The sequence below is a fragment of the Micromonospora sp. WMMD754 genome (assembly GCF_049315235.1).
Lineage (GTDB): Bacteria > Actinomycetota > Actinomycetes > Mycobacteriales > Micromonosporaceae > Micromonospora > Micromonospora sediminicola.
On the sequence record NZ_CP186058.1, the window covers coordinates 3,483,408 to 3,709,706 of the forward strand.

Sequence of the window (226,299 nt, forward strand, 5' to 3'; positions counted from 1 at the left end):
CGTCGACTCGTACTGATGCTTCTCGTCGTCGGCCGGATCGGCAAACCGCACGGCATCCGCGGAGAGGTCACCGTGGAGGTGCGGACCGATGAGCCCGAAGCGCGGTTCGCGCCCGGTTCAGTGCTGCGCACTGAGCCGGGCGCGGTTCCGGCCGAGCCCGGCGCCTGGCGGGTGCCGCCGGAGCTGACCGTCGAGTCGGCCCGTTGGCACCAGGGTCGGCTGCTGGTCGCCTTCGAGGGCGTGCTCGGCCGCGACGTGGCCGAGGCGCTGCGTAACACGTTGGTCGGTGTCGACAGCGCCGACGTGGCGCCGCCGGAGGACCCGGAGGAGTTCCACGACCACCAGCTGGTCGGGCTCGCCGTGGTCACCCGGGACGGCGAGCGGCTCGGCGAGGTGGCCCGGATCGACCACGCCCCCGCCTCCGACCTGCTGGTGCTGCGGCGGCCCGAGGGGCCGCCCGCGCTCATTCCGTTCGTCAAGGCGATCGTGCCCGAGGTGGACCTCGCCGGCGGTCGCGTCGTCGTCGACCTGCCCAGTGGCCTGCTCGACCTGTAGCTGGAGCCACCGCATGCGCGTCGACATCGTGTCGATCTTCCCGGAATACTTCGCCCCGCTGGACCTGTCGCTGATCGGCAAGGCCCGCGCGAACGGGCTGCTGCGGCTGGCCGTACACGATCTGCGGACCTGGACCCACGACGTGCACCGCACGGTCGACGACACGCCGTACGGCGGCGGCCCGGGCATGGTCATGCGGCCGGAGCCGTGGGGTGAGGCGCTGGACTCGCTGGCCCCCGACGAGCTGAGCCCGGACGGGCACACCCTGCCCCGGCTGCTCGTCCCGTCGCCGGCCGGCGTCCCGTTCACCCAGGCCGTGGCGCACGAGCTGGCCGCCGAGTCGCACCTGCTGTTCGCCTGCGGCCGCTATGAGGGCATCGACCAGCGGGTGCTGGAGCACGCGGCGACCCGGATGCGGGTGACCGAGGTCTCCCTCGGTGACTACGTGCTCTTCGGCGGCGAGGTGGCCGTGCTGGTCATCCTGGAGGCGGTCACCCGCCTGCTGCCCGGGGTGCTCGGCAACGCCGGCTCGCTGGACGAGGAGTCGCACGCCCACGGGCTGCTGGAGGCCCCGCTCTACACCAAGCCGGCGAACTGGCGCGGGCTCGACGTGCCCGAGGTGCTCCGCTCCGGCGACCACGCCCGGATCGCCCGCTGGCGGCGCGACGAGGCGCTGCGACGGACCGCGACCCGCCGCCCCGACATGATCGACGCGCTGCCTCCGGAGACGCTCGACGAGCGCGACCGGGCGGCGCTGGACCGGGGCGGGTTTTCCTCGTCGTCGGGGGATGTGGCAAAGTAGAGGGGTTGCCGCATCCGTCCACGCCGTGGGCGGCTGCGAGGACCTCCGACCGGGGCCGGTTCACGCCGGCCGCCACCCGGGGGTCAGAATCACCCGTTCGCGCATCGACTGACGATGCGCCGTGAGCCTCACGAGGACGCAGCGATGAACATCCTGGACGCCCTTGACGCCCAGTCGAAGCGCACCGACCTGCCCGACTTCCGCGCCGGTGACACCGTCAAGGTGCACGCGCGAGTCGTCGAGGGCAACCGGTCCCGGGTCCAGATCTTCCAGGGCGTCGTCATCCGCCGCCAGGGTGACGGTCTGCGCGAGACCTTCTCGGTCCGCAAGGTCAGCTTCGGTGTCGGTGTGGAGCGGACCTACCCGCTCAACGGCCCGGGCATCGACCGGATCGAGGTCGTGACCCGCGGTGACGTGCGGCGCGCCAAGCTCTACTACCTGCGCGAGCTGCGCGGCAAGAAGGCCAAGATCAAGGAGCTGCGGGAGAAGCAGCCGGCGAGCTGAATTCCCGCTCGCCACGCCGCCTGAACTGCGCGGATGTCGTATCGACCGGATCGCATTACCCTGGTCGGTACGGGCGCAGCCGGACGGCGGGAAGCAGTCCACTGCCGCCCGTGGGGTCTCCGAGGAGACTCCCGGGCGGTAGTGTCGTTTCGGCGGACCGGAGAGTGGCATGGTGCAGATGCTGGACGAGGACGGCACCGTCGATCCCTGGCGCCGGCGAGCCCGGCGCGGTCGCCGGCAGATGCCGCTCTGGCAGGAACTGCCGCTGCTGCTCATCGTGGCGTTCTGCCTGGCGGTGCTGATCCGCACGTTCCTGCTCCAGGCCTTCTTCATCCCCTCCGGATCGATGGAGAACACGCTGCTCATCGGCGACCGGGTGCTGGTCAACAAGGTCGTCTACGACGTCCGTGACCCGGTCCGGGGCGAGGTCGTGGTGTTCCGGGGCACCGACCGCTGGGTCGCCCAGGAGGCGCCCGCGCCGCCGACCAACCTCGCCGGCAAGGTCGGCCGGACGCTCGGTGACCTCGTCGGCGTCAGCCGGCCCGGCGAGAAGGACTTCATCAAGCGCGTCATCGGCGTGCCCGGCGACAAGGTCTGGTGCTGCGACGACGGCCGGGTGGTGGTCAACGGCGTGCCGCTGGACGAGCAGGCGTACGTCTCCGAGGACTCCCCGGTCGAGCTCCCGCCCAATCCCAAGGAGTGCCGGTCGCGGCAGTTCACCGAGGTGGTGGTGCCACCGGGGCAGATCTTCGTGATGGGCGACCACCGGCTGGTGTCGCAGGACGCCCGCTGTCAGGGCCCGGTGCCGATCGACAACGTCGTCGGCCGGGCGTTCATGATCGTCTGGCCGTCCCAGCGCTGGACCTCGTTGCCCGTGCCGAAGACGTTCTCCGACCTGCCCCGTCCGGACGCCGCGCCGGCGCGCCCGGCCCCGGTCGACCCGGACCCGGTGGGTGGGGTCGTCCTGATTCTCCCGGTCGCGGCGGCGCTGACTGTTCTCGCGGGTTCGGGGCGACCGCGCCGTACCGGGGGACGTAGGCTCCTCCCGTGATTGACGAGCAGACCGAGAAGCCGCGCAGCTCCTTCTGGAAGGAACTGCCCATCCTCCTGGGCGTGGCGATCCTGGTCGCAGTGCTGGTTCGTGCCTTCGTGCTGCAGACCTTCTTCATCCCGTCCCCGTCCATGGAGAACACCCTCAAGATCGACGATCGGGTGCTGGTCAACAAGCTGGTCTACGACTTCCGCTCGCCGCACCGGGGCGAGGTGATCGTGTTCAAGGCGCCCATCGAATGGAGCGGCAACCCCAACGGCGAGGACTTCATCAAGCGCGTGATCGGGGTCGGCGGCGACCACGTGGTCTGCTGCGACCGCACCGGTCCGCAGGAGCGGCTGATCATCAACGGCAAGCCGATCGACGAGCCGTTCATCTTCCCCGGCAACAAGCCGGCCGACCAGGACTTCGACATCACCGTGCCGAAGGGCCGGCTCTGGGTGATGGGCGACCACCGGGAGGCCTCCGGCGACTCGCTGGAGCACTGGCAGCAGTCCGGCGAGGACATCACCGAGGCCACCATCCCGGAGGGCGAGGTCGTCGGCCGGGCCTTCACCATCTTCTGGCCGGTCGGGCGGGCGACCTGGCTCACCGTGCCCGAGCAGTTCGACGGCATCCCCAACCCCTGACCCGCCACGGGTGGGAGGGCGTGGTCGTTCGTCACAGGCGTCTGGCAGGCTGGTCCGGTGACCGTCTACACCCCTCGTCGCGCCGCCCGGGTCATCCTGGTCGACGCGTCCGACCGGGTGCTGCTCTTCCAGGGCAGTGATCCGGCCCGGCCGGACCACCGCTACTGGTTCACCCCGGGCGGCGGGCTCGATCCCGGCGAGACCCCGGCCGAGGGCGCGGCGCGCGAGTTGGCCGAGGAGACCGGCCTGCGGCTCCTCCCGGCCGAGTTGGGGGCGCCGGTCTGGTCCGAGACGGTCGAGTTCCCGTTCGACGGGGTCTGGTACCGCCAGGAGCAGGAGTTCTTTCTCGCCCGGGTGGCCGGCTGGGAGGTCGACACCGCCGGTTTCGACGCGGTCGAGCGTGCCAGTGTGCACGGGCACCGCTGGTGGACCGTCGGCGAGCTGACCGCGACCGCCGATCGCTACTACCCGCCGGACCTGCCCGACCGGCTCGGCCGGGTGCTGACCGGGAGTGGCCCGTGCTGACCCCGCCGCGCACCGTGGTGCGCCGCGACGGCGGGCTCTACGCGCTGGAGCGGGCGCTGCAACGGCGGGGCTTCCGGCACGTGGCGGGCGCCGACGAGGCGGGCCGGGGCGCCTGCGCGGGTCCGCTGGTGGCCGCCGCCGCGGTGCTGCCCGAGGGGCGGCGTGGCGAGATCGACGAGCTGGCCGATTCGAAGCTGCTCACCCCGGCGGCCCGTGAGCGGGTCTACGACGAGGTGGTGGCGCGCGCCCTGGCGTACGCCGTGGTGGTCATCCCGGCCGAGGAGGTCGACGCCCGCGGTCTGCACGTGTGCAACCTGGCCGCGATGCGCCGGGCCCTGGCCTCGCTCACCACCCGGCCGGAATACGTGCTGACCGACGGCTTCGGCGTCGACGGGCTCGACGTGCCGGGGCTGGCGGTCTGGAAGGGTGACCGGGTGGCCGCCTGCGTCGCGGCGGCGAGCGTGCTGGCCAAGGTCACCCGGGACCGGATCATGGTGGAACTGGACGGGCGGTTCCCCGGCTACGGCTTCGCCGAGCACAAGGGCTACATCACCGCGGAGCACAGCGCCGCGCTGCGCGAGCGGGGGCCGTGCCGGGAGCACCGTTTCTCGTACGTGAACGTCGCCGCCGTGTCCGGGCGGGACGGGCAGCCGCCCCGGGCCCGGCGCCCGGCCGCCCGACGGCCGGACGAGCCGATGGAGCGCTCCGGCGCGCCAGGGGGTACCGTCGGCGTGGCGTTGGGCGAGCAGCCGCGACCTCCGGCGTCGGTGGGGGAAGATGTGGTCATGGAAGGCGGAGTGCGATGAGCGCGGAAGATCTCGAGAAGTACGAGACCGAGATGGAGCTGCAGCTCTACCGGGAGTACCGCGACATTGTCCGCCAGTTCTCCTACGTGGTGGAGACCGAGCGCCGGTTCTACCTGGCCAACCAGGTTGACCTGCACGTCCGCAACTCGGACGGCGAGGTCTACTTCGAGGTCGAGATGCACGACGCCTGGGTGTGGGACATGTACCGTCCTGCCCGTTTCGTCAAGAATGTCCGAGTAATGACGTTCAAGGACGTCAATGTGGAAGAGCTCGAAAAGCCCGACATCTCGCTTCCCGCAGATTCCGGTTTCGGCAGCTGACCACGGCGGGCCCGGACGGCCCGCCGCGAGCACGGATCACTCCGCCGGCACGACCACCTCGACCCGCTGCACCAGGTTGTTCGCGAACCCGCCCCGGTTCCACGGCTGCTCGACCGGCTGGGTCCGCCCCGAGGCGTCCGTGGCCCGGGCGCCCAGCACGTACCGGCCGGGCGTCGCCGTCCAGCGCACCGACCACCGGCGCCACGCCCACTCGCCCCCGGAGGGCACGTCCAGGTCCGCCGGCGTCCACGTCTCACCACCGTCGACGGTCACCTCGACCGACGTCACCGGTGCGTGCCCCGACCAGGCCCGACCGTCCACCGTGCACGGCCCCGGCCGCAGCACCCGGGTGCGGGACATGAAGTCCGGGAAGCCGGGCGGGCGCACCAGCGCGCGAGGTTCGATCCGGGTCACCGGCACACCCGGGTCGTCGACGTCCCGCCGCAGCCGGTAGGCCACCGCGTTCTGGTAGCCGTCGAACGGCTCGGTCGTCACCCGGATGTCGCGCAGCCACTTGACGTGCGCCATGCCGTACCAGCCCGGCACGATCAGTCGCACCGGCGCGCCGTGCTGCGGCAGCAGGGCAGCGCCGTTCATCTCGTACGCCAGCAGCACCTCCTCCCGCAGCGCATCGGCCACCGGCAACGCCCGCTGGTAGTCCTGCTCGACGCCGCGCTCCACCCCGTGGTCGGCGCCGGTGAACACCACGTCCACCGCGTCGTCCGCCAGGCCGGCCTCGCGCAGCAGCGGGGCCAGCGGGGTGCCCGTCCACTCGGCGTTGCCCACGGCCTCCACCAGCCACGGCTGGCTGACCGGGCGGGGGTGCAGCAGCGCCCGGCCGTTGCCCGCGCACTCCAGCGTGACCCGGTGGGTGACCCGGGGGAGTGCCCGCAGTGCCGCCAGGTCGAGCCGCAGCGGCCGCCGCACCGCCCCGGACACGGTGAGCGCGTGCGTGGCCGGGTCGACGTCCGGGATGTCGTAGTGGATGAGCAGGTAGTGCAGGCCGGCCGGGGTCACGTCGTAGCGCAACGCCTCCAGCGGGATGCCGTGGTTGCGCGCCGCCAGCTGGAGCTCCTCGGCGCTGATCGCCTCGTCCGGCCCGGCGACCCGGGACGGCCGGCTCACGCCGTCCACTGTGGTCACGACTGCTCCAACCGGTCGTAGCCGACGAACTCGAACATCCGCGCGCCGGCCGCCAGCGGGCGGGGAGCGCCGGTGAAACGGTGCGCGCCGACGCCCACGCCGTCGGCCGGGCTGCTCACCGCGACCGGTTCGAAGCCCTCCTCGGCGAACCAGTCGCAGATCGTGGGCACCAGGTCCGGCTCCCGCCGGTGCCGCGTCCACAGCACCGTGCCGCCGTTGGCGCAGAGCGACGCGCAGTGCCGCACGGTCGCCCGGATGTCGTCGTCGCCGATGTTGCCGAAGACGCCGCAGACCAGCACCAGGTCCGCCGGCGCCAGGTCGGCGTAGCGGTCGGTCACCGCCGCGTCCCCGGTGACCACCTCCACGCCGGTCAGCCCCGCGTCGGCGGCGGCCCGGCGGGCCAGCTCGGCGTTGCGCGGGTCCAGCTCGACCAGGCGGGCGGTCACGTCCCCGCCCCGGGGGTGGGTGGCGAGCACGGGGATCAGGTCGCGTCCCTGGCCGGCGCAGAGGCTGACCGCGCGCAGCGGACCGGGCGGCGCGGCGTCCAGCGCCTCGGTGACCCGGCGGCGCACCTCGACGAGTCGTCTCGACAGCGCCGAGTCGGGCTGGTCGTAGTCGCGGTGCCAGGCGTACCAGTCCTTCGTCACGCGGTCAGCATAGGCGGCCCGGCGCTAGCAGATCCGCCCCGAGATCGGGCGGCCGTCCACAACCCCGCCGTTGTCCACAGTGGCGACCACGCCAAGGTGACGACGGCCGCGCGGGGCGGGCAGAGTGCGCGGTGTGTGGACCTCGACCGGTCGCGTCGGCGCGGCCCTGCTGCTGACGCTGATCCTCACCCCGACCGTGCCGACGGGTGCGCCGGCTGCCGTGCCGGCGGGTTCGGAACCGGTGGCGACGGGAGGCCGGACCCACGTCCGCGCCGCCGGGCCGTTCCGGTGGCCGCTGGTCGGCCGGGCCCTGGTGGTCCGCCGGTTCGATCCGCCGCCGCAGCCGTGGCTGGCCGGGCACCGCGGCGTGGACCTGGCCGGCGACCCGGGCGCCGAGGTGCGCGCGGCCGGCACCGGGACGGTCCTGTTCGCCGGTCCGGTCGCCGGCCGACCGGTGGTCACCGTCGGGCACCGCGACGGGCTGCGCACCACCTACGAGCCGGTCCGGTCCCGCCTCGCCGCCGGCGCCCCCGTCGAGGCCGGCACGCCGATCGGTGAGCTGCGCGGCGGCCACCCGGGCTGCCCCGTCACGGCCTGCCTGCACTGGGGGCTGCGCCGGGGCGCCGACTACCTGGACCCGCTCGCGCTGCTCGGCTTCGGTCGCGCCCGGCTGCTCCCGCTCGACCCGACCCCGCCCGGCCCGTGAGCGGGCCGACCGGTCAGCCCTGGGCGAGCAGCGTGGGCAGGCGCACGGCCAGCCGGTCGTACTCCTCCGGGGTGTTGTAGACCTGGCCGCACAGGCGCAGGTAACCCCGCCCGTTCCAGCCGGCGACCGACACCTCCGCGCCGATCCGGTCCGCGATCCGGGCCCGCAGCTCCCGGGCCGTGTCCAGGGTGGTCGCGACGCCGGGCGGCAACGGGACGAGCCGCATGGCGACCGCCGGTCCGCCGGGCTCCGGCAGCCGCTCCGGCGCCACCCCGAGCGCGTCCCCGACGACCCGTTGCCCGTACGCGGCCAGTGCCGCGTTGTGCGCCCGGACGCGGTCCACGCCGAGGCTGCGCAGCGTGAACAGGCCGACCGGGGCGGCCAGCCAGCCGGTGTAGTCGAGCGTGGCCTGCCACTCGACCCGGGTCGGGAACCCGGCGTCCTGCTCCCACGAGACCACGAGCGGCTGGATGCGCTCGCGCCACCGCTCGGCGACCACCAGCGCGGCGGTGCCGCGCGGCGCGTACGCCCACTTGTGCAGGTTGCCGACCCAGAAGTCGGCGCCGACCGAGGCCACCGTGGTGGGCAGCATGCCCGGCGCGTGCGCCGCGTCCACCAGCACGGGCACGCCCTGCTCCCGGGCCACCGCGACCAGCGCCGAGGTCGGGAACAGCCGGGCGGTCGGCGAGGTGAGCTGGTCGACGATCAGCAGCCGGGTCCGCCCGGGACGCAGCCCGTCGCGGACGATCTCGACCAGTTCCTCGTCGGTGGCCGACAACGGCACCGGCAGGGTCCGGGACACCGCACCGGTCCGCGCGCACTCCCGCGCCACCGACAGGGCCACCGCCCCGTACCCGTGGTCGGTGGTCACCACCTCGTCGCCCGGGCGCAGGGCGAGCGACTGGAGCACGACGGCCGCGCCGGCGGTGACGTTGCCGACCAGGGTGGTGCCGTCGGGGTCGGCGCCGAGGAAGGTGGCCAGGTGCCGCCGGGCGTGGGCGATCCGGTCCACCAGCCCCTGGGTGAAGAACCGCAGCGGGTTCGACTCCATCTCGTCGCGCAGCCGTTGCTGGGCGCGCTGCACGGGGATCGGCACGGCGCCGAACGCGCCGTGGTTGAGGTGGCTGACGGACGGGTCGAGGGAGAAGAGCAGCCGAGCCCCCGGGATCGGCTCGGGCGGCTGCGGCACCGTCATCCGTCGATCGTAGCCCGTCGTGGATCATCGCCCGACCGCTTCCGCGCCCGCGGGCCCGGTGGCGGCCGGTGCGGTGCGACGGCGGGTCAGGCCCGGGGGTGTGCCTGCCGGTAGGCCGCCCGCAGCCGCTCGACCGAGACGTGGGTGTAGATCTGGGTGCTGGCGAGCGACGAGTGCCCCAGCAGTTCCTGCACGGCCCGCAGGTCGGCACCTCCTTCGAGCAGGTGGGTGGCGGCCGAGTGGCGCAGCCCGTGCGGGGTCACCCTCGGTAGCCCGGCCGCGCCGGACCAGCCGGCCACGATCCGCCGTGCGGTGGTCGGGTTGAGCCGCCCGCCCCGGGCCCCGAGCAGCAGCGCGCGGCCCGATCCCGGTGTCGCCAGACGCGGGCGGCCGTGCCGCAGCCACGCGTCCAGAGCCCGCTGCGCCGGCACGCCGTAGGGCACCGCGCGCTCGCGGCCGCCCTTGCCGAGCACGCGCACCACGCGGCGGGCCTGGTCGACGTCGGCGACGTCCAGACCGCAGGCTTCGCTGACGCGCACCCCCGTGCCGTAGAGCAGTTCGAGCAACAGCCGGTCCCGCAGCAGCGCCGCCCCGGTCGCGTCCTCCGGGGTCGCCGCGACCGGGGCAGCCGCCTCGCTCCGCTCGGCCGTGTCGCTCGGGTCCGCCGCGTCGCCGGCGGGAGCCGGGGCGGCCGTGCGACCGTCGGCAGGAGCCGTGTCGGCCGGGGTGGGGGCGTCCGCCGCACGCAGCGGGGCGTCCATCAGGGCGGCTGCCTGGTCGGCGCGCAGGACGGTGGGCAGCTCCCGGCCGGCCCGGGGGCTGGCGAGCGGCGCGGCGACGTCGTGGGGGAGCAGCCCGGACCGGTGCGCCCAGGCGCTGAAGGTGCGCGCGGCCGCCGCCCGCCGGGCCATGGTCGTCCGGGCGGCCCTCATGGTCCGCTGCTTGGCCAGCCAGCTGCGCAGCATCGCGAGGTCCAGCCCCGCCAGGTCGGCACAACCCATCCGGACCGCGTGGTCGAGCAGCGAGACGAGGTCGGTCACGTAGGCCCGGACGGTGTGCGCCGAACGGTCACGGACCCGCGACAGGTGGTCGGCGAAGTCGTCCACCGCCTCGCGCATCGGCGCCGGCAGCTCCTCGTGCGCGGCCCGGGTGCCGCGCCGCCGCTCACCCACCGACGGCCCCGGCCGCTTCGGGTCGGCGGTCGTGGTCGGAGTCGGATCCGATCGTGCGGGTGCGGACGGCCAACACCACCCCAGCGTACGGCCGGCACGCCCCGGCCCGCCGCCTCGGTCCCGCGCCCACGACGATCGACTCCACCCCGCCCGGGTGGCGGTGTCGGTGCCCGGGACACCGCCACCTCGGCGAGACGGCCTGCGCCGGCGACGCCCGGTCGTGGCGGCGCGCCGGGCGGGGTGGCAGAAGCGGCGCTGGACAGGGGAAACTCGAGTGGCGAGAAGGTGGTGCGGGGAACCGGCCACCGGGTCTCCGCCGTCGCCGACGGGTGACGCAGACCCTCCCGGGCGTCGGCGGGCGGCGGGGGTGGTGGGCGCCGGGCGGAAGGGTCGGGTCGGCGGCGATCGGCAGGGCGTCCCGCGACGGTGACGCCGGCACGAGAAGGGACCGGGCGTGGGAGTGGATGCCGTCCTCTACCGGCGGGTGCGGGCCGGCGCGGCCCGCCGCCCGCCCGCGTACGTCTCGATCGAGGTCGTCGCGGATCCGCGGGACGTGCTGCTCGACCTGCTCAAGCGGGTACGCGGCAGCGGTCGCACCCCGCTGCTGGACCGGGTCGACCCGCTCGGTGAACTGGTCGTCGACGCCGGCCAGGTGCCGCAGCTGCTCACCGAGCTGCGTGGTCTGGCCGAGGCGGCCGGGGCGCCGGCGGAGGTCGACCAGATCCGCCGGCTGGCCCGGCTCGCCCGCCGTTGCCAGGAGAGCCGCGACGTCGAGATCCGGTTCGAGGGCGACTGACGTCACGACGGCCGCCGTCCCCGTCCGGTGGCGTCGGGGGGCGTGAGCGCGTATCCGCCGTCGCTCCGGCGCACCACCAGCTCCAGCTCCTCCAGCATGGACAGTTTTCGCATCGCGGTGCGCAGGTCCACGCCGGCGCGTGCCGCGACGCTCTCCAGGTCGAGGGCTCGACGGCGGGGCAGCGCCTCCAACACCTGGGTGGCCTCGTCGTCGAGCCGGTCCCTCGGCCGCTCGGCCGCCCGGGCCGGCGGCGCCAGGTCGTACCCGATCCGCCCGACCTCCTCCAGCACGTGCGCGACACCGGTGACCAGCCGGGCGTACGGCCGTTCCCGGAGCACCTCGTGCCCGCCCACCGACATGGCCGAGGTGACCGGACCCGGCACCACCATGGCAGGGCGGCCGAGCCCGAGCGCCCGGTTGAGCGTCTGGGTGGCGCCGCTGCGGGCGGCGGCCTCGACCAGCACCGTGCCCCTGGTGGCCGCCGCGATGACCCGGTTGCGGATGAGGAACCGGGGACGCAACGGCTCGGCGCCGGGCATCCACTCGCTCACCAGGAGGCCGGTCTCGGCGATCCGGTCGAAGAGCGCCGCGTTGCCCATCGGGTACGGGCGGTCCAGGCCGCAGGCCAGCACCGCGACGGTGCGCCCACCGGCGGTCAACGCCCCGCGGTGGGCCGCCGAGTCGATGCCGAACGCCCCGCCGGAGACGACCGTCCACTCCCGGTCGGCCAGTCCGTAGCCCAGCTCCGTGGCGACGTGCGAGCCGTAGGGGGTGGCCGCCCGCGCGCCGACCACGGCCACCGAACGCGCCAGTGTCTCGTCGAGCGGCCAGCCGCCGCGTACCCAGAAGCAGAGCGGCGGATCGGTCTCCACGTCGACCCGCCGGACGGCGTCGGGCAGCACCAGCCGGCGCAGCTCGCCGACCGGCGCCGGCCACTCGTCGTCCTCCGGCGTGACCAGCCGCGCCCCGAGCCGTTCGGCCCGGGCCAGGGCCTCGGCGGCCACCCGGCGCGCGTCACCGGCCGCCGTGCGGGCCGCGACGGCCGACCGGAGCGTCCGCTCCGGCGCGTCGCCGGCCAGCAGCAGGTCGAGCGTCGCCGCCGGGCCGATCCGCTCGACCAGGGCGTGGACCGATCGCGTGCCGGGCTCGGCGAGCCAGGTCAGCGCGACCCGGGCCAGCCGCTGCTCGTCGGTGGCGGTCACGCGCCCTCTCCCGTCCTGAGGTGGACGGCCTCCGCGACGTCCCCCTGGTCGGGGCGGTCCCGGCCGTCCAGGTCGGCGACCGTCCACGCGAGCCGGAGCACCCGGTCGTACCCGCGCGCCGAGAGCGAGCCGGTGTCGAGGCGGCGACGCAGCTCGCGGGTCACCCGCGCCGGCAGGTGCCACGGCGGGCGGCGCAGGTAGGGGCCGGGGACGTCGGCGTTCACCCGGTGCCCGGTGGCCGCCCAGCGGTCGGCGGCGGCCCGCCGGGCCACGGCCACCCGGGCGGCCACGGTCGCCGAGGACTCGTGCGGCGTGTCGGTGTGCAACAGCTCCGCCGCGCGCATCGCCGGCAGCTTGACCAGCACGTCGACGCGGTCGAGCAGGGGGCCGGAGAGCCGTCCCAGGTAGCGTCGCCGGGCCTGCGGCGTGCACTCGCAGTCGACGTCGCCGGACGGTTTCGCGCAGGGGCAGGGGTTGGCGGCCAGCACCAGCTGCGTCCGGGCCGGGTATTCGACGGCGCCCCGGGTGCGTGCCACCCGGACCAGACCACTCTCCAGCGGCTGGCGCAACGCCTCCAGGGCGCCCTTGCCGAACTCGGGCGCCTCGTCGAGGAAGAGCACGCCCCGGTGGGCCAGCGAGACCGCTCCGGGCCTCGCCAGCCCCGAACCGCCGCCGACCAGCGCGGGCACCGTGGCGGTGTGGTGCGGCGCCTGGAACGGGGGACGGCGCAGCAGGCCACCGCCGGGCGGCAGCAGCCCGGCGATCGAGTGCAGCGCGGTCACCTCCAGGGCGGCCTCGTCGTCCAGCTCGGGCAGGACCGACGGCAGCCGCTCGGCCAGCATGGTCTTGCCGGCGCCGGGCGGGCCGAGCAGGGCGAGGTGGTGGCCACCGGCGGCGGCGATCTCCAGGGCCCGGCGGCCGAGGGGCTGCCCGGCGACGTCGCTGAGGTCGGGCCCGACCGGGACGTCGGCCGGTGGCAGCGTGGCCGGGGCGAGCAGTGGCGTGCCGTTCCGGACGTGGGCGACGAGCCGGTGCAGGGTGTCGACCGCGTGGACCAGGACGCCGGGGATGACGGCCGCCTCGGCGGCGTTGCCGGCGGGCACGACCACGCGGGTGTATCCGGCCCGGGCGGCGGCGGCGACCATGGGCAGGGTGCCGCGCACCGGGCGGACCGTGCCGTCGAGCCCGAGTTCGCCGAGGACGACGGTGGCGTCGAGGGCGACCGGGGGCAGCTCGCCGGAGCCGGCGAGGACCGCCACGGCGATGGCCAGGTCGAAGGCGGAGCCGTACTTGGGCAGCGTGGCGGGCAGCAGGTTGAGGGTGATCCGCCGGTTGGGCCACTTCTGGCCGGAGTTGACGATGGCGGCGCGGACCCGGTCGCGGGCCTCGTGCAACGCGGTGTCGGGCAGGCCGGAGATGACCACGGCGGGCAGGCCGGGGGCGAGGTCGGCCTCGACCGCCACGACGTGCCCGGCGACGCCGGCGAGGCCGACGCTGAGAATCTTGGCGTAGCCCATGTCAGAACGCGCCCCGCAGGTGCTCGACCCGGGCCCGGCCGGTGACCGGCAGCCGGACCGAGAGCACGTCGAAGCGGACCTCGTCGGCGGTGGTGCCGGTCTCGGCGAGCCAGCGGGCGGCGAGGCCGCGCAACCGGCGGGCCTTGGTCCTGACCACGGCCTCGGCGGGGGCGCCGTACCGTTCGGTGCGCCGGGTCTTCACCTCGCAGAAGGCCAGGACCGGCCCCTCCCACGCGATGATGTCGATCTCCCCGTCGGGGCAGCGCCAGTTGCGGGCGACCGGCCGCAGGCCGCTCTCGATCAGGTGCCGCAACGCACACCGCTCGCCGTACGCCCCGACGGCCTGGTTCCGGTTCGTCATGCCGGTCAGGTTGCGACCGACCGCCGGGCGGCGCGTGCCGCCGGCGCACGACCTGGGGACGAGATCCGACTTGTGGACGGGACCACGATCTTCCGGCCGATGTGCCACCGGATCACCCCGCGGCGGCTCGAAGCCGGCCGGGGCGGCCCCGAGCTGGCGCGATGTTCCGGTCGGCCCGAATGGCGCGGCTGGTGCCGGTCGCATACCGTGCCCGTCGTGGACGGACGACGGAGCTATCCCGAGGATCAGCAGGGGTCGCGTTGGGGCGACCGCGGGTACGAGTCGGAGTGGCGCGCCGCCGGCGAGCCGCGCTACCGCGACGACGACTACCGCGCCCCGGAGCAGCGCGCCGGTGAGAGCCGGTACGGGGGTTACTCCGCCGCCGACCCGCTGGTCGACGACACCAGCGGCTGGCGGTCGCAGCGTCCGGACGACCCGGAGGTCTCCGGCGAGCTGCCCGGTCGGGCCGGCCGGCGGGCGGCGCGCGAGGCGCAGGGCGGTGAGGACCCGCTCTCCCGCAGCGGGGTCGACGCGCTCGGCACCGCCTCGCACGGCACGTCGAGCCCGCTCGGCGGCGCCTCGGCCCCGGTCGCCGACCCGCTCGGCGGCGGGTCCCGCGGCGCCGACGCGTTCGGCGCGCGCGGCGGCGACGGTCTCGTGGGCGGGGTCGACCAGGCGCGACCCGGGCCGCTGGGCGGCTACCCGATCGTCGACACCGGCGCGACCGGCGGCACCCAGATGTCGCTGGGCGGTCGGCCCGGTCCGGGCTCGGCCACCCCGCTGACCATCGGTGAGCGTCCCGGTGGGCCGGCGGAGTCGGCGGCGCCGCCGAACCCGCTGGAGATGCCGACCGGCCCGATGCCGTCGGTGGTGCCCCGGACGGACGGGCCGCCGCCGGGCGACGGCGTCTACCGGACCCGGCGCCCGGCGCTCGCGGTGCTGCTGGCGGCACTGGTGCTGGTGCTGGAGGTGCCGGCGTTGCGGGTGCTGCTGCACGGGCTGGTGGGTGACCCGGTGTCCACGTCGCACGTGGTGGTGGGGACGTTCCTGGTGGTCGGGCTGCCGATCTTCGGCGCCGGCCTGTACGGGCTGCGCACCGGCGGGCTGGCGCTCGCCGACGGCAGTCGGGGTTGGCTCCGCCCGCCGACGGCGTACCTGACCGTCGGCCTGGTGCTCTTCCTGGCCGCCGCCCTCGCCGCCCGCTGACCCGGGCGGGGAGGAAACGCACCCCGGGGCCGGGGTGCGGAGAAGGCGCGTACACTGGTCGACTGGCGACCGCCTCGCGCGGTCGACCTCGCGCGCCCTCTCCACGGTCCTCCCGTGGGGCGACGGCCTCCCTGGTCCCGGTTCCGCACCGGGCCCACCCCGGCCGGCGACCGGGCGCCAGGCGTCCGGTCGCCGACCGGACGGACAACCAGGGACAAAGTAGGAGTACCCACCATGGCCGTCGTGACCATGCGTCAGCTGCTGGAGAGCGGTGTGCACTTCGGGCACCAGACCCGGCGCTGGAACCCGAAGATGAAGCGCTTCATCTTCACCGAGCGCAACGGTATCTACATCATCGACCTGCGCCAGACGCTCGACTACATCGAGAAGGCGTACGAGTTCGTGCGCACCACCGTCGCGGGCGGCGGCAGCATCCTGTTCGTCGGCACCAAGAAGCAGGCCCAGGAGGCCATCGCCGAGCAGGCGACCCGGGTCGGCCAGCCGTACGTCAACCACCGCTGGCTCGGTGGCATGCTGACCAACTTCCAGACCGTGTACAAGCGGCTGCAGCGGATGAAGGAGCTCGAGGCCCTGGGTGACCTGAGCGGCACCGCCGCCGGTTACACCAAGAAGGAGACCCTCCAGCTCTCCCGCGAGAAGATCAAGCTCACCAAGACCCTCGGTGGTCTGCGGGACATGCAGAAGCTCCCGGCCGCGGTCTGGATCGTCGACACCAAGAAGGAGCACATCGCCGTCGACGAGGCCCGCAAGCTGGGCATCCCGGTGATCGCGGTGCTCGACACCAACTGCGACCCGGACGAGGTCGACTTCCCGATCCCGGGCAACGACGACGCCATCCGCTCGGCCGAGCTGCTGACCAAGGTCGTCGCCGCCGCCGTCGCCGACGGTCTGATCGCCCGCTCCGGCCGCAACCGGGGCGCCGACGAGAAGCCCGAGGCGGGTCAGGTCGGCGCCGACGAGCCGCTGGCCGAGTGGGAGCGCGAGCTGCTCGAGGAGCCGAAGAAGGCCGACGAGCAGCCCGCCGCCGCCGCCGAGCAGGCCGCGCCGGCCGCCGAGCAGCCGGCGACCGCCGCCGCGGAGTGATCTCGCCGTCGCGTCCCCGCCGTCCGGTTTCCCGGCGGTGGGGACGCGACGGGTACGCCGGGCAGAACCGGCCCGGATCCGGGTAACCGGGCACCCAGACCATCTCACTGACACCGAAGAGAGAGTCATGTCCAACTTCACCGCCGCGGACGTCAAGAAGCTCCGCGACCTCACCGGCGCCGGCATGATGGACTCCAAGAAGGCGCTGACCGAGGCCGAGGGCGACTTCGACAAGGCCGTCGAGATCCTGCGCGTCAAGGGCGCGAAGGACGTCGGCAAGCGGGCCGGCCGCACCGCCGCCAACGGTCTCATCGCCCACTCCGGCCAGGCGCTGCTGGAGCTCAACTGCGAGACCGACTTCGTCGCCAAGAACGACGCCTTCATCGCGCTGGCCCAGCAGCTGGTCGAGCACGGTGTGGCCAGCGGCGCGACCAACGCCGAGGAGCTGCTCGCCAGCACCATCGACGGCAAGAGCGTGGCCGACCTGATCCAGGAGCAGTCCGCCAAGATCGGCGAGAAGCTGGTGCTGAACCGCTTCGCCAAGCTCGACGGCACCACCGCGGTCTACCTGCACCGCAAGAGCCAGGACCTGCCCCCGGCGGTCGGCGTGCTGGTGCAGTTCTCCGGCAAGACCGACGAGGCGGCCGACGCCGACGCGCGTGGCGTGGCCATGCAGATCGCCGCGATGCGGCCGAAGTACCTCACCCGCGACGAGGTGCCGGCGGAGACCGTCGAGTCCGAGCGGCGCATCGCCGAGCAGACCGCCCGCGAGGAGAACAAGCCCGAGGCGGCGCTGCCGAAGATCGTCGAGGGTCGGGTCAACGCCTTCTTCAAGGACTTCGTCCTGCTGGAGCAGGCCGCGGTCGCCGACAACAAGAAGACCGTCAAGCAGGTGCTGGCCGAGGCCGGCATCGAGGTGACCCGCTTCGTGCGGTTCGAGGTCGGCCAGGCCTGAGCCGCCGCTCCGGGCCGCTGAGCCCGGGCGCAGGGAGAACGTCGACGAGGAGGCCGCCGGTGTACGCGACAGGCACCGCGGCCTCCTCGTCACATAGGGTCTGCAGGGGCACGTACGCGAGGCCCGCGCGGCGCGCGGGGAGAAGGGGCGGGGCGGATGACGCAGGTTGTGAGTGACCGGAGCCTGGCGGCGGACGATCCGACCGCCCCTCCGCCCGGTCGGTCCCGTCGGGTGGTGCTGAAGCTCTCCGGTGAGGTCTTCGGCGGCGGCGCGATCGGCGTCGACCCGGACGTCGTGCAGGGCATCGCCCGGCAGATCGCCACCGTGGTCCGCCGCGGCGTGCAGGTCTCCGTGGTGGTCGGCGGCGGCAACTTCTTCCGCGGCGCCGAGCTGCAGAAGCGGGGCATGGACCGGGCCCGCGCCGACTACATGGGCATGCTCGGCACGGTGATGAACTGCCTCGCGCTCCAGGACTTCCTGGAGAAGGAGGGCATCGAGACCCGGGTGCAGAGCGCCATCACCATGGCCCAGGTCGCCGAGCCGTACATCCCGCTGCGCGCGATCCGGCACCTGGAGAAGGGCCGCGTGGTGATCTTCGGCGCGGGCGCCGGGATGCCCTACTTCTCCACCGACACCGTGGCCGCCCAGCGGGCGCTGGAGATCCGCGCGGACGTGGTGCTGATGAGCAAGAACGGCGTGGACGCGGTCTACACCGCCGACCCCCGGATCGACCCGACGGCGAGCAAGCTCGACTCGATCACCTTCTCCGAGGTGCTGCGCCGCAACCTGCGGGTGGCCGACGCCGCGGCGTTCAGCCTCTGCATGGAGAACGGCCTGCCGATGCTGGTCTTCGGCGCCCAGGGCGACGACACGATCGTCCGTGCCGTCGGCGGTGAGAAGATCGGCACGCTGATCACCGCCTGACCGGCCCGCCGGACCGGCAGCGGTCCTCTGCCACTGCAGCACCAGCACAGCCCACGACGAGCGACAGAAGGAGGCGAGGAGACCGGTGATCGACGACACCCTCCTCGAGGCGGAGGAGAAGATGGAGCGTGCGATCGAGCACGCCAAGGAGGAGTTCGGCGGGATCCGCACCGGTCGCGCCAACGCCGCCATGTTCTCCCGGATCCTCATCGACTACTACGGCAGCCCCACCCCGCTGCCACAGATGGCGTCCATCGCGGTGCCCGAGCCGCGCATGGTGATCATCAAGCCGTACGACAACTCGCAGACCAACGCGATGGAAAAGGCGATCCGCGACTCGGACCTCGGGGTCAACCCGAACAACGAGGGCAACCAGCTGCGCATCGTGCTCCCGCAGATGACCGAGGAGCGTCGCCGCGAGATGATCAAGGTCGCCCGGCACAAGGGCGAGGAGGCCAAGGTGGCCGTCCGCAACACCCGCCGCAAGGCCAAGGAGGAGCTGGACCGCCTGGTCAAGGACGGCGAGGTCGGCGAGGACGAGGGCCGGCGCGCGGAGAAGGAGCTGGACGACCTGACCCAGCGCTTCGTCGGCACCGTCGACGAGCTGGTCAAGCACAAGGAGAGCGAGCTGCTCGAGGTCTGAGCGGCCCGCGTACCGTGACGGCACCGCGCCGCCGCCGCCCGACCCCGGGCGGCGGCCCGGTGCCGTCGTCGTGCCCGACGGCGTCCACCCTCGGCGCTTCCCGGGTGCAGTAGGCTCGGCACGATTCCCGACCACCACCGGGTGAACGGCGGGAGTCGCCCGGCCGTCGGTCGGTCAACAGGAAGTCTCACGCCGGTAGGGGATGGTCTTGGTCTTGCGTCATGTGGTGGCTTTCGTACCGTCTGCCGGTGCGTGATGTCCCACCCCGACCCCTACGGCGGCGCCGAGCCGCGCGGCTGGGACCGCCCGGCGCCCGCGCTGCCCTGGCCGGAGACCGATCTCGAACCCGGTCCGTGGCAGCGCCCCGGCCCGGGTGCCCGTCCGCACCCCGCCGACGCGGGCGCCTACGCGCGCCCGGAGACGTACGCGCGCCCGGGCGCCGACCCGTACCCGGGGACGACCCGACGCCACGACGCCGCGCGGCCGTACGACGAACCCCGGGCCGCGGGGCCCGACCGCCGGGACGAGCCGGCGCCCGGCGGGCGCGGCGCGTGGGGTGGGGACCGGCCGGACGACGAGTACCCGACCGCCCAGATCGCCCCGGTACGTGACGAGCCGGTACGCGACGAGCCGGCGCCCGAGCCACCGGCCGGCCGCCGGGCCCGGGGCCGTCGACGGGCGAGCGCGGAGCGGCCCCCGACCGCGGTGCCCGGGGCGTCGCGGGCCGGCCGTAACCTGCCGGCCGCGATCGGCGTCGGGGTGGCCCTCGGCGCGGCGATCGTGGTGCCGCTGTTCTTCTTCCTGCCGGCGTTCCTCGCCGTGCTCGCCGCCGCCGTGGCCATCGGCATCGGGGAGATGGCCCGGGCGGTCCGTCGCAGCGGCGCCCACCCGCCGCTGGTGCCGCTGGTCGCCGGCGGCGTGCTCACGGTCGGGCTGGCCTGGTTCGCCGGCCCGGACGCGCTCTGCCTCGGGCTGCTGGTCACCGTGCTGGGCACGATGATCTGGCGGTTGGGTGACGGGCCCGGCAACTACCAGCGCGACCTGACCGCGGCCACCCTGATCGCGGTGTACGTGCCCTTCCTGGCCGGCTTCGCGGCCCTGCTCGCGGCGGCGCCCGACGACGGGCACCTGCGGGTGCTGGTCACGCTGGTGGCGGTGGTGCTCTCCGACACCGGCGGGTACGCCGCCGGGGTGGCGTTCGGCAAGCACCCGATGGCGCCGACGATCAGCCCGAAGAAGTCCTGGGAGGGCTTCGCCGGCTCGGTCACGGCCGCGGCGGCGGGCAGCGCCGTGCTGCTGTGGCTGCTGTTCGACGTGGCCCCCTGGTGGGGCGCCCTGTTCGGGGTGGCGATCTCCTGCGCGGCGGTGCTCGGCGACCTCGCCGAGTCGATGATCAAGCGGGATCTCGGGGTCAAGGACATGAGCAACCTGCTGCCCGGGCACGGCGGCCTGATGGACCGGCTCGACTCGATCCTGTTCGCGGTGCCGACGGCGTATCTGCTGCTGGCGGTCTTCGTGCCGGTGGTGGGCTGAGGGATGGATCACGGCGGCGTCGCGGGCCGGACCGGCCGGTCGGGGACGATTCGGCACCCACGGACGGGTGCGTCCGGTCGGACGCGTGTCAGACTGGACGCGCCATGACGAGCCTCCCGCTGATCTCCGTAGACCCCGACGCCCGCGGCCGCAAGCCCGCGATGCCTCCCCGCCACCTCGCCGACCTGGACCTGCCGGGCCGGCAGGCGCTCGTCACCGAGCTGGGCGAACCGGCGTTCCGCGCCAAGCAGGTCTCCAACCACTACTTCGGGCGCCTGGTGCGCGACCCGGAGCGGATGACCGACCTGCCGGCGGCGACCCGCGAGCGGCTGGCCGGCACGCTGCTGCCCACGCTGCTCACCCCGGTCCGCGAGCTGGCCTGCGACGACGGCGCGACCCGCAAGGCGCTCTGGCGGCTGCACGACGGCTCGCTGGTGGAGAGCGTGCTGATGGGCTACCCGGACCGGGTCACCGTCTGCATCTCCAGCCAGGCCGGCTGCGGCATGGCCTGCCCGTTCTGCGCCACCGGCCAGGCCGGGCTGACCCGCAACCTGTCCACCGCGGAGATCGTCGACCAGGCCGTCTACCTGGCCGGGGTGGCCGCCTCCGGGGCGGTGGCCGGCTCACCGCCGCGGCTGTCGCACGTGGTGTTCATGGGCATGGGCGAGCCGCTGGCCAACTACGCGCGGGTGGTCGCGGCGATCCGCCGCCTGGTCGCGCCGGCGCCCGAGGGGCTCGGGCTGTCCCAGCGGCACATCACCGTTTCCACGGTCGGGCTGGTCCCGGCCATCCGCCGACTGGCCAGCGAAGACCTCTCGGTGACCCTTGCGTTGTCGCTGCACGCCCCCGATGATGAGCTGCGCGACGAACTCGTCCCGGTCAACCAGCGCTGGAAGGTGTCCGAGGTGCTGGACGCGGCGTGGGACTACGCGGCCACGACGGGGCGTCGCGTGTCCATCGAGTACGCGATGATCAAGGACGTGAACGACCAGCCGTGGAGAGCCGATCTGCTCGGGCGGCTGCTGGCCGGCAAGTTGGCCCACGTGAACCTGATCCCGCTCAACCCGACTCCGGGCAGCCGCTGGGACGCCAGCCCGAAGCCGGTCGAGCGGGAGTTCGTCCGGCGGTTGCGCGACGCCGGGGTGTCCACGACGGTGCGGGACACCCGGGGGCGCGAGATCGACGGGGCGTGTGGGCAGCTCGCCGCCGCCGAGGACACGGACAGCGACTCACGCGCGGCAACGGCGTAGCGGTACGAGACCAGGAGACATAGTGGCGAGTCAGGGTCAGCGTTTCCGGCGTAAGGCGCTCCGCCGGGGATACAAGGTCGACGAGGTGGACGCCTTCCTGGACCGGGTCGAGGCGACCCTCGCCGGCCAGCCGGTGGGCGCGCCCGTCGCCTCCCAGGAGGTCCACGACGTCGTCTTCCGGGTCCGGTTCAACGGCTACGACGAGTGGCAGGTCGACCTGCACCTCGACCGGGTGGAGCGGCAGCTCGCCGAGCTGGAGGAGCGCTCCGGCGCCCCCGGCGGGCGCGGTGGCGACCCCCGGATGGCCGACCGGCTCGGCCCGCCGATGCGCGACGACCGCGGCCTGTCCCCGGTGCCCCAGCCGCCGATGCCGCCCCGGCAGATGCCGGCCCAGGCCGGCCCGCCCGCCGACCGCTACGGCAACCGGTACGACGAGCCGACCGGCGCGTTCGCCGGCGGGTACGACGCCCCGCGCGGCGGCTACGACGCGCCTCGCGGCCCGGGCGGCCCCGGTCCGATGGGCCCGGGTGCCCCGCTCGGCCACGGTGGCCCGCCGCCGCGTGGCCTCCCGCCCGGCCCCGGTGGCTACGGCGGCCCGGACAACGGTCCGGGTGGCTACGGCGCTCCGGACAACGGCCCGGGTGGCTACGGCGGCCCCGACAACGGCCCGGGTGGCTACGGCGGCCCGGACGAGCGGTTCGACGGCTTCGAGGCGGGGCGGCACGGCCGCGCCGACATGACCGCCGAGATCCGCATGCCCGAGCGTGACCTGCGTGACCTGCGCGGTCGCGGACCGGCCGGTCCGCCGGCGCTGCCGCAGCAGGGCTACGGCGCCCCCGAGCCGGGCTACGGCCCGCCGGACCAGGGCTACGGTCCGGGCCCGTCGATGACCGGCCCGCCGCTGGTCGGCCCGCCGGCCGCCGGCCCGCCGATGGTGGGTCCGCCGATGGCCGGCCCGCCCGGCAGCGACCTCTACCGGGTCGACCAGATCCGGCGCAGCTTCCAGGTCCGCCGGTTCGGCAGCGGGTACGACCCGGACCAGGTCGACCGGTTCTTCGAGACGCTGCTCGGCGGCATGCAGGGGCGCAACCCGATGCCGGTGAACCCGAAGGACCTCGACACGCTGCGCTTCGGGCTGGTGCCCGGCGGCTACTTCGAGGCCGAGGTCGACGCCGCGCTCAAGGACGTGCAGGACATCCTGCTCGGCCGCTGAGCCGTCCACGACGACGAAAGGGCCCGCCCCCGACGAGGGGGCGGGCCCTTTCGCGTACCGCTGGCGCCGCGCGTCAGGACCGCAGGCCGTTGCGGCGCAGCACGGCGTCGCCGATGACGATGGCGAGCAGCAGCGCGGCGATCCCGAACAGCCAGATGTCCTCCACCCGGCCCTCCTCGGTGCCGCAGAACGCCATCAACACCAGGGCCACCGCCGACGCCACCGCACCGATCCGCCCGGACTTGCGGTGCCCGGGCTTGTGCTGATCTGGCGCGGTTACCGGCTCGTCTCCTGCCACTGTCGGTCCTTCCCTCGCGATCGGATCTCCGATCAGTCTGGCACGCGCCCCGCCGGGCCCGGCGCAGGGTCCGACCTCACGGGGCACTGATGACCCGCGCGGGCGACCGGCGGCCCACGTGCCGCCGACCGACCCGGGCCGTTGGACCCGTTCCGACCGGGGCACGACGGCACTACCGGCGTCGCGGAACGGCGACCACACTGCCTCCGGTAGCGTTCCTGACGTACGCCTGATGTCTTGTCGAGGGGGATTGCGGTGCGAGTGACCGGTACGGGCCATGCCAGCATGCGGATCGACACGCCCGCGGGCAGCATCCTGTGCGACCCGTGGGTCAATCCCGCCTACTTCGCCTCGTGGTTCCCGTTCCCCGACAACTCCCAGCTCGACTGGGCCACCCTGGGCCAGGTCGACTACCTGTACGTGTCGCACCTGCACCGGGACCACTTCGACGCCAAGCACCTGCGTGACGTCATCTCCAAGGACGCCACCGTCCTGCTGCCCGAGTTCCCCACCTCGGAGATGGAGGACGAGCTGCGGGCGCTGGGCTTCACGAAGTTCCTCAAGGCGCCGAACGAGCAGGTGGTGGAGCTGCCCGGCGGGCTGAAGATCATGATCCAGGCGTTGACCAGCCCGACCGACGGCCCGATCGGCGACTCGTCGCTGTGGGTGGAGTACGACGGCGTCCGGCTGCTCAACCAGAACGACGCCCGCCCGACCGACCTGACCGTCTTCGCCGAGCTGGGCCACGTGCACGCGCACATGCTCCAGTTCTCCGGCGCGATCTGGTACCCGATGGTCTACGAGCTGCCGCAGGCGGCGAAGACCGCGTTCGGCAAGCAGAAGCGCGACCGGCAGTTCGACCGCACCTGGCGCTACATCGACGACCTGAAGGCCGACCACGTCTTCCCGATCGCCGGCCCGCCCTGCTTCCTCGACGACGAGCTGTGGCAGTTCAACGACATCTTCGGCGACGAGGGCAACATCTTCCCCGACCAGTCGGTCTTCCTGTCCGAGTACGCCAAGGTCGGCGGCACCAACGGCATCGTGCTCCTGCCGGGCAGCGTCACGGAGATCACCACCGAGGGTGCGACCACCACGCACCCGGTGCCGGTGGAGGAGTTCTTCGCGAACAAGGTCGCGCACCTGGAGGAGATGCGGGAGCGCAAGCGCCCGATCATCGAGGCCGAGAAGGCGTCCTGGCGGCACCCCGAGATCGACGTGCTCGGCCAGATGAAGCGCCGGATCGAGCCGCTGCTGGACGAGTCGATCTATCTGGCCAAGGGCGTCGGCGGGCCGGTCCGCTTCGACCTGGTCGGCTACGACGGTTCCGAGGTCGAGTCGATCGTGGTGGACTTCCCGGGCAAGGAGGTCCGGCCGTACGCGGACGAGAAGGTCCGCTACCGGTTCCGCACCGAGCGCGCGCTGATCGAGCACCTGCTGCACATCGACGAGGTGGACTGGGTCAACTCGCTCTTCCTGTCCTGCCGGTTCTCGGCGGCCCGGATCGGCCAGTACAACGAGTTCGTCTACGCCTTCTTCAAGTGCCTCTCCGAGGAACGCCTCCAGTACGCCGAGGGCTGGTACGACGAGCACGAGCGGGCGGTCGACGCCGAGGACATCACGCTCGACGGCTGGGTGGTGCAGCGGCGCTGCCCGCACCTGAAGGCGGACCTGAGCCGGTTCGGCATCGTCGACGGCGACCAGCTCACCTGTCAGCTGCACGGCTGGAAGTTCGACCTGGCCAGCGGCCGCTGCCTGACCAGCGTCGGGCACAAGATCCGCGCGCACCGCGCCGACGCGGAGACCCCGGCGCCGGCCGGGGAAGCGGTCATCTGACGCTTTCCGCCCCGCCCGCCGCCCCGGCACGCGACCATCGTGGTGTGGGGGCGGCGTGACGGGCGCGGACCGGGAACCGGGGTACCGGTTCGGGCGCAGCAGCGAGATGGCGCGGGACGCCTCGCGGGTGGAGGCGTTCAGCGACGCGGTCATCGCCATCGTGCTCACCCTGATGGCGGTCGAGCTGCTCCAGTTCGGCCCGGACGCGGCCGGTGACAGGGAGCTGCCGGCCGCGTTGGCGCACGAGTGGCGGGCCTACCTGGCGTACGTGATCACGTTCGCCGTGGTCGGCCAGGTCTGGCTGACCCACCACAACATGTGGCGCTACGTCTGCCGGGTCGACCAGATGCTGCTCGTGCTCAACCTGCTGCTGCTGATGTTCGTGGCGGCCATCCCGTTCACCGCGAACCTGCTCGCGGACCACCTGCGCGGCACCACCGGCGACCAGCGGCTCACCGCCGCCCTGTACGTGGGCACGGTACTCGGCGAGGCGCTGTTCTTCAACCTGAGCTGGTGGTGGGCCCGCCGCCGGGGTCTGCTGCACCCGGACCTCGACCCGCGGCTGGCCCGGGCGGTGGCCCGCCGGTTCCGGCTCGGCCCGCTGCTCTACCTGGTCGCGTTCGCGGTCGTGTTCGTCGACCCGATCCTCAGCCTGCTGGCCTACCTGCTGCTGGTCGGCCTCTACGTGATCCGCGGCCCCGGCGACCTCCCGCGCGCCGGGCAGGAGGCCACCGAGACGCCGTGAGGTGTTAAGAGGGGACCCCTGCTCTACCGGAGGCGTTAACAGGGGGCCCCTCCTTACAGGTCGGCGAGGATGCGGCGGGCCGCGTTGTGGCCGGCGGCGCCGATCACGCTGCCCGCCGGGTGGCAGCCGGCGCTGCCCGCGTAGACGCCGTCCACGCCGGTCGCGTACGGCATCCGGTCGGTGAACGACACCGTGTTGTCGACGTGGTGGATGTGCCCACCGGTGATGCCGAAGTGGGCCTCGATGCCGGGCGGGGGCAGTGGCACGGCGTCCGCGATCAGGTCACCGGCGCCCGGGGCGTACCGCTCGCAGATCGCGATCAGCCGCTCCACGTAGCCGGGCAGCGCCGCGTCCCAGGTGGTGCCGGCCAGCTCGTAGGGGACCGACTGGACGAACAGCGCCGACGAGTGGTGCCCGGCCCCGTCGGACAGCGACGGGTCGACCGTCGTGTGCAGGTACCACTCGATGGTCGGCTCGTCCGGCAGCCGCCCCGCCCGGACGTCCGCCCACATGCCGCGCAGCGCGGCCATCGGCGACTCGCCGCCCGCGCCGACCAGCGAGGCCGAGCCGGGGAGCAGGTGGATGGTCGATCCGAACGGGCTCGGCGCGTCCGCCGGCAGGCAGGAGAAACGGGGCAGCCCGGTGAGCGCCAGGTTGAGCTTGAGCGTGGTGCCGGGGCGGCGGACCGCCGCCATCCGCGCGCCCAGCTCCGCCGGGAGCGCGCCGTCGGGCAGCAGCTCCATCAGCCGGTACGGGTCGCAGGCCCCCAGCACCACGGACGCGCCGACCTCCCGACCGTCGGCCAGCACCACCCCGGAGGCGGCGCCGGCGTCGAGCGTGATCGCGGTGACCGGCGTACCGGTGACGATCCGCGCGCCCGCGCGCCGGGCGGCCTCGGCGAAGGTACCCGAGACGGTGCCCATGCCGCCCTCGGCGATCATCCAGGTGCCGTCCGACCCGGGAAGTCGGCACATGTTGTGCACCAGGAAGTTGTGCCCGGTGCCGGGGTCGTCCGGGCCGGCGTTGAGCCCGGAGAGGCCGTCGGTGACCGCGTACATGCTGACCAGCAGCTCGGAGCGGAAGTCGAAGCGGGCCAGGTGGTCGGCGACCGAGCCGCGCACCAGGTCGACGAAGACCTGCCGCAGGGCCGGCCGGACGTACCGCTCGGCGGTCTCCTCGACCGGCAGCGGCTCGGCCAGCCAGGCCGGCGCGAGGTCCTCCCGCAACTGGGCCAGCTCGGCCTGGAGCGCGTCGTCGGCGGCCACGTCGGCCGCCGAGAACATGTCGGTGAGCTGCCGCCGGGTGGCCGCGGTGTCGCTGCCGAACAGCAGGTACGGCGAGCCGAGCCCGCCCGGGGTGGGCAGGAAGTAGTGCGGGTCGCGGCGCAGCACCGGAATGGTCACGTCCAGCGTGGCCAGCAGCTCCGGCGGCATCAGCCCCAGCAGGTAGGACCCGGTGGAGTGACGCAGGCCGGGCACCTTGGGGAACGGGTTCTCGGTGCGGGTGGCCCCGCCGATCACCTCGGCGGCCTCCAGCACCAGCACGTCGAGGCCGGCGCGGGCCAGCAGGATCGCCGAGACCAGGCCGTTGTGCCCGGAGCCGACCACGACGACGTCGGCGCGGGACGGCAGCTCACTCGCTTCGCTCATGCCCGGGCAGCCTAGTGCGGGCACGTCACCGGTGGGAGGGTTCGCGGCGGACGGCTACCGTGGCGGCCATGTCCGAGGCTGTCCCGGTCGCCCTCGTGGTGGCGCTGGTCGTGGTGGTGCTGGTACTGCTCGTGCTGCGGCGCGGCCGTCCCCGGGACCTGGTCGCCCCGGACCGCCCCGCCGCTGACGGGCAGGCCGAGGTGCTCCGACTGGCCCGCGCCGGGCGCACGGTCGAGGCGGTCAAGGTGCTGCGTGTGCAGACCGGGCTGTCGCTGCTGGACGCGAAGCGCGTGGTGGACCTGCTGGCGGCGGGCGGGGCCTGGTCACCGGGCGTCCCGGTGCCCGGCGCGAACGTCGACGACGCGGTGCGGGCCGAGGCCGCGCGGCTGCTGCACCGGGGCAGGAAGATCCAGGCGATCAAGGTGGTGCGGGAGCACACGAACCTGTCGCTCGCCGACGCCAAGCGGTACGTCGAACGCCTCTGACGCCGAGCGGCCGTCACCCCGCGTTCACCGGACAGCGGCAGCGGTCGATGGATTCGTGTTCTACCGTCGACGGGACACCCACCGCCTCCGGGAAGGTCACCCCGATGGATCGTCGTACCGTCCTGCGTGCCACCGCCGTCGGCGGCGCGGCCGCCTTCGCCGGCAGTCTCTGGGCCGGCGCCGCGCCCGCCGACCCCGCCCAACCCGGTCCCGGCCCGTACGGGGACCTGCTGCCCGCCGACGCCAACGGCCTCCAGTTGCCGGCCGGGTTCACCAGCCGGGTGATCGCCCGCTCCGGGCAGCGGGTCGCTGGCACCTCGTACTCCTGGCACTGGGCGCCGGACGGCGGCGCCTGCTTCCCGGCCGGCGACGGCTGGATCTACGTCTCCAACTCGGAGGTCCCGCTGGTCGGCGGCGCCTCGGCGGTGCGGTTCGCGGCCGACGGCGCGGTCGTCGCCGCGTACCGGATCCTCGGCGGCACCAACACCAACTGCGCCGGCGGGGCGACCCCGTGGGGCACGTGGCTCTCCTGCGAGGAGGTGCCGCTGGGTCGGGTCTTCGAGACCTGGCCCGACGGCGGCCGGGGCGGTGAGGAGCGGACCCGGATGGGTCGGTTCAAGCACGAGGCGGCGGCCTGCGACCCGGTGCGGCGGGTGGTCTACCTGACCGAGGACGAACCGGACGGCTGCTTCTACCGGTTCGTGCCGGACACCTGGGGCGACCTGCGCACCGGCCGGGTGCAGGTGCTCTGCGCCCCGGACGGCCAGGTCACCGGCCCGGTCACCTGGCGGGACCTGCCGGACCGGGACGGGTTCCCGGTGCCGACCCGCCACCAGGTGGGGGCGGCGCAGTCGTTCACCGGCGGCGAGGGCTGCTGGTACGCCGACGACACCTGCTGGTTCACCACCAAGGGCGACAACCGGGTGTGGGCGTACGACGCGGTGAACCAGCGGCTCGACCTCGCGTACGACGACTCCCTGGTGCCGGCCGGCGCCGCGCCGCTGACCGGTGTCGACAACCTCACCGGCACGCCGGGCGGCGACCTCTACGTGGCCGAGGACGGCGGCAACATGGAGATCAACGTGATCACGCCGGCCGGTGTGGTCTCGCCGTTCCTGCGGCTCCTCGGGCAGGCGAAGTCGGAGATCACCGGGCCGGCGTTCGCCCCGGACGGCAGCCGGCTCTACTTCTCCTCGCAGCGCGGCACCAGCGGCGCCACCGCCGGCAGCGGCGGCATCACCTACGAGGTGCGGGGCCCGTTCCGGCGTTGAGGCGGTTCACCGGTCAGGCGCGGGCCGCCACCCGGGTGGCCCGCCACCGGCTCAGCGCCAGGGTGGCCGAGTAGCCGGCCAGCACGATCACGTGGAACAGGTAGAGCCAGAGCAGCACCGCCACCCCGCCGCCGATCTCGTCGAACCCGCCGAACGGCACGCCCAGGTTCAGCGGCAGCGAGCAGAACAGCACGAAGCCGTGCAGGAAGCCGGAGAGGTTCGCGGCGGTGAACGAGCCCATGCCGAGCGTGGAGAGCCAGTCCGGGGAGGCCGGTCCGACCACCCGGAACACCCACACCAGCACCGGCGTGAGCACCAGCCACACGGCCAGGAACGACAGCACTACGCCCAGCGCGCCGATCCAGCCGCCCTGGCGGACCAGCCGGGTGGTCAGCGGCAGCGCCAGCAGGATCGACAGCAGCAGCGCCGGGGCCGGCGCGAGCAGCGGGAGCAGCAGCAGCCGGCCCCGCCAGCCGACCAGCGCGCCGGACTCGCCGCGCGGCTCGGCCACCGAGACGAACGCCCGGCGCAGCCCTTCGCCGTAGAGCGAGGCCGGCAGCAGCGAGGCCAGGGCCAGCAGCGGCGTCAGCGTCACCCCGGCCTCGACCAGCGCGGCCACCGCCCGGTCCGCGCCGATCTGGGTGGGCAGGGTGTCGATCGCGTACCCGGTGAGCCGGCGCACCCGGTCGGCCCCGGCGACCAGCCCGGTGAGCCAGATGGCCAGCAGCGCCACCGGCACCACGGCGATCGCGCCGTAGAAGGTGATCGCGGCGGCGTGCAGCGACAGGTCCCGGCCCCGGACCGGCCGGAACGCCGCAGCCGTGATCCGCTTGGTCCGCTCCCACCCGTCGCCCATCGCCCCCTCGTTCCCCGTACGCCCGTCCGGCACGCATTACGATCCGGCGTCATGATGATCGCCTCGACCCAGCGGCTCGTGGTCCGGGACTGGACGGAATCACCGGACGACCTGGCCCGCGTCTACGACATCTACTCCCGCGAGGAGGTCATGCGCTGGCTCGGGGGCGGGGCGGGGCGGATGACCGACCCGGCGGAGGCGCGTGACCGGGTGCGTCTGTGGCGCGACCGCTGGGCGCCGTACGCCGGCAGGTGGGGCCTGTGGGCGATCGAACCCCGCGATGCCGGCCCCGCGGCGGGCAGCGTCCTGCTCAAGCCGCTGCCCGGGCGCGACGGCGTGACCCTCACCGACGACATCGAGGTGGGCTGGCACCTGCACCCCGACGCCCAGGGCCACGGCTACGCCACCGAGGCGGCCCGGGCGGTGCTGGAGCGCGAGTTCGCCACCGGAACCCCACGGGTGTACGCGGTGGTGATGGCCGGCAACGAGCCGTCCATGGCGGTGGCCCGGCGGCTCGGGATGACCCACGTCGGCGTGCGCGGCGACTGGTACGGCGGCGCCGCCCTGGAGACGTTCGTCCTGGACCGCCCCGCCTGACCGTTCGGCGGAGATCATCGGACGAGGAGGCGGTTTACCGTACGTCGTGCTGATCGAGTTCGAGGCGGCGCCCGATCGGGTCGCGTTCACCGCTGCGTGGCGGCGGTTCCTCCGACGGACGGTCCTGCCGTGCCGGTGGCTGGGCGGCTCGCTGGCTCTGCTGTCGGTGCTCGCGCTCGTCCCGGAGCCCCGGATCGTCGCCGCCGTCCTGGCGGGCGGCGCCGTGCTCCTCTGGTTTCTCGCCCCGGCCGTGATGCTGCATCGCGCGGTGCGCGCGGCCTGGCAGTGGGGTTCCGTCATGACCCGGTGGCGTCTCTCGGACGAGGGCCTGCGGTGTGAGACCCCGGAGGGCCACATGCTGGTGCGGTGGTCCGCGGTGTCCGCCGTCGAACAGGTCCACGACCAGCTGCTGGTGTACCTGACGGGAGGACGGGTGCTGATCGTGGCGCTGGCTCCGCTGACGCCGGAGCAGAGACAGGACCTTCTCGCCTTCCTCCACTCCCGGAATTCGCCGACCTGACGGTGTGACGTACGGTCGGCGCGGTCGTCGACTCGCGACATGGGTCACAGGCCTGGCGGAAGGACTCGTCTCGCCCGCGCCCGCACGTTGGCAGTTCGCCGCCGGCCTCCTACGGTGGTGGGGACACGGGGGAGGTGGTGGTGTGGTCGACGGCGGCGATGCGGCGCGTTGGCTGCACCTCAACGCCCCCCGTGGCGGGCCGGACGAGCTGTCGCTCCTGGTGAGCGGGGCCGCGCCCGCCATCGGGGCCACCGACATCGTGATCTACCTGGCCGACTACACGCAGTCCTCGCTCGTACCCCTGGTCGGCGCCGGCGGGCCTCGGGACGAGCTGACGATCGAGACGACGCTGGCCGGCCGGGCGTTCACCGGCCTCCAGGTGCAGCGCGCCCCCGACCACCCGGACCGGCTCTGGGTGCCCCTGCTGCTCGGCTGTGAGCGGCTGGGGGTGCTGGAGATCGTGTCGCCCGGCGCCGGCGATCCCGCGCTGGACCGGCCGGCCTGGGAGGTGGCGGTCGCCGTCGCCCAGGTCCTGGTGAACCGCCGGCTCTACGGCGACGTCGTCGAACGGATCCGCCGCCGCCTTCCGATGCAGGTCGCCGCCGAGACCGTGTGGGGGCTGCTGCCGCCGCTGACGTTCGCGACCGACGACCTGGTGATCACCGCCATTCTCGAACCGTGTTACGACGTCGGCGGGGACATCTTCGACTACGCGCTCAACGGTGACGTGCTCAGCGTCGGGCTCTTCGACACCTGCGGGCACGGGATCAAGGCGAGCGCGCTGGCCTCGCTCGTGGTCAGCGCGTACCGCAACGCCCGACGCACCGGCCTCGACCTGGTCGACACGGCGATCAGCATCGACCGGTGGGTCCGCTCCGAGCATCCCGGCCTGTTCGCGACCGCGCTGCTCGCCGAGCTGGACCGGCGGACCGGCCTGCTGAGGATCATCAACGCCGGCCACCCCGGGGCCATGCTGCTGCGCGACGGCAAGGCCGTCCGGGCGCTGCCCGGGCCGACCGCGCTGCCGCTCGGGCTGGGCAACCTGTCGGCCAGGCGCCCGCGGGTGCACGAGGAGGCGCTGCACCCGGGCGACCGCGTCCTCGCCTACACCGACGGCATCACCGACGCGCGCGGCGACGACGGGGAACGGTTCGGGCTGGACCGGCTGGTCGACTTCGTCGAGCGTGCCCTCAACGACCGGCTGCCCAGCCCGGAGACGATGCGCCGTCTGGTCCGCGCCGTCCTCGCCTACCAGCGGGACCAGCTCGACGACGACGCCACCGCGCTGTTCCTGGAGTGGCAGCCACCGCACCTGCCCCTGGGTCACCTGGAGCACCTCACCGCGCGGGTTCAGGGATCTCGGTAGCGACGGACACCGTGTGCGAGCAGGGCTCGGCGGGGCAGCGCCGCTAGGGTGGGCGGTAGCACGATTACCCGCGGAGGGGGTGAGCCCGATGGCCCAGGCCGCATTCGCGCCCGAGCCGGCGCCGCAACCCGCCGAGCCGTCGTTCGACGTGCTCCGCTGGCACGACGAACCGTGGACCGCGCAGCTCGCTCTCGATCTCCTACCGGAGACCAACGGCCCGAAGGTCGAGGTCCTGAGCGGAAGCGTGATCGTGACACCACATGCCGGCTATGACCACCAGGACGCCGAACTGGATCTGGCCTACCTGCTGAAGCAGGCGGCCCGACGCGCCAAGCTCTGGCTGTACCTGGAGAGCAACGTCGTGTCGGGGAGGGACCTGTTCATCCCCGACATCGTCATCCTCGACGTGCCCGGGGGTGGACGAACGACCATGGACATCCGCCACGCGGTTCTGCTCGGTGAGATCGTCTCGCCGGGCAACCGCCGGAAGGATGTGATCGATCGGCCACGGGAGTACGCAGCCGTCGGCGTGCCCTACTTCCTCCGGGTCGATCTGCGGAATCGGGTGCCGACCATCGCTCTGTTCGAGCTGGTCGACGGCGATTACCGGCCGCTGGCCGCTGCGGCGGCGGGCACTCCCTTCGTGATGCGCCAGCCGTTCGAGTTCACTGTCGATCCCGGTGAACTCCTGGGTGAGGAGGCGCCGCCGGACAGACCCGGTGAGACGTCGGAGCCGCGTTGATCCACACCGGTTCGGCGAGGTGGCGGCATCGGTCGGGCCGGGACGGCGCCACCTCGGGGAAGTGGAGTCGATCAAGCCGTGGGGGGACGCCGGGGCGGAACGGGTGAGGCGCTGGGGAACAATGGGCGGGTGACCACTCCCCGAGACCTCGTGCTGCTCGGCTCGACCGGCTCCATCGGCACCCAGGCCATCGACATCGTCAAGCGCAACCCGGACCGGTTCCGGGTGGTCGCGCTCGGCGCCGGCGGCGGCAACGTGGAGCTGCTCGCGACCCAGGCGCTGGAGCTGGGCGTGGAGGCGGTCGGCGTGGCCCGCGCGTCCACCGCGCAGGACCTCCAGTTGGCGTTCTACGCCGAGGCGAGCCGGCGCGGCTGGGCCACCGGCGACTTCAAGCTGCCCAAGATCGTGGCCGGGCCGGACGCGATGACCGAGCTGGCGCAGTGGCCGTGCGACGTCGTGCTCAACGGCGTGGTCGGCTCGTTGGGCCTGCCGCCGACGCTGGCCGCGCTGCGCGCCGGGCGCACCCTCGCGCTGGCCAACAAGGAGTCCCTGGTCGCCGGTGGTTCGCTGGTGCGGGCCGCGGTGACGCGCCCGGAGCAGATCGTGCCCGTCGACTCGGAGCACTCGGCGCTGGCCCAGTGCCTGCGCGGCGGTGCCCGCGACGAGGTGCGGCGGCTGGTGGTCACCGCCAGCGGCGGCCCGTTCCGGGGCCGGCGGCGCGACGAGTTGACCCAGGTCACACCGGAGCAGGCCCTCGCGCACCCGACCTGGAACATGGGGCCGGTCGTGACGATCAACTCGGCCACGATGGTCAACAAGGCGCTGGAGGTGATCGAGGCGCACGAGCTGTTCGACGTGCCGTACGCCGACATCACGGTCATGGTCCACCCGCAGTCGGTGATCCACTCGATGGTCGAGTTCGTCGACGGCTCCACCCTCGCCCAGGCCAGCCCGCCGGACATGCGGCTGCCCATCGCGCTCGGGATCGGCTGGCCGGACCGGGTCCCCGGGGCCGCCGCGGCGGTCGACTGGGCCTCGGCGCACACCTGGGAGTTCTTCCCGCTCGACGACACCGCGTTCCCGGCGGTCGCGCTGGCCAAGGCGGCCGGCGAGGCCGGGCGGTGCCGGCCGGCGATCTACAACGCGGCGAACGAGGAGTGCGTGGCGGCGTTCGTGGCCGGGCGGCTGCCCTTCCTCGGCATCGTCGACACCCTCCAGCGGGTGCTGGAGGATGCTCCCGACTTCGACGAACCAGGTACCGTCGAGGACGTGCTCGCCGCCGAGTCGTGGGCACGGGCGCACGCCCAGGAGATCATCGTCGGGTCGGTGGAAGGAGCTCGATGAGCTATCTGCTCGGGGTGGTGCTGTTCGCCCTGGCGATCCTCATCTCGGTGAGCCTGCACGAGGCGGGGCACATGCTGACCGCCAAGGCGTTCGGGATGAAGGTCACCCGCTACTTCGTCGGCTTCGGCCCGACGCTCTGGTCGTTCAAGCGGGGCGAGACGGAGTACGGCGTCAAGGGCATCCCGCTCGGCGGCTTCTGCAAGATCGTCGGCATGACGCCGCAGGACGACGACGTCGAGCCGGGGGACGAGAAGCGCGCCATGTGGCGCTACCCGGTGTGGAAGCGGACGATCGTGATGTCCGCCGGCTCCGCGATGCACTTCGCCATCGCGCTGGTGGCGCTCTGGATCATCGCGGTCTCCGCCGGCCTGCCGAACCCGAAGTTCCCCACCACCGAGGCCGGCTTCCGGGCCGAGCCGGCGGTGGTCGCCATCGCCCCGTGCGTGGTCGTGGAGAACGCGAGCCGCGCCTGCCAGAGCGGCGACCCGGCCAGCCCGGCCGCCCAGGCCCAGCTCAAGGACGGCGACCGGATCACCGCGGTGAACGGCCGTCCGGTCTCCACCTGGGGCGACATGCTCGACGTGGTCCGGGGCACCAAGCCCGGCACCGCCACCGTCTCCTACCTGCGCGACGGCACCCCCGCCACGGCCACCGTCGACCTGGCCGCGGTGCAGCGACCGCCGCTGGGCGACCCGAAGGGCGCCACCTCGGCGGTCTCCGCGCTCGGCGTGGCGCTCCAGCCGAGCACCCCCACCCGGGTGGAGTACGGCCCGGTCGCCGCGTTCGGCGCCACCGCCGACTTCACCGGCAACATGGCGGTGCAGACCGCGCACGCCATGCAGCGCATCCCGCAGAAGGTCCCGGCGCTGTGGAACGCGATCACCGGTGAAGAGCGCGACATGGACACCCCGATCAGCGTGGTCGGCGCCAGCCGGCTCGGCGGCGAGGCCGTGGAGAACAACGCCTGGCTGGTGTTCTTCATGCTCTTCGTGTCGCTCAACTTCTTCATCGGCGTGTTCAACCTGCTCCCGCTGCTCCCGCTGGACGGCGGCCACATCGCCATCGCCTGGTTCGAGCGGGCCCGCTCCTGGCTCTACGCCCGGATCGGCCGCACCGACCCGGGGCGCGTCGACTACCTGAAGCTCATGCCCCTCACGTACGCGGTGATCCTGGTCGGTGGCGTGTTCACGCTGCTGACCGTCACCGCGGACGTCGTCAACCCGATCACGCTCTTCTCAAGGTGAGTGCCTGAAGTGACCGCTGTCAGTCTCGGTATGCCCCCCGTACCGCCGCCGCCGCTGGCCCCGCGCCGGGCCAGCCGCCAGATCATGGTCGGCTCGGTGCCGGTCGGTGGGGGCGCGCCGGTCTCGGTGCAGTCCATGACCACCACCCTCACCGCCGACGTCAACGCCACGCTCCAGCAGATCGCCGAGCTGACCGCGTCCGGCTGCCAGATCGTCCGGGTCGCCGTTCCCTCGCAGGACGACGTCGAGGCGCTGCCGGCGATCGCGCGCAAGTCGCAGATCCCGGTGATCGCCGACATCCACTTCCAGCCGAAGTACGTCTTCGCCGCGATCGACGCCGGCTGCGCCGCGGTCCGGGTGAACCCGGGCAACATCCGGCAGTTCGACGACAAGGTCAAGGAGATCGCCAAGGCGGCCGGCGACGCCGGGGTGCCGATCCGGATCGGCGTGAACGCCGGCTCGCTGGACAAGCGCCTGCTGGCCAAGTACGGCCGGGCCACCGCCGAGGCGCTCGTCGAGTCGGCGCTCTGGGAGTGCTCGCTGTTCGAGGAGCACGGCTTCCGGGACATCAAGATCTCGGTCAAGCACAACGACCCGGTGGTGATGATCCGCGCCTACCGGCTGCTGGCCGAGAAGTGCGACTACCCGCTGCACCTGGGCGTCACCGAGGCCGGCCCGGCGTTCCAGGGCACGATCAAGTCGGCCGTGGCGTTCGGCGCGCTGCTGGCAGAGGGCATCGGCGACACCATCCGGGTCTCCCTCTCCGCCCCGCCGGTCGAGGAGATCAAGGTCGGCGCCGCGATCCTGGAGTCGCTGGGCCTGCGCGAGCGCGGCCTGGAGATCGTCTCCTGCCCGTCCTGCGGTCGGGCCCAGGTCGACGTCTACAAGCTGGCCGAGGAGGTAACCGCCGGCCTGGAAGGGCTGCCGGTGCCGCTGCGCGTCGCGGTCATGGGCTGCGTGGTGAACGGTCCGGGCGAGGCCCGCGAGGCCGACCTGGGTGTCGCCTCCGGCAACGGCAAGGGCCAGATCTTCGTCAAGGGCAAGGTCGTCAAGACCGTGCCGGAGGCGCAGATCGTGGAGACGCTGATCGAGGAGGCGCTGCGGATCGCCGACGAGATGGGCGCCGAGATCCCCGAGGAGCTGCGGGACCTGGTGCCCGGTGGCGCCACGGTCACCGTGCACTGATCCGCTTCCCGCATCGCCGTGCGGCCGTCCCCTCCCGGGGGCGGCCGCACGCGCCGTCTCAGGGCCGGGGCACGGCGGCGAAGGGGGAGAGGGTGAACCAGCCGGGTACCGCGCGCCGCACCGTCTCCGGCCCGGCCACCTGCACCGCCCCGCTGCGCAACGCGGCCGGCCACTCCAGGTCGCCCAGCCAGACCTGGACCAGGGCCCGCAGGTCGGCGGTGACGGTCACCGTCACGTCGTGGCCGGGGTCGTCGTCGCAGACGTCGGCCTCGCCGGCGGCGATGACCAGCCACCAGTCGCGCAGCGCCGCCGGCACGTCGCGGAAGCGGAACCGCACGACGGTACGCCCCGGCGGGACCGCGTCGTGGTCGACGTGCCGGTGCATGTCCCACAGCAGCAGCTTCGGGTCGAGGTCGGCGTCGCCCAGCTCGCCGATCCAGCGCACGCCCCAGGCCCCGAGCGCCTCCACCACGGGCCGCAGCTCGCGCCCGGCGGCGGTCGGGACGTAACGCACGTCGCCGCCGTCGACGCGCCGCTCCACGACGCCGGCGCGGACGAGCTGGTGCAGCCGGCGGGACAGCAGCGTGGGCGACATCCGGGGCAGCCCGCGGCGCAGCTCGTTGAAACGTTCCGAGCCGCTGACCAACTCCCGGACGACGAGCAGCGTCCACCGCTCGTCGAGCAGCTCCATGGCCTTCGCCACGGGGCAGAACTGGTGGTAGGAGGCCCCCATGGCGGGCACGCTACGCCCGGCCCGTCGGCCCGGCCAGCGACCTGTCGGGAGCGGTACAGATCTCGTACTGGGGGCCGGGTCGCCCGATGCCTAGCGTCGCTGGCAGGGACGACAGGTGAGGAGCGAGGCGATGATCGAGGAACAGGAGCGGGACGCGGCCGTGAAGGCCGGGCACCGCCGGATGTGGGCGCTGGGCGACTACGCCGCCGTGGCCGCGCAGGTGATCCCGCAGTTGGGGGCGACGCTGGTCCGGGCGGCCCGGGTGGGGCCGGGCGACCGGGTGCTGGACGTGGCCGCCGGCACCGGCAACGCGGCCCTGCCGGCGGCCCGGACCGGGGCGGAGGTGGTGGCCGGCGACCTGACCCCGGAGCTGCTGGAGATCGGCCGGGCGGCGGCCGAGCGGGAGGGGTTGACGCTGACCTGGCAGGAGGCCGACGCCGAGGCGCTGCCGTACGCCGACGGCGAGTTCGACGCCGTGCTCTCCTGCGTGGGCGTGATGTTCGCGCCCCGGCACCGGGTCGCCGCCGACGAGCTGCTCCGGGTCTGCCGGCCGGGCGGGACGATCGGACTGGTCAACTGGACGCCGCAGGGCTTCGTGGGCCAGTTGTTCGCGGCCATGCGGCCGTACGCGCCCCCGCCGCCGCCGGGCGCGCAGCCGCCCCCGCTCTGGGGCGACGAGGACCACGTCCGGGAGTTGTTCGGCGACCGGGTCTCCTCGCTCAGGCTGGGACGGGACGCGGTGGTCGTGAACCGGTTCGCGACGCCGGAGGAGTTCCGGGACTTCTTCGCCACCCACTACGGGCCGACGGTGGCGGTCTACCGGGCGAACGCCGGCGACCCGCAGCGGACCGCCGGGCTCGACCGCGCGTTGACCGACCTGGCCGCCCGGCATTTGGAGGGCGGCGTGATGCGGTGGGAGTACCTGCTGGTCACCGCGCGCCGCGCCTGACGGCACGCCGGTCGTCGCCCGGCCGGCGTGCCGTCCCGGCGGCGGTGTTCACTCGGACTCGGCGAGGATGGCGTACAGCTTGCGCCGGGTCTCGTCGAGCACCTGGGCGGCCCGGGCGCGCTGGTCGTCGGTGCCGGTGGTCATCACCTGGCGCAGCGCGTGCATGGCCTGCGCGCCGGCGTCGCGGATGTCGTGCCAGCTGTTGACGGTCTGTTCGGCGAACTCCGCCCAGGGCGGGGTCTGCGCCGCCTCGGTCGCCTCGGGCCGGCCCTGCTCGGTGAGGGCGAACCGCTTGCGCCCGCCGTCGGAGTCGGCGGCCGTGGCGATGACGCCCTCGTCCTCCAGCAGTTGCAGGGTCGGGTAGATCGAGCCGGGGCTGGGCCGCCAGGCCCCGCCGGTGCGGGAGTCGATCTCCTGGATCATCTCGTAGCCGTGCATCGGCCGCTCGGTGAGCAGCGCCAGCACGGCGCCGCGCACGTTCGGCCGCCGGCCGCGCCCGCGGCCCCGGCCACCCCGGCCCCGCCCGTGACCGTGCGGTCCGGGCGGGAACGGCGGCGGTCCCGGGGGTACGGGCGGGAAGCCGAAGCCGCCGTGGCGGTGCATCTCGTCGTGCATGGTGTGCACGTGTCGACGGAAACCCATCGGGCTCTCCTTCTGTCGTCGTATCACTGATGCATCAACGATATATCGGCAATGCATCGGCGACAAGACGTCGTGAGAATCGGGGCTGCAAACCGTACGTACGTCTTGTTAAGGTGCCGGAGTGCGCCTGCTACCCGAACCCGGGCCGTCCCGGACCCTCGCCCTGTCCACGCTGATCAACACCGTCGGTCGGGGCACCTGGCTCACCGCCAGCGCGCTCTTCCTCACCCGCTCGGTCGGGCTCACCGTGGCCCAGGTCGGCGTGGCGCTCACGCTCACCGCACTGGTCAGCCTGGTGGCCAGCGCACCGATGGGCTACCTGGCCGACCGGCTCGGCCCGCGCGGTCTCCAGCTGGCGGCGCTGATCGCCTCGGCCGGCTGCACCGCCGCCCTGGTCGCGGTGCGTTCGTTCGCCGGGTTCCTGGTGGTCGGCGTGCTCATGGCTGTCGCCGACTCGGCCAGCCGGGGCGCGCGGGGGGCGCTGATCGCCGGCGCCGTCCCCGCCGACCAGCGCGTCCGCACCCGGGCCTACCTGCGCGCGGTCACCAACGTCGGGATCTCGGTGGGCGCCGTCCTGGCCGGGTTCGCGCTGGCCGTCGACACCCGCGGCGCGTACGTGACACTGATCCTGCTCGACTGCCTCACCTACCTGCTGGCGGCGGTGGTGCTGCTCCGGCTGCCGGCCGTGCCGCCGGTGCCGGCGCCCACGCACGGACCCCGGCTGATCGCCCTGCGGGACCGGCCGTTCCTGGCCTTCACCGTCCTCGACGGGCTGATGTCGATGCACTTCTCGCTGACCAACATCGCCCTGCCGCTCTGGATCGCCGGGCACACCCACGCGCCGCGCTGGCTGGTCTCCGCCTGCCTGCTGGTCAACACCGTGGTGGTGGTGCTCTTCCAGGTCCGCGCCTCGCGGGGCACCGAGGAGCTGACCGGCGCCGGCCGGGCCGCCCGCCGGGCGGGCGCGTTCATCGGGGTGGCCTGCGTGCTGTTCGCGGCCGCGGGTGGCGTACCGGCGGCGGTGGCGGTGCCGCTGCTGCTGGCCGGCGCGCTGGTGCACGTGGTGGGGGAGCTGTGGCACGCGGCGGCCGGCTGGGGCGTCTCGTTCGGCCTCGCCCCGGCCCACGCGCACGGTCAGTACCAGGGGGCGTACGGGATGGGCATGCAGCTCGGGTCGATGGTCGCCCCGGTGGTGGTGACCACGCTCGCGATCGGCTGGGGCGTACCCGGCTGGCTGCTGCTCGGCGGGTCGTTCCTGCTGCTCGGCGTGCTGGTGCCGCCGGTGGTGCGGTGGGCCGCGCGCACCCGGCCGCAGGCGGCGGCGCCGGAACCGGTTCCGGCCGGCTGAGCCGCCGCTCACCGGCCGGTCACCGGGGTGTCCGGTCGGCCCGCGCGCTCCCGGGTCCATCTGGCAGGCTGGTAACCGTGCTCACGGTGCCGGTACGCCAACTGGGGGAGTCGGAGCGCCGCGCGGTCGAGCGGCTGCTCGACCTCGACCCGTACGCGGGCGCGCAGGTCGCCGAGCGGGTGGCGGCGCGCGGGCTGGCCTGGTGGCGGGCCGAGGCGCGGATCCTCGGCTACGGCTCCCGCCGCAACCTGGAGTCGATCTGCTGGTTGGGCGGCAACCTCACCCCGGTGCTCGCGTCCGAGCCGGCGGTGGCCGCGTTCGCCGAGCAGTTGGGCGCGGAGGAGCGGCTCTGCTCCTCGATCGTGGGCCGCGCCGACGCGGTGCTCGGGCTCTGGGACCGCCTCTCCGCGCACTGGGGCCCGGCAAGGGACGTACGCCCGAACCAGCCGTTGCTGGCCACGGACGCCCTGCCCGCCGTGACGCCCGACCCGCAGGTGCGCCGGGTGCGCAGCAGTGAGGTCGACCGGCTCTTCCCGGCGGCGGTCGCGATGTACACCGAGGAGGTCGGGGTCTCGCCGCTGGCCGAGGACGGCGGGCGTGGCTACCGGCGGCGGGTGACCGAGCTGGTGCGCGCCGGCCGGGCCTACGCCCGGTTCGTCGACGGCCGGGTGGTCTTCAAGGCCGAGTTGGCCGTGGTGACCCGCCGCACCGCGCAGGTGCAGGGTGTCTGGGTGGCGCCCGAGTGGCGGGGCCGGGGCATCGCCGCCGCCGCCATGGCCGCGGTGGTGCGCGACACGTTGGAGCGGGTCGCGCCGACGGTCAGCCTCTACGTCAACGACTTCAACCTGCCGGCCCGGCGGGTCTACGAGCGCTGCGGCTTCCGCCCGGTCGGCACGCTCGCCACCGTGCTGTTCTGAGGATCACCCTCTCCTCGCGTTGCGCCGAACCGGACACCCGGCGCTATGCTGGTCATGTTTTTGTACTGACCAGTCAGTTTAGTTATGGGAACGGGTGTCATGACGATCGTCGAGGCCAGCGGGCTCGGGCTGCGGACCCGTCGCGGCTGGGTCTACCGGGACGTCGACCTCACCGCCGCCGCCGGTGAGCTGCACGCGGTGACCGGGCCTCCCGGCAGCGGGCGCACCTCGCTGCTGCTCGCCCTGGCCGGGCGCTTCCCGCACAGCCACGGCGAGCTGCGCCGCCGGGGACCGGCCGCGCTCGGCCAGGTGGCCGGCGTGCACGAGCCCGACCCGACGCTCACCGTCGCCGAGCACATCACCGAACGGCTGCTGCTGCTCGGCCCGGTCCCGCGCCGCCGCCGCCGCCAGCTCGTCCCGGTCGCCGCCGTGCGGGCGCGCCGGGCCTACCGCCGCGACGCCTACGCCGCCGCCATCGCCGGCGCCGGCTTCACCGACGCCCCGCTCGACCCCGACCGGTACGGCCGCGACCTCACCCCGGTCGAGCGGCAGGTGCTCGGGCTGGTGCTGGCCAGCCTCGGCGGCCCCAGCCTGATCGTCGCCGACGACGTGGACGCCGGCGCCGACCGCCCCGAACGGGAGTGGATGTGGGCCGCCCTGGAACGCCTCGCCGACCAGGGGTACGCGGTGGTCGTCAGCGCCCGCGCCGTCGAACCCGGGGTGTCCGCCACCGCGCACCGCATCGGTGACCCCGCGCTGCCCGCCCCCGCCCTGACCGGTCCCGCCCCGACCGCTTCCGCCCTGACCGGTCCCGCCCCGACCGCTTCCGCCCTGACCGGTTCCGCCCCGACCGCTTCCGCCCCGACCGCCGAGGTGCCCGCATGAGCGTGCTGCGACTGGCCCTGTTCGAGCTGCGCCGGATGACCCGCGGCCGGCTGCCGCGCGCCGCGCTCGCCGTGCTCACCGTGGTGCCGCTGCTCTACGGCGCGCTCTACCTCTACGCCTTCTGGGACCCGTACGGGAACCTCGACCGGATCCCGGTCGCCCTGGTCAACGCCGACCGGCCGGCCCGGGCCGGCGACGGCACCGAGGTGCACGCCGGGCGGGACCTCGCTGACGAACTGCTCGACCGCAAGGTCTTCGGCTGGACCGTGACCGACCAGGCCGACGCCACGAAGGGCCTGCGCGACGGTCGCTACCACCTGGTCTTCTCCATCCCCGCCGACTTCTCCGCCACGCTGGCCGCCAGCCCCGAGCCGGACCGCCCGGCCCGGCAGGGCGAGCTGAAGGTGGTCAACGACGACGCCACCAACTACCTCTCCGGGCTGCTCGCCCGCTCGGCGTTCAGCGAGATCCGGGCCGCCGCCGCGGAGAGCACCGCCGCCTCGTACTTCGACAAGATGCTGATCGGCTTCACCGACGCCAAGGCCGAGACCGGCCGGGCCGCCGACGGGGCGGGCAAGATCTCCGACGGGCTCGGCACCTCGCAGCGCGGCGCCGGTCAGCTCGCCGACGGGCTGGGGAGCGCCGAGGACGGCGCCGGGCAGCTCGCCGGCGGCCTGAACCAGTCGGTCCAGGGTGCCGACAAGCTGGCCCGGGGCCTCGACCAGTTGCAGACCGGCGCGGCCCAGCTCGCCGACGGCGCCGGCCGGGCCGCCACCGAGACGAGGGCCGCCGCCGCGAAGGTCGACGCCGCGGCCGACCGGTACGAACCGGTGCTGCGCCGCAACGCCGAGAAGATCCAACAGGCGGCCACCGCCGTCGCCACCGGCGCGCAGCAGCTCGCCGACGGCCTGGACGCGCTGCCCGCGAAGGCCGACGAGGTGGTGCGGACGGCGCAGGAGATCTCCGACCGGCTCGACGCGGTCGCGAAGGAGCACCCCGAACTGGCCGACGACAGCGACTTCGCCGCCGCCCGTACGGCCGCCGACCGGGCCGTGACCCAGGCGAAGGCGTTGGGGTCCGCCCTGGACCGGACCGCCCTGGCCGCGTTGAAGAAGCAGATGACCGAGGTCGCGAAGACCGCCCGCGAGGTGGCCGCCGCCGCGCCGCACCTGGCCGACGACGTCGCCTCCGCCCGGGCCAAGGTCGACGAGCTGGCCGGCGGGCTCACCACGCTCGCCCAGGGCAGCGCCAAGCTCCGCGACGGGCTCGGCGACGCGTCCACCGGCGCCGACCAGTTGCGCGGCGGGCTCTACCGGCTCGCCACCGGCGCCCGGGCGCTCGACGGCGGCCTGGCCCAGCTCGGCACCGGCAGCACCAAGCTGGTCGACGGGCTGACCCGGCTGGAGGGCGGCGCCGGCGACCTCGCCGACGGGCTCGCCGCCGGGGAGAAGAAGCTGCCCGGGTACGACGACGCGAGCAGTCGCGCCGACGTGCTCGGCGACCCCGTCGGCCTGATCCGCGACTCGCGGCACCCGGCCGGCTCCTACGGCGTGGGCTTCGCGCCCTACTTCCTGGCGCTGGCGCTCTGGGTCGGCGCGATGATCACGTACATGCTGTTGCGGCCGGTCAACCGGCGGCACGTGATGTCCGGCGCGCCCGGCTGGCGGGTCGTGCTCGCCGGCTGGCTGCCGGCGGCCGGGATCGGCCTGGCCCAGGTCGCGGTGCTCTACGCGGTGGTGACGCTCGCGCTCGGACTGCACCCGCAGCACGGCGCGGCGACCTTCGGGCTGCTCGCGCTCACCTCGCTGGCGTTCACCGCGATCATGCAGCTGCTCGGCGTCGCGCTCGGCCCGGCCGGCCGGCTGGCCGCGCTGGCCCTGCTGATGCTCCAGCTCACCTCCTCCGGCGGCACCTACCCGGTGCAGACCTCACCCGGCTTCTTCCAGGCGATCCACCCCTGGCTGCCGATGACGTACGTGGTGGCCGGCCTGCGGCACACCGTCAACGGCGGGCCGGCCGGCCCGGTGGTCGGCGGGGCGCTGGTCCTGCTCGCCTTCGGGCTCGGCGCCCTGGTGCTCACCGTCGGCGCGGCGCGCCGGTCCCGCCGGCTGACCCCGGCCAAACTGCACCCCGAACTGACCATGTGAGGATGGGGCGGTGACGGACGGTCGGTCGCGCCGGCGGGAGGACACCCGCCAGCGTCTCTTCGTGGCGGCGGTGGAGCTCATCGCCGAGCAGGGTTTCTCGGCCACCACGGTGGACGACATCGCGGCCCGGGCCGGGGTGGCCAAGGGGACCGTCTACTACAACTTCGAGTCCAAGACGGTCCTCTTCGAGGAGCTGCTGCGGCACGGCATCGGCCTGCTCACCGCCGAGTTCCGGGCCGCCGTCGACGGGTTGCCGCCGCGCGAGGCGCTCGCCGCCCTGGTCCGGGCCGAGCTGGAGTACATCCGCCGCTACCGGGCCTTCGCCCAGCTCCTGCTCTCGGAGATGTGGCGCACCAACCGGGAGTGGCAGCAGACGCTGCGGCTGCTGCGCGGCGAGGCCATCGAGGTGATCGCCGAGACGGTCCGCGCCGGCGTGGACAGCGGCGACCTCCCGGCCGACCTGGACGTGCGGACCGCCAGCTCGGCGCTGTTCGGCGTCGGGCTCGTGGTGGCCGTGGACTGGCTGGTCTTCCAGCCCGACCGGCCGATCGCCGACGTGCAGGAGGCGCTGCTCGGCATCGTCCGCCGGGTCGCCCATACCTGACCGGAACGCGGTAATTCGTTTGATCCGCACCGGCCGGACGGGAAGGCTGGGTTCACCGCCCCCACCCGTCCGAGTCCGGAGGACTGTCCTATGCGCCTGCTCCGAGATCTCTGGACCACCGCACCCCGGCGGATGGCGGCCGTCCTGCTGCTGATCGTGCTGGGCGCCGGTGGTCAGGCCGCCGCCTCCGCGCTCGCCGGGCCGGTGCTGGTGCACCGCTCGTCCGGCTGGTTCGTCGCGCTCGCCGTGGCGCTGGTCGCCGCCGTCGTGACCGACCTGCTGATCGGGCTGATCATGGCCCGGCTCACCGCCGACTGGTCCGCCGACGTCCGCCGCCGGCTCTGCCGCGTCGCGCTCGGGCAGGACCTGCCGGCCCTGGAGACCACCCCGGTCGGCGAGCTGCTCGACCGGATCGACAACGACGTCTACCAGGTCGCCGCCGAGATGCGGAACACCGGCGTACGCCTGGCGCAGGGCCTCGCCGTCTGCGCGCTCGCCACGGTCAGCGCGCTGGTCGTCTGGTGGCCCGCCGGCGTCGGGATGGTGCTGCTGACCGTGCTGCTCGCGGCCACGCTGCGCCGCCCCACCGCCCGGATCGCCCCGGCCCGGATGGCCGAGGAGGAGGCGTGGTCCGACCTCGCCGCCGTGATGGAGGAGGCGGTGCACGGCCAGGACGACGTGCGCACCAGCCTCGCCCGCCCGTACGTGCTGCGCCTGTACGCCCGCCGGGCGGCCGAGGTGATCGCCCGGTGCGGCCGGGTCTTCCGGCTCTCCGCCCGGGTCACCGCGGTGGCCACCGGCGGGGTCCGGGTCGGCATCGCGGTGGTGGTGCTGGCCGGCGCGTGGGCGCTCGCCACCGGCCGGGTGGACGCCGCCCGGCTCACCGCCATCTGGCTGCTGGCGATCGCGTTCGGCGCGACCGTCGAGCACATCGCCCGCTGGGTGCCGCACCTGCAACAGGCGTTCGGCGCCTGGGGGCGCGTGCAGCTGCTGGCCGGCGCGCCGCAGGAACCGGTCGGCGGCGTCGCCCCGGCCGACGGCGACCTGACCGTCCGCGGGCTCACCTTCCGCTACCCGGCCGCCGGCGACGAGCGCGGCCCGGCGCTGCGCGACGTGCGGCTCGACTTCGCCCGCGGCCGCTCGTACGCGCTGGTCGGCCGCACCGGATCGGGCAAGTCGACGCTGGCCAAGGTGCTCACCCGGGCCGTGGAGGTGCCGCGCGGCACCGTCTTCCTGGGCGACACCGACGTGGTCGACCTGGACGTCGAGGAACTGCGCCGGTGGATCGCCGTGGTGCCCCAGCGCACCGAGATCCTGGCCGGCACGCTCGCCGAGAACGTCGCCCTCTTCGACCCGGAACTGCTCGGAGCCGCCGAGCGGGCGCTCGCCGAACTGGGCCTGGCCGGGTGGATCGCCGAGCTGCCCGACGGCGTGCACACCCGCCTCGGCGATGGCGGCCACGTGCTCTCCGCCGGGCAGGAGCAACTGGTGGCGTTCGCCCGGATCCTGGTCCGGGACCCGCACGTGGTGATCCTCGACGAGGCCACCGCGCGGCTCGACCCGGTCACCGAGAACCGGGTGCGCCAGGCCACCGAGCGGCTGCTCACCGACCGCATCGGCATCGTCATCGCGCACCGGCTCTCCTCGGTGCGGCGCTGCGACGAGGTCGTGGTGATGGCCGACGGCGCGGTGCTGGAGGCCGGTCCGCTGCGCGAGTCCGCCCGCTTCGCCGAGCTGCTCGCCACCAGCCACGCGGGGGCGTACGCGGGTGCCGGCGCCCGCCGCGGCGGCGTGGACCTGCTCGACGCGCCCGACGAGTGGGTCGACGACGCGCCGGTCCTGCCGGCCGCCGGGCCGCCCCGCGTCGCCGTGCCGCGCGCCGCGCCGCCGCCGGCGCCGCCCGCGCCGTCCGCCCGGACCATGCGGGAGATCCTCCGGCTGGGCGTCAACGACCGCCGGTACGGCCTGGTGTCGGTGGCCCTGTTCGTGGTGATGACGGTGCTCGGGCTCGACGGCGCGGTGCTGCCCTGGCTCTGGGCCGACCTGGTCGCCGGCGGCGACCCGTGGCTGCCGGCGCTCGGCATCGCCGCCGCGCTGCTGCTGGTGCTGCCGCTGCCCTACCTGACCAACCTGTGGTTCCCGCAGTGGTGGATCCGCCAGATGCTGCGGATCAGCGCCCGGCTGGTGCACGGGCAGACCGGCGCGCGCCGGGTCAGCGGGCACACCCCGGCCGAGGTGGTGGCCCAGGGCGGCGACACCGACCGGGTGGTGCAGCTCGCCGACAACCTGATGGACCAGTTCATCTCGGTGGCCATCGTGCTCACCATGACGCTCGTCACCGGCAGTGTCGTACCGGCGCTGTTCTTCGTCGGCACGATGGTGGCCTCCGGCCTGGCGGCCACGCTGTTCGGGCCGAAGCTGGAACGCACCGCCGCCGGCACCGTCAAGGCGCGGGCCGCGTTCGCCACCGCGCTGGTCTCCGCGCTCTCCGCCGCCCGTACGGTGAAGCTGGCCGGCGCCACCCGCCCGGTGCTGCGCCACCTCGCCGGGCTGGACGCGGTGCGCAGCGAGCGGCAGCGGCGGGAGATCGCCATGCAGGTGTGGGCCCGGTCCACCCCGTCCGTCGCCAGTGGACTGCTGCCGATCGGGGCCTGGGCGCTCTACCTGGCCGGCGAGCTGTCCGCCGGCGCCACGCTGGTCGCCGTCTCCACCCTCGGCGCGGCCCGCTGGTTCGCCTGGACCACCGCGGCGCTGGTCTCCCAGTACCCGTCGGCGCGGGTGTGGACCCGGCGCACCGTGGCGATGACCGGGACGGCCACCTACTCCGCGGAGGTGCCCGGGCTCGACCTCGCCGCCGGCACCGCGCCGGCGCCCGAGCCGCCGCCCCGGCACCCGCTGCGGCGGCTGGAGCTGGCCGGCTTCGGCGCGCTGCACTCCGACGGCACGCTGGCCGTCCGCGACGTCGACCTGGTGGTCGAGCGCGGGCAGCTGGTGCTGGTGGTCGGTCCGGTCGGCGCCGGCAAGTCGTCGCTGCTGCGCGCGCTGGCCGGCATCGTCCACCACGTCGGGGCGCTGCGCTGGAACGGCGAGCCGGTCACCGAGCCGGAGATGTTCCTGCGCCCCAACCAGGTCGGCTACGTGGGGCAGTTGCCCCGGGTGCTCTCCGGCACCGTGGCCGAGAACATCGCGCTCGGCCACCAGGTGGACGCCGCCGGCGCGGTCTCCACCGCCCAGCTGGAACACGACCTGGCCGCCGCCGGGGGCGGGCTCGGGCTGCTCATCGGGCACAAGGGCACCCGGCTCTCCGGCGGGCAGCTCCAGCGGCTGGCGCTGGCCCGGGCGCTCGCCCCGCGTACCGAGCTGCTGGTCGCCGACGACGTGTCGTCGGCGCTGGACGTGACCACGGAGCTGGCGCTCTGGGCGGCGCTGCGCGAGCACGGGGTGACAGTGGTCGGCTCGACCGCCAAGCGGGCCGCGCTGGTCCGCGCGGACCACGTGGTGGTGCTGGTCGACGGCGTGGTCGCGGCCCAGGGCGCCTGGTCCGACCTGGAGGCCCGCTGGTCCCACCTGGCCGGCTGACCACCGTCCGCCCCGCCCGTCGCGGCGGGGCGGACGGGTGGCGTCAGAAGGCCCGGGCGTACTGGTCGGGCCAGGCCGGGGTGGCGCCCAGTTTGGCGGCGGCGCGGCGCGGCCAGTACGGGTCGCGGAGCAGTTCCCGGCCCAGCAGCACCAGGTCCGCCTCACCGCCGGCGACGATCTGCTCGGCCTGCTCGGGCTCCACGATCAGGCCCACCGCGCCGGTGGGCACGCCGGCGTTGCGGCGGATCCGGGCGGCCAGCGGCACCTGGTAGCCGGGGCCGACGGGGACGGCCGCCCGGGCCGCCGCGCCACCGGAGGAGGTGTCGACCAGGTCCACGCCGGCCGCCGCCAGCTCGCCGGCGAGCACCACGCTGTCCTCGATCGTCCAGCCGCCGTCGGTCCAGTCGGTGGCGGAGATGCGGGTCAGCACCGGCACGGCCTCGCCGACCGCGGCGCGGACCGCGCGGGCCACCTCCAGGGTGAACCGCATCCGGCCGGCCCGGTCTCCGCCGTAGCCGTCGGCGCGCCGGTTGGTCAGCGGGGAGAGGAACTCGTGCAGCAGGTAGCCGTGCGCCGCGTGGATCTCCACCGCGGCGAAGCCGGCGTCCAGCGCCCGCCTCGCGGCGGCGGCGAAGGCGGCCACCACGGCGGCGATGCCGGCCTCGTCGAGCGCGGCCGGTGTGCGGTAGTCGGGGACGAACGGGTCGCCGCCCGGGCCGACCGGCGTCCAGCCGCCCTCGGCGTCCGGCACGCCGCCGTGGCGCGGGGCCCACGGCCGGTACGTGGAGGCCTTGAACCCGGCGTGCGCGAGCTGCACCGCCGGCACCGCGCCCTGGCCGGCGACGAACGCGGTGACCGGCCGCCACGCGTCGACGTGCGCGTCGGACCAGAGCCCGACGTCCTGCGGGGTGATCCGCCCCTCGGGGACCACGGCGGTCGCCTCGCTGAGCACCAGCCCGGCGCCGCCGACGGCCCGGGAGCCGAGGTGGACGCGGTGCCAGTCGGTGGGCAACCCGCCCGGGCCGGCGCTGTACTGGCACATCGGCGCCATCGCGATCCGGTTGGGCAGCGTGACGCCGCGCAGGGCGAGCGGCGTGAACAGGGTGCTCATGCGGTTCTCCTCGGGTCGTGGAACCGGGTGCGTCCCTCGTCGCCGCGGCGACCAGGGACGCACCCGGATCAGGATGCTCAGGCGGGTACGGGGGCGAGGCGCTCGGCGGCCGGCTCGACGGGCTCGACCAGGTCCCGCTTGCCGGCGGAGTCGTACGCGGCCCGGTCGAGCGTGCCCTCGCGGGCGGCCACGATGGTCGGCACCACGGCCTGCCCGGCCACGTTGGTGGCGGTCCGCATCATGTCCAGGATCGGGTCGATGGCCAGCAGCAGGCCGGCGCCGGCCAGCGGCAGGCCCAGCGTGCTCAGGGTCAGCGTGAGCATGACGATCGCGCCGGTCAGGCCGGCGGTGGCGGCCGAGCCGACCACCGAGACGAACGCGATCAGCAGGTAGTCGGTGACGCCGAGGTCGACGCCGAACACCTGCGCCACGAAGATCGCGGCCAGCGCCGGGTAGATGGCGGCGCAGCCGTCCATCTTCGTGGTGGCGCCGAACGGCACGGCGAAGGAGGCGTACTCGCGGGGGACGCCGAGGCGCTCCACCGAGCGCTGGGTCACCGGCATGGTGCCCACCGAGGAGCGGGACACGAAGGCCAGCTGGATCGCGGGCCAGGCGCCGGCGAAGAAGCGCAGCGGGTTGAGTCGGCCGGCCGCGGCGAGCAGCGCCGGGTAGACGACGAACAGCACCAGGGCGCAGCCGACGTAGACGGCGGTGGTGAACTTCGCCAGCGGGGCCAGCAGGTCCCAGCCGTACGAGGCGACGGCGTTGCCGATCAGGCCGAGGGTGCCGAGCGGGGCGAGCCGGATGACCCACCAGAGCGCCTTCTGCACGATGGTGAGCACCGCGCGGTTGAGCGACACGAACGGCTCGGCGGCGTCACCGACGAGCAGCGCGGCCGCGCCCACCACCAGGGCGAGGAAGACGATCTGCAGGACGTTGCCTTCGACGAACGCGCCGACCGGGTTGGTCGGCACGATGCCGGTGAGGAAGTCGATCCAGGAGCCGGTGGTCTTCGGTGCGCTGGCGCCGGACGGGTCCAGGTTGACGCCCCGGCCGGGGTTGGTGAGCAGGCCGAGGCCGATGCCGAGGCTCACCGCGATCAGCGCGGTGATGCCGAACCAGAGCAGCGTCTTGACGGCCAGCCGGGCGGCGTTGGCCACGCCGCGCAGGCTGACCACGCTGACCACGATGGCGGTGAAGACCAGCGGCGGCACGGCCAGCTTGAGGAGCTGGACGAAGAGACCGCCGACGGTGTCGAGGGTGCTGGTCAGCCAGGCGAGGTCGTTGGCGCGGGCGAGGAAGCCGAGCGCCACGCCGAGGACGAGGCCGAGCAGGATCTGCACGGAGAAGGGGAACTTGCGCAGGGCGGAAGCCATGAGGACGTGTCCAAGGGTCTGGTGAGGGAGAGGCGGGCGTCGGGAGCGGAGCTACGCCGGACAGACGCCGCTGGCCTGCCGTCGGAGGTCGACGTACAGGCGCTCGGTGAGGCACCAGACATTGGTCATCGCCGGCCGACGCTACTCCCGTCGCGGCGCGGATGGAAGGACCGCTCCCCGTGAGGCCCCTTACACCCGCAGAGGAGCGCGGTGCCCAGACCCCACGCCGCGACCACCCCCAGCAGCACCCGCTCCAGCACCCCCACCAGCGCGCCCCGCCCGACCAGGAGCATGGCCAGCCCGACCGCGCCGGACAGTGGCAGCGCCAGCGCCGCGCCGAGCGCGGCGACCCGCCGCAACGCCGTACCGGCCGCGGGGGAGAGCAGCACCGCCAGCATGGCGAAGACCACCGCGGCGGTCGCCGCGATGCTGGCCCCGCCGTGCACCAGGTCGGCCACCGTGGCGGCCTCGAACGGCGGCAGCGGGCAGCCGGTGCTGCAGGTCACCGCGCCGGAGAGCACGGTGGCGACGGCGCCGGCGCCGAGCAGCCCGGGCGCCGCGCGCACCGCCGGCGGCAGCGCCGCGGCGAGCAGCAGCAGCGCCGCGGCCAGGGCGAAGACCCCGATCCGGTACGTCCCGGCGTACCCGCTGTCGGTGACGCCGGCCTCGCTGACGTAACCGGTCAGGCCGGGACCGGGACCGGCGACCAGCGCGACCGTGACCGCGACCACGCCGGCCACCAGGCAGGCGGCGGCGGACCCGGCGGCGACCCGGCGCGAGGTGCGGTCAGCCACGCCCGTGCGGCGTGGTCCAGCCGGACAGGTCCGGACCGAGCGGCACGATCCGGGTCGGGTTGATCATGTCGTGGGTGGCGTAGTAGTGCCGCTTGATGTGGTCGAAGTCCACCGTCTCGCCGAAGCCGGGGGTCTGGAACAGGTCCCGGGCGTAGGCCCAGAGCACCGGCATCTCGGTCAGCTTCTGCCGGTTGCACTTGAAGTGCCCGTGGTAGGCCACGTCGAAGCGGACCAGCGTGGTGAACAGCCGGACGTCCGCCTCGGTGATCGCGTCCCCCATCAGGTAGCGCCGTCCGGCCAGCCGCTCGCTCAACGCGTCCAGCCGGGCGAACAGCGCCGTGAACGCCTCGTCGTACGCCTCCTGCGAGGTGGCGAAACCGCACCGGTAGACGCCGTTGTTGACGTCCCGGTGGATCTCCGCCATCAGCGCGTCCATCTCCGGGCGCAGCTCGACCGGGTAGAGGTCCGGGGCGTCCGGGGCGTGGAACCGTCGCCACTCGGTGGAGAGGTCGAGCGTGAGCTGCGGGTAGTCGTTGGTGACGATCCGCCCGGTGAGCGTGTCGACCAGCGCCGGCACGGTCACCCGGCCGGTGTAGTCGGGGTCGGTGGCGAGGTAGGCGTCGGAGAGGAAGCCGATGCCCAGCACCGGGTCGAAGCCGTCCGGGTCGAGGGCGAACCGCCACCCGCGCTCGTCCCGGATCGGGTCCACGGTGCCCAGCGAGATCACCTCGTCCAGGCCGAGCAGGCTGCGCACGATCCGGGCCCGGTGCGCCCACGGGCAGGCCCGGCACCAGACCAGGCGGTACCGGCCGGCCTCCAGCGGCCACCGCCCCTGCTCGTCCGGCCCGCCGCCCTCCGGCGAGGTGGAGTGCGGGGTGACCCGCCCGGTGAACCGGTTGGGTTGGCGGACGAACGCGCCGCCGCCGCTGGTCTCTGCGCTGAACTGGGCCCCGGCCATGCCGCCAACCTATCCGCTCCGGGCGCGGATATCCTGGCGCCGGGTGCCCCCGTGACCCGGCGGGCGACCCGCCGACCGACCCCTTCCCACCCCCGAAGGACGTGCGCGCGATGACCGTGGCCTACCTCGTTGCCGGAGTTCGCACCCCGATCGGCCGGTACGCCGGCGCCCTCGCCGGGGTCCGCCCCGACGACCTGGCCGCGCACGTCGTCCGCGAGCTGGTGACGCGCCACCCGTCGGTCGACTGGGCCCGCACCGACGACGTGATCCTCGGCTGCGCCAACCAGGCCGGCGAGGACAACCGCAACGTGGCCCGGATGGCCGCGCTGCTCGGCGGTCTGCCGCCGGAGGTGCCGGGCAGCACCGTGAACCGGCTCTGCGGCTCCGGCCTGGACGCGCTCGCCACCGCCGCCCGGGCGATCGTGGCCGGCGAGGCCGACCTGCTGGTGGCCGGCGGCGTGGAGAGCATGAGCCGCGCGCCGTTCGTGATGCCGAAGGCGGCCACGCCGTTCGCCCGCACCGCCGAGGTCTACGACACCACCATCGGCTGGCGGCTGGTGAACCCGCTGATGGAGCGCGGCTGGGGCATCGACTCGATGCCGGAGACGGCGGAGAACGTGGCCGCCGAGTACGGCGTGGACCGGGCGGCGCAGGACGCGTTCGCGTACCGCTCGCAGCAGCGGGCCGCGAAGGCGCAGGCCGACGGCCGGCTGGCCGAGGAGATCGTGCCGGTGACCGTGCCGGCCGGCAGGCGGGAGACGAAGCTGGTCGAGGTCGACGAGCACCCGCGGGAGACGACGCTGGAGAAGCTGGCCGCGCTGCCCACCCCGTTCCGCGAGGGCGGGACGGTGACCGCCGGCAACTCCTCCGGCGTCAACGACGGCGCGGTCGCGCTGCTGGTCGCCTCCGCGGCCGCCGTCGACCGCTACGGCCTCACCCCGCTGGCCCGGGTACGTGGCGCGGCGGCGGCCGGCGTGCCGCCGCGGATCATGGGGATCGGCCCGGTCCCGGCCACCCGCAAGCTGCTCGACCGCCACGGCGTGGATCTGGCCGACGTCGACGTGGTGGAGCTGAACGAGGCGTTCGCCGCGCAGTCCGTGGCCGTGCTGCGGGAGCTGGGCCTGCCCGAGGACGCCGAGCACGTCAACCCGAACGGCGGGGCGATCGCGCTGGGCCACCCGCTGGGCGCCAGCGGCGCCCGGCTGGCGCTGACCGCCGCGCTGGAGCTGCGCCGTCGTGGTGGCCGGCGGGCGCTGGCGACCATGTGCGTCGGCGTCGGGCAGGGCATCTCGATGCTGCTGGAGTCGGCCGACTGAGCCCGGCCGGCGGCATCGCCGCCGGTGGATCTCCCGTTGCTGGTCGTCCGCGCCTAGAGTGGGCTGGACCACATGATCCGCCTCGTGGCGGCGAACGACCTGGGGGACCGAGCGATGCAGACGCCGGACGGACTTCCCGCCGAGATCGACCTGACCCGGCCGAGCGCCGCCCGGGTCTACGACTACTTCCTCGGCGGCGCGCACAACTTCGAGATCGACCGGCAGCTCGCCGAGCAGATCGCGGCCATGACGCCCAACCTGGCGGCCACCATGCGCTCCGGGCGGGAGTTCCTGCGCCGGGCCGTCCGGGTGCTGCTCGACGCCGGCATCGACCAGTTCCTCGACATCGGCTCCGGTATTCCCACCGTGGGCAACGTGCACGAGGTCGCCCAGGTGGCCGACCCGCGGGCCCGCATCGTCTACGTGGACATCGACCCGGTCGCGGTGGCGCACAGCCACGAGCTGCTGGCCGGCAACGACCGCGCCACCGCGATCCTGGCCGACCTGCGGGAGCCGAAGCTGATCCTGGACCAGGCCCGGGCCAGCGGCCTGATCGACTTCGACCGGCCGCTGGGCATCCTGCTCGCCGGCGTGGTGCACTTCATCCCGGACGCGGACCGCCCGGCCGACATCCTGGCCACCCTGCGGGCCGCCGCCGCACCGGGCAGCTTCCTGGTCGTGTCGCACTCCACGTTCGAGGACCAGCCGCAGGAGATGCTGGACGCGCAGCGGCTGTCGGCGCGTACCGCCACCGAGATCACGCTCCGCTCGCGGGCCGAGATCACCGGCTTCTTCGGCGACTGGACGATCCTCGAACCGGGTGTGGTGCACATGCCGCTGTGGCGGCCCGACTCGCCGTCCGACGTGGACGAGCACCCGGAACGCTTCGGGGCGTTCGGTGGCGTGGCCCGGCACGACCGCGCTGCCGGCTGAGCCGACATGCGCACCCCGGAGAACGACGGGGGTGACGTCAGCCGTCCCGGCGCCGCCGCGTACGCCGCGGAGTGGGCCCGGGCGGTGCGACGCATCGGTTTCGTGCCGCTGAGCGCGGTCGAGACCGAGCGTCTGCTGGTGCCGCTCACCGAGCGGCTGGGCCGGGCGTTGCTCGCCCCGACCTTCTCCGCCCGACCGGCGGAGGAGGTCGGGCGTGCCCTGGTCGAGGCGCACCTCACCGAGCCCGGCGTGCTCGACTGGTCGGTGCAGGCCCTCGGCGACCGGTTCCTGCCCTGGGTGCTGCCGGCCCGGGAGGAGTCGCCCGAGCTGCGGGAACGGGTCGCGCTGTTGCAGGGCGCGCTCGCCGCCGGGTTCGCCCGGGCCCTGCGCGACCGGGTGTTCAGCCAGCAGGAGCGGATCGCCCGTTCCGCCTGGCAGGCCCGGGACACCGTGGAGCAGGCGCTGCGCGACAGCGAGGCACGCTTCCGGGCGGTCTTCACCGGCGCGGCCATCGGCATCGGCATCGCCGGCGTCGACGGGCAGATCATCGAGGTGAACCAGTCCTTCGCGGACATGCTCGGCTACACCGTCGGCGAGTTGCGGCGGATGAACGTGGCCGGGTTGTTCCACGCCGACGACGCGGCCGGCATGTGGGAGGTCTACCAGGAGCTGATCGAGGGCAAGCGGGACAGCGCCCGGGTGGAGAAGCGCTACTACCGCAAGGACGGCAGCGTGGTCTGGACCGACCTGGCCGTCTCGCTCATCCGCTACGACGACGGCCGCCCCCGCTTCACCGTCGCCATGATCGAGGACATCACCCAGCGGTACGAGCTGCAGCAACGACTGCGCTTCCAGGCGTTGCACGACCCGCTGACCGGGCTGCCGAACCGGACGCTGTTCTTCGAGACGTTGGGCGACGTCTTCGACGCGGCCGGGCCGGAGCAGCGCGTCGGGCTCTGCTTCATCGACCTGGACGGCTTCAAGGCGGTCAACGACAGCCTCGGCCACGACCTGGGCGATCGGCTGCTCAAGGTGATCGCCCGGCGGCTGAGCGACTGCGTGGCCGGTCGGGGGCACCTGGTGGCCCGGATGGGCGGAGACGAGTTCGTCATCCTGGTCGACTCCGACGGCGGCATCGACGACGCGGTGGAGGTGGCCGAGCTGGCCCTGGCCGCGGTCTCCGCGCCGGTGCACGTGGGCGACCAGCAGCTCGCCGTCTCGGCCAGCATCGGCATCGTGGAGTGCCCGGCGGCGGAGACCAGCGTCGCGGAGCTGATGAAGGCCGCGGACACCACGCTCTACTGGGCCAAGGCCGAGGGGCGGGGCCGCTGGGCGGTGTACGACCCGGAGCGCAGCGCCGCCGACATCGCCCGCTCCTCGCTGGCGTCGAACCTGCCGGCCGCGCTGGACCGGGGCGAGTTCGTGCTGCACTACCAGCCGATCGTGTCCCTGCTGGACGGCACGATGGTGGCGGTCGAGGCGCTGGTCCGCTGGCAGCACCCGGAGCTGGGGCTGCTCGGGCCGGACCGGTTCATCGGGCTGGCCGAGGAGACCGGCCTGATCGTCCGGCTCGGCGCCTGGGTGCTGCGCCAGGCCTGCCGGGACGCGGAGAGCTGGCGGCGGGCGTTCCCGTCGACCACGCCGGTGGTGAGCGTCAACCTGGCCGCCCGGCAGGCCGACGACCCGGCCATCGTGGAGACCGTGGCCGAGGCGTTGCAGCACACCGGGCTGCCCGCCGCGCTGCTCCAGCTGGAGCTGACCGAGAGCGCGGTGATGGGCAGCGCGGGCGAGCCGCTGCGTGCCCTGCACCAGCTCGCCGACCTCGGGCTGCGGCTGGCCATCGACGACTTCGGCACCGGCTACTCGAACCTGGCGTACCTGCGCCGGCTGCCGATCCACTGCGTGAAGCTGGCCGGCCCGTTCGTCGAGGGGATCCGGGGCGACGGCGCGGACGCGGTCGCCGACCACCGGGACGAGCGGATCGTCGACGCGCTGGTCCGGCTGGCCCACGCGCTGGAGCTGTCGGTGACGGCCGAGGCGGTGGAGACCGAGGTGCAGGCCGAACGGTTGCGGGCGCTGCGCTGCGACACCGGGCAGGGCCGCCTGTTCGGCGCCCCGATGCCCGCCGACGGCATCCGCGCCCGCCTGGAGGGGTAAGGAAGGGCCCCCTGTTAACGCCTCCGGTAGAGGCGGGGCCCCTGCTTAACACCTCGATCATGCAGCGCCTGTGCAGAGAAGAGAGAGAACTCGTGAGTCTGAGCGATTCGCAGGCAGTGGTGTCGGTGGTCGCCGCCCTGGCGATCCTGGCCGGCCTGGCCGGGGTGGTGGTGCCGGGGCTGCCGGCGCTGCCGCTGTGCTGGGGCGGCGTGCTGGTCTGGGCGATCTTCGCCGACGCCGGCCCGGGCCGCTGGGCGGTGCTCGCCGCCGCCACCGTGGTCGCCGCCGGCGGCACCGTGGTCAAGTACCTCTGGCCGGGGCGGAACCTCAAACGCACCGGCGTACCCACGTCGTCGCTGTTGGCCGGCGGACTGCTCGGCCTGGTCGGGTTCTTCGTGATCCCGGTGATCGGTCTGCCGATCGGCTTCGTCGGCGGCATCTGGGGCGCGGAGCGGCTGCGGCTGGGCAGCAACCAGTTGGCCTGGCCGGCGACGGTGCAGGCGCTCAAGGCGGCCGGGTTGTCCATGCTCGTCGAGTTCTCCGCCGGCCTGGTGATCGCCGCGCTCTGGGTGGCGGGCCTGCTGTTCGCCTGACCCGCGGTTCCCCGTCGCGGGGGAGCGCCCTGGCTCGCCGGCGGGAGTCCGTCGGCCGGGCGGATTCCTAGCGTCGGTGGCATGGTTCTCCTCCGCCCCGCCGCCGACGCGCGAACGGCCCGGGCCCGGGCGCTGCTGCTCCTGTCGCGTCCGTGGTTCTGGCCGCTCGGCTGGGCCGCCGCGTACGCCGGCTCGGTGCTCGCCACCCACCGCTGGCTGCCGCCGGCGGCGACGCTGCCGCGCTCGCTGGCCGCCCTGGTGGTGCTCGGGCCGTTGCTCTGGACCGCCGTGCTCGCCGTCAACGACCGGTACGACCTGCCCAGCGACCGGCGGAACCCGCGCAAGGCCGGCGCCCCACTGGTCACCGGCCTGCTCACCGCGGCCGATCTGATGCGCTGGCACCACGGGGCCGCGCTCGCGGCGCTCGTGCTCGCCGCCACGGCGGTCGGACCGGCCTTCGCCCTCGGCACGGCGGTCGTGCTGCTGCTCGGGTGGCTCTACAGCGCGCCGCCGGTGCGACTGAAGACCCGGCCGGGCCTGGACGTCGCCGCCAACGCCCTCGCCGTCGGGGTCCTCGCGCCACTGGCCGGCTGGTCCCTGCACCGGCCGGTCACCGGCTACCCGCACCTCGTGGCGCTGCTGGGCCTGTTCCTGGTCGCCGCGCTCTACCTGCCGACGACCGTATTGGACGTCGCCGCCGACCGCGTCGCCGGGGACGTCACCGCGGCGGTGCGCTGGGGTACGCGGGCGTGTCGACGCGCCGGCCTGGTCCTCTGGTCGGCGGCGACCGTGGTGTGGCTCGCGGTCTGCCACCTCGACCTGCTGGTCCGGCGGGAGTCGTGGCTCCTGCAGGACCTGTGGGCACCGGTGCTGGTCGCCGGCTACGCCGTCGCCGTCCGCCGGCCCACCATCGCCCGGCTGGCCGGGGTCTGCCTGCTCTTCGCGGTGCCGGCCGCCGACTTCCTCACCGCCTGGATCACCGTCGGCCGGACGTGAGAGTGCGGCGGCGCGGGGCGTCCGGGGGTACGGCGGATCGCCGTACATCAGTGAGAGAGAGGTGGACGCCACGCGCCGCCGCGGACCGGGCGTTGCCGAGCGCCCGGTGCCGGCCCGTCGGGTCGGGCCTGGTCACGGCTTCAAGCATGCCCCGGGCGGGAAGCGGGGACAACGCAATTACCCGGGACGCGTATTGACCACCTTGATCGGCGGGAGCAGACTGCGAGCACTCGTACGGGGACTTCGCCTCGAGGAGGTGTGCAGTGGCCACGACGCCCGCGCCGACCGCCGAGCAGCCGATGGACGACGACGCCCGACGACTCGCCGAGCTCGGCTACAAGCAGGAGTTGCGCCGCAAGTGGAGCGGCTTCTCCAACTTCGCCATCTCGTTCTCCATCATCTCGATCCTGGCCGGCTGCTTCACCACGTTCGGCCAGGCGTGGAACAACGGCGGCCCGGTGGCGATCTCCTGGGGCTGGCCGCTGATCTCGCTGTTCATCCTGATCATCGGGTTCTGCCTGGCCGAGCTGGTCTCGGCGTACCCCACGGCGGGCGGGATCTACTGGTGGGCGGCGACCATGGGCCGACCGGTGCACGGCTGGTTCACCGGCTGGCTCAACCTGATCGGGCTGGTCGCGGTGACCGCGTCGGTCGACTACGGCTGCGCCACGTTCCTCAACCTGACGCTGTCGGCGCTGTTCGACGGCTGGGCCGGCACCGGGCAGCAGACGTTCGGGCTGTTCGTGGTGATCCTGGCCCTGCACGGGCTGATCAACATCTACGGGCACCACGTCATCGACGTACTCCAGAACGTCTCGGTCTGGTGGCACGTGGCCGGCGCGGCCGCGGTGGTGCTGATCCTGGTCCTGGTCCCGGACGACCACCAGAGCTTCCGGTTCGTGTTCACCCAGCGGTTCGACAACTCCGGCTTCGGCGACGGCGGGGGGTTGACGTTCTGGTTCTACGTGCTGCCGCTGGGCTTCCTGCTCACCCAGTACACGATCACCGGCTTCGACGCCTGCGCGCACGTCTCCGAGGAGACCCGGGGCGCGTCCAAGGCCGCCGCGCAGGGGCTGTGGCGGTCGATCTTCTATTCCGCCGTGGGCGGCTGGATCCTGCTGCTCGCGTTCCTGTTCGCCGCCACCGACGTGGAGGCGATCCACGAGGCGAGCGGTTTCTCCGGGGCGATCTTCGAGACCGCGCTGACGCCGTTCTTCTTCAAGGCCGTCATCATCATCTCCACCATCGGGCAGTTCTTCTGCGGGATGAGCTGCGTGACCTCGATGTCGCGGATGGCGTACGCGTTCAGCCGCGACCGGGCGGTGCCGGGCTGGCGGCTCTGGTCGAGGGTGAACCGCAACGGCACGCCGGTCAACGCCATCATCGGTGCCACGCTGGCCGGGCTGGTGCTCACCCTGCCCGCGCTGTACCAGCGCGGCGGCATCCCGGTCGCGTTCTACGCGGTGGTGTCGGTGGCGGTGATCGGGCTCTACCTGTCCTTCATCATCCCGATCTTCCTGCGACTGCGGATGGGGGACCGGTTCGTGCCAGGGCCGTGGACGCTCGGCCGGCGCTACCGGCTGCTCGGCTGGATCGCGGTGGTGGAGATCGCGATCATCTCGGTCTACTTCGTGCTGCCGATCGTCCCGGCCGGCGTGCCGGGCCACCCCGACTTCTCCTGGACCGCCGTCAACTACGCCCCGCTGGCGATCGGTGGCGTGCTGCTCGGCGTCGCCATCTGGTGGTACGCCTCGGCCCGCAAGTGGTTCACCGGCCCCCGTCGTACGGTCGAGGAGCAGGCTCCCACCCCGCCGGCCTGACCTCGTCGCACGCAAGTCGTGCGGGCCGACAGGTTGCCTTCGAGTGCGCTCGAACTCGTAACGTCGGGTTCGACGACCGGAGCCGGAGGCGGCCCGCACCGACCGGGGCGTGAACCTGAGGAGAGACGGATGACCACCGACACCATTCCCACCCGGCAGCTCTGGACCGACGGGCCCACCGTCGGCGCCGTCGGACTCGGCTGCATGGGTATGACCTGGGCCTACGGTGACGACCCCGGGGCGGAGGACCCGGACCAGGTCATCGGCCACGCTCTCGACCTCGGGGTCACCTTCCTCGACACCGCCGACATGTACGGCCCCTTCACCAACGAGGAGGTCGTCGGCAGGGCCGTCGCCGGCCGGCGCGACGAGGTCGTCCTCGCCACCAAGGGCGGCAACGTCGTCACCGACACCGACGGGGACAACTTCCCCATCGTGCAGGACGGCCGGCCCGAACACCTGCGGCAGGCCATCGACGCGTCCCTGCGCCGGCTCGGAGTCGACCACGTCGACCTGTACTACCTGCACCGGCCCGACCCGAACGTCCCCGTCGAGGACAGCATCGGCGCCATGGCCGAGATGGTCGCCGCCGGCAAGGCCCGTGCCCTCGGGGTCTCCGAGTTCACCGTCGACCAGCTCGACCGCGCCCACGCCGTACACCCGATCAGCGCCGTCCAGTCGGAACTGTCCCTGTGGACCCGCGACCACCTCACCACCAGCCTCGACTGGTGCGTCCGCCACGGTGCCGCGTTCGTGCCGTTCTCCCCGCTCGGCCGCGGATTCCTCACCGGCCGGTACCGGGACACCGTCTTCGCCGCCGACGACTTCCGCGGCCGCCTGCCCCGTTTCCACCAGGACAACCGCGCCGCCAACCTCGCCCTCGTCGACCGGGTCGAAGCCATCGCCGCCCGGCACCACGCCACCGCCGGACAGGTGGCCCTCGCCTGGACCCTGGCCCAGGGCGACCACGTCGTGCCGATCCCCGGCACCCGTCGCCGCACCCGGCTCGACGAGAACGCCGCCGCCGCCCGGCTCCGGCTCACCGACACCGACCTGGCGGAACTCGACGCTCTGCCGGCACCCGCCGGCACCCGCTACTGACCTGGGCGCCACCGGCGGCCGACGGGCTGTCCGCGTACCCCAGGGGTCTCAGGCCGAGGGCTGGCGGTGGGTGGGCGGGAAGCGGAGGACGCGGTCGTCGTCGGCCGCCGGCGGGACGCCGCGCGGCTCGCGGTTGCTGGTGGTCACCCAGAGCGCGCCGTCCGGGGCGACCGCCACGGTACGCAGGCGGCCGTACGTCCCGACCAGTTCCGCCACCGGTACGCCGACGTTGCCGGCGGCGTCGACCGGGATCGCCCAGAGCCGGGTGCCGCGCAGCGCGGCCACGAAGAGTGTGCCCCGGCTGAACGCGGCGCCGCTCGGTGAGGCCTGGGCGGGCGGCCAGACGACCACCGGGTCCCGGAACCGGGGGTCGCCGGCGACGCCCTCCACGATCGGCCAGCCGTAGTTGCCGCCCGGCACGATCCGGTTCACCTCGTCCCAGGTGCTCTGGCCGAACTCGGTGGCGAACAGCCGGCCGCCCCGGTCCCAGGCGAGCCCCTGCACGTTGCGGTGGCCGTAGCTGTAGACCGGCGAGCCGGGAAACGGGTTGTCCGCCGGCACCCCGCCGTCCGGGCGGATCCGGAGGATCTTGCCGTTGCGGCTGGACAGGTCCTGCGAGCGGGCGGGCACCCCGGCGTCGCCGACGCCGGCGTAGAGCATGCCGTCGGGGCCGAACGCGATCCGCCCGCCGTCGTGGAAGGTGGCCCGGGCGATGCCGCTGACCAGCACCTGCGGGGCCCGGTCCGACCGGAGCCGGAACCGGACGATCCGGATGTCGGTGGCGGTGGTGTAGCAGGCGTAGACCCAGCGGTCCCGGCGGTAGGTGGGGGAGACCGCGAGCCCGAGCAGGCCCGCCTCGCCGCCGGCCACCACGTCGGGGATCCGGGCGACCTGCCGGGCCGGGCGGCCGGGACGGATCCGCAGGATCGTGCCCTGGTTCCGCTGCGCCACCAGCGCGCTGCCGTCGGGCAGGAAGTCCAGGCCCCACGGCACCTCCAGCCCGGAGGCGACCACCCGGGGACGGGTCAGGTCGGGCCCGGATCCGACGGTCCGCCGACCGAGGGCGCGCAGGTCGAACGGGACCGGCCGCCGGTCTACCGCGCCGGCGGCGGTGGCGGGGCGTTCGGGCGTGGCGGCCGGTTGCCGGTCGGCGCGGGCGTCGGTGGCGCCCAGTGCGATCACGAGGACGGCGGCGACGGCCGCGACGATCCGACGACGCATGTGCACTCCTGGCGTTTCGCCCCCGACCTCGTCGGGGCATTGACGGTGATCCGGTTTGCCAGTAGACCTTGGTGATGGAGGCCCCCTGATGAAGAGAACGCCGCTCTCGCTGGAACAGTTGCGGGTCGCCGTCACCGAGGGTGAGATCGACACGGTGGTGCTCGCCCTCACCGACATGCAGGGCCGGTTGCAGGGCAAGCGGTTCCACGCGCCCTTCTTCCTCGACCAGGTGGTCACGAACGGCAGCGAGGGGTGCAACTACCTGCTCGCCGTGGACGTGGACATGAACACCGTCGACGGGTACGCGATGTCGAGCTGGGAACGCGGCTACGGCGACTTCGCCATGCGCCCCGACCTGGACACGCTGCGCCGGATGCCCTGGCAGCCCGGCTCCGCGCTGCTGCTGGCCGACCTGGAGTGGCTGGACGGCTCCGGCCCGGTGGTCGCCTCGCCCCGGCAGATCCTGCGCCGGCAGCTCGACCGGCTGGCCGCGCACGGGCTGACCGCGTACGCCGGCACCGAGCTGGAGTTCGTGCTCTACCGCGACTCGTACGAGCAGGCGTGGTCGCGCGGCTACCGCGACCTGACCCCGGCCAACCAGTACAACGTGGACTACTCGCTGCTCGGCACCGCGCGGGTGGAGCCGCTGCTGCGCCGCATCCGCACCGAGATGGCCGCCGCCGGCCTCACCCCGGAGAGCGCCAAGGGCGAGTGCAACCTCGGCCAGCACGAGATCGCCTTCCGCTACGACGAGGCGGTGCGCTGCGCCGACCACCACGTCATCTACAAGAACGGCGCCAAGGAGATCGCCGCCCAGGAGGGCATGGCGATCACGTTCATGGCCAAGCCGAACGAGCGGGAGGGCAACTCCTGCCACATCCACTTCTCGCTGCGCGACGCCGCCGGCAAGTCGGCGATGCTGGGCGACGGGCCGGCACACCTGAGCGTGACCGGGCAGCGGGTGCTGGCCGGGCTGCTCGCCACCATGCGCGAGTTCAGCCTGCTGTTCGCGCCGAACATCAACTCCTACAAGCGTTATCAGCCGGGCTCGTTCGCGCCGACCGCGCTGCGCTGGGGCACCGACAACCGCACCTGCGCGTTGCGGCTGGTCGGGCACGGGCAGGGGATGCGGGTGGAGAACCGGGTGCCGGGGGCGGACGTCAACCCGTACCTGGCGATCGCCGCGCTGGTGGCCGGCGCGGTGCACGGCATCGAGAACGAGCTGGAGCTGGCGGACGAGTGCACCGGCAACGCGTACGACGACCCGGAGGCCGAGCGGGTCCCCGGCACGCTGCGCGACGCGCTCGACCTGTGGCAGCGCTCGGAGGTGGCCCGGACGGCATTCGGCGACGAGGTGACCGCCCACTACGCCAACCAGGCGAAGGTGGAGCTGACCGCCTTCGACGCCGCGGTCACGGACTGGGAGCTGCGGCGTGGCTTCGAACGCCTCTGACCCGCCCTCGTCGTCGCGTCCCCGCCCCTCCCTCGCCCCCGCGATCTTGCACTTGCGGCCCTCGGCGCGGACGTTATGCGGCTTTCGTCGGGGCAGTAACTGCAAGATCGCCGAGGTGAGGGTGAGAGGGAGGGGGGACACGCGTGGGTGAGGTGATCTCGCCTGTCGACGGGGCGGGGATCGGGGTTGTTCCGGGGTGCTCCGTCGACGACGTGGATGCGGCTGTCGCGCGGGCTTCCGCCGCGTTCGAGACATGGCGTCGGGTGGCGCCGGGGGACCGGGGGCGGCTGCTGCGGCGGTTCGCCGCCCAGGTCGACGCGCATCTGGAGGAGCTGGCTCTCCTGGAGGTGCGCAACGCCGGCCACACCATCGGCAACGCGCGCTGGGAGGCCGGCAACGTCCGCGACGTGCTCGACTACTACGCGGGCGCGCCGGAACGGCTGACCGGCCAGCAGATCCCGGTGCCCGGCGGGCTCGACGTCACGTTCCACGAGCCGCTCGGCGTGGTCGGCGTGATCGTGCCGTGGAACTTCCCGATGCCGATCGCCGGCTGGGGCCTCGCCCCCGCGCTCGCGGCCGGCAACACGGTGGTGCTCAAGCCGGCCGAGCTGACCCCGCTGACCGCGCTGCGCCTGGCCGAGCTGGCCCGCGACGCCGGGCTGCCCGACGGCGTGTTCACCGTGCTGCCCGGGCAGGGCGGCGTGGTCGGCGAACGGTTCGTCACCCACCCGGCCGTCCGCAAGATCTGCTTCACCGGCTCCACCGAGGTCGGCACCCGGATCATGGCCGGCTGCGCCGCCCAGGTGAAGCGGGTGACGCTGGAGCTGGGCGGCAAGTCGGCGAACATCGTCTTCGCCGACGCCGACCTGGCGAAGGCGGCGGCCACCGCCCCGTCCGCGGTCTTCGACAACGCCGGCCAGGACTGCTGCGCCCGCTCCCGGATCCTGGTCCAACGCCCGGTGTACGACCGCTTCCTGGAACTGCTCGAACCGGCCGTGCGGGCGTTCCGGGTGGAGGACCCGGCCCGCGAGACCGCCGAGATGGGCCCGCTGATCTCCGCCGGACACCGGGATCGGGTCGCCGGGTACGTCGACGACGCGGACGTGGCCTTCACCGGCTCGTGCCCCGACGGCCCCGGCTTCTGGTACGCCCCGACCGTGCTGCTCGCCGGCTCCCCGGCGGACCGGCACTGGCGGGAGGAGATCTTCGGCCCGGTCGTCTCGGTGCTCCCGTTCGACGACGAGGCGGACGCGATCCGGCTGGCCAACGACACCGAGTACGGCCTCTCCGGCTCGATCTGGACCCGGGACGTGGGCCGTGCCGTCCGGGTGGCCCGGGCGGTGGAGTCGGGCAACCTCAGCGTCAACTCGCACTCCTCGGTGCGTTACTGGACCCCGTTCGGCGGGATGAAACGCTCCGGCCTCGGCCGCGAGCTGGGCCCGGACGCGCTGCACGCCTTCACCGACGTCAAGAACGTGTTCATCGGCACCGAGGAGTGATCACAGTGCAGGGACGGCTTCAGGACCGGGTGGCCGTGGTGACCGGCGCGGGCAGCGGCATCGGGCTGGCCACCGTGCGGCGCTTCGCCGCCGAGGGGGCCCGGGTGGTCTGCGTGGACATCGACGCCGACGCCGGCACCCGGGCGGCGCGGGAGGTGGACGGGGAGTTCGTCGCCGCGGACGTGGCCGACGAGACAGCGGTCCGTGACCTCTTCGACGGCGTGGTGGACCGGCACGGCCGGGTGGACGTCGCGTTCAACAACGCCGGCATCTCCCCGCCCGACGACGACTCCATCCTGGAGACCGGGCTGGACGCCTGGGAGCGGGTGCTGCGGGTCAACACCACGAGCGTCTACCTGTGCTGCAAGCACGTCATCCCGCACATGCGCCGGCAGGGCAAGGGCTCGATCATCAACACCGCCTCGTTCGTGGCGCTGATGGGCGCCGCCACGTCGCAGATCGCGTACACGGCGAGCAAGGGCGGGGTGCTGGCGATGACCCGGGAGCTGGGCGTGCAGTTCGCCCGCGAGGGCATCCGGGTCAACGCGCTCTGCCCCGGGCCGGTGGCCACCCCGCTGCTGCTGGACCTGTTCGCCAAGGACCCGGAGCGGGCCGCCCGGCGTCTCGTGCACGTGCCGATGGGCCGGTTCGGCGACCCGACCGAGATCGCCGCCGCGGTGGCGTTCCTGGCCAGCGACGACGCCTCGTTCATGACCGCCGCGCAGTTCGTGGTCGACGGCGGCATCACCGGCGCGTACGTGACGCCGCTGTGAGCGCGAGGAGTGAGCCGGGGTTGCGAGCCCCGCAGTCGCGAACCGGGCCAGCACTGTGAGCGCGAGGAGTGAGCCGGGGTTGCGAGCCCCGCAGTCGCGAACCGGGCCAGCACTGTGAGCGCGAGGAGTGAGCCGGGGTTGCGAGCCCCGCAGTCGCGAACCGGGCCAGCACTGTGAGGCGACGGCCGGTCATCGGCGTCACCGCGTACGTCGAGCCGGCCGGCTGGGCGGTGTGGCGGGACGTGCCGGCGACGCTGGTGCCGCACGCGTACGTCCGGGCGGTGACCGCGGCGGGCGGCCGGGCGGTGGTGCTGCCCCCGGACGACGTCGACGCCGACGTGCTCGGGCTGCTGGACGGGCTGCTGCTGGCCGGCGGCGCGGACGTCGGCCCGGAGCGCTACGGGCAGCCGCCCGACCCGCGCACCGAGAGCCGGCCGGACCGCGACGCCGGCGAGGTGGCGCTGCTGACCGCCGCGCTCGCCGCCGACCTGCCGGTGCTGGGCGTGTGCCGGGGGATGCAGCTGCTGGCCGTCGCGTACGGCGGCAGCCTGCACCAGCACCTGCCGGACGTGGTCGGGCACGACGGGCACCGGCCGGCCCCCGGGGTGTACGGGTCGCACCCGGTGCGCTTCGCCCCGGGCAGCCGGGCCGGGGCGGTGATGGCCGGTGTGGACCGGGTCAACTCGTACCATCACCAGGCGGTGGCCGACCCCGGCGGCCTGGCGGTCACCGGCTGGGCCGACGACGGGGTGGTGGAGGCGCTGGAGGATCCGGCGCGGCGCTTCGTGCTCGGCGTGCAGTGGCATCCGGAGAACGAGGCCGATCCTCGGCCGGTCACGGCGCTGGTACGGGCCGCAGTGTCGCGCAGATCACAGCCGACCGGCCCGGGGCCCCGCCCGACTCGCCCCCGCCCGCCGGTTACGTCAGGATGAGGCGGAGGTAACCAGCGTCCGCCGGTGCCGGTGCGTTACGTTGCTCCTCCGCCGGGGTAGTAGGCGGGGACGGTCGGCGTAACCACGCCGGCCGTCGTGGACATGGCCGGAGCGGGAGGCTGCATGGGCTCGGCCCAGGGGGGCGGGGACGTCGGTCGATCGTCCCCGGCGGCCGGCGAGGCGTCTTTCCCACCGTTGCTGACCGCGGCGTTCGCCGCCGGCGGCGAGATGGGCGAGCGGCTGCGCGGCTTCGACTGGGCCACCACCCCGCTCGGCACCCCGGACCGCTGGCCGGCCGCGCTCTGCCACGCGGTGAGCACCATGCTGGCGTCCCGCGCCCAGATGGTGGTCTTCTGGGGCGCGGAGCACCGGGCCTTCTACAACGACGCCTACCGGCCCACCATCGGCGACAAGCACCCGGCGGTGATCGGGCAGTCCGCCCGGCTGCACTGGGCCGAGACCTGGGACGTCCTCGGCCCGCTGCTCGACGGGGTGCGCGGCACCGGCGTGCCCTACCGGGGCGAGAACCATCCCTTCGTGATCAACCGGCACGGCTTCCTGGAGGACGTCTACTTCGACGTCTCGTACGACCCGATCCGGGACGCCGACGGCACCGTCGAGGGGATCTTCTGCTTCGTCAACGAGACCACCGGCCGGGTGCTCGGCGAGCGTCGGCTGCGGGCCCTGGCCGAGCTGGGCAACGAGCTGGGTGACGTACCGAGCACGCTCGAACTGGGCCGGGCCGTCACCCGGGTGCTCGACGCCCACCGGGCCGACGTGCCGTTCAGCGCGCTCTGGCTCACCGACCCCGACGGCGCCATCGTGCCCGCCGGTTGCGCCGGCTTGGACCCGGCCACGGTCGCCGGCCCGCCGCCGGGACTGCCCGCCGGCGAGGAGCTGAGCGCGCCGCGCTGGATCGCCACCGCCGACCTGCCCGGCGCCGTCCCGGCCGACGCCGCCGACCAGGCGCTGCTGCTGCCGCTGACCGCCACCAACGAGCCGGCCGGAGTGCTGCTGCTCGGGGTGTCCCGCCGGCTCCCGTTCACCGACGACTACCGCGACTTCGTCGACCTGGTCGCGGCGCAGGTCTCCCGGGCGGTCGGCAAGCAGCGGGCGTACGAGCAGGAGCGGGCCCGGGCCGCCGAGCTGGCCGCGCTCGACCGCGCCAAGACCAACTTCTTCGCCAACGTGAGCCACGAGTTCCGCACCCCGCTCACCCTGGTCCTCGGCCCGCTGGAGGACATGCTCGCCGACCGGGATCTGCCCGACCGCTACCTCGATCGCCTGACCATGATGCACCGCAACGGGCTGCGCCTGCTCAAGCTGGTCAACACCGTGCTCGACTTCTCCCGGCTGGAGTCCGGCCGGCTGGCCGCCCGCTACCAGCCCACCGACCTGGCCGACTACACGTCACGGCTGGCCAGCACGTTCCGCTCGGCCACCGAACGGGCCGGACTGCGCCTGGTGGTCGACTGCCCGCCGCTGCGCGCGCCGGTCTACGTGGACCGGGACATGTGGGAGAAGATCGTCCTCAACCTGATCTCGAACGCGGTCAAGTTCACCTTCGACGGCGAGATCCGGGTCCGGGTCCGTTCCGGCGACGGGGCCGCCGTGCTGGAGGTGACCGACACCGGCGTCGGCATCGCGCCGGAGGAGCTGCCGCAGGTCTTCGAGCGGTTCCACCGGGTGGCGGGTGCCCGCTCCCGTACCCACGAGGGCACCGGCATCGGGCTCGCCCTGGTCCGTGAACTTGTCGAGATGCACGGCGGCACGGTGACCGCGAGCAGCGTCGTCGACCGGGGCACCACCTTCACGGTGACCGTGCCGTTCGGCTACGCGCACCTGCCCGCCGACCGGGTGTCCGCGCTGTCCCCGGTGCCGCTGAGCGAGCCGGAGCAGGCCCGGCTCCACGTCGCCGAGACGGCGCTCTGGACCGACGAGGTGGCCCGACCGGCCGGGCTGCCCGAGCCGTCCGGGACGCCGGGCGCCGCCGGCCGGATCCTGGTCGCCGACGACAACCCCGACCTGCGCGAGCACGTCGGCCGGCTGCTCTCCCCGGCCTACGAGGTGGTGGCCGTGCCGGACGGCGTGGAGGCGCTGCGACTGGCCGTCGACACCCCGTTCGACCTGGTGCTCAGCGACGTGATGATGCCCCGGCTGGACGGCTTCGGGCTGGTCGCCGCGCTGCGCGCCAACCCGGTCACCCGGCACGTGCCGATCGTGCTGCTCTCCGCGCGGGCCGGCGCCGCCGAGGAGGTCGCCGGCCTCTCGGCCGGCGCGGACGACTACCTGACCAAGCCCTTCTCCAGCCAGGAACTGGTCGCCCGGGTCCGGGCCAACGTCGAGCTGGGACAGTTGCGCGGGCAGATCATCCGCCGGCTGCGGGCGCTCGCCGACGCCGCAGTGGCGATCAACACCGCCCGGTCCACCGCCGAGGTGGTGCGGGTCGCCGCCCGGCACGCGCTCACCCTGGCCGAGGCGGACCGGGTGCTGGTCACCGCCACCGGCGCCCGCCACGAGGAGGACGCCGGCGGCGACCTGCCCGCCGAGCCGTCAGTGGTGCTGCCGCTGACCGGGACCACCGGCGAGCAGCTCGGCGAGCTGCGGGTGTGGCGGGGCGAGGGCGGCGGCGCCGAGCAGGCGGCGCTGACCCAGCTGGCCCGGCTGGTCGGCGTACGGCTGGAGAACGCCCAGCTCTATGAGGCCGAGCACCGGATCGCCAGCACGCTCCAGCACAGCCTGCTGCCGCGTACGTTGCCGCAGCTGCCCGGCGCGGTGGTGGCCAGCCGCTACCTGCCCGGCAGCGCGGACGTCGAGGTCGGCGGCGACTGGTACGACGTGATGGGCGCGCCCGACGACGAGATGGTGCTCGTCATCGGCGACGTGGTCGGCAAGGGCGTGCGGGCCGCCGCTGCGATGGGCCAGCTCCGCAACGCGCTGCGGGCGTACGTCCTGGAGGGCTACGACCCGGGCGAGGCGCTGACCCGGCTCAACCAGCTGGTCCACTCCACCGGCAGCGGCTCCTTCGCCACGGTGGTCTGCCTCAGCTTCTCCCCGCGCGACGGCCGGCTCCGGTACGCCAGCGCGGGTCACCCCTCGCCCCTGCTGATCCGAGGAGACGACGTGGCGTTCCTGCACGATCGGGCCCTCGGACCGCCGGTCGGGGCGATCCCCGGCACCACCTACCGGACCGTCGAGGGCGAACTCGCCCCCGGCGGCCGGTTGCTGCTCTACACCGACGGTCTGATCGAGGACCGGACGGCCGGCATCGACGCCGGGCTCGGGCAGCTGCGGCTCGACGCGACCGCGCGCGGCGAGCACGTGGCCGACCTGGTGGACGCGGTGGTGGAACGGGTCGCGGGGCGGACCCGGCACGACGACGTGGCGGTGCTCGCGCTGGAGGCGGCCGAGTTGAACCGCTTCGCGCTGCGCCTGCCCGCCGATCCGACCCGACTCAGCGTGCTGCGCAAGCGGCTGGAGGACTTCCTCGTCGCCCACCAGGTCGGCGAGACGGATCTGTTCGACCTCACCGTGGCGATCTCCGAGGCCGCGGCGAACGCGATCGAGCACCCGATCGACCCGGTCGACCCGTCGATCGAGGTGGAGGTGACCATCGCGGACCGCACGGTCACGGCGACGATCCGGGACAGCGGGCGGTGGCGCGAGTCCAGCGGGTCGAGCTTCCGCGGGCGCGGGCTGGCGCTGATCCAGGCGCTCGGGGAGATGAGCGTGACCCGCACCGAGGACGGCACCGAGCTGACGCTGCGCCGCCGGCTGACCGGGAGCGACTGAGCCGCCGCCACCGCACCCGCCGCGCCCGCGACCCGGACGATCTCAGCCGGCCGCCGGGTCGTGCCCGGGTGATCCGCCGTCCAGCCTCGCTTTCCGCCCGGACCGGGGTGAGGGAAGCCGTAGCGTGGTGGCGGTGAGACGAGGGGATCCGGCGGGCCCGCGCGCGACCCACGACCCGGTCGGCGCGGCGTGGGGGGCGGTACGGCGGACCGGCTCCGCCACGGCCCGCGACCGACTGGTACGGCTGCGACTGAGCCTGCTCGTGGCGGTCCAGTCGGGCGTGGCCGCGGCCGGCGCGTGGTGGATCGCCAACGACGTGTTGGACAATCCCCAGCCCCTGTTCGCGCCCGCCGTGGCGGTGGGCACCATCGCCAGTTCGGTGGGTCAGCGCTTCCGCCGGACCCTGTTCCTGGTCGCCGGTGTCGCGGTCGGCATCACCCTCGGCGACCTGTTGGTCTCCTGGGTCGGGCAGGGCCACGTGCAGATCGGGGTCATCGTGGCGGCGTCGATCCTGTTCGCCGTGCTGCTGAGCGGCGAGGGGTCGTTCGTGACCCAGGTGGGTGGCAGCGCCATGGTGATCGCGGTGCTGGCCCCGGCGAACACGAATTTGGCGGTGCCGCGCTTCGTCGACGGCATCGTCGGCGGGGTGGTGGGCATCCTCGTCGCGCTGGTGGTGCTCCCCCTGCACCCGATCCACCGGATCCGGCGCGCCGGTCGACCGTTGCTCGACCGCATCGCCACCGAACTGGACCGGGTGGCCGAGGCCGCCCGGAATCGGGACGCCGAGCTGGCCAAGCGGGCCCTCGACACACTGCGCGGCGTCGACACCTCGGACCTGGACACGGCCCTGTCGGCGGCCGTCGAGGTCGTCCGCATCTCACCGCTGCGGTGGCACAACCACAACTCGCTGGAGGGCTGGAGGCACGGCGCCGCACTGATGATGCGCTCCCTGCTGCAGAGTCGTGACCTCGCGCTCAACCTGGAGAGCGCGCTCCGCAGCGACGAGCCGGTACCGCCCCGGCTCGCGGACGCCGTCGACAGCCTCGCCGAGGCCGTCCGGCACGTGGCCGTGGAGTGGTCGCCGTCGGCCAACCGACCGTCCCGGTCCCAACGAGCCGCGATGACGGCCATCCGTCAGGCTCAGGAGGCACTCACCAGCGGGCTGCGGATCGGTGGCGTCAACCTGGCGAACGACATCAGCATCATCGCCGTGAACACCATCCGCGCGAGCGGTGTGAGCAAGCACGACGCCGAGACGCTACGGCGCGATCTCGCCCCCGACACCGCCACGGACCCCGGCGAGCGGAAGCCGGCAGCGGACCGACCGCAGGCCGGGCCGGCCGGCCCGCTGACGCACGGTGCGGAAGATCCGCCCTGAACCGGCAGCCGGCTCAGGTGTCGGCCAGCCAGTCCTGCTCGCCCAGGCCGGAGATCTCCAGCACGCGTCGGACCTGCCGGGACGGCAGCACGACGAGCGCGCCCGGGAAGCGCTGGGACAGCCGCACCACCGCGTGGATGGCGGCCGAGTCGAAGAAGGTGACCGCGCGCAGGTCGAGCGTGAGCCGCTTGGCGGGCTCGCGGAGCGCGCTCTGGAACATCGTGTCGGCGGTCGCCATGTCGACCTCGCCGGTCACCAGGACACGGAGGTGGTCGCCCTCGCCCTGCGCCGTCACGGTGAAGACGGGCGGTGCACCCCCTTGATCCACGCAGCAACAATGGCACAGCGTTTGCGGCACGGCAACAACCTGGTGGGCGGGGCCGTGGCGGGGGTCACCGAGGCGCCGGCGATAGTCTGAGGACATGACCGTCCGTGCGCCGCTGACCCCCGGCACGCTCTCCCCGTGGCGAGCGGTCCCCGCCCACATCCCGCGCCCCGAGTACGTGGGGAAGAAGCGCCCGCAGGAGTGGCGCGGGTCCCACGTGCAGACGCCGGAGACCATCGAGAAGATGCGGGTGGCCGGGCGGCTCGCGGCCCGGGCCACCCAGCTCGCGGGCGAGCACTGCAAGCCGGGGGTGACCACCGACGAAATCGACCAGGTGGTGCACGAGTTCCTCTGCGACCACGGCGCCTACCCGTCGACGCTGGGCTACAAGGGCTTCCCCAAGTCCTGCTGCACCAGCGTCAACGAGGTGATCTGCCACGGCATCCCCGACTCGACCGAGCTCCAGGACGGCGACATCGTCAACGTCGACGTCACGGCCTACCTGAACGGGGTGCACGGCGACACCGATGCGACCTTCTGCGTCGGTGAGGTGGGCGAGGAGGCCCGCCTGCTGGTCGAGCGGACCCACGCGGCGATGATGCGCGGCATCAAGGCGGTCGCGCCGGGCCGGCAGATCAACGTCATCGGCCGGGTGATCGAGTCCTACGCCAAGCGCTTCGGCTACGGCGTGGTGCGCGACTTCACCGGCCACGGCATCGGCGAGGCCTTCCACAGCGGCCTCTACGTCCCGCACTACGACAGCCCGCGCCCCACCGACCTGATGGAACCCGGGATGACCTTCACCATCGAGCCGATGATCACCCTCGGCACCTACCAGTACGACATGTGGGACGACGGCTGGACGGTGGTCACCAAGGACCGGAGGTGGACGGCGCAGTTCGAGCACACCATCGTCGTGACCGACGACGGCTACGAGATCCTGACCCTGCCGTGACCGACACCCCGGCGGCGCTGCGCGAGGCGCACCACGCGGACGTGTCCGGCGGCTGGCTGCGGCCGGCGGTCTTCGGCGCCATGGACGGTCTGGTCACCAACATCGCGCTGATCGCCGGTGTCGGTGGCGGCGGGGTGTCCCCGCGCAGCGTCGTGCTCACCGGCACGGCCGGCCTGGTGGCCGGCGCCATCTCGATGGGCCTGGGCGAGTACACGAGCGTCCGGTCGGCCAACGAGCAGGTGGCCGCCGAGGTGGCCAAGGAGCGGCGGGAGCTGGAACGGCACCCGGAGGCGGAGGCCCGCGAGCTGGCCGACGCGTGGGTGGCCCGCGGGCTGCCCCGCGAGCTGGCCACCCAGGTCGCCGAGGCGGTGCGTGCCAACCCGGAGGAGGCGCTGCGCGTCCACGTCCGGGAGGAGTTGGGCGTCGACCCCGACGACCAGCCCAGCCCGTGGGCGGCGGCGATCTCGTCGTTCATCTGCTTCTCGATCGGCGCCCTGGTGCCGCTGCTGCCGTACCTGCTCGGCTTCACCAGCCTGTGGCTGGCGCTCGGCGTCGGCGGCGTGGGGCTCTTCCTCGCCGGGGCGATCGTGGCCCGGTTCACCTACCGCGCCTGGTGGAGCAGCGGCCTGCGGCAGCTGCTGCTCGGCGCGCTGGCGGCCGGCGCTACCTATCTGATCGGCGCGCTGATCGGGGTCGGTGGCGGTCTGGGCTGACGGCCCCGCCGTTCAGCCGTCCAGCAGGTCGTCGACGGTGCCGTCCACCGGCCGGCCCCGCGCGGCCAGCTCCTCGGCCTGCCGGGTCAACACCGCGCCCACCTCGGTCATGTCCGCCCCGGCCAGTCCGGTGCGCCGCACCGCGTCGCCCGGATCGCGGAAGTAGGTGCGGCTGAACAGCCCCTGCACGGTCGCGGCGGCCAGCCGGGCCTCACCGAGCACGAGCAGCGCCTGGTCGGTCTCGTACCACTCGGCCAGCCGCAGCGCGCGGGCGTGCGCCGCGCTGCCCCGGTACCAGGCCTGCCGCGCGGCGGTGGTGAACTCGGCCGGTCGGGCGCGGGCCAGCCGGGCCAGGTGCTCGTCGCGCAGCTTCGGCAGCCAGCCGGTCGGATCGTGCAGGGCGCGGGTGGTCACGTACCGGTCGGCGGCCAGCGGCCAGCCCGCCGTGATCGCTGTCGCCCGGCGCAGGTAGTCGTCCGCCCCGGCCACGGTCAGGTCGACCAGCACCCCGTCGACTCGGCGGGTGGACGGCCTCGGCCCGGCGCCGGGCCGGTAGGTGACGACCAGCAACCCGACCTCGCGGTCCCCGCCGCCGTCGTCGTCGCCGTGCGCGAGCGGACCGTGTACGGCGACCGCCAGCACGTCGGCCGGGAACCGCCGCAGGACGGCGTCCCCGACCCGCTCGGCCACCCGCCACCGCGGGTCGTCCAGACTCCGTTCGGCGGTCAACGTCCACCCTCCTCCACCGTACTTGATGCGCACTGTACGAGTCGTACGGGTTGTACACTTGCGGCATGAGTGAACCCGCCGCAGAGCTGCCGATCTCCGATGCCCGCGATAGTCTCGCGGACGTTGTCTCGCGCGCTCACTACGCAGGTCGGATCACCTATGTGACTCGCCGTGGACAACGGCTGGCTGCCATTGTCCCGGCCGACCTGGCGGAAGCGATCGAACGCGCCGAGGATGCAGCAGACGTCGCAGCGGCCAGGGACGCCCTGGCCCGAATCGAGGCTGGTGAAGCCCCGATTCCGCTCGCCGAGCTGCGCAAAGAACTAGGCCTGTAAGCATGGCGGAATCCACGGCCTACACGGTCACAGTCGGCCGCGCCGCCGCGAAGCTCCTCCGCAAGCTCGACCGTCCCGTTCAAGCCCGTCTTGTCAGCGCGATCGCCGGCTTGGCCGTCGAACCTCGCCCGGCCGGGGTCAAGGCCCTTGTTGGGCATCCGGGCCTCCTCCGAATACGAGTCGGCTCCTACCGCGTCGTCTACACCGTTCGCGATGACGAGCTGCTCGTGCTGGTGGTGCAGCTCGGCCACCGCAGCGACGTCTACGACGCCTTCTGAAAGCATCCCGACGGTCGGCTCAGGCGGTCGGGACCAGACGGAACACGCGGATCTCGCGGCCACCGGCCCGCTCGACGTACGTGCGGTACGCGGGCCACTCCTGCACCAGCCGCTGGAACAGCCGCTCCCGTTCCTCGCCGGTGACCTGCTCGGCGGTGACCGGGATCCGGCGGCCCTTGACGTCCACCTCGGCGCCCGGGTGGGCCATCAGGTTGAACGTCCAGGACGGCTGGTGTCGTTGCCCCCAGTTCGAGCCGATCACCACGTAGGCGTCGCCGTCGGGGACGTAGACCAGGGGGTTGCTGCGGGGCTTGCCGGAGCGGCGGCCGGTGGAGGTGAGCACCAGTGTGGGCACCAGCCCGAAGGCGACCACGCGACCCTTCGTCAGCCGGCCGACGAGCCGGTCGGCGGGGACGAGCAGACGCATGGTGGTGGCGAACCACTGCTGGTGACCGAGGCGGCGGGTGAGGGATCCCAGAGCGGTCACCCGTCCAGTCTGCCGCCCCCGCCGCGCCCCGTCACCCCCTGCGGACCCCGGTCAGTCGAGGCGACGTTCGACCGGCAGGCGGGAGCGGGTGAGCAGCGCCGCGCCCAGCATCGCCACCACCGGCACCACCACCAGCACCGTCATGGTCTGGCCGGGCACGGTCAGCGGGTACGGCGGCTGCACCGGCCAGGACTGCGCGTACCGCTGGTTGAGCGCGGCCAGGATGACGGCGGCCGAGCCGAGCCCCGCCACGATGCCCAGCGCCGAGCCGATGCCCGCGATCACCCCGGCCTGCCAGAGCGACAGCACCCGGCGTACCCGGGGGTCGGCGCCGACCGCGGCGAGCGTGGACAGGTCCCGGCGGCCCTCGGCGGCGGCCAGGCCGGTGGCGACCGCGGCGGCGCCGAGCGTGATCACCCCGGACGCGGCGGCCAGCAGGAGCAGCAACGGCCGCTGGTTCGACGGCGGTTGTGCGGTCGCCATCTGGGCGGACAGCTCGACGACCTCGGCCAGTTCCTCGGTCAGCCGCTCGCGCTGCCGGTCGGTGGGCGGGCCGGTGGTGTCCACCAGGTAGCCCAGCGGCTCGGCGGCCAGGCCGAGCGTGCTCGCGGCGGCGGGGGAGAGCACCAGCCGGTCGACCGGGAGGCCGCCGCGCAGGACGTACCCGGGCAGGTGCCGGACCGTCGTCCGGCCGTCCGAGGTGTGGTTGACCTCCAGCCGCACCTGCCCGTCCACCAGGTGTCGGGGGTCGGTGACCACGACGCCGCCGGCGGCCAGGGCGCGGCGCGCGGCGGCCAGCTCGTCGGCCGGGGCGCCGGTGAGCGCGGCCAGCGCGCCGCCGTCGTCCACCAGCGTCGGCAGCGAGATGTCGTCCGGCTCCCGGAACGGCTGGATGCAGCGGGGGTCGTGCCGGGTCGAGGCGGGACCCTCCTCGTACGGCCCGTACGGGCACCGTTCCGCCGGCGGGCGCACGGCGACGGCCATGCAGTAGTCGTCCGGGCCGGCGGGGCGCGCGCACGCCGCGCCGGCCACCGCGCTGACGGTGGCGCCCGGCAGCACCGTCCGCACCCGCTCGGCGACCGCGCCGGCCGCCGGCGGCGAACCGGTCACCGGCCCGCCGGCGGGCATGAGGATCATGTTGCCCGGCGGCAGGCCGGGCTGCCAGAGCGCCTGGCTGCGGGCGTCGTCGCTGGCCAGGTAGACGCCGAGCGCCACGCTGCCGGCGACCGCCGCCATCACCGCCGAGATGGCCGGCGCGGCCGACGACCGGTTGCGGCTGGCGTCGCGCAGCGCGAGCCGGGGCGTCAGCGGCAGCAGTCGCCCGGCCCGGGCGAGCAACCCGACCAGCGTGGGCGTGCAGAAGACCAGTCCCAGCTCGCCGAGGGCCACGCCGGCCAGCACCCCGGTGGGCGAGGTCCGGGAGGCGGCGTACGCGGCCAGCGCGGTACCGGCGGCGGTCAGCAGGAGACCGGTCAGCAGCCACCGGCGGCCCGGCCGAGGTGGTTCGCGCCGCCCGGCCAGGCCGGCCACCACGTCCTGCCGGGACGCGGCCCAGGCCGGCGCGAGCGCCGCGAGCACCCCGGCCAGCACCGCCACCGCGGCGATCGCGGCCAGCGCGGTCGGGAAGACCCGGTACGCGGCCATCCGCTCCTGGAGCAGGTACTGCTCGACCAGCGGTCGCGCGGCGATCGCCGTCCCGACGCCGAGCAGCAGGCCGAGGGCGGCCCCGCCGGCGCCGAGCACCACCCCGTCGGCGAGCACGATCCGGCGCAGGTGCGCGGCGTCCCCGCCGGCCACCGCGACCAGCGCGAGGTCCCGTCGCCGGCGGCGGACGCCGACCGCGAAGGCCGGTCCGACGAGCAGCACCACCTCCAGCAGGCCCAGCCCGCCGACCAGCGCCACGCTGCCGGTCTGTTCGACGTCGGGGATGGACGGACCGCGGGCCAGTTCCTGCCGCCCCGGCAGCCTGGTACGGGTGGTCACCTGGACGCCCTGCGCGTTCAGCCGGTCGACGAGCGCGGGGTCCACCGAGCCGGGCAGGTCCACCAGCCAGCTCGACTCGGCCGGTGGACTGTCCGGGGCGAGGTCGGCCAGCGTGACCATCTCGCGCAGGTTGTCGGGGAACTCGACCACGCCGACCACCCGGTAGGTGGTGCCGTCGGTCGTGCGCACCGGCGCGCCGACGCGGGTGTCCAGCCGGCGCAGCGCGGCCGCGTTGATCGCGATCTCGTCCGGGCGCGTCGGGGGGCGGCCCTCGCGCACCCGGGCCAGCGGCCGGGCGAGCGGATCGGTCAGGTCGACGGCCCGGGCGTCCATCGACCTGACCTTGCGCCCGACCCGGGTCTCGAACGACAGCCACCAGCGGACCCGGGTGACCCGGCTGCCGGCGGGCAGGAGCGCCCGCAACTCGTCGGCGGTGACCGGGCGGGTCCGGGGGACCGGGTCGTCCCCGACCGACCAGGCCGACTCGCCCCAGGCGTCCTGCGTGACGGGGGACAGGTCGGTCCAGCGCAGCTCGGCGTCGGCGCCGCCGAGCCGGCGGTCGAGCCGTTCCGCCCGGGTCAGGTCCGACATGTCGTAGCTGGCGGCGGTGAAGCTGAGGCCGAGGACCGGCAGCGCGATCATCGCCAGCACCAGCAGCGTGCGCCGCCGGGACCGCAGCGCCTCGCGCCGGGCGATCCGCAGCGCGGGCCGCCACGACCGGAGCGCGGCGGCGAACCGCCCGCGGCTCACCGGCTGCTGCCGCTGAGCAGGTGCTCGACCCCGACCAGCGGGGCGGTCGAGTCGACCAGCACCCCGTCGCGCAGGAACACCACCCGGTCGGCCCAGCCGGCGTGGCGGGCCTCGTGTGTGACCAGCACGCCGGCCGCGCCGGCGTCCACCCGGCGGCGCAGCAGGTGCAGCACCGCCTCGCCGGCCTGGGAGTCCAGCGCCCCGGTCGGTTCGTCGGCCAGCACCAGCCGGCGCTCGCCGACCAGCGCCCGGGCGATCGCCACCCGCTGCTGCTGGCCGCCGGACATCTGGTCCGGGAAGCGGTCGGCCAGGCCGGCGACGTCCACCTCGCGCAGCGCGGCCAGGGCGAGCCGGCGGGCCGCCCGCACCCCGGCGCCGTCCAGCTCCAGGGGGAGGGCGACGTTCTCCACCGCGGTCAGGCTGCCGAGCAGGTTCAGGTCCTGGAAGACGTACCCGATCCGGCGCCGGCGCAGGCGGGCCAGCTCGCGAGCGGCGAGCCCGCCGAGCGCCTCGCCCTCGACCAGCACCTCACCGGCCGTGGGCCGGTCCAGGCCGCCGGCCAGGGCCAGCAGGGTGGACTTGCCGGAGCCGGAGGGGCCCATCACGGCCACCATCTCGCCGGCGGCCACGGTGAGGCTGACGCCGCGCAGCGCGTGCACGGCGGCCTCGCCGCCACCGTGCGTGCGGTGGACCGCACGCAGCTCCAGCACCCCGTCGGTCGGGTTCATCCGCGCCTCCCGTGCCGCCTCACCGGCGGGCTTCGTCGCCGGCCCGGTCCACCGCCTCGGGGTGGTCCGCCGGTCGGGCCGGCGCCGGGCGGTGCCGGACCAGGCTGGTCTCGCAGTGGTCGAGCCAGCGCACCTCGGCCTCGGCCTGGAAGATCATCGCGTCCAGCACCAACCGCCAGGGCAGATCCTCCGGCTTGTCGCTGGCGTACTTCAACCGGGTGAACTCCTGCAGGGCACGCATGGTGGCGCTGCGCTGGGTCTGCACCACCGCGCGGACGTCCACCCCGGGGGTGGTCAGCGCCAACGCCAGCTTGATCGACAGCTCGTCCCGGGGCCGGTCCGCGCGGCTGATCGGCGTGGTGAACCAGAGCGCCAGGTCCGCCCGCCCGGCGTCGGTGATCTCGTACGGCCGCTGCCCGCCCTCGTTCTCCGGCAGTGGGCGGACCAGTCCGTCGCGTTCCAGCCGCGCGAGCGTGGTGTAGACCTGCCCGATGTTCAGCGGCCAGGTCGACCCGGTCGACTCCTCGAACGCGGCGCGCAGCTGGTAGCCGTACATCTGGCCGCGTTCGAGCAGGGCGAGCAGGCCGTGACGGATGGACATGGCGTGGAGTATGCATACCTGGTATGCGGCCCGCAACCGCAGGGCTCCGCCGGGTGACCGGGCCCGCGCTCAGGCCGTGCGGCCCGGGAAGGCGACGGTGACCGGAGTCACCCCCGCCGTACGCCGCCAGCGGGTGGCCCGCAACGCGCAGTCGGTCAGCGCGGCGAGTGCGGTGTTGCGCTCGGGGCCGGTGGTGTGCGGCAGCGCGGCCCGCCAGTGCCCGGCGGTCCGCTCCTCGATCTCCACCGCCAGCCGCAGCGCGCCGGCCCGGTCGGTCACCGGGAAGGGCAGCGCGTAGCCGGCCCGGTCGGCGGGCACCTGGCCGGAACCCTCGGCGAGTTGGAGGAGCAACGCGTCGCGGCGGGACCGGTGGGCCGCCTCGGCGGCGCGGGCGGCCGTGCGGGCCGCGTCGGTGAGGTGCACGCCGATCACCCCGTACGCCCAGACCGCCGCGTACTCGGCGGCGAGCGCGTCGGCGAGGGCCTGGGTCGGGCCGCTCGTCGGGCTCGGGGCGTACCGGCCGGGCAGGGCCTGGCGGCCCTCGCTGCGCTCGGTGCGGTCGCTCACTTCAGGGCCTCCACGTGGGTGGCCCGGGCGGCGGCGATCGAGCCGAGCAGCGCGGCCCGCTCGGCCGGCGCGGCGGCGCACGCCTTGGCGGCGTTGGTCCGGCCCTGCTGCTCGGCCCGGCGCAGGTCGGTCAGCACCCCGTCCGGCTCGGTGACCGGCGCGCCCGACGGGTCGGCCGTCGGCGTGCCGGAGGGAGCCGGCCGACCGATCACCCGGCGCAGTTCGTCGGCGTGCGCCCGGTGCGCGTCGGCGATCGGGGTCAGCCGCGCGGCGAGCGCCGGCGCGGCGGTCGCCGCGGCCCGGTAGCGGGCCTCCAGGGCGAGCGCCTCGGCCGCCAACGGCTCCAACGCGTCCGGCGGCGACGGCTCGTCGTCACGGTCGAAAAGATCACAACCAGTCAGCGGCGCGGCCGCGCCACCCAGCGCCACGAGCGCGCCGGCGCGCAGCAGGCGACGCCGGGAATGCCCCGCTCTGGCCTGGTCGGATGGTGTTCTGCCGGTCCCCACCGCACAAGTCAACACCATCTGCGCCGCCCCGTGGGGCAGGGTCGTCGGTGCGCCGCCCGGGCCGCCGCCGCGCCCAAGCGTTACGCTCTGCGCAGCCACCGGGCGCGGACGCCCCGGTGGCGTACCGGCATGGCGGGACGACCGCCCGCGCCGGCGCGGGACCAACACGGCCCGGTGGGCCGTGGCAACAGCAGAGAGGTACGCGGAATGACGCAGCGTGGCCGTGCCACCCGGCCGACGGGGCCCAGCGGACGGCCTCGCCGGTCCGACGGCCCCCGCGGCGCGGACCGGGGCGGCGCTCCCCGCGGCGACCTCGCCGCGCGCCGGACCCGGCTGCGCGAGGTGATCGAGCCGGTGGTCACCGCCGCCGGCTACGACCTGGAGGACCTCTCCGTCTCCCGGGCCGGACGGCGGCACGTGGTCCGGGTGATCGTGGACGCCGACGGCGGGATCAACCTGGACGCCGTCGCGGACGTGTCCCGGGCGGTCTCCGCGGCGCTGGACGCGGCGGAGGAGGCCGCCGGCGACATCGTCGCCGGCGAGTACCAGCTGGAGGTCAGCTCCCCCGGGGTGGACCGCCCGCTCACCCTGCCCCGGCACTGGCGACGCAACGTCGGCCGGCTGGTCAAGGTCACCGTGCGGGGCGAGGCCGGCGACCGGCAGCTCACCGGCCGGGTGACGGCCGCCGACGACGAGCGGGTGGAGCTGGAGAGCGACGCCGGGCCCGTCACGCACGCGTACGCCGAACTCGGCCCCGGCCGGGTCCAGGTGGAGTTCTCCCGCCTGGACGACGAGGACCTCGGTGACGACACCGACATCGACGACGACGACGAAGATCTGGAGGACGAGGAGAGGTGAACATCGACCTCGCGGCGCTGCGCGCCCTGGAGCGCGAGCGGGAGATCCCGTTCGACACGATCCTCGCGGCGATCGAGACCGCGCTGCTGACCGCCTACCGGCACACCGACGGCGCCGAGCCGCACGCCCGGGTGGAGATCGACCGCAAGAGCGGGGCCGCCTCGGTCTACGCGCAGGAGCTGGACGCCGACGGCACGGTGACCCGGGAGTGGGACGACACCCCGCACGACTTCGGTCGGATCGCCGCCATGACCGCGAAGCAGGTGATCCTCCAGCGGCTGCGGGAGGCCACCGACGAGGTGCACTTCGGCGAGTACGTCGGCCGCGACGGTGACCTGGTCACCGGCGTGGTGCAGGCGCACGAGACCCGCCGGGAGAAGGGCATCGTCAGCGTCGACCTCGGCAAGCTGGAGGGCGTCCTGCCCCAGTCCGAGCAGGTCCCCGGCGAGCGGTACGAGCACGGCGAGCGGATCCGCTGCGTCGTGGTGCACGTCGCCAAGGGAATGCGCGGGCCGCAGATCACGCTGTCCCGTTCGCACCCGGCGCTGGTGAAGAAGCTGTTCGCGCTGGAGGTGCCGGAGATCGCCGACGGCACGGTGGAGATCGGCGCGATCGCCCGTGAGGCAGGTCACCGCACGAAGATCGCCGTCCGGTCGACCGCTTCCGGCGTCAACGCCAAGGGCGCCTGCATCGGCCCGATGGGCCAGCGGGTCCGCGCGGTGATGAGCGAGCTGCACGGCGAGAAGATCGACATCATCGACTGGTCGGACGACCCGGCCACCTTCGTCGGCAACGCGCTCTCGCCGGCCAAGGCCCTGCGGGTCGAGGTGGTCGACCTGGCCAGCCGTACCGCGCGGGTCACCGTCCCGGACTTCCAGCTCTCGCTCGCGATCGGCCGGGAAGGGCAGAACGCCCGGCTCGCGGCCCGCCTGACCGGTTGGCGGATCGACATCCGCTCCGACGCGGAGACCGCCGGCCCGTCCGCGCGGGGCGGAGCTGATCACGTCCCGGAGCCGGGCGGCGCGATCTCGAGCAGCTAGGGGTAGACTTTCTCAGTGGCACGACGCGCGCTGCCGGAGCGCACCTGTGTGGGCTGCCGGAAACGAGCGCCGGCCAGCGAGTTGCTGCGGGTCGTCGCGGTCGGTGACAAGGCTGGTCAGACCAGTCTTCGGCCCGATCCGGCCCGCAGACTGCCGGGTCGGGGAGCGAACATGCACCCCAATCCGGCCTGCTTCGCGCAAGCGGTGCGGCGCCGCGCCTTCGGGCGGGCACTGCGCGTCACCGGGGTCCCCGACCACGGTGCGCTCGCGGAGCACGTCGACGCGCAACCCCCGACGACCGGTCAAGCCCGTCCGGTCGAGGGTCGCTAGCAAGGTAGGACGACCGACATGAGCACACGATGAAGTCCCTGAAATGACCAGGCTTCAAGTGCACGAGTGAGGTCGCTGCGGGTGCTGCCCGCACGACCTCGGAGTGAGGAGTGCAGTGGCAGGAAAGGCCCGCGTACACGAGCTTGCCAAGGAGCTCGGGGTCGAAAGCAAGACCGTTCTCGCCAAACTCAAGGAGATGGGCGAGTTCGTGAAGTCCGCGTCCAGCACCGTCGAGGCGCCTGTCGCCCGACGGCTGCGGAGCGCGTTCGTAGCCGGTTCCTCGGCGCCCGCCGCCCCGCCGGCGGCCGCGCCCAGCGGACCGGCACCGACCCCGACGCCCACCCCGACCCCGGGCGCTCCCCGGGTCTCGGCCCGGCCGATGCCGCCCCGGCGTCCGGCCGCGCCGGCTCCAGGACCGAAGCCCAAGGGCCCGGTCCCCGGCCCGCCGCAGCCGGCGACCCCGGTCGCCAAGCCGGCGAGCGCGCACGACATCGAAGTGGCGGCCGCCGAAGCGCGTGCCGCCGCGCTGAAGGCTGAGCAGGAGGCCGCGGTCAAGGCCGCGCAGGCCGCCCGCCAGCAGCAGCGTGAGACCGTTCGCCGGGAGCCTCCGGCCGAGGGCGGTCCCCGCCCCGGTCCGCGTCCCGGCCCGAACGCCATGCCGCCGCGTCCGGGTTCCCCGGCCGCCGGTCGGCCCGGCGGCCCGGGCCAGGGCCCGGGTGCCCGGCCCGGTGGTCGTCCGCCGGCGCGGGGCGCCGGTAACAACCCGTTCGGCATCCAGGGTGGCCAGCAGCAGCGGCCGCCGGCCGCGGGTGCGGGCGGTCCCCGTCCCAGCCCGGCCGGGATGCCGCCGCGGCCGAGCCCGGCGTCCATGCCGCCGCGGCCCAGCCCGGCGTCCATGCCGAGCCAGCGTCCGACCACTGGTCGCCCCGGCGGCCCCGGTGGCGGTCGTGGCGGTCCCGGTGGCGGCGCGGGTCGTCCCGGTGGCGGCGGAGGTGGTTACCGCGGCGGTCCCGGTGGCGGCGGCGGTGGCGGTGGTTACCGCGGCGGTCCCGGTGGCGGCGGCGGTGGCGGTGGCTACCGCGGTGGCCCCGGTGGCGGTGGCGGCGCACCCGGTGGCGGTTTCCGTCCGCCGGCCGGCGGCGGTGGCCGTCCGGGTGGCGGCGGTCGTGGCCGTGGCGGCGGCGCCGCGGGTGCCTTCGGGCGTCCGGGTGGTCGGCCGACCCGTGGTCGCAAGTCCAAGAAGCAGCGCAGACAGGAGTTCGACAACCTGTCGGCCCCGACCATGTCCTCGGGTGCTCCCCGTGGCCAGGGTCAGGTCGTCCGGCTGTCCCGTGGCGCCTCGCTGTCGGACTTCGCCGACAAGATCAACGCCAACCCGGGTTCGCTGGTCCAGGAGATGTTCAACCTGGGCGAGATGGTGACCGCGACGCAGTCGTGTTCCGACGAGACCCTGCTGCTGCTGGGTGAGCACCTCGGCTTCGACGTGCAGATCGTCAGCCCGGAGGACGAGGACCGCGAGCTGCTCGCGCAGTTCAACATCGACCTCGACGCCGAGGTCGCGGCGGACCGCCTGGTCAGCCGTGCGCCGGTGGTGACCGTCATGGGTCACGTCGACCACGGTAAGACCAAGCTGCTCGACGCGATCCGCAAGGCGAACGTGGTGGCCGGCGAGGCGGGTGGCATCACCCAGCACATCGGCGCCTACCAGGTGCACGTCCCGCACGAGGGCGAGGACCGCGCGGTGACCTTCATCGACACCCCGGGTCACGAGGCGTTCACCGCCATGCGTGCCCGTGGTGCGCAGGTCACCGACATCGTGATCCTCGTGGTCGCGGCGGACGACGGCGTGATGCCGCAGACCATCGAGGCGCTCAACCACGCCAAGGCGGCGGACGTGCCGATCGTGGTCGCGGTCAACAAGGTCGACAAGCCCGAGGCGAACCCGGACAAGGTCCGCCAGCAGCTGACCGAGTACGGCCTGGTCGCCGAGGAGTACGGCGGCGACACGATGTTCGTCAACGTGGCCGCGAAGCCCGGTATCGGCATCGAGGAGCTGCTCGAGGCCGTCCTGCTGACCGCCGACGCGTCGCTGGAGCTGACCGCTCCGATCGACGGGCCGGCACAGGGTGTGGCCATCGAGGCGCACCTGGACAAGGGCCGGGGCGCGGTGGCGACCGTGCTCGTGCAGAAGGGCACCCTGCGTGCCGGCGACTCCATCGTCGCCGGTGGGGCGCACGGCCGGGTCCGGGCCATGCTGGACGAGAACGGCAAGCCGGTCGACGAGGCCGGGCCGGCGCGTCCGGTCATGGTGCTCGGTCTGACCACGGTGCCGGGTGCGGGTGACACCTTCCTGGCCGCCGAGGACGACCGGACCGTTCGGCAGATCGCCGAGCAGCGGCAGGCGCGGCGGCGGGCGGCATCGTTCGCCAACTCCCGTGGCCGGGCCACTCTCGAGACGCTCATGGAGCAGCTCAAGGAGGGCGAGAAGACCTCGCTCAACCTGGTGCTCAAGGGCGACGGCTCGGGTTCCGTGGAGGCGCTCGAGGACGCGCTGTTCAACCTCGACATCCCCGAGGAGGTCCAGCTTCGGATCATCCACCGGGGCGTGGGCGCGATCACCGAGAGCGACGTCATGCTCGCGAGCGCCTCGAACGAGGCGGTCACGATCATCGGCTTCAACGTGCGGGCCGCCAACAAGGTCCGCGAGATCGCCGACCGCGAGGGCGTGGAGATCCGGTACTACACGGTCATCTACCAGGCCATCGAGGAGATCGACGCCGCGCTCAAGGGTCTGCTCAAGCCGGAGTACGAGGAGGTCGAGCTGGGCACCGCGGAGATCCGCGACGTCTTCCGCTCGTCCAAGATCGGCAACATCTCCGGCTGTATCGTCCGGTCCGGTCTCATCCGCCGCAACGCCAAGGCGCGGCTGCTGCGGGACGGGGCGGTCGTGGCGGACAACCTCACGATCAGCTCCTTGAAGCGGTTCAAGGACGACGCGACCGAGGTCCGCGAAGGCTTCGAGTGTGGTCTGACGCTGGGCGGTTACAACAACGTCCAGGTCGGCGACATCATCGAGACCTTCGAGATGCGGGAGAAGCCGCGCGCCTGAGCGGTGTGACATGACGACGGCCGGGGCCCCAGGGCCCCGGCCGTCGCCGTTTCCGCAGGCTGGAACAATCTCCGGCATGCCCAGGTACGCGCTGCTGCTCGCCCCGTCCGCCAACCGCGTCTACGCCGACGCCGCCGGCCGGCTGACCCGCGCCGAATTGGAGATCTTCGCCGGCTCCGGGATGCTCGACGCGGCCCCCGTCGACGTCGCGGCGGAGCGGATCGGCGGGGTGGAATACCTGACCTTCACCGCACCCGAGCCCGGGCTCGGCACCCGCGACCTGGCCCACCTGGCGAACCTGTCGGCGGCGTACGCGCTCTTCGAGCGGGTCGGCGACGACCTGCTCCGGCCGGTGCCGCTGCACCCGCTGGCGCACTACGACTCCGACCTGATCACCATCCAGAAGTACGCCGGCAAGACCAACGAGCAGTTCACCCGGCTGCTGCTCAACGTCACGCTGCTCGCCTCGGCCGCCGCGCCCCGGATGCTCGACGGCGGGCTGGTGGTGCTGGACCCGCTCTGCGGCCGGGGCACCACGCTCAACCAGGCGCTCATGTACGGCCACGACGGCATCGGGGTCGAACGCGACCTCCAGGACGTGGAGGCGTACACGGCGTTCCTGCGTACCTGGTTGCGCCGCAAGCGGCTCAAGCACACGGCGGAGACCACGTCGGTGCGTCGGGACCGCAAGCTGGTCGCCCGCCGCTTCGAGGCGGTGCTCTCCCCGTCCCGGGACGCGCACCGGGCCGGCGTCACCCAGCGGGTCGTCGTGCTGAACACCGACACCACCCGGTCCCGCGAGGTGCTGCGCCCCCGCTGCGCCGACGTGATCGTGACCGACGCGCCGTACGGGGTGGCCCACGGCAGCCGCACCGGGCAGGGGTTGTCCCGCAGCCCGCTGGAACTGCTCAGCGCCGCCGTACCGGTGTGGCGGGAGCTGCTGCGGCCGGGCGGCGCGATGGGGTTGTCCTGGAACACCCACGTGGCGCCGCGCGCGGCGGCGGAGGCGGTGCTGACCGACGCCGGTCTGCGGGTGGTCGACGGGCCCGGCTGGCGGGACCTCGCCCACCGGGTCGACCAGGCGATCGAGCGGGACGTGCTGGTGGCGGTCGCCCCTTAATCGCGTGCCGGGCGGTGCCCGCCCGCGTACCGTTGCTCGCCGTGTATACCGGAACCGCGCTGTTCGACCTGTTGCTCCCGGGCGACTCCCGCTCCCTGAAGGCCAAGCGGTCCTACGTCCGGCCGATCGTCGCCGCGCTGCGCAAGTTCGAGGTCTCCGCCGCCGAGGTGGGCGCGCTCGACCTGCACGGCCGGGCCGAGATCGGGGTGGCCGTGGTGGCCGCCGAGCCGGCCCACGTCCGCGAGGTGCTCGACTCCTGCGAGCGGCTGGTCGCCGCCCGTCCGGAGACCGAGCTGCTGTCGGTACGCCGCCGCCTGCACGGCGCGGACGACTGACGCCGTCGGCGCGTCGCACGGCAGCCCGGCCGTGCCGCGCGACGCCCGACCGGACGCGGGTAATGTTCTTCGACGTTGGGCGGTCGGACCCGGCGGCGCCCGGCGTCGTCCGTCTCCGGCCGACGGTTCCCGATCACGGCACGGCGCCCGACGCGCCGGGGACGGGGTCGGGGCCGGTGAACCGTGATCGTGGAGGTGGGGACATGTCGGATCCGGCCAAGGTACGCCGGCACGCGGAGCGCATCCGTGAACTGGTCGCGTCGCTGGTGCGGAGCCAGATCAAGGACCCCCGGCTCGGCATGATCACGATCACCGACGCCCGGATCACCGCCGACCTGCGCGACGCCACCGTCTTCTACACCGTGCTCGGCGACGCGGCGGCCCAGGCGAGCACCGCCGCCGCGCTGGAGAGCGCCAAGGGCATGCTGCGCAGCACCGTCGGCAAGGCCCTCGGGCTGCGACACTCACCGACGCTGACCTTCGTCCTCGACGACGTGCAGGACCAGGTCAAGCACATCGACGACCTGCTCGCGGCGGCGCGCAACGCCGACGCCGAGGTGCAGCGGCTGGCCGCCACGTCCTCCTACGCGGGCGAGGCCCAGCCGTACCGGGTCGAGGACGAGGACGAGGACTCGCCGGCCGGGGACGCCGCGGCCGGGGACGAGCCGACCGGGGACGACGAACCGCGCGGCGGCGACCGCCGGTGACCGGGGCCGGCCCTGGTCCCACCGACGCCGAGTGGGCGGCCGCCGTCGAGGCGGTACGCGGGCTCCCCGCCGACGCGCGGGTGCTCCTGATCTGCCACGTCAACCCGGACGGGGACGCGCTCGGCAGCATGCTCGGCTTCGGGCTGGGGCTGCGCCGGCTCGGCGTACGCCATCTCCAGGCGACCTTCCCCGGCCCGCCCGGCGTCCCCGAGCCGTTCCGCTGGCTGCCCGGCGTCGAGCTGCTGGTGCCGCAGGACGACGCGTACCCGGATCCGGACCTGGTGATCTGCTTCGACGCGGCCGGCGACTCCCGGCTGGGCGACCTGGTCGACCGGCTGGGCCGGGCGGGCACGTCGCTGGTGCTGGACCACCACGCCTCGAACACCGGCTTCGGCCGGATCAACCTGGTCGACCCGCACGCCGCGGCCACCTCCGTGGTCGCGCTGGGCCTGCTGGACCGGCTCGGCGTTCCGCTGGACGCGGAGATGGCGACCGGGCTCTACGTGGCGCTGACCACCGACACCGGCTCGTTCCGCTTCGAGGCGACCACCCCGGCGGTGCACGAGATGGCCGCCCGCCTGCTCGCCACCGGCATCCGCCCCGGCGACATCTCCCGGCGGATCTTCGACACCCGCCCGTTCGGCGCCGTCCGGCTCTTCGGCGAGGTGCTCGGCCGGGCCACGCTGGAACCCGCGGCCGCCGCCGGGCACGGCCTGGTCTGGACGTACGCGACCCACGACGACCTGGCCCGCCACGACCAGCCGGCGTACGTGCTGGAGGCGCTGATCGACTCGGTGCGCTGCACCGCCGAGGCGGACGTGAGCTGCGTGGTCAAGCAGTCCGGCGACGCCGAGTGGGCGGTCTCGCTGCGCAGCAAGGGCGCGGTGGACGTGAGCCGGGTGGCGGTGGCGCTCGGCGGCGGCGGGCACCGGTTCGCGGCCGGCTTCACCGGCCGGGGCCCGCTCGACGAGGTGGTCGAGAACATCCGCGCCGCGCTCGGCGCCGAGGTGCTCGTTCCGCACTCCTGACCGCCCCGCCTCCCGCCCGCTTCTCCGACCCCGCCGTTTCCCGAGGTGGCGGGGTCGTCCCGGTCCTGCCGTGTGTTTCGTGGCGGCGTCTCTCCGCCCCCCAGATGCCGCCACCTGCCCCTCCCGGTCCTTGCGCGGGTTGACCGACCCCCTTGGCGGCCCCTCGGCCCCGGACCCCGCCAGCTTCCCGACGTGGTGACCCCTCGGCCGGGTGTAAGCGCGGATTGTGCCGGCTGTCCGTTTCTTTGGGAGATCTTGGAAGTTCGGGGCCCCTCTGGGGGCCGTTTTCTTCCAAGATCTCGGCGAGCGCACGAGCGCACGAGCGCACGAGCGCACGAGCGCACGAGCGCACGAGCGCACGAGCGCACGAGCGGGCGAGCGGTGGGGAGGGAAGGGAGCGCACAGGCAGTGCGTCCGTGTTCCGGAGACGTCCCGGCGCCGGTGGTACGTGATGGGTGTCTGCCAGGTCGGGAGGCACCCATGGCGTTCCACTGACGGGGTTGGCGAGCGGTGGGTGGAACGTCATGGGTGTCTGCGGGACCGCGACGCACCCATGGTGTTCCACTCGGGGGGTTGGCGGCCGGTGGGTGCAACGTCATGGGTGTCTGCGGGGTCGGGATGCGCGCGGTTTCCACCCGCCGGTGTGCGTGGACTGGGGTGGCTTGTCCGGTTCGGCGGTGGTGGGCGGCACCCCGGGCGCGGAATCGGCGCCGGGTCGGCGGCGTTGTAACCCGGTGGACGACCGAGCAGGCAGCGAGCCCCTGAGGGCCGCCCCGCCCCCGGGAATGACGGTGGGCGGCCGGTCGTTGCACATCATCCCGGCGCCGCGACGAGGCCCCCCGCCCCGCGAGCTGCCGAACCCCGGCCCCCGCCACACGGCCTCCGAGCCCGACGGGCAAGCCGGATCCCCTCAAGACTTTTCGCGCGCCTGACGGTGCCCACACCCCCCCGGGTGTGTTGACCCCCGAATGGAGCCCTCTCATGAACACGATCCTGCGTAAGAGCATTCTCGGTATCGCTGGTCTGGCCTTCACCGGTGGTGTGTTCGCCGGTCCGGTCGCCGCCCACGCCGACACCGCCCATGCCGCCGCCGGTAAGCCCGTCGTGGCTGTCGCGAGCGTGCAGGGTGAGCAGTCGACCATCACGCTGAACGACGAGCAGCTGGCCAACGCGAAGGCGATCATCGCCGCGACGAAGAAGGCCGGTCTGCCGGAGCGGGCCGCGGTCATCTCGATCGCCACCGCCCTGCAGGAGTCGAAGCTGGAGAACCTCGGGCACCTCGGCGACAAGAATGACCACGACTCGCTGGGCCTGTTCCAGCAGCGCCCGTCCTCGGGTTGGGGCACGCCGGAGCAGATCACCGACCCCGAGTACTCCACCCTGGCGTTCCTCAAGGGCCTGAAGCAGGTCGACGGCTGGGACAAGATGCCCCTGACCGACGCCGCGCAGACCGTCCAGGTCTCCGCCTACCCGGACGCGTACGCGCAGTGGGAGAAGCAGGCCACCGACATCGTGGCCGAGCACTGGACCAAGTAAGACCGAAGGCCGGCACCCCGAACCCGGGGTGCCGGCCTTCGTCGTATTCGACGGAATCACGAGGCGTGCCGGTCTTCCCGCGTTACGTCACGCTGGGGACAATCGGGTGATGGATCATCCCCGTGAGCTCACCGTCGATGCGCCCCGGGTCTGGGACCGGCCGGTCGTCTCCGTGCCGGTGCTGATCTGCCTCTCCCTGGTCGGCGGTCAACTGCCGTCGTTCTCGACCGCGGCGAACCTCTACATCCTCGGTACGGGCGGGGGGTTGATCTGGGTCGGGTTGAACAACCGGGTGCCGAGGCGTCCGGCCCCACGTCGGTTGCCGTCCGGCGCGCTGTGGTGGCTGCTGCCGGTCACCGTCTTCGGGGTCTTCGAGGGGGCGACGTTCGTGCTGTCCGTGGGCGACGACTTCCCGACGTTCTCCCGCCTGGCCGATCCGCTGCTGGAGGATCACCTGGCTCGCTCGGCCGCCTGGTTCGCCTGGCTGGCCGCGTTCTGGGGACTGGTCCGCCGATGATGCGCGCTCTGGCGATCGGCGGGTTCCTGGCCGCGCTGCTGCTGTTCGCGGCCGTCGAGTGGGCGGCCCGTCGGGAGGGTTCCCGGATCCCGTCGCTGGCCGACGTGTGCGCCTTCGTCATGCGGTACGAGGTCGGCCCGGTCCCGGTCGGCCGGATCGGCCTGTTCGGCTTCTGGTGGTGGCTCGGCTGGCACTTCCTGGCCCGCTGACGGGTGTCCGCATTGCGGGAACAGTGGGCACCATCTGGAAAGTGAACGTTAATTTGGGTGAGGGCCGGCGCTTCGCGGCGCTGGTCACGGGCGGTGGTGCCGCACCCGGCATCGCCTCCCTCCAGGGTCAGACCGACCCGGGCTCACGCTGCCAGGCGAGCCGCTCCGGTGATCCCGGACCGCTGCCGGCGCTCAGCAGGCCGACGACTCCAGGTCGCGGCGCGACGGCCGTCGCGTCCGGTCGGAGCGCCGGACGCCCGTAGGGCCGCCGTGCCTCGGTGGTCCGCACCCTGGAAGGACTCGATTCCATGCCCAGCAAGCGCAAGCCGCAGACCGAGACCACCACCGACGAGGCGCGCGAGCAGATGCGCCGCGCGCTGCAGACCTCGATGGACACCCGTCAGTGACGCAGGTCGTCCGGCGGTGACGTCGGCCGGGCCGGGCACCCGCACCGTTCGCCCGGGCCGAGGCCGACGTCACCGCCGTACGCGACCGGAGGCCGCGGGCCGCGACGGTGCCGTACCGGTCACCGAATCCCGCACGGCGGCGCTACCGTCTCCCGGTGCGCCGCATCCTCGTCGTCGGCAGTTCCGGCGCCGGCAAGAGCACGCTCGCCGGTGAGTTGGCCCGGCGTCTCGACCTGCCCCTGATCCACCTCGACCGGCACTACTGGCGGCCCGGCTGGACCGCGCCGGAGCCGGCCGACTTCCGTGCCGAGGTGGCGTCGCTGGCCGCCCGCCCCGCCTGGGTGATGGACGGCAACTACGCGGGCACCCTCGACCTCCGGCTGCCCCGCGCCGACGCCCTGGTGTTCTGCGACCCCTCCCGCATCCTCTGCCTGACCCGGGTGCTGCGCCGCCGCTGGCTCCACCGCGCCACGTCCGGCGCCGCCAGGTCGGGCCGCACCGCCGGCATGCAGGGCCGCCCCACGTCCGACGCAGCCGGGTCGGGCCGCGCCGCGTCCGAAGCCCCCACGTCCCGCCCCGATCTTCCCGACGGCTGCCCGGAGCGGATCGACCTCGACCTCCTGCGCCACGTCTGGCGCTTTCCCCGCCACTCCCGTCCCCGGGTGTTGACGGCCGTCGCCGCGTACGCGCCCGCGATCCCGGTGCACCGGCTGCGCGGGCCGCGCGACGTCGCGCGCCTCCTGGACCGCCTCGCGTAAGTAGTCTTCGACCTTGCGGACCTTACCGCGCGCGTGCCAGGATCGGCGGCGATGAGCACCGCCGCCCTCGCCACCGCCGCCTCGCCCCGGCGGATCGCCGCCCTCGCGCTGCCCGCCCTGGTGGTGTTGGCCGCCGAGCCGCTCTACGTCCTGGTCGACACCGCCGTGGTGGGTCACCTGGGCCGGGTGCCGCTCGCCGCGCTCGCCGTGGGCGGCACGGTGATGACCCTGACCGCCTGGATCGGCACGGTCGTCGCGTACGGCACCACGGGTCGCTCGGCCCGCCGCTTCGGGGCGGGGGACCGGGCCGCCGCGGTGGCCGAGGGCGTCCAGGCGTCCTGGCTCGCGCTCGCCACCGGAGTGCTGGTGGCGGTCGCCATCGGCATCGGCGGGGGCGCGCTGGCGCGTACCCTCGTCGGCGGCCCCGGCGAGGTGGCCGACGCCGCCGCCGGATGGCTGCGGATCGCGGCGCTCGGCGCGCCCGGCCTGCTGCTCGCCGCCGCCGGCAACGGCTGGCTGCGCGGCATCCAGGACACCCGCCGTCCGCTGCTGTTCGTGCTCGGCCCGAACCTGTTCTCCGCGCTGCTCTGCCCGCTGCTCGTCTACCCGGCCGGGCTCGGCCTGGTCGGCTCGGCGGTGGCGAACGCGATCGCGCAGACGCTGTCCGGGGTGCTGTTCGCGGCGGCGCTGGTGCGGGAGCGGGTCTCGCTGCGCCCCCGGCCCCGGGTGATCGGCCAGCAGCTCGTGCTCAGCCGGGACCTGCTCGTGCGGGGCGTCGCGTTCCAGGCCAGCTTCCTGTCCGCGACCGCGGTCGCGGCCCGCTTCGGGGCCGCCGCGGTCGGCGCGCACCAGATCGCCGTACAACTCTGGTTCTTCACCGCGCTGGTGCTGGACGCGCTGGCGATCGCCGCGCAGGCGCTGGTCGGCGCCGCGCTCGGCGCCGGCGACGCGGCCGGCGCCCGGTTCCTCGCCCGCCGCGTCGCCCTGCTCGGTGGGCTGTGCGGCGTGGCCTTCGCGGTGCTGATCGCCGCCGGCGCCGGCCTGGTGCCGTCGTGGTTCAGCTCCGATCCCCAGGTACGCGAGCAGGCCATGGTGGCCTGGCCCTGGTTCGTCGCGCTCCAGCCCATCGGCGGCGTGGTGTTCGCCCTCGACGGGGTGCTGATCGGCGCCGGTGACGTGCGCTACCTGCGCAACCTCACCATCGTGGCCGCGCTGGGCGGGTTCCTGCCGGCGATCTGGCTCGCCTACGGTCTCGACCTGGGCCTCGGCGGGATCTGGGCCGGGCTGACGCTGTTCGTGGTGCTGCGGCTGGTCGCGCTGCTGCTGCGGATGCGCTCGGGCGCCTGGGCGGTGGTCGGCGCGGTCCGCTGACCGCTCGTCAGCAGGAGTCCGGCAGCTCGATCGGGTGCTCCGGGTCGTAGAGCGTGTCCGGGTCCCCGGGGAACGGGGTGCCGTCCATGTCCGCGCTACCGGGGCGGATCAGCCCGAGCTTGACGGCGTCGCAGTCCACGCCCCACCCGTAGCTCGACATCCGGTGCAGCCAGAGCCCCCGGTCCGCCCGCGCCACGTCGCCGTCGCGCGGCAGCCGCCAGACGATCTCGTCGTGCAGCAGGACCACCGAGTGACCGGACCGGGAGGCGGGGTCGCGGAACCCGTAGACCCAGACGACGTTGCTGGTCACCTCCAGCATTCTTACGCCGTCGGCCTGCCGGACCGCCCGGTAGGTCAGGCGGCCCTTGGTCCGGGGTTGGTCCGGGGTGAGCCGGGCGTCCGGGGCCAGCCGGGTCGCGTACGTGCCGATCGTCTCGGTGGACCAGTCCTTGCGCACCGACTCGCGGGCGGCCGGGGCGAAGTGGCGCAGCAGCGGGGTCGGGTTGTCGCCGGTCATGAACGTGCGGTCCAGGCGGGCGGTCAGCATCGCGGCGCGGACCCGGTCGAGCCCGGCGGCCACCTCGGCGGCGGTGAGGCCGCCGGTCGGGCGGGCCGGGGGCAGCACGATCCCCGCCGCCCCCGCCGGCCAGTGCGCCGCCGGGGTGTCGGCGAAGACGTCCGGTGGCGTCGTCGGTCGCGTGGTGGCCGGCGCGCCGGTGGCCGGGGACGGCGCGGGCGCCGGGCGCCGGAGCTGCCGGTAGCCGTATCCGGCGGCGCCGGCGGTCGCGGCGAGCAGCAGCACCACGCCGAGCGCCGCCGCGAGCCGGCGGGCGCGCCGCCGGCACCAGATCCGCAGGCGTACGACGAGACTCGGCCTGATCTCCCGCTCCAACCGGTCCAGCCAGTCGGGGTGGCCGTCGCGCTCGGAGCCCGGTGGGCTCAGCACTGTTCCGCGACCTTGAGCGAGCGGTCCAGGTCGTACGCGGCGTCCGGGTGCTCCCCGTCACCGGGGCCGCCGTAGCTCGGCGTGATCTCCAGCTCGAGCAGCCCCTTGTTCAGGCTGGCGCACTCCACGTTCGTCGCGTAGGACTCCGCGTCCTGCATCCACAGGCCACGGGAGGCGGCGATGACGTCGCCCGGGTGGGGCACCTGCCAGACCACGGTGTCGTGCACCAGGATGACCTCGGGGTCCGCCAGGGTGCGCACGCTCTGGACGGCGTAGACCCAGACGAAGTTGGTGGTGACCTCCAGCACCCGGATGCCGTCAGCGTCCCGCGTGGCGCGGTACGAGATCCGCCCCCGCACCCGGGGCTGGTCGGTCGTCAACCGGGTGCTCGGCCCGAACCGGGTGGCGTAGTTGGCGGCGCCGCCACTGGCGAAGTCGGCCCGGATCGTGGCGCGGTCGTCCGGGGCGAACTGTCGCACCAGCCGCTCCGAGTCCTTCGCGGTGAGGAACGCGCGGTCCAGCCGGCCGGTGACCAGCGCCTTGCGGACCGTGGCCAGCGCGTCGGTCACCTGCTTCTCGGTGAACGCGCCGGTCCGTCGGGCGCGTGGCAGGGCGATGCCGGCCGCGCCCTCGGCGAAGTCGGCGGCGGGGGTGCCGTCGAACGGCCCGGCGGCCGGTGGGGGCGACGCCGAGCTGACCGCCTGCTCGCCGCTCGGCGGTCTGACCGTGGGGTACGCCACCGGGACCTCGCGCCAACGCTGGAGTCCCTGGTAGCCGGTCGCCGCGACCGAGCCCGCGCAGACCAGCAGGAGCAGTGCGGCCGCGCCGCCGAGCAGCTTCGCGGAGTGCCGGCTCGCGCCGATCCGCCACCGGTCGGCCCGGCCCGGCGCGACCTCCGGGGTGGGTTGGCGTAGCCAGTCGGGAACCGGCCCCAGGGCCTCGTGGGAAGGGTGGGGGTCGGGGGCGGAACGGGGATCGGTCATCGGGCTTCCCGGGCAGGCGCGGCGGACGGCGGCTGATCTTGACACCCCCGGTGACCCGGGCGGTATCCCCCGCGGGGCCGATCACCGCCGTCTGGCAGGCTTGGCGGTCGTGAGCGCAGACGGTCTGATCGTGGTCGACAAGCCCGGCGGCATGACGTCGCACGACGTGGTGGCCCGCGTGCGGCGACTGGCCCGCACCCGCCGGGTGGGCCACGGCGGCACGCTGGACCCGATGGCCACCGGCGTGCTGGTGATCGGGGTGGGCCGGGCGACCCGGCTGCTGACCTACGTGATCGGCGCCGGCAAGAGCTACACCGCGACGATCCGGCTGGGGCAGTCCACGGTCACCGACGACGCCGAGGGCGAGGTGGTCGCGAGCACGCCGGCCGGCGCGGTCACCGACGAGGCGGTACGCGCCGCGCTGGCCGTGCTCACCGGCGAGATCGACCAGGTGCCCAGCGCGGTCAGCGCCATCAAGATCGACGGGCAGCGGGCGTACAAGCGGGTCCGCGACGGGGAGACCGTCGAGCTGCCCGCCCGCCGGGTGACCGTCTCCCGGCTCGACGTGCGGGCGATCCGCCGGGACACCCCGGACGTGGTCGACGTGGACGTCGACGTCACCTGCTCGTCCGGGACGTACATCCGGGCCCTGGCCCGCGACGCGGGCGTGGCTCTCGGGGTCGGCGGGCACCTCACCGCGCTGCGCCGCACCTCGGTCGGCGCGTTCACGCTGGCCGAGGCGGCCACGCTCGACCAGTTGGAGGAGCGCGCCCCGGAGGTGGTGAACCTGTCGCTGGACGCGGCGGCCGACCGCTACTTCCCGCGCCGGGACGCCACCGCCGAGGAGGCCCGGGTGCTCTCCCACGGCGGGCCGCTGGCCCCGGTGGGGATCGCCGGGCCGTACGCGGTCTTCGGCCCGGCCGGCGGGCTGATCGCTATCGTCAGCGAGCGGGACGGACGGGCCCGCGCGGAGATCGTGCTGGCCCCGGCCTGACGGCGCGCGGGCGGACAGGGGAGGAGCGGCATGCAGCGGTGGCGGGGGTACGAGGCGGCGCCCGGCGGCTGGGGGCGCTCGGTGGTCACCATCGGCGTCTTCGACGGCGTGCACAAGGGGCACCAGGCCACCATCGGCCATGCCGTGGCGCGCGCCCGTGAGCTGGGCGTCAAGTCGGTGGTGGTGACGTTCGACCCGCACCCGGCCGAGGTGGTCCGCCCCGGCTCGCACCCGGCGGTGCTCACCGAGCCGGCCCGCAAGGCGGAGCTGATCGAGGCGCTCGGCGCGGACGTGCTCTGCGTGGTGCCGTTCACCCCGGAGTTCTCCCGGCTGCCGGCCGAGGCGTTCGTGCACGACATCCTGGTCGAGCACCTGCACGCCGCGCTGGTGGTGGTCGGCGACAACTTCCGGTTCGGCCACCGGGCGGCCGGTGACGTGGCCCTGCTGGAGCGGCTGGGCCGCACCTTCGGCTTCGCCGTGGAGGGGGCGCCGCTGGTCGCCGAGGCGGGCACGGTCTTCTCCTCCACGTACATCCGGTCCTGCGTCGACGCGGGCGACGTGCGCGCGGCGGCGGCGGCGCTCGGCCGCCCGCACCGGGTCGAGGGCGTGGTGGTCCGCGGCGACCAGCGCGGGCGTGAGCTGGGTTACCCGACGGCCAACCTGCTGACCCACCGGTACGCGGCGGTGCCCGCCGACGGGGTGTACGCGGCCCGGCTGGTGCGTCGCGGCGGCGACCCGCTCGCGGCGGCGGTCTCGATCGGCACGAACCCGACGTTCTCCGGGCGGGAACGACGGGTCGAGGCGTACGCGCTGGACTTCAGCGGCGACCTGTACGGCGAGCGGCTGGCCCTGGACTTCGTGGCGCACCTGCGCGAGCAACGGACGTACGACGCGATCGAGCCGTTGGTCGCCCAGATCGCCGAGGACGTGGAGCGGACCCGCCGGGCGGTGTCCTGACCCGCTCGCGGACCTTGACCGGCCGGTCCGGCCCGGGGCTGGTAGGCTGGCGGAGACGTCGGCTGACCGACGGGGGCCTCGCGTGCCTGCACGACGCCGCGGGTGCGAGGAACCGGGCCGTCGCACCGGTCACCACGACCGCTCCGACGGACCTCATCGAACGACCCACGAAACAGGGAGAACATGGCGCTCGACCAGGAAGCCAAGGCCAAGATCCGCCAGGAGTACGCGACCGCCGAGGGCGACACCGGTTCGCCGGAGGTGCAGGTCGCGGTCCTGACCAAGCGGATCGCGGAGCTGACCGAGCACCTGAAGGTGCACAAGCACGACCACCACAGCCGCCGCGGGCTGCTGCTGCTGGTCGGCCGGCGCCGTCGGCTGCTCAACTACGTCCAGAAGAAGGACATCAACCGCTACCGATCGCTCATCGAGCGGCTCGGCCTGCGCCGATGACCTGACGGGGGAGTGGCCGCTCGGCCGCTCCCCCGTTCCGGTACCACCAGAAGAAACCGGCCGCGCGACGACCCGAGAGGGAGCCGGTCAGCACCGGTCTCCGGTAGTGGCCCCCGGGAACCTCGGCACCATGCCGACCCTCCCGGGCGCTTCGATCGAAGACCGGCCGCCTGAGCAGTTCCCGTGTCGTCGGCCGACGACGCGAAGGAGCACCACAGCACATGACCGAGACCAACCTCGGCACCGAATCCCGCACCGCCGTGATCGACAACGGGTCCTTCGGCACCCGTGAGATCACCTTCTCCACCGGCCGGCTGGCCCGGCAGGCCGCCGGCTCCGTCGTCGCCCAGCTCGGCGAGACGGTCGTCCTCTCCGCCACCACGGCGGGCAAGCAGCCGCGCGAGTCGTTCGACTTCTTCCCGCTGACCGTCGACGTCGAGGAGCGGATGTACGCCGCGGGCCGGATCCCCGGCTCGTTCTTCCGCCGCGAGGGCCGGCCCAGCGAGGACGCGATCCTCACCTGCCGCCTGATCGACCGGCCGCTGCGCCCCTCGTTCGTCAAGGGCCTGCGCAACGAGGTCCAGGTCGTCGAGACCGTGCTCGCGCTCGACCCGCAGCACCCGTACGACGTGGTGGCCATCAACGCCGCCTCGATGTCGACCAAGCTCTCCGGCCTGCCGTTCTCCGGCCCGATCGGCGCGACCCGGGTCGCGCACGTCGAGGGCCAGTGGGTCGCCTTCCCGACCCTGGAGGAGCTGGAGCGCGCCACCTTCGACATGGTCGTCGCCGGTCGCACCCTGCCCGACGGCGAGGTCGCGATCATGATGGTCGAGGCCGAGGCCACCCCGCACGCGGTGACCCTGATCTCGGGCGGCGCCACCGCGCCGACCGAGGAGATCGTGGCCAGCGGCCTGGAGGCCGCCAAGCCGGCCATCCGCGAGCTGTGCCGGGCGCAGAGCGAGCTGGCCGAGGTGGCCGCCAAGCCGGTCGCCGAGTTCCCGGTCTTCCTGGACTACCAGGACGACGTGTACGACGCGGTGGCCGACGTGGCCCGCGCCGACGTCACCGAGGCGCTGAAGATCGCCGGCAAGGCCGACCGCGAGGAGGCCCTGGACCGGATCAAGGCCAAGGTCGCCGAGGAGCTGACCGGTCGCTTCGAGGGCCGCGAGAAGGAGCTGTCCGCCGCGTTCCGCTCGCTGACCAAGTCCGAGGTCCGCAACCGGGTGCTGCGCGAGCAGGTCCGCATCGACGGCCGCGGGCCGCGCGACATCCGCCCGCTGACCGCCGAGGTCGGCGTGCTGCCGCGGGTGCACGGCTCGGCGCTGTTCGAGCGCGGCGAGACCCAGATCCTGGGCGTCACCACGCTGAACATGCTGCGCATGGAGCAGATGGTGGACACGCTGTCCCCCGAGAACCGCAAGCGCTACATGCACAACTACAACTTCCCGCCGTACTCGACCGGTGAGACCGGCCGGGTCGGCTCGCCGAAGCGGCGCGAGATCGGCCACGGCGCGTTGGCCGAGCGGGCGCTGCTCCCGGTGCTGCCGTCGCGCGAGGAGTTCCCGTACGCCATCCGGCAGGTCTCCGAGGCGCTCGGCTCCAACGGCTCCACCTCGATGGGTTCGGTCTGCGCCTCGACGCTGGGCCTGCTCTCGGCCGGTGTGCCGCTGAAGGCGCCGGTCGCCGGCATCGCCATGGGCCTCATCTCCGACGAGGTCGACGGCAAGACCCAGTACGTGACGCTGACCGACATCCTCGGCGCCGAGGACGCGTTCGGTGACATGGACTTCAAGGTCGCCGGCACCCGCGACTTCGTCACCGCGCTGCAGCTCGACACCAAGCTCGACGGCATCCCGTCGGACGTGCTGGCCGCCGCGCTCCAGCAGGCGCACGAGGCCCGGCAGACCATCCTCGACGTGATGCAGCGGGCCATCGAGGCCCCGGCGGAGATGTCGGACTACGCGCCGCGCGTCACCACCGTCAAGATCCCGGTCGACAAGATCGGCATGGTGATCGGCCCGAAGGGCCAGACCATCAACGCGATCCAGGACGAGACCGGCGCCGAGATCTCGATCGAGGACGACGGCACCATCTACGTCGGCGCGACCAACGGCCCGTCGGCCCAGGCCGCGGTGGACCGGATCAACGGCATCGCCAACCCGACCCTGCCGAAGGTGGGGGAGCGGTTCCTCGGCACCGTGGTGAAGACGGCCGCGTTCGGCGCCTTCATCTCGCTCCTGCCCGGCCGCGACGGCCTGCTGCACATCTCCAAGGTGGGCGACGGCAAGCGGGTCGAGAAGGTCGAGGACTTCCTCAACGTCGGCGACAAGGTCGAGGTCGAGATCGCCGACATCGACGCGCGCGGCAAGATCTACCTGGACAAGATCCGTCCGGAGGGCGCCGAGGCGCCGGCCGCCGGTGAGGCCGCCGGCGGCGAGCGTCCGTCCGGCCGGGACCGTGGCGGCGATCGCGGCCCGCGTGACCGGGGCGACCGCGGTGGTGACCGCGGTGGTGACCGTGGCGGCGACCGCGGTGGTGACCGGGGCGGCGAGCGTCGCTCCGAGGGTGGCGAGGGCGGCGACCGTCCGCGTCGCCGGACCCGGCACAGCTGATCGACCGACCGGCCCGGGCGACGTGTGCGTCGCCCGGGCCGGCCCACGGCTCCAGGTCGCGTGCGCGGGCTGGAGCCGTCGTTCGTTCCCCACCCCTCGTGGTACGGAGAGCAGGTTCCCGTGAGTTCGTCTTCCCCTGCGCCGGGACGGGCGGTCACCCGCACCCTCAGCGACGACCCACTCGGCGGCACCGTCCGGCGTACCGTGCTGCCCAGCGGGCTGCGCGTGCTCACCGAGGCGATCCCGGCGATGCGCAGCGTCTCGTTCGGCATCTGGGTGGCGGTCGGCTCCCGGGACGAGACCGGGCCGCAGGCCGGCGCCGCGCACTTCCTGGAGCACCTGCTCTTCAAGGGCACCCGCAAGCGCACCGCGCTGGAGATCTCGTCCGAGATCGAGGCGGTGGGCGGCGAGACCAACGCCTTCACCACGAAGGAATACACCTGCTACTACGCCCGGGTGCTGGACGAGGACCTGCCGCTGGCCATCGACGTGATGTGCGACGCGGTGGCCGACTCGGTGCTGGCCGAGCCGGACGTGGAGACCGAGCGCGGCGTCATCCTCGAAGAGATCGCCATGCACGACGACGAGCCCGGCGACGAGGTGCACGACCTGTTCGCCCGCGCGGTCTACGGCGACCACCCGCTCGGCCGGCTCATCTCCGGCACCGAGGACACGGTCACCCCGATGACCCGGCGGCAGATCCAGGGCTTCTACCGCAAGCGGTACACCCCGCCGCAGATCGTGATCGCCGCTGCCGGCAACCTCGACCACGCCGCCGTGGTCAGGCTGGTCCGGCAGGCGCTGCGCGACACGCCGCTGGACACCGACCCGGCCGCGCCGGCGCCGCACCGGTCGACCACCCCGGCGGTACGCACGAAGCCGGCCACCACGCTGGTCGAGCCGAAGGAGACCGAGCAGGCCCACGTCATCCTGGGCTGCCCCGCCATCGACCGCACCGACGACCGGCGCTTCGCGCTCGGCGTGCTCAACAACGTGCTCGGCGGCGGCATGTCCAGCCGACTGTTCCAGGAGATCCGGGAGCAGCGCGGCCTGGCGTACTCGGTCTACTCCTACGCCAGCCAGTACGCCGACAGCGGCGTCTTCGCCGTCTATGCCGGCTGCGCTCCGGGCAAGGTGGACGAGGTGCTCGACCTGACCCGGGCCGAGCTGGCCCGGGTGGCCGCCGAGGGCATCACCGAGGCGGAACTGGCCCGGGGCAAGGGGATGAGCAAGGGCTCGTTCGTGCTCGGGCTGGAGGACACCGGCTCCCGGATGAGTCGGCTGGCCAAGGGCGAGCTGCTCTACGGCAACCTGATGCCGGTGGACGAGCTGCTGGCCCGGGTGGACGCGGTCACCCTGGCGGACGTGAACGACCTCGCCGCCGAGCTGCTCGCCCGGCCGATGTCGCTGGCCGTGGTCGGCCCGTTCGACGAGGGCGCCTTCACGCGCTGACCGGCGTCCCGCTTGTCGGTCCGCGGCGTGGCCCGCGTCCCGATTGGGATAGGTTGTGCCCCGTGACTGACGTGCGGGAGAAGGGCCCGGCCGAGGCGGCCCGGGTCGGCGTGCTGGGTGCCCGGGGCCGGATGGGCATGGAGGTCTGCAAGGCGGTCGAGGCCGCCCCCGACCTGGACCTGGTCGCGGCCGTCGACCAGGGTGACGACCTGACCACGGTCGCGGACGCCGGGGCCGGCGTGGTCGTCGACTTCACCACCCCCGACGCGGTCATGGACAACCTGCGCTTCTGCGTCGAGCGCGGCATCCACGCCGTGGTCGGCACCACCGGCTTCACCGAGGAGCGCCTGGCGCAGGTGCGCGACTGGCTCGCCGACCGGCCCGGGGTGGGCGTGGTGATCGCCCCGAACTTCGGCATCGGCGCGGTCCTGATGATGCAGTTCGCGGCGCGCGCCGCCCGGCACTTCGAGTCGGTCGAGATCGTCGAGCAGCACCACCCGCGCAAGCTGGACGCGCCTAGCGGCACCGCCACCTACACCGCCCGGCTGATCGCGGCGGCCCGCGCCGAGGCCGGCCTCGGCCCGGCCCCGGACGCCACCCGTGACGAGGTGGCCGGGGCCCGCGGCGCCGACATCGACGGGGTACGCGTCCACGCGGTCCGCGCCACCGGCCTGGTCGCCCACCAGGAGGTGCTGTTCGGCACCACCGGCGAGACGCTGACCATCCGGCACGACTCGTACGACCGGGCCTCGTTCATGCCCGGCGTGCTGCTGGCCGTACGCGAGGTGGTCCGCCGGCCGGGCCTCACCGTCGGCCTGGACGCCCTGCTCGACTGACCGCGCGCCGCGCCCGCGTCGGCCCCCCCGGCCCGCGGGTGCGCAACGGCGATCAAGCGGTGCCGCCCGCGGCGGGTGCAGGCTGAGCGCATGAACCGGAACGACGGACTCACCGGCCTCCTGGACGTCCTCCAGGCCGCGCTCGACGATCCGGCGGCGAGCCCGGGCGGCCTGGCCGCCCGGGCTCACCTGTCCCGGTTCCACTTCGACCGGTTGGTCGCCGCGGCCACCGGGGAACCGCCGGGCGCTCTGCGCCGCCGGCTGCTCCTGGAACGTGCGGCGCACCGGCTCACCACCAGCGGCCGGACCGTCCTCGACATCGCCGTCGAGGCCGGGTACGGCTCGCACGAGGCGTTCACCCGCGCCTTCCAGCGGTCCTACGGCCTCGCCCCGACCGCCGTCCGGCGGCGCCCACCGCTGACCTTCCGCGAGCTGGAGCTGCCCTGCCCCAGCGGCGTCCACTTCCAACCGCCCGGCGGCCTGCGGCTGCCGGCGGCACGTCAGGAGACCCCGATGAACGTGCTCCAACACCTGGTCGACCACCACGTCGAGACACTCGGCGCCATCATCGACCGCGCCGGCCGCCTGGACGACCGGGTGCTCGACCGCCCCGTCACCGTGTCCGTGGAGACGATCGACGAGCAGCCGACGCTCCGCTCCCTGATCAACGCGATGGTCACCCAGGAGGAGCACTGGCTCGCGGCGCTGCGCGGCGGCGAGTGGCCCGACGAGAGCGACCGGTCGATGACCGGGCTGGCCGCCCGGCACGCGGTGGCCGGCCGTGACTGGCGGGCCTTCGTGGCCACGACCCTGTCCGCCGGTACGCTGGCGGACACCTTCGTCGACACCACCTGCACGCCCCCGACCACCCACACGCTGGGCGGCACCATCGGCCACGTGATCACTTTCGCCGCGGTCCGTCGCACCCTGGCCATCGGCGCCCTGCACAGTGCCGGCGTCACCGACCTCGGCGCCGGCGACCCGCGACCGTACCTCGACCGCGCCGCACTCGCCCCGACCGACTGACCGTCCCGACCCGGGGCCGGTGGGTCGACCGCCGCCGGTCCACTGGCCGCCGGTCGGGGCGCGATATCGGCGAAACCGATGGCCGGCGGGTGGGACCGACCCTAGGCTGACCGCCATGATCGACTCTGGAGAGCACGACCGGCTCGGCCGCCGGGTGACCCTGCGGCCGGTGGACGACGACAACTGGCGGGCGGTGGCGGACGTGGCGCCCCGTGACGACCAGCGCACCTTCGTCGCGGCGTTGGCCGCCCGCTATTTGCTGCTCACCATGCACTCGGACGTGTGGAACTCGCTCGCCGTGTGTGCCGACGACGTCGTGGTGGGACACGTCATGTGGGGCGTGGACGATGACGGCTCACGGTGGATCGGCGGCATGGTGATCGACGCCGCCGAGCAGGGCCGGGGGCTGGGCCGCGCCACGGTGCGGACGCTCACGGCCTGGTTGGCCGAGGCCGGCCAGCCGATCCGCCTCAGTTACCACCCGGACAACGCCCCCGCCGCCGCCCTCTACACCTCCCTGGGCTTCCACCCCACCGGCGACATGGAGGACGACGAACTGGTGGCCGAACTCCCCACCCCCTGACCTCCCCCACCCCACCCCACCCCACACCGCCCGTCGCCCTCCCGCCGGTGATCAAGGAGTTCGCGTCAGAACCCGCCAGCCCGCCCGACGCAAACCCCTTGATCGCCGCCCCTCCCCGCCGGACGGGCCGGCGGGCCGGCGGGCCGGGCGGGCATGAAGTTGGCGGCGGTGGGGAGATCGGAACTGCCGCCAACTTCATGATCAACGAGGTGGGGCGGGGCCCGGTGCGGCGAGGCTGCTGGTGGGTCAGGGGCGGGGGAGGGGGAGGGGGGTTTCGGCGGGGGATCGGGGGGTGGGGATGTGCAGGGTGGCGGGGAGGTCGGTCAGGGTGGGGTGGCCGGTGTGGTCGACCGAGACCGTGACCGGGGAGCCGGCGATCCGCAGGCCGGCCGCGCTCAGCGCGCCCAGCTCGGGGCCGGCCAACGGGCGCAGGTCGACGCGGCCGTTCGGCACGTCCGGGTAGACGCCCAGGCCGGCCTGGAGCAGCAGCACGGCCGCCGCCGCCGACCAGGCCTGCGGACGGCAGGCCGCCGGGTACGGCACGGGTCGACCGAGGGCCGACCGGTCGTCCCCGCCGTACAGCTCGGGGAGGCGGTAGTCGAACGCCTCGGCGGCGGCGAGCAGACCGTCGGCGAGCCGCAGCGCGGCCGCGCGGTGCCCGGCGCGGGCCAGCCCGGCGAGCACGATCGCGGTGTCGTGGGCCCAGATCGACCCGCAGTGGTAGGACAGCGGGCTGAACCCGGCGTCGTCGGTGGACATGGTGCGCAGGCCGAAGCCGCCGGCCAGCGCCTCGGTGGAGAGCAGCGCCGCGACCTGTGCCGACTCGGCGTCCGACAGCAGGCCGGTGCCGAGCAGGTGGCCGATGTTGCTGGTCAGTGAGTCCACCGGGCGCTTGTCCCGGTCCAGCGCCAGCGCCGGCTGGGGGCCGTGGCGGCCGTCCACCCAGAACGCGGCGCGGAACCGCTCGGCGAGCCGGTCGGCGTAGCCGCGCCAGCGGTCCGCGCCCGGGCGGCCGAACGCGTCCAGCAGGTCGGCGCCGTTCGTCGCGGCCTGGTGCGCGTACCCCTGCACCTCGGCCAGCACGATCGGCGGCGCGGCCAGCCGGGCGTCCCGGAAGCGCACCGCGTCGCCGGAGTCCTTCCAGCCCTGGTTGGCCAGGCCGTGGCCGGTGGTGTCGATGTACTCGACGAAGCCGTCGCCGTCGGCGTCGGCGTGCTCGTCGAGCCAGCGCAGCGCCGCCTCCAGATGCGGCAGCAGCGGCTCGACCTGGTCAGCGGGCAGGCCCCAGCGCCAGGCGTCGTGCAGCAGCCCGACCCAGAGCATGGTCGCGTCGACGGTGCCGTAGTAGGCGGGAGGCAGCCGCATCCCGTTGTCGAAGGACAGCTCGTGGCGGCGCAGCTCGTGCAGGATCTTGCCGGGCTGCTCGCCGGTGGCCGGGTCGACCCGGGTGCCCTGCCGTCGGGCCAGCACCCGCAGCGTGCCGGCGGCCAGGTCGGTGCCGAGCGGCAGCATCATCCGGGCGGCCCAGAGGCTGTCCCGGCCGAACAGGGTGAGGAACCAGGGCACGCCGGCGCCGAGGAAGACGTCCTCCGGGTGCGCCGGCTCGGCCAGCCGCAGCCCGCGCAGGTCGGCCAGGGACCGGTCGAGCAGCCGCAGCAGGCGGCGGTCGTCGGCGTCGACCCGTGGCTCGGCCCAGCTCGCGGCGGCCGGCGCGGCGCTCACCACGGCCCGTGGGTCGGCGACGTCGAGCCGCCAGCGCAGCGTGACCGAGGCGCCCGGGTCGACGGTGACCGGCCAGCTCAGGCGCGGCGCGACGGCGTGTTCGCCGGCGGCGTCCACGGTGGCGTCCGCGCCGGTCACGGTCACGGTGAGGCCGTCGGCGGCCCACTGCACCCGGCCCGGCTCCCCGGCCTTGGCCTCCAGCGGCCGGCCGGCGTGGCCGGCCTTGACCTGCTCGACCGGGGCGAGGTCGCAGGCCAGGTCGACGGTGACCGTGGTGCGCACCGGCTCGGCGGCGGTGGACGTCACGACGATCTCCTCGGTCAGACCGCGCGCGCCGGCCTGCCGGATGCGGTCGACCCGGACGGTGGGGTCGGGGGTGGGGTCGCCGAGCCAGCGGGCCAGGCCGACGAAGCGGGCGCCGTGCGGGCCGACCGCGCCGCCGCCGATCGACTCCGGCTCGCGGTCGTCGAGGCGCAGCTCGGCGCGGGAGAGCACCCGGGCGTCGGCGTGGAAGACGCCCTGGACGCCGTGCGGCCGGAGCTGACCGGCCGCGTCGCCGAGCGCGCTCGTGGGGGCGTGCACCACGCCGACCAGGTCGTGCAGCAGCGGTTGGAGGTGGCGTTCGGTCACGAGGGGACTCCTGGTGCTGATCGGTGGCGACGGACGTCTTGACAGATGACCGCGGCCGGTGCAAAGTGCGAAACATTCCAGAAACTTTGAACGTTCTAATCCTGCCCCATCGGGATTGGATCGTTCAAGGCGGCGAGAGGGATTTCGTGGGAGAAAAGGTAACCATCGCGACGGTGGCCCGGCACGCCCAGGTCAGCCGGCAGACCGTCTCCAACGTGCTCAACGCGCCGCACATCGTCCGCGAGGACACCCGGCAGCGGGTGCGGGAGGCGATCGCGGCGCTCGGCTACCGGGCCAACCAGGCCGCCCGGCAGATGCGGACCGGCCGGTCCCGGCTCATCGCCGTCCGCATCGAACCCACCCGGGACGGCATCAACGGCTCGGTGCTCGACCGCTTCCTGCACGGCCTCACCGAGACCGCCGACGCCGGCGGCTACCGGGTCCTGCTCTACACCGCCCGCGACGACGACCAGGAGATCGCCACCTACGACGCCCTGCTCGGCGCGTACGACCTGGACGCGTTCGTGCTCACCGGCACCAAGCACGGCGACCCGCGTACCGCGTGGCTGGCCGAGCGCGAGGTGCCGTTCGTGACCTTCGGCCGGCCCTGGGACGCACCGGACGCCCACCCCTGGGTCGACGTGGACGGCGCCGCCGGCACCGCTCAGGCCACCCGACACCTGCTCGCCGCCGGCCACCGCCGGATCGCCTTCCTCGGCTGGCCCGCCGGCTCGGGGGTCGGCGACGACCGGCGCGCCGGCTGGCGTACCACCATGGCGGAGGTCGGCCTGGACGGCGCCGCGGTGGACCGCGCCACCGAGGACGGCATCGCCGAGGGGGCGCGCGAGTTGCGCGCGTTGCTCGCCCTCGACGCGCCGCCGACCGCGGTGGTCTGCGCCAGCGACTCGCTGGCGCTCGGCGCGTGGCAGGCCGCGCGCGAGACGGCGACCGGCGTCGCCGTCGTCGGTTTCGACGACACCCCGGTGGCCGCCGCGGTCGGGCTGAGCAGCGTCAGCCAACCGCTCGGTGAGGCCGCCGCCCGCTGCGTCGAGCTGCTCACCGGGCTGCTCGACGGGCAGCAGCGCGACCCCCAGCTGCTGCTGAGTCCCTCGCTGGTGCTCCGGCACACGGCGTGATCCCATCCCCCACCAGGAGAATCAGATGACACCTCGCACGTTCACCCGGGCCGCGCTGGCGGGCGTCGCCGCCGTCGCGCTGCTCGGCTCCGCCGCCTGCGGCAGCGGCTTCGACGACTCGGCCGGCGACACCAAGCAGTCCAGCGGCCCGGCCAGCCTGCAGATCCTGATCGGCTCCTCCGGCGACGCCGAGACCAAGGCCGTGCAGGAGGCCGCCGCGAAGTGGGCCGGCTCCTCCGGAAACACCGCCACCGTCACCCCGGCCCAGGACCTCACCCAGCAGCTCGGCCAGGCACTTGCCGGTGGCACCCCGCCGGACGTCTTCTACGTCGACGCCACCCGGTTCGCCGACTTCGCCAGCGTCGGGGCGCTCGAGCCGTACGGCGACAAGGTGAGCAACACCGACGACTTCTACGAGAGCCTGCGCACCGCGTTCACCTACGACGGCAAGCTCTACTGCGCGCCGAAGGACTTCTCCACGCTGGCGCTCCAGATCAACACCGACCTGTGGACCAAGGCCGGGCTGACCGACGCGGACGTGCCGACGACCTGGGACCAGCTCACCGCCGTCAGCCAGAAGATCAAGGCGAAGGGCCAGGTGGCGCTCGCGCTCGGCGACACCCGGGACCGCATCGGCGCGTTCCTGGTGCAGAACGGCGGCTGGTTGATGAGCGCCGACGGCAAGCAGCCGACCGCGGACACCCCGGAGAACCTCCAGGCCCTCCAGTACGTCAAGTCGCTGCTCACCAACGGCTACGCGAAGTTCCCCAAGCAGCTCGACTCCGGCTGGTCCGGTGAGGCGTTCGGCAAGGGCAAGGCCGTGATGACCATCGAGGGCAACTGGATCAAGGGCGCCCTGCAGAACGACTTCCCGAACGTGAAGTACAAGGTCGTCCCGCTGCCGGCCGGTCCCAAGGGCCAGGGCACGCTCTCCTTCACCCAGTGCTGGGGCATCGCCGCCAAGTCCAAGTACAAGGAGCAGGCGATCAAGTTCGTCGAGGCGATGACCGCCGGCGACCAGCAGATGGCGTTCGCCAAGGCGTTCGGCGTGATGCCGTCCCGCCAGTCCGTGAGCGGCCAGTACACCAGCGCCTTCCCGGCCGACAAGCCGTTCATCGACGGCGTCGCGTACGCCCAGGGCCCGGTGAACGCGCCGAAGATGGACAGCGTGCTGCGTGACCTGGAGGCCGGCCTGCAGGGCCTGGCCACCGGCGACCCGAAGACCATCCTGGCCAACTTCGACAAGAACGCCAAGGCGGCGCTCGGCGGCTGAGGTGTAAGGAGGGGCCCCTTGTTAACAGACGGGTGTTAAGAGGGGGCCCTTCCTTTCACCTCCCCCGAGAAGGGAGAGGGAGTGGCAACGGACACGCTCGCCGCGCCGGGCACCGCCTCGGCCGGCCCGCCGCGCCGCCGCCGCGGCGGTATCCGCGGCAACGAGAACCTCGCCGGCTGGCTCTTCGTCGCGCCGGTGATCGTGATCCTCGGGCTCTTCCTGCTGCTGCCGATCCTGATGGCGCTCTGGGTGAGCCTCACCGACTGGAACGGCCAGGGCAGCCCGTTCACCGGCGACGTGCCGTTCGTCGGCGGCGACAACTACTCGCGGCTGTTCACCGAGGACGGGCTCGCCCGCCGCGACTTCATGACCGCCATCCGCAACAACATCTACTACGTCGGGATCGTCGTGCCGGTGCAGACCGTGCTCGCCCTCGGTCTCGCCCTGGTGGTGAACAACCGGCTGCTCAAGGGGAAGGGCTTCTTCCGTAGCGCCTTCTACTTCCCGTCGGTCACCAGCTCGGTGGCGATCAGCGTGGTGTTCCTCTTCCTGTTCGCCAACTCCGGCGCGGTCAACCGGCTGCTCGGCCTGCTCGGCATCGACGGCCCCGAGTGGTTCGCCGACGGTCGGGGCGTGCTGCACCTTCTGTTCGGCGCGTTCGGGATGAACGAGCCGCCGGCCGCGCTCACCTCCGGCGGCCCGCTCGGGCTGACCTGGTGGGACTGGCTCTCCGGGCCGAGCGTGGCCATGACGTCGATCATCTGCCTGGTCATCTGGACCACCTCGGGCACGTTCATGCTGATGTACCTGGCCGCCCTGCAGAACGTGCCGGTGGCGCTGGACGAGGCCAGCACGCTCGACGGCGCCAGCCGCTGGCAGCGCTTTCGCTACGTCACCCTGCCGCTGATCAAGCCCACCACGTTCCTCGTGGTCACCCTGGGACTGATCGGCTCCTGGCAGGTCTTCGACCAGGTGTACGTGATGAGCCAGGGCGACCCGGCCAAGACCACGCTCACCCCGGCGTACCTGTCGTACCGGACCGCGTTCCGGGACTTCGACTACGGCTCCGGCGCGGCCATCTCGTTCGTGCTGTTCCTGATCATCATCCTGCTCACCCTGTTCCAGCGCCGGCTGATGGCCGACCGGGACGGTCCCCGGCGCGGCCGGTGGTGGCGTCGACGCGTACCGGAGGGGTCCTGACATGGCCGTGCTGACCGACCGGCCGGCGCCCGTCGCCCGCCGCGGCGACCGCGGGACGCGCGCCCGGGTCAACCGCGTCCTCGGGTACGCGGTCCTGATCTTCTTCGGGCTGGTCTTCCTCTACCCGTTCGTGATCCAGCTCGGCAACTCGCTCAAGACCGAGCCGGACGCGGCGGCCAACCCGCTGTCGCCGTTCCCCGACCCGCTCACGCTGGCCGGCTTCGAGCGGATCTTCTCCGGCACCAACTTCCCGCTCTGGCTCGGCAACTCGCTGCTGGTCACCGTGCTGGTCACGCTCGGCCGGGTGTTCTTCGACTCGCTCGCCGGCTACGCGCTGGCCCGGCTGCGGTTCCGGGGCCGGGCCGGGCTGTTCGCCGCCGTCATCGCGGTGATGGCGGTGCCGGGCGTGGTGCTGCTGATCCCGAAGTTCCTGGTGCTCAAGCAGATCGGCCTCTACGACAGTTACGCCGGCCTGATCGTGCCGCTGCTCGCCGACGCGGCGGGCGTGTTCATCATGAAGCAGTTCTTCGAGTCGATCCCGGTCAGCGTCGAGGAGGCGGCCCGGATCGACGGCGCCGGGGTCTTCCGCACGTTCTGGTCGGTGGTGCTGCCGATGGCCCGGCCGGCGCTGATCACGCTGACCATCCTGTCGTTCCAGGGCTCCTGGAACGAGTTCCCGCACAGCCTTGTGTCGGTCCAGGACCCGGACCTGTTCACGCTGCCGCGCGGGCTGGCCGACCTGGTCAGCGGCTCGCTCGGCAAGGGCACCCAGTATCCGCTGAAGCTCGGCGCGGCGCTGCTGGCCACCATCCCGGTGGCGGTGCTCTTCGTCATCTTCCAGCGCTACTTCGTGCGCGGCGCCAACGAGGGCGCGGACAAGGGCTGATCCGCGCTGGCGGTCCCGCCCCGTGCCGGGACCGCCAGCGCGCCGGCTCAGCTCTCCTCGATGAGGGACATGACGTTGCCGGCCGGATCGGTGAACCAGGCGATGGTGGGCCCGTTGCCGCGCATGATTCCCTTGTCGTCCTGCGGCATGCCGTCGTACCGCTCCAGCCGTACGCCACGCGCGACCAGCTCGTCGACCGCCCGGTCGACGTCGGCGACGGGGAAGTTGAGCACGGTGTAGCTGGCCGGACGGTGGTCGGGCTTCGGGTAGACGAGCACCGGCCGGTCGCCGGCCAGATGCAGCGTCAGGATCCCGCCCATGTCGTCGTCCCGGGAGACCCGCAGCCCCAGCACGTCGGCGTAGAAGCGCTGCGCCCGGTCCGGGTCGTCCACCGAGAACCCGCTGAACGCCTTCGTGTCGCCGAACATGATCCGCTCCTCACTCTGGCCTGTGTCGTGCCTACCAGGGTCGGACCGGTGCCGGGGCGGAAACTCATCGGTCGGCGGGAGAACCCTCCGGGTCCGTCGCCGCCTCGTCGGGAACGGCCACGTGCAGCCGGAGCTGGGGGACCAGCATGTCGTCCACGTCGAGCGCCCGGGTCGCGCCGTCCGGCTCCCAGCCGGTCGAGCCGAGGAACGCCCGGGTCGCCGCGTCGGCGTCGAACACCCAGGCCACCGCCCGGGTGAAGCCGTCGGTACGCCAGTGCTCGACGGCGGCGGCGAGCAGCCGGCTGCCGTGCCCCCGCCGGCCCCAGCGGGGCTCGACCAGCAGGTCGGTCACCGCCACCACGCCCGAGGCGAGGGCGTCGGCCGGCTCGCCCGGGGCGAGCGCCTCGGCGTCGGCCGGACCGGAGGCGGCGAACCCCACCAGATAGGATTGCGCGGCCTGTTCGACGGCGACCAGCACCCGGTGCGCGCCCGAGGGCGGCTCCTGCACCGCCGCGCTCCACCGCCGGGCCAGGTACGCCTCGTCCAGGTTGTCGAGCACGTGCCGGGGCAGGATCCGGCGGTACGCGACCCGCCAGGTCGCGAGCTGGATGCGTGCGATCTCGGCGACGTCCTCGGGACGCGCGGGGCGGACGTAGCCTGCAGCCATGGCACGTGAGCCTACGCAGGGCGAGGAGGGTGACGGTGGCGCAGGGTGCCGGGCGGACGATCGCGCAGGTCGTCGCCGTGGCGGCGCTCGCCGCGGCGGTCACCGTGTTCCTCTCCGTGGCGGCGGTGCGGCACGGCTTCTTCGACCTCAACGTCTACTACGGGGCGTTGACCTTCTGGGTGCACGACGGCGGGGAGATCTACGACTTCCTCAAGGCCGGCACCCAGTACGGCTTCACCTACCCGCCGTTCGCCGCGCTGGTCATGCTGCCCATGGCGTACCTGCCGTGGAACGCCGCGATCGTGGTGAGCGTGACCGCGACGGTGCTGGTCAGCGCCGTGGTCATCTGGTGGCTGCTGGACCCGGTGGCCCGCCGGTCCGGCTGGACCCGCTGGTTCACCCTGGCGGTGGCGCTCTGCCTGGCCGCCGCGTACGAGCCGATGCGCGAGACGGTCAACTTCGGCCAGGTCAACATGCTGCTGCTCTTCCTGGTGGCGGTGGACCTGCTCCGGCTGCTGCCGGCGCGCAACCGCTGGGCCGGCGTGGGCATCGGACTGGCCACCGCGATCAAGCTGACGCCGGGCATCTTCATCGTCTACCTGCTGGTCACCGGCCGCTGGCGGGCCGCCGCGACCGCGGTGGGCACCGCCGCCGTGGCCACGGTGGTGGCGGCCGGTCTGTTCCCGGACGCCTCCCGGGAGTTCTGGACCGAGGCGCTGTGGAACACCGACCGGGTCGGTGAGTTGGCCTTCGTCTCCAACCAGTCGCTGCGTGGGGTGGTCGCCCGGCTGGACCCGCAGCACCCGAGCACGATCGCCTGGCTGCTGCTCGTACTCGTGACGCTGGTGATCTGGGGTTGGCGGTGCCGGCGGGCGGTGGCCGCCGGCGACGAGGCCACCGGCCTGGCCCTGACCGGCGCGGTGATGTGCCTGGTCAGCCCGGTGACCTGGGTGCACCACCTGGTCTGGCTGCTGCCGGGGCTGATCCTGCTGGTCGACAACGGCATGGCGGCGCGCGGCCGGCGCCGCCGTCTGCTGCTGGCCGCCGCGCTGGTCGGGTACGCGCTGCTGTGCAGCCGGATCGTCTGGTCCTGGGAGAAGGACTTCACCGGGGTGGACGGCTTCCTGGGCAGCAACACGTACGTCTGGATCAGCCTGGCGCTGCTGCTCGGCCTGCCGATCCGGCGTCGGGCGACGCCGGTGCGTTCCGACGGGCCGGCGGGGTCAGTCGTCGAGCCGGGCGGTGTAGCGCAGCTCGCGGAGCAGGACCGGGGTGCGTCCGCCGGCCAGCGGCACCGGATAGGCGGACTCCTCGCCGTCCGGTGAGTGCCCGGCCCGCTCGTAGAAGCGGCGGGCCCGCGCGTTGTCGGCGAGCACCCAGAGCCGGTAGCCGGTCCAGCCCCGCTCGGCCAGGCCGGCGCGTGCCGCCGTGAGCAGCGTCCGACCGACGCCCGAACCCCAGTACGCCGGCTCCAGGTAGATCGCCAGCAGCTCGCCGTGCGCCGGATCCAGGTCGCCGCGGTCCTGGTTGTTCCGGTACGGCCCGAACGTGGTGAACCCGGCGACCAGGCCGTCGTCCTCGGCGACCAGCGTGGTGAACGGGTGGTCCGGGTCGGCGGTGCCGAGGTCGCGACGCCGCTGCGCCCAGGCGCGCGGGTTGAGCCGGTTCAGCACCTCGTCGGGCATGATCCCGGCGTAGCCGGTCTGCCAGCCGTGGATGTGCACCCGGGCGATCGCCTCGGCGTCGTCCGGCTCCTCCCGGCGGATGGTGAGCACCTGTCCGTTCTATGCCCCGACGGGCGAACAGTCCAGCCGCCGCTCCCGGGTGATGTCGGAGGGCTGGATTAGGGTCGCCGACGATGGCCGTACCGGAATCGCTCTCCCTCGCCCAGGCCCGGCGGATCGCCCTGGCCGCCCAGGGCTTCGCCGACCCGGCGCCCGCCGGCGTGCCCACCCGACGACACCTGCGCCGGGTGCTCGACCGGGTCGGGCTGATCCAGATGGACTCGGTCAACGTGCTGCAACGCGCGCACTACCTGCCGCTCTACAGCCGCCTCGGGCCCTACCCGACCGCCCTGCTCGACACCGCGGCCTACCGCCGTCCGCGGGAGCTGTTCGAATACTGGGCGCACGAGGCGTCGCTGGTCCCGGTGCGGCTGCACCCGGCGCTGCGCTGGCGGATGGCCAAGGCGCGCGACGAGGCCTGGGGCGGCATGCGCCGGATCGCCGAGGAGCAGCCCGAGCTGGTGGCGTGGGTGCGCGACGAGGTGGCCGCCCGAGGGCCGCTCACCGCCGCCGAGATCGAGCACGACGCGCCGCGTGAGACCGGCAACTGGGGCTGGAACTGGTCCGCCGTGAAACGGGCGTTGGAGTTTCTCTTCTGGGCCGGCGAGGTCACCGCGGCCGACCGCACCAACTCCTTCGCCCGCCGCTACGACCTGCCCGAGCGGGTGCTGCCGGCCGCCGTGCTGGACGCGCCCACCCCCACCGACGCCGACGCGCACCGCACCCTGGTGTCGATCGCGGCCCGGTCGCTCGGCGTCGCCGCCGAGCCGGAGCTGCGCGACTACTTCCGGCTGCCGGTCGCCGGGGCCCGGCGCGCGGTCGCCGAACTGGTCGAGGCGGGCGAGCTGACCCCGGTCACGGTCCAGGGCTGGCGGCATCCGGCCTACCTGCACGCCGACGCCCGGCTGCCCCGCTGGGTGCGGGGCAACACGCTGGTCAGCCCGTTCGACCCGCTGGTCTGGGAGCGGGGCCGCACCGAGCGGCTGTTCGGCTTCACCTACCGGATCGAGATCTACGTGCCGGCGCCGCAGCGGGTCCACGGCTACTACGTGCTGCCGTTCCGCCAGGGTGAGCGCTTCACCGCACGGGTCGACCTCAAGGCCGACCGGAAGGCCGGCGCGCTGCTGGTGCCGGCCGCCTGGGTGGAGCCGGGCGCCGACCCGGGGGAGACGGCGGTGGCGCTCGCCGCCGAGCTCTACCGGCTCGCCGGCTGGCTCGGCCTGGACGCGGTCGCCCCGCCGGCCGCCGGTGACCTGGCCGCGCCGCTCGCCGCCGCGTTGGTGGGCGTGGCGGGTGTACGGTGAGCGCGTGACGAGCGTTGACCGGCCTGCCACCATGCCCGACCCGCACCCGGAGACGCACCCGCACCCGCACCACCCCTATCCGCCGGTCGAGCCCGACCGGTTCACCCGGATGGTGCTGCGCCTGCACGCCCGCGCCCCGCGCTGGGCGGTGCCGCTGGCGGCGCTGGGCTGCGTCGGCCTCGGCATGGCATACGCGCTGATCAGCGACCCGACCCAGAGCGACCCGGACGCCCGGCCGACCTGCCTGCTCAAGCTCACCACCGGGCTGGACTGCCCGGGGTGCGGCGGCACCCGCGCCCTCTGGTACGTGCTGCACGGCGACCTGCCGGCCGCCGCCCGGCACCACTTCCTCTTCGTCTTCGCGCTGCCGTTCCTGGCCTGGCTCTTCGCCGCCTGGGCCGGCAACCGGGCGTTCGGGTGGCGGCTGCCCGAGCCGCGGTTCAGCCCCAAGGTGATCGGTGGTTTCCTGGCCGCCTGGGCGGTCTTCTCGGTGGTCCGCAACCTGCCGTGGGCACCGTTCCCCTCGCTCTACGTCTGACCGCTGCACCACGGGTGCGGAGGTGGCGGGCGCCGCCCGTTCTGCCCACGACCCGCTCCCGGACGCCTTGGGAGTTGAGTCGTTCCTGCCACCGTGCGCCCCGCTCCGCTAGGCCCACCGGCCCTGGCCCGGCACTTGCACCGGCTCCGGTACCGGCACTTGCACCGGCGTCCGCGCCGGCCGGCGCTCGTGACCGAATTCCTCCCGCCACCCGGGAAGGTCGTTCCACCCGTCGGGAACCCCGAAGATCTTGGTACGAAACGGCCCTCCCAGGGGCCTTTTCGTACCAAGATCTCGGAGCCGGAGATGTCACCGGCGACTCAGCTCGACAGGCGATGCGGGGGGAACACCGCGCCGGGCGAGACCTTGGCCACGGGCCGCCGGCCCGGTGCTGGTCGGCCGCGTGCCCGATTTCCACGACGAGGGCCGGGCAACTACAGTCCTCGGCATGCCGGAGATGGTGCAGCCCCAGGTCAAACTGATCGCGTGGACCCAGTTCCAGGCGCCGGACGACGTGCCGTGGTCGACCGACGCCGACGGCGGTCAGGCCCTCGCCGAGTTCGCCGGCCGGGCCTGCTACCAGAGCTGGAAGAAGCCGAACCCGGCCACCGCGACGAACGCCGGCTACCTGGCGCACATCCTGGACGTCGGCCACCTGAGCGTGCTGGAGCACGGCTCGGTGAGCTTCTACTTCAGCGGCGTCTCCCGCTCGTTCACCCACGAGCTGATCCGGCACCGGCACTTCTCCTACTCGCAGCTCTCCCAGCGCTACGTCCCCGAGCGGGACGCGGCGATGGTCGAGCCGGCGGTGATCGCCGACGACCCCGAGCTGCACAAGAAGTTCGTCGAGGCGTCCGAGGCGGCGGTGCGGGCGTACACCGAGTTGCTGGAGGGGCTGGAGGCCCGCTTCACCGACGAGCCCAACCCGACGCTGCGCCGTAAGCAGGCCCGCCAGGCGGCCCGGGCCGTGCTGCCGAACGCGACCGAGACCCGGATCGTGGTGACCGGCAACTACCGGGCCTGGCGGCACTTCGTCAAGATGCGCGCCACCGAGCACGCCGACGTGGAGATCCGCGAGCTGGCGGTCGAGTGCCTGCGGCAGCTCCAGGGCGTCGCGCCGAACGTCTTCGCCGACTTCGTGATCTCCACGCTGCCGGACGGCACCGAGGTGGCGGCGTCGCCGCACGCCGAGTGAGTCGTCGCCCTTCGCCGCCGGGCCACCGGTGGTCGTCCGCTAGGTTGTGAACATGACGCACGACCACCCTGCCGCCCCGGAGCGGGGCCCGTCGCGCCCGTTCGGGCGAGTGATCACGGCCATGGTGACCCCGTTCACCCCGGACGGGGCGCTCGACCTCGACGGCGCCGCCCGGCTGGCCCGCTACCTCGTCGACGAGCAGGGCAACGACGCGCTGGTGCTCAACGGCACCACGGGCGAGTCCCCGACCACGACCGACGCGGAGAAGGAGACGCTGATCCGCGCGGTCGTCGAGGCGGTCGGCGACCGGGCCCGCATCGTCGCCGGGGTGGGCACCAACGACACCCGGCACACCGTCGAGCTGGCCGCGCAGGCCGAGAAGGCCGGCGCGCACGGTCTGCTCGTGGTCACGCCCTACTACAACAAGCCGCCGCAGGCCGGGCTGCTGCGCCACTTCACCACCGTCGCGGACGCCACCGGGCTGCCGGTCATGCTCTACGACATCCCGCACCGCTCCGGTGTCGCGATCGCCACCGACACGCTGGTGAAGCTGTCCGAGCACGGCCGGATCGTGGCGGTCAAGGACGCCAAGGGCGACCTCACCGCCACCTCCTGGGTGCTGGCCCGCAGCGACCTCGCGTTCTACAGCGGCGAGGACGCGCTGACCCTGCCCGCCCTGGCCGTCGGCGCGGTCGGCGTGGTCGGCACCTCCACCCACTTCACCGGGGTGGGTACGAAGCAGATGATCGAGGCGTTCGAGGCCGGTGACACGGCCGGGGCACTCGCCCTGCACCGGCGGCTCCTGCCGCTCTACACCGGCATCTTCCGCACCCAGGGCACCATCCTGGTCAAGGCCGGACTGGCGGCCCAGGGCCTGCCGTCCGGCCCGGTACGACCGCCGCTGGTCGAGGCCACCGGCGACGAACTGGCCCAGCTGCGCGCCGACTGCGCCGCGGCGGGCCTGCCCCTGCCCGAATGATTCAACGACACGACGGACGCCGCACGGCGGCGTCGCAGAATGAGGTGACGCGTGACCGAGGCGCACATCGAGGGTGAGCTGCCCCCGCCGCTGCCGGAGGGCGGCCTGCGGATCATCCCGCTCGGCGGACTCGGCGCCATCGGCCGGAACATGACCGTCTTCGAGTACGACGGCAAGCTGCTCATCGTCGACTGCGGGGTGCTCTTCCCCGACGTCGAGCAGCCCGGCGTGGACCTGATCCTGCCCGACTTCGGGCCGATCCTGGACCGGCTGGCCGACGTGCAGGCGATCGTGCTCACGCACGGCCACGAGGACCACATCGGCGCGGTGCCGTACCTGCTCGCCCACAAGCCGGACATCCCGCTGGTGGGTTCCCAGTTCACCCTCGCGCTGGTCGAGGCGAAGCTGGCCGAGCGGCGGATCCAGCCGTACACGCTGACCGTGCGGGAGGGCGGCCGGGAACGGCTGGGCCCGTTCGAGTGCGAGTTCTTCGCGGTGAACCACTCGATCCCGGACGCGCTGGCGGTGGCCATCCGCACCCCGGCCGGCCTGGTGCTGCACACCGGCGACTTCAAGATGGACCAGCTCCCGCTGGACGGGCGGATCACCGACCTGGCCGGGTTCGCCCGGCTCGGCGCCGAGGGCGTCGACCTGCTGCTCTCCGACTCGACGAACGCGGAGATCCCCGGGTTCGTCACGCCGGAGCGGGAGATCGGGCCGGTGCTCGACTCGATCTTCGCGAAGGCCAAGGGGCGGATCATCGTCGCCTCGTTCGCCTCGCACGTGCACCGGGTGCAGCAGGTCTTCGACTCGGCCGTCGAGCACGGCCGCAAGGTCGCGCTGATCGGCCGGTCCATGGTCCGCAACATGGGCATCGCCCGCGACCTGGGCCTGCTCAACATCCCACCCGGCCTGGTGGTCGGCATCGAGGAGGCCACCAACCTGCCGCCCGAGCAGATCGTGCTCATGTCCACCGGCTCGCAGGGCGAGCCGATGAGCGCGCTGGGCCGGATGGCCAGCGGCGACCACCGGCACATCACGATCGCGCCCGGCGACACCGTGGTGCTGGCCTCCTCCCTGGTGCCGGGCAACGAGACCTCGGTCTACCGGGTGATCAACCGGCTGGCCCGGGCCGGCGCCGTGGTGGTGCACAAGGACGTGGCCAAGGTGCACGTCTCCGGTCACGCCCCGGCGGGCGAGCTGCTCTACCTGCTCAACGTCGTCCGCCCGAGCAACCTGATGCCGGTGCACGGCGAGTGGCGGCACCTGCGCGCGCACGCCCGGCTCGGCATCGAGTCCGGCGTCGCGCCGGACCGGGTCGTGCTCTGCGAGGACGGCGACGTGGTCGACCTGGTCGAGGGCCGGGCCAGCCTGGTCGGGCGGGTGAAGAGCCGCTACGTCTACGTCGACGGCCTCGCCGTGGGCGACGTCAGCGAGTCGCTGCTGACCGAGCGGCGGATCCTCGGCGACGGCGGCTTCATCGCCACCACCGTGGTGGTCGACTCGGTCACCGGCAAGGTGGTCGCCGGGCCGACCGTCTCGGCGAAGGGCTTCTCCGAGGACCCGGCCGCGTTCAACCCGGTGATCCCGCTGGTCACCGAGGCGCTGAACCGGGCCGCCGCGGACGGCATCACCGACCCGCACCAGCTCCAGCAGATCGTCCGCCGCACGGTGGGCCGCTGGGTCAACGACGCGTACCGGCGCCGCCCGATGATCGTCCCGACCGTCGTCGAGGTCTGACCGACCGCGCCCGAGCGCCGGCCCACCGTCCGCGGTGGGCCGGCGTCGTCGCTTTCCGGGTACGCCCCGACACGCTGCGTCGAAACCGCTTGCCCCTGCTCAACCGATCGGCGTCCGTCTCCGTACTCCCGGTCGGCCGGCGTGCCCCTGCGCCGGTCGGGAGGAGCGTGGCGGATGGACCGCAGACGGATGACAGCCATCGGCGTACTGGTGGCGGCGGCCGGGTTGACGGCGGCGGTGACCCTGCCGTCGTTCGCCGGTGAGGGACCCCGGAGGGCCGCCCCGGCCGCCGACGGCGTGGCCCCGGAGGTCCTGGACGCGCTGGGCCGCGATCTCTCGCTCACCCGCGACCAGGCGGTACGCCGGCTGCGCACCGAACGCTGGGCGGCCGGCACGGTCACCCGGCTGCGCACCGAACTCGGCGCCGACTACGGCGGCAGCTGGCTCAGCGCCGACGGCGCCACGCTCACCGTGGCGGTGGCCGACCCGGCCGCCGAGGCCCGGGTGACCGCGGCCGGCGCGGTGCCGAAGCGGGTCGCGCGTGGCGTCGCCGAGCTGGACGCGGTGAAGACCCGCCTCGACGCGGCCGGCGCGGACGCCGGCCCGGACATCGCCGGCTGGTACGTCGACGTGGCCAGCAACTCCGTCGTGGTGCTCGCCCGACCGGGCGCGGAGGCGGCCGGCCGCCGGCTCGCCGCCGCCGGCGGGGCGGACGGCGGCACGGTCCGGGTGCGGACCGCCGACGAGGCCCCCCGGCCGTTGTTCGACGTGCGGGGCGGCGACGCGTTCTTCATCAACAACGCCGGCCGCTGCTCGGTCGGGTTCTCGGTGGTCGGCGGCTTCGTCACCGCCGGGCACTGCGGCCGGCCGGGGGACCGCACCACCGGGTCGAACCGGGTCGCCCAGGGCACGTTCTCCGCGTCCTCGTTCCCGGGTGACGACTGGGCGGTGGTCGAGGTCAACGGCGACTGGACGCCGCAGGGCGTGGTGAACGACTTCAACGGCGGCACGGTGGCGGTGAACGGCTCCACCGAGGCCCCGGTCGGCGCCTCGATCTGCCGGTCCGGCTCCACCACCGGCACCCGCTGCGGCGTGGTCCAGGCCAAGAACGCCACGGTCAATTATCCGGAGGGGACGGTCACCGGGCTGACCCGGACGAACGTCTGCGCCGAACCGGGCGACTCGGGGGGCGCGTGGCTCTCCGGCGACCAGGCGCAGGGTGTCACCTCCGGGGGGTCCGGCGACTGCACCCGGGGCGGGGTCACGTTCTTCCAGCCGGTCAACGAGATCCTCCAGCGCAACAACCTGACCCTGGTCACCGCCGGCGGCCAGCAGGCGCCCGCCGAGCCGCCGGCCGGTGGCGGGCAGACCGCGCCGCCGGTCAGCGCACCGCCCGCGCCGCCGGCCGCCGACACCGAGTGCACCGGCCAGGTGAGCCGGACCGGCCGGATCACCGCCGGGCGCGCCCAGGTGCAGCCGGACGGCCGCTTCTTCCGGGTGGCCGGTGGCGCGCAGGAGGCCTGCGTCGCCGTGCCGGACGGCGCCCGGGTGGTGGTGGAGCTGCAACGCTTCACCGGCGGCGCGTTCCGCACCGTGGCCCGCGCGGGCGGCGCGGACGGGATCGCCCGGCTGACCGCCGACACCCCGGCCGGCGCCTACCGCTACCGGGTCGTCGGGTTGTCCGGCTCCGGCGCGTACACCCTGGCGTTCTCCGCCCGCTGACGCCGCCGTCGGCCCCGGGACCGCGACCCCCGATCACCACCGCCCGGTGGTCGGGGGTCGCGCCGTGTCAGGGGCGCAACGCGGCGACCGCGTCGGCGTACGCGGCGCCGGTGCGGATCGTGGCGGCCACCAGCACGGCGAGCTGGGCCGGGGCCACGCCGCAGGACAGGTCGGTGGAGACGCCGGCGGCCAGCACCAGCGTCCCGTCGCCGGGCTCGTGCACGTAGGCGGCGGGCAGCAGCCGGTCGTGGTTCCAGGCGTTGCAGAACGCGTACGCCTCGGCCCGACGGTCGGCCGGCAGCCGGCGGGCCGCCACCACCCGGGCGTGCAGCACCTCGCCGAGCCGGCGGAACTGGATCGTCGCCTCACCCCAGCGTCCGGCCAGGGCGCCGTCCGGTTCGACCGTGTACGGCTCGCCCCGCGCGTCGAGCGCGCCGGTCAGCAGCGCCGCGTCCAGCGGGGCCGGCTCCTCCGGCCCGGGCGGTGCGGGCTCGGCCGGGTCGGCCTCCGGGTCCTCGTCGAACTCGCTCTCGGCGGGCAGCGGCACCGGCGCGGCGAGTGGTCGCTCGGCCAGCCAGGAGGCGATCCGGCCGGACTGGTGCCCGGTTCCGTTGCGGGCGTCGAAGCTGCCGGCCAACGCGGTGGCCAACGCCTGGAGCTGCCCGCCCAACGTCGCCACGTCGACCTCGGCGGCAGGTCGGGAACCGTGCCCGGGGCGGTGGATCCGCCGCCCGCCGAGGCCGGCCTCGGCGGCCAGCCCGCACAGCAGCGCGCCGGCCGCCGCGAACTCCATCGCGGACAGGTCGTCCGCGGGCCGGTCCAGCCGGGGCAGTTGCTCGGCCAGCACCTCCAGCCCTCGGTGCAGGTGCCCGCCGAGCGCACAGAACCGCAGGTGCGTGGCGAGCAGCGGGAACGCGGCCCGCTCCCGGCGGTGCCGACGGTAGGCGCGCACGTGCGCCCGGCCCGCCCGCACCTGCGCGCCGGTGCGCAGCCACGGCAACAGGCCCGCGACGAGACCCCGTTCGGGCTGGTCGGTGCAGTCCGGAGCGAAGGCCGGACCGAGCGCGGCCAGGGCATCCTCCGGCTCGCCCCAACCGGCCAGCAGCTCGGCCCGCCGGGCCGGGGCGCAGCCGGGGCAGCCACCCACCGGGTCCGCGCCGTCGCCGGCCGACCAGCGTGCGTAGGCGCGCCGGGCGGCCGGCTCGTCACCGAGGTGGTCGGCCAGCCGGCAGCGCAGTTCGGCGACCGCCTCCGCGTCCTCACCCACCTCGGTGGCGAGCGTGTCCAGCAGGGAGCGGGCCTGGTCCAGGCCGACCCGGGGGGTGCCGAAGAGCGCCTCCACCGCCTGCCGCTGGTGCCGGCGCAGCCGCGTCGTCTCGTCCGGGTGGGCGTCGAGCAGGCCGGGATGCCGGGCCAGCGTGGCCCGCATGCGGCGCACCGGCTCCACCGTCCGCCACCGCTCGCCCAGGTGCAGGTACGCCTCGACCAGCGCGAACCGGGCCGACAGGGCGGTACGCGGGTCGCCGGTGGCGTCGGCCCGGGCGGCGATCCGCTCCAGCTCGGCGCAGCGTTCCTCACCGTCGGGCCGGTCCCGGGCGTCGGCGAGCGCGGCGGCCAGCCCCCGGTCGCGGGCGGTCGTCACCGGACCGACCCGCCGGGCAGCGCGGCGACCGCGTCGGCGAGCTGGCAGCCGGTGGTGACGCCGCATTCGACGAGCCGGTCGAGCTGGTGCGGGGTGACCCCGCGTTCCAGGTCGGTGGTGACCTCGCCGCAGACCTGGGCCGACCCGTCGTCGGCGACGTGCACGTACGCCTTCGGCCACAGCCGGTCGTGGTTCCAGGTGTTGCAGAACGCGTGCAGGTCGGGCACCCGCTCGATGCCGAACCGGTACGTGGCGACGGTGCGGACCTGGAGCAGCTCACCGGCCTCGCCCCGGCGGTGGAACCAGATCAGGGCCCGCTCCCAGCGACCGGCCAGCGCGCCGTCGGGCTCCTCGGCCACCGCGTACCCCCGGTGGGTCAGCACGGCGGCGATCAGCTCGCCGGTCAACGGCCGCAACGCCCGCGGGTGTCCGGCCAGGGGACCGTCCGGACCGTCCTCGATCTCCGGCGACGCCATCGGGCATCCCTTCTGAGGCGAATAACACAAACGACGGTCCGATCCGTGCTGCGACGCGCGGACACGACCCGGAAAAGCGGCGTTCCGCCGGGTACCGCCGTTACCGTGACTCTATGGCGGGCCGTACCTCTCAGGCGAGCCGGCGGCGCGGCGCGTCGCCGCGTGGCACCACGAACAACCGTGCGCGCCAACCGGCGAAGAAGGCGGCGCGCAAGCCGGTGCGCCGGCGCCCGGCGTCCGGGCCGAGCCCGGCCGCGTTCGTCGGCCGCGCCGTCAACGCGATGTGGATGGGGCTGGCGCACACGGTCGGCTGGGGCTTCCGGGCGGCCGGCCGGCAGGCCGCGTCCACCCGGGATCTGGACCCGGAGCACCGCCGCGACGGCGGCGGCCTGCTCCTGTTCGGCCTGGCCATCCTCAGCGCGGTGGGCATCTGGGGCGGTGGCGCCGGGCCGGTCGGCCGGCACCTGGCCGACACCGTGCGTCTCTTCGTCGGGGCCATCTCCATCGTGCTGCCGGTGCTGTTCATGGTCGGCGCGTGGCGGCTGATGCGCACGCCCGCCGACCCCGAGCACCGCGGCCGTGGCCTGGTCGGCTGGGGTTCGATGCTGCTGGCCACCGCCGCGATGCTGCACATCGGCCAGAACCCGGTGGACGAGGTGCAGCGCGACTTCGCCGGCGGCCTGCTCGGCGCCGGCGTGGGTGACCTGCTGAAGTCGGCGGTGACCGCCTGGGTGGCCATGCCGCTGCTGCTCCTGCTGCTGGTGTTCGGCCTGCTGGTGACCACCGCGACCCCGATCAACAAGATCCCGGAGCGGCTCGGGTTGCGCGCCGACCCGGACGCGCCCGTCGTCGAGGAGGAGGCCGAGGTCGAGGCGCCGGCGAAGCCGGCGCGCAGGCGGCCGGCGAAGCGGCTCCCGCCGCCGACGGACCCGCTGGACCCGGACGACGAGCTGGCCGGCGTGGACCTGCAGGACACCATCGTGCTGCCGCGCAAGATGAAGGTGCCGGCGAACCGCAAGCCGGTGGAGCCGCCGGAGCACTCGCCGCTGCCGACCCGCGCCGAGCAGCTCGCGCTCACCGGGCTGGCCGGCGACTACACGCTGCCGCCGGCCAACATGCTCGGCAGCGGCGCCGCGCCGAAGACCCGGAGCAAGGCCAACGACGAGGTGATCGCCGCGCTGACCGGCGTCTTCGAGCAGTTCGACGTGGACGCCGCGGTCACCGGCTTCACCCGGGGCCCGACCGTCACCCGCTACGAGGTGGAGCTGGGCCCGGGCGTCAAGGTCGAGCGGATCACCCAGCTGTCCCGCAACATCGCGTACGCGGTGAAGTCGCCGGACGTGCGGATCCTCAGCCCGATCCCGGGCAAGAGCGCGGTCGGCGTGGAGATCCCGAACACCGACCCGGAGAACGTGTCGCTCGGCGACGTGCTGCGCTCGCGGGCCGCGACCAGCGACCACCACCCGATGGTGGTTGGGCTCGGCAAGGACATCGAGGGCGGATACGTCGTCGCCAACCTGGCGAAGATGCCGCACATCCTGGTGGCGGGCGCAACCGGGGCCGGCAAGGCCCTGGCCCTTGACACTCCGATCGCCACCCCCACGGGCTGGTCGACGATGGCAGACCTGCGCGTGGGCGACCAGGTGTTCGACGACCTGGGCCGACCCTGCAGCGTGGTTGCGGCGACGCCGGTCATGCACGGGCGGCCGTGCTACGAGGTGGAGTTCTCCGACGGAACCGTCATAGTGGCGGACGCGGAGCACCAGTGGCGCACGACGACGAGGGCTGGCCGTACCCAGCGCAAGCATCGGTGGAAGGACGGCAGCTACTGGGCGGAGGACGACCGCAAACTGGTGGCACGCCGGGTTGATGAGGTGCTGAGCGAGCCGGACCGGCCGGCGTCCAGCGGCGAGGTGGTCTCGGACCTCGGCGACCAGTTCCGGAACGTCCTCTACCAGGTGCTGCGCCCGATACCGACCGAGGCGCAACTGGCGCGACGCCCTTATGAGCGCGGTGGTCGTCTCCTCACTCGTTGGGTCGATACCTACTCCCGCCATGAGGTGTACGAGGCGCTCTCTCGGCAGGTTCTCGCGCCCGGTCGTACCGCCAGGCGTCATATCCACGACGTGGCACCGGTAACGACGCGCCAGATTGCGGAGAGTCTGCGCGTCGGGCCTCGCAGTGAGTGGGTGAACCATGCCGTTGACGTTGCCCGGCCATTGGTCTGTCCTGAAAAGGAACTACCCATCGCGCCGTACACGCTGGGCTGCTGGTTGGGGGACGGGACCACCGGATCCGCCAGCATCACGAGTGCGGACGAAGAGATCCTCGACGGGATCAGGCTGGAGGGCTACGAGGTCCTCAAGCAAGCTGCCAGCGAGCTTCACTACACCATCTCCAACCGGCAGGAACGTAAGCGTCGGATCATGGAGGCACTGCGTCTGGTCGAGCGGGGTGTGAGCGGACCACAGGCTGCTCGCCAGGCCGGGGTCTCGAACACCGCCGTCTACCTTGCCCGCAAGGCGGGGTTGTCCGGCGACGAGACTCCACCCGGCCCAGAGCGCGCCGCGCCGACCAAGCCGTACCGCACGTTGCGAGCCTTGTTCCGGGAGATCGGCGAGAAGCACATTCCCCTCGCGTATCAGCGTGCATCCGAGAGTCAGAGGCGGGCGCTGCTGGCTGGACTCCTGGACACCGACGGCACGGTGTCGAAGCGCGGAGGGGTGGAACTCGCTCTGACATCCGAACGGCTTGCACATGACGCGCTCGAGCTGATTCTGGGACTGGGCTACCAGGCGACCATGACGACCAGGCCCGTGAACGGCCGGACCCCGGCGACATCGACCTGTTACCGGATTCGCTTCACACCGCGGGACAAGGTTTTCCGGCTTACCCGTAAGGCCAGCCGGCAGGTGACCCAGAACCGTCCCAGCACGACGAGGCGATACATCGTCGACGTACGGCCGGTGCCCTCGGTCGCGGTGCGCTGTATCGAGGTGGACAGCCCCAGCCACCTGTTCCTGGCCGGTAGGACTCTGGTTCCGACCCACAACTCCAGCCTGCTCAACTCACTCCTGGTGTCCATCCTCACCCGGGCGACTCCCGACGAGGTGCGCCTTCTGCTGGTGGATCCGAAGCGAGTGGAACTGACCAGCTACGAGGGCGTCCCGCACCTGGTCACGCCGATCGTGACCAACCCGAAGAAGGCGGCCGACTCGCTGGAGTGGGTCGTGCGCGAGATGGACATGCGCTACGACGACCTCGCCGCCAACGGGGTCCGGCACATCGACGACTTCAACCGCAAGGTGCGCAACGGCGAGATCAAGGCGCCGCCGGGCAGCGAGCGGGAGATGCGGCCGTACCCGTACCTGCTGGTCATCGTGGACGAGTTGGCCGACCTGATGATGGTCGCGCCCCGCGACGTGGAGGACTCGGTCGTCCGGATCACCCAGCTGGCCCGGGCCGCCGGCATCCACCTGGTGCTGGCCACCCAGCGGCCCTCGGTGGACGTGGTCACCGGTCTGATCAAGGCGAACGTGCCGTCCCGGCTCGCGTTCGCCACGTCCTCGCTGGCCGACTCCCGGGTCATCCTCGACCAGCCGGGCGCGGAGAAGCTGCTCGGCCGGGGTGACGGCCTGTTCCTGCCGATGGGCGCGTCGAAGCCGGTGCGGATCCAGGGCGCCTGGGTGACCGAGCGCGAGATCGCCGACGTGGTCAAGTTCTGCAAGGACCAGCGGGAGCCGGAGTTCCGCCCGGACGTGCTGGCCCCGGCGCAGGACAGCAAGAAGAAGATCGACGAGGACATCGGCGACGACCTCGACCTGCTGGTGCAGGCGGTCGAGCTGGTGGTCACCTCGCAGTTCGGCTCGACCTCGATGCTCCAGCGCAAGCTGCGGGTCGGCTTCGCCAAGGCGGGCCGGCTGATGGACCTGATGGAGACCCGGGGCGTGGTCGGCCCGTCCGAGGGCTCCAAGGCCCGTGACGTGCTGGTCAAGCCGGACGAGCTGGAGGAGGTCCTGGTCGGCCTGCGCGGCGGCGAGGAGTAGACCGGTCCACGACGAGGGCCCGCCGGATCACCGGCGGGCCCTCGTGGTGCTGACGGACGTGCTCAGGCGTTCAGGATCGCGGCGGCGAGGATGAAGCCGAGGACGGCGCCGGCGACGCTCGCCGCGGCGGCGTACCAGCCCAGCGGCTTGTCGCCGAGCACCGCGCCGACGATGCCGAGGATCAGACCGACCAGGCCGAGGAACGGCACGAAGATCGCGATGGCCGCGAAGACGAACGCGATGATGGTGCAGATCCGGGCGGCGTTGCTGCGCGGGCGGGCGGTGGCGTGGATGTCGGCCATGGTGTCCTCCGTGGGTGATCTCTGCCGGTGAGCTGGGGATCACCTACCCCGCCGCCACCGCCGTCCAAACCGGATCACCCATCGATCAGTGGAGGAGCTTCAGTCCGACCACGCCGGCCACCACGAGCAGCAGGCAGGCGATCCGGGGCAGGTTGGCCGGCTCGCCGAGCGCGAGCATGCCGACGAGCGCGGTGCCCACCGCGCCGATGCCGACCCACACCGCGTAGCCGGTGCCGACCGGGATGTCGCGCAGCGCGTACGCCAGGCCGGCCATGCTGCCGACCAGCGTGACGGCGAAGACGGCGGAGGGGAGTGGGCGGGTGAAGCCGGCGCTGCGGTCCAGCGCGATCGCCCACGCGGTCTCCAGCAGTCCGGAGAGCACCAACACGATCCAGGCCATGACGATTCACCTCTGACGGGCGGGCCCGGCGCGGTCGGCCGGGCGGCGGTCGGTTTCACGCGGGGCGTCTTGGCCTGACCGGGTACGCCCACCACTCGTCCGGGACGGCCCACGGGCCGTCGTGGCCGACGCTAGCACCGGCCGGGCGGAACCGGAGGCGGGGTGAGAAAGCCCACCATCGCTGGAGTTCACGCGAACTTCAGGTTGCAGGATGGCTCCCATGACCGTGCTCTTCTCCGACGAGGACGTCGCGGCGGCCGTGGACGCCCCGCTCACCGTGGCCGCCATGCGGGACGCGCTGCTGGCCGCGTACGCCGGACGGCTGATCGCCCCGCCCCGGGCGTCCGCGCCGCTGGGCGGGGGCCGGATGGTGCTCACCGCCGGCCACCTCACCGGCGAGTGGTACGGCTTCCGCTCCTACGACACGTTCGGGCACCCGGAGAGCGGGCAGCTCGTCGTGCTGCACGACGCCACCACCGGTGCGGTGCGCGCCATCGCCGTCGGCGAGGAGCTGGGCTCCCGGCGTACCGGCGGGTTGGGCGGCGTGGCCGTGGACGCCCTGGCCCGCGCGGACGCCGCCACGCTCGGCGTGGTGGGTTCCGGCCGCCAGGCGTGGACCCAGGTGTGGGCCGCCGCGGCGGTCCGGCCACTGCGCGAGGTGACCGTGCACAGCCGCTCGGCCGCCCGGCGGGAGGCGTTCGCCGCCCGGGTCCGGGCCGAGCTGGGCGTGCCGGCCCGGGCCGTCGGCTCGGCCGCCGCCGCGGTCCGTGACCGGGATCTCGTGGTGCTCGCCACCACCAGCACCACGCCGGTGCTGGCCGCCGCCGACCTGGCCCCCGGCACGCACGTCAACACCGTCGGCTTCAAGCAGGTCGACCGGCACGAGTTCGGCCCGGACCTGCTCGACGCCGCCGACCTGCTGGTCACCGACTCGCCCGGGCAGGCCGCCGCGTACGCGCCGCCGATGCTCGCCGCGGTCGAGCCGTACGCCGGCCGGCTGCGCGACCTGGGCGCGGTGCTGGCCGGCGCGGTCCCCGGCCGGACCGGCGCGGACCAGATCTCGGTGTTCTGCTCCACCGGCCTGGCCGGCACCGAGGTGTTCCTGCTGGACCGCCTGGCCCGGGTGGCCGTCCCGACCCGTTGACCGCCCGGGCGGGTGGCGTGGCGGTCCGGAACCGGCCCGGTACCCTCGGATGGTGTCTGCCACCTCCTCCTCCCCGCAATCCGACGGGCGCCGGGTCGCCCTGCTGACCCTGGGCTGCGCCCGCAACGAGGTCGACTCGGAGGAGTTGGCCGCCCGGCTGCACGCCGACGGGTGGCAGGTGACCACCGACGGCGAGGGCGCCGACGTGGTGGTGGTGAACACCTGCGGCTTCGTGGAGAAGGCCAAGCAGGACTCGATTCAGACGCTGCTGGCCGCCGCCGACACCGGCGCCAAGGTGGTCGCCGCCGGCTGCATGGCCGAGCGCTACGGCCGTGAGCTTGCCGACAGCCTGCCCGAGGCGCAGGCGGTGCTGAGCTTCGACGACTACCCGGACATCGCCGCCCGGCTCGACGCGGTGGTGGCCGGGCAGGCGATCGACGCGCACACCCCGCGCGACCGGCGCGAGCTGCTCCCGCTCACCCCGGTCAAGCGCCGCGAGGCGGCGGTGTCGCTGCCCGGGCACGGCACCCCGACCCGGGTCGCCCCGGAGACCGACGCGCACACCCCGGCGCACCTGCGCCAGGTGCTGCGGCACCGGCTCGACACCGGCCCGGTGGCCTCGCTGAAGCTGGCCAGCGGCTGCGACCGGCGCTGCGCGTTCTGTGCCATCCCGGCGTTCCGTGGGGCGTTCGTCTCGCGTACCCCGGACGAGCTGCTCGCCGAGGCCGAGTGGCTGGCCAAGACCGGCGTCCGCGAGCTGGTGCTGGTGAGCGAGAACTCGACCTCCTACGGCAAGGACCTGGGCGACCCGCGCGCGCTGGAGAAGCTGCTGCCGCAGCTCGCCGCGATCGACGGGATCGTCCGGGTCCGGGCCAGCTACCTCCAGCCCGCCGAGACCCGGCCCGGGCTGGTCGAGGTGATCGCCACCACGCCCGGCGTGGCCGCCTACTTCGACCTGTCGTTCCAGCACTCCAGCGAGCCGGTGCTGCGCCGGATGCGCCGGTTCGGCTCCACCGACCGGTTCCTGGAGCTGCTGGCGTCCGCTCGCGCGCTGGCCCCGGAGGCGGGCGCGCGGAGCAACTTCATCGTCGGCTTCCCCGGCGAGACGAAGCAGGACGTGGCCGAGCTGGTCCGGTTCCTGACCGAGGCCCGGCTGGACGCGATCGGCATGTTCGACTACAGCGACGAGGACGGCACCGAGGCCGCCGGCCTGCCCGGCAAGGTCTCCGCGGCCACGGTCAAGCGGCGGTACGACCGGCTCAGCGCGCTCGCCGACGAGCTGTGCTCGCAGCGGGCCGAGGAGCGGCTCGGCTCGACGGTGGAGGTGCTGGTGGACTCGGTCGCCGACGGCGTGGTGGAGGGACGGGCCGCGCACCAGGCGCCCGAGGTCGACGGCTCGACCACCCTGGTCGCGCCGGACGCCGGCGGGGTCGACCTGACCGCGCTGCGCCCGGGCGACCTGGTCCGGGCCACGGTGACCGCGACCGAGGGCGTCGACCTCGTCGCCGTGCCGGATGGGATGATCTCGGCGGCGCCCGGCGCGGCACGGTGACGGCGGGCCCGGACGGAGCGGGGAAGCCACGGGGGGCGGTGCCGGACATGACCGGGGCGGAGTCGACGGTGGCGGCACCCGTACCGCTGCTCAACGCGGCGAACCTGCTGACCGGCGCGCGGCTGGTGCTGGTGCCGGTCTTCGCGGCCACCGTGGTCGCGTCCGGGATGACCCACGCCGGCTGGCGGACGGTGGCCTGTCTGATCTTCGTGGTGGCCTCCGCGACCGACCTGGTCGACGGGTGGATCGCCCGCCGGTTCCAGCTGGTCACCTCGCTGGGCAAGGTCGCCGACCCGATCGCCGACAAGGCGCTCACCGGCGCCGCGCTGGTGCTGCTCTCCTGGTACGACCGGCTGCCCTGGTGGGTGACGGTGGTGATCCTGGCCCGGGAGCTGGGCATCACCGCGCTGCGCTTCTGGGTGATCCGGCACGGGGTGATCGCGGCCAGCCGGGGCGGGAAGATCAAGACGGCGCTGCAGATCCTCGCGATCACCTGGTACCTCTGGCCGATGCCGGACGCGCTGGCCCCGGTCGGCCCGTGGATCATGGGCGCCGCCGTCGTCGTCACCGTGGTCACCGGGTTCGACTACATCGTCCAGGCGTTGCGGCTGCGGCGTCCCACCCGTTGATCAGGACGGCCGACGAGTAAGCCGGCGCCGGGCGGGAAGAAGGGGCGGTCATGGACACCGACGCGAGACACCAGCGACCCGCCGGCAGCCCGGCGGCCGCCGTCGTGCACCGCCTGCACGAGTGCGGCGAGACGCTGGCCACCGTCGAGTCGCTGACCGGCGGCCTGCTCGCCGCCGCGATCGTGGAGATCGCCGGCGTCAGCTCGATCTACCGGGGCGGCCTGGTGGTCTACGCCACCGAGCTCAAGGCGACGCTGGCCGGCGTACCCGAGGATCTGCTGGCCGCGCGCGGGCCCGTCGACCCGGACGTGGCCGCCGCCCTCGCCGAGGGCGGCCGGCGGCGCTGCGGCGCGGTCTGGGGGCTGGCCACCACCGGCGTCGCCGGGCCGGAACCCCAGGACGGCAAGCCGGTCGGGCTGGTCTACGTGGCGGTCGCCGGCCCGGCCGGCACCGAGGTACGCCGGCTCGACCTCGACGGTGGCCGCGACCACATCCGCTCGGCCGCGGTGATCGAGGCGCTGCGCCTGCTCGCCGACCGGATCCAGGTGGCCACCGACGTCGACCCGGCCGGCGCCGGCCGGCGATGACCGCCCCGCCCGGATGCGCCGGCCCGTCGCCGGACGGGATTGGACAGGCGGGGTGGGATGTCGTCGTGGCGGTCAACGGGTACGGTTGCGGGAAGGCTCCGACGGACGACGTCGGCGCCCCGGGCGGTCCGCCGCCCCGGGCGCGACGCGGTCGGTCGGGGAAGGTGGTTCCCGTTCAGGGGGAGGTGCGATGGTCCTGCTACGCCGGGTGATCGGTGACGCGCTGCGGGCACGCCGGCAGGGGCAGCACCGCACCCTCCGCGAGGTCTCGTCCGCCGCCAACGTCAGCCTCGGTTACCTCTCCGAGATCGAGCGCGGCCAGAAGGAGCCCTCCAGCGAGCTGCTGGCCGCCATCTGCGACGCGCTCGGCGCCCGCCTGTCGGAGCTGCTGCGCGAGGTCAGCGACACGGTCGCACTGGCCGAGCAGATGCCAGGCGTGCTGGTGCCGGTGGTCGACGAGCCGGTCGAGCCGACGCCGGTGGCCGCCGCCGCGGTGCGCAAGGCGACCAACCGGGGGGTCCGCCAGGTCACCTCCGACGGCTCGGTGGCCGTCCAGGTCCGCCAGGACTCGCCGCTCAAGGCGACGCTGCGCAGCACCCGGGTCCGCCCCGCCGAGCGGGACGTGGTCTGCGCCGCCTGACCCCGCCGTCGCGCCGTGGGCACCGGTGGCGCCCGCGTCGTAATGTTGATCAGGAGCGTACGGGTGCCGTGGTGGCGTCCGGCTGGGACGATGTAGGCGCGACGCTACTGAGGGGACGAGGCGGAGATGGCTAACCCGTTCGTCAAGGGTTGGAAATACCTGATGGCGCTCTTCGGCGCGAAGATCGACGAGCACGCCGATCCGAAGGTGCAGATCCAGCAGGCCGTCGAGGAGGCCCAGCGGCAGCACCAGGCGCTGGTCCAGCAGGCGGCGGCGGTGATCGGCAACCAGCGCCAGCTGGAGATGAAGCTGTCCCGGCAGATGACCGAGGTGGAACAGCTCCAGGGCAACGCCCGGCAGGCGCTCGCGCTGGCCGACCAGGCCCGGGGCCGCGGCGACGAGACCGAGGCCGGGCGCTACGAACAGTCCGCCCAGCTGCTCGCCACCCAGCTCGTCTCCGGCGAGCAGGCGCTGGAGGACCTCAAGACGCTGCACGACCAGGCGCTCGGCGCGGCCGCCCAGGCCCGCAAGGCGGTCGAGAACAACTCGATGATCCTCCAGCAGAAGCTGGCCGAGCGCACCAAGCTGCTCAGCCAGCTGGAGCAGGCGAAGATGCAGGAGAGCGTCGCCAAGTCGCTGGAGTCGATGTCGTCGCTCACCGCGCCCGCCAGCACCCCGTCGCTGGACGAGGTGCGCGACCGGATCGAGCGCCGCTACGCCACCGCCATGGGCCGGGCCGAGCTGGCCGGCAACTCGGTCGAGGGCCGGATGCTGGAGATCCAGAAGGCGACGCTCGACTCGGCCGGATCGGCGAGACTGGAGCAGATCCGGTCGAGCATGGCCGGTGAGCAGCTCGGCGGTCAGCAGGAGCGCCCCGCCGTGGGGCAGCCGACCGACCCGGCGGCCGCCGCCCGGCTGGACGAGATCCGGGCCAGCATGAGCCGGGACCGGAGCGCCGGGGAGAGCACCACCGGCTGACGGACGGGGAGGGACCGATGGTGGACGAGCGGGCGCGACACTTCCGCCGACTGCGCAAACTGCGAGGCTCGGCGCGCCGGTGGAGCGTCCTGGCCGGAGGGCTCGGCGGTGCCGCCGCGGTGCTCACCCCGTACGCCGGGCTGGGTCTGCCGGACGCGGCCTGGGCCGGCGCCGCGGGCAGCGCGATCGCGGTGGCCGCCTGGCGCTGGGTCGACCACCGGGCCCTCGCCGCCGTGCCGCCACCACCCGCGCTCGACCCGGCCGAGGCCGCCGCCCGCTCCCGCGCCCGGCTGGTCGCGGCCGTGGAGCGACTGCCCGTCGGGCCGGGCGTCCTGGCCGAGGTACGCCGCGTCCGCTCCCGCCTCGCGCTGCGCGGCACCGCCGCGGCCGAGCCGTGGGCCCGCCTCGATCGGGCCGCGCTCACCCTGGCCGGGCTGACCGGTCGGATGACCGGGCTGGCCGAGCCGGCGGTCCGGGAGGCGGCCGAGGCCGACCGGTCCCTGCGGGAGCTGGCGACCCGGGTGGCCGGGGTGGAACGCGCGCTGACCATGGCTCCGCGCGGCCCGCTCGCCGAGGTGCACGCCACGCTGGTCACCCAGTTGACGGACGGGGTGGCCGCCTACGAGCGGCTGGTGGTGGCCGCCGCCGGTTACGTGGCCGAGGACGCCCGACCGAACACCGAGCACCCGGCCGCCGCCCGCCTCACCGAGGCCACCGACCTCCTGCACGGCGTGGCCTCCGCCCTCGCCGAACTCCGCACCCCCCTGCGCACCCCCTGACCCACCCGTCGACTTGTTCGACTGTCGGGGCGATCTGGTGCACTGCGTGCGCTGGCCGAGGCGTGCCGTCCGGCCGTCCTGACACGAGCCCTCTAGGTCGGGCCCGGGCGGTCCCGCGCGTGCGGACGCGGTGACCAGGGGTGGCGGTGCTTTGTCCCGCCCTCCAGTCCTGCTCACGGTGGGGTCAGGTCGCGGTGTGGGCGCGTCTCGGGTGTCCCGCCGCGTTGATCAAGGAGTTCGTGTCACGCGGGCTGGCTCTTCCTGACGCAAAGTCCTTGATCGACGGGCTCGGCTTGTGGTGTGGGCGGGTCTCGGGCGTTCTGCCACGTTGACCAAGGAGTTCGTGTCACTCAGGCAGGCATGTCCTGATCGACTGATCGGGTCCGGTGGGTTGGGTCAGTTCGGGTTACGGAACGGCCCAGGTGGGGGGGTGACCGCCGGGAGGGACCGGGCTGCCTGGCGGCTCCGAGCGGCTCGGCCCGAAGGACTCAGGATTCCGAGTGGCTCCGAGCCTGCCCAGCCTGTGGCCTGCCCGGTCCAGCCTGGCCCGCCGTACCGGGCGGCGGACCGGGCTGCCTGATCGACCCGGTCCGAGAGGGGACCGGATCGATCAAGGGGCGGGTCAGGTGGGGGTGGTGATCTGGATCGGGGGGGTCCACGGGGAGGTGCCGACGACGTTCGTCGCGCGTACCCGGTAGTGGTAGGTGACGCCTCGGGCCAGGCCGGTGTTGGTGAAGCCGCGACCGGTCACGCTGAACGTGGCCGGCTCCCGGGTGAAGGCGGGGTCGGTCGCCCGCTGCACCACGAACCCGGCCCCCGGTCCGGCCACGCTCTCCGCCGACCAGGTCAGGGTGACAGTGGCGGTGTCCGGGGCGGGCGCGCCGGCCGTGGCGGACACCGTGGTGGGCGTGGCGGGCCGGGGCGGCGTGGTCACCGCCGCGACCGTGGACCAGGGTGACGCCGCGCCCAGGTAGGTGGTGCGGACCCGGTAGTAGTACGTGGTGTCCGGCGCGACCGCCGGGTCCAGGTGAGTTTCCCCGACGGCGATGGCGGTGGTGCCCGGCCCGCTGGTGAACGTCGGGTTGGTGGCCCGCTGCACGTCCACCCCGGTGGCGAACGAGCGGTTCGTCCAGCGCAGCGCCACCCGCAGCGGGGCGGCCGGCGGCACCACCGCGGCCAGCCGCTCCGGAGCGGCCAACCGGACCGTGGCCGGCACGCTGTTCGACCATGCCGAGCAGCTCACCGCGTTCTCGGCGCGGATGCGGTAGTGGTAGGAGACACCCGGGGTGACGGTGGCGTCGGTGTACCGGGTCGCCGTGGCGGCCACGGTGATCTCGGTCAGTCCGGCCGTGAAGGCGCTGTCGGTGGCGCGTTGCAACCGGTGGCTGGTGGCCGGCGGGCGACTGCCGTTGCCGGTCCAGGCCAGCGCGATGGCGGGCAGCGCGGTGGCCGAGCCGGGCGCCGGGGTCGCGGTCAGCCCGGTCGGTGCCGTCGGCGCCACACGCAGCACCAGGGGACGGCTCATGCCCTGGTCGCGCAGCCCCGCCGAGCGGGTCTGCCAGCGATACTCCCAACCCAGGTTGACCAGCTGGTTGACCACCACCGCGGGCCTGCCGTCGACCGGGCTGACCGGGCTGGCGTCGAGCCGCGCGCCGGCCGGCCGGGTCGGGTCGAGCAGCCGTACGCTGTCGCCGATCGTGAACGGCAGGGCGGGCACGACGGGGCGCAGCGCCACCACCACGTCCTCGTGCGGGTCGACCCGGACGGTGTCCTTCCAGCCCAGTTCGCCCGGGTCCGGTGGGCGGACGGTGCCGTCCCAGCCGACCCGGTTGACCAGCTGCATGTCGCAGCCCTCGACGTGCACCGGGTGGGTGCGCTCGGCGTCGCCGACGATCCGCCACAGCTGGGTGCCGTCGGCCGCCGCGCCGATCGGCACGGCCGGGTCGGTCACATGCAGCACCTCGGTGGCCGGGTCGACCGGGCCGAGCGGCAGCGTGGCCGGGGTGAGCGGCCCGGTGACCGGGTGGCCGACCCCGAGCCGCCCGACCGCCCGACCGTGCCGGGGCTCGAACACCTGCCCGACCGACTTGACCGCCAGCGGCAGCGTGACCGGCGCGGACGCGCCCGTCGGGGTGAACGTGACCGTGTCGGCCCGCGCCGGGACCAGCGTCGGCCGGGCGGTCCGGGTGCCCCACGCGGCGTCGTACGCCGGTTGCGGCACGATCGGCGGCGGCTGGCTCCGCGCGTACGCGCCGGGCAGCCGCGCGGCGAGCCGGCGCACGTCGTACCGCTCGGCCGGGTCGCCGGTCACCCGGATCTGGAGCAGGGTACGGGTGTTCGGGCCGTAGCCGGGGCGGGCCGGGGGCAGGCCGCCGGCGGCGGCGTGGTCCGGCGCGCCGGTGTGGTGGTCGTAGCGGGGGTCGAACCGGGGCAGCGGCGCCGGGCAGTCGTTGTAGAGGATCAGGGTGCTGCCCGGTGCCACGGTGGAGAAGTCGACCACCACGTCGGCGCGCTCCCCGGGGGCGAGCAGGAGCGTGTGCCCGTCCACGTTGAGCACGGTGGGGTCCTGCCGGTCGTACCGGTAGCCGACCGGGCGGTTGGGCCGCACCACGGGGGCCGGGAGCAGGCCGCCCTCGTTGCCGATCTGGATCATCTCCGGCCCGGCCGCCGCCGGGTCGGGCACGCCGCCGTCGCGTCCGTCCACCGGCCAGTACGCGGGGCGGCCGGGCGCCCGGACCGCCTCGACCATCGGCACCTCCCCGGCGCGGGGGTCGGCCGGCGTGCCGTCGTCGGTCCACATCGGCCCGTCCGAGGCGGCCCGGTAGAGCTGGAGGTTGAGCGCCCGGTCCGCGCAGGCGTTGAGGATCCGGAACCGGTAGGCCCGCGGGGCCACCTCCAGGTACGGGTAGGCCACGCCGTTGACCAGCGGGGTGTCCCCGTACGCGTCCGGCACGGCCGACGGGTGCGGCACGCCCGGGACCAGCGGCGGCTCGTCCGGGTCGGTGACCGGGTCGTGGTGCGGGTTCGGCACCGGGGCGACCCACGGGCTGGCCCCGCCGTCCGGGTCGTGGGTCCACGGCCCGTAGTCCCAGCGGCCGGTGGGGTTGCCGCCGCCGAGCCGGTACGGGTTCTGTCGTGGCTGGTAGACGTGCGGGTGCCAGAGGCTGCCCTTGGCGCCCCAGCGCTCCCGGTCCCAGGTCGGGTCCTGGGCGGCGAGCTGGGCGTCGTCGGGCACGAACGTCTTGTCCTCGATCACCAGCGGGAGCTGGTCGGCGGGGAGCACGCCGTCGTCGACGAGCCGCTCCTCGGCCGGGTCGGTGAGCAGGTAGAGCGCGAGCTGCCCGGAGTAGACGGTGAGCCGGGACAGGCCGAGCGTGTTGTCGTGCAGCCACATCAGCCGGCCGCTCTGCTCGTTCGGGAAGTAGAGCGTGGTGGCGCCGGCGCCCGGGGGCGGCATGTCCGGCACCGGGACGACGCCCACCCCGACCGGGTACGGGGTGATCTCGCCGGCCGGGGTCACCCACTGCCACGGGTTGCCGGCGCTGATCCAGGCGGTCTGCGCGCCGGCCAGGTGCGGCACCGCCCGGTTCTGCGGGTAGGGCGCGGGACCGTCCAGCGGGCCGGGGCCGGCCCCGTCGACGGTCTCGTCGACCGGCAGGAACAGTTCGCCGGCCCGCCCGGTGGGGAGCTGGTTGATGAACTTGATCCGTACCGGCCGGCCCCGTCGGGCCACGATCATCGGGCCGAGGTGCCACGGCCGGTCCGGCGGGCTCACCGTGTTGTGGCCGGTGGCGTCGGTGCCGAGGTTGAGCTGGCGGTAGCCGCGCAGCCGGGTGGCGGGCAGGTCCCGGTGCAGGCGTTGCGCGTACTCCTGGAGGCCGATCTCGTAGTAGTCGCAGCCCGGCCAGGTGATGGTGTCGGGCACCGCGACCGGCAGCCGGGCGCCGAGCCCGGCGGTGGCCGCCCGGCCGGGGACCGGCAGCGGGTCGACGAACTTGCGGATGCCGGTGCCGGGCACCGGCCGGCCGTCGGCGTCGAGCGTGGGCAGTGGGCTGCCGGCGGTGTTCGGCACCGGGCCGAACAGGCGCGGCACGGCGGCCGGGTCCAGGCTGGCCGGCGCCGGGCCGGCCGGTTCCGGCTCGGCGGCGCGGGCGGTCGGGACGGTGGGCGCGGTCTCCTCGGCTACCGTGGCGGCCCGGTCCGGCCGGCCGGGCCGGAGTCTGCGGAACAGCACCATGGCTCTCCCCGGGATCGGGGCGCGCCGGCCGTCACCCCGGCGTGGCGGGCGTACGCGCTGCTGACGATCGGTGAGCGGTCCACCGCAGCATGCGATGCCGAAGGTGCGGGAGGGAAGTACCCAATCGTCCGTATCTCGGGGGATCTTCGACGTTTCGTGGAAGTTCCACGTCACTCGCGTTCGGGTTGGCAGGCCGGGCACCAGTAGGTGACCCGGTCGCCCAGCTCCTCCTTGCGGATCGCGGTCCCGCAGCGCCGGCACGGCTGGGCCCGCCGGCCGTAGACGTAACTGGTCCCGCCCCGGCGCAGCACGCCGGTGGTGCTCTGCGTCCAGCGCCCCCGGTTGGCGGCCAGCAGCCGCTGGGCCAGCGTGACCGCGCCGGCCAGGTCCGGCACCGCGCGCACCGGCGTCCACGGGGACACGCCGCGCAGGAACAGCACCTCGCACTTGTAGAGGTTGCCCACCCCGGCCAGGTTGCGCTGGTCGAGCAGCGCCTCGCCGATGCTGAGGTCCGGGTGCGCGGACAGCCGGCGGACCGCCTCGTCGGGATCCCAGTCCGCCCCGAGCAGGTCCGGCCCGAGGTGACCGACCAGCGACTCCTCCTCGCCGGTCGGCACGAGCGCCAGCTCGTGCAGGTGGTAGCCGACCGCCACCGCGCCGGGGGAGCGGAGCACCACCCGGATCAGGTGGGCCGGCCGGGCCGCCCAGCGTTCGCCCGGCGCGTACGCCCGCCACGCGCCGTCCATCCGCAGGTGCGAGTGCAGCGTCCAGGGCGTGGCGTCGGTGTCGTCGAGACGCAGCAGCAGGTGCTTGCCGCGGCTCGCCGACTCGCGCACGGTCCAGCCGGTCAGGTCGGTGGCGGCCAGCTGCGGCACGCGGAAGTCGGACCCGGTGAGCCGGGCCCCGGCCAGCGCGCGTTGCAGGACGCGCGCGGTGTTCCAGACGGTGTCGCCTTCGGGCACCCGCCCATTGTCCCCCGGCCGAGTGGAATTCGCATGTGTCGCTATTTGTAGTGAGGTTCCACTTGATCTGCGGAAACGCAACGATCAGGAGGTTCTGAGGAGAATGACATGGCCTGTGCCCGACGACGTACCCTCGTCGCCCTGACCACCCTGCTCGCCGTCGCCGCCGGACTGCCCGGCAGCCCCGCGACGGCCGCGCCGCCACCCGCCGCCGCGCCGGACCCCGCCGCCGCCGAGCGCTGGACCGTCGACCTCGCCGTGCGCGGCGGTGACGACGTCAACGTCGCCTGGCGGTCCGGCCGCCTGCGGCTGGTCGACCCCCGGCCCGGCGCCCGCACCCGACCCGCCGCGGCGGGCGGTCCGGTCGCCGAGGGCATCCTGCTCTCCGCGCCGCGCGCGCTGGACCGGCCCGCCACCCGGGTCCGCGCCCGGCTCGCCGCCCGGACCGCCGACGGCGGCGGCGTGACGGCCCAGGTACGCGGCTGGCGCGCCCGGGGCTGGACCGAGTGGCGCGACGCCACCGAGGCGGTCTTCGACCAGCCGGTCACCCGGGTGCAGGCACGGGTGGTGCTGACCACCCGCGACGCCACCTCCGAGGCGGCCGTGACCAACCTGACCCTCACCGCCGACCGGGTCGCGGCCACCGCGGCCCAGCCGGCCGCCGCGCGCACCTACCGGGTGTACGCGACCCGCATCGGTCTGGTCGGCGGCGTCACCGCCAACGGGCACACCGTCGCCACCCGGGACCACTTCGCGGCGCTGCCCACCCGGCGGGGTCTCTCCCCCCGGGACACCGGCGACTACACGGTCAAGGTCTGCACCACCAGCGGCAGCCGCTGCGAGTACGCCCCGGTCTGGGACGTCGGCCCGTGGAACACCCGGGACGACTGGTGGAACCCGGCGGCGGTCCGGGAGAACTGGAAGGACCTGCCGCAGGGGCTGCCCGAGGCGCAGGCCGCCTACCAGAACGGCTACAACGGCGGACGCGACCAGTTCGGGCGGACCGTGCGCAACCCCGCCGGGCTGGACCTGGCCGACGGCACGTTCTGGGACGGGCTGCGGCTGCGTGACAACGCGTGGGTGGACGTGACGCTGCTGTGGACCGGCGGCGGCGCGCGGGCGGTGGTCGGCTCCGGGCCGCTGAACCTGCGCACCGGCGCGAGCACCGCGTACGCGAGCCGGGGCCTGGCCGCCACCCACGCCCACGTGCCGGTCCAGTGCTACGTGACCGGCCAGCGGATCGCCGGCACCTACCGCACCACGACCAGGTGGTACCGCCTGGTCGGCGGCACCTACGTCAGCCACGCGTACCTGTCCTCGGTCTACGGCGGCACCGTCCCCCGCTGCTGACCCTCCGACCCCCCGTCGATCTTGCAGTTACGGCCCTCTCTCCGGGGCTTTCGTCCCTTGTGCCGGGGCGTCAACTGCAAGATCGCCGGGGAGGGGGGTGATGGTGAGCACGTCGCCCGGGGTGGCGCGGAGGGTGTCGGCGGCTCGGCCGGTGTTGATCGCGACGGCCACCTGGGCGGCCGAGTCGACGTAGACCACCAGGGCGCCGGGCGGTGCGTCGCCGAACGTCCGGCCGTGCACGGCCTCGCGTCCGTTCACCAGCACCCGGGACGGCAGGCCGTCGAGCAGCGCGCCGGGCGCGGCGAGTTGCACGTTGCCGAAGTGGTCGACGGTCAGCACCTCGGCACTGAGGCCGCCGGGCCCGGCGCGGACCACCGGTTCCGGCAGCCGGACCAGCATGTCCGGGTCCACGGCCGGCCCGGCCTCGGCGAGCGGCGCGCCGAGCGCCAGCCGGGCGGCAACCGGCGCGAACACGTCCCGCCCGTGGAACGTGCGGAAGACGACCGGGCCCAGCCAGTCCGGGTTGGTCAGCTCCACCGCGGCGGTCACCCCGCCGAGTGCCTCCGCCGCCGGCAGGAGCAGTCCGTTGTCCGGCCCGACCAGCAACCCGCCGGGCGTGGCCAGCGCGATCCCACGCCGCTCGGTGCCGACACCCGGGTCGACCACCGCGACGTGCACCCCCCACGGCAGGTACGGCACGGTCTGCGCGAGCACCGTCGCGCCCCGGCGTACGTCGGCCGGCGGCACCAGGTGCGTCACGTCGATCACCCGGGCGGTGGGCGCGAGCCGGGCCAGGACGCCGTGGCAGGCCGCCACGAACCCGTCGGTCAGCCCGTAGTCCGTGGTCAACGAGACGCAGGGCGGGGCGTCGGCGCCGTCCGCGCCCGGCCCACCCGGTCCGCCGGGGCGGGTCATCGCCGGGGCCGGTGGCGTCGGACGGACGACGAGATGCCGTCGGGTCGTGCGGGGATCGCGGCCATCCGCCCTCCTCGTGATGTCCGATCAACCCTAACGAGGGCGGGCGGGCTCAGCCGCGCAGGCGCAGGCCGCGGGGGGTGGCCCGGAAACCGGCGGCGGTGAGCGCGTCGCGCAGCGGGGAGGCGTGCACCGCCTCGCCGTCCGCACGCTCCACCGAGATCGCGCCGAGCGCGCCGGAGTGCACCGCGTCGGCGAGTGCCTTGCCCGCCGCGCCGAGCGTGTCGGTGTCGTCGGTGAACGACAGGATCGTGCGCCCGCCCCGCTCGACATAGAGCACCAGGTCGCCGCCGACCAGCACGACCAGCGCGCCCGCCTTGCGGCCGGCCCGGTGGCCGGTGGCCGGGGCCGTCCCGTCGCCGGAGTCGACCACGCGTTCCGGCCAGGGCAGCGCCGCGCCGTACGGGTTCGCCGGGTCGGTGGCGGCCAGCACCACGGCCGGGCCGCCCCGGTCCCGGGTGTCGTCGGTCAGCGCGCGGATGCGGTCGACCGCGCCGGGCACCGCGAACTGGGCCGCGCCGAGGCCCTCGACGAAGTAGCCGCGCCGGGCCGCCCCGCGCTCCTCCAGCGCGGACAGCACCGGGTAGACAGCGGCGAAACCGCCGGTCACCTGCTCCGCCACGACCGCGCCCCGGGTCACCACGCCGTGCCGTTCGAGCAGCAGGTCGGCCAGCGCGGCGGCCCGACGGGTCGGGTCGAGGTCGCGTTCGGGCAGTCGGGACCAGCGGCCGGCCATGGTGGGCGGGCCGCCGCGGCTGGGCAGCGCGACCCGGCCGGGGCGGCGGTAGCGGGTGCGCGGCGCCGACGGCCGGGACCGGTGCGCCCCGCCGGCGCCCAGGGCGGCCCGCAGCGGGGCGAGCGTGTCGTTGGTGAGGTGACCGGCCCAGACCAGGTCCCACACCGCGCCCGACAGCGCGGCGTCGTCGGTGGAGCCGACCCGGTCGGCGAGCGAGCGGAAGAAGAGCGCCTGCCCGTCGCCGAGCGCGTCGAGCACGGACTCGTGCAGCGGGGTGAGCGTCAGCGCCTCGTCCGGCGGCGGCAGCAGCAGCGGCGCGACGTCGGCGTACGCGAGCGCCACCCACCCGTCGCCGCCGGAGATCGCGCCCGCGCCGGCCCACACCACCTCGCCGCTCGCGCACAGCTCGTCGAGGTGGGCGGGGGAGTAGTCGGCCACCCGGGCGGGCAGCACCAGACGCTCCAGCGCGGACGCCGGCACGGTCGCGCCCTGCAACTGCTCGACGGTCGCGGCGACCGCCTCGACCCCCCGGGCCGACGAGCCGACCTGCTGCCAGCGGGGCAGGAACGCGGCCAGCGCCCGGGGCGGCACCGGCTCGATCTCCCGTCGCAGCGCCGCGAGGGAGCGGCGGCGCAGCAGCCGCAGCACCTCGGCGTCGCACCACTGCGTGCCGACACTGTCCGGTGCGAACTCGCCGGAGACCACCCGGCCGGTGCCGGCGAGCCGGCGCAGCGCCTGCTCGACCACGAACACGCCGAGGCCGAACCGGGCTGCGCAGGTGGCCGCCGCGAACGGGCCGTGGGTGCGGGCGTACCGGGCGACCAGGTCACCGAGCGGGTCGGCCACCGGGGCGAGGTAGGCCTCGGCCACGCCGACGGGCAGCGCCACGCCCAACGCGTCGCGCAGCCGGGCCGCGTCCTCGACGACCACCCAGCGGTCCTCGCCGGCGATCCGGACCCGCAGCGCGCGGCGGGCCGCGGCCAGCTCCTCCGGCCAGGCTTCCGGCACCCCCCGCTCGGCCAGCTCGGCGGTGCTCAGGTCACCGACCACGCGGAGCAGCTCGACCACGTCCTCGGCGTCGCGGGGCCGGCGCTGCTCGGTGCGCCACCGCAGCTGGCGTTCGGTCTCGGCGAGCACCGCCGGGTCGAGCAGCTCCCGCAGGTCGACGCGGCCGAGCAGCTCGCCGAGCAGCCCGGAGTCGAGGGCCAGCGCGGCGGCACGCCGCTCGGCCAGGGGCGCGTCGCCCTCGTAGAGGAACGCCCCGACGTAGCCGAAGAGCAGCGACCGGGCGAACGGGGACGGGCGCTCGGACTCCACCTCGACCAGGCGCACCTTGCGGGCGGCCAGGTCACGCATCAGCTCGGCCAGCGCCGGCTGGTCGAAGACGTCCTGGAGGCACTCCCGGGCCGCCTCCAGGGTGACCGGGAAGTCGGCGTACTCGCGGGCCACGTCGAGCAGTTGCGCGGCGCGCTGGCGCTGCTGCCAGAGCGGCTGGCGGCGGCGCGGGTCGCGGCGGGGCAGCAGCAACGACCGGGCCGCGCACTCGCGGAACCGGGAGGCGAACAGCGCCGAGGTGCCGACGGACTCCTCGACCAGCTGGGCGATCTCGTCCGGCTCGAAGACCACCACGTCGGCGCCGGGCGGCTCGTCGGCGGTGTCCGGCAGCCGGACCACGATGCCGTCGTCGGAGGGCATGACCTGGGCGTCCACGCCGTAGCGCTCGGCCAGGCGGCGGCCGATGGCGAGCGCCCACGGCCCGTTGACCCGGGCGCCGAGCACCGAGTGCACGGCGAACCGCCAGTCGCCCAGCTCGTCGCGGAAGCGTTCGACCACCACCGTCCGGTCGTCGGGCAGCGAGCGGGTGGCCGCCTTCTGCTCGCGCAGGTAGGTCATCAGGTTGCCGGCGGCCCAGTCGTCCAGCCCGCCGGCGCGCAGCGCCGCCACCGCGTCGGCGTCGGACTGCCGCAGCAGCGCGCGGACCCGGGCGCCGATCGCCCGCCCCAGCTCCACCGGCCGGCCGAGCTGGTCGCCCTTCCAGAACGGCATCCGGGCGGCCTGGCCGGGCGCGGGGGAGACCAGCACCCGGTCGGGGGTGATCTCCTCGATCCGCCAGGACGACGAGCCGAGCAGGAACACGTCGCCGACCCGGGACTCGTAGACCATCTCCTCGTCCAGCTCGCCCACCCGGGCCGCCCGTTCGGCGCCGGCCAGGAAGACGCCGAACAGGCCCCGGTCGGGGATGGTGCCGCCGCTGGTCACGGCGAGCCGCTGGGCGCCGGGCCGGCCGGTCAGCACGTCGGTGGCCCGGTCCCAGACCAGGCGGGGTCGCAGCTCGGCGAACGCGGTCGACGGGTAGCGCCCGGAGAGCATGTCGAGCACCGCGTGCAGTGCCGAGTCGGGCAGCTCGGCGAAGGGCGCCGCGCGGCGGACCAGCACGGCCAGGTCGCCGAGCTGCCACGGCTCCAGCGCCACCATGGCGACGATCTGCTGGGCCAGCACGTCGAGCGGGTTGCGCGGGTAGTGCAACTCCTCGATCGCGCCCGTGCCCATCCGCTCGGCCACGACGGTGCAGGAGAGCAGGTCGCCGCGGTGCTTGGGGAAGACCACGCCGCGCGACACCGCGCCGACCTGGTGCCCGGCCCGGCCCACCCGTTGCAGCCCGGCGGCGACGCTCGGCGGCGCCTCGACCTGCACCACCAGGTCGACCGCGCCCATGTCGATGCCCAGCTCCAGGCTGGAGGTGGCGACCACGGCGGGGAGCTGGCCGGACTTGAGCGCCTCCTCGATGTGCTTGCGCTCCTCCCGGGAGACGCTGCCGTGGTGCGCCCGCGCGATCACCGGGGGCGCGCCGGCCGCCGCGCCGGACTGCGCCATCACCTCCGCCGGCTGCCGCGGCGCGCGCACCGGCCCGACCGGCCCGCCGAACGCCTCGGCCCCGCTCCGGCCGCCGGCCCTGTCGGCCGCGTCCCGGCCACCGGCTGCGGCGGCCCCGTTCGGGCCGCCCGCCGCGTCCGCCGGACCGCCGCCTACCGCGTCCGCCGGACCGCCGCCTACCGCGTCCGCCGGACCGCCGCCTGCGGCCGGCGGGCCGTCGCCGGTCGGCAACAGATCGGATACGCGCACCGGCTCACCGCCCCGGGCCACGCGGCCGCCCCCGGGCGGGGTCGACGCCTCCAGCTCCTCGGCGGCCAGCTCGTTGAGGCGGGCGCAGAGCCGCTCGGCGCTGCGCCGGGAGTTGGTGAAGACGATGGTGGACCGGTGCGCCCGGATCAGCCCGAGCACGCGCTCCTCCACGGCCGGCCAGATCGAGGGCCGGCGCGGGCCGAGGCCGCCGAGCTCGTCCTCCGGGGGCTCCTGCTCGTCGAGGCGGGTCATGTCCTCCACCGGAACCTGGACACTGACCTCGATGGTCTTGTCGGCCGGCGGCTGCACCACGTCGACCGGGCGGGCACCGCCGAGGAACCGGGCGCACACGTCGATCGGGCGGACCGTGGCGGACAACCCGATCCGCTGGGCCGGGCGCTCCAGCAGCGCGTCGAGGCGCTCCAGGGAGAGCGCCAGGTGCGCGCCGCGCTTGGTGCCGGCCACCGCGTGCACCTCGTCGACGATCACCGTGTCCACCCCGCGCAGCGAGTCGCGGGCGGCGGAGGTGAGCAGCAGAAACAGAGACTCGGGGGTGGTGATGAGGATGTCCGGTGGGGTGCGGGCGAAGGCCCGCCGCTCGTCGGCCGGGGTGTCGCCGGTGCGCATGCCGACGGTGATGTCGGGCGGGACGAGGTCGAGCCGGGTGGCGGCCTGGCGGATGCCGGTGAGCGGGGCGCGCAGGTTGCGCTCCACGTCGACGGCGAGCGCCTTGAGCGGGCTGACGTAGAGCACCCGGCAGCGGCGCCTCGGGTCGGCGGGTGGTGGTTCCTTGGCCAGCCGGTCGAGCGACCACAGGAACGCCGCCAGGGTCTTGCCGGAACCGGTGGGTGCGACGACCAGGGCGTTGCGCCCGGCGGCCACCGAGTGCCAGGCACCCCGCTGGGCGGGCGTGGGCGCGGCGAAGGCCGCGGCGAACCACTCCCGCGTCGCCGCGCCGAATTCCGCCAGCACCCCGTCGGCCGGGGCCACGTCGTCCGCCACGCCCACCATCCTGCCGCGCCGGTGTGACATCCGGCCGGACGTGGGACCGGTTCTGTCCCGGGCACACATTCCACGCGAGTAATGGGCGGTTAATCCGTTAAGTCTTACTTAACTGCTTGCTTGCGGGGTGCAACATAAAGTAACTTCACTCGCAACGCGGCGTGGCTGGAGGCGTGGATGACCGTCGAGGAGCGAGGCTCCAGGCCCGGCACCGACGTGCTCATCCGCAAGGTCGACAGCCGGCTCGCCGCGCTCCGCGCCAACCTGCGCGGCTCCGACCTGGAGCTGGCCGAGGAACTGGCCCGGCGCCTGCGCGAGCTGGTCGTCGCCACCGCCTTCTCCAGCGCCGCCGACCGGGCCCTGGTCCGGGCCGCGGTGCACTACTTCGTCCTGCGTCGGGAGACCCGCGACGCCCGGCTGCCGGTCCGCTCCCTCGCGGCCGCGCAACGCGTCGTCGACAAGGCGGCCCGCCAACTCGGCCACCCGGCGGCCTCGGCGGACCTCCGCCCCACCCCCACCCCCACCCCGGCCCCCCTCCCCTGACTCCCGGGCCCACGGCCTCTCCGCTCCCGCCTCACGGAGATCGATCAACGACTCCGCGTCGCCGTCGCGCGCCGTCCACGACGCCAACTCCTTGATCACCACTCGGGGGTGGGCGCGGGTCACCGAGGGCGGGGCCGGGGACGGCGGGCGGGCGCGCGGGTGGGTTTTCGGAAAACGGCGCGGGTGGGTGCGGAAGTGGCGTCTGATCGGTCGTACCCGCAGCGTGCCCCCGCGCGCTGTCGCCTCGACCGGGAGTGCGTGTGCTCGTCCTGCTGATCCTGCACCTGGTGGCGGCGCTGCTCGCCCCGCTGCTGGTTCGCACCTGGGGTCCGCGCGCCTGCCTGCTGCTCGCCCTCGCCCCGGCCGCCACGGCCGGCTGGGCGGTGGCCCACACGGGGGCGATACGCGACGGCGGCGCGGTGGTCGAGACGTACCCCTGGATCGCGCAACTGGACCTCGACCTGGCGCTGCGGGTGACCACGCTGTCCTGGCTGATGCTGCTGCTGGTCGGCGGCGTCGGCGCGCTGGTGCTGGTCTACTCCGCCCGCTACTTCGAGGCCGGCTCCGTCGGGCTGGCCCGGTTCGCGGCCGTCATGGTCGCCTTCGCCGGGGCGATGGTCGGTCTGGTCGTCTCCGACGACCTGCTGCTGCTCTACGTGTTCTGGGAGCTGACCACGGTCTTCTCCTACCTGCTGATCGGGCACAGCACCGAGCGCCGGGCCAGCCGGTGGGCCGCCGCCCAGGCGCTCACCGTCACCACGCTCGGCGGGCTGGCCATGCTGGTCGGGTTCCTGCTGCTCGGCCACCACGCCGGGGGCTACCGCTGGTCGGCGGTGGCCGCCGCGCCGCTGCCCGGCGGCGGCTACCTGGTCACGGCGGTGCTGCTCGTCCTCGCCGGCGCGCTGGCCAAGTCCGCGATCTTCCCGTTCAACGCCTGGCTGCCGGTGGCGATGGCCGCGCCCACGCCGGTGAGCGCGTACCTGCACGCCGCCGCGATGGTGAAGGCCGGCGTCTTCCTCCTGGGGCTGCTCGGCCCGGCGCTCGCGCCGGCCGGACCGTGGCGGCCGGTCACCGTGGTCGCCGGCCTGGTCACGCTGGTGATCGGCGGGTGGGCGGCGTTGCGGCAGACCGACCTGAAGCTGCTGCTGGCGTACGGGACGGTCAGCCAGCTCGGCCTGCTCGCGGTGATGTTCGGGGCGGGCACCCCGAAGGCGGCGCTGGCCGGCGTGGCGATGCTGGCGGCGCACGCGTTGTTCAAGGCGGCCCTCTTCCTCGTCGTGGGCATCCTCGACCACGAGGCCGGCACCCGGGACCTGCGGGACCTGTCCGGGGTGGGCCGGGCCGCCCCGGTGCTGGCCACGGTCGCCGGGCTGGCCGCCGCCTCGATGGCCGGGCTGCCGCCGCTGCTCGGGTTCGTGGGCAAGGAGGCGGTGCTCGCCGCGTTCACCGGGGACCCGCTGGTGCTGGCCGTGCTGGTGGCCGGCAGCGCGCTGACCGTCGCCTACAGCATCCGCTTCCTGTGGGGCGCGTTCGGCACCCGGCCGGGCGTGCCGGACACCGCCATGGCGCGGCCACCGGCCGCGATGCTCGTGCCGCCCGCGGTGCTTGCCGTGGCCGGGCTCGTCGCCGGCCCGGCCGCCGGCTGGTTGAGCGGCCTGTTCGAGCCGTACGCGGAGCTGTTCGGCCCGGTCGAGGAGCACCTGGCGCTGTGGCACGGGCCCACCGTGGCGCTCGGCCTCTCCGCCCTGGTGCTGGCCGGCGGCGTGGTGCTGCACCTGGTCCGCGGCCCGCTCGCCCCGGTGCTGGCCCGGCTGCGGTGGCCGGTGGGCGGCAACCAGGGGTACGAGTGGGTGACGCACCGGTTCGACCTGCTCGCCATCGAGGTCACCGGCGCCACCCAGCGCGGCTCGCTGCCGCAGTACCTCGGCACCGTGCTGGTCGCCCTGGTGCTCGTGCCGGGCACGGCGATGCTGGCCACCGCGCCCTGGCGGGTCGACCTGGCGCCCTGGGACAACCCCGTCCAGTTGGTGGTCTGCGTGGTGATCGCGGTCGCCGCGGTGCTCGCGGTGGGCGCGCGCCGCCGGCTCACCGCGATGCTGCTGGTCGGCGTGACCGGCTACGGCACCGCGATGATGTTCGTCCTCTACGGCGCGCCGGACCTGGCCCTCACCCAGTTCCTGGTGGAGACCGCCACCATCGCCGTGTTCGTGCTGGTGCTGCGCCGGCTGCCGGAACGTTTCTCGGCCCGGCCGCTGCGCCGCAGCCGCTGGGTGCGGCGGTGCGTCGGGCTCGCCGCCGGTCTGGTGATGGCCGGTCTGGCGCTGGCCGCGTCCGGCGCGCGGCGGGCGCCGTCGATCTCCGCGGCCTTCCCGGACCTCAGCGTCGCCGAGGGGTACGGCCGCAACGTGGTCAACGTGACCCTGGTCGACATCCGGGCCTGGGACACGATGGGGGAACTGGCGGTGCTCGTGGTGACCGCGACCGGGGTGGCCAGCCTGATCTTCGAGCGCTCCCGCACCGGGCCCCGGCCCCGCCGGCCCCAGCCGGCCGGGCTGCGCCCCGGCGACCGGCGCACGGTCTGGCTGCGCGGCGGGCAGACGCTGCGCGAGCGGCGGCGCTCGATCGTGTTCGAGGTGGTCACCCGGCTGATCTTCCACACCATGCTGCTCTTCTCGCTGTTCCTGCTCTTCTCCGGCCACAACGCGCCGGGCGGCGGGTTCTCCGGCGGGCTCGTCGCCGGCCTCGCGCTGGCCCTGCGTTACCTGGCCGGCGGGCGGTACGAGCTGGCCGAGGCCGCGCCGGTCGGCGCCGGGATGGTGCTCGGCACCGGGTTGGCCGTCTCGGTCGGCAGCGGGGTGGTCGGCCTGGCGCTGACCGGCGACGTGCTGCAGAGCGTGAAGGTGGACCTGTGGCTGCCCCTGGTCGGCCACTTCTACCTGGTCACGTCGCTCTTCTTCGACATCGGCGTCTACCTGGTGGTGGTCGGGCTGGTGCTGGACATCCTGCGCAGCCTGGGTGCCGAGGTGGACCGGCACGTGGAGGCCGCCGGCGAACCGGGTCGCGGCCTGACCGTCCAGCGCGAGGGCGGGACCCCGTGAGCGCGAGGAGTGAGCCGGGGTTGCGAGCCCCGCAGTCGCGATCAAGGGGGGTTCCGTGACGCGGGGGGCGGCCGGGCCGACGTTGGTGCTGGTGCTGGCGGTCGGGGTGCTCGTGGCCACCGGCGTCACGCTGCTGCTGGAACGCAGCCTGACCCGGATCCTGCTCGGCGTGATCCTGCTGGGCAACGGGGTGAACCTGCTCATCCTGCTGGGCGGGCGGTCCGGCGAGGCGCCGCTGGTCGGCAGCGCGCCGGCCGGTGCGATGAGTGACGCGCTGCCGCAGGCCATGGTGCTGACCGCCGTGGTGATCACGTTCGGGTTGACCGCGTTCCTGCTCGCGGTCGCGTACCGCAGCTGGTACACCAGCGGCGACGACGAGGTGCAGGACGACCTGGAGGACCGGCAGATCGTCCGGCTCGCCGAGCGCAACGAGGTGTCCACCGCCGACCTGGGGGGCGAGGGCCCGGACGACGACCCGGAGCAGGTCGACCCGGAGCCCGCCCGCCGCCGACTGCGCCGGGACGGCACATGAGCTGGCTGGTGCCGCTGCCGGTGGTGGTGCCGCTGCTCGGCGCCGCGCTCACCCTGATCCTGGCCGGACGGCCCCGGTTGCAGCGGTCGATCAGCGTGTTGTGCCTGAGCAGCGTGCTGGTGGTCGCGGCGGTGCTGCTCGTGCAGGCGTACCGGCAGGGGCCGGTGGTGGTGCGGGTGGGCGGCTGGCCGCCGCCGGTCGGCATCGTGCTGGTGGCCGACCAGTTGGCGGCGCTGATGCTGGTGGTCTCCTCGGCGGTCACGCTCTGCGTGCTGCTCTACTCGATCGGCCAGGGGCGGGGGGAGACCAGCGAGACGGCGCCGGTGAGCATCTTCCACCCCACCTATCTGGTGCTCACCGCGGGCGTGACGAACGCCTTCCTGGCCGGCGACCTGTTCAACCTTTTCGTCGGCTTCGAGATCCTGCTCGCCGCGAGCTTCGTGCTGATCACGCTCGGCGGCACCGAGGCGCGGCTGCGCACCGGCTCCACGTACGTGGTGGTCAGCATCCTGTCGTCGATGCTGTTCCTGTCCGCCGTGGGGCTGGTCTACGCGGCCACCGGCACCCTGAACATGGCGCAGCTCGCCGGCCGGTTGGACGCGCTGCCCTCCGGCGTACGCCTGACCCTGCAGCTCATGCTGCTGCTCGCGTTCGGCATCAAGGCGGCGGTCTTCCCGGTCTCCGCCTGGCTGCCGGACAGCTACCCGACCGCGCCCGCGCCGGTCACCGCCGTCTTCGCCGGCCTGCTCACCAAGGTCGGCGTGTACGCCATCATCCGCACCGAGACGCTGCTGTTCCCGGGCGGCCAGGTGGACGGCCTGCTGATGGTGGTGGCCGGCCTGACCATGGTGGTCGGCATCCTCGGCGCGGTCGCCCAGTCGGACATGAAGCGGCTCTTCTCCTTCACCCTGGTCAGCCACATCGGCTACATGATCTTCGGGGTGGCGCTGAGCAGCGTCGCCGGCCTGTCCGGGGCGATCTTCTACGTGGTGCACCACATCACCATCCAGACCACGCTCTTCCTGGTCGCCGGCCTGGTCGAGGAGCGGGCCGGCAGCACCGACCTGCGCCGGCTGGGCGGGCTGGCCCGGATCACCCCGCTGCTCGCCGTGCTCTTCTTCGTGCCGGCGATGAACCTCGCCGGCATCCCGCCGTTCTCCGGCTTCCTGGGCAAGCTGGGCCTGCTCCAGGCCGGCGTGTCGGCCGGCGGTCCGCTGCCCTTCGTGCTGGTCGCGGCCGGGACGGCGACCAGCCTGCTCACCCTCTACGCCGCGTCCCGGGTGTGGAACATCGCGTTCTGGCGGGCGCCCCGGCTGGCCACCGACACGCCGATCGTGCGGCTGCCCGGCCTGATGGTCGGGGCCACCACCGCGCTGGTCGCGATCGGCGTGCTGCTCACCCTGGCGGCCGGGCCGCTGTTCCAGGTCACCGCCGACGCCGCCACCGACCTGCGCCAGCGCACCCCGTACGTGCGGGCGGTGCTGCCCCGGGACGTGCCGTGACCGACGACCTGCCCCCGGGTCGGGGCCCCGTGGGGGAGCCGACCGGCGACGCACCCCAGGCCACGCCGCGGCCGGACCCGCCCGCGCCGGCGGTGGGCCGGGGCGGGCGGCGGCGCGACCAGGCGCTGGCGCTCGGCTGGCTGGTCGTCGCCTGGCTGCTGCTCTGGGGCGACGTGTCCTGGGGCAACCTGCTCGCCGGCCTGGTGCTCGGCACGGCCGTGCTGGTCTTCTTCCCGCTGCCGCCGGTCACGTTCGGCGGCCGGCTGCGCCCGGGCGCGCTGCTGGTGCTGGCCGGCACGTTCGTGGCCGAGCTGGTCAGCGCCAGCCTGCACGTCGCCGCCGTCGCGGTACGCCCCGGCTACCGCCCGCGTGGCGCGATCATCGCGGTGCCGCTGCGGGTCCGCACCGATCTCAACCTGGCGCTCACCGCCGAGGTGATCTCGCTGGTGCCGGGCACCCTGATCCTCGACATCGACCGCGCGCGGGGCGTGCTCTACGTGCACGTGCTCGACGTCCGCGGCCCCGAGGACCTGGCCGGCAGCCGCGAGCGCGTGCTCTCCGTCGAACGGCGCATCGTCCGCGCCGTCGGCTCTCCCACCGAGGTACGGCAGCTCGACCTCGAACCCGTCGAACGGAGGAACCACCCGTGACCGTCCTGCTCGCCGTCGCGCTGACCGTGCTGCTCTCGGCCACCGCGCTGCTCGCCCTGGCCCGGATCTACCGCGGCCCGTCCCTGCTCGACCGGGTCGTCGGGGCCGACCTGCTGCTGGCGGCCATGCTCGGCGCGGTGGGGGCGGAGGCGGCGGTCAACCGGCACGCCAGCACGCTGCCGATCCTGGTGGTGCTCTCCCTGCTCGGGTTCGTCGGGTCGGTGTCGCTGGTCCGCTTCGCCGTCCGGGCCGAATCGTGAGCGTGAGCGGGGTCGCGGACTGGGCCGGGGGGATCCTGCTGCTGGCCGGGGCGCTGCTCAGCCTGGTCGCCGGGATCGGGCTGGTGCGCTTCCCGGACACGCTGGACCGGATGCACGCGGCCACCAAGCCGCAGGTGCTCGGTGTGCTGCTGCTCCTGGCCGGCCTGGCGCTGCGCCTGCGTACGCCGTCGGACCTGGGCATGCTGGTGCTGGTGGCGATCTTCCAGCTCTCCACCGCGCCGGTCGCCGCGCAGATGATCGGCCGGGCCGCCTACCGGTCCGGGCGGGTCGACCGGACGCTGCTGGACGTTGACGAACTGGCCGAACGGTGAGGAACCGGACGTGGGGGAGGCTTTTCGGCACCTTCAGCGGGCGTCCAGCGAGCACCGATAAAATGGCGGCATGATCGACTCTCCTGCCCCGGAGGGCAGCAGTAGCCGGCCGGGTCGTACCCGGCATCTTCCCGACCCGACGACCCCGGGAGCCCTGAACCTCCCGTGCTGATCCTCGTCGGCCTCCTTCTCATCATCGTGCTCACCGCCGCCACCGGTTACTTCGTGGCCCAGGAGTTCGGTTACGTCGCCGTGGACCGGGGCAAGCTCAAGCAGCTCGCCGACGGTGGCGACCGTGCCGCGGCCCGGGCCCTGGAGGTCACCGGGCGGCTCTCCTTCATGCTCTCCGGCGCCCAGCTCGGCATCACCGTGACCGCCCTGCTGGTCGGCTACGTCGCCGAGCCGTTCCTGGGCGCCGGGCTGGCCGAGCTGCTCGGCCTCACCGGCGTGTCCAGCGCCGTGGCGCTGCCGCTGTCGGTGGTGCTCGCCCTGGTCATCGCCACCGTGGTGCAGATGGTCCTGGGCGAGCTGGCCCCGAAGAACCTGGCCATCGCCCGGGCCGAGCCGCTGGCCCGGGCGCTGTCCCGCTCCACCCTGATGTACCTGCGGATCGCCGGGCCGCTGATCACGCTCTTCGACCGGGCCGCCGTACGGCTGCTCCGACGGGTCGGCATCGAGCCGATCGAGGAGCTGCCCAGCGGCGCGACCCCGGAGGACCTGGAACAGATCATCGCCGAGTCCCGGGAGGAGGGGCACCTCGATGCGACCATGTCCGACCTGCTCGACCGGGGCCTCGACTTCCGGGAGCTGACCGCGGGTGAGGCCATGGTGCCCCGGGTGGACGTGCACACCGTCCGCGCCGACGAGCCGGTCAGCCGGATCGTGGAGATGCTCGACACCGGCCACTCCCGGTTCCCGGTGCGCGGCGCCGAGGGCGTCGACGACCTGGTCGGCATCGTCGGCATCGCCGACGTGCTGGGGGTGCCCCCGGCCGAGCGCGCGACCACCCGGGTCGACGCGGTGGCCGTACCCCCGTTGTTGGTGCCCGAGACGCTGCCCCTGCCGACGGTGCTGGACCGGCTCCGGTCCGGGCACCGACAGCTCGCCTGCGTGGTCGACGAGTACGGCGGCTTCGCCGGCGTGATCACGCTGGAGGACCTGGCGGAGGAGCTGGTCGGCCCGATCCGGGACGAGGACGACCCGCCGGAGCGCGCTCCGGCGCGGCAGGAGGACGGCTCGTGGGTGGTGCCGGCGCGCTGGCGGATCGACGAGGTCGCCGACAGCACCGGCATCGAGCTGCCCGAGGCGCCGGAGTACGACACGCTCTCCGGGCTGGTCATGCGGGAGCTGGGCCGGGTGCCCGAGGTCGGTGACCGGTTGGAGATCGCGCAGGTGGTCGACGGCGACGAGTCGGCGTCCGGGCCCCGGGTGCTGGTCGAGGTGCTGGCCGTGGACCGGCACGTGGCCGACGCGGTGCGGCTGCGCCCGACCGCCGACGTGCCCGGGGAGGGAGCGGCATGACCCCCGGTTTCGCGCTCATCTTCTCCGGAGTGCTGCTGGCACTCAACGGGTTCTTCGTGGCGGCCGAGTTCGCGCTGGTCGCCTCCAAGCGGTACCGGCTGGAACAGTCGGCGGCCGGTGGTGGCCGGGCGGCCCGCGCGGCGCTGGACGGCGTCCGCGAGCTGAGCCTGATGCTGGCCGGCGCCCAGCTCGGCATCACGCTGTGCACGCTGGGCCTCGGCGCGTTGGCCGAGCCGGCCATCGAGCACCTGCTCAGTCCGCTGCTGCACGCGGTCGGCCTGCCGGACGCGGCCAGCCACGTGGTGGCCCTGGTGTTCGCGCTGGGGCTGGTCACGTTCCTGCACCTGGTGGTCGGCGAGATGGCCCCGAAGTCCTGGGCGATCACCGACGCGGAGCGCTCGGCGATGCTGCTGGCGCTGCCGTTCCGGGCCTTCGCCCGGATCGCCCGCCCGGTCCTCTCCCTGCTCAACGGGCTGGCCAACGCGATGCTGCGACTGGTCGGCGTGCAGCAACAGGACCAGCTCGCCCAGGTGCACGGCCCGGACGAGCTGCGCATCCTGCTCGAGCAGTCCCGGGAGCACGGCCTGCTCGGCGCCGAGCAGCACCAGCTGCTGACCAGCATGCTGGAGTTGCAGGGCACCACCGTGGCCCAGGTGATGGAACCGTTCGACCGGATCGTCACGGTCCGCCGGGACGACACCGCCGAGCGGATCGAGCACGTCTCCCGGGACAGCGGCCGGTCCCGCCTGGCCGTGGTCGACGCCGGTGGCGAGGTGTGCGGCCTGGTCCACGTGCGGGAGGCGGTGCGCGCGGTCACCACCGGGCGCCCGGCGACCGCCGAGGAGCTGATGACGAACGCGTTCACGCTGCCCGCCGAGGCGTCGGTGACCGAGGCGGTGGCCGCGATGCGCGGCCGGCAGGCCCAGCTCGCGCTGGTGCGCAACGGCGGCGGGCCGACCCGGCCGATCGGCTTCGTCGCGCTGGAGGACCTGCTGGAGGAGGTCATCGGCGAGTTCGACGACGAGACCGACCCGGTGCCGCGGGGCCGGCGGATGCGCTGACCGCCTCCTGACGCGGTGGCGGTGTCCGGAGCACCCGGACACCGCCACCGCGCATGCCCGCGCGGGTGGCGGGAATGCCACCGCATGCGGCTGACCGGGGTGTCGCGGGGGTCGGCCTGGACCGGGCTGTCGGTCAGCACCACGCTGCCGAACCCGAGCACCCGGCCGGGCCTGCGCCTGCCGGGGCGGGTGATCCTGCGCGCCGACGGCGAGGACGTCCCGGTCCGGCACATCCGGTTGGGGCTGGTCACCCAGGTCGAGCCCGAGGACCCGGGGTCGCCGCGCCGGCTCGTGCAGTACCACCGGTGGCCGATCGCCGGGCGGTTCGTGGTGCCGGCCGGGCGGCGGCGGGCGGTCGACTTCGCGGTGCCGCTGCCGTGGGAGACGCCGGTCACCATGTTCGGCGGGGTGCCGCTGCTGAGTCTGCGCACCGGGCTGCGCACCGAGGTGTCCGTCGACCCGGACCTGGACCAGGGCGAGATGGTGCCGGTGCTGATCCATCCGCTGCCCACCCAGCAGCACCTGCTCGCCGCGCTGGACACGCTCGGCTTCGTGATGCGCCAGGCCGGGTTCCAGCAGGGCCGGCTGCCCGGGCTGGAGCAGACGTTGCCGTTCCAGCAGCGGCTGGGTTTCTGGGCCGCTCCGCTCTACGCCGGCCCGATGACCGAACTCGAAGTGATCATGGTGACCACCTCGGTCGGCATGGAGGTGCTGTTCTGGCTGGACCGGCGGCTCTCCCTGGCCGGCGTGACCCACCAGAGCATCAGCCGGTTCCGGGTCTGGCACGCCGGCGCCGACCAGCGGGACTGGGTGGCGACCGTGGACGGCTGGCTGCGGCACGCCATCGACCGGCACGCGGCGGCCGCCTCGCACGCCGACTGGTCGGCCACGATCCGCGAGTCGGCGCACGTCAGCCGCCACCCCGACCAGCCCGTCGCCCCCGGCTACGGCCTGGGCGGCACCGCCGGCGGCGCCGGCGTCGGTGGCGGCGGGAGCGGCGGCGACGGCACCTGAGCGCCGTGCCCGCCCCGCGCGCGGGTGTTAAGAAGGGGCCCTTCCTCTACCGATCGCGTTAAGAGGGGGCCCTTCCTTTCAACCCGCGGCGAGCTTGAGGCTGAACCCGAGGAACAGCATCGCCACGGCGGTGGTGCCGGTCGCGGCGAGTCGCCGACGCCGCTGGAACTGGGCGGCCAGGAACGTGCCGGTGAAGATCAACGCGGTCAGGTACAGCACGCTGGTCACCTGCGCGATCAACCCGAGCAGCAGGAACGACAGCGCCGGCCAGGCGTAGCCGGGGTCGACGAACTGGATGAAGAACGACACGAAGAAGAGGATCGCCTTCGGGTTGAGCAGGCTGATCGTCAGCGCCCGCCGGAACGGGTCGCGCTCCGCCGCCGGCTCGACCTCGTCGATCAGGCGCGGCGTGGCCGGGTCGTTGCGGTCGCGCCAGCGCCGCCACGCGCCGCGCAGCATGGCCAGCCCCAACCACCCGAGGTACGCCGCGCCGGCGTACTTGATCACGAGGAACAGCGGCGGGTACGCCCGGAGCAGCGAGGCCACCCCGGCGGCGGAGAGGACCATCAGCGCGGCGTCGCCGACGAAGACCCCGGCCGCGGCCCGGTAGCCGGTGGCCACGCCCCGGCGGGCGGCGGTGGCGAGCACGAAGAGCGAGTTCGGGCCGGGCAGCAGCACGATCGCCACGGTGCCCAGCACGTACGTCCCGATGTCGGTGATCCCCAGCACGCCGGACATCATGACCCGGCCGGCACCGCCGGGCGAAGCCGTTCCCACAGCCTGAGCTGTGCGTTCGGCCACTCCTGCGCGAGCATCGAGTACTGCACGGTGTCCCGCCAGGATCCGTCGGGCCGCTGCTTGTGCTGCCGGAGCACGCCCTCGCGGGTCGCGCCGAGCCGTTCGATGGCGCGCTGCGAGCGCTCGTTGCGGATGTCGGTGTGCCAGACCACGCGGACCGCGTCCAGCTCCTCGAACGCCCGGGTGAGCAGCAGCAGCTTCGCCTCGGTGTTGACGCCGGTCCGCCACCAGGGCCGGCCCAGCCAGGTGTAGCCGATCGCCAGCGACCGGCGGGCCGGGTCGATCTCGTACCAGGAGGTGGTGCCGACCACGGCGCCCGTCGTGGCGCACCGCTGCACCCAGCACACCTGCTCGCCGCGCTGCTGGGCGTCCAGGTAGGCGGTCACCACCCGGCGCATCTCGGCGACGTCGGCCGGCTGCGGACCGCCGAGGTGCCGCCACACCTCGGGATCCTCGGTGGCGGCGTGCAGCTCCTCGGCGTGGGAGAGGTCCAGCGGCTCCAGCACCACGTGCTCCCCGCGCAGCGCCACCGGGTCCCGCCACGGCGACCCCGCCGGGCGCAGGTACGCCGGAACCGGCGCGGTGACGCCCGGGGCCGGCTCGGGCCGCCCGGGCGTGAGGCGCAGCGGCAGCACGCCGGCCCAGTACGGCAGGCTCTCGTCCGCCGGCTCGTCGTTGACCCCGCCGGTGCGGGTGCGTACCGACACCTCGCGCAGCGGCAGCGCGAGCACCGCCGTCTCGGCCAGTTCGCGCCGGCTCGGCGGCCGGCTCTCGGCGGACCGGCCGGTCGCCACCTTCTCCACCAGCGCGGTCAGCACGGCGGCCTTCTCGGCGGCGTCGTCGACCAGCCGGGCGGTGCCGTGCACGACCACCGACCGGTAGTTGGCGCTGTGGTGGAACTGGGAGCGGGCGTAGACCAGCCCGTCGAGGTGGGTGACCGCGACGCAGACCGGCAGCCCGGCGTCGCCCCGGGCGGCCAGCAGCGGCCGGCTGCCGGTGGAGCCGTGCAGGTAGAGGGTGTCGTCGACGCGGACGTGCAGGGTCGGCAGGACCCGCGGCTCACCGTCCACGGTGAACGCCAGCGCGCAGTGGTACGCCTCGTCCAGCAGCGCGTGGGCGGTGGCCCGGTCGTAGCGCATCCGGTCCCGCGTGCGGGTGGCGGTGGTGCGTGCGGTCGGGGGGTACATGCGGCATCCCACCTTTTGTTCTAGTACAATCCACAAACTGTGACAGCACGTTATCAGATCAGCGGTTCCACGTCGGCGGCCATTTCGGCGAGCGTGGAATCCGGCATCCGCGCCGGCGCGCTCACCCCGGGCGACGCCCTGCCGGCGGTCCGGGCGCTCGCCGGCGAGCTGGGCGTCAGCCCGGCCACGGTCGCGAAGGCCTACCAGGACCTGCGGCAGCGCGGCCTGGTCGTCACCGCCGGCCGGCACGGCACGAGGGTCCGGCCCCGCCCGCCGGTGGCCACCCGCCGGGCCGCGCTGGCGCCGCCTCCGCGCCCCGGCACCCGGAACCTCTCCGCCGGGCACCCCGACCCCCGGCTGCTGCCTCCGCTCGGGCCGCACCTGGCCGCGCTCGCCGCCGAGGTCGGGACCCCGACCGGGTACGCGGAGGCCGCCGTCCTGCCCGAGCTGGCCGCCGTCGCCCGGGACCGGTTCGCGGCCGACGGGGTGCCGGCCGCCGACCTGACCGTCACCGGGGGCGCGCTGGACGGCATCGAACGGCTGCTCGCCGCGCACCTGCGCCCCGGCGACGCGGTGGCCGTGGAGGACCCGGGCTGGGCCAACCTGCTCGATCTGGTCGCCGCGCTCGGGCTGCGTACCGTCGGGGTGCCGGTGGACGACGAGGGCCCGACCGAGCCCGGGGTGCGGGCCGCGCTGGCCGCCGGGGTGCGCGCGCTGGTCGTCACCAGCCGGGCCCAGAACCCGACCGGGGCGGCCGTCTCCGCCGACCGGGCGGCGGCCCTGCGGACGCTGCTCGCCGGCCGGGCCGACCTGCTGCTGATCGAGGACGACCACGCCGCCGAGCTGGCCCGCGTACCCCTGCACCCGCTCGCCGGAGCGACAGCGACGTGGGCCTTCGTCCGGTCGGTGAGCAAGCCCTACGGGCCCGACCTGCGGCTCGCCGTGCTGGCCGGGGACGAGGCCACCGTCGCCCGGGTGGCCGGCCGGGCGCGGGTCGGCGCCGGTTGGGTCTCCACCGTGCTGCAACGCCTGGTCCTGTCGCTCTGGCGCGACCCGGCCACCGCCGACCTGGTGCGGCGCGCGGCGGACAGCTACGACCGGCGGCGCGACGGGCTGGTGGCCGCACTCGCCGCGCGTGGGGTGGCCGCGCACGGACGCACCGGGATCAACGTCTGGGTGCCGGTGCCCGACGAGACGGTCGCGGTCACCGCCCTGCGCGACGCCGGCTGGTCGGTCGCCCCCGGCAGCCCCTACCGGATCGCCGCCGCCCCCGCCGTCCGCGTCACCGTCAGCTCCCTCGACGAGGGTGAGCTCTCCGTGCTGGCCGACGCGCTCGTCGGCGCGTTGCGTCCCGGCCTCACCTTCACCACCTGACCGGCGGGGCCCCGCTCGACGTCCTCGCGGCAGGGCGGTCGCGTGGGGCGCGGCGGACGGGGTAGAACGGTCGGCATGGCCGAGACCGACAGCGCGCCCGGAGCGCAGGAGTTCATCCCGCCACGGGCGGACACCATCGACGAGCTGCGCGCCGCGGCGGCCGGCTGCCGGGGCTGCGAGCTGTACCGGGACGCGTCGCAGACCGTCTTCGGGCGCGGTGACGAGCACGCCCGGGTGGTCTTCGTCGGCGAGCAGCCCGGCGACGTCGAGGACCAGAAGGGACTGCCGTTCGTCGGCCCCGCCGGCCGCCTGCTGCGCCGGGCCGTCGACGACGCCGGCCTCGACCCCGGCCAGATCTACCTGACCAACGCGGTGAAGCACTTCCGCTTCGAGCGGCGCGGCACGCGACGCATCCACCAGACGCCGGACCGGGTGCACATCACCGCCTGCCGGCCCTGGCTGGTCGCCGAGTTCGCCCGGCTGCACCCGGACGTCGTGGTGGTGCTCGGCGCCACCGCCGCCAAGGCGCTGCTCGGCCCCACGTTCCGGGTGACCCGGCAACGCGGCGAACTGCTGCCGTGGCCGGCGGCCGCACAGCACCCGGAGGACTTCGCCCGGGTGCCGGTGGACCGGACCGGCGCGGTCGCCGACGCGCCGGCGACCCGGCTGCTGGCGACCATCCACCCCTCCGCCGTGCTGCGCGCCGACAACCAGGACGTCGCGTACGAGGGGCTGGTCGCCGACCTGAGGGTGGCCGCCGGGGCGCTCAAGAAGTGATCTTGCCGAACACGTCCTTGGCGACGATCCGCCCGTCGCGGACCCGGTAGACGTCCAGCCCACGCAGCACCGTGCCGTCCTCGGCCGGAGGCCACGCCCACTCGCAGACCGCACGGTCGTCGGTGGCCCAGACCGCGCCGAGCGCCGGACCCTCGCCCGAACCCGACTGCCCGGCGAGGACGGCGACGACGGCGGCCCGCCCGCGTACCGTGCCGGCCGGCCCGTCCCAGGCGTTCGGGCAGTAGCTCACGTCCTCGGCCAGGCAGCCGGACATGGCCGCCAGGTCACCCCGTGACCAGGCGGCGTTGAACTCCTCGATCAGCGCGCGTGCGTCCACACCGGCACGCTAGCGTCGCCTCGCCCGGCCGTCGCCCCGGTTTCTCAGTCGCGTCCCTGCCAGGTGCAGAGACAGACCCGGTTGCCGTCCGGGTCGGCCAGCACCCAGAAGTGCGGGGCCTCCGCGTCGCTGACCAGCGTGCCGCCGGCCGCCAGCGCGGCCTCCATCCGCGGCCGGACCTCGGCCGGGTCGACCCAGACGTCCGGGTGCCAGCGCTGCCGGGGCTCGTCGCGCCCGGAGGACTGGAACCAGACGGTGGGCAGCGCGCCGGCCGGGTCGCGCACCTCGTCGTCGGCGGCACCCGGACCGTCCGGGCGCTCCGCGGCCAGGACCGCCTGCCAGAACGGCAGCACCGCGGCGTGCTCCGGGCTGTCCAGCGCGAGCTCCAGCCGGGACAGCCCGGCGTGAGACAGGGACAGGCCGGCGTCCGCGGCGAGCGCCGAGATCGTCCGGGCCAGCCGCAGGTCACGGCCCGTCACCCCGCCCGCGTCGTGCGACCACAGCCGCACGTCGACGTGGGTGTAGCGCAGGTCCAGGTCGGGATGGTGGTCGACCCGCTCGGCCTCCGCGCCGACGGCGGCCACCAGCGCCAGGCCGGCGGCGAAGTCCGGGGTACGGATGCGGGTGTGCAGCGCGCCGAGCAGGAAGGTCCACCCGTCCAGCCCCGCGTCGGCGACCTGCTTCCCGGTCAGTGTGCTCATCCCGACATCCTGACGGGCGGTACGGCCGCCGGCCACCCTCCACAGGGGATTGCCGGCCGGCGCGCGGGGGTACCGCCCGTGCATGGCCGCCTCGACCCGTCGCACCACCCCGGTACGGCTCGGCGCACCCGGCCCGTACGTGCTCGCCATGACGGTCGCCACCCTCGCCTGGCTGCCGGTGCGGATCTGGGAGGAGTGGCACGGCTCCCTGCCGGTCGCGGTCGTCCGGGCCGGCCTGTCCGGGGTGATCTGGGGCTTCGTGTTCCTCTTCGTGCTGAACCGGTGGGGGCGACCCCCACGCACCGCCGCCGAGGAGGACCGGACCTCCGCCTGGCTCCGCACCGAGACCGCGTTGCGTCGCGGCGAGCCGCCCGCCGACGGGGCGGATCTCGCCGCGGTGCGGGACAACCTTCCCGGGGTACGCCGGGGAGCCCTGCTCGGGGCCGTGGCGGGCGCCGTCACGCTCGGCGTCCTGATCGGGTTCGCCGTGCACGTCGGCCGGGAGGCCACCGCGATCGGGTTCGGGGTGGTGCTGGTCGCGGTGCTGGCCGTGGCCGCCCGCACGAGGCACCGGGAACGCCGGCTGCGAGCGCGGCTCGCCTCTGTCCAGGGCGGGTGAGCGGTGCCAGACTGGCCGGCATGGAGCAGCATCTCTACGAGCCCGTCCACGAAGAGTTCCGGGACCTGTGCCGGCGGTTCCTCGCCCGGGAGGCCGTGCCGCACCACGAGCGGTGGGAGGCCGACGGGATCGTCGACCGGGAGGTGTGGCGCGCCGCCGGCGCGGCCGGGCTGCTCGGGCTCGACGTCGACCCCGAGCACGGTGGCGGCGGTCAGCGCGACTTCCGCTTCCACGCGGTGCTCGACGAGGAGATCATCTCGGCCGGCTGCACCGGTCTGGGCTTCGGGCTGCACAACGACGTGGTGGCGCCGTACCTGACCGAGCTGACCACCGACGACCAGCGCAAGCGCTGGCTGCCCGGTTTCTGCTCCGGCGACCTGGTCACCGCGATCGCGATGAGCGAGCCGGGCGCGGGCAGCGACCTGGCCGGCATCCGCACCACCGCCGTGCGCGACGGCGACAGCCTGGTCCTCAACGGGCAGAAGACGTTCATCACCAACGGCGAGCTGGCCGACCTGGTGGTCGTGGTGGTGAAGACCGCGCCGGAGCAGGGCGCGCACGGGGTCAGCCTGGTCGTGGTGGAGAGCGGCACGCCGGGCTTCGGCCGGGGCCGCCGGCTGGCCAAGGTCGGCCTGAAGGCCAACGACACCGCCGAGTTGTTCTTCGACGACTGCCGGGTGCCGGCGGAGAACCTGATCGGCACCGAGAACCACGGCTTCTACCACCTGATGGCCAACCTGCCCCGGGAGCGGCTGAGCATCGCCGTCGCCGCGGTGGCCGCCTGCGAGAAGCTGCTCGCGCTCACGCTGGAACACGCCCGGTCCCGGGAGGCGTTCGGTCGCCCGATCGGCCGGTTCCAGCACAACCGGTTCCTCCTGGCCGAGCTGGACACCGAGATCACCATCGCGCGCACCTTCGTGAACCACTGCGTCGCCGAGTTCAACGCGGGCCGGCTCTCGGTGACCGACGCGGCCAAGGCCAAGTGGTGGACCACCGAGCTGCAGACGAAGGTCGCCGACCGGTGCGTGCAGCTGCACGGCGGCTACGGCTTCATGCTGGAGTACCCGGTGGCGAAGGCCTGGCTGGACAGCCGGGTGCAGACGATCTACGGCGGCACCACCGAGATCATGAAGGAGATCATCGGCCGGGGTCTCGGCCTGTAGCGAAACCGGGTTGCCGGTCGAACGGACCGGCGGGAGAGGATGGGGCATCCGTCCTCACCAGGAGCGCGCATGTCCACCGACCTGACCGCGCCGGCCCCACCCCGGCCCGACGTCGCCGGCATTCAGCGACGTACCCTCCGCCTGCTCTTCCTCACCCAGATCATCGGCGGCACCGGCGTCGCCATCGGCATCTCGGTCGGCGCGCTGCTCGCCGCCCGGGTCGCCGGCACCGCCCTGGCCGGGGTGGCGCAGAGCGCCGGGGTGGTCGGGGCCGCGCTGCTCGCCGTACCGGTCACCCGGCTCATGACCGCCCGTGGACGCCGGCCCGGCCTGGTCGCCGCGTACCTGGTCGGTGCGGTCGGTGGTGTGCTGGTGGTGGTCGCGACCGCGACCCGGGTGGTGCCGCTGCTCTTCGTCGGCATGCTGCTGTTCGGCGGCGGCACGGCGGCCAACCTCCAGGCCCGCTACACGGCGGTCGACCTGGCCGAGCCGCAGCGCCGGGGTCGCCAGCTCTCGCTGGTCGTCTGGGCCACCACCATCGGCTCGGTGGCCGCGCCGAACTTCGCCGCGCTCGCCGACGACACCACCCAGGGCTGGGGGCTGCCGACGCTGGCCGGCCCGTTCGCCTTCAGTGCCGTCGCGTTCACGCTGGCCGCCGCCGTACTCCTGGTCCTGCTCCGGCCGGACCCGCTGCTCACCGCGCGCCGGCTGGCGGCGCCCGAGGTCGGCGTCGCCCCGCCGGTCGCCCGTCGCGGTGGCATGGTCGCCGCGTGGCGCACGGTACGCCGACGGCCGGCCGCCCGCCTCGGCATCGCCGCGGTCGCGGTGGGGCACCTGGTGATGGTCGCGGTGATGTCGATGACCCCGGTGCACCTCGGTGAGTGGCACTCCGACGCGGACGTGCTGTCGGTGGTCGGCATCGTGCTCAGCCTGCACATCGCCGGGATGTACGCGCTCTCGCCGGTGACGGGCTGGCTCACCGACCGGCTGGGTCGGCGGCCGGTGATCCTCGGCGGGGTCGCGCTGCTGCTGGCGGCGTGCGCGGTCGCCGGCACCGCCGGGCACCACACGCCGCCGCTCGCGGTGGGGCTGGCGCTGCTCGGGCTGGGCTGGTCGGGCACCATGGTGGCGGGCTCGACGCTGCTGTCGGAGTCGGTGCCGACCGCCGACCGGCCCGGTGTGCAGGGTCTGTCCGACCTGCTCATGGGGCTGGCCGGGGCGGGCGCGGCGGCGGTCAGCGGGTTCGTCATGCAGGCGGTGGGGTACCCGACGCTCACCGTGCTGGCAGCCATCGCGGTGGTGCCGCTGGCGGCGCTGGCGCTGCGGGGCACCGGCGGGGACGACACACTCGACGAGGAGGACTGAACAGGTGCGGCTGACCGACTTCTGGGCGCGGCTGGAGGAGGCGTTCGGGCCGGGGTACGCGGCCAGCCTCGCCAGCGACCAGGTGCTGTCCCAGCTCGGCGGCCGGACCGTCGAGCAGGCCCTCGCCGCCGGTGAGGAAACGCACGTGGTGTGGCGCGCCGTGGTGGCCGCCTATCCCGACCGGGTGCCCGCGCGACTACGCTGAGCAGCCTTTTCCCCGGTTCCGCGTGTCGCTTGCCCAGTCGTACACCTGTTCGGCTATTGTCCACAGCGGGGTGCTCGTCCACAGCTCACGGCCCGTCGGCTGGTTTTCTGTCGGACCCAGCGCCTAGCGTGTCCCGCGTGACGCGAAGCTCAGGAAAGACGCCGGCGAAGGCAGGGGTGGCAACCATGGCGGCAGGGCCTGACCGGGAGAAGGCGCTAGACCTTGCTCTCGCTCAGATCGACAAGCAGTTCGGCAAGGGTTCGGTGATGCGGCTGGGGGAGCGGCCCGTCGTGCAGACGGCGGTCATCCCGACCAGCTCCATCGCGCTCGACGTGGCGCTCGGCGTGGGCGGTCTGCCCCGCGGCCGGGTCGTCGAGATCTACGGTCCGGAGTCCAGCGGTAAGACCACGGTCGCCCTGCACGCGGTGGCCAACGCCCAGCGGGCCGGCGGCATCGCCGCGTTCATCGACGCCGAGCACGCGCTCGACCCGGAGTACGCACGCGCCCTCGGCGTCGACACCGACGCCCTGCTGGTCTCCCAGCCGGACACCGGCGAGCAGGCGCTGGAGATCGCCGACATGCTGGTCCGCTCCGGCGCGATCGACATCATCGTGATCGACTCGGTCGCCGCCCTGGTGCCGCGTGCCGAGATCGAGGGCGAGATGGGCGACAGCCACGTCGGCCTCCAGGCCCGGCTGATGAGCCAGGCGCTGCGGAAGATCACCGGTGTGCTCAACAACACCGGCACCACCGCGATCTTCATCAACCAGCTCCGCGAGAAGATCGGCGTGATGTTCGGCAGCCCGGAGACCACCACCGGTGGTCGGGCGCTGAAGTTCTACGCCTCGGTCCGGCTCGACGTGCGCCGCATCGAGAGCCTCAAGGACGGCACCGACGTGGTCGGCAACCGCACCCGCGTCAAGGTCGTGAAGAACAAGGTCGCGGCGCCGTTCAAGCAGGCCGAGTTCGACATCATGTACGGCAAGGGCATCTCCCGCGAGGGCTCGCTGATCGACGTCGGCGTGGAGCAGGCGATCATCCGCAAGTCCGGCGCCTGGTACACCTACGACGGTGACCAGCTGGGCCAGGGCAAGGAGAAGGCCCGCGAGTTCCTCCGCGAGAACCCGGACGTGGCGGCCGAGATCGAGAAGAAGATCCTGGAGAAGCTCGGCGTCGGCACCGGTGGTGCGGGCGACGCCGCCGGCGGCCCGGAGCTGCCGCCGGTCGACTTCTGATCCGCTGACCCGTGGCAGGACGACGCGCCCGCACGGGGCGGGGCTGGGATGCCAGCCCACCCCGTGCGGGTGACGACACCGGTACGCCCCGGCCGCGCCGTGGGCGCCGTGGTCGCGCGGCGGAGCCCGAATCCGGGGAGGCTCCGGCTCCGCCGCGCGACGAGGCGGAGTTGGCCCGAGAGATCTGCCTGCGGCAGCTCGCGGTGCGGCCCCGCACCCGGGCCGAGCTGGCCGGCGCGCTGGCCCGCAAGGGCATCTCCGAGGAGACCGCCGAGCAGGTGCTCGACCGCTACGACGAGGTCGGCATCGTGGACGACGCCGCCTTCGCCAGGGCCTGGGTGAGCAGTCGGCACGCCGGGCGAGGGCTGGCCCGTCGGGCGCTCGCCAACGAGCTGCGACAGCGAGGCGTCGACGGCGAGGTGGCCGGTGAGGCGCTCGACGGGATCGACGAGGAGACCGAGGCGGACACCGCCCGTGCCCTGGTCGATCGGAAGCTGCGCACCGCCCGGGGCGAGCCCGACGCGGTGTTCCGGCGTCTGGTCGGGATGCTGGCCCGCAAGGGCTACCCGGCCGGGGTGGCGATCCGGGCGGTGAAGGACGCGCTCGCCGCGCAGAGCGCCGAGGCGGCCGAGTTCGCCGAGCACATCGACGCCGACGCGCTGGCCGACGCCGAGCACGACCTCGACGCCCGCCGACTCGACTGAGGGCACTGCGGCCCTCGGGGGAAGGGAGCGTGCGTCGTGCTGAAGGCGTGTCTGAACGGCGGACGGCGGCGGGACGAGCACCCGGCCGTGCCGCTCACCCCCACCGAGCTGGCGGACGACGCCGTCCGCTGCGCGAGCGCGGGGGTGGCGGCGGTGCACATCCATCCTCGGGACGACGCCGGTGCCGAGTCGCTCGATCCGGCCGTGATCGGCGCGGCGGTCAGCGCCGTCCGCGTGGCCCGTCCCGGCCTGCCGGTCGGGGTGAGCACCGGCGCGTGGATCCTTCCCGACCCGGTGGAGCGGGTGGCCGCCGTCCGGGCCTGGACGGTTCTGCCCGACTTCGCCTCGGTCAACGCCCACGAGCCCGGCGCGGCGGAGGTCGCGGCCGCCCTGCACGAGCGCGGCGTGATGGTCGAGGCCGGGATCTGGACGCGGGAGGCGGTCGACGCCTGGCGCCGCTGGCCGACGCCGACCGGGCGGATCCTGGTCGAGTGCATGGCCGAACGGGTGGGCAGGGCGCTCGCCGACGCGGCCGCGATCCTCGCCGCCCTGCCCGGCGGGGGTCCGCCGGTGCTGCTGCACGGCGAGGGTCCGGCGACCTGGCCGGTGTTCGGCGAGGCCGTGCGCCGAGGTCTGCACACCCGGATCGGCCTGGAGGACACGCTCCTGCTGCCCAACGGCAGCCCCGCCCCGGACAACGCGACCCTGGTCGCCACCGCCCGGTCGCTCACCCGCTGACCTCGGCGCTGCCCCCGCCGGGCCCGGCCTGCACCGTCCCGGCCAGAGCTGTCGTTTCTGATCAAGGAGTTGGCGTCGGCCGGGACCGCCGACGCAGACGCCAACTCCTTGATCACCGAAGTGGGGCGTGGGTCCGGAAGGCGGTCGGCCGGATGCGGGTTGAGCAGCACGGGAAGGTCACGGTGAGGTGACGAGGGGCGGGTTTTGTCCGCGCGTGTCCGGCATCTGATCGACGCCGTGTGACCGGGCAACTTCTCTCCGTCCGGGTGGTTTGATCATGACTTCTTGACCGAAGGGCCCCTCGCGACCTAGCCTCGCCATACAGGCTCACTTTGCCCGACCAGCGCAGGCTAAGCGCACAACATAGATCGCGTAACAGAACAGCATCACTTTGGCCAGCTTCACCGGCCCCTTGACGGCCGCTCCGGACCCGGTCCGGAGCGTCCGACAACTGCAACCGGCCGCCGGCGGTTCCCGTGAGGGGCACCGCCGACGGAAAGCTACCCACAGCCAGCCGCTCCGGTCGGGCGTCCAGAGCCGCAGGTGCGTGCCCCTTCGCGCGCGTCCTGCGGCGCCGACGTTCAGGGGAGGCGGCCATGGCGGGGCGGCACAGGTTCACCGGCGGTCTGCCACACGGTCCCGGCCGTTCCTCGCCGGGCGACCGCGCACGACAGGCCGGTGAGCCACGACAGGCCGGTGAGCGACCACGCGCCGGTGAACCACGGCCGGTCGGCGAGGCGCGGCGGGTCGGCGGCGGGGCGACGTACCGGTGCGGAGCGACGGCATGAGCGCCTTCGACGTCGTCCTGCTCGTGGTGGTCCTGCTGCTCGTCGTGGTGGTGGTCGGCGCCGTGCTGTTCGGCGTGCGCACGCTCCAGCGGCTCAGCCTGGCCCCGGCGCCGGAGGACCCGGCGTTCATCGCGGAGAAGGACCGGCAGGAGCAGTCCCTGGCGGCGCTGCGCAGCGCCGCCGACGAGGCGAACAGCACCATCGACGTGGCGAAGTCCGCCGCCGCCGCGGCGCGTACCGAGGCGGCGGCGGCGAAGGCCGAGGCGAAGGCGGCGCGGGCCGAGGCGCGGCGGGTGCTCGACGACGCCCGGGCCGAGGCCGACACCGTGCTGGAGCGGGCCCACAAGCAGGCCGAGGCGGACGCCGAGCAGTTGCGCGCCACGGCGCGGCGCAGCGGCGAGCGCGAGGTGGCGGTGCTCGCCGCCACCACCCGGGAGCAGGCGGCCGAGGTCGAGCGGCGGGCCGCCCGGATGGACGAGCGGGAGCGGCTGCACACCGAGGAGGTGGAGCGGCTGGCCGAGCGGGAGCGGCAGCTCACCGCGGCCACCGCGGCGCTCGCCGCCCGGGAGGCGGCGCTGGCGGAGCGCGAGCGGGCGCTGACCGAGGTGGAGGAGCAGCGTCGCCGCGAGCTGGAGCGGGTGGCCGGGCTGACCGCGGAGTCGGCCCGCGCCGAGCTGGTCGAGTCGATCGAGGGGCAGGCGAAGCGGGAGGCGGCGCTGCTGGTCCGGGAGATCGAGTCGGACGCCCGGGGCACCGCCGAGCAGCGCGCGCGGCACATCGTCGTGGACGCCATCCAGCGGGTCGCCAGCGAGCAGACCGCGGAGAGCGTGGTCAGTGTCCTGCACCTGCCCGGCGACGAGATGAAGGGGCGCATCATCGGCCGGGAGGGGCGCAACATCCGGGCCTTCGAGTCGGTCACCGGCGTCAACCTGATCATCGACGACACGCCCGAGGCGGTGCTGCTCTCCTGCTTCGACCCGGTCCGTCGGGAGGTCGGCCGGCTCACCCTGGAGAAGCTGGTGCTGGACGGGCGCATCCACCCGCACCGGATCGAGGAGGTCTACGACCTGGCCCGGCAGGAGGTGGAGGAGCTGTGCCACCGGGCCGCCGAGGACGCGCTGGTCGAGGTCGGGATCACCGAGATCCACCCGGAGCTGGTCACCCTGCTGGGCCGGTTGCGCTACCGGACCTCGTACGGGCAGAACGTGCTCAAGCACCTGGTCGAGACCGCGCACATCGCCGGCATCATGGCCGCCGAGCTGCGGCTGGACGTCCCGACGATCAAGCGCTGCGCGTTCCTGCACGACATCGGCAAGGCGCTCACCCACGAGGTGGAGGGCAGCCACGCCATCATCGGCGCGGACCTGGCCCGCAAGTACGGCGAGACCGAGGACGTGGTGCACGCCATCGAGGCGCACCACAACGAGGTGCCGCCGCAGACCATCGAGGCGGTCCTCACCCAGGCCTCCGACGCCTGCTCGGGCGGGCGGCCCGGGGCGCGGCGGGAGAGCCTGGAGGCGTACGTCAAGCGGCTGGAGCGGATCGAGGAGATCGCGGCCGGCAAGCTCGGGGTGGAGAAGGTCTTCGCCATGCAGGCGGGCCGGGAGATCCGGGTGATGGTCAAGCCGGACGACGTGGACGACATCGGCGCGGCGGTGCTGGCCCGGGACGTGGCCAAGCAGATCGAGGAGGAGTTGACCTACCCGGGTCAGATCCGGGTGACGGTGGTGCGCGAGTCCCGGGTCACCGAGATCGCCCGCTGACCACGTTCCGCGGGGTGATCGTCAGATGACGCGAAACGCGGTATTCGTCATTTGACGGGTCGGGCGGCGGACCGCGACGGTCGGGCGTCCGCCGCCGCTGGCTGGGGATATCGTCCGACAGCTATATGAAGTGGGCCGTATCGTACGCTTTCTGCCCGTGAGCGCACCTTCACCGTGAGCGGGTGCCCGCCGGATCACCGATCGACGTACGTTGCCTCGAGTACGGAACCGACGTCTCGAGGCGACGTGCGACGCCTCGGAGAACCGGAGGAAAGATGCGGATACGTACCTGCGCTTCGATGCTCTTCGCGGCGGTCACCGCAGCGGCGGGAGTCGCCCTGCCGGGCTCCTCGGCCGCCGCCGCGCCGTCGTGGAACTGTTCCACCCCGGTGGTCGCCCACACCTACGACAGCGACAGCTCGGGCGGGTGGTGGAACGTCGACGTCTCCATGTCGTGCACCGGCTCGGCCGGCGCGCGAACCTACTCGGTCTACGCGTACAAGCGTCCCAGCGGAGCCGAACTCTTCCACGATTCCGCGCTCACCAACGACCAGACCTATGCGGTGAGCTTCACCATTCCCGCCGCACCGCTCGGCAGCGCCGACAGCGCCTGCGTCGTGGCGGACAGCAAGGTCGAGGTTCCCGAACTCCCCGGTGACAGCGGCAGCAAGAACGTCTGCTGGCCGCTGTCGTGGGGTTCGGCCGCCACCGCGTCGAGCGCTCCGGCCGGGGTTGGCGGTGCCACGTCGGCCGCGACGACGGTGCTGGCCGGCGCCGGCACTCGGGGCGACTCGGGGACGACCACACGCGCGGGGGCGTCTCGGTCGGGACCGGCCGCGAGCGGCGCGTCGGCGGCCGATCCGCCCTTCTGCCAGACGCTGGGCTCGTCCTGGTCGACGTCGACCCAGGGCCGCAGCGGCACCGTCACCGTGAACGGCCGCTGTGACGTGTCCCGGGCGGACTATCAGGCCGACATGTATGTCAACGGGGAGTTCTGGGTCCGGAAGACCGGCTCGGTGAGCGGAGTGGGCGACGGCGGGCACACCATCACGCTCGACGTCCCCACGATGCCGGCACCGAACGATTCCCGCGGGAACTTCGCCTGGGTGAAGGTGTCCTACACATCGGGGGCAACCTTCGCCAACGCCTGGGAGGAAGAACTGGGCTACCTGCCCTGCACTGGTTGTTGAGCCGGCGCTGCGACGTGGCCGGTCCGGACCGGACCGGCCACGTCGCGCGTGCGGTCAGTGGCCGCCGGCGCCCTCGGCCTGGGACATGAGCGCGGCGGGCGGTGGCGTGGGCGGCGTGGTGCCGGTGGTCCGGCGCCCGCGGGAGAGGCGACGCTCGGCGTACTGGGCCAGCTTCGACAGCGAGTAGTTGATCGCGATGAACAGCACGGCGATCACCACGTAGACCTGGATCGGGTTGCCCAGCACGCCGATGATCTGCTTGCCGATGTTGAGCGTCTCCTCGTAGCTGATGATGAAGCCGAGCGAGGTGTCCTTGAGTACCACCACGAGCTGGCTGATCAGCGCCGGCAGCATGATCCGGAAGGCCTGCGGCAGCAGGATCAGCCCGGTGGTCTGGAACGGGGAGAGTCCGATCGCGGCGGCCGCCTCCGCCTGGCCCCCGGGCAGCCCCTCCATGCCGGAGCGCAGGATCTCGGCGATGACGACCGCGTTGTAGACGGTGAGGCCGATGACGAGGTACCAGAGGTTGTCGAACGAGACACCGAACTCGGGGAAGCCGCGTGCCACGAAGAAGATGGTGAGCACGACCGGAAGGCCGCGGAACACCTCGACACAGATCCGGGTGATCACGGACAGCGTCCAGCTCAACCCGCGCAGGAGGTAGGCCAGTGGGGTGGCCAGGCCGGTGAAGCGCCGTCGGGTCAGGCTCTTGAGCTGGATCCGCAGCACGGCGATCAGGGTGCCGACGACGAGCGACGCGACGATGGCCAGCGCGGCGGCGACGAGAGTGTTCTTGAGGCCGACCCAGAGCCGCTCCCAGACCTGGGAGAAGTTCTCGTTCGAGGGGTCGATGAGCGGGCCCCACAGCTCCATCGAGAGCTGGCCCTTGTCCGCCAGCGGCCGGTAGATCAGCAGGTACGCCCCGGCCAGCAGCACCACGACCGCGATCAGGCTGCTGATGAGCGTGATCCGCCGCTGGCGCGGCCCGGGGACGTCGTAGAGGACGCTGGTCTGCCGGCTCATCGGGCCACCGCCTGTCGCTTCTCGATCCGGTCCAGCAGGGCGCCGAGCGGCACCGTCATGATCAGGTAGCCGACGGAGATGCCGATCGCCACCGGGATGAAGGCGTAACCACCGGCCGAGGTGAGCTGGTCGGCGGTCTGCGAGAGGTCACCTACGACGCCGAAGAAGCCGACCAGGGCCGAGTTCTTGATCATCGCGATGATGACCGAGCCGAGCGGTACCACCGACGCCTTCCAGGACTGCGGCAGCACCACGTAGCGCAGGTTCTGACCGAAGGTCAGGCCCAGCGAGCGGGCGGCCTCGGCCTGGCCGGCGGGCACCGCGTTCACGCCCGAGCGGAGCGCTTCGCAGACGAACGCGGCCGTGTAGAGCACCAGCGCGATCAGCCCGAACCGGAAGTAGGGCAGGTCCGTACCGAGCCGGCTGAAGATCGCCTCCAGCCCGGGAATCCGCAGGAAGTCCGCGTTCGAACCGAGGGCCGGCAGACCGAACGCGGCGAAGAACAGCACCACGGTCAGCGGCATGTTCCGGAAGATGTTCACGTAGGTGGTGCCGACGGCGCGCAGCGGTGGCACCGGCGAGATGCGCAGCACCGCCACGACGGCGCCCAGGATCAGGGCGCCGATCGCGGCGAGCACGCAGATCTGGAGGGTGAGCCAGAACCCGCCCGCGAAGACGTCGAACTTGTCGATGAGCACATTCACGGGTCGGTTTCCTCCCCACCCTCCGGATCGGACGGATCAGTAACGGTTGACGGTCGGCGCGTCGCCCAGCGTGGCGCCGAACTTGCCGGCGGTGTCGTCCCACGCCTTCTTCCAGCTGCCGTCCTGGAAGGCCTTCTCCAAGGTGTCGTTGATGAAGTCACGGAAGTCGGTGTCCTCCTTCTTGACACCGATGCCGTACGGCTCCTTGGTGAAGTTGTCGCCGGCCATCTTGAAGGACGCCTCGTCCTTGGCGATGTAGCCCAGCAGGATGACGTTGTCCGTGGTCACGGCGTCGACCTGCTTGCCCTTGAGGGCGTCGCGGCACTTGTCGTAGGTGTCGAAGAGCACCAGCTGGGTGGCGACGTCCTTGACGTACTTCTTGATCTCCTCGGCCGGGGTGGAGCCGGTGACCGAGCAGACCTTCTTGGTGCCGTCCTTGAACGAGTCCGGACCGGTGATCGCGGCCTCATCCTTGCGGACCATGATGTTCTGGCCGGCCTCGTAGTACGGCCCGGCGAAGGCGATGCGCTCCTTGCGCTTGTCGTTGATCGTGTAGGTGGCCGCGACCAGGTCGACGGTGCCGTTCACGATGACGTCCTCACGGACCTTCGACGGGGTCTCAACGTACTCGATCTTGTCCTCGGGGATGCCGAGTTCCTTGACGATCAGCTTCGCCACCTCGACGTCGAAGCCCTCGGGCTTGCCCGACAGCCCCTTCTGGCCGAAGCCCGGCTGGTCGAACTTGGTGCCGACCTTGATCTTCTGGGCCTTGTTCAGCCGCTCCATCGTGCTGCCGGCCGCGAAGTCCTTGCTGCCGGCGCCGGTGCCCTCGTCGCCGTCGCCACCGCAGGCAGCCAGGCCGAGCGCCAGAGTCGCCGCCGCGGCCACCGCCGCCACGCGCTTGTAACGCATACTCATCTCCTTCTTCGACGGAGCCGCCCGGGGACGACTCCACTACGGACGCTCAGTGCGTGAGGATCTTGGAGAGGAAGTCCCGGGCCCGCTCGCTGCGCGGGTTCGCGAAGAACTCGTTCGGCGGGGCGTCCTCGACCAACTGCCCGTCGGCCATGAAGACCACCCGGTTCGCCGCGTGCCGGGCGAAGCCCATCTCGTGGGTGACCACGACCATGGTCATGCCGTCGCGGGCCAACGACGTCATCACGTCGAGCACCTCGCCGACCATCTCCGGGTCCAGCGCGCTGGTCGGCTCGTCGAAGAGCATCGCCTTGGGCTGCATGGCCAGCGCGCGGGCGATGGCCGCCCGCTGCTGCTGGCCGCCGGAGAGCTGGGCCGGGTACTTGTCCGCCTGGTTGGCGATGCCGACGCGGTCGAGCAGGGCCAGCCCGCGCTCGCGGGCGGCGGCCGGCTTCTCCTTGCGCACCTTGACCGGCCCGAGCGTGACGTTCTCCAGGATGGTCTTGTGCGCGAAGAGGTTGAACGACTGGAACACCATGCCGACCTCGCTGCGCAGCTTGGCCAGGGGCTTGCCCTCGGCCGGCAGCGGCTGCCCGTCGAACGTGATGGTGCCCTCGTTGATCGGCTCCAGCCGGTTGATGGCGCGGCACAGCGTCGACTTGCCGGAGCCGGACGGGCCGATCACGACGACCACCTCGCCCCGGCCGACGGAGAGGGACACGTCGTCGAGCACGTGCAGCGGCCCGAACCACTTGTTGACCCCGTCGAGCACGATCAGCGGGTCGCCCGTCGTCACGTCGTCCACCGTCCCTGTCGTCAGTGCCGGAACGGGGGGTCGGTCGACCCCCCGGTTGGGCAACTGTAGGCGGCCTGATGTGGCAGAACGCAACCCAGATGGTCACGGAGCGGTAACACCGGTCACCGGCGTGCCGGCGCGTCCGAATTCCGTCACCGACCGGTGCGTCCGAGTGGCGGTGGCGCCCTGTCACGGAGATCATGAGGCGATGACCGATGCGATCCGGCTGACCGACTACGCCCGCGGCGGCGGCTGCGCCTGCAAGATCCCGCCGGGGGAGCTGGAGGCGATGGTCGCCGGGCTCGGCGCCACCGGCGGCTCCACCGACCTGCTGGTCGGCCTGGAGAACGGCGACGACGCCGCGGTGGTCCGGCTGGACGAGCGGACCGGCCTGGTCAGCACCGCCGACTTCTTCACCCCGGTGGTCGACGACGCGTACGACTGGGGGCGGATCGCCGCGGCCAACGCGCTCTCCGACGTGTACGCGATGGGCGGCACCCCGCTGGTCGCGCTCAACCTGCTCTGCTGGCCGCGTGGCGTGCTCCCGCCGGAGCTGGCGCGCGAGGTGCTGCGTGGCGGCCTGGACGTGGCCCGGGAGGCGAACTGCCACCTGGCCGGCGGGCACAGCGTGGACGACGACGGCCCGAAGTACGGCCTGGCGGTCACCGGTGTGGTCCGGCCGGAGGAGCTGATCACGCTGGACGCGGGCCGGGCCGGCCTGCCGCTGTCGTTGACCAAGCCGCTCGGCGTCGGCGTGCTCAACACCCGGCACAAGCAGACCGGCGAACGGTTCGCCGAGGCGGTGGCGTCGATGGCCCGGCTGAACCGGGACGCGGCCCGGGCGGCGGTGGACGCCGGCATCCGCTGCGGCACCGACGTGACCGGCTTCGGCCTGCTCGGGCACGCCTCGAAGCTGGCCCGCGCCAGTCGGCTCACGGTGGCGATCGACATGGCGGCCGTGCCGTACCTGGCGGGCGCGCGGGAGGCGCTGCGGGACGGGTACGTCAGCGGCGGCACCCGGCGCAACCTGGACTGGGTCACCCCGTGGACCGACTTCGGCGCCGCCGACGAGTCCGAGCGGCTGCTGCTGGCCGACGCGCAGACCTCCGGCGGCCTGCTGGTCGCGGGGGAGGTGCCGGACGGCACCGTGATCGGCGAGCTGCTGCCGGCCTCGGACCACCTGATCCGGCTCCGCTGAGCGTCGCCGCCTCGGCGCGGCAGGACGCGAACGCGGCACGATACCCGATAAACTGTCATCTTCCCGCTACTCAGGGCAACGTCGCCCGGGGAAATTTTGCCCGGAATGGTCACAGACCGGTAACTTGCCCCCGGCTGAGGTCAAATGCACCCCACCATCGATACAGAGGCCCGATCCGGAGGCCGGTGGAACGAGCGCAGCGAGGAGGCGGCATGACCGAGCTGTGGAACTGGAGAATCGACGGCGGTACGCCGGTGGAGGTCTACCCGGCGTTGGCCGAGGCACTCGGCCGGGTGGTGATGCCCCTGGCCGTCGCCGACCCGGTCCGGCTCCCCGCGTACGCGGTGGTCTGCGACGTGTGGGAGGCGCCCGGGGTGTACGGCACCGTGGTCGACTGTTACGGCGTGCCCGAGCGCCTGCCCGAGCTGCCCGCCCTCGCGGCGCTGGCCCGGGTGCTGGGCCGCAACTGCCTGATGCGCGACGACACGCTCGACGCCGGCCGGCACCTGCTGGTCGCCCCGGACGGCACGATCCGCCCGGTGCACTTCGACGTGGCCGACACCGACGACGGGGAGGTGCTCAGCCACCACCGGCTCTGCACGGTCGCCGACGCGCGCTGCCGGGGCTGGTCGCAGTGCCACCGGTCCCGCTGGGCCCCCGACTCGATCGCCCCGGCGCTCGCCGCCGCCTGAACCCGGCCGCTCGCCGCCGCGTGGACCGGCGGCGAGCGACACCCCCTTCCGGGCTCAGCCCCGGGCCGCCGGCTGCTGGCCGCGGACCACGAGCTGGTCGAGCAGGGTCGCGGTCGCGGCGGCCACGGCGTCCACCGCGGCGTCGAACGCGGCCGCGTTGTGGGCCGCCGGGGTGCGGAAACCGGAGATTTTCCGGACGTACTGCAACGCGGCCGCCCGCACGTCGTCCTCGGTCACCACCGGGACGTACGGCTCACGCAGGGTCTTGATGCTCCGGCACACGGCTCCTCCTCGTTCGATCCGACCTGCTCCACCCGGATAGTCTGTCCGGGTCATGACTACCGCAGCCGCGGGCAGCCCGCGCACCTACCAGGTGCGCACGTACGGCTGCCAGATGAACGTGCACGACTCCGAGCGCATCTCCGGCCTCCTCGAGGACGCCGGCTACGTGCGTGCCGCCGAGGCCGACGAGCAGCCCGACGTGGTGGTGTTCAACACCTGCGCGGTCCGGGAGAACGCCGACAACCGGCTCTACGGCAACCTGGGTCATCTGCGCCCCGTGAAGGCGAAGCACCCCGGGATGCAGATCGCCGTCGGCGGCTGCCTGGCCCAGAAGGACCGCGGCGAGATCGTCCGCAGGGCGCCCTGGGTGGACGTGGTCTTCGGCACGCACAACATCGGCTCGCTGCCGGTGCTGCTGGACCGGGCCCGGCACAACACCGCCGCCGAGGTGGAGATCCTGGAGTCGCTGGAGGTCTTCCCCTCCACGCTGCCGACCCGGCGCGAGTCGACGTACGCCGGGTGGGTCTCCATCTCCGTCGGCTGCAACAACACCTGCACGTTCTGCATCGTGCCCTCCCTGCGCGGCAAGGAGAAGGACCGCCGCCCCGGCGACGTGCTCTCCGAGGTGCGCGCGCTGGTCGACGAGGGTGTGCTGGAGGTGACCCTGCTCGGGCAGAACGTCAACTCCTACGGCGTCGAGTTCGGCGACCGGTACGCCTTCGGCAAGCTGCTGCGCGCCTGCGGCGACATCGACGGGCTGGAGCGGGTCAGGTTCACCAGCCCGCACCCGAAGGACTTCACCGACGACGTGATCGCCGCGATGGCCGAGACTCCGAACGTCTGCCACTCGCTGCACATGCCGTTGCAGTCCGGCTCCGACGACGTGCTGCGGGCCATGCGCCGCTCGTACCGGTCGGAGCGCTACCTGGGGATCATCGAGAAGGTCCGGGCGGCGATGCCGGACGCGGCGATCACCACCGACATCATCGTCGGCTTCCCCGGCGAGACCGAGGCCGACTTCGCGCGCACGCTCGACGTGGTCCGCGAGGCGCGGTTCTCCTCGGCTTTCACGTTCCAGTACTCCAAGCGCCCCGGCACCCCGGCCGCGACCATGGACGACCAGCTGCCCAAGCAGGTCGTGCAGGAGCGGTACGAGCGGTTGATCGCCTGCGTCGAGGAGATCACCTGGGCGGAGAACAGGAAGCTGGTCGGGGAGACCGTCGAGGTGCTGGTCGCCGTCGGCGAGGGGCGCAAGGACGAGCGCACCGGCCGGATGTCCGGCCGGGCCCGCGACGGCCGGCTGGTGCACTTCGCCACCGGTGAGCTGGCCGGGCAGATCCGCCCGGGCGACATCGTGCACACCACCGTCACGTACGCGGCCCCGCACCACCTCAACGCCGACGGGGCGCCGCTGGCGCACCGGCGTACCCGGGCCGGCGACGCGGCCGAGGCGGGACGTGCCCCGCGTACGCCGGGGGTGCTGCTCGGGCTGCCGACGATCGGCGCGCCGGCCCCGACGCCCGCCCCCACCGGCGGCTGCGCCGCAACCTGACCCCCTGTGTAAGGAAGGGCCCCCTTTTAACACTTGGTGTTAAGAGGGGGCCCTTCCTCTACCGGAGGCGTTAAGAAGGGGCCCTTCCTTACACCCTCAGCAGGCGGTGCCGTTGAGCTTCACGGTGGCGGGGGTGGCGGCGGTGCCGTTGGCGGTGAAGCCGACGGTCACCGAGGCCCCCGGCGCCAGCGACGACGCCCACGCGGGCGCGGCGGCCGTGACCGTGGTGCCGGACTGCGTGACGGTCGCGTTCCAGCCGCTGGCGAGGGTCACCCCGGACGGCCAGGTCCAGGTGGCCGACCACGGGTTCACCGCGGCGGTGCCGGTGTTCTTCACGGTCAGCTCGCCCTGGAAGCCGCCCGCCCAGGCGTTGACCTGCTTGTAGCTGGCCGTGCAGCCGCCGCTGGGCGCCGGCGTGGTCGGCGTCGGGGTCGGCGTGCCGGTGGGCGTCGGCGTGGGGGAGCCGGTGCCGGTCGGCGTCGGGGTCGGGTTGCCGCCCCCACCGGTCGGCGGGATCAGGTAGGGCTGGAGGATGTCCTGCTTCGGCTGGTTGATGGTGGTCCAGTCGTCGTTGGCGATGCCGCCGGTGTCACCCGAGTTCGGGTTCCACGACCAGTAGGTGAACGACATGCCGTTCACGCCGGTGCCGGTGTAGGCCATCAGGTTCTGCAGCCAGATCTTGTCCTTCGGATCCTGGAGCGTGGTGCCGAACTCGCCCATCATGATCGGCGCGATGTTCTGCTTGTAGAGGTAGCCCCAGTACTTGTCCCAGATGGCCGGCATGTTCGCCGGGTACGACGGGTCGTCGAACCACGCCTGGCGGTAGACCGACGTGGCGTACTCGTGCGGCGAGTAGACCAGCCGGTTGGCCACGTTCAGCCGGACCGGGAACTGCCCGGCCTTGGACAGGTTGCCGCCCCACCAGCCGCAGTCCTCGTCGTTGCTGGGGTCGTTGTCCCAGACGTTCGACAGGCCGCCGCTGGGGCAGCTCACCCCCTCCACGAAGATCAGCCAGTTCGGCTGCACCCCGAGGATCGCGTTGCCGGCCCGCTCGGCGGCGAGCCGCCAGTCCCGGGTGGTGTCGCCGCAGCCCCAGCAGGCGCCGGTGGCGGCCGGGTTGGTCCCCTCGGCGTGCGGCTCGTTGTGCAGGTCCGCGCCGATCACCGTGGGGTTGTTCGCGTACCGCTGGGCGAGCGTCTTCCAGTCGTTGATCCAGGTCGCCTCGGAGACGGTCGAGGTGTACCAGAGCGGCGACTGCCCGGCCGACGTCGGCCGGTGCCGGTCCAGGATGACCCGCATCCCCTTGCTGCCCGCGTAGTCGATGACCTTGTCCAGGATCTGCAACGGGGAGAGTCCGACCAGGTCGGGGTTGACGAAGTCGTTGATGCCGGTCGCCGTCGCACCGGGCTTGAGCGCGTCGTTCGAGTACGGGATGCGCAGCGTGTTGTAGCCCAGCCGGGCCATGGTGTCGAGCTGGGACCGCCACGGGTTGCTCGACCACAGGCCGTGGAACGTCTTGTTGTCGGTCTCCATCCCGAACCAGTTGATGCCGGTCAGCCGGACTGTCGCGCCGGTGCTGTCGACGATCTTGTTGCCGCTGGTGTGCAGGTAACCGGTGCCGGTGCCGCCGGCGGCGGCGGCGGCCGGGGTGGTGGCGACGGCGGCGGCGACGAGGACGCCGGCCGCGGCGGTGGCGAGCGCCGTCAGGGCGCCGCCGAGGGCGGTGCGTCGGTGCATGGAAGCTCCACTTCGGATGCCCGCGCCGCGCAGGCGCCGCGGGCGGCAGGACCAGGAGGCACGTCCCGCTCGTCATCGAGTACGCGCGCAGCGCGCGCCGGGCCGTGTCGTGTGGACGGCCACCCGCGAGATGTCACACCGGCGATCGTCGACGGCGAGATCAGCCGTCGGTGCCCTCGTGCCGGTGCCTGAACCTGGCTCCGCCGCTCATTCTGATCAGCCCGCCTCGATGCGTCAACCCGTCCGGGACGCAGGTGAGCCCCCGGCCGGACCGGCCGGGGGCTCACCCGAGGTGTCTGTCCGCCGGCCTGCCCGGCCGGGGTGCGTCCGTCAGCCGGCCTGCTCGGCCAACTGGAGGAACTGCCGCTTCGAGGCGAGCGCCTGCTCGGCCTCCTTGACCCGGCGGGCGTCGCCGGCGGCCTGGGCCCGGGCCAGCCGGTCCTCGGCCTCGGCGACCTGCGCGCGCATCTGGGCGAGCAGCGGGTTGTCCTCCTTGGAGGTACGCCGCCACGCCGAGTCCATGACCTCGCGGACCTTGTCGTCCACCGCCCGCAGCCGGCGCTCCAGCCCGGCGGCGGCCTCGCGGGGCACCCGGCCGGCCTCGTGCCACTGCGCCTGGATCTCCCGCAGCTTCGCCTGGGCGCCCTTCGGGTCACCGTCGACGTCGAGCGCCTCGGCCTCGGCCAGCAGCGCCTGCTTGCGCTCCAGGTTGGCGCGCTGCTCGTTGTCCCGCGCGGAGAAGACCTCGCTGCGCCGGGTGAAGAACTCGTCCTGCGCGGCCCGGAACCGTTCCCAGAGCTTCTGCTCGGCCTCCTTGGCGGCGCGCGGCGCGGCCTTCCACTGGGCCATCAGGTCCTTGAGCTGGCCGGCGGTGGCGCCCCAGTCGGTCGACTCCTTGAGCTTCTCGGCCTCGGCGACCAACTCCTCCTTGACCGTCTGCGCCTGCTTGCGCTGCTGGTCGAGGGAGGCGAAGTGGGCGCCCCGGCGGCGGGTGAAGCCGTCCCGCGCCGCGGCGAACCGCTTCCACAGCTCACCGTCGGCCTTCTTGTCGACGCCGCGGATGGTCTTCCACTCGTCGAGGATCTCCTTGAGCCGGTCGCCGGCGGTCTTCCAGCCGGTCGACTCGGCGGCCAGCTTCTCGGCCTCCTCGACCAGGGCGGTCTTGCGCGCCAGGGCCTCGCCCCGGGCCGCCTCGCGAGCGGCCTTGGCCTCGCCGGCCTTCTCCTCGGCGACCGCGGCCAGCTTGTCCAGGCGGGCGGCCAGGGCGTCGATGTCCCCGACCACGTGCGCCTCGGCCAGCGACCCACGGATCCGCCGGATCGTGGTCAGCGAGTGGCCGGCGTCCGCCGCGCCCGAGTTGAGCCGGGCCTCGGTCAGGTCCACCTCGGTCACCAGGTCGGCGAAGCGGCGGGCGAAGTGGGCGAGCCCTTCCTCCGGGGCTCCCGCCTGCCAGGATCCGACCACCCGCTCGCCCTCGGCGGTCTTGACGTAGACGGTGCCGTCCTCGTCCACCCGTCCGAAGGCAGTCCAGTCGCTCATGTGCCCATCCTCGTTCTCCCGGCGTCGAGGGACCGGCCCCCGGTCGCCGCCACGGCGCAGCAAACTTTCTCCCGGCATTGTCACAGGTCCGCCCCCGTCCGTGTCGAGCGCCTGTCGTCGACCGTGACCATACGGTGTCGTACGCCCTCGATGACCGGATCGGCGCGGGGACGCACCGGGTGATCCCGATAGGTTGGAGCCGTGTCCCTGGTCGCCGCCGCCGTCTGCCCCCATCCGCCGCTGATCGTGCCCGAGCTGGCCGGCGCCGCCGCGCCCGAGCTGGACGACCTGCGCGCCGCCGCCGACGTGGCGATCGCCCGGCTGCTCGCCGCCGAGCCCGAAGCGCTCCTGCTGGTCGGCGGTGGGCCAGCGAGCCGGACCTTCAACGCCGCCGACTCGGGTTCTCTCCGTGGCTACGGGCTCGCCCGACCCGTGCGGCTGTGGAAGACGGCCTGCTCAGGGGCGGAGGTGTTGCCGCTGAGCCTGACCATCGGCGCCTGGCTGTTGAACCGCTCCGGCACCGACCTGCCCCGGCTCGCCCGGTCGGTCGCCGTCGACGCCGCCCCGGCCGACGCGGTGGCGCTGGGCGCGACGCTGCTCGCCGACGACGACCCCCGGTGCGCACTGCTCGTGCTCGGCGACGGCTCCGCCTGCCGCGGCGTCAAGGCTCCGGGGTACGACGACCCGCGCGCGCAGGCGTACGACGAGGGGGTCGCCGCGGCCCTGGCCGGCACGGACGTCGAGGCGCTGCGCGGCCTGGACCCGGTGCTCTCTGCCGAGCTGCGGGTCGCCGGGCGGTCGGCGTGGCAGGTGCTGGCCGGCGCGGTCGAGGCGGCGGGCGGCGACTGGCGCGGCGAGGTCAGCTACCAGGAGGCCCCGTACGGCGTTGCCTACTTCGTGGCGAACTGGGAGCGGGTGTGAGCGCGGGCGACACCGTCGTGGCGGTGGTGGGGCCGACCGCGGCCGGCAAGTCGGCGTTGAGCATCGCGCTGGCGCACGCGCTGGGCGGAGAGGTGGTCAACGCCGACTCGATGCAGCTCTACCGGGGGATGGACGTCGGCACCGCCAAGCTGACCCCGGCCGAGCGGGAGGGCGTGCCGCACCACCTGCTCGACATCTGGCCGGTGACCGAGCCGGCCAGCGTCGCGGAGTACCAGAAGCTGGCCCGCGCGGCGGTCGACGACATCCTGGCCCGGGGGCGGGTGCCGCTGCTGGTGGGCGGCTCCGGGCTCTACGTGCGGGCGGTGCTGGAGCAGTTCGAGTTCCCCGGCACCGATCCGGCGCTGCGGGAACGGCTGGAGGCCGAGTTGGCCGAGGTCGGCCCCGCCCCCCTGCACGCCCGGCTGGCCCAGGCCGACCCGCGGGCGGCGGCCGGCATCCTGCCCACCAACGGCCGGCGGATCGTCCGGGCGCTGGAGGTGGTCGAGCTGACCGGCGCGCCGTTCACCGCGTCGCTGCCGGCGCCCACGCCGTACTACCCGTCGGTGCAGCTCGGGGTGGACCTGGACACCGCGCTCCTGGACGAGCGGATCGCCCTGCGGGTGGACCGGATGTGGGCCGACGGCCTGGTCGAGGAGGTACGCGCGCTGGTCGACGCGGGGCTGCCCGAGGGGCGTACGGCCAGCCGGGCGCTCGGCTACCAGCAGGTGCTGCGCTTCCTGACCGGCGAGCTGACCGAGACGCAGGCGTACGAGGAGACGATCCGGGCCACCCGCCGCTTCGTCCGCCGGCAACGTTCGTGGTTCCGGCGTGACCCGCGCGTCCACTGGCTGGACTCGGCCTCGCCCGCGTTTCTCGACACTGCCCTGCGGGTGGTCGCCGAGCATCGGCGATGATGGGACCGTGGAGTTCACCAAGGGCCACGGCACCGGCAACGACTTCGTCATCCTGCCCGACCCGGACGGCGCGCTCGACCTGACGCCCGGTCTGGTCGCCGCGCTCTGCGACCGGCGGCTCGGGCTCGGCGGCGACGGCGTGCTGCGCGTGGTTCGCGCGGCCAAGCACCCGGAGGGTGTCGCGCTGGCCGGCGAGGCCGAGTGGTTCATGGACTACTGGAACTCCGACGGCTCGTTCGCCGAGATGTGCGGCAACGGCGCCCGGGTGTTCGTGCGCTATCTGCTGGAGCGTTCGCTTGCCGTCGCCCCGTCGGGCGGGACGCTGCCGATCGCGACCCGCGCCGGTCTGGTGCGGGCCCGGGTCGAGGGCGCCGACGTGGCGGTCGAGATGCGCCGCCCCCGCCTGTACGACACCGCCACCGCCACCCTGGGCGGGTTGACGCTGCCCGGCGCGGCCGTGGACGTCGGCAACCCGCACCTGGTGTGCGCGCTGCCCGCCGCGCTGGACCTGACCGGCCTCGACCTGACCCGCGCGCCCGAGGTCGACGCCGCGGTCTTCCCGTCCGGGGTGAACGTCGAGTTCACCACGCCCGGTGAGCCGGTCGACGGCGCCGACGGGCACGTGCTGATGCGGGTCTACGAGCGGGGTTCGGCCGAGACGCTCTCCTGCGGCACCGGTGCCTGCGCGGTGGCGGCGGTGGCGCTGCGCGACGGCGACCGGGAGACCGGCACGGTGGCGGTGGACGTGCCGGGTGGCCGGCTCACCGTCACGGTCAGCGCCGACTCGTGCTGGCTGGCCGGCCCGGCCGTCCTGGTCGCCACCGGCACGCTGGCCCCCGCAGCCCTGCTTCCCTGAGCTTCGACGCCCCGCTTCCCCGGACGCCCGCCGCCCTGCTTGCCGGCTCGGGGCTTGCCTGGCACGGGGCTTGCCTGACTGAGGGCTCGGCGGGCCCGCGGCTCGCCCGGGCCCGCGGCTCGCCCGGGCCTGCGGCTCGCCCGGGCCTGCGGCTTGCCGGGTCGTGGCGCTCCTGGGCTCACCTTCCGTGCCCCGGGAAGCTGCCACCTTTCCTCCCTGCCCCTCGGCCCGGCACGGCTCGTCCCGGGCGTCGCCGCTTCGGGCGCGGTGGTGACGCCGTGTGACGGCCGGCGGGTGAGGGGATGACTGAGAAGTGATATACCGCCTGGTCATATTTATGACTCAGCGGTATATCGCTCCTCAGTCTTCACCTCTCTCGACCGCGACACGCCGGGTGGCGTGCGCCGGGCGAGGGCGGGTGCGGGCCGACCCGCCGGGCAGGGGCGGGGTGCGGCCGACCCGCCGGGTGGGGTGCGCCGGGCGGGAGCGGGGTGCGGGCCGACCCGCGGGGCAGGGGCGGGGTGCGGCCGACCCGCCGGGTGGGGTGCGCCGGGCGGGAGCGGGGTGCGGGCCGACCCGCGGGGCAGGGGCGGGGTGCGGCCGACCCGCCGGGTGGGGTGCGCCGGGCGGGAGCGGGGTGCGGGCCGACCCGCCGGGCAGGGGCGGGGTGCGGCCGACCCGCCGGGTGGGGTGCGCCGGGCGGGGGTGGGGTGCGGCCGACACGCCGGGGAGGGGCGGAGCGGGTGCGGCGGGGGCGCGGGCGACTCCGTCAGGGGGTGGCGCTGGCGTTGGCGGCGATCTCGGGGAGGTCGGCCGGACCGGGGTCGGCCGCCGGCGGCGGCGTCACGGCCGGGTTCTGCGCGGCGGCGCGTACCGCGGCGGCCACCGCCGGGGCGACCCGCGAGTCGAAGACGCTGGGCACGATCACGGTGGGGTTGATCTTCTCCTCGCCGACCACGTCGGCGATGGCCCGGGCGGCCGCGATCGCCATCTCCTCGGTGAACTCCTCGGCGTGCGCGTCGAGCATGCCGCGGAACACGCCGGGGAAGGCGAGCACGTTGTTGATCTGGTTCGGCTGGTCGGAGCGGCCGGTGGCGACCACGGCGGCGTGCTTGCGCGCCTCCCGCGGGTCGACCTCCGGGTCCGGGTTGGCCAGCGCGAACACGATCGCGTCCTTCGCCATCGCGGCGACGTCGTCGCCGGTGAGCAGGTTCGGTGCGCTCACCCCGATGAAGACGTCCGCGCCGCGCACCGCCCCGGCCAGGTCGCCGGAGTAGTTCTCCTTGTTGGTGTTCTCGGCCAGCCACTGCCAGGCCGGGTTGAGGTCGGGCAGCCCGCGGTGCAGGGCGCCCTGCCGGTCGTACGCGATGATGTCGCCCACGCCCTGGCGCAGCAGCAGCTTCATGATCGCGGTGCCGGCCGCGCCGGCGCCGGAGACCACGACCCGCACGTCCGCGAGCTGCTTGCCCACGACGCGCAGCGCGTTGGTGAGCGCGGCCAGCACGCAGATCGCGGTGCCGTGCTGGTCGTCGTGGAAGACCGGGATGTCCAGGGCCTCGCGCAGCCGGGCCTCGATCTCGAAGCAGCGCGGCGCGGCGATGTCCTCCAGGTTGATCCCGCCGTACGCCGGCGCGATGGCCTTGACGATGGCCACGATCTCGTCGGTGTCCTGGGTGTCCAGCACCACCGGCCAGGCGTCCACCCCGCCGAAGCGCTTGAACAGCGCGGCCTTGCCCTCCATCACCGGCAGCGAGGCGGCCGGGCCGAGGTTGCCCAGGCCGAGCACCGCGGAGCCGTCGCTGACCACGGCGACCGTGTTGCGCTTGATGGTGAGCCGGCGGGCGTCGGCCGGGTTCTCCGCGATCGCCATGCAGACCCGGGCCACCCCCGGGGTATACGCGCGGGACAACTCGTCCCGGGTGCGCAGCGCAACCTTCGGGGTGACCTCGATCTTGCCGCCGAGGTGCAGCAGGAACGTGCGGTCGGAGACCTTGCGCACGTCCACCCCGTCGAGCGCGGTGAGCGCGTCGACGACCTGGTCGGCGTGGCCGGCGTCGGCGGTGTCGCAGGTGAGGTCGACGATCACGTTGGTCGGGTCGGAGTCCACCACGTCCAGCGCGGTGACGATGGCGCCGGCCTCGCCCGCCGCGGTGGTCAGGCGGCCGATGGAGGAGGCGTCGGCGGGCACCGCGATCCGGATGGTGATGGAGAACCCCGCACTCGGCAGTCGGGTGATGGCCACGAGAAAACACTCCTCCGTCGACGCTGAGCGGCTCGACTGGCATTTCTACCCGCCCGGCCAGGTCGGCCGGCATCCGGCCCCGCTACCGGTGGGTAGCGCCACGGGCATAACACGGGTGCGTCCCGCGTTGTCACATGTCAGGATTGCTGTCACGCGCCGAAAATTCTCGGCGATGCACATAACGGACAGGAGACGCAGTTTGCGCGAGCAGCAGGAGACCTTCCATCCCTTCGAGGACGACGCGCTCGACGCCACCACCGGCGAGTACGAGCTGTCGGAGCGGCAGGCGCTGCGGCGGGTCCCCGGCCTCTCCACCGAGCTGACCGACATCACCGAGGTCGAATACCGCCAGCTGCGGCTGGAGCGGGTCGTCCTGGTGGGGGTCTGGACCGAGGGCACCCAGTCCGACGCCGACAACAGCCTCACCGAGCTGGCGGCGCTGGCCGAGACGGCCGGCTCGCAGGTGCTCGAAGGGCTGATCCAGCGCCGCAACCGACCCGACCCGGCGACCTACATCGGCCGGGGAAAGGTCGACGACCTGGGCGCGGTGGTGCTCGCCACCGGCGCCGACACGGTCATCTGCGACGGTGAGCTGTCCCCGTCGCAGCTCCGTAACCTCGAGCAGCGCACCAAGGTCAAGGTGGTCGACCGCACCGCCCTGATCCTCGACATCTTCGCCCAGCACGCCAAGAGCAAGGAGGGCAAGGCGCAGGTCGAGCTGGCCCAGCTCGAATACCTGCTGCCGCGCCTGCGTGGTTGGGGTGAGACGCTCTCCCGGCAGACCGGTGGTAGCGGCCGCGGCGGCGGCGCCGGCGGCGGCGTGGGCCTGCGTGGCCCCGGTGAGACCAAGCTGGAGACCGACCGGCGTCGGATCCGGCACCGCATCGCGCGGCTGCGCCGCGAGATCAAGAGCATGACCACCGTACGCCAGACCAAGCGCGCCCGGCGGTCCCGCAACGCGGTGCCGGCGGTGGCCATCGCCGGCTACACCAACGCCGGCAAGTCCAGCCTGCTCAACCGCCTCACCGGGGCGGGCGTGCTGGTGGAGAACGCGCTGTTCGCCACGCTGGACCCGACCACCCGCCGGGCGACCACCTCCGACGGGCGGCTCTACACGCTCTCCGACACGGTCGGGTTCGTCCGGCACCTGCCGCACCAGATCGTCGAGGCGTTCCGCTCGACGCTGGAGGAGGTCGGCGACGCCGACCTGGTGGTGCACGTGGTCGACGGCACCCACCCGGATCCGGAGGAGCAGGTCCGGGCGGTCCGCGAGGTGCTCGCCGAGGTGGGCGCCGACCGGCTGCCGGAACTGCTGGCGGTCAACAAGACCGACGCCACCGACGAGGAGACGATGCTGCGGCTCAAGCGGCTCTGGCCGGAGGCGGTGTTCGTCTCGGCGCACACCGGGCGCGGGGTCGACGAGCTGCGCGAGGCGATCGAGCGCCGCCTGCCCCGGCCGGCCGTCGAGGTCCGGGCGGTGCTCCCGTACGACCGGGGTGACCTGGTGGCCCGGGTGCACCGGCAGGGTGAGGTGCTGAGCACCGCGCACCTGCCCGAGGGCACCCTGCTGCACGTGCGGGTGGGGCAGGCGCTCGCCGCCGAGCTGGCCCCGTACCGCGCGGGGGACCGGCTCACCAGCGAGGAGCGGGTGGGCGCCGGGCGGTGAGCCGTCCGGCGTCACCCGCCCGAAACCCGGGTCGTGCGACACTGAGCGCCATGCGGCACGTTGTCTCCTCGGTCACGCTCGCGCTCGGCCTGGTCGGCGCGGTCGTGGCGCCGGCCGGGCCGGCCCCGGCGGCCCCCGCCGCGGCCCCGGTGCTGGCCGCGGCTCCCAAGAAGAAGTGCACGGTCACCGACGAGCGTCTACGCGAGCTGTCCGGCCTGGTCGCCACCGCCAACGGCTACGTCGTCGTCAACGACGGCACCGAGGACGACAGTCGCAAGCGGGTCTTCTACCTCGACGCCAAGTGCAAGATCGACAAGGATGCGGTCCGCTACTCCGGTGACGGCCCCTTCGACACCGAGGACCTGGCCCTCGGGCCGGACCGCAAGACGCTCTGGATCGCCGACACCGGCGACAACGTCGAGAAGAAGACCCGGCGGGAGCGCGTCGCGGTCTGGACGATGCCGATCAGCGGCGCCAAGCAGCCGGTGCTGCACCGACTCAGCTACCCGGGCAAGGAGCCGCACGACGCCGAGGCGCTGCTCATCGGCGACGACAACCTGCCGCTGGTGATCACGAAGGAACTCTCCGGCAAGTCGGAGATCTTCACGCCGACGGTGAAACTGAAGGCGGGCCCCGACACCGAACCGATCCCGATGAAGAAGGTCGGCGAGGTCACGCTCCCCCGGACGAACACCGAGAACAAGCTCGGTTCACCGGGGCGGGCGCTGGTCACCGGCGCGGCCCGGTCGCCGGACGGCGCCCGGGTGGTGCTGCGCACGTACGCCGACGCGTTCGAGTTCGACGTGACCGGCGGTGACATCGTCAAGGCGCTCACCTCCGGCAAGCCCCGGGTCACCCCGCTCGCCGACCCGTTCGGCGAGGCCATCTCCTACACCCCCGACGGGAAGTCGTTCGTCACCGTCTCCGACGGCGGGTCGCTGGACCCGTCCGACCCGATCGACATCCTCGGCTACACGCCGGCCACCACCGGCGTCGAGGCGCTGCCCAACGGCGGCAACGTCGAGACCAGGGCGGCCGCCCAGAAGTCCTGGCTCGAAGGGCTCTCGCTCGACGAGATCACGTACCTGATCGCCGCGGTCGGGGTGCTCGGCGCGCTGCTGGTCGGCGCGGGCGTCTTCGGCATCCTGCGGGCCCGGCGCAAGCCGGCGCCCGCCGAGGCGGCCGACGAGCCCGAGCGCAGCGGCGAGTTCCCGGTGAACAACGGCTTCCCGTCCGGCAGCCGGCCCGACGCGCCGCCGCGCGGCGGCGTCTACGGCGGTGGCCAGGGCGGTGGCGTCTACGGTGGCGCCGCGAACGGCGAGCGCCCACCGGCCGGCGGGGTCTACGGCGGTGGCCGGCCCCCGGGCGGCGTCTACGGCGGGCAGCAGGGTGGCCGTCCGCAGGGCGGCGGGGTCTACGGCGGTGGCGGCCGGCCGGCCGGTGGCGCCAACGGGGCCCGGCCCGGCCCCGGCGGTGGCGTCTACGGCGGTGGCGGGCCCGCCGGCCCGGGCCAGGGCGGCGGCCGGGGCGGCTACGGCCCCGGGCCGGACGGCGCGGGGCGCCGCGGGCAGCCGCCGGGCGGTGGGGGTCGGCCGGGTGGCCGGGCCGAGCCGCCGCGTCGTGAGCCGGACCCGCGGGATCCGCGCGGCGGCCGTCGCGACGACCGGGGCGGCCAGTACGGGCCCGTCTCCGGCAGCCGGGACTACCGGGGCGACCGCTACTGAGACGACGGACGTGCGAGGAGGGGGTGACCGGTGACGGTCACCCCCTCCTCTCGTCGGCGCGTCAGATCCGGCGCAGCACCGCGACCACGCGGCCCATGATGGTGGCGTCGTCACCGGGGATCGGGTCGAACGCGGGGTTCTGCGGCATCAGCCAGACGTGCCCGTCCCGTCGCCGGTAGGTCTTCACCGTCGCCTCGCCCTCGAGCATCGCCGCCACGATGTCACCCACCTCGGCGTTGGGCTGCTGCCGGACGACCACCCAGTCGCCGTCGCAGATCGCCGCGTCGAGCATCGAGTCGCCCTTGACCTGGAGCATGAAGACCTCGCCCTCACCGACCAACTCGCGGGGGAGGGGGAAGATGTCCTCCACCGCCTGCTCGGCGAGGATCGGCCCACCGGCGGCGATCCGACCCAGCATCGGCACGTACGCCGGGGCGGGGCGCTGGGCGCGGGCGGCCTCGTCGTCGGCGTCACTCGGCGCGCGGACGTCGACGGCGCGCGGCCGGTTCGGGTCGCGGCGCAGGAAGCCCTTCTTCTCCAGCTCCTTGAGCTGGTAGGCGACGCTGGACGGGGAGACCAGGCCGACCGCTTCGCCGATCTCGCGCACGCTCGGCGGGTAGCCGTGGCGCTCCACCCAGGTGCGGATGAACTCCAGGATCCGGCGCTGCCGGGCGGTCAGGTCGACCGTCGCCGGGTCGGGGAAGCTGCTGACCACCGGCGTGACCGGTCGCACCGCCGGCTGGGCGGCGCGGCTGCGCGCGGCGCGGGGGCGACGGGTCGCCGGCGGCCCCGCCCCGTCGATCGGCTGCGGGTTCTTCTGCCGGCTGGCCCGGTCCTCGGTCACATCCGTCCTCCCTGGTCGGCGCTGGGTGCCTCGTCGGCTCGTGGTGCGTGTGGATCTGACCGTATAGGTGAGATCGGCCATTTTCAAACATCTGTACGACGTGGTGTCGGCGTGTCGCGTCGAAATCCTGGATTTCCGAACGGCTGTTCTGATAAATGGTACGTCGCACTCGAACGAATGTTCTATCCCGGCGGCCCGTGACCGGGGGCGGGCGCCCACCGTTGGGCTCCTCGGCGAGGTCGCGGCGGACGTGATCCTGATGACGCGCCGGACACGCCGGCCAACTTGACCTCGCTAGTGGGACGACATACGGTCAACCCCTAGATGTAGTAGTCACATGGGCGTAAGTTGCCTACAGGTTGGGTTCAACTACCGAACGCACTCCCGCATCGCGCACCCGGCGACGGTCATCGACCGATGGCTCCGCCGTGTCGACGCGTGCCCGAGGGTCGGTGGGTGTGCCCGTGGTCGATGGAGGAGGTCGGGCGATGCGGTGTCCGTACTGCCGGCACGCCGACTCCCGGGTGGTCGACTCGCGGGAGGCCGACGACGGCCAGCTCATCCGGCGGCGGCGGTCCTGCCCGGAGTGCGGCAAGCGGTTCACCACCGTCGAGGAGGCGGTGCTCGCGGTGGTCAAGCGCAGCGGGGTGACCGAGCCGTTCAGCCGCACGAAGATCATCGGCGGGGTGCGCAAGGCGTGCCAGGGCCGGCCGGTCGACGACGACTCGATCGCGCTGCTGGCACAGAAGGTCGAGGAGACCGTCCGCGCCAGGGGGGCCGCCGAGATCCCCAGTCACGACGTGGGCCTGGCCATCCTCGGCCCGTTGCGTGACCTGGACGAGGTGGCCTACCTGCGGTTCGCCAGCGTCTACCGGTCCTTCGACTCGCTCGCCGACTTCGAGCGGGAGATCGAGACGCTGCGGTCCGCCGCGCGCGCCCGGGAGGGCGCCGGTGCCGGAGCGGCCGAGGCCGCCGGCGCGATCAGCTGACATTTTCGAGTTTCTGACAGGTTGTAGACGAGGCGCGGTGGGTGACCGTGCCGACGAGGGGGGCGAGGGCGTGACGACCAGCAAGTCACGGAACAAGGCCGGGGCGGGGCTGAAGATCGAGCGCGTCTGGACGACCGAGGGGGTGCATCCCTACGACGAGGTCGCCTGGGAGCGCCGCGACGTCGTGATGACGAACTGGCGGGACGGCTCGATCAACTTCGAGCAGCGTGGGGTGGAGTTCCCCGAGTCCTGGTCGGTCAACGCGGCCAACATCGTGACCACCAAGTACTTCCGGGGCGCGGTGGGGACCCCGGAGCGCGAGTGGTCGCTGCGGCAGTTGATCGACCGGGTGGTCGACACCTACCGCACCGCCGGTGAGGAGTACGGCTACTTCGCCGGCCCGGCCGACGCCGAGGTGTTCGCGCACGAGCTGACCTGGATGCTGCTGCACCAGGTGTTCAGCTTCAACTCGCCGGTCTGGTTCAACGTCGGCACGCCGTCGCCGCAGCAGGTCAGCGCCTGCTTCATCCTGGCCGTCGACGACTCGATGGACTCCATCCTCGACTGGTACAAGGAGGAGGGGCGGATCTTCCAGGGCGGCTCGGGCGCCGGGGTCAACCTCTCCCGGATCCGGTCGTCGAAGGAGCTGCTCTCCTCCGGTGGCACCGCCTCCGGCCCGGTCAGCTTCATGCGCGGCGCGGACGCCTCCGCCGGCACCATCAAGTCCGGTGGCGCCACACGGCGGGCGGCCAAGATGGTCATCCTCGACGTCGACCACCCGGACATCGAGGAGTTCGTGGCGACCAAGGCGCGCGAGGAGGACAAGATCCGCGCGCTGCGCGACGCCGGGTTCGACATGGACCTGGGCGGCGCGGACATCGTCAGCGTGCAGTACCAGAACGCCAACAACTCGGTCCGCGTCTCCGACGAGTTCATGACCGCGGTGGAGAACGGCGGCGGCTTCGACCTGCGCGGCCGGCTCGACGGGCAGACCATCGAGACGATCGACGCGAAGAAGCTGTTCCACACCATCTCCCAGGCCGCCTGGGAGTGCGCCGACCCGGGCCTGCAGTACGACGACACGATCAACGACTGGCACACCTGCCCGGAGACCGGGCGGATCACCGCGTCGAACCCGTGCTCGGAATACCTGCACCTGGACAACTCCTCGTGCAACCTGGCCTCGCTGAACCTGATGAAGTTCCTCCGCGCCGACGGCGGCTTCGAGGTGGAGAAGTTCGTCAGGTCGGTCGAGTTCGTCATCACCGCGATGGACATCTCGATCTGCTTCGCCGACTTCCCGACCGAGAAGATCGGTGAGACCACCCGCGCCTACCGGCAGCTCGGCATCGGGTACGCCAACCTGGGCGCCCTGCTGATGGCCTCCGGCCTGCCCTACGACTCGGAGCAGGGACGGGAGGTGTCCGCGGCGATCACCTCGCTGATGACCGGCACCGCCTACCGCCGTTCCGCCGAGCTGGCCGGCATCGTCGGCGCGTACGACGGCTACGCCCGCAACGCCGAGCCGCACAAGCGGGTCATGCGCAAGCACGCCGCCGCCAACGACGCGATCAAGCCGACCGGCACCGTGGCCACCGCCCTGCAGCGCGAGGCGACCAAGCAGTGGACGCTGGGCAACAAGCTCGGTGACAAGAACGGTTGGCGCAACTCGCAGGCCAGCGTGCTCGCCCCGACCGGCACCATCGGCCTGATGATGGACTGCGACACCACCGGCGTCGAGCCGGACCTGGCGCTGGTGAAGTTCAAGAAGCTGGTCGGCGGCGGCTCGATGCAGATCGTCAACCAGACCGTCCCGCGCGCCCTGCGCAGCCTCGGCTACCCCGAGGAGCAGGTCGAGGCGATCGTCGAGCACATCGCCGACCACGGGCACGTGGTGGACGCCCCCGGTCTGAAGCCGGAGCACTACCCGGTCTTCGACTGCGCCATGGGCGAGCGCTCGATCGCGCCGATGGGCCACGTGCGGATGATGGCGGCGGTCCAGCCGTTCATCTCCGGCGCCATCTCCAAGACGGTCAACATGCCGGAGCAGGCGACCGTCGAGGACGTCGAGAAGATCTACTTCGAGGGCTGGAAGCTCGGCCTGAAGGCGCTGGCGATCTACCGGGACAACTGCAAGGTGGGCCAGCCGCTGTCGGCCGCCAAGCCGAACAAGGCCACCGCCGAGACGCAGGCCCCGGCCGCCGAGGTCGAGAAGGTCGTGGAGAGGGTCGTCGAGTACCGCCCGGTGCGCAAGCGGCTGCCGAAGAAGCGTCCGTCGCAGACGGTCTCCTTCTCGGTCGGCGGCGCGGAGGGCTACCTCACCGCCTCGTCCTACCCGGACGACGGCCTCGGCGAGGTCTTCCTCAAGATGTCGAAGCAGGGCTCGACCCTGGCCGGTGTGATGGACGCCTTCTCGGTGGCCATCTCCATCGGTCTCCAGTACGGCGTTCCGCTGGAGACGTACGTCAGCAAGTTCACCAACATGCGCTTCGAGCCGGCCGGTATGACCGACGACCCGGACGTGCGGATGGCCGCCTCGGTGATGGACTACATCTTCCGTCGCCTGGCGCTGGACTTCCTGCCGTACGACCGCCGTGCGGAGCTGGGCATCTTCACCGCCAAGGAGCGGGCCGCCCAGCTCCGGGCCGAGGCGGAGGCGGAGGCGAGCGGTGCGGACCTCACCGCGATGGCCGCCTCCGCCCCGGTCGAGGCGCCCGAGCCGAAGACCGGCCCGGTCGCCCAGCCGGCGCAGGAGTTGGCCGACGCCGCGGCCGTCAAGCCCGCCCCGGCCGTGGGTTCCAGCACCGAGCTGCTGGAGGCCGTGATCGGCAAGGCCGCCGACGCGCCGCTCTGCTTCACCTGCGGCACGAAGATGCGGCCGGCCGGTAGCTGCTACGTCTGCGAGGGCTGCGGCTCCACCAGCGGTTGCAGCTGACGTTCCACCGTGGCGCGAGCGCGGCAGGGGTCTCCCTGCCGCGCTCGCGGCGTCTCACGGTCCGTCCCGCGGCTCTTCCGGCCGAGGCGGATGGCGACCCGTGGTAGGGCTTCGGCCCGCGGCCGGAGCGGCAACAGGTGTGGACGGTCACAGACCACGACGCCCGGGAGCTGGGATGCTCACGGAATGACCACGGCCGACATCTATCTGGCATTCGCCGACCGCGAGGCGCGCGGCGTGTCCCCGGCGTACGAACGCCTGTCCCGCGCGGTGGCCCGCGACGCGGAACTGCTCGCCCTGCTCGACACGCTGCCGCCGGCCAAGCGCCAGCCGAACCTGCTGTTCGGCGTGGTGCGGCTGGGCGGCGGGCCGGTGGACGACCCGGCGGCGTTCCGGGCGTACGTGTCGGCGCGCTGGCCGGAGATCGCGGCGCAGATGCGGGGCCGGGCGACGCAGACCAACGAGGCCGGCCGGTGCGCCGCGCTGCTGCCGGTGCTCGCCGCGCTGCCGCAGCCGTTGGCGCTGCTGGAGGTGGGCGCCTCCGCCGGCCTCTGCCTCTACCCCGACCGGTACGCCTACCGCTACGGCGACCGGCTGGTCGGCGACGGCGAGCCGGTGCTCGACTGCGTGCTCACCGGCGTCGCCCCGCCCGCGCGACGACCGGAGGTGGTGTGGCGGGCCGGGCTGGACGTGAACCCGCTCGATGTCACCGACCCGGCGGACCTGGCCTGGCTGGACGCGTTGATCTGGCCGGAGCACCGGCATCGCCGGGAGCGGCTGCGCGCCGCGGCGGCGGTCGCCGGGTCCGACCCGCCGCTGCTGCTCCGGGGCGACCTGGTCGACGACCTGCCGGCGCTGGCGGCGCGCGCCCCGGCGGACGCGACGCTCGTCGTCTTCCACAGCTCGGTGCTCTACCAGGTGCCGCCGGCGCGCCGGTCGGCCTTCACCGCGCTGGTCGGGACGCTGCCCGGGCACTGGGTCGCCAACGAGGACCCGGCCGCGCTGCCGCACGCCACGCTGCCCGAGCCGCCCGCCGGCGGGTTCCACAACGTCCTCGCCCTGGACGGCCGCCCGCTCGCCTGGACCCGCGGCCACGGCCAGGCCGCCACCTGGTTCGCCTGACCCACCACCCCGTCGATCATGAACGTGGCGGCCCGGAAGGATCGGCCGGCCAACTTCATGATCGACGGGGGCGGCGGGGTCAGTCGGGGAGGGACCGGACCGCCTGGTCGAGCACCTCGCGCAGGTCGGCCTCGGCGTCGGGGGGCAGCGTCTGGGGCTGCACCACCTGGTAGGCGACCCGCACCTGGTAGCGGTCGCCGCGCCAGGCCCAGGCGTCGAACCGGGTCTCGCCGCCGTCCCAGGGGCGCACCGCCGCGCACGACCTGTCGCCGGGCCCCGCCGTGGTCTCCTCGGCGGCGATCCGCGCGCACCGGTCCTGCCGCCACGCGTCGTCGTACATGCCCTCGGCGTCGACGGACACGGTGACCACCAGATCACCCCGCATCGAGGTGCCGCTGGTCAGGTCGACCGCGCACTCCCGGGAGCCGCTGCGGTCGCCGAGGTTCGCCGAGGCGCTGGGCCGGGCGCCGGGCGCGAGCCGGCCCAGCAGGTCGGCGGGGAGCAGCGCGCACGGATCGCGGAGCTGGTCCGGCAGGGCGGTCTCGTCGGCGGAACAGCCGCTCGTGGCCATCACGAGCGCACCGGCGCACAGGATCATCGCGGTCGGTCTCACCTTGGGTCCTCTCTGGACGGTCGCGGGAGACCGTAGCAACGACGGTCAATATCAACTCCGGGTGGTCGGGGGCCTACCGAAACGCGGGAACTAGGGTGGGCGGTCGTGACCGAACCGCACTGGCTGACCGAGACCCGGGCCGCCTACGACACCGTCGCCGAGGACTACGCGCGGCTGCTGCCCGACGTGGTCGAGCCGCCGCTGGACCGGGCCGTGCTGGCCGCGTTCGCCGAGACGGTCGGGCCGGACCGGCCGGTGCTGGAGGTCGGCTGCGGCACCGGCCGGGTCACCGCCCACCTGCGTCGCCTCGGGCTCGACGTGACCGGCGTCGACCTGTCGCCCGGCATGGTGGCGGTGGCCCGCCGGGCGTACCCGGAGCTGCGCTTCGCGGTCGGCTCGATGACCGAACCGATCGCCGCGGACGGGTCGCTGGCCGGGCTGGTCGCCTGGTACTCGGTGATCCACCTGCCGCCGGAGCTGCTGCCCGAGGTGTTCGCCGGCTTCCACCGGGCGCTCGCCCCCGGCGGGCACCTGCTGCTCGCCGTCAAGGCCGGCGACCGGCTCGACCGGCGGGAGCGGGCGTACGGCCACCGGGTCACCTACGACGTGCACTGGCTGCCGCCGCAGCGGTTGTCCGCGCAGCTCACCGCCGCCGGGTTCGCTGTCACGGCCACGATCCTGCGTGAGCCGGTCGACGGCGAGCGGCAGCCCCAGGCGTTCCTGCTCGCGCGGCGGGGCGTCCGGTGACCGTCGCGCTGTTCACCCTCGGCGGGACCATCGCGATGGCCGGCGCCGGCGCCGGGGGAGTGGTCGCCCGGCTCACCGGCGCCGACCTCACCGCCGCCGTACCCGGGCTCGCCGACATCCCGCTCGACGTGCGCGACGTCGAGGCGGTGCCCAGCGCCGCGCTCGCGTACCGGCAGATCCTCGACCTGGTGGACGCGGCGGCCGGGGCGGTCGCCGGCGGGGCGACCGGCGTGGTGGTCACCCAGGGCACCGACACGCTGGAGGAGACCGCGTGGCTGGCCGACCTGGTCTGGCCGCACGCCGCGCCGCTGGTGTTCACCGGCGCCATGCGCAACCCCACGCTGGCCGGCCCGGACGGGCCGGCGAACCTGCTCGCGGCCGTGCGGGTCGCGGCCGCGCCGGCCGCGCGGGACCTCGGCGTCCTGGTCGCGTTCGCCGACGAGGTCCACGCCGCGCGGTTCGTCCGCAAGACCCACAGCACGAGTACGGGCACCTTCGTCTCGCCCAACGCCGGGCCGCTCGGGCACGTGGTCGAGGGGCGGGTACGGGTGCTGACCCGGCCGCCCCGCCACGCGCCCCTGCCCGCGGTGGACCGCGGGCGGCTGGCCGCCACCCGGGTCGCGCTGCACACCCTGACGCTCGACGACGACGTGGCGGTGCTCGACGCCGTGGCCGCCGGCCGGGACGGGCTGGTGGTGGCCGGCTTCGGGGTGGGACACGTGCCGCCGGCGTTCGCCCCGACGCTGGGCGCGCTGGCCGGGCGGATGCCGGTGGTGCTGACCTCGCGCACCGGCGCCGGGTCGGTGCTGCGGGACACCTACGGCGCGGTCGGCTCGGAACGGGACCTGCGGCGGCGCGGGCTGGTCGACGGCGGGCTGCTCGACCCGTACAAGGCGAAGGTGCTGCTGCGGCTGCTGCTCGCCACCGACGCCGACCTTGCGTCGATCACGGAGGCGTTCGCGCGCCACGGGTGAGCGTGTTAAAAGGGGACCCCGCCTATGCGCGAGACGTTAAGAAGGGGCCCTTCCTTACACTCCAGCGGTGAGTGACGAGCTGGCGGACCGCCCGCTGACCGAGCCGCACCCGTCGCGCCTGTCGCCGACGCACCCCGGCCGGAAGCGGATCCTGGCCGCGCACGCCGCCGCGCTGGCCGCCGGGGAGGCCGGCTACCTGGACCCGGAGACCGGGCTGTTCGTGCTCAGCGCCGGCTTCCTGGCCCGGCGCGGCACGTGCTGCGGGCGAGGGTGCCGGCACTGTCCGTACGTGGCCGATTAGGGGGCTTCCGTCCCCGCCGGGCGGCCCGTACGGTGTCCGACGGAACTCCGGCGGGTCCGACCCGCCGCCGACCGCGGAGGTCTCCCGTGCGCGCCCGTACCTGGCTGGCCGCCTCGGCCGTCCTGCTCGCCACCGGCTGCGCCGACGAGGCCCCGGAGGTCGCCGTGCCGGCGGACCGGCCCCCGGTGGAGGTCGCCGCGGCGTCCTCCGGCGGGGCGTGCCGGCTGCTCGACTTCGCGGTGATCGCCGAGCACACCGGCGCCACCTTCGACGTGGCCGCCGCCACCGAGCGGGGGGACACCCACACCTGCGTGCTCCGCGCCCAGGCGGCCGTGCTGCCGGAACTGACGCTCTCGGTGACCGACACGTCGATCGACACGTCGACGTTCACGCTGGACGTGCAGCCGCGCGGGGCGGCCAAGGTCACCAAGCTCGGGAAGATCGCCTACCGGCGGACGCTGCCGAAGAGCACGAAGGCCGGACCGGTCGCCGAGGTGGGCTGGCTGGCCGACGAGGGCCGGCTGGCCAGCCTGCGCTGGGCGACGCCGAAGGGCACCGCCACGGCCGAGGTCGAGAAGACCACCGGCAAGCTGGTCGCGCTGGCGAAGGTCCTGGACACCCGGAAGCTCTGAGCGCCGGGCGTCAGCGGGCCGCCACGAACACCCGGGAGGCCACCTCGCGGGGCAGCCGCACCCGGTCGCCGGAACGGTCGATGGAGACGCCGTCGCGTTCCTGCGCCACCGTCACGGTCGCGCCCGGGTCGACCCCCGCGGCGTGCAGTTGCCGCAGCACGTCGGCGTCGGTCTGCACGCTCTCGCAGATCCGCCGCACCACGACCGGGCCGGACAGGCCCGGGAACGCCAGGTTGCGCTCGCCCTCGACCGTCTCGACCGCCGGCTGGCCCGGATCGCCCAGCTCCTCCAGGCCCGGGATCGGGTTGCCGTAGGGCGAGCGGGTCGGCCGGTTCAGCAGGTCGTAGACCCGCTTCTCCACCGCGTCGCTCATCACGTGCTCCCACCGGCAGGCCTCCTCGTGGGCCTCCTCGTAGGGCATCCCGATCACGTTGACCAGCAGCAGCTCGGCCAGCCGGTGCTTGCGCATCACGGACACGGCGGTGTTGCGGCCCAGCGGGGTGAGGGCCAGGTGCCGGTCGCCCTCGACGGTGAGCAGACCGTCGCGCTCCATCCGGGCGACGGTCTGGCTGACGGTCGGGCCGCTCTGCTTCAACCGCTCGGCGATGCGGGCACGCAGCGGCGGCACACCCTCCTCCTCCAGCTCGAGGATGGTGCGCAGGTACATCTCGGTCGTGTCAACCAGGTCGTGCTTCACGTCAGCGGCCTCCCGGCGTCCGATGCTACCCGTAACCACCGACCGTCGACCGCAGGCGAACCCGGAGGTCGCGGCCCGGATGGTGTTGACTGGACCGCATGTCCGGAACCGCAGAGTTGTTGGTCGAGCCGGACCGGCTCGCCGCCGAGCTCGACCGCGCCGACCCGCCCACCGTGCTCGACGTCCGCTGGCGGCTGGCCGGCCCGCCCGGCCGCGACGACTACGCCCTCGGCCACCTCCCCGGCGCCGTCTTCGTCGACCTGGACACCGAGCTGTGCGGCCGGCCCGGCGCCGCGGGCCGGCACCCGCTGCCCGACCCGGCCGCGTTGCAGGCGGCGCTGCGGGCCGCCGGCGTCCGCGCCGGTCACCCCGTGGTGGTGTACGACGGCGGCGACGGGATGTCCGCCGCGCGGGCCTGGTGGACGCTGCGCTGGGCGGGTCACCGGGAGGTGCGGGTGCTGCACGGCGGCTGGCCGGCCTGGACCGCCGCCGGCCTGCCGGTGGACACCGGGACGCCGGAGCCGACGCCCGGCGACGTGACGGTCGCCCCGGGCGGGCTGCCGGTGCTCGACGCCGCGGGGGCCGCCCGGCTCGCCGCCGCCGACTCCGGCGTGCTGCTCGACGTGCGGGCCGCGCCGCGTCACCTCGGCGAGCACGAGCCGGTCGACCCGGTCGCCGGGCACGTGCCCGGCGCGGTCAACCTGCCCGCCCCCGAGTACGTCACGCAGGGCAGGTTCCCCGCCGCCGAGGCGTTGCGCGAGCGCTTCGCCGCCGCCGGGGTCGGCGCGGACGCGCCGGTCGGGGCGTACTGCGGCTCGGGGGTGACCGCCGCGCAGGCGGTGCTGGCGCTGCACCTGGCCGGTCGTCCGGACGCCGCCCTCTACGTCGGCTCGTGGAGCGAGTGGGTGGCCGACCCGGACCGTCCGGTGGCGACCGGCGGCACGTCCGGTCGGTGAACGGGCGGCTGGTGGGCGCGCCCGGGCCCGCGTGCGACGATGGCCGCATGGCCGACGACACGGTGGTGGTGTGGGACGAGGCCCTCCTCGCCTACGACATGGGCGACCATCCGCTCGACCCGGTCCGGGTCGAGCTGACCATGGCGCTCGCCCGGGAGCTGGGCGTGCTGGACCGGCCCGGGGTGCGGCTGGTCAAGCCCGAGCCGGCCGACGACGCGCTGCTGACCCGGGTGCACGAGCCGGCCTATCTGGACGCGGTCCGCGCCGCGCCGCGCGACCCGCTCTTCGCCGGCTTCGGCCTGGGCACCTCGGACAATCCGGTCTTCGACGGGATGCACGAGTCGAGTGCGCTGATCGCGGGCGCGACCGTGGCCGCGGCCGAGGCGGTGTGGCGTGGCGACGCCCGGCGCGCGGTCAACGTGGCCGGTGGTCTGCACCACGCCATGCCGGCCCGGGCGGCCGGGTTCTGCGTCTACAACGACCCGGCGGTGGCCATCGCCCGTCTGCTCGACCTCGGCGCGGAGCGGATCGCGTACGTGGACGTGGACGTGCACCACGGCGACGGGGTGCAGGAGATCTTCTACCACGACCCGCGGGTGCTCACGGTCAGCCTGCACGAGACGCCGCTGGCGTTGTTCCCCGGCACCGGGTTCCCGGACGAGACCGGCGGGCCGGGCGCGGAGGGCACCGCGGTCAACGTGCCGCTGCCGCCCGGGGTCGGTGACGCCGGCTGGCAGCGGGCGTTCCACGCGGTGGTGCCGTCGGTGCTGCGGGCGTACCGGCCCCAGCTGCTGGTCACCCAGTGCGGCGCGGACGGGCACCGCAGCGATCCGCTGGCCGACCTGCACCTGTCCGTGGACGGGCAGCGGGCCACCTACCGGGCGTTGCGGGCGCTCGCCGACGAGCTGTGCGACGGCCGCTGGGTGGCCACCGGCGGCGGCGGGTACGCGCTGGTCGAGGTGGTGCCCCGGGCCTGGACGCACCTGCTCGCGATCGCCACCGGCGAGCCGATCGACCCGGCCACGCTCACCCCGCCCGGCTGGCGGGAGCTGGCCGCGCGCCGGCGGCCCGGGCACGACGTCCCGCTGCGGATGACCGACGACGTGGATCCGGACTATCAGCCGTGGCAGCCGAGCGGCGAGCCGAACGCGGTGGACCGGGCGGTCGCGGCCACCCGCAAGGCGGTCTTCCCGCTGCTCGGGCTCGATCCGCACGACCCGCGCGACTGATCCGGTGACCACCGTCGAGCAACCGGTGGACGTGCTGCTCAGTGACGGCACGACCGTCCAGCTGCGACAGATCCGCCCGGACGACGCGCCGGAGATCGTGGCGATGCACGCGCGCTTCTCCGAACGCACCCGCTACCTGCGCTACTTCTCGCCGTACCCGCGCATCCCGGAGCGGGACCTGAAGCGCTTCGTCACCGTCGACCACCGCGACCGGGAGGCGTTCGTGGTGCTGGCCGGCGAGCGGATCGTCGCGGTCGGCCGGTACGAGCGGCTCGGTCCCGCCTCGCCCGAGGCCGAGGTGGCGTTCGTGGTGGAGGACGCCTACCAGGGGCGGGGCATCGGCTCGGTGCTGTTGGAGCACCTGGCCGACGCGGCCGGTCGGCACGGCATCGTGCACTTCGTCGCCGAGGTGCTCCCGGCCAACGGGACCATGCTGCGGGTCTTCGCCGACTTCGGCTACCAGGTGCAGCGCCAGTACGCCGACGGCGTGGTGCACCTGACCTTCCCGATCGCGGCGACCGAGGCGACGCTCGCGGTGCAGCGTGGCCGGGAGCACCGCACCGAGGCGCGTTCGATCGCCCGGTTGCTCGCCCCGCGCGGCATCGCGGTCTACGGCGCCAGCGCCACCGGCCAGGGTGTCGGCGCGGCGCTGCTCGGTCATCTGCGCGACGGCGGGTTCGCCGGCGCGATCGTGCCGGTGCACCCGAGCGCGGCGACGGTGGCCGGGTTGCCCGCGTACCCGTCGGCGGCCGACGCCGGCCTGGACGTCGACCTGGCCGTGGTGGCGGTCGCGCCGGAGGCGGTGACGGAGGTGGTCCAGGACGCGGCCCGGGCGGGCGCGCACGGGCTGGTGGTGGTCTCGGCCGGGTTCGCCGAGTCCGGTCCGGCCGGGGCGGCGGCGCAGCGGGCCCTGGTCCGTGCCGCGCACCTGGCCGGCATGCGGGTGGTCGGCCCGAACTGCCTCGGCGTCGCCAACACCGACCCGGCGGTACGCCTCAACGCCACGCTCGCCCCGGTGCTGCCGGCGCCCGGGCGGGTGGGCGTGTTCAGCCAGTCCGGCGCGTTCGGGGTGGCGTTGCTGGCCGAGGCGTCGCGGCGCGGGCTGGGGCTGTCCAGTTTCGTGTCGGCCGGCAACCGGGCCGACGTCTCCGGCAACGACCTGTTGCAGTACTGGCAGGACGATCCGGCCACCGACGTCATCACGCTCTACCTGGAGACGTTCGGCAACCCGCGCAAGTTCGCCCGGTTGGCCCGGCGCATCGGCCGGAGCAAGCCGGTGGTGGCGCTGGCGTCCCTGGCCCGGCCGCCGGGGGTGGGCGAGGCGCCCGCGCTGGACACCGCCGCGGTCAGCGCGCTGTTCGCCCAGTCCGGCGTGATCCGGGTGGACACCGTCGCCGAGCTGCTCGACGTGGGTGTGCTCCTGGCCCACCAGCCGCTGCCGGCCGGTCGGCGGGTGGCCGTGGTGGGTAACTCCTCGGCGCTGACCGGGCTGGCGGCGACCGCGTGCGCCGCGCAGGGGCTGGTGGTGGCGGACGGGTACCCGCAGGACGTCGGGCCGACCGGCGGCGCCGCCGCGTACGCCGCCGCGCTCGCCGCCGCCGTGGCCGACGAGCGGGTGGACGCCGTGGTGGCGGTCTTCGCCCCGCCGCTGCCCGGTCAGCTCACCGATCCGGAGGCCGACTTCGCCGCGGCGCTGCCCGACGCGCGGGCCACCGGCAAGCCGGTGGTGGCGACGTTCCTGGCCGGGCGGGTACCGGCCGGGGTGCCGGCGTATCCGAGCGTGGAGGAGGCGGTGCGGGCGTTGGCCCGCGTCACCACGTACGCGGACTGGCTGCGCCGGCCGCCCGGCGTGCTGCCCGAGCTGCCCCGGGTCGACCGGGTGGCGGGGCAGGCCGCGATGCGGCCCGACGGGGCGGATCCGGCGGCGCTGCTGGGTGCGTACGGGATCGACGTGGTGCGGTCCGTGCCGGCCGGTTCGGCCGACGAGGTGGTGGCGGCGGGGGAGCGGCTCGGCTGGCCGGTGGCGTTGAAGGCGGCCGCGCCGGGGCTGCGGCACCGGCTCGACCTGGGCGCGGTCCGGCTCGACCTGGCCGACGCCGGCGCGCTGCGCCGCGCGTACGCCGAGATGGCCCCGGTGTTCGGCCCGGAGGTGCTGGTGCAGCCGATGGTCGCGCCGGGGGTGGCGTGCGTGGTGGAGCTGGTGGAGGATCCGGCGTTCGGGCCGGTGGTCGGGTTCGGCCTGGGTGGCGTGGCGACCGAGCTGCTCGGCGACCGGGCCTGGCGGGCGGTGCCGTTGACCGACCGGGACGCCGCCGAGCTGGTCGACGAGCCGCGGGCCGCGCCGCTGCTGCGGGGGCACCGGGGTGCCGCGCCGGTGGACCGGGCGGCCCTGGTGGACCTGCTGCTGCGGGTGGGCCGGCTCGCGGACGAGCAGCCCCGGGTGCGGTCGCTCACGCTCAACCCGGTGCTGGCCCGCCCGGACGGCATCTCGGTGCTGCACGCCACGGTGCGCACCGGCGCCGAGGCGGCGCGCCCCGACACCGGCCCGCGCCGGTTGTAAGGAAGGGCCCCTTCTTAACGCCTCCGGTAGAGGAAGGGCCCCTTCTTAACACCGTCAGGCGCGCGAGGAGATCTGCTGCACCGACCACTCGTTGCCGTCGGGGTCGCGGAAGAAGACGAAGCCGACGTTGTCCAGCGGGTGCGGCACCGGTCGGGGGTTCCGGCCGACGACCTGGATGTCGCCGACCTCCACACCCCGCTCGACCAGCTCCGCCCGGGCCTTCTCCAGGTCGGACACGACCAGTTGCAGCCCCTTGAGCGAGCCGGGCGGCATCTCCGGCACGACGCCATGGCCGAGGACGATCGAGCATCCGGAGCCCGGGGGCGTGAGTTGCACGATGCGTCCCACCCCGCCCAGGTCGGTGTCGTGGTCGACGGCGAAGCCGACCCGCTCGGCGTAGAACTCCTTGGCCCGGTCGATGTCGGAGACCGGCACGATGACCACTTCCAGGGTCCAGTTCACGGGGTCACTCCCTCTGTCGTCGGGTGCAGCAGGTCCGTGAGCCGGTCGAACGCCTCGGCCAGGCCACGGGTCATGGGATAGCGCAGCACGGTGTCGCGGCCCCGCCGGGTGGCGAACCGCAGGGTGGTGACGACCGTGGTCCGGCCCGCCGACTCGGTGAAGTCGTGGCGGACCAGCGTCTCGCCCGGGTAGGACTGGTCGTCGAAGAGTTCGGTGCACACCAGCCGGGCCGGCGGGTCGATCTCCCGGTAGGTGCCGCCCTGACCCATCAGCGTGCCGTCGGGCCCTCGGGAGACGAAGCGCCAGCGCCCGCCCACCCGCAGGTCCACCTCGCACTCGATCAGGTGCCAGCCCCGCGCGCCCCACCAGCGGACCAGCAGGTCGGGGCGGGTGAAGGCGGCGAACACCAGGTGTCGGGGGGCGGCGAAGTCGCGACTCAGCCGGATCTCCCGGTCACCGTGGAGGGTCACGGTCAGGTCCGGCGGAGCGGCGCTCACCGCTGGTCCCCGGCGGTCAGTTCGGCGAGCACCTCGTCGAGGCGCGCGTAGCTCTCGGCCCAGTAGTCCCGGTAGTCGGCCAGCCACGCGACGGCCGCCCGCAGCGGCCGCGCGTCCAGCCGGCAGGGGCGTCGCTGGGCGTCGCGGCCCCGGGTGACCAGGCCGGCGCGTTCGAGCACCCGGAGGTGCTTGGAGACGGCCGGTTGGCTCATCGCGAACGGCGCGGCCAGCTCGGTGACGGTCGCCTCGCCGGCGGCCAGCCGGGTGAGGATGGCCCGCCGGGTGGGGTCGGCCAGTGCGGCGAAGGTCGCGTCGAGCAGGTCGGCGGTCACGTTCATAACCTCCTGGTTTGATAACCAGTTGGTTTTATCCGCTGCGGGCGGCCGCGTCAAGCACCGGACACGCGACAGGCCCCGGCGAACCGCCGGGGCCTGTCGGTGGGGCGTCGGGTCAGCAGGCGTACGCCTCCAGCCGGTTCGCCCGCTCCGGGTCACGCAGCTTGAGCAGCGTCACCTTCTCGATCTGCCGGATCCGCTCCCGGGACAGCCCGAACTCGCGGCCCACCTCGTCCAGCGTGCGCTGGCGGCCGTCGTCCAGGCCGAAGCGCAGTCGGATCACCGCCTGCTCCCGCTGGGACAGCGTGGCCAGCACGATCCGCACCTCGTTGCGCAGCTCGCCGTTGGTGGCGGCGTCGCCCGGCTCCGCGCGCGGGTCCACCGCGGCGACGAAGTCGCCGAGGGCGCTCTCCCCGTCCTCGCCGACCGCCTGGTCCAGGCTCACCGGCTCCCGGTCGTAGGAGATCAGCTCGATCACCTGGAACTCGGGGATCTCCAGCGCGGTGGCCACCTCGGCCACGGTGGGCTCGCGACCCAGCGCCACGGACAGCTCGCGGCGCACCCGGACCATCCGGTTGACCTGCTCGACCATGTGCACCGGGATGCGGATGGTGCGGGCCTGGTCGGCCATGGCGCGGGTGATGGCCTGGCGGATCCACCAGGTGGCGTACGTGGAGAACTTGTAGCCCTTGGTGTAGTCGAACTTCTCGACGGCGCGGATGAGGCCGAGGTTGCCCTCCTGGATCAGGTCGAGGAAGGCCATGCCGCGTCCGGTGTAGCGCTTGGCGATGCTCACCACCAGCCGCAGGTTCGCCTCCAGCAGGTGGTCCTTGGCGGCGTGCCCCTCGGCGGCGACCAGCGCCAGGTCCGCGCGCAGCTCGGCGGAGACCGGCGTGCAGGTGGCCAGCTTCTCCTCGGCGAAGAGCCCGGCCTCGATCCGCTTGCTCAGCTCCACCTCCTGCGCCGCGGTGAGCAGCTTGGTGCGGCCGATCCCGTTCAGGTACGCCCGGACCAGGTCGGTGGAGACGCCGCGCTCGTCGGTGGCGTCCAGGTCGGTGAGGGTGACGTCCATGTCCTGGTGCTCGATCATTCGCTGGGTCATCTCTGTTCTCCCCGTGTCCTACGTGCCGTACCGGTCCCCGTGCCGCCGGCGCGGTGGGCCGGTGACAACAAGCTTGGCGGTCGGGGCGTGAGACGGGAGTGAGGCGATCGGGGACCCGACACGAATCCGGGCGGAAGTCCGGCTGTCGCTTGCCCGACCCGGATACCGTGCCAGCGTCCGGCCGGTGGGGCCGGGAACGAACCGGCGATCGGAGAACGTGGTGGTCTTCAAGCGGCTCATGCAGGCGATGGGTGTGGGCGGTCCGTCGGTGGAGACGGTGCTGGCCAACCCGAACTGCCGCCCGGGCGGTCAGCTGGAGGGCCGCGTCCACGTGGTCGGCGGCGACCACCCGGTGGATGTGAGCTGGGTCGCGCTCGGCCTGGTGACCCGGGTCGAGGTGGAGAGCGGCGACTCGGAGTACGACACGACCCAGGAGTTCGGCCGGGCCCAGGTGACCGGCCCGTTCCGACTGGACCCGGGGCAGCGCTACGACGTGCCGTTCCGTTTCCAGGTGCCCTGGGAGACCCCGCTCACCGACCTCTACGGCCAGCACCTGCACGGGATGACGATGGGCCTGCGGACCGAGCTGGAGGTGGCCCGGGCGGTGGACAAGGGCGACCTGGACGCGGTCGCGGTGCACCCGCTGCCCGCCCAGGAGCGCCTGCTGGAGGCGTTGCTGCGGCTGGGCTTCCGGTTCGCCCGCGCCGACGTCGAGCGCGGCCACATCTACGGCGTACGCCAGCAGCTGCCGTTCTACCAGGAGATCGAGTTCTACCCGGCGCCCCAGTACGCCGGCGCGATGAACCAGCTGGAGGTCACCTTCGTCACCGACCCGCAGCAGGTGCAGGTGGTGCTGGAGATGGACAAGCGGGGCGGCCTGTTCACCGAGGGGCGGGACGCGTTCGGCCGGTTCACCGTGGACCACGCCACCGCGGATCGCACCGACTGGGCCGCCCAGCTCGACGGCTGGCTGCGCCAGTCGCTGTCCCGCCGGGGTCTGTTCTTCTAGGCCGTCAGAGGTCCAGCAGGAGGGTGCGGGGACCGACGTTGACGCTCTCCACCAGCATGTGGGTGCGGAAGCGGCCGGTCTCCACCTTCGCGCCCCGGGCGCGTAGCTCCTCGACGACGGTGTCCACCAGGGGTTCGGCCACCTCGGCCGGGGCGGCGGCGGTCCAGCTCGGCCGCCGCCCCTTGCGGGCGTCGCCGTAGAGCGTGAACTGACTGACCACGAGCAGCGGCGCGCCGGTGTCGGCGGCGCTGCGGTCGTCGTCGAGGATGCGCAGCTCGTGCAGCTTGCGGGCCATGGTGGCGGCGACCTGTGGGGTGTCGGTGTGGGTGACGCCGAGCAGCACCAGCAGCCCGTCGGCGATCTCGCCGACCACCGCGCCGTCGACGGTGACCGACGCCCGGCCGACGGTCTGCACCAGCGCCCGCATCAGTCGGTCACCGGTTCGACGAGGCCACGCTCGACCAGGTGCGCCACGATCGGTCCGGCCGCCTCGGCCAGCTCGTCCGGGGCCACGTCGTGCGCGGCGGCGAGCAGGGCGAGCTGGTCGCGCAGCGGCAGCCGGCCGTCCGCGCCGCCGACCAGGGCGAGCACCAGCGGGTCGATCTCCTCCGACCAGCGCAGGCCGCGCGGCATGGCCAGGACCTGCCGGTCCACCGCCCAGCCGTCGTCGCCCATGGTGGCCTCCTGGCGCAGCTGGAGCCCGTCGGCGGCCCGGTAGCGGGCGGCGAGCAGGCCGTCGACGTCCCGGGCGCGCAGCCAGTCCTGCCGGTCGAACCACTCGCCGATCCGGTCGCCGAGCGGCGGTTCGACCCGCTGGCGCAGGTCCTCGACCCGGACGATCGGCTGGTCGTGCCCGGCCCGGCGCAGCGAGACGATGCCGAACCCGATCGCCTCGACCTTGTGCGCGTCGAACCAGTCCAGCCAGGCCTCCATCCGCGCCGGGTCGGCGCGCTCGCCGACGTCGGTCAGCCAGAGGTTCACGTACGCCATCGGGTCGGCCACCTCGCGCTGGATCACCCAGGCGTCCAGGCCGGTGCCGGCGAACCACCCGGTGACCCGCTCGGCCCAGTCCTCCCCGGTGACGTGCACCCAGTTCGCCAGGTACTGCATGGTGCCGCCCTCGGTGAGCAGGTGCGGCGCGGCGGCGGCCAGCTCGGCGCCGATCGCGTCGCCGACCCGACCGGAGTCGCGGTAGACGTGCGTGGTGGTGCCGGGGCCGACCACGAACGGCGGGTTGCTGACCACCAGGTCGAAGCGGCGTCCGGCCACCGGGGAGACCATGTCCCCGCGCAGCAGCTCCCAGTCCTGTCCGTTGAGCGCGGCGGTGGTGGCGGCGAAGCGCATCGCCCGCTCGGAGACGTCGGTGGCGGTGACGTGGCGGGCGTGGCTGCCCAGGTGCAGCGCCTGCACGCCGGAGCCGGTGCCGAGGTCGAGCGCGGTGTCGACCGTGCGGCGCACGGCGGCGCCGATCAGCGTCTGGGTGGCGCCGCCGACGCCCAGCACGTGCTCGGCGTGCAGCGGCCGGCCCGGCCGGGCGCTGGCCGGCACGTCGGCGAGCACCCACCAGTCGTCGCCGTACGGCTCCAGGTCGACGCCGGCGCGCAGCCCGTCGCCGTGGCGCTCGACGATGCCCCCGGCCAGCGCCTCGTCCACGGTCAGCGGGGCGAGCGCCTCGGCCACGACCGGCTCGGGCTCGGTCTGGTCGCAGATGAAGACCCGGATCAGCGTGGCCAGCCGGTCGCGGTCCTCGGTGGCGCGCAGCGCGGCCCGGTGGTCGTTGCGGGCCACGCCGCCGGTGGCCTGCGGGCCGAGCCGGTCGGCGATGCCGTTCGCGGTGAAGCGGGCCAGCGTCAGCGCGGTGCGCAGCGCGTCCACCCCGGCGGGGGAGAGCAGCATGTCGTCACGGTTCACACCGGTCATCCTGCCTCGCCCGACGGCCGGCGTGGCGCGCACCCGCCGGAACCGGCCCGCAGACCGTATCAATCGGCAACTATCTCTTTCATGGACATCGATGCATGGCTAGCATTCCCTCCAACATCCGTCGATGGGCGATCCGCCGGCCACGAACCGGCCCGCCCGGTAGGGAGCCAGACGATGCCCGACGTGTCCGTTCCCCGGCGGCGTGCGCTGCGCGCGCTCGCCGTCACGGCCGCCGCCGCGGCCCTCACCGCCGCCGCCTCCACCCCGGCCCTCGCCGCGCCGACCGGCGAGATCCGGTACGCCGGCGCCGCCGACGCCGTCAGCGGCAGCTACGTGGTCGTGCTCAAGGGCGACGCGGTCGGCGCCGCGAACAGCCGCACCGCCCGCACCGCCGTGCCGGACCGGGCCGCCGGCCTGGCCAAGCGCTACGGCGGCGCCGTCGGCACGGTGTGGAGCGCCGCCCTCACCGGCTACAACGCCACGATGAGCGCCGCGCAGGCCCGTCGGCTGGCCGCCGACCCGGCCGTCGCCTACGTCGAGCAGGACCGCCGGGTGACCGTCCAGGGCACCCAGACCGGCGCCACCTGGGGTCTGGACCGGATCGACCAGCGCAACCTGCCGCTCAACAGCACCTACACCTACCCGAACACGGCCAGCAACGTGCGGGCCTACATCATCGACACCGGCATCCGGACCACCCACACCGACTTCGGTGGCCGGGCGACCTGGGGCACCAACACGGTGGACAGCAACAACACCGACTGCAACGGCCACGGCACGCACGTCGCCGGCACGGTCGGCGGCACCCGGTACGGCGTGGCCAAGGGCGTCCGCCTGGTCGCCGTGAAGGTGCTCAACTGCTCCGGCAGCGGCACCACCGCCGGCGTGATCAGCGGCGTCAACTGGGTCACCTCGAACGCGGTGAAGCCGGCCGTGGCCAACATGAGCCTCGGTGGCGGCGCCAGCAGCACGCTGGACAACGCGGTGGCCAACTCGATCAGCTCCGGCATCACGTACGCCGTCGCGGCCGGCAACTCCAGCGCCAACGCCTGCAACTCCTCGCCGGCCCGGGTCGCCTCGGCGCTCACCGTCGGCTCCACCACCAGCAGCGACGCGCGGTCGTCCTTCTCCAACTACGGCTCCTGCGTGGACATCTTCGCCCCGGGCTCGTCGATCACCTCGGCCTGGCGCACCAGCGACACCGCGACCAACACGATCAGCGGCACGTCGATGGCGTCCCCGCACGTGGCCGGCGCCGCGGCGCTCGTGCTCGGCGCCAACCCCGCCTACACCCCCTCCCAGGTGGCCAGCTACCTGACCAGCAACGCCACCACCGGCAAGGTGACCAACCCGGGCTCGGGCTCGCCGAACCGGCTGCTCTTCGTGGTGAACTGACCGCACCGTGAGCCGCGCGGCCCGGTGGACCCCAGCCCGGTCCACCGGGCCGCGTCGCGCGCGTCGGGGAGTCGCCCCCGCGGCCGGTGGCCGGGGCGGCAGGATGGGGGCATGACGCTCTCCCTGCCCATCGACCCGCAGGCCAACGAGCTGCTCGGGCGCAGCCCGCTGGCGTTGCTCCTCGGCATGGTGCTGGACCAGCAGGTGCCGATGGAGAAGGCGTTCTCCTCGCCGTACGTGCTGACCCAGCGGCTCGGCCACGAGCCGGACGCCCGGGAACTGGCCGGGTACGACCCGGAGGCCCTGGTGGAGCTGTTCGCCCGGCCGCCGGCGCTGCACCGCTTCCCCAAGGCGATGGCCGCCCGCACCCAGGAGGTCTGCCGGGCGCTGGTCGAGCGCTACGACGGCGACCCGGCCCGGCTCTGGTCCGACGCGGCCGACGGCCGGGAGCTGCTGCGCCGGGTGGGTGAGCTGCCCGGCTTCGGCCGGCAGAAGGCGCAGATCTTCGTCGCCCTGCTCGGCAAGCGGTTCGGGGTCACCCCGGCGGGCTGGCGCGAGGCGGCCGGCGACTACGGCGACCCGGCGGCCCACCGGTCGGTGGCCGACGTGACCGACCCCGAGTCGCTGCGCCGGGTGCGCGAGTTCAAGCAGCGGATGAAGGCGGAGGCGAAGGCCGCGAAGGGCTGACGATGAGCGAGCAGCGGGGCGGGGCGCTGCTGCGCACCATGGCCAGCTCGGAGCGGGCCACGTTCCTGGAGCTCTTCTTCGACCTGGTCTTCGTCTTCGCGCTGACCCGGGTGTCGCAGCGACTGATCACCGACATCGACGGCTCCGGCGAGGCGATGGCCGCCGATGTCGGCCGGACGCTGCTGCTCTTCCTGGTCCTCTGGCAGGTCTGGACGATCACCACCTGGGTGACCAGCCGGTACGAGCCGGACCGGGTCGTGATCCAGGCGCTCGTGGTGGGCACCATGTTCGGCAGCCTGGTGCTCGGGGTGACGCTGCCCCGCGCGCTGGAGGAGCGGGCGTTGCCGTTCGTGCTCGCGTACGTGGTGATGATGGTCGGCCGGCCACTGGTGATCGTGGCGGCGCTGCGCGGCCACCCGCGACGGACGGTTCCGCTGCGGCTGGCGGTCTGGGCCGGCATGAGCGCGCCGCTCTGGCTGGCCGGCGCGCTCATGCCCGGGGCGCGCCTGCCGCTGTGGGTGGTGGCGCTGGCGGTGGACTACCTCGGCACGTACCTGGGCTGGCCGCTGCCCCGGCTCGGGCGGTCCCGCATCCGCAGCTGGCTGATCGCCGGGGAACACCTGGCCGAGCGGTACCAGCAGATCTTCCTCATCGCGCTCGGCGAGTCGGTCCTGGTGATCGGGGTGGCCTACAGCGGCGAGCGGTTCTCCCGGCAGGGCGCCGCCGCGTTCACGCTCGCGTTCCTGGTCACCGCGCTGCTCTGGCGGATCTACTTCCACCGGGCCGGGTTCCTGCTCGCCGAGGCGCTGCGCCGGGCCGGCTCCCCGGGACGGCTGGCCGAGTCGGCCGCGCAGACGCACCTGTTCATGGTGCTCGGGGTGCTCGCCGCCGCGGTCGGCTACGAGCTGGTCATCGCCCACCCGTTCGACCCGGCCGAGCCGCGCTGGCTGGTCTTCGTGGTGGGTGGCCCGGCCCTGTTCCTGGCCGCCCGGTCCCGCTTCGAGTACGAGATCTTCGGCCGGATCTCCCGCTCCCGGTTGGCCGGGCTGCTGGCCCTGGTGCTGCTCGCGCCCGTGCTGACGGCCGGGTCGGCGCTGCTGGCGCTGGGCACGGTGGCCGGCGTGCTGGCGCTCGTCGCGCTCGCCGACGCCCGGCACGCCCGGGGGCGGCCACCGGAGTCCTCCGCCTCGCCCCTGGGCCGGGAGATGCGCGGTGAGGCCGGCCCCGAGGCGTGAGGGGTCAGGCGGCGGTCGGGCGGGACAGCGAGGCCAGCGCGCGGCGCACGTCGGCCAGGGAGACGGTGGCCGAGTCGTCCAGGTCGGCCAGACCGGCCTCGATCCACTGCCGCATCAGGGTGGTCACCCCGATGCCGCGCGCCTCGGCGGCGGCCCGGACCCGGTCGTAGGTCTCCAACGGCAGCCGCACGGAGCGGCTCACCATCGGCACGTCGCTGTCGGGGGTGGGCAGCTGCGCCGGCGACGTCTCGTCGATCAGGTCGGCGAACGTGTCGCCGCCGGCGTGGAACCGCTTGGTCGCCTCGTCACGGTGCATGGTGACCGCCTCCTCGTCGGCGTGACCTCCGCACCGCCTCGTCGTAGCGCTTGGCCTCGACGTCGCTCAGTTCGCGGGCGGAGAGGATGTCCCAGTCGTTGTCGGTGCCGTCGGCCTCGGCCAGCAGCACGGCGAGTCGTCGGCCCCGGTGGTCGGTGGCGTAGACCACCATGACGTCGTCGCCGAGGTGCCGGATGACCCGACGGTTGCTGTGCAGGGCCTCCCAGACTTCCCCGGGTGTGACGTCGTAGACCCGCAGGTTCGCCAGCGCCTCGTCGGTGAAGCTGAACCGGTTGGCCACGAGACGGAGCGTACCACGCACGTAACACGAACCGGGTGGGTCGAAGTTCGCCGATCATCCGTCCGGAGTGACAGGATGGGCCGTATCCCCTCGTAGGAGGTCCGTGGTGAAGCGTCAGGCTTACCAGCCGATCCTGATCACCGACGCCCCGCGCAGCCAGGACGACCAGCTCACCAGTCGGCAGAAGCGCTACGTGCTGATGATGGGCGTCCGGGTCGCGTGCCTGGTCGCGGGCGCGATCCTGGTCGGCGTCAAGGCCCCGCTGCTCTGGCTCTGGCTGCCGCTGTGCGGGCTCGGCATGGTGCTCATCCCGTGGCTCGCGGTGCTCCTGGCCAACGACCGCCCGCCCAAGGAGGAGCACCGCCTGTCCACCAGGTTCCAGCAGCGCCACCGCGACGAGACGCCGCCGATGGCGCTCCCGGCCGAGGAGCGCCCGCACAAGGTCATCGACGCCGAACCCTGACCCGAGTTCTCCGCACCCTCCGCGGGCAGCGCTCAGCAGCGCGGACGAACGGCGCGTCGCGGCTCGGCGTGTCGCGGCGAGTGACGACCCTCCTCACGAGCGATATACCTCTGAGTCATAAAAATGCCTGAGAGGTATATCGGCCTATGCAGAACCTCTGTGCCGTGCCGTCGGCGCCGTGGCCCCGCCACCCCCTGCCGAGCCGGCCCTGCTGAGCCGGCCCCCGCACCACGCCGAACCGGCCTTGTACCGGTGCCGCGTCCGGGCCGGCCCCGCCAGCCCCGCCCCGGCGGCGTGCCGGCCCGGCGGGCGCGGTCAGGCGACGGGGCGTGCGCCGACGGTCGTCACGGCCAGCGCGCCGAGGTCGCCCGCGCGGGCCAGGGCAGCGCGCGGGTCGGCGCCGGCCAGCCAGGCGGTGAGCAGACCGGCCGCGAACGCGTCCCCGGCCCCGGTGACGTCCACCACGGCCACCCCGGGCGCCGGCGCCGTCTCCACCCGGCCCCCGCGCTCCACCCAGACGGCGCCGGCCGCGCCGCGCTTGACCACCACCCGGTGCGCCACCGACGTCAGCGCCCGCGCCTGGGCCGCCGGATCCAGGCCGCCGGCCAGCACCGTCGCCTCGTCGGTGTTGACCAGCAGCAGGTCGACGTCGCGTACCCAGGTCAGGAACGACCCGCCGACGCGCCGCAACGGCGCCGCGGAGGCCGCGTCGACGCTGACGGTCAGCCCGCGCTCGCGGGCCGCGGCCAGCGCGCGCAGGCCCGCGCCGCGCGACCCGACGTCCAACAGGGTGTACGCGGACAGGTGCAGATGCCCGACGTCGGGCGCCGCCGCCAGGGCCGCGTCCACGTGCCCGGCGGTCAGACGCAGGTTGGCCCCCCGCTGGCTGACCATGGTCCGCTCGCCGCCGTGGGTGAGCACGATGACGGTGCCGGTGGGATAGCCCTCGTGCCGCTCCACCACGCAGTCCACGCCGGTCCGGGTCAGCTCGGCCACCCGCTCCCGGCCGGTCTCGTCGTCGCCGACGGCGGCTACCAGCGTCACGGCCGCGCCCTGCCCGGCGAGCCAGGCCGCCGTGTTGGCCGCCTGGCCGCCGCCGCTGAACCGGATCCCGGCCGCCGTGTCCGAGCCGGTGGCCAGCGGGCCGGACAGCACCGCGAGCACGTCCGTGATCACGTCGCCGACGACGACGACGCGCGGCACCCCGCTCATGCCGTGCTGGCTGGGCATGTTCTCACGGCCCTCGCTGCGCTCGGTGCGTTCGCTCATGCGGGGTCGGCTGGGCATGTTCTCACGGCCCTCGCTGCGCTCGGTGCGTTCGCTCATGCGGGGTCGGCTGGGCATGTTCTCACGGCCCTCGCTGCGCTCGGTGCGTTCGCTCATGCCGGGCGACGCTTCGCGGCGGCGACCGCGATCCGGGCCGCCAGGGCGGCGTTACGCAGGATGATGCGGACGTTCACCGCCAGGCTGGCGCCCTCGGTGGCGGTGTGGAAGTGGGCCAGCAGGAACGGCGTCACCGCCTTGCCGGTGATCCCCTCGCGGGCCAGCGCGGCCAGCCCCTCGGCCAGCGTCCGGTCGTGCAGCGCCGGGTCGAGCTGCTCGTCGACCGGCAGCGGGTTGGCCACGACCAGCCCCCCGTGGTGCACGCCCTGCGCCGCGCGGGCGGCCAGCACGTCGGCCACCTGCTCCGGGGACTCGACCGACCAGTCCAGGTCGAACCCGGCGTCGGTCAGGTAGAACCCGGGGAAGCGGCGGGTGCGGTAGCCCACCACGCCCACCCCGAGCGTCTCCAGCCGTTCCAGCGTCGCGCCCACGTCGAGGATCGACTTCACCCCGGCGCAGACCACGGCGATCGGCGTACGGGCCAGGGTGACCAGGTCCGCCGACTCGTCGAACGTCTGCGCCGCCTCGCGGTGCACGCCGCCGAGCCCGCCGGTGGCGAACACCCCGATCCCGGCAGCCGCCGCGACCGCGCTGGTGGCCGCCACCGTGGTGGCCCCGTCCGCGCCGGTCGCCGCAGCCGGCGCCAGGTCGCGGACCGAGAGCTTGCTCACGCCGTCGACGGTGGCGAGCCGGGTGAGCTGGGCGTCGTCCAGCCCGACCCGCAGCTCACCGGCGACCATGCCGATGGTGGCCGGCACCGCGCCCGCGTCCCGGACCGCCTGCTCGATCTCGCGCGCCACACGCAGGTTGTCCGGCCGGGGGAGGCCGTGCGAGACGATCGTGCTCTCCAGCGCCACGACCGGGCGCCCGTCGCGCAGGGCGTCGGCCACGTCACTGCCGAGGCTGATGTGAAAGTTGGTCACTTCGGCTACGGTACGGGCCGCTCCCGGGGCGGGCCCAGCTGGACCGGCCCGGGCGGACCTGCAAAACTGGAAGGTCGGAGGTGCAGACGTGAGCACAGAGGTTCTCGAGCGTCCCGAGCTGAAGGACGCCGACACTGGTCCCGAGATGTTCCACTACGTCCGCAAGGAGAAGATCGCCGAGAGTGCCGTCATGGGCACCTACGTGGTCGCGCTCTGCGGTGAGACGTTCCCGGTCACCAAGGCCGCCAAGCCCGGCTCGCCGGTGTGCCCGAAGTGCAAGGAGATCTACGACTCCTACTCGGAGTGATCGCGGGCGGCTCCGCCGCCCGCCCACGTAACCTGCGGCGGTGACCACCTCCACCGCGCTGCTCCTCGCCGACCTCACCGGCGTGGCGGTGTTCGCCGCCTCCGGCGCCTCCGCGGCGGTGGCGAAACGACTCGACCTGTTCGGGGTGGTCTTCGTCGGTGTGGTCGCCGCCCTCGGCGGCGGCATCTTCCGCGACCTGGTGATCGACGAGGTCCCCCCGCTGGCGTTCGCCGACTGGCGGTACGCGGTCACCGCCGCCGTCACCGCCGCCGCGGTGTTCCGGCTGCACCCCCAGCTCGCCCGGCTGCGCACCACCGTGCTGGTGCTCGACGCGGCCGGCCTCGCCCTGTTCACCGTCACCGGCACGCTCAAGGCGCTCGACGCGCACGTGCCCGCCGTCGGCGCCTGCATGATCGGCATGCTCACCGCGATCGGCGGTGGGCTGGGCCGCGACCTGCTCACCGGCGAGATCCCGGTGGTGCTGCGTTCGGAGATCTACGCGGTCGCCGCGCTCGCCGGCTCGATCGTGGTGGCGCTGCTGTCGACCTACGGACACGCCACCGCACTGCCGCTGACCGGCGCGGCGGTCTTCGTGTTCGGGCTGCGCCTGATCGCGCTGCGGCGACGCTGGTCGGCGCCGGTGCCCACGATGCGCCCGCCCCGCACCGGGACCCGCTGGCCGTAGCCGGCGACCGTCGCGCACCGGGGTGGGCGGATGTGACCAGCGTGGCGTCGAGTGGGGCGGAACGCCCCCGCTGGTTATGCTGAGTCGGCCTTCGCGGCACCGGATGCGCGAGGGCCTTTTCATGGGCGGCGGCTCCCGTGGCCCCGGTCGGGCCCGCCGCCGTCCGCGGCGGAGAGGAGCCACGCGTGCCACCGCGGATGCCCGCGCTCGACACGTTCCCGCCCCTGCGTGCCTGGCAACGCAAGGCGATGGTGGAATACCTGCGCCGGCGGGCCGAGGACTTCACCGCGGTCGCCACGCCCGGCGCCGGAAAGACCACCTTCGCGCTGCGGATCGCCGCCGAACTGCTCGCCGACGGCACCGTCGAGGCGGTCACCGTGGTCGCGCCGACCGAGCACCTGAAGACCCAGTGGGCGCAGGCCGCGGCCCGGGTCGGCATCCAGCTCGACGCCGCGTTCCGCAACGCCGACCTGCACTCCGCCGCCGACTTCCACGGCGCCGTGGTCACCTACGCCCAGGTCGGCATGGCGCCGCAGGTGCACCGACGACGCACCATGACCCGGCGGACGCTGGTGATCCTCGACGAGATCCACCACGCCGGCGACGCCCGCACCTGGGGCGACGGCGTCAAGGCCGCGTTCGAGCCCGCGGTACGCCGACTGATGCTCACCGGCACGCCGTTCCGCTCCGACGACAACCCGATCCCGTTCATCAGCTACGAACGCGGCGGGGACGGGCTGCTGCGCTCCCGCGCCGACTCGGTCTACGGCTACTCCGACGCGCTGCGCGACGGGGTGGTCCGGCCGGTGCTGTTCCTGGCCTACTCGGGGGAGACCCGGTGGCGCACCAACGCCGGCGACGAGCTCGCCGCGCGGCTGGGCGAGCCGATGACACAGGACCTGATCGCCCAGGCGTGGCGGACCGCGCTGGACCCGGCCGGCGACTGGATGCCGCAGGTGCTGCGCGCCGCCGACGCCCGGCTCAGCGTGCTGCGGGCCAACGGCATGCCCGACGCGGGCGGCCTGGTCATCGCCAGCGACCAGCAGGTGGCCCGCGCGTACGCGAAGCTGCTGGAGCAGGTGACCGGTGAGAAGGCCGCCGTGGTGCTCTCCGACGACCAGGGCGCCTCGGCGCGGATCGCGACGTTCGCGGCCTCCGAGCAGCGGTGGCTGGTCGCGGTGCGGATGGTCTCCGAGGGCGTGGACATCCCCCGGCTGGCCGTCGGCGTGTACGCGACCAGCGCCAGCACCCCGCTCTACTTCGCGCAGGCGATCGGCCGGTTCGTCCGGGCCCGCCGGTCCGGCGAGACCGCGTCGGTCTTCCTGCCCAGCGTGCCGCACCTGCTCGGGCTGGCCAGCGAGATGGAGGCCGAGCGGGACCACGTGCTCGGCAAGCCCAAGGACCGCGAGGGCTTCGAGGACGACCTGTTGGAGCGCGCCCAGCGCGACGACGGGGCCAGCGGCGAGCTGGAGAAGCGGTTCGCCGCGCTCTCCGCCACCGCCGAGCTGGACCAGGTGATCTTCGACGGCGCCTCGTTCGGCACCGCCGCCCAGGCCGGCACCCCGGAGGAGGAGGAATACCTCGGCCTGCCCGGGTTGCTCACCGCCGACCAGGTCTCGCTGCTGCTGACCAAGCGGCAGGCCGAGCAGCTCGCCGCGCAGAAGCGTCGAGCCGCCCTACGGACCGCTGAGCCGGCCGCTGCCGCCCCGGCGGCGGTGCCCCCACCGATGAGTGCGGCCCAGCGTCGGGTGGCGCTACGGCGGCAGCTGAACGCCCTGGTGGCCGCGCGGCACCACCGCACCGGCCAGCCGCACGGCAAGATCCACGCCGAGTTGCGCCGGATCTGCGGTGGCCCGCCCAGCGCCCAGGCCACGATCGAGCAGCTCGAGGAGCGCATCGCCACCGTGCAGACCCTGTAAGGAAGGGCCCCTTCCTAACGCCTCCGGTAGTGCAGGGGCCCCCTGTTAACACCTGGGCGCGCGGGTACGAAAAACCGACCGGAGGCGACCCGTGTGGGTGCCTCCGGTCGGTTATGTCGAGTTGCGGATTTCCTGTCGGACCTCAGTTCGCCATCAGATCGGCGCCACGCCAGCTGAACTCCGGGTCCGACGCGTAGCGCACGGTGATCTTCACGAGATCCTCCGCGTACTTGTTCGCGTGGTGCCCACAGAACACCAGCTCGCTCCCACCCGCCAGAGTGATCCGGAGCTTGCCGGCAGCATTGCAGCGGTCGCACCGTTCATCGGCGGCCGGGGGGCTCACCGTCTCGGGCGGCGGCGTGAGGGTCGGGGTCATCGCCTTCCTCCTCTGGTCGTCACCGATGAACACTCTCTTCGGTTGCTCACCTATCGTGCAACACCCATCTCGGGCCCTGCCTTCCCTGTGTGCCCGCGGGGGACCGAGGTCACACCTGGCGTGGAAGACAGTGTGCCGTGCACCAAGGGTGCCACGTCAACGATCACAAACAGGCAACCGACCGATCACCGATGAGTGTTCTACGGCTGGTGATCAAACCGGCACGACGAGTTGACGTGCGGTGGTCAGTCCAGGTAGTCGCGGAGCACCTGGGAACGCGAGGGGTGCCGCAACTTGGACATCGTCTTGGATTCGATCTGCCGGATGCGTTCCCGGGTCACGCCGTACACCTGGCCGATCTCGTCCAGGGTGCGCGGCTGACCGTCGGTCAGGCCGAACCGCAGGCGTACCACGCCCGCCTCGCGCTCGGACAGCGTCTGCAGGACCTGCTGGAGCTGGTCCTGCAGCAGCGAGAACGACACCGCGTCGACGGCCACCACGGCCTCGGAGTCCTCGATGAAGTCGCCGAGCTGGCTGTCACCCTCGTCACCGATGGTCTGGTCGAGCGAGATGGGCTCCCGGGCGTACTGCTGGATCTCCAGCACCTTCTCCGGTGTGATGTCCATCTCCTTGGCCAGCTCCTCCGGGGTGGGCTCGCGGCCCAGGTCCTGGAGCAGCTCGCGCTGGATCCGGCCGAGCTTGTTGATCACCTCGACCATGTGCACCGGGATGCGGATGGTGCGGGCCTGGTCGGCCATGGCGCGGGTGATGGCCTGGCGGATCCACCAGGTGGCGTACGTGGAGAACTTGTAGCCCTTGGTGTAGTCGAACTTCTCGACGGCGCGGATGAGGCCGAGGTTGCCCTCCTGGATCAGGTCGAGGAAGGCCATGCCGCGTCCGGTGTAGCGCTTGGCCAGCGAGACCACCAGGCGGAGGTTGGCCTCCAACAGGTGGTTCTTGGCCCGCTCACCGTCCCGGGAGATCCACATCAGGTCGCGCTGCAGGTCGCGGACCAGCTTCTCCTCGCCCTCGTCGGCGGCGCGCAGCCGCTCGGCGGCGTAGAGGCCGGCCTCGATCCGCTTGGCGAGCTCGACCTCCTGCTCGGCGTTGAGCAGCGGCACCTTGCCGATCTGCTTGAGGTAGGCACGGACCGAGTCGGCGGAGGCGGTCAGCTCGGCGTCCCGGCGCGCCTGCTTGAGCGCCTCGGACTCCTCGTCGTCCCACTCGAAGTCGTTGTCGGTGGCGGAGCTGGCGGCGTCGGCCTCGGCGGCCTGGGTCAGCTCGGCCGGCTCCTCGACCACGACGTCCTCGATCTCGGCGGCCAGCTCCTCCGGGTCGATCTCGCCCTCGGCGCCCTCGCCCTTGGCGCCGGCCTTGCCGGACTTCGCCGCGGCGGTCTTGGCGGCCACGGTGGCCTTGGTGGCCCGGGTCGCCTTGGTGGCCTTCGCCGGGGCGGCGGCCTTGGCGGCCACGTCGGCGGTGGTGCCGGCGGCCTTGCGCGCCGTCGCCTTCCGCGGGGCCGGCGCCGGGGACTCCTCGGCGGCGGGCGCCTGCTTCGGGGCGGGCGCGGCGGCCTTCTTGGTGGTCTTGGCGGTGGTCGCCCGGGAGGCCGGGGTGGCGGACCGGGCCGCGGCGACCCGCGGGCGGCGGGTGCTCGCCGAGCCGTCCACGACCACCGTCACGCCCGCCTCGGAGAGCGCACGGAGGATCTTCTTGGCCTGGGCCGGGGTCACCTCAGCGGACTCGACGGTGCGCGCGAGCTGGGCCGACGTGAGCTGGCCGCCGGCGCTCTGCGCGTGGGCGATCAGGGTGTCGGTGAGCGAGCGAACGTCGGCGCCGGTCTGGCGGGGTTCTGTCACGAATGACCTTCCGGAGGCGAAAGAGCGAGCACGGCCGGGTCGTCCGGCGCAGCACGAACGGCCGTGCCGGGCGAGTCGTTGAGGGACCCCCGTGTCCCGGGCCGTCCGGTCGGTGGCGGTCCGTGGCGCGTGGGCAGGGTGAATTGTAACGCCGTCTGCCGCGATCATCCTGCGCCGCACGGCGTACCGGTGGTCCGGGACCGCCGAATCAGCGCAGATGTGGACTTTGTAAGGATGATACCCACGCGCGATGCGGGCGGTCCCGATCGTGCGGGAAGGGGACGAACATGATCACCTCGGCGCCCACGCCGCGGGAGTTGCTCACGATCGCCGTCGAGGTGGCCCGCGACGCCGCCGCCACCGCGCACCGGATGCGGGCCGAGGGCGTGTCGGTGGCCGCGACCAAGAGCACGGCGACCGACGTGGTCACCGCCGCCGACCGCGCGGTCGAGCGGCAGGTGCTGGCGGCGCTGCGGGAGCGCCGCCCCGGCGACGCGGTGCTCGGCGAGGAGTACGGCACGGGGGACACCGGCCCGGCCGCCGAGGACGGCGTGCGCTGGATCGTCGACCCGATCGACGGCACCGTCAACTACCTCTACGGGCTGCCCTACTGCGCGGTCTCGCTCGCCGCCGAGGTGGCCGGCGAGGTCGTGGCCGGGGTGGTACGCAACGTGGCCACCGGCGAGGAGTGGACCGCCACCGCCGGCGGCGGGGCCTGGCGGGACGGGGAGCGGCTGCGCTGCTCCGCCGAGACCGACCTGGGGCAGGCGCTGGTCGCCACCGGCTTCGGGTACGACGCCGGCCGCCGGGCGCACCAGGCCCGCGTGGTCGCCGAGCTGATCCCGCACGTGCGGGACATCCGCCGGATGGGCGCGGCCGCGCTCGATCTCTGCCTGGCCGCCGAGGGGCGGGTGGACGCCTACTACGAGAAGGGGCTCGCCGCCTGGGACCTCGCCGCCGGCGGGCTGGTCGCCCGCGAGGCCGGGCTGCTGGTGACCGGGCTGTCCGGTCGGGCGGCCGGGCCGGACCTGGTGCTCGCCGCGCCGCCGGCGCTGCACGGGCCGCTGCACACCCGCCTCGCCGACCTGGACGCCTCCGGCGGGCCGTGACCGGCACGCGCCCTCGTACGAGTCAGGGCGGCCTCCCGAACCGCGGAGGCCGCCCTGCGTCGTCGTCGGGTCGGGCCGGGTGACCGGCCCGCCGGTCACTTGTCGACCGGCATCGGGCACGTCTCCGGCGGCGCCTCGGGCGCGCCCAGGTCGCCGAGCGACTGGTTCACCTCGGTCGTGGTGGCCAACTGCTGGAAGCCGTTGCCCAGGACCACGTCGACGCTGTCGTCCTTGCGGTTCGGGTCGAACTTCCGCTCGGCCTCGTTGAGGAAGTACGCCCGCAGCAGGTGCGCCGAGCCCACGCCCTTGGGGCCGTAGCGCAGCATGGCCACGCCGTCGAACGCCTTCTTCTCGTTGCCGACCTTCTTGACCTGGAACTTGCGGTTGCGGAAGTCGTCCGCGACGAG

General features: G+C 74.0%; 207 protein-coding genes, 3 pseudogenes and 1 riboswitch (2 of these 211 running past the window's edge). Of the genes and pseudogenes, 143 read left to right on the forward strand and 67 right to left on the reverse strand.

The window, feature by feature from the left end; all coding sequences use genetic code 11:
- The 9 genes from ACN27B_RS16965 to ACN27B_RS17005 all read left to right on the forward strand — a co-directional run.
- Window positions 1-16: the final stretch of an RNA-binding protein gene (locus tag ACN27B_RS16965; protein ID WP_172967834.1), read on the forward strand. Its footprint begins 245 nt before the window's first position; only the last 16 of its 261 coding nucleotides appear in the window; its start codon lies off the left edge, out of view; the stop codon is at window positions 14-16.
- Window positions 16-555, forward strand: a complete 540-nt coding sequence (rimM, locus tag ACN27B_RS16970; protein WP_281591064.1) for a ribosome maturation factor RimM — start codon at window positions 16-18, stop codon at window positions 553-555. Before ACN27B_RS16965 ends, rimM begins: the two co-directional genes overlap by 1 nt.
- Window positions 556-568: 13 nt before the next feature.
- Window positions 569-1,357, forward strand: a complete 789-nt coding sequence (gene trmD, locus ACN27B_RS16975) for a tRNA (guanosine(37)-N1)-methyltransferase TrmD (RefSeq protein ID WP_099162137.1) — start codon at window positions 569-571, stop codon at window positions 1,355-1,357.
- A gap of 144 nt (window positions 1,358-1,501) precedes the next feature.
- Window positions 1,502-1,861, forward strand: a complete 360-nt coding sequence (gene rplS, locus ACN27B_RS16980; protein WP_018786333.1) for a 50S ribosomal protein L19 — start codon at window positions 1,502-1,504, stop codon at window positions 1,859-1,861.
- A 169-nt stretch (window positions 1,862-2,030) separates the two neighbouring features.
- A complete protein-coding gene (lepB, locus tag ACN27B_RS16985; RefSeq protein WP_091580281.1) occupies window positions 2,031-2,912 on the forward strand; it encodes a signal peptidase I in 882 nt (293 codons plus the stop codon).
- Window positions 2,909-3,541 (forward strand): signal peptidase I, encoded by a 633-nt coding sequence (lepB, locus tag ACN27B_RS16990; protein WP_099162136.1) that lies wholly within the window; start codon window positions 2,909-2,911, stop codon window positions 3,539-3,541. Before lepB (ACN27B_RS16985) ends, lepB (ACN27B_RS16990) begins: the two co-directional genes overlap by 4 nt.
- A 57-nt stretch (window positions 3,542-3,598) precedes the next feature.
- The gene (locus ACN27B_RS16995; RefSeq protein ID WP_099162135.1) at window positions 3,599-4,066 is read left to right on the forward strand and encodes an NUDIX hydrolase; all 468 of its coding nucleotides are present in this window, start codon (window positions 3,599-3,601) and stop codon (window positions 4,064-4,066) included.
- Window positions 4,060-4,872 carry a ribonuclease HII gene (locus ACN27B_RS17000; RefSeq protein WP_099162134.1) on the forward strand — a complete coding sequence of 271 codons (813 nt, stop codon included), beginning with the start codon at window positions 4,060-4,062 and terminating at the stop codon, window positions 4,870-4,872. The genes ACN27B_RS16995 and ACN27B_RS17000 overlap by 7 nt, the downstream gene beginning before the upstream one ends.
- The gene (locus ACN27B_RS17005) at window positions 4,869-5,192 is read left to right on the forward strand and encodes a DUF2469 domain-containing protein (protein WP_011905215.1); all 324 of its coding nucleotides are present in this window, start codon (window positions 4,869-4,871) and stop codon (window positions 5,190-5,192) included. The genes ACN27B_RS17000 and ACN27B_RS17005 overlap by 4 nt, the downstream gene beginning before the upstream one ends.
- Window positions 5,193-5,228: 36 nt before the next feature.
- Here the strand turns inward: ACN27B_RS17005 and ACN27B_RS17010 are convergent, their stop codons facing one another.
- Both ACN27B_RS17010 and ACN27B_RS17015 read right to left on the reverse strand, forming a co-directional pair.
- Window positions 5,229-6,335 (reverse strand): sulfite oxidase, encoded by a 1,107-nt coding sequence (locus ACN27B_RS17010; protein WP_422740973.1) that lies wholly within the window; start codon window positions 6,333-6,335, stop codon window positions 5,229-5,231.
- Window positions 6,332-6,982, reverse strand: a complete 651-nt coding sequence (locus ACN27B_RS17015; RefSeq protein WP_422740974.1) for a methyltransferase — start codon at window positions 6,980-6,982, stop codon at window positions 6,332-6,334. The genes ACN27B_RS17010 and ACN27B_RS17015 overlap by 4 nt, the downstream gene beginning before the upstream one ends.
- Before the next feature lie 133 nt (window positions 6,983-7,115).
- Here ACN27B_RS17015 and ACN27B_RS17020 point away from each other — a divergent pair, with 133 nt between their 5' ends.
- Window positions 7,116-7,688, forward strand: a complete 573-nt coding sequence (locus ACN27B_RS17020; RefSeq protein ID WP_422740975.1) for a murein hydrolase activator EnvC family protein — start codon at window positions 7,116-7,118, stop codon at window positions 7,686-7,688.
- A gap of 13 nt (window positions 7,689-7,701) precedes the next feature.
- On the opposite strand, the gene ACN27B_RS17025 is transcribed toward ACN27B_RS17020, so the two are convergent.
- Together ACN27B_RS17025 and ACN27B_RS17030 are read right to left on the reverse strand one after the other, a co-directional pair.
- Complete coding sequence (locus ACN27B_RS17025; RefSeq protein ID WP_355521801.1) at window positions 7,702-8,883, reverse strand: aminotransferase class V-fold PLP-dependent enzyme; 1,182 nt, start codon at window positions 8,881-8,883, stop codon at window positions 7,702-7,704.
- A gap of 86 nt (window positions 8,884-8,969) precedes the next feature.
- The gene (locus ACN27B_RS17030) at window positions 8,970-10,001 is read right to left on the reverse strand and encodes a tyrosine recombinase XerC (RefSeq protein WP_422745997.1); all 1,032 of its coding nucleotides are present in this window, start codon (window positions 9,999-10,001) and stop codon (window positions 8,970-8,972) included.
- 508 nt (window positions 10,002-10,509) lie between these two features.
- Between ACN27B_RS17030 and ACN27B_RS17035 the strand changes: the two genes are divergently transcribed.
- Window positions 10,510-10,851 (forward strand): hypothetical protein, encoded by a 342-nt coding sequence (locus tag ACN27B_RS17035; RefSeq protein ID WP_099162128.1) that lies wholly within the window; start codon window positions 10,510-10,512, stop codon window positions 10,849-10,851.
- A gap of 2 nt (window positions 10,852-10,853) precedes the next feature.
- Here ACN27B_RS17035 and ACN27B_RS17040 read toward each other — a convergent pair whose 3' ends face one another.
- The 3 genes from ACN27B_RS17040 to ACN27B_RS17050 are packed head-to-tail and all read right to left on the reverse strand — an operon-like array spanning window position 10,854 to window position 13,931.
- On the reverse strand, window positions 10,854-12,053 hold the full coding sequence (locus ACN27B_RS17040) for a DNA-processing protein DprA (RefSeq protein ID WP_172967833.1): 1,200 nt from the start codon (window positions 12,051-12,053) through the stop codon (window positions 10,854-10,856).
- Window positions 12,050-13,570: a YifB family Mg chelatase-like AAA ATPase gene (locus tag ACN27B_RS17045; protein ID WP_422740976.1), complete on the reverse strand. Its 1,521-nt coding sequence runs from the start codon at window positions 13,568-13,570 to the stop codon at window positions 12,050-12,052. Before ACN27B_RS17045 ends, ACN27B_RS17040 begins: the two co-directional genes overlap by 4 nt.
- A 1-nt stretch (window position 13,571) precedes the next feature.
- Window positions 13,572-13,931 (reverse strand): YraN family protein, encoded by a 360-nt coding sequence (locus ACN27B_RS17050; RefSeq protein ID WP_099162125.1) that lies wholly within the window; start codon window positions 13,929-13,931, stop codon window positions 13,572-13,574.
- Window positions 13,932-14,138: 207 nt separating this feature from the next.
- On the opposite strand from ACN27B_RS17050, the gene ACN27B_RS17055 reads away from it, so the two are divergent.
- From ACN27B_RS17055 to ACN27B_RS17090, 8 genes are all read left to right on the forward strand, one after another.
- Window positions 14,139-15,137 (forward strand): hypothetical protein, encoded by a 999-nt coding sequence (locus tag ACN27B_RS17055; RefSeq protein ID WP_422740977.1) that lies wholly within the window; start codon window positions 14,139-14,141, stop codon window positions 15,135-15,137.
- A gap of 234 nt (window positions 15,138-15,371) precedes the next feature.
- Window positions 15,372-16,241 carry a 30S ribosomal protein S2 gene (gene rpsB / locus ACN27B_RS17060; RefSeq protein WP_099162124.1) on the forward strand — a complete coding sequence of 290 codons (870 nt, stop codon included), beginning with the start codon at window positions 15,372-15,374 and terminating at the stop codon, window positions 16,239-16,241.
- 127 nt (window positions 16,242-16,368) lie between these two features.
- On the forward strand, window positions 16,369-17,196 hold the full coding sequence (gene tsf / locus ACN27B_RS17065; RefSeq protein WP_099162123.1) for a translation elongation factor Ts: 828 nt from the start codon (window positions 16,369-16,371) through the stop codon (window positions 17,194-17,196).
- A 156-nt stretch (window positions 17,197-17,352) separates the two neighbouring features.
- Window positions 17,353-18,120 (forward strand): UMP kinase, encoded by a 768-nt coding sequence (gene pyrH, locus ACN27B_RS17070; RefSeq protein WP_036345766.1) that lies wholly within the window; start codon window positions 17,353-17,355, stop codon window positions 18,118-18,120.
- An 85-nt stretch (window positions 18,121-18,205) separates the two neighbouring features.
- Entirely contained in the window at window positions 18,206-18,763 is a 558-nt protein-coding gene (frr, locus tag ACN27B_RS17075; RefSeq protein WP_091580162.1) for a ribosome recycling factor, read from the forward strand.
- 255 nt (window positions 18,764-19,018) lie between these two features.
- Complete coding sequence (locus ACN27B_RS17080; RefSeq protein WP_422740978.1) at window positions 19,019-20,296, forward strand: phosphatidate cytidylyltransferase; 1,278 nt, start codon at window positions 19,019-19,021, stop codon at window positions 20,294-20,296.
- Between the two features lie 104 nt (window positions 20,297-20,400).
- A complete protein-coding gene (gene rlmN, locus ACN27B_RS17085) occupies window positions 20,401-21,546 on the forward strand; it encodes a 23S rRNA (adenine(2503)-C(2))-methyltransferase RlmN (RefSeq protein WP_098745968.1) in 1,146 nt (381 codons plus the stop codon).
- Window positions 21,547-21,568: 22 nt separating this feature from the next.
- Complete coding sequence (locus ACN27B_RS17090; RefSeq protein ID WP_099162121.1) at window positions 21,569-22,759, forward strand: DivIVA domain-containing protein; 1,191 nt, start codon at window positions 21,569-21,571, stop codon at window positions 22,757-22,759.
- A 73-nt stretch (window positions 22,760-22,832) separates the two neighbouring features.
- Here ACN27B_RS17090 and ACN27B_RS17095 read toward each other — a convergent pair whose 3' ends face one another.
- Window positions 22,833-23,057: a DUF2631 domain-containing protein gene (locus ACN27B_RS17095; protein WP_099162120.1), complete on the reverse strand. Its 225-nt coding sequence runs from the start codon at window positions 23,055-23,057 to the stop codon at window positions 22,833-22,835.
- 255 nt (window positions 23,058-23,312) lie between these two features.
- Here ACN27B_RS17095 and ACN27B_RS17100 point away from each other — a divergent pair, with 255 nt between their 5' ends.
- Both ACN27B_RS17100 and ACN27B_RS17105 read left to right on the forward strand, forming a co-directional pair.
- The gene (locus tag ACN27B_RS17100) at window positions 23,313-24,893 is read left to right on the forward strand and encodes a Rieske 2Fe-2S domain-containing protein (RefSeq protein ID WP_422740979.1); all 1,581 of its coding nucleotides are present in this window, start codon (window positions 23,313-23,315) and stop codon (window positions 24,891-24,893) included.
- Between the two features lie 106 nt (window positions 24,894-24,999).
- Entirely contained in the window at window positions 25,000-25,638 is a 639-nt protein-coding gene (locus ACN27B_RS17105) for a TMEM175 family protein (RefSeq protein WP_357622701.1), read from the forward strand.
- A 53-nt stretch (window positions 25,639-25,691) separates the two neighbouring features.
- Here ACN27B_RS17105 and ACN27B_RS17110 read toward each other — a convergent pair whose 3' ends face one another.
- On the reverse strand, window positions 25,692-27,287 hold the full coding sequence (locus ACN27B_RS17110) for a phytoene desaturase family protein (protein ID WP_099164729.1): 1,596 nt from the start codon (window positions 27,285-27,287) through the stop codon (window positions 25,692-25,694).
- 68 nt (window positions 27,288-27,355) lie between these two features.
- Here ACN27B_RS17110 and ACN27B_RS17115 point away from each other — a divergent pair, with 68 nt between their 5' ends.
- Window positions 27,356-27,772, forward strand: a complete 417-nt coding sequence (locus ACN27B_RS17115) for a ribosomal protein L7/L12 (protein ID WP_422740980.1) — start codon at window positions 27,356-27,358, stop codon at window positions 27,770-27,772.
- A gap of 104 nt (window positions 27,773-27,876) precedes the next feature.
- On the forward strand, window positions 27,877-29,043 hold the full coding sequence (locus ACN27B_RS17120; RefSeq protein ID WP_422740981.1) for an alkaline phosphatase PhoX: 1,167 nt from the start codon (window positions 27,877-27,879) through the stop codon (window positions 29,041-29,043).
- 13 nt (window positions 29,044-29,056) lie between these two features.
- On the opposite strand, the gene ACN27B_RS17125 is transcribed toward ACN27B_RS17120, so the two are convergent.
- On the reverse strand, window positions 29,057-29,899 hold the full coding sequence (locus ACN27B_RS17125) for a YhjD/YihY/BrkB family envelope integrity protein (protein WP_422740982.1): 843 nt from the start codon (window positions 29,897-29,899) through the stop codon (window positions 29,057-29,059).
- 51 nt (window positions 29,900-29,950) lie between these two features.
- Between ACN27B_RS17125 and ACN27B_RS17130 the strand changes: the two genes are divergently transcribed.
- The 7 genes from ACN27B_RS17130 to ispG all read left to right on the forward strand — a co-directional run bounded on the left by ACN27B_RS17130 (window position 29,951) and on the right by ispG (window position 36,897).
- The gene (locus ACN27B_RS17130) at window positions 29,951-30,496 is read left to right on the forward strand and encodes a GNAT family N-acetyltransferase (protein WP_098745961.1); all 546 of its coding nucleotides are present in this window, start codon (window positions 29,951-29,953) and stop codon (window positions 30,494-30,496) included.
- Between the two features lie 46 nt (window positions 30,497-30,542).
- Complete coding sequence (locus tag ACN27B_RS17135; RefSeq protein ID WP_422740983.1) at window positions 30,543-31,016, forward strand: YcxB family protein; 474 nt, start codon at window positions 30,543-30,545, stop codon at window positions 31,014-31,016.
- Window positions 31,017-31,158: 142 nt separating this feature from the next.
- The gene (locus ACN27B_RS17140) at window positions 31,159-32,382 is read left to right on the forward strand and encodes a PP2C family protein-serine/threonine phosphatase (protein WP_422740984.1); all 1,224 of its coding nucleotides are present in this window, start codon (window positions 31,159-31,161) and stop codon (window positions 32,380-32,382) included.
- 88 nt (window positions 32,383-32,470) lie between these two features.
- Window positions 32,471-33,124 (forward strand): Uma2 family endonuclease, encoded by a 654-nt coding sequence (locus ACN27B_RS17145; RefSeq protein ID WP_422740985.1) that lies wholly within the window; start codon window positions 32,471-32,473, stop codon window positions 33,122-33,124.
- A gap of 129 nt (window positions 33,125-33,253) precedes the next feature.
- Window positions 33,254-34,468, forward strand: a complete 1,215-nt coding sequence (dxr, locus tag ACN27B_RS17150) for a 1-deoxy-D-xylulose-5-phosphate reductoisomerase (RefSeq protein ID WP_099162114.1) — start codon at window positions 33,254-33,256, stop codon at window positions 34,466-34,468.
- The gene (locus ACN27B_RS17155; RefSeq protein ID WP_099162113.1) at window positions 34,465-35,712 is read left to right on the forward strand and encodes a M50 family metallopeptidase; all 1,248 of its coding nucleotides are present in this window, start codon (window positions 34,465-34,467) and stop codon (window positions 35,710-35,712) included. The genes dxr and ACN27B_RS17155 overlap by 4 nt, the downstream gene beginning before the upstream one ends.
- A 9-nt stretch (window positions 35,713-35,721) precedes the next feature.
- A complete protein-coding gene (gene ispG / locus ACN27B_RS17160) occupies window positions 35,722-36,897 on the forward strand; it encodes a flavodoxin-dependent (E)-4-hydroxy-3-methylbut-2-enyl-diphosphate synthase (RefSeq protein WP_091580121.1) in 1,176 nt (391 codons plus the stop codon).
- Between the two features lie 58 nt (window positions 36,898-36,955).
- On the opposite strand, the gene ACN27B_RS17165 is transcribed toward ispG, so the two are convergent.
- Window positions 36,956-37,630, reverse strand: coding sequence for a winged helix-turn-helix transcriptional regulator (locus ACN27B_RS17165; RefSeq protein WP_396824258.1), 675 nt, complete (start codon window positions 37,628-37,630; stop codon window positions 36,956-36,958).
- A gap of 130 nt (window positions 37,631-37,760) precedes the next feature.
- Here ACN27B_RS17165 and ACN27B_RS17170 point away from each other — a divergent pair, with 130 nt between their 5' ends.
- Window positions 37,761-38,579 (forward strand): class I SAM-dependent methyltransferase, encoded by an 819-nt coding sequence (locus tag ACN27B_RS17170; RefSeq protein WP_422740987.1) that lies wholly within the window; start codon window positions 37,761-37,763, stop codon window positions 38,577-38,579.
- 48 nt (window positions 38,580-38,627) lie between these two features.
- On the opposite strand, the gene ACN27B_RS17175 is transcribed toward ACN27B_RS17170, so the two are convergent.
- The gene (locus ACN27B_RS17175; protein WP_099162110.1) at window positions 38,628-39,221 is read right to left on the reverse strand and encodes a PadR family transcriptional regulator; all 594 of its coding nucleotides are present in this window, start codon (window positions 39,219-39,221) and stop codon (window positions 38,628-38,630) included.
- Window positions 39,222-39,342: 121 nt separating this feature from the next.
- On the opposite strand from ACN27B_RS17175, the gene ACN27B_RS17180 reads away from it, so the two are divergent.
- From ACN27B_RS17180 to ACN27B_RS17205, 6 genes are all read left to right on the forward strand, one after another.
- A complete protein-coding gene (locus tag ACN27B_RS17180; RefSeq protein WP_422740988.1) occupies window positions 39,343-40,569 on the forward strand; it encodes an MFS transporter in 1,227 nt (408 codons plus the stop codon).
- A gap of 77 nt (window positions 40,570-40,646) precedes the next feature.
- Window positions 40,647-41,486 (forward strand): DUF4081 domain-containing GNAT family N-acetyltransferase, encoded by an 840-nt coding sequence (locus tag ACN27B_RS17185; RefSeq protein WP_099164726.1) that lies wholly within the window; start codon window positions 40,647-40,649, stop codon window positions 41,484-41,486.
- A gap of 99 nt (window positions 41,487-41,585) precedes the next feature.
- Window positions 41,586-42,371, forward strand: coding sequence for an ATP-binding cassette domain-containing protein (locus tag ACN27B_RS17190; protein WP_422740989.1), 786 nt, complete (start codon window positions 41,586-41,588; stop codon window positions 42,369-42,371).
- Entirely contained in the window at window positions 42,368-44,518 is a 2,151-nt protein-coding gene (locus ACN27B_RS17195) for a YhgE/Pip family protein (RefSeq protein ID WP_422740990.1), read from the forward strand. The genes ACN27B_RS17190 and ACN27B_RS17195 overlap by 4 nt, the downstream gene beginning before the upstream one ends.
- 10 nt (window positions 44,519-44,528) lie before the next feature.
- Complete coding sequence (locus ACN27B_RS17200) at window positions 44,529-45,122, forward strand: TetR/AcrR family transcriptional regulator (protein WP_422740991.1); 594 nt, start codon at window positions 44,529-44,531, stop codon at window positions 45,120-45,122.
- A 90-nt stretch (window positions 45,123-45,212) separates the two neighbouring features.
- Complete coding sequence (locus ACN27B_RS17205) at window positions 45,213-48,701, forward strand: ATP-binding cassette domain-containing protein (protein ID WP_422740992.1); 3,489 nt, start codon at window positions 45,213-45,215, stop codon at window positions 48,699-48,701.
- Between the two features lie 43 nt (window positions 48,702-48,744).
- On the opposite strand, the gene ACN27B_RS17210 is transcribed toward ACN27B_RS17205, so the two are convergent.
- The 4 genes from ACN27B_RS17210 to ACN27B_RS17225 form a co-directional block, all read right to left on the reverse strand.
- Window positions 48,745-49,812, reverse strand: a complete 1,068-nt coding sequence (locus tag ACN27B_RS17210) for an NADH:flavin oxidoreductase/NADH oxidase (RefSeq protein WP_422740993.1) — start codon at window positions 49,810-49,812, stop codon at window positions 48,745-48,747.
- A gap of 77 nt (window positions 49,813-49,889) precedes the next feature.
- Window positions 49,890-51,176, reverse strand: a complete 1,287-nt coding sequence (locus ACN27B_RS17215; protein ID WP_172968018.1) for a dicarboxylate/amino acid:cation symporter — start codon at window positions 51,174-51,176, stop codon at window positions 49,890-49,892.
- A gap of 137 nt (window positions 51,177-51,313) precedes the next feature.
- Window positions 51,314-51,982, reverse strand: coding sequence for a DUF998 domain-containing protein (locus ACN27B_RS17220; protein WP_396824265.1), 669 nt, complete (start codon window positions 51,980-51,982; stop codon window positions 51,314-51,316).
- On the reverse strand, window positions 51,975-52,940 hold the full coding sequence (locus ACN27B_RS17225; protein WP_099162102.1) for a glutathione S-transferase family protein: 966 nt from the start codon (window positions 52,938-52,940) through the stop codon (window positions 51,975-51,977). Before ACN27B_RS17225 ends, ACN27B_RS17220 begins: the two co-directional genes overlap by 8 nt.
- Before the next feature lie 110 nt (window positions 52,941-53,050).
- Here ACN27B_RS17225 and pcaF point away from each other — a divergent pair, with 110 nt between their 5' ends.
- The 7 genes from pcaF (at window position 53,051) to ACN27B_RS17260 (ending at window position 61,856) form a co-directional block, all read left to right on the forward strand.
- Window positions 53,051-54,256: a 3-oxoadipyl-CoA thiolase gene (pcaF, locus tag ACN27B_RS17230; protein ID WP_396824267.1), complete on the forward strand. Its 1,206-nt coding sequence runs from the start codon at window positions 53,051-53,053 to the stop codon at window positions 54,254-54,256.
- Between the two features lie 114 nt (window positions 54,257-54,370).
- A complete protein-coding gene (locus ACN27B_RS17235) occupies window positions 54,371-55,189 on the forward strand; it encodes an SAM-dependent methyltransferase (protein WP_099164725.1) in 819 nt (272 codons plus the stop codon).
- A gap of 6 nt (window positions 55,190-55,195) precedes the next feature.
- Window positions 55,196-57,346 carry a putative bifunctional diguanylate cyclase/phosphodiesterase gene (locus tag ACN27B_RS17240; RefSeq protein ID WP_099162100.1) on the forward strand — a complete coding sequence of 717 codons (2,151 nt, stop codon included), beginning with the start codon at window positions 55,196-55,198 and terminating at the stop codon, window positions 57,344-57,346.
- Between the two features lie 92 nt (window positions 57,347-57,438).
- The gene (locus tag ACN27B_RS17245) at window positions 57,439-57,939 is read left to right on the forward strand and encodes a DUF456 domain-containing protein (protein WP_396824269.1); all 501 of its coding nucleotides are present in this window, start codon (window positions 57,439-57,441) and stop codon (window positions 57,937-57,939) included.
- A gap of 81 nt (window positions 57,940-58,020) precedes the next feature.
- Window positions 58,021-58,935: a UbiA family prenyltransferase gene (locus tag ACN27B_RS17250; protein WP_422740994.1), complete on the forward strand. Its 915-nt coding sequence runs from the start codon at window positions 58,021-58,023 to the stop codon at window positions 58,933-58,935.
- Window positions 58,936-59,198: 263 nt separating this feature from the next.
- The gene (locus ACN27B_RS17255) at window positions 59,199-60,755 is read left to right on the forward strand and encodes an amino acid permease (protein WP_422740995.1); all 1,557 of its coding nucleotides are present in this window, start codon (window positions 59,199-59,201) and stop codon (window positions 60,753-60,755) included.
- A gap of 129 nt (window positions 60,756-60,884) precedes the next feature.
- Window positions 60,885-61,856, forward strand: a complete 972-nt coding sequence (locus ACN27B_RS17260) for an aldo/keto reductase (protein ID WP_355521727.1) — start codon at window positions 60,885-60,887, stop codon at window positions 61,854-61,856.
- A gap of 48 nt (window positions 61,857-61,904) precedes the next feature.
- Here the strand turns inward: ACN27B_RS17260 and ACN27B_RS17265 are convergent, their stop codons facing one another.
- On the reverse strand, window positions 61,905-63,077 hold the full coding sequence (locus ACN27B_RS17265) for a PQQ-dependent sugar dehydrogenase (protein WP_422740996.1): 1,173 nt from the start codon (window positions 63,075-63,077) through the stop codon (window positions 61,905-61,907).
- A gap of 88 nt (window positions 63,078-63,165) precedes the next feature.
- On the opposite strand from ACN27B_RS17265, the gene ACN27B_RS17270 reads away from it, so the two are divergent.
- The 6 genes from ACN27B_RS17270 to ACN27B_RS17295 all read left to right on the forward strand — a co-directional run bounded on the left by ACN27B_RS17270 (window position 63,166) and on the right by ACN27B_RS17295 (window position 72,904).
- Window positions 63,166-64,530, forward strand: a complete 1,365-nt coding sequence (locus tag ACN27B_RS17270; RefSeq protein ID WP_099162094.1) for a glutamine synthetase family protein — start codon at window positions 63,166-63,168, stop codon at window positions 64,528-64,530.
- 152 nt (window positions 64,531-64,682) lie between these two features.
- On the forward strand, window positions 64,683-66,029 hold the full coding sequence (locus ACN27B_RS17275) for an aldehyde dehydrogenase family protein (RefSeq protein WP_371682298.1): 1,347 nt from the start codon (window positions 64,683-64,685) through the stop codon (window positions 66,027-66,029).
- A gap of 5 nt (window positions 66,030-66,034) precedes the next feature.
- Complete coding sequence (locus ACN27B_RS17280; RefSeq protein ID WP_099164724.1) at window positions 66,035-66,802, forward strand: 3-oxoacyl-ACP reductase; 768 nt, start codon at window positions 66,035-66,037, stop codon at window positions 66,800-66,802.
- Between the two features lie 173 nt (window positions 66,803-66,975).
- The gene (locus ACN27B_RS17285) at window positions 66,976-67,734 is read left to right on the forward strand and encodes a gamma-glutamyl-gamma-aminobutyrate hydrolase family protein (protein ID WP_396824276.1); all 759 of its coding nucleotides are present in this window, start codon (window positions 66,976-66,978) and stop codon (window positions 67,732-67,734) included.
- Between the two features lie 123 nt (window positions 67,735-67,857).
- Window positions 67,858-71,526 carry a SpoIIE family protein phosphatase gene (locus tag ACN27B_RS17290; protein WP_422740997.1) on the forward strand — a complete coding sequence of 1,223 codons (3,669 nt, stop codon included), beginning with the start codon at window positions 67,858-67,860 and terminating at the stop codon, window positions 71,524-71,526.
- Window positions 71,527-71,659: 133 nt separating this feature from the next.
- Window positions 71,660-72,904 carry an FUSC family protein gene (locus ACN27B_RS17295; protein WP_422740998.1) on the forward strand — a complete coding sequence of 415 codons (1,245 nt, stop codon included), beginning with the start codon at window positions 71,660-71,662 and terminating at the stop codon, window positions 72,902-72,904.
- Between the two features lie 13 nt (window positions 72,905-72,917).
- On the opposite strand, the gene ACN27B_RS17300 is transcribed toward ACN27B_RS17295, so the two are convergent.
- Complete coding sequence (locus tag ACN27B_RS17300) at window positions 72,918-73,232, reverse strand: STAS domain-containing protein (protein WP_422741000.1); 315 nt, start codon at window positions 73,230-73,232, stop codon at window positions 72,918-72,920.
- 94 nt (window positions 73,233-73,326) lie between these two features.
- Between ACN27B_RS17300 and map the strand changes: the two genes are divergently transcribed.
- Both map and ACN27B_RS17310 read left to right on the forward strand, forming a co-directional pair.
- Window positions 73,327-74,184, forward strand: a complete 858-nt coding sequence (map, locus tag ACN27B_RS17305; RefSeq protein ID WP_422741001.1) for a type I methionyl aminopeptidase — start codon at window positions 73,327-73,329, stop codon at window positions 74,182-74,184.
- Entirely contained in the window at window positions 74,181-74,897 is a 717-nt protein-coding gene (locus ACN27B_RS17310) for a VIT1/CCC1 transporter family protein (protein WP_422741002.1), read from the forward strand. Before map ends, ACN27B_RS17310 begins: the two co-directional genes overlap by 4 nt.
- A gap of 12 nt (window positions 74,898-74,909) precedes the next feature.
- Here ACN27B_RS17310 and ACN27B_RS17315 read toward each other — a convergent pair whose 3' ends face one another.
- On the reverse strand, window positions 74,910-75,626 hold the full coding sequence (locus ACN27B_RS17315) for a nucleotidyltransferase domain-containing protein (protein ID WP_422741003.1): 717 nt from the start codon (window positions 75,624-75,626) through the stop codon (window positions 74,910-74,912).
- Window positions 75,627-75,691: 65 nt separating this feature from the next.
- Between ACN27B_RS17315 and ACN27B_RS17320 the strand changes: the two genes are divergently transcribed.
- Window positions 75,692-75,961 (forward strand): type II toxin-antitoxin system prevent-host-death family antitoxin, encoded by a 270-nt coding sequence (locus ACN27B_RS17320; RefSeq protein WP_099162086.1) that lies wholly within the window; start codon window positions 75,692-75,694, stop codon window positions 75,959-75,961.
- 2 nt (window positions 75,962-75,963) lie between these two features.
- Complete coding sequence (locus tag ACN27B_RS17325; RefSeq protein WP_099162085.1) at window positions 75,964-76,239, forward strand: type II toxin-antitoxin system RelE family toxin; 276 nt, start codon at window positions 75,964-75,966, stop codon at window positions 76,237-76,239.
- Window positions 76,240-76,258: 19 nt separating this feature from the next.
- Here the strand turns inward: ACN27B_RS17325 and ACN27B_RS17330 are convergent, their stop codons facing one another.
- From ACN27B_RS17330 to ACN27B_RS17355, 6 genes are all read right to left on the reverse strand, one after another.
- Entirely contained in the window at window positions 76,259-76,726 is a 468-nt protein-coding gene (locus ACN27B_RS17330) for a nitroreductase family deazaflavin-dependent oxidoreductase (protein WP_099162084.1), read from the reverse strand.
- Between the two features lie 51 nt (window positions 76,727-76,777).
- Complete coding sequence (locus ACN27B_RS17335) at window positions 76,778-79,459, reverse strand: FtsX-like permease family protein (protein WP_422741004.1); 2,682 nt, start codon at window positions 79,457-79,459, stop codon at window positions 76,778-76,780.
- A complete protein-coding gene (locus tag ACN27B_RS17340; RefSeq protein WP_099162082.1) occupies window positions 79,456-80,187 on the reverse strand; it encodes an ABC transporter ATP-binding protein in 732 nt (243 codons plus the stop codon). Before ACN27B_RS17340 ends, ACN27B_RS17335 begins: the two co-directional genes overlap by 4 nt.
- Before the next feature lie 19 nt (window positions 80,188-80,206).
- Window positions 80,207-80,788 carry a PadR family transcriptional regulator gene (locus tag ACN27B_RS17345; protein ID WP_422741005.1) on the reverse strand — a complete coding sequence of 194 codons (582 nt, stop codon included), beginning with the start codon at window positions 80,786-80,788 and terminating at the stop codon, window positions 80,207-80,209.
- 69 nt (window positions 80,789-80,857) lie between these two features.
- Window positions 80,858-81,316: a ferritin-like domain-containing protein gene (locus tag ACN27B_RS17350; RefSeq protein ID WP_422746000.1), complete on the reverse strand. Its 459-nt coding sequence runs from the start codon at window positions 81,314-81,316 to the stop codon at window positions 80,858-80,860.
- Between the two features lie 35 nt (window positions 81,317-81,351).
- Entirely contained in the window at window positions 81,352-81,804 is a 453-nt protein-coding gene (locus tag ACN27B_RS17355; RefSeq protein WP_172968017.1) for a hypothetical protein, read from the reverse strand.
- A 264-nt stretch (window positions 81,805-82,068) separates the two neighbouring features.
- Between ACN27B_RS17355 and rimP the strand changes: the two genes are divergently transcribed.
- From rimP to ACN27B_RS17420, 13 genes and pseudogenes are all read left to right on the forward strand, one after another.
- Window positions 82,069-82,719: a ribosome maturation factor RimP gene (gene rimP / locus ACN27B_RS17360; RefSeq protein ID WP_422741006.1), complete on the forward strand. Its 651-nt coding sequence runs from the start codon at window positions 82,069-82,071 to the stop codon at window positions 82,717-82,719.
- Window positions 82,716-83,759: a transcription termination factor NusA gene (gene nusA / locus ACN27B_RS17365; protein ID WP_099162079.1), complete on the forward strand. Its 1,044-nt coding sequence runs from the start codon at window positions 82,716-82,718 to the stop codon at window positions 83,757-83,759. The genes rimP and nusA overlap by 4 nt, the downstream gene beginning before the upstream one ends.
- 15 nt (window positions 83,760-83,774) lie before the next feature.
- Window positions 83,775-84,111: pseudogene (locus ACN27B_RS17370) on the forward strand (YlxR family protein).
- Window positions 84,112-84,204: 93 nt separating this feature from the next.
- Window positions 84,205-87,198 carry a translation initiation factor IF-2 gene (gene infB, locus ACN27B_RS17375; RefSeq protein ID WP_099162077.1) on the forward strand — a complete coding sequence of 998 codons (2,994 nt, stop codon included), beginning with the start codon at window positions 84,205-84,207 and terminating at the stop codon, window positions 87,196-87,198.
- A gap of 76 nt (window positions 87,199-87,274) precedes the next feature.
- A complete protein-coding gene (locus ACN27B_RS17380; protein WP_099162076.1) occupies window positions 87,275-88,318 on the forward strand; it encodes a TRM11 family SAM-dependent methyltransferase in 1,044 nt (347 codons plus the stop codon).
- Between the two features lie 41 nt (window positions 88,319-88,359).
- Window positions 88,360-88,653, forward strand: coding sequence for a DUF503 domain-containing protein (locus ACN27B_RS17385; protein ID WP_013284668.1), 294 nt, complete (start codon window positions 88,360-88,362; stop codon window positions 88,651-88,653).
- Window positions 88,654-88,856: 203 nt separating this feature from the next.
- Window positions 88,857-89,360 carry a 30S ribosome-binding factor RbfA gene (rbfA, locus tag ACN27B_RS17390; RefSeq protein WP_396824285.1) on the forward strand — a complete coding sequence of 168 codons (504 nt, stop codon included), beginning with the start codon at window positions 88,857-88,859 and terminating at the stop codon, window positions 89,358-89,360.
- Window positions 89,357-90,388: a DHH family phosphoesterase gene (locus ACN27B_RS17395; RefSeq protein ID WP_099162074.1), complete on the forward strand. Its 1,032-nt coding sequence runs from the start codon at window positions 89,357-89,359 to the stop codon at window positions 90,386-90,388. The genes rbfA and ACN27B_RS17395 overlap by 4 nt, the downstream gene beginning before the upstream one ends.
- A 981-nt stretch (window positions 90,389-91,369) precedes the next feature.
- Window positions 91,370-91,924 (forward strand): hypothetical protein, encoded by a 555-nt coding sequence (locus ACN27B_RS17400; RefSeq protein ID WP_422741007.1) that lies wholly within the window; start codon window positions 91,370-91,372, stop codon window positions 91,922-91,924.
- A gap of 109 nt (window positions 91,925-92,033) precedes the next feature.
- On the forward strand, window positions 92,034-92,441 hold the full coding sequence (locus ACN27B_RS17405; RefSeq protein WP_091579953.1) for a hypothetical protein: 408 nt from the start codon (window positions 92,034-92,036) through the stop codon (window positions 92,439-92,441).
- The gene (locus tag ACN27B_RS17410) at window positions 92,441-92,650 is read left to right on the forward strand and encodes a DUF6186 family protein (protein WP_172968016.1); all 210 of its coding nucleotides are present in this window, start codon (window positions 92,441-92,443) and stop codon (window positions 92,648-92,650) included. Before ACN27B_RS17405 ends, ACN27B_RS17410 begins: the two co-directional genes overlap by 1 nt.
- 562 nt (window positions 92,651-93,212) lie before the next feature.
- Window positions 93,213-93,815 (forward strand): adenylate kinase, encoded by a 603-nt coding sequence (locus tag ACN27B_RS17415; protein WP_422741008.1) that lies wholly within the window; start codon window positions 93,213-93,215, stop codon window positions 93,813-93,815.
- A gap of 51 nt (window positions 93,816-93,866) precedes the next feature.
- Window positions 93,867-95,186: an MATE family efflux transporter gene (locus tag ACN27B_RS17420; RefSeq protein ID WP_422741009.1), complete on the forward strand. Its 1,320-nt coding sequence runs from the start codon at window positions 93,867-93,869 to the stop codon at window positions 95,184-95,186.
- A 7-nt stretch (window positions 95,187-95,193) separates the two neighbouring features.
- On the opposite strand, the gene ACN27B_RS17425 is transcribed toward ACN27B_RS17420, so the two are convergent.
- Together ACN27B_RS17425 and ACN27B_RS17430 are read right to left on the reverse strand one after the other, a co-directional pair.
- On the reverse strand, window positions 95,194-96,132 hold the full coding sequence (locus tag ACN27B_RS17425) for a hypothetical protein (RefSeq protein WP_396824289.1): 939 nt from the start codon (window positions 96,130-96,132) through the stop codon (window positions 95,194-95,196).
- Complete coding sequence (locus tag ACN27B_RS17430) at window positions 96,126-97,115, reverse strand: hypothetical protein (RefSeq protein ID WP_422741010.1); 990 nt, start codon at window positions 97,113-97,115, stop codon at window positions 96,126-96,128. Before ACN27B_RS17430 ends, ACN27B_RS17425 begins: the two co-directional genes overlap by 7 nt.
- Window positions 97,116-97,224: 109 nt before the next feature.
- On the opposite strand from ACN27B_RS17430, the gene truB reads away from it, so the two are divergent.
- From truB to ACN27B_RS17470, 8 genes are all read left to right on the forward strand, one after another.
- Window positions 97,225-98,109, forward strand: coding sequence for a tRNA pseudouridine(55) synthase TruB (truB, locus tag ACN27B_RS17435; protein ID WP_091579932.1), 885 nt, complete (start codon window positions 97,225-97,227; stop codon window positions 98,107-98,109).
- Between the two features lie 30 nt (window positions 98,110-98,139).
- Window positions 98,140-99,066 (forward strand): bifunctional riboflavin kinase/FAD synthetase, encoded by a 927-nt coding sequence (locus tag ACN27B_RS17440; RefSeq protein WP_091579929.1) that lies wholly within the window; start codon window positions 98,140-98,142, stop codon window positions 99,064-99,066.
- Window positions 99,067-99,249: 183 nt separating this feature from the next.
- Window positions 99,250-99,519, forward strand: coding sequence for a 30S ribosomal protein S15 (rpsO, locus tag ACN27B_RS17445; protein WP_013284678.1), 270 nt, complete (start codon window positions 99,250-99,252; stop codon window positions 99,517-99,519).
- A gap of 221 nt (window positions 99,520-99,740) precedes the next feature.
- Window positions 99,741-102,131 (forward strand): polyribonucleotide nucleotidyltransferase, encoded by a 2,391-nt coding sequence (locus ACN27B_RS17450; protein WP_422741011.1) that lies wholly within the window; start codon window positions 99,741-99,743, stop codon window positions 102,129-102,131.
- 120 nt (window positions 102,132-102,251) lie between these two features.
- Window positions 102,252-103,583 (forward strand): M16 family metallopeptidase, encoded by a 1,332-nt coding sequence (locus tag ACN27B_RS17455; RefSeq protein ID WP_422741012.1) that lies wholly within the window; start codon window positions 102,252-102,254, stop codon window positions 103,581-103,583.
- Window positions 103,584-103,645: 62 nt separating this feature from the next.
- Window positions 103,646-104,419: a 4-hydroxy-tetrahydrodipicolinate reductase gene (gene dapB / locus ACN27B_RS17460; protein ID WP_422741013.1), complete on the forward strand. Its 774-nt coding sequence runs from the start codon at window positions 103,646-103,648 to the stop codon at window positions 104,417-104,419.
- Between the two features lie 90 nt (window positions 104,420-104,509).
- Window positions 104,510-105,445, forward strand: coding sequence for a helix-turn-helix domain-containing protein (locus tag ACN27B_RS17465; protein WP_099162065.1), 936 nt, complete (start codon window positions 104,510-104,512; stop codon window positions 105,443-105,445).
- A gap of 115 nt (window positions 105,446-105,560) precedes the next feature.
- Window positions 105,561-106,028: a GNAT family N-acetyltransferase gene (locus ACN27B_RS17470; RefSeq protein WP_099162064.1), complete on the forward strand. Its 468-nt coding sequence runs from the start codon at window positions 105,561-105,563 to the stop codon at window positions 106,026-106,028.
- A gap of 246 nt (window positions 106,029-106,274) precedes the next feature.
- Here ACN27B_RS17470 and ACN27B_RS17475 read toward each other — a convergent pair whose 3' ends face one another.
- The gene (locus ACN27B_RS17475) at window positions 106,275-108,380 is read right to left on the reverse strand and encodes a glycogen debranching N-terminal domain-containing protein (protein WP_422741014.1); all 2,106 of its coding nucleotides are present in this window, start codon (window positions 108,378-108,380) and stop codon (window positions 106,275-106,277) included.
- A 146-nt stretch (window positions 108,381-108,526) separates the two neighbouring features.
- On the opposite strand from ACN27B_RS17475, the gene ACN27B_RS17480 reads away from it, so the two are divergent.
- The 4 genes from ACN27B_RS17480 to ACN27B_RS17495 all read left to right on the forward strand — a co-directional run bounded on the left by ACN27B_RS17480 (window position 108,527) and on the right by ACN27B_RS17495 (window position 112,875).
- Window positions 108,527-109,516 (forward strand): LacI family DNA-binding transcriptional regulator, encoded by a 990-nt coding sequence (locus ACN27B_RS17480; protein WP_422741015.1) that lies wholly within the window; start codon window positions 108,527-108,529, stop codon window positions 109,514-109,516.
- A 25-nt stretch (window positions 109,517-109,541) separates the two neighbouring features.
- Window positions 109,542-110,789: a sugar ABC transporter substrate-binding protein gene (locus ACN27B_RS17485; RefSeq protein WP_355521659.1), complete on the forward strand. Its 1,248-nt coding sequence runs from the start codon at window positions 109,542-109,544 to the stop codon at window positions 110,787-110,789.
- Window positions 110,790-110,870: 81 nt separating this feature from the next.
- Complete coding sequence (locus ACN27B_RS17490) at window positions 110,871-111,989, forward strand: carbohydrate ABC transporter permease (RefSeq protein ID WP_099162060.1); 1,119 nt, start codon at window positions 110,871-110,873, stop codon at window positions 111,987-111,989.
- Between the two features lies 1 nt (window position 111,990).
- On the forward strand, window positions 111,991-112,875 hold the full coding sequence (locus ACN27B_RS17495; RefSeq protein ID WP_091579895.1) for a carbohydrate ABC transporter permease: 885 nt from the start codon (window positions 111,991-111,993) through the stop codon (window positions 112,873-112,875).
- A gap of 47 nt (window positions 112,876-112,922) precedes the next feature.
- On the opposite strand, the gene ACN27B_RS17500 is transcribed toward ACN27B_RS17495, so the two are convergent.
- Both ACN27B_RS17500 and ACN27B_RS17505 read right to left on the reverse strand, forming a co-directional pair.
- Window positions 112,923-113,303, reverse strand: coding sequence for a VOC family protein (locus tag ACN27B_RS17500; protein WP_422741016.1), 381 nt, complete (start codon window positions 113,301-113,303; stop codon window positions 112,923-112,925).
- Between the two features lie 64 nt (window positions 113,304-113,367).
- Window positions 113,368-113,970: a GNAT family N-acetyltransferase gene (locus tag ACN27B_RS17505; RefSeq protein WP_422741017.1), complete on the reverse strand. Its 603-nt coding sequence runs from the start codon at window positions 113,968-113,970 to the stop codon at window positions 113,368-113,370.
- Window positions 113,971-114,005: 35 nt separating this feature from the next.
- Between ACN27B_RS17505 and ACN27B_RS17510 the strand changes: the two genes are divergently transcribed.
- Entirely contained in the window at window positions 114,006-115,295 is a 1,290-nt protein-coding gene (locus ACN27B_RS17510; protein WP_099164719.1) for a glycosyltransferase family 87 protein, read from the forward strand.
- Here the strand turns inward: ACN27B_RS17510 and ACN27B_RS17515 are convergent.
- Entirely contained in the window at window positions 115,194-115,745 is a 552-nt protein-coding gene (locus tag ACN27B_RS17515) for a GNAT family N-acetyltransferase (protein WP_099162057.1), read from the reverse strand. The genes ACN27B_RS17510 and ACN27B_RS17515 overlap by 102 nt on opposite strands.
- A gap of 83 nt (window positions 115,746-115,828) precedes the next feature.
- Here ACN27B_RS17515 and ACN27B_RS17520 point away from each other — a divergent pair, with 83 nt between their 5' ends.
- From ACN27B_RS17520 to ACN27B_RS17545, 6 genes are all read left to right on the forward strand, one after another.
- A complete protein-coding gene (locus ACN27B_RS17520; RefSeq protein ID WP_099162056.1) occupies window positions 115,829-117,058 on the forward strand; it encodes a winged helix-turn-helix domain-containing protein in 1,230 nt (409 codons plus the stop codon).
- 31 nt (window positions 117,059-117,089) lie between these two features.
- Window positions 117,090-117,596 (forward strand): DUF2752 domain-containing protein, encoded by a 507-nt coding sequence (locus ACN27B_RS17525; protein WP_396824327.1) that lies wholly within the window; start codon window positions 117,090-117,092, stop codon window positions 117,594-117,596.
- A gap of 457 nt (window positions 117,597-118,053) precedes the next feature.
- Window positions 118,054-118,791 (forward strand): FAD-dependent thymidylate synthase, encoded by a 738-nt coding sequence (gene thyX, locus ACN27B_RS17530; RefSeq protein ID WP_091579874.1) that lies wholly within the window; start codon window positions 118,054-118,056, stop codon window positions 118,789-118,791.
- Window positions 118,792-118,843: 52 nt separating this feature from the next.
- Window positions 118,844-119,770, forward strand: coding sequence for a 4-hydroxy-tetrahydrodipicolinate synthase (dapA, locus tag ACN27B_RS17535; protein WP_099162054.1), 927 nt, complete (start codon window positions 118,844-118,846; stop codon window positions 119,768-119,770).
- Between the two features lie 51 nt (window positions 119,771-119,821).
- Window positions 119,822-121,510 (forward strand): ribonuclease J, encoded by a 1,689-nt coding sequence (locus ACN27B_RS17540; RefSeq protein WP_099162053.1) that lies wholly within the window; start codon window positions 119,822-119,824, stop codon window positions 121,508-121,510.
- Between the two features lie 174 nt (window positions 121,511-121,684).
- Window positions 121,685-123,232 (forward strand): S1 family peptidase, encoded by a 1,548-nt coding sequence (locus tag ACN27B_RS17545; RefSeq protein ID WP_422741018.1) that lies wholly within the window; start codon window positions 121,685-121,687, stop codon window positions 123,230-123,232.
- 67 nt (window positions 123,233-123,299) lie between these two features.
- On the opposite strand, the gene ACN27B_RS17550 is transcribed toward ACN27B_RS17545, so the two are convergent.
- Window positions 123,300-124,940 (reverse strand): YbjN domain-containing protein, encoded by a 1,641-nt coding sequence (locus ACN27B_RS17550; protein WP_422741019.1) that lies wholly within the window; start codon window positions 124,938-124,940, stop codon window positions 123,300-123,302.
- Entirely contained in the window at window positions 124,871-125,350 is a 480-nt protein-coding gene (locus ACN27B_RS17555) for a YbjN domain-containing protein (protein ID WP_099162050.1), read from the reverse strand. The genes ACN27B_RS17550 and ACN27B_RS17555 overlap by 70 nt, the downstream gene beginning before the upstream one ends.
- A gap of 113 nt (window positions 125,351-125,463) precedes the next feature.
- On the opposite strand from ACN27B_RS17555, the pseudogene ACN27B_RS17560 reads away from it, so the two are divergent.
- Window positions 125,464-129,378, forward strand: a pseudogene (locus tag ACN27B_RS17560) (DNA translocase FtsK 4TM domain-containing protein); the annotation flags it as partial.
- A gap of 80 nt (window positions 129,379-129,458) precedes the next feature.
- Here ACN27B_RS17560 and ACN27B_RS17565 read toward each other — a convergent pair.
- Window positions 129,459-129,698, reverse strand: a complete 240-nt coding sequence (locus tag ACN27B_RS17565; RefSeq protein ID WP_091579848.1) for a hypothetical protein — start codon at window positions 129,696-129,698, stop codon at window positions 129,459-129,461.
- An 85-nt stretch (window positions 129,699-129,783) separates the two neighbouring features.
- A complete protein-coding gene (locus tag ACN27B_RS17570) occupies window positions 129,784-130,098 on the reverse strand; it encodes a DMT family transporter (RefSeq protein WP_422741020.1) in 315 nt (104 codons plus the stop codon).
- A 58-nt stretch (window positions 130,099-130,156) separates the two neighbouring features.
- Window positions 130,157-130,222, reverse strand: a riboswitch (guanidine-III (ykkC-III) riboswitch).
- A gap of 96 nt (window positions 130,223-130,318) precedes the next feature.
- Between ACN27B_RS17570 and ACN27B_RS17575 the strand changes: the two genes are divergently transcribed.
- From ACN27B_RS17575 to pspM, 7 genes are all read left to right on the forward strand, one after another.
- On the forward strand, window positions 130,319-131,242 hold the full coding sequence (locus ACN27B_RS17575) for an ornithine cyclodeaminase family protein (RefSeq protein ID WP_176558894.1): 924 nt from the start codon (window positions 130,319-130,321) through the stop codon (window positions 131,240-131,242).
- A gap of 49 nt (window positions 131,243-131,291) precedes the next feature.
- Window positions 131,292-132,794 (forward strand): 30S ribosomal protein S12 methylthiotransferase RimO, encoded by a 1,503-nt coding sequence (gene rimO, locus ACN27B_RS17580; protein ID WP_422741021.1) that lies wholly within the window; start codon window positions 131,292-131,294, stop codon window positions 132,792-132,794.
- Window positions 132,795-132,841: 47 nt separating this feature from the next.
- Window positions 132,842-133,423 carry a CDP-diacylglycerol--glycerol-3-phosphate 3-phosphatidyltransferase gene (gene pgsA, locus ACN27B_RS17585; RefSeq protein WP_422741022.1) on the forward strand — a complete coding sequence of 194 codons (582 nt, stop codon included), beginning with the start codon at window positions 132,842-132,844 and terminating at the stop codon, window positions 133,421-133,423.
- A gap of 50 nt (window positions 133,424-133,473) precedes the next feature.
- The gene (locus ACN27B_RS17590; protein WP_099162045.1) at window positions 133,474-134,010 is read left to right on the forward strand and encodes a CinA family protein; all 537 of its coding nucleotides are present in this window, start codon (window positions 133,474-133,476) and stop codon (window positions 134,008-134,010) included.
- A gap of 190 nt (window positions 134,011-134,200) precedes the next feature.
- On the forward strand, window positions 134,201-134,650 hold the full coding sequence (locus tag ACN27B_RS17595) for a helix-turn-helix domain-containing protein (RefSeq protein WP_091579827.1): 450 nt from the start codon (window positions 134,201-134,203) through the stop codon (window positions 134,648-134,650).
- 126 nt (window positions 134,651-134,776) lie between these two features.
- Window positions 134,777-135,628: a PspA/IM30 family protein gene (locus ACN27B_RS17600; RefSeq protein WP_396824308.1), complete on the forward strand. Its 852-nt coding sequence runs from the start codon at window positions 134,777-134,779 to the stop codon at window positions 135,626-135,628.
- A 17-nt stretch (window positions 135,629-135,645) separates the two neighbouring features.
- Window positions 135,646-136,407, forward strand: a complete 762-nt coding sequence (gene pspM, locus ACN27B_RS17605; protein ID WP_422741023.1) for a phage shock envelope stress response protein PspM — start codon at window positions 135,646-135,648, stop codon at window positions 136,405-136,407.
- A gap of 622 nt (window positions 136,408-137,029) precedes the next feature.
- Here pspM and ACN27B_RS17610 read toward each other — a convergent pair.
- Window positions 137,030-140,644, reverse strand: a complete 3,615-nt coding sequence (locus ACN27B_RS17610) for a fibronectin type III domain-containing protein (RefSeq protein ID WP_422741024.1) — start codon at window positions 140,642-140,644, stop codon at window positions 137,030-137,032.
- 170 nt (window positions 140,645-140,814) lie between these two features.
- Window positions 140,815-141,606 carry a DNA-formamidopyrimidine glycosylase family protein gene (locus tag ACN27B_RS17615; RefSeq protein WP_091579808.1) on the reverse strand — a complete coding sequence of 264 codons (792 nt, stop codon included), beginning with the start codon at window positions 141,604-141,606 and terminating at the stop codon, window positions 140,815-140,817.
- 108 nt (window positions 141,607-141,714) lie between these two features.
- Here ACN27B_RS17615 and ACN27B_RS17620 point away from each other — a divergent pair, with 108 nt between their 5' ends.
- Entirely contained in the window at window positions 141,715-142,956 is a 1,242-nt protein-coding gene (locus ACN27B_RS17620) for a hypothetical protein (RefSeq protein ID WP_422741025.1), read from the forward strand.
- 27 nt (window positions 142,957-142,983) lie between these two features.
- Here ACN27B_RS17620 and ACN27B_RS17625 read toward each other — a convergent pair whose 3' ends face one another.
- Together ACN27B_RS17625 and ACN27B_RS17630 are read right to left on the reverse strand one after the other, a co-directional pair.
- Window positions 142,984-143,871, reverse strand: coding sequence for an SAM hydrolase/SAM-dependent halogenase family protein (locus ACN27B_RS17625; RefSeq protein WP_422741026.1), 888 nt, complete (start codon window positions 143,869-143,871; stop codon window positions 142,984-142,986).
- Between the two features lie 112 nt (window positions 143,872-143,983).
- Window positions 143,984-148,801 carry an Lhr family helicase gene (locus ACN27B_RS17630; protein ID WP_422746003.1) on the reverse strand — a complete coding sequence of 1,606 codons (4,818 nt, stop codon included), beginning with the start codon at window positions 148,799-148,801 and terminating at the stop codon, window positions 143,984-143,986.
- 168 nt (window positions 148,802-148,969) lie between these two features.
- Here ACN27B_RS17630 and ACN27B_RS17635 point away from each other — a divergent pair, with 168 nt between their 5' ends.
- From ACN27B_RS17635 to ACN27B_RS17680, 10 genes are all read left to right on the forward strand, one after another.
- The gene (locus ACN27B_RS17635) at window positions 148,970-149,335 is read left to right on the forward strand and encodes a hypothetical protein (RefSeq protein ID WP_099162038.1); all 366 of its coding nucleotides are present in this window, start codon (window positions 148,970-148,972) and stop codon (window positions 149,333-149,335) included.
- Window positions 149,336-149,595: 260 nt separating this feature from the next.
- Window positions 149,596-152,433, forward strand: a complete 2,838-nt coding sequence (locus tag ACN27B_RS17640; protein ID WP_422741027.1) for a Na+/H+ antiporter subunit A — start codon at window positions 149,596-149,598, stop codon at window positions 152,431-152,433.
- A 55-nt stretch (window positions 152,434-152,488) separates the two neighbouring features.
- The gene (locus tag ACN27B_RS17645) at window positions 152,489-152,965 is read left to right on the forward strand and encodes a Na(+)/H(+) antiporter subunit C (protein WP_091579797.1); all 477 of its coding nucleotides are present in this window, start codon (window positions 152,489-152,491) and stop codon (window positions 152,963-152,965) included.
- Window positions 152,962-154,467 (forward strand): Na+/H+ antiporter subunit D, encoded by a 1,506-nt coding sequence (locus tag ACN27B_RS17650; RefSeq protein ID WP_099162035.1) that lies wholly within the window; start codon window positions 152,962-152,964, stop codon window positions 154,465-154,467. Before ACN27B_RS17645 ends, ACN27B_RS17650 begins: the two co-directional genes overlap by 4 nt.
- Window positions 154,464-155,117 (forward strand): Na+/H+ antiporter subunit E, encoded by a 654-nt coding sequence (locus ACN27B_RS17655; RefSeq protein ID WP_099162034.1) that lies wholly within the window; start codon window positions 154,464-154,466, stop codon window positions 155,115-155,117. Before ACN27B_RS17650 ends, ACN27B_RS17655 begins: the two co-directional genes overlap by 4 nt.
- Entirely contained in the window at window positions 155,114-155,377 is a 264-nt protein-coding gene (locus ACN27B_RS17660) for a monovalent cation/H+ antiporter complex subunit F (protein ID WP_091579786.1), read from the forward strand. The genes ACN27B_RS17655 and ACN27B_RS17660 overlap by 4 nt, the downstream gene beginning before the upstream one ends.
- Window positions 155,378-155,379: 2 nt before the next feature.
- Window positions 155,380-155,709: a monovalent cation/H(+) antiporter subunit G gene (gene mnhG / locus ACN27B_RS17665; protein ID WP_098746438.1), complete on the forward strand. Its 330-nt coding sequence runs from the start codon at window positions 155,380-155,382 to the stop codon at window positions 155,707-155,709.
- A gap of 165 nt (window positions 155,710-155,874) precedes the next feature.
- Window positions 155,875-157,230, forward strand: coding sequence for a hemolysin family protein (locus ACN27B_RS17670; RefSeq protein WP_099162032.1), 1,356 nt, complete (start codon window positions 155,875-155,877; stop codon window positions 157,228-157,230).
- A complete protein-coding gene (locus tag ACN27B_RS17675) occupies window positions 157,227-158,291 on the forward strand; it encodes a hemolysin family protein (RefSeq protein ID WP_091579773.1) in 1,065 nt (354 codons plus the stop codon). Before ACN27B_RS17670 ends, ACN27B_RS17675 begins: the two co-directional genes overlap by 4 nt.
- A gap of 84 nt (window positions 158,292-158,375) precedes the next feature.
- Complete coding sequence (locus tag ACN27B_RS17680; RefSeq protein ID WP_422741028.1) at window positions 158,376-159,305, forward strand: sporulation protein; 930 nt, start codon at window positions 158,376-158,378, stop codon at window positions 159,303-159,305.
- A gap of 78 nt (window positions 159,306-159,383) precedes the next feature.
- On the opposite strand, the gene leuE is transcribed toward ACN27B_RS17680, so the two are convergent.
- Window positions 159,384-160,046, reverse strand: coding sequence for a leucine efflux protein LeuE (gene leuE / locus ACN27B_RS17685; RefSeq protein ID WP_099162030.1), 663 nt, complete (start codon window positions 160,044-160,046; stop codon window positions 159,384-159,386).
- Entirely contained in the window at window positions 160,043-161,290 is a 1,248-nt protein-coding gene (locus ACN27B_RS17690; protein WP_422741029.1) for a bifunctional pyridoxamine 5'-phosphate oxidase family protein/GNAT family N-acetyltransferase, read from the reverse strand. The genes leuE and ACN27B_RS17690 overlap by 4 nt, the downstream gene beginning before the upstream one ends.
- 39 nt (window positions 161,291-161,329) lie before the next feature.
- Here ACN27B_RS17690 and ACN27B_RS17695 point away from each other — a divergent pair, with 39 nt between their 5' ends.
- Window positions 161,330-162,664: an aminotransferase class I/II-fold pyridoxal phosphate-dependent enzyme gene (locus ACN27B_RS17695; RefSeq protein ID WP_422741030.1), complete on the forward strand. Its 1,335-nt coding sequence runs from the start codon at window positions 161,330-161,332 to the stop codon at window positions 162,662-162,664.
- Between the two features lie 75 nt (window positions 162,665-162,739).
- On the forward strand, window positions 162,740-163,441 hold the full coding sequence (locus ACN27B_RS17700; protein ID WP_099162027.1) for a UdgX family uracil-DNA binding protein: 702 nt from the start codon (window positions 162,740-162,742) through the stop codon (window positions 163,439-163,441).
- On the opposite strand, the gene ACN27B_RS17705 is transcribed toward ACN27B_RS17700, so the two are convergent.
- Entirely contained in the window at window positions 163,431-163,778 is a 348-nt protein-coding gene (locus ACN27B_RS17705; RefSeq protein ID WP_091579749.1) for a nuclear transport factor 2 family protein, read from the reverse strand. The two genes, ACN27B_RS17700 and ACN27B_RS17705, sit on opposite strands and share 11 nt — an antisense overlap.
- 44 nt (window positions 163,779-163,822) lie before the next feature.
- Window positions 163,823-164,479, reverse strand: a complete 657-nt coding sequence (locus ACN27B_RS17710; protein ID WP_099162026.1) for a 4a-hydroxytetrahydrobiopterin dehydratase — start codon at window positions 164,477-164,479, stop codon at window positions 163,823-163,825.
- 82 nt (window positions 164,480-164,561) lie between these two features.
- Here ACN27B_RS17710 and ACN27B_RS17715 point away from each other — a divergent pair, with 82 nt between their 5' ends.
- The 9 genes from ACN27B_RS17715 to ACN27B_RS17755 all read left to right on the forward strand — a co-directional run bounded on the left by ACN27B_RS17715 (window position 164,562) and on the right by ACN27B_RS17755 (window position 174,249).
- On the forward strand, window positions 164,562-165,098 hold the full coding sequence (locus tag ACN27B_RS17715) for a hypothetical protein (RefSeq protein WP_099162025.1): 537 nt from the start codon (window positions 164,562-164,564) through the stop codon (window positions 165,096-165,098).
- Window positions 165,099-165,118: 20 nt separating this feature from the next.
- Window positions 165,119-166,261, forward strand: coding sequence for an acyl-CoA dehydrogenase family protein (locus ACN27B_RS17720; protein ID WP_281591183.1), 1,143 nt, complete (start codon window positions 165,119-165,121; stop codon window positions 166,259-166,261).
- Window positions 166,262-166,330: 69 nt separating this feature from the next.
- A complete protein-coding gene (locus tag ACN27B_RS17725) occupies window positions 166,331-167,626 on the forward strand; it encodes an MFS transporter (protein ID WP_099162023.1) in 1,296 nt (431 codons plus the stop codon).
- Window positions 167,627-167,630: 4 nt separating this feature from the next.
- Complete coding sequence (locus ACN27B_RS17730; protein ID WP_091579728.1) at window positions 167,631-167,831, forward strand: DUF3046 domain-containing protein; 201 nt, start codon at window positions 167,631-167,633, stop codon at window positions 167,829-167,831.
- Between the two features lie 185 nt (window positions 167,832-168,016).
- Window positions 168,017-169,066: a recombinase RecA gene (gene recA, locus ACN27B_RS17735; RefSeq protein WP_099162022.1), complete on the forward strand. Its 1,050-nt coding sequence runs from the start codon at window positions 168,017-168,019 to the stop codon at window positions 169,064-169,066.
- 11 nt (window positions 169,067-169,077) lie between these two features.
- Entirely contained in the window at window positions 169,078-169,770 is a 693-nt protein-coding gene (locus ACN27B_RS17740; RefSeq protein WP_099162021.1) for a regulatory protein RecX, read from the forward strand.
- Window positions 169,771-169,806: 36 nt separating this feature from the next.
- A complete protein-coding gene (locus tag ACN27B_RS17745; RefSeq protein ID WP_422741031.1) occupies window positions 169,807-170,508 on the forward strand; it encodes a 3-keto-5-aminohexanoate cleavage protein in 702 nt (233 codons plus the stop codon).
- Window positions 170,509-171,292: 784 nt separating this feature from the next.
- Window positions 171,293-173,059, forward strand: coding sequence for a ribonuclease Y (rny, locus tag ACN27B_RS17750; RefSeq protein ID WP_099164716.1), 1,767 nt, complete (start codon window positions 171,293-171,295; stop codon window positions 173,057-173,059).
- A gap of 299 nt (window positions 173,060-173,358) precedes the next feature.
- On the forward strand, window positions 173,359-174,249 hold the full coding sequence (locus tag ACN27B_RS17755) for a hypothetical protein (RefSeq protein WP_422741032.1): 891 nt from the start codon (window positions 173,359-173,361) through the stop codon (window positions 174,247-174,249).
- A gap of 54 nt (window positions 174,250-174,303) precedes the next feature.
- Here the strand turns inward: ACN27B_RS17755 and ACN27B_RS17760 are convergent, their stop codons facing one another.
- Genes ACN27B_RS17760 through ACN27B_RS17775 form a run of 4 tightly spaced genes read right to left on the reverse strand, consistent with a single transcriptional unit; the run spans window position 174,304 to window position 177,696 of the window.
- Window positions 174,304-175,272, reverse strand: a complete 969-nt coding sequence (locus tag ACN27B_RS17760) for an amino acid ABC transporter permease (protein WP_099162018.1) — start codon at window positions 175,270-175,272, stop codon at window positions 174,304-174,306.
- On the reverse strand, window positions 175,269-175,976 hold the full coding sequence (locus ACN27B_RS17765; protein WP_099162017.1) for an amino acid ABC transporter permease: 708 nt from the start codon (window positions 175,974-175,976) through the stop codon (window positions 175,269-175,271). Before ACN27B_RS17765 ends, ACN27B_RS17760 begins: the two co-directional genes overlap by 4 nt.
- Before the next feature lie 36 nt (window positions 175,977-176,012).
- A complete protein-coding gene (locus ACN27B_RS17770; RefSeq protein ID WP_099162016.1) occupies window positions 176,013-176,888 on the reverse strand; it encodes a glutamate ABC transporter substrate-binding protein in 876 nt (291 codons plus the stop codon).
- Between the two features lie 52 nt (window positions 176,889-176,940).
- A complete protein-coding gene (locus ACN27B_RS17775; protein ID WP_099162015.1) occupies window positions 176,941-177,696 on the reverse strand; it encodes an amino acid ABC transporter ATP-binding protein in 756 nt (251 codons plus the stop codon).
- A 199-nt stretch (window positions 177,697-177,895) separates the two neighbouring features.
- Here ACN27B_RS17775 and selD point away from each other — a divergent pair, with 199 nt between their 5' ends.
- Window positions 177,896-178,885, forward strand: a complete 990-nt coding sequence (selD, locus tag ACN27B_RS17780; RefSeq protein WP_422741033.1) for a selenide, water dikinase SelD — start codon at window positions 177,896-177,898, stop codon at window positions 178,883-178,885.
- 212 nt (window positions 178,886-179,097) lie between these two features.
- Window positions 179,098-179,577 carry a hypothetical protein gene (locus ACN27B_RS17785; protein WP_091579700.1) on the forward strand — a complete coding sequence of 160 codons (480 nt, stop codon included), beginning with the start codon at window positions 179,098-179,100 and terminating at the stop codon, window positions 179,575-179,577.
- Between the two features lie 54 nt (window positions 179,578-179,631).
- On the opposite strand, the gene ACN27B_RS17790 is transcribed toward ACN27B_RS17785, so the two are convergent.
- Window positions 179,632-179,859 carry a DUF2277 family protein gene (locus ACN27B_RS17790; protein ID WP_422741034.1) on the reverse strand — a complete coding sequence of 76 codons (228 nt, stop codon included), beginning with the start codon at window positions 179,857-179,859 and terminating at the stop codon, window positions 179,632-179,634.
- 52 nt (window positions 179,860-179,911) lie between these two features.
- Here ACN27B_RS17790 and miaB point away from each other — a divergent pair, with 52 nt between their 5' ends.
- Window positions 179,912-181,411 carry a tRNA (N6-isopentenyl adenosine(37)-C2)-methylthiotransferase MiaB gene (gene miaB / locus ACN27B_RS17795; protein ID WP_422741035.1) on the forward strand — a complete coding sequence of 500 codons (1,500 nt, stop codon included), beginning with the start codon at window positions 179,912-179,914 and terminating at the stop codon, window positions 181,409-181,411.
- 96 nt (window positions 181,412-181,507) lie between these two features.
- On the opposite strand, the gene ACN27B_RS17800 is transcribed toward miaB, so the two are convergent.
- Both ACN27B_RS17800 and ACN27B_RS17805 read right to left on the reverse strand, forming a co-directional pair.
- On the reverse strand, window positions 181,508-183,148 hold the full coding sequence (locus ACN27B_RS17800) for a cellulase family glycosylhydrolase (protein ID WP_422741036.1): 1,641 nt from the start codon (window positions 183,146-183,148) through the stop codon (window positions 181,508-181,510).
- Between the two features lie 330 nt (window positions 183,149-183,478).
- On the reverse strand, window positions 183,479-184,687 hold the full coding sequence (locus ACN27B_RS17805; RefSeq protein ID WP_091579685.1) for a DUF349 domain-containing protein: 1,209 nt from the start codon (window positions 184,685-184,687) through the stop codon (window positions 183,479-183,481).
- A gap of 201 nt (window positions 184,688-184,888) precedes the next feature.
- Here ACN27B_RS17805 and ACN27B_RS17810 point away from each other — a divergent pair, with 201 nt between their 5' ends.
- Genes ACN27B_RS17810 through dapF form a run of 3 tightly spaced genes read left to right on the forward strand, consistent with a single transcriptional unit; the run spans window position 184,889 to window position 187,378 of the window.
- Window positions 184,889-185,608, forward strand: a complete 720-nt coding sequence (locus ACN27B_RS17810) for a class III extradiol dioxygenase subunit B-like domain-containing protein (RefSeq protein WP_422741037.1) — start codon at window positions 184,889-184,891, stop codon at window positions 185,606-185,608.
- Entirely contained in the window at window positions 185,491-186,522 is a 1,032-nt protein-coding gene (miaA, locus tag ACN27B_RS17815; RefSeq protein ID WP_422741038.1) for a tRNA (adenosine(37)-N6)-dimethylallyltransferase MiaA, read from the forward strand. Before ACN27B_RS17810 ends, miaA begins: the two co-directional genes overlap by 118 nt.
- A 7-nt stretch (window positions 186,523-186,529) precedes the next feature.
- Complete coding sequence (dapF, locus tag ACN27B_RS17820; protein WP_422741039.1) at window positions 186,530-187,378, forward strand: diaminopimelate epimerase; 849 nt, start codon at window positions 186,530-186,532, stop codon at window positions 187,376-187,378.
- A gap of 769 nt (window positions 187,379-188,147) precedes the next feature.
- On the opposite strand, the gene ACN27B_RS17825 is transcribed toward dapF, so the two are convergent.
- Window positions 188,148-189,620 (reverse strand): NAD-dependent malic enzyme, encoded by a 1,473-nt coding sequence (locus ACN27B_RS17825; protein WP_099162008.1) that lies wholly within the window; start codon window positions 189,618-189,620, stop codon window positions 188,148-188,150.
- Between the two features lie 172 nt (window positions 189,621-189,792).
- Between ACN27B_RS17825 and hflX the strand changes: the two genes are divergently transcribed.
- Window positions 189,793-191,286, forward strand: coding sequence for a GTPase HflX (gene hflX / locus ACN27B_RS17830; protein WP_099162007.1), 1,494 nt, complete (start codon window positions 189,793-189,795; stop codon window positions 191,284-191,286).
- A 50-nt stretch (window positions 191,287-191,336) separates the two neighbouring features.
- Complete coding sequence (locus ACN27B_RS17835; protein WP_422741040.1) at window positions 191,337-193,010, forward strand: hypothetical protein; 1,674 nt, start codon at window positions 191,337-191,339, stop codon at window positions 193,008-193,010.
- A 61-nt stretch (window positions 193,011-193,071) separates the two neighbouring features.
- Here the strand turns inward: ACN27B_RS17835 and lexA are convergent, their stop codons facing one another.
- A complete protein-coding gene (gene lexA / locus ACN27B_RS17840) occupies window positions 193,072-193,854 on the reverse strand; it encodes a transcriptional repressor LexA (RefSeq protein WP_422741041.1) in 783 nt (260 codons plus the stop codon).
- Window positions 193,855-194,342: 488 nt separating this feature from the next.
- Here lexA and nrdR point away from each other — a divergent pair, with 488 nt between their 5' ends.
- From nrdR to ACN27B_RS17855, 3 genes are all read left to right on the forward strand, one after another.
- Window positions 194,343-194,843 carry a transcriptional regulator NrdR gene (gene nrdR / locus ACN27B_RS17845; RefSeq protein WP_091579656.1) on the forward strand — a complete coding sequence of 167 codons (501 nt, stop codon included), beginning with the start codon at window positions 194,343-194,345 and terminating at the stop codon, window positions 194,841-194,843.
- Window positions 194,844-194,880: 37 nt separating this feature from the next.
- Entirely contained in the window at window positions 194,881-197,778 is a 2,898-nt protein-coding gene (locus tag ACN27B_RS17850; protein ID WP_422741042.1) for a vitamin B12-dependent ribonucleotide reductase, read from the forward strand.
- A gap of 186 nt (window positions 197,779-197,964) precedes the next feature.
- Window positions 197,965-198,900 carry a DUF2332 family protein gene (locus tag ACN27B_RS17855; RefSeq protein WP_422741043.1) on the forward strand — a complete coding sequence of 312 codons (936 nt, stop codon included), beginning with the start codon at window positions 197,965-197,967 and terminating at the stop codon, window positions 198,898-198,900.
- Between the two features lie 79 nt (window positions 198,901-198,979).
- On the opposite strand, the gene ACN27B_RS17860 is transcribed toward ACN27B_RS17855, so the two are convergent.
- On the reverse strand, window positions 198,980-199,513 hold the full coding sequence (locus ACN27B_RS17860; RefSeq protein WP_157779106.1) for a hypothetical protein: 534 nt from the start codon (window positions 199,511-199,513) through the stop codon (window positions 198,980-198,982).
- A 105-nt stretch (window positions 199,514-199,618) separates the two neighbouring features.
- On the opposite strand from ACN27B_RS17860, the gene ACN27B_RS17865 reads away from it, so the two are divergent.
- From ACN27B_RS17865 to ACN27B_RS17880, 4 genes are all read left to right on the forward strand, one after another.
- A complete protein-coding gene (locus ACN27B_RS17865) occupies window positions 199,619-200,260 on the forward strand; it encodes a class I SAM-dependent DNA methyltransferase (protein WP_099162001.1) in 642 nt (213 codons plus the stop codon).
- Window positions 200,257-201,234, forward strand: coding sequence for an asparaginase (locus ACN27B_RS17870; RefSeq protein WP_422741044.1), 978 nt, complete (start codon window positions 200,257-200,259; stop codon window positions 201,232-201,234). The genes ACN27B_RS17865 and ACN27B_RS17870 overlap by 4 nt, the downstream gene beginning before the upstream one ends.
- 67 nt (window positions 201,235-201,301) lie before the next feature.
- Complete coding sequence (locus tag ACN27B_RS17875; protein ID WP_355525445.1) at window positions 201,302-201,535, forward strand: DUF5522 domain-containing protein; 234 nt, start codon at window positions 201,302-201,304, stop codon at window positions 201,533-201,535.
- A gap of 86 nt (window positions 201,536-201,621) precedes the next feature.
- On the forward strand, window positions 201,622-202,167 hold the full coding sequence (locus tag ACN27B_RS17880; protein WP_396823631.1) for a hypothetical protein: 546 nt from the start codon (window positions 201,622-201,624) through the stop codon (window positions 202,165-202,167).
- 10 nt (window positions 202,168-202,177) lie between these two features.
- Here the strand turns inward: ACN27B_RS17880 and ACN27B_RS17885 are convergent, their stop codons facing one another.
- Window positions 202,178-202,864: a metal-dependent transcriptional regulator gene (locus tag ACN27B_RS17885; protein WP_099161997.1), complete on the reverse strand. Its 687-nt coding sequence runs from the start codon at window positions 202,862-202,864 to the stop codon at window positions 202,178-202,180.
- 98 nt (window positions 202,865-202,962) lie between these two features.
- On the opposite strand from ACN27B_RS17885, the gene ACN27B_RS17890 reads away from it, so the two are divergent.
- From ACN27B_RS17890 to ACN27B_RS17900, 3 genes are read left to right on the forward strand one after another with little or no spacing between them, the layout of a single operon-like run.
- On the forward strand, window positions 202,963-203,820 hold the full coding sequence (locus tag ACN27B_RS17890; RefSeq protein ID WP_099161996.1) for a sulfurtransferase: 858 nt from the start codon (window positions 202,963-202,965) through the stop codon (window positions 203,818-203,820).
- A 47-nt stretch (window positions 203,821-203,867) separates the two neighbouring features.
- The gene (locus tag ACN27B_RS17895; RefSeq protein WP_091583974.1) at window positions 203,868-205,049 is read left to right on the forward strand and encodes an acetoin utilization protein AcuC; all 1,182 of its coding nucleotides are present in this window, start codon (window positions 203,868-203,870) and stop codon (window positions 205,047-205,049) included.
- Between the two features lie 4 nt (window positions 205,050-205,053).
- Window positions 205,054-207,609, forward strand: a complete 2,556-nt coding sequence (locus tag ACN27B_RS17900; protein WP_099161995.1) for a bifunctional GNAT family N-acetyltransferase/acetate--CoA ligase family protein — start codon at window positions 205,054-205,056, stop codon at window positions 207,607-207,609.
- A 54-nt stretch (window positions 207,610-207,663) separates the two neighbouring features.
- Here the strand turns inward: ACN27B_RS17900 and ACN27B_RS17905 are convergent, their stop codons facing one another.
- The 4 genes and pseudogenes from ACN27B_RS17905 to sigB all read right to left on the reverse strand — a co-directional run bounded on the left by ACN27B_RS17905 (window position 207,664) and on the right by sigB (window position 210,005).
- Window positions 207,664-208,071: a VOC family protein gene (locus ACN27B_RS17905; protein ID WP_099161994.1), complete on the reverse strand. Its 408-nt coding sequence runs from the start codon at window positions 208,069-208,071 to the stop codon at window positions 207,664-207,666.
- Window positions 208,068-208,568: an SRPBCC family protein gene (locus ACN27B_RS17910; RefSeq protein WP_422741045.1), complete on the reverse strand. Its 501-nt coding sequence runs from the start codon at window positions 208,566-208,568 to the stop codon at window positions 208,068-208,070. Before ACN27B_RS17910 ends, ACN27B_RS17905 begins: the two co-directional genes overlap by 4 nt.
- A pseudogene (locus tag ACN27B_RS17915) lies at window positions 208,565-208,922 on the reverse strand (ArsR/SmtB family transcription factor). The gene ACN27B_RS17910 and the pseudogene ACN27B_RS17915 overlap by 4 nt, the downstream one beginning before the upstream one ends.
- 96 nt (window positions 208,923-209,018) lie before the next feature.
- Complete coding sequence (sigB, locus tag ACN27B_RS17920; protein ID WP_422741047.1) at window positions 209,019-210,005, reverse strand: RNA polymerase sigma factor SigB; 987 nt, start codon at window positions 210,003-210,005, stop codon at window positions 209,019-209,021.
- 220 nt (window positions 210,006-210,225) lie between these two features.
- Here sigB and ACN27B_RS17925 point away from each other — a divergent pair, with 220 nt between their 5' ends.
- Complete coding sequence (locus tag ACN27B_RS17925; protein ID WP_091583963.1) at window positions 210,226-211,014, forward strand: sporulation protein; 789 nt, start codon at window positions 210,226-210,228, stop codon at window positions 211,012-211,014.
- 4 nt (window positions 211,015-211,018) lie between these two features.
- On the opposite strand, the gene dtd is transcribed toward ACN27B_RS17925, so the two are convergent.
- Window positions 211,019-211,441: a D-aminoacyl-tRNA deacylase gene (dtd, locus tag ACN27B_RS17930; protein ID WP_091579600.1), complete on the reverse strand. Its 423-nt coding sequence runs from the start codon at window positions 211,439-211,441 to the stop codon at window positions 211,019-211,021.
- Window positions 211,441-212,925, reverse strand: a complete 1,485-nt coding sequence (locus tag ACN27B_RS17935; protein WP_422741048.1) for a DUF7059 domain-containing protein — start codon at window positions 212,923-212,925, stop codon at window positions 211,441-211,443. The genes dtd and ACN27B_RS17935 overlap by 1 nt, the downstream gene beginning before the upstream one ends.
- Before the next feature lie 183 nt (window positions 212,926-213,108).
- Here ACN27B_RS17935 and ACN27B_RS17940 point away from each other — a divergent pair, with 183 nt between their 5' ends.
- From ACN27B_RS17940 to ACN27B_RS17950, 3 genes are all read left to right on the forward strand, one after another.
- Window positions 213,109-214,329: a S8 family peptidase gene (locus tag ACN27B_RS17940; RefSeq protein ID WP_099161993.1), complete on the forward strand. Its 1,221-nt coding sequence runs from the start codon at window positions 213,109-213,111 to the stop codon at window positions 214,327-214,329.
- 111 nt (window positions 214,330-214,440) lie between these two features.
- Window positions 214,441-215,016 carry an HhH-GPD-type base excision DNA repair protein gene (locus tag ACN27B_RS17945; protein WP_091579592.1) on the forward strand — a complete coding sequence of 192 codons (576 nt, stop codon included), beginning with the start codon at window positions 214,441-214,443 and terminating at the stop codon, window positions 215,014-215,016.
- A gap of 2 nt (window positions 215,017-215,018) precedes the next feature.
- Window positions 215,019-216,251: a low temperature requirement protein A gene (locus ACN27B_RS17950; protein ID WP_099161992.1), complete on the forward strand. Its 1,233-nt coding sequence runs from the start codon at window positions 215,019-215,021 to the stop codon at window positions 216,249-216,251.
- A gap of 4 nt (window positions 216,252-216,255) precedes the next feature.
- On the opposite strand, the gene ACN27B_RS17955 is transcribed toward ACN27B_RS17950, so the two are convergent.
- Together ACN27B_RS17955 and ACN27B_RS17960 are read right to left on the reverse strand one after the other, a co-directional pair.
- On the reverse strand, window positions 216,256-216,567 hold the full coding sequence (locus ACN27B_RS17955; RefSeq protein WP_099161991.1) for a hypothetical protein: 312 nt from the start codon (window positions 216,565-216,567) through the stop codon (window positions 216,256-216,258).
- Window positions 216,557-216,868: a hypothetical protein gene (locus tag ACN27B_RS17960; protein ID WP_246248200.1), complete on the reverse strand. Its 312-nt coding sequence runs from the start codon at window positions 216,866-216,868 to the stop codon at window positions 216,557-216,559. Before ACN27B_RS17960 ends, ACN27B_RS17955 begins: the two co-directional genes overlap by 11 nt.
- Window positions 216,869-216,974: 106 nt before the next feature.
- On the opposite strand from ACN27B_RS17960, the gene ACN27B_RS17965 reads away from it, so the two are divergent.
- Window positions 216,975-217,331 (forward strand): DUF3099 domain-containing protein, encoded by a 357-nt coding sequence (locus ACN27B_RS17965; protein ID WP_099164711.1) that lies wholly within the window; start codon window positions 216,975-216,977, stop codon window positions 217,329-217,331.
- A 315-nt stretch (window positions 217,332-217,646) separates the two neighbouring features.
- Here ACN27B_RS17965 and ACN27B_RS17970 read toward each other — a convergent pair whose 3' ends face one another.
- Together ACN27B_RS17970 and ACN27B_RS17975 are read right to left on the reverse strand one after the other, a co-directional pair.
- The gene (locus ACN27B_RS17970) at window positions 217,647-218,543 is read right to left on the reverse strand and encodes a carbohydrate kinase family protein (protein ID WP_099164710.1); all 897 of its coding nucleotides are present in this window, start codon (window positions 218,541-218,543) and stop codon (window positions 217,647-217,649) included.
- Between the two features lie 167 nt (window positions 218,544-218,710).
- Window positions 218,711-219,637, reverse strand: a complete 927-nt coding sequence (locus ACN27B_RS17975) for a pseudouridine-5'-phosphate glycosidase (protein ID WP_422741049.1) — start codon at window positions 219,635-219,637, stop codon at window positions 218,711-218,713.
- Window positions 219,638-219,725: 88 nt separating this feature from the next.
- Between ACN27B_RS17975 and ACN27B_RS17980 the strand changes: the two genes are divergently transcribed.
- The 3 genes from ACN27B_RS17980 (at window position 219,726) to ACN27B_RS17990 (ending at window position 222,548) form a co-directional block, all read left to right on the forward strand.
- The gene (locus tag ACN27B_RS17980) at window positions 219,726-219,944 is read left to right on the forward strand and encodes a DUF3039 domain-containing protein (RefSeq protein WP_091579574.1); all 219 of its coding nucleotides are present in this window, start codon (window positions 219,726-219,728) and stop codon (window positions 219,942-219,944) included.
- Between the two features lie 40 nt (window positions 219,945-219,984).
- The gene (locus ACN27B_RS17985; RefSeq protein ID WP_099161989.1) at window positions 219,985-220,629 is read left to right on the forward strand and encodes a trimeric intracellular cation channel family protein; all 645 of its coding nucleotides are present in this window, start codon (window positions 219,985-219,987) and stop codon (window positions 220,627-220,629) included.
- Between the two features lie 197 nt (window positions 220,630-220,826).
- The gene (locus ACN27B_RS17990) at window positions 220,827-222,548 is read left to right on the forward strand and encodes a DEAD/DEAH box helicase (protein WP_098745846.1); all 1,722 of its coding nucleotides are present in this window, start codon (window positions 220,827-220,829) and stop codon (window positions 222,546-222,548) included.
- A 142-nt stretch (window positions 222,549-222,690) separates the two neighbouring features.
- Here the strand turns inward: ACN27B_RS17990 and ACN27B_RS17995 are convergent, their stop codons facing one another.
- Together ACN27B_RS17995 and ACN27B_RS18000 are read right to left on the reverse strand one after the other, a co-directional pair.
- Window positions 222,691-222,924, reverse strand: a complete 234-nt coding sequence (locus ACN27B_RS17995) for a DUF7455 domain-containing protein (RefSeq protein ID WP_013284786.1) — start codon at window positions 222,922-222,924, stop codon at window positions 222,691-222,693.
- 245 nt (window positions 222,925-223,169) lie between these two features.
- Window positions 223,170-224,783: an RNA polymerase sigma factor gene (locus ACN27B_RS18000; RefSeq protein ID WP_091579563.1), complete on the reverse strand. Its 1,614-nt coding sequence runs from the start codon at window positions 224,781-224,783 to the stop codon at window positions 223,170-223,172.
- Window positions 224,784-225,070: 287 nt separating this feature from the next.
- Here ACN27B_RS18000 and ACN27B_RS18005 point away from each other — a divergent pair, with 287 nt between their 5' ends.
- Window positions 225,071-225,892 (forward strand): inositol monophosphatase family protein, encoded by an 822-nt coding sequence (locus tag ACN27B_RS18005; protein ID WP_422741050.1) that lies wholly within the window; start codon window positions 225,071-225,073, stop codon window positions 225,890-225,892.
- Between the two features lie 95 nt (window positions 225,893-225,987).
- Here ACN27B_RS18005 and ACN27B_RS18010 read toward each other — a convergent pair whose 3' ends face one another.
- Window positions 225,988-226,299, reverse strand: partial view of a LytR C-terminal domain-containing protein gene (locus ACN27B_RS18010; protein WP_172968013.1) — the 3' portion only. The gene runs 204 nt beyond the window's last position; 312 of the gene's 516 nt are visible here — the last part of the coding sequence; the start codon falls outside the window, past its right edge; it ends in the stop codon at window positions 225,988-225,990.

Bases quoted from the DNA above. Each gene is read 5' to 3' on its own strand.
- rimM (WP_281591064.1), top strand. From the start codon at position 16: ATGCTTCTCGTCGTCGGCCGGATCGGCAAACCGCACGGCATCCGCGGA.
- trmD (WP_099162137.1), top strand. From the start codon at position 569: ATGCGCGTCGACATCGTGTCGATCTTCCCGGAATACTTCGCCCCGCTG.
- rplS (WP_018786333.1), top strand. From the start codon at position 1,502: ATGAACATCCTGGACGCCCTTGACGCCCAGTCGAAGCGCACCGACCTG.
- lepB (WP_091580281.1), top strand. From the start codon at position 2,031: ATGGTGCAGATGCTGGACGAGGACGGCACCGTCGATCCCTGGCGCCGG.
- ACN27B_RS17005 (WP_011905215.1), top strand. From the start codon at position 4,869: ATGAGCGCGGAAGATCTCGAGAAGTACGAGACCGAGATGGAGCTGCAG.
- ACN27B_RS17025 (WP_355521801.1), bottom strand. From the start codon at position 8,883: ATGACGGTGCCGCAGCCGCCCGAGCCGATCCCGGGGGCTCGGCTGCTC.
- ACN27B_RS17030 (WP_422745997.1), bottom strand. From the start codon at position 10,001: ATGCGCGAGGCGGTGGACGACTTCGCCGACCACCTGTCGCGGGTCCGT.
- ACN27B_RS17045 (WP_422740976.1), bottom strand. From the start codon at position 13,570: ATGGGCTACGCCAAGATTCTCAGCGTCGGCCTCGCCGGCGTCGCCGGG.
- ACN27B_RS17050 (WP_099162125.1), bottom strand. From the start codon at position 13,931: ATGACGAACCGGAACCAGGCCGTCGGGGCGTACGGCGAGCGGTGTGCG.
- rpsB (WP_099162124.1), top strand. From the start codon at position 15,372: ATGGCCGTCGTGACCATGCGTCAGCTGCTGGAGAGCGGTGTGCACTTC.
- tsf (WP_099162123.1), top strand. From the start codon at position 16,369: ATGTCCAACTTCACCGCCGCGGACGTCAAGAAGCTCCGCGACCTCACC.
- pyrH (WP_036345766.1), top strand. From the start codon at position 17,353: ATGACGCAGGTTGTGAGTGACCGGAGCCTGGCGGCGGACGATCCGACC.
- ACN27B_RS17080 (WP_422740978.1), top strand. From the start codon at position 19,019: ATGTCCCACCCCGACCCCTACGGCGGCGCCGAGCCGCGCGGCTGGGAC.
- rlmN (WP_098745968.1), top strand. From the start codon at position 20,401: ATGACGAGCCTCCCGCTGATCTCCGTAGACCCCGACGCCCGCGGCCGC.
- ACN27B_RS17105 (WP_357622701.1), top strand. From the start codon at position 25,000: ATGGCGCGGGACGCCTCGCGGGTGGAGGCGTTCAGCGACGCGGTCATC.
- ACN27B_RS17110 (WP_099164729.1), bottom strand. From the start codon at position 27,287: ATGAGCGAAGCGAGTGAGCTGCCGTCCCGCGCCGACGTCGTCGTGGTC.
- ACN27B_RS17115 (WP_422740980.1), top strand. From the start codon at position 27,356: ATGTCCGAGGCTGTCCCGGTCGCCCTCGTGGTGGCGCTGGTCGTGGTG.
- ACN27B_RS17120 (WP_422740981.1), top strand. From the start codon at position 27,877: ATGGATCGTCGTACCGTCCTGCGTGCCACCGCCGTCGGCGGCGCGGCC.
- ACN27B_RS17125 (WP_422740982.1), bottom strand. From the start codon at position 29,899: ATGGGCGACGGGTGGGAGCGGACCAAGCGGATCACGGCTGCGGCGTTC.
- ACN27B_RS17130 (WP_098745961.1), top strand. From the start codon at position 29,951: ATGATGATCGCCTCGACCCAGCGGCTCGTGGTCCGGGACTGGACGGAA.
- ACN27B_RS17145 (WP_422740985.1), top strand. From the start codon at position 32,471: ATGGCCCAGGCCGCATTCGCGCCCGAGCCGGCGCCGCAACCCGCCGAG.
- ACN27B_RS17155 (WP_099162113.1), top strand. From the start codon at position 34,465: ATGAGCTATCTGCTCGGGGTGGTGCTGTTCGCCCTGGCGATCCTCATC.
- ACN27B_RS17165 (WP_396824258.1), bottom strand. From the start codon at position 37,630: ATGGGGGCCTCCTACCACCAGTTCTGCCCCGTGGCGAAGGCCATGGAG.
- ACN27B_RS17170 (WP_422740987.1), top strand. From the start codon at position 37,761: ATGATCGAGGAACAGGAGCGGGACGCGGCCGTGAAGGCCGGGCACCGC.
- ACN27B_RS17175 (WP_099162110.1), bottom strand. From the start codon at position 39,221: ATGGGTTTCCGTCGACACGTGCACACCATGCACGACGAGATGCACCGC.
- ACN27B_RS17190 (WP_422740989.1), top strand. From the start codon at position 41,586: ATGACGATCGTCGAGGCCAGCGGGCTCGGGCTGCGGACCCGTCGCGGC.
- ACN27B_RS17195 (WP_422740990.1), top strand. From the start codon at position 42,368: ATGAGCGTGCTGCGACTGGCCCTGTTCGAGCTGCGCCGGATGACCCGC.
- ACN27B_RS17205 (WP_422740992.1), top strand. From the start codon at position 45,213: ATGCGCCTGCTCCGAGATCTCTGGACCACCGCACCCCGGCGGATGGCG.
- ACN27B_RS17210 (WP_422740993.1), bottom strand. From the start codon at position 49,812: ATGAGCACCCTGTTCACGCCGCTCGCCCTGCGCGGCGTCACGCTGCCC.
- ACN27B_RS17225 (WP_099162102.1), bottom strand. From the start codon at position 52,940: ATGGCCGGGGCCCAGTTCAGCGCAGAGACCAGCGGCGGCGGCGCGTTC.
- pcaF (WP_396824267.1), top strand. From the start codon at position 53,051: ATGACCGTGGCCTACCTCGTTGCCGGAGTTCGCACCCCGATCGGCCGG.
- ACN27B_RS17235 (WP_099164725.1), top strand. From the start codon at position 54,371: ATGCAGACGCCGGACGGACTTCCCGCCGAGATCGACCTGACCCGGCCG.
- ACN27B_RS17240 (WP_099162100.1), top strand. From the start codon at position 55,196: ATGCGCACCCCGGAGAACGACGGGGGTGACGTCAGCCGTCCCGGCGCC.
- ACN27B_RS17250 (WP_422740994.1), top strand. From the start codon at position 58,021: ATGGTTCTCCTCCGCCCCGCCGCCGACGCGCGAACGGCCCGGGCCCGG.
- ACN27B_RS17260 (WP_355521727.1), top strand. From the start codon at position 60,885: ATGACCACCGACACCATTCCCACCCGGCAGCTCTGGACCGACGGGCCC.
- ACN27B_RS17265 (WP_422740996.1), bottom strand. From the start codon at position 63,077: ATGCGTCGTCGGATCGTCGCGGCCGTCGCCGCCGTCCTCGTGATCGCA.
- ACN27B_RS17270 (WP_099162094.1), top strand. From the start codon at position 63,166: ATGAAGAGAACGCCGCTCTCGCTGGAACAGTTGCGGGTCGCCGTCACC.
- ACN27B_RS17290 (WP_422740997.1), top strand. From the start codon at position 67,858: ATGGGCTCGGCCCAGGGGGGCGGGGACGTCGGTCGATCGTCCCCGGCG.
- map (WP_422741001.1), top strand. From the start codon at position 73,327: ATGACCGTCCGTGCGCCGCTGACCCCCGGCACGCTCTCCCCGTGGCGA.
- ACN27B_RS17320 (WP_099162086.1), top strand. From the start codon at position 75,692: ATGAGTGAACCCGCCGCAGAGCTGCCGATCTCCGATGCCCGCGATAGT.
- ACN27B_RS17325 (WP_099162085.1), top strand. From the start codon at position 75,964: ATGGCGGAATCCACGGCCTACACGGTCACAGTCGGCCGCGCCGCCGCG.
- ACN27B_RS17340 (WP_099162082.1), bottom strand. From the start codon at position 80,187: ATGAACCCGACCGACGGGGTGCTGGAGCTGCGTGCGGTCCACCGCACG.
- ACN27B_RS17345 (WP_422741005.1), bottom strand. From the start codon at position 80,788: ATGTCCATCCGTCACGGCCTGCTCGCCCTGCTCGAACGCGGCCAGATG.
- rimP (WP_422741006.1), top strand. From the start codon at position 82,069: ATGACGCAGCGTGGCCGTGCCACCCGGCCGACGGGGCCCAGCGGACGG.
- ACN27B_RS17380 (WP_099162076.1), top strand. From the start codon at position 87,275: ATGCCCAGGTACGCGCTGCTGCTCGCCCCGTCCGCCAACCGCGTCTAC.
- rbfA (WP_396824285.1), top strand. From the start codon at position 88,857: ATGTCGGATCCGGCCAAGGTACGCCGGCACGCGGAGCGCATCCGTGAA.
- ACN27B_RS17400 (WP_422741007.1), top strand. From the start codon at position 91,370: ATGAACACGATCCTGCGTAAGAGCATTCTCGGTATCGCTGGTCTGGCC.
- ACN27B_RS17405 (WP_091579953.1), top strand. From the start codon at position 92,034: ATGGATCATCCCCGTGAGCTCACCGTCGATGCGCCCCGGGTCTGGGAC.
- ACN27B_RS17410 (WP_172968016.1), top strand. From the start codon at position 92,441: ATGCGCGCTCTGGCGATCGGCGGGTTCCTGGCCGCGCTGCTGCTGTTC.
- ACN27B_RS17420 (WP_422741009.1), top strand. From the start codon at position 93,867: ATGAGCACCGCCGCCCTCGCCACCGCCGCCTCGCCCCGGCGGATCGCC.
- ACN27B_RS17430 (WP_422741010.1), bottom strand. From the start codon at position 97,115: ATGACCGATCCCCGTTCCGCCCCCGACCCCCACCCTTCCCACGAGGCC.
- ACN27B_RS17440 (WP_091579929.1), top strand. From the start codon at position 98,140: ATGCAGCGGTGGCGGGGGTACGAGGCGGCGCCCGGCGGCTGGGGGCGC.
- rpsO (WP_013284678.1), top strand. From the start codon at position 99,250: ATGGCGCTCGACCAGGAAGCCAAGGCCAAGATCCGCCAGGAGTACGCG.
- ACN27B_RS17450 (WP_422741011.1), top strand. From the start codon at position 99,741: ATGACCGAGACCAACCTCGGCACCGAATCCCGCACCGCCGTGATCGAC.
- ACN27B_RS17465 (WP_099162065.1), top strand. From the start codon at position 104,510: ATGAACCGGAACGACGGACTCACCGGCCTCCTGGACGTCCTCCAGGCC.
- ACN27B_RS17470 (WP_099162064.1), top strand. From the start codon at position 105,561: ATGATCGACTCTGGAGAGCACGACCGGCTCGGCCGCCGGGTGACCCTG.
- ACN27B_RS17485 (WP_355521659.1), top strand. From the start codon at position 109,542: ATGACACCTCGCACGTTCACCCGGGCCGCGCTGGCGGGCGTCGCCGCC.
- ACN27B_RS17495 (WP_091579895.1), top strand. From the start codon at position 111,991: ATGGCCGTGCTGACCGACCGGCCGGCGCCCGTCGCCCGCCGCGGCGAC.
- ACN27B_RS17500 (WP_422741016.1), bottom strand. From the start codon at position 113,303: ATGTTCGGCGACACGAAGGCGTTCAGCGGGTTCTCGGTGGACGACCCG.
- ACN27B_RS17505 (WP_422741017.1), bottom strand. From the start codon at position 113,970: ATGGCTGCAGGCTACGTCCGCCCCGCGCGTCCCGAGGACGTCGCCGAG.
- ACN27B_RS17520 (WP_099162056.1), top strand. From the start codon at position 115,829: ATGGCCGTACCGGAATCGCTCTCCCTCGCCCAGGCCCGGCGGATCGCC.
- ACN27B_RS17525 (WP_396824327.1), top strand. From the start codon at position 117,090: ATGCCCGACCCGCACCCGGAGACGCACCCGCACCCGCACCACCCCTAT.
- thyX (WP_091579874.1), top strand. From the start codon at position 118,054: ATGGTGCAGCCCCAGGTCAAACTGATCGCGTGGACCCAGTTCCAGGCG.
- dapA (WP_099162054.1), top strand. From the start codon at position 118,844: ATGACGCACGACCACCCTGCCGCCCCGGAGCGGGGCCCGTCGCGCCCG.
- ACN27B_RS17545 (WP_422741018.1), top strand. From the start codon at position 121,685: ATGGACCGCAGACGGATGACAGCCATCGGCGTACTGGTGGCGGCGGCC.
- ACN27B_RS17550 (WP_422741019.1), bottom strand. From the start codon at position 124,940: ATGCGGCGTCACCACCGGCTGCCAGCTCGCCGACGCGGTCGCCGCGCT.
- ACN27B_RS17555 (WP_099162050.1), bottom strand. From the start codon at position 125,350: ATGGCGTCGCCGGAGATCGAGGACGGTCCGGACGGTCCCCTGGCCGGA.
- ACN27B_RS17565 (WP_091579848.1), bottom strand. From the start codon at position 129,698: ATGGCCGACATCCACGCCACCGCCCGCCCGCGCAGCAACGCCGCCCGG.
- ACN27B_RS17570 (WP_422741020.1), bottom strand. From the start codon at position 130,098: ATGGCCTGGATCGTGTTGGTGCTCTCCGGACTGCTGGAGACCGCGTGG.
- ACN27B_RS17575 (WP_176558894.1), top strand. From the start codon at position 130,319: ATGACCGTGCTCTTCTCCGACGAGGACGTCGCGGCGGCCGTGGACGCC.
- rimO (WP_422741021.1), top strand. From the start codon at position 131,292: ATGGTGTCTGCCACCTCCTCCTCCCCGCAATCCGACGGGCGCCGGGTC.
- pgsA (WP_422741022.1), top strand. From the start codon at position 132,842: ATGACCGGGGCGGAGTCGACGGTGGCGGCACCCGTACCGCTGCTCAAC.
- ACN27B_RS17590 (WP_099162045.1), top strand. From the start codon at position 133,474: ATGGACACCGACGCGAGACACCAGCGACCCGCCGGCAGCCCGGCGGCC.
- ACN27B_RS17595 (WP_091579827.1), top strand. From the start codon at position 134,201: ATGGTCCTGCTACGCCGGGTGATCGGTGACGCGCTGCGGGCACGCCGG.
- ACN27B_RS17600 (WP_396824308.1), top strand. From the start codon at position 134,777: ATGGCTAACCCGTTCGTCAAGGGTTGGAAATACCTGATGGCGCTCTTC.
- pspM (WP_422741023.1), top strand. From the start codon at position 135,646: ATGGTGGACGAGCGGGCGCGACACTTCCGCCGACTGCGCAAACTGCGA.
- ACN27B_RS17610 (WP_422741024.1), bottom strand. From the start codon at position 140,644: ATGGTGCTGTTCCGCAGACTCCGGCCCGGCCGGCCGGACCGGGCCGCC.
- ACN27B_RS17620 (WP_422741025.1), top strand. From the start codon at position 141,715: ATGGCCTGTGCCCGACGACGTACCCTCGTCGCCCTGACCACCCTGCTC.
- ACN27B_RS17625 (WP_422741026.1), bottom strand. From the start codon at position 143,871: ATGACCCGCCCCGGCGGACCGGGTGGGCCGGGCGCGGACGGCGCCGAC.
- ACN27B_RS17630 (WP_422746003.1), bottom strand. From the start codon at position 148,801: ATGGTGGGCGTGGCGGACGACGTGGCCCCGGCCGACGGGGTGCTGGCG.
- ACN27B_RS17635 (WP_099162038.1), top strand. From the start codon at position 148,970: ATGACCGTCGAGGAGCGAGGCTCCAGGCCCGGCACCGACGTGCTCATC.
- ACN27B_RS17650 (WP_099162035.1), top strand. From the start codon at position 152,962: ATGAGCTGGCTGGTGCCGCTGCCGGTGGTGGTGCCGCTGCTCGGCGCC.
- ACN27B_RS17675 (WP_091579773.1), top strand. From the start codon at position 157,227: ATGACCCCCGGTTTCGCGCTCATCTTCTCCGGAGTGCTGCTGGCACTC.
- ACN27B_RS17680 (WP_422741028.1), top strand. From the start codon at position 158,376: ATGCGGCTGACCGGGGTGTCGCGGGGGTCGGCCTGGACCGGGCTGTCG.
- leuE (WP_099162030.1), bottom strand. From the start codon at position 160,046: ATGATGTCCGGCGTGCTGGGGATCACCGACATCGGGACGTACGTGCTG.
- ACN27B_RS17690 (WP_422741029.1), bottom strand. From the start codon at position 161,290: ATGTACCCCCCGACCGCACGCACCACCGCCACCCGCACGCGGGACCGG.
- ACN27B_RS17700 (WP_099162027.1), top strand. From the start codon at position 162,740: ATGGCCGAGACCGACAGCGCGCCCGGAGCGCAGGAGTTCATCCCGCCA.
- ACN27B_RS17710 (WP_099162026.1), bottom strand. From the start codon at position 164,479: ATGAGCACACTGACCGGGAAGCAGGTCGCCGACGCGGGGCTGGACGGG.
- ACN27B_RS17715 (WP_099162025.1), top strand. From the start codon at position 164,562: ATGGCCGCCTCGACCCGTCGCACCACCCCGGTACGGCTCGGCGCACCC.
- ACN27B_RS17720 (WP_281591183.1), top strand. From the start codon at position 165,119: ATGGAGCAGCATCTCTACGAGCCCGTCCACGAAGAGTTCCGGGACCTG.
- ACN27B_RS17725 (WP_099162023.1), top strand. From the start codon at position 166,331: ATGTCCACCGACCTGACCGCGCCGGCCCCACCCCGGCCCGACGTCGCC.
- recA (WP_099162022.1), top strand. From the start codon at position 168,017: ATGGCGGCAGGGCCTGACCGGGAGAAGGCGCTAGACCTTGCTCTCGCT.
- rny (WP_099164716.1), top strand. From the start codon at position 171,293: ATGAGCGCCTTCGACGTCGTCCTGCTCGTGGTGGTCCTGCTGCTCGTC.
- ACN27B_RS17755 (WP_422741032.1), top strand. From the start codon at position 173,359: ATGCTCTTCGCGGCGGTCACCGCAGCGGCGGGAGTCGCCCTGCCGGGC.
- ACN27B_RS17760 (WP_099162018.1), bottom strand. From the start codon at position 175,272: ATGAGCCGGCAGACCAGCGTCCTCTACGACGTCCCCGGGCCGCGCCAG.
- ACN27B_RS17770 (WP_099162016.1), bottom strand. From the start codon at position 176,888: ATGCGTTACAAGCGCGTGGCGGCGGTGGCCGCGGCGGCGACTCTGGCG.
- selD (WP_422741033.1), top strand. From the start codon at position 177,896: ATGACCGATGCGATCCGGCTGACCGACTACGCCCGCGGCGGCGGCTGC.
- ACN27B_RS17785 (WP_091579700.1), top strand. From the start codon at position 179,098: ATGACCGAGCTGTGGAACTGGAGAATCGACGGCGGTACGCCGGTGGAG.
- miaB (WP_422741035.1), top strand. From the start codon at position 179,912: ATGACTACCGCAGCCGCGGGCAGCCCGCGCACCTACCAGGTGCGCACG.
- ACN27B_RS17800 (WP_422741036.1), bottom strand. From the start codon at position 183,148: ATGCACCGACGCACCGCCCTCGGCGGCGCCCTGACGGCGCTCGCCACC.
- ACN27B_RS17805 (WP_091579685.1), bottom strand. From the start codon at position 184,687: ATGAGCGACTGGACTGCCTTCGGACGGGTGGACGAGGACGGCACCGTC.
- hflX (WP_099162007.1), top strand. From the start codon at position 189,793: ATGCACATAACGGACAGGAGACGCAGTTTGCGCGAGCAGCAGGAGACC.
- ACN27B_RS17835 (WP_422741040.1), top strand. From the start codon at position 191,337: ATGCGGCACGTTGTCTCCTCGGTCACGCTCGCGCTCGGCCTGGTCGGC.
- nrdR (WP_091579656.1), top strand. From the start codon at position 194,343: ATGCGGTGTCCGTACTGCCGGCACGCCGACTCCCGGGTGGTCGACTCG.
- ACN27B_RS17855 (WP_422741043.1), top strand. From the start codon at position 197,965: ATGACCACGGCCGACATCTATCTGGCATTCGCCGACCGCGAGGCGCGC.
- ACN27B_RS17890 (WP_099161996.1), top strand. From the start codon at position 202,963: ATGTCCGGAACCGCAGAGTTGTTGGTCGAGCCGGACCGGCTCGCCGCC.
- ACN27B_RS17895 (WP_091583974.1), top strand. From the start codon at position 203,868: ATGGCCGACGACACGGTGGTGGTGTGGGACGAGGCCCTCCTCGCCTAC.
- sigB (WP_422741047.1), bottom strand. From the start codon at position 210,005: ATGACCCAGCGAATGATCGAGCACCAGGACATGGACGTCACCCTCACC.
- dtd (WP_091579600.1), bottom strand. From the start codon at position 211,441: ATGCGGGCGCTGGTGCAGACCGTCGGCCGGGCGTCGGTCACCGTCGAC.
- ACN27B_RS17940 (WP_099161993.1), top strand. From the start codon at position 213,109: ATGCCCGACGTGTCCGTTCCCCGGCGGCGTGCGCTGCGCGCGCTCGCC.
- ACN27B_RS17945 (WP_091579592.1), top strand. From the start codon at position 214,441: ATGACGCTCTCCCTGCCCATCGACCCGCAGGCCAACGAGCTGCTCGGG.
- ACN27B_RS17950 (WP_099161992.1), top strand. From the start codon at position 215,019: ATGAGCGAGCAGCGGGGCGGGGCGCTGCTGCGCACCATGGCCAGCTCG.
- ACN27B_RS17955 (WP_099161991.1), bottom strand. From the start codon at position 216,567: ATGCACCGTGACGAGGCGACCAAGCGGTTCCACGCCGGCGGCGACACG.
- ACN27B_RS17970 (WP_099164710.1), bottom strand. From the start codon at position 218,543: ATGAGCGGGGTGCCGCGCGTCGTCGTCGTCGGCGACGTGATCACGGAC.
- ACN27B_RS17990 (WP_098745846.1), top strand. From the start codon at position 220,827: ATGCCCGCGCTCGACACGTTCCCGCCCCTGCGTGCCTGGCAACGCAAG.
- ACN27B_RS17995 (WP_013284786.1), bottom strand. From the start codon at position 222,924: ATGACCCCGACCCTCACGCCGCCGCCCGAGACGGTGAGCCCCCCGGCC.
- ACN27B_RS18005 (WP_422741050.1), top strand. From the start codon at position 225,071: ATGATCACCTCGGCGCCCACGCCGCGGGAGTTGCTCACGATCGCCGTC.